This window comes from Streptomyces sp. NPDC059454 (assembly GCF_042749965.1).
In the GTDB taxonomy this organism is placed as follows: Bacteria; Actinomycetota; Actinomycetes; order Streptomycetales; family Streptomycetaceae; genus Streptomyces.
This window is the reverse complement of sequence record NZ_JBHYVC010000004.1, coordinates 1-229433: the sequence shown is the minus strand read 5'-3', so window position 1 is coordinate 229433 and position 229433 is coordinate 1. Positions and strand designations below refer to the sequence as shown.

The following is a 229433-nucleotide window of genomic DNA, read 5'->3' as shown; positions in this document are numbered from 1 at the left end:
GCCGCTCGCGGTCAGCCTGTCGGTCAACCGGCGGCGGTGGTGGTCCGGCGTGGAGCGGTTCTTCTGCATCTCCGCGGCGCAGCGCGACGTCCTGGTGCGGGCCGGCATGCCGGCCGAACGGCTGGGGGTGAAGCACAACTTCGTGCCCGACCCGGAGGTCCGCCGGGCGGGCGACGGCGAGCATCTGCTGTACCTCGGCCGGCTCGCGGAGGCCAAGGGCGTACGGCTGCTGATGGCCGCGTGGGACGAGCTCGCCGCCGGCGGCGGCGTGGGCGTGCCGCTCGTGATCGCCGGCGCGGGGCCGCTGGAGAGGGAGGTGACCGCCTGGGCGGCGGGCCGGGACGACGTGCGGTACGTCGGCCTGTACGACACCGCGGAATGCCGGCAGGCCGTCGCGCGGTCGGTCGCCGTGGTGGCCCCCTCGACATGGCTGGAGGCGTTCGGTCTGGTGGTCGTGGAGGCGATGGCGGCGGGGGTCCCGGTCGTCGCCGCCGGCCACGGCGCCTTCGTCGAACTCGTCGAGGACGAAAGGACCGGGCTGCTGCACCGGCCGGGCGATGCCGCCTCGCTCGCGTCCTGCATACGCCGGATCGCGGCCGGTCCGGCCCTGGGCCGGGAGATGGGTGAGGCGGCCCGGCGCCGTTACGAGCAGGGGTTCAGCCCGGCCGTCGGCCTTGAGCGCCTGGTGGAGGGGTACCGCACCGCGATCGCGGGCCGGTCCGGCGGCGGGGACGGCCCGCCGCCGGCAGGGGACGAACACACGGGCTCGCGGCGGGGACACCCGCGCGGGCGGGATGGGGGCAGTACATGACACGATGCCGACTCTGCGGCTCGGCGGCGCTGGAGAGCGTCGTCGATCTCGGGGCGACCCCGCCGTGCGAGAGCTTCCTCGCCGCGGACCAACTGGACCGGCCGGAGCCGGCGTACCCGCTGCACCTGCGGGTCTGCACCGACTGCTGGCTCGCGCAGATCCCTCCGCTGATCACGCCGGAGGAGACGTTCAAGGAGTACGCGTACTTCTCCTCCTACTCCACCTCCTGGGTGGAGCACGCGCGCACGTTCGTCGCCGGCGCCGCGGCGCGGGTGGGGCTCGGCCCCGACGCCTTCGTGGTCGAGGTCGCGAGCAACGACGGGTACCTGCTGAGACATGTGGTGGACCGGGGCATCCGCTGCCTGGGCATCGAGCCGTCGGTGAACGTCGGCGCCGCGGCGCGCGAGGCGGGTGTGCCCACGCTCACGGAATTCCTGAGCCCGGACACCGGCTCGGCCGTCCGCGCCGAACACGGCCCGGCGGACCTGGTCGTGGCCAACAACGTGTACGCGCACATCCCCGACGTGGTCGGGTTCACCCGGGGCCTGCGCGCCCTGGTCGCCGACGACGGCTGGGTCTCCATCGAGGTGCAGCACCTGCTGACCCTGATCGAGGAGAACCAGTACGACACGATCTACCACGAGCACTTCCAGTACTACACGGTCGCCTCCGCGACCCGGGCGCTGGCGAGCGGCGGACTCGCGCTCGTGGACGTCGAGCTGCTGCCCACGCACGGCGGCTCCGTCCGGCTGTGGGCCCGGCCGGCCGAGGTGGCCGGCGAGCCGGCCCGGCGGGTGGCCGACGTGCTGGCCCGAGAGAAGGCCGCCGGGCTGCAGGAGCTGTCCGGGTACGCCGAGTTCTCCGCCCGGGTGGCCAAGGTGCGCCGGGACCTGCTGCGGTTCCTCATCGAGGCGGCCGAGCGCGGCGAGACGGTGGTCGGCTACGGCGCCCCGGGCAAGGGCAACACCCTGCTCAACCACTGCGGCATCCGGCCCGACCTGCTCCCGTACACGGTCGACCGCAACCCCTACAAGCACGGCAGGTTCACCCCGGGCACCCGCATCCCGGTCCTGGCGCCCGAGCGGATCGCCGCCGACCGGCCGGACTACGTCCTCGTCCTGCCGTGGAACCTGCGGGCCGAGCTGGTCGAGCAACTGTCCTTCGTGCACGAGTGGGGCGGCCGGCTGGTCTTCCCCATACCGGAACTGAGCATTGTCGAGGTCGAGCGATGAAGGTCGTACTGTTCTGCGGCGGTTACGGGATGCGGATGCGGAGCGGAACCGCGGACGACGTGCCCAAGCCGATGGCGATGGTCGGGCCTCGGCCGCTGATCTGGCACGTGATGCGCTACTACGCGCACTTCGGGCACACGGAGTTCATCCTGTGCCTCGGCTACGGGGCGCACCACATCAAGGACTTCTTCCTCAACTACGAGGAGACGACGTCCAACGACTTCGTGCTGCGGGGCGGGCGGACCGAGCTGCTGTCCACCGACATCGCGGACTGGACGATCACGTTCGCGCAGACCGGCATCGAGTCACCGATCGGGGAGCGGCTGCGCCGGGTGCGGCACCACCTGGACGGCGACGAGATGTTCCTCGCCAACTACGCCGACGTGCTCACCGACGCCCCGCTGCCGGAGATGATCGAGAAGTTCGCCCGGCGCGACGCCGGCGCGTCGATGATGGTGGTGCCGCCGCAGTCCTCGTTCCACTGCGTGGATCTGGGCGAGGACGGCCTGGTGGGGGGCATCACCGCGGTGAGCGACCTGCCGCTGTGGGAGAACGGCGGCTACTTCGTGCTCCGCCAGGAGGTCTTCGACCACATCCCGGAGAACGGGGACCTGGTCGCCGACGGGTGCACCCAACTGGCCAAGCGGGGCAGGCTGGTGGCACACCGGCACCGCGGCTTCTGGAAGCCGACCGACACCGTGAAGGAGCGGGCCGCGCTCGACGGGGCATACGCCCGGGGCGACCGTCCGTGGGCCGTGTGGGAACGGGACGGCGCGAGGGCGCGTGCCGGGGCGGGGACCGCGTGATCCGGCTCGGGGCCGGGCGCCTGGACCGGATCGTCGCCATGGGCGCGCACTGCGACGACATCGCCATCGGCGCCGGCGGCACACTGCTCACGATGTGCCTCGCGCGGCCGGGCATCCGCGTCGACGCGCTGGTGCTCTCCGGCGGCGGCGGCGAGCGGGAACAGGAGGAGCGGGCCGCGCTCGCCGCCTTCTGCCCGGGCGCCGACCTGCGGCCGACCGTGCTCAAGCTCCCGGACGGCCGGATGCCGGCGCACTGGGAGGAGGCCAAGGCCGCGGTCGAGGAGCTGCGCGGGCGGACCGAGCCGGATCTCGTGCTGGCCCCGCGCACCGATGACGCGCACCAGGACCACCGCGGCCTGGCGCAGCTGGTGTCCACAGCGTTCCGCGACCATCTCGTGCTCGGCTACGAGATCGTCAAGTGGGACGGTGATCTCGGCCGTATGGCGGCGTACCAGCCGCTGTCGCCGGAGATCGCCGAACGGAAGGTGCGGCTGCTGCAGGAGCACTACCCCTCGCAGCGGCACCGGCCCTGGTACGACCGGGAGGCCTTCCTCGGCCTGGCCCGGATCCGCGGCATCGAATGCCACGCGCGTTACGCCGAGGCGTTCGCCGTCACCAAACTCACTCTCGACCTGGGGGATTGAACCTTGCGCGTACTGCTGACCGGACACCAGGGCTACCTGGGCACCGTGATGGCCCCGGTCCTCACGGCCGCCGGACACGAGGTCGTCGGCCTGGACGCCGGCCTGTTCGCCGACTGCGTCCTCGGCCCGGCGCCCGCGGACCCGCCGGGGCATCGGGTGGACCTGCGCGACGTCACGGCCGACCACGTGGCCGGGGTGGACGCCGTGATCCACCTGGCCGCCCTGTCCAACGACCCGCTGGGGTCGCTGGCGCCGGAACTCACCTACGACATCAACCACCACGCGTCCGTACGGCTGGCCCGGCTGGCCCGAGACGCCGGGGTCCAGCGCTTCCTGTACGCGTCGACCTGCTCGGTCTACGGCGCCGCCGGCGGCGACGACCTGGTGGGCGAGGACGCCCCGCTGCGCCCGGTGACGCCGTACGCGGAGTCCAAGGTGCGGGTGGAGGACGACCTGCACGCGCTCTGCGACGGCGACTTCAGCCCGGTGTACATGCGCAACGCCACCGCCTTCGGCCACTCCCCCCGGCTGCGCGCCGACATCGTGCTCAACAACCTGGTGGGCCACGCGCTGTTGTCCGGCGAGGTCCTGGTGCTCTCCGACGGCACCCCCTGGCGCCCGCTGGTGCACGCCGCCGACATCGCACGGGCCTTCACGGCCGCGCTGACCGCGCCGCGGGAGGCGGTGCACGACCGGGCGTTCAACATCGGCAGCGAGACCAACAACGTCACGGTCGCCGAGATCGCCGGGCAGGTCGCCGAGGCGGTGTCCGGCTCGAAGGTGGTGATCACCGGGGAGACCGGTGCCGATCCGCGGTCGTACCGGGTGGACTTCTCCCGGTTCCGCGCCGCGATACCCGGCTTCGACTGCGAGTGGACGGTGAAGCAGGGCGCGCTCGAACTCGCCGACGCCTACCGGAAACACGGGCTGACCCGGGAGGACTTCGAGCGACGCTTCACCCGCCTCGCCGTGCTGCGCGCGGCCTCCGACGCCGGCTCGGTCGACGGCACCCTGCGGTGGCGCCGGTGACCGAGGTCGGTGAGGAGATGTACACCCTGGTGGAGCGGTTGTACCCGCTGTGCCGGAGCATCACCGGCGACGGTGTGCGCGCCACCCTGGAGATCGTCGGCGAGTACGTCCCGCTGCGGGTGCACGAGGTGCCGACCGGGACGCGGGTGCTCGACTGGACGGTGCCGCAGGAGTGGAACATCCGGGACGCGTACGTCGCCGACGCCGCCGGCCGGCGGGTCGTCGACTTCGCCGCGTCCAGCCTGCACGTGCTCGGCTACAGCGTGCCGGTGTCGGCGACCATGCCGCTGGCCGAACTGCGCGGACATCTGCACACCCTGCCGGACCACCCGTCCTGGGTGCCGTACCGCACCAGCTACTACCGGCCGGAATGGGGATTCTGCCTGGCTCAGGAGACCCTGGACGCGCTGCCGGACGGCGAGTACGAGGTGCGCATCGACTCCACACTCGCGGACGGCCACCTCACCTACGCCGAGCACGTGGTCCCCGGGCAGGTCCCCGACGAGGTGATCGTCTCCTGTCACGTCTGCCACCCGTCGCTGGCCAACGACAACCTGGCCGGCATCGCGGTGGCGGTCTTCCTGGCCCGGGCACTGGCGGAACGGACGCCCTATTACACCTACCGGTTCATCTTCGCGCCCGGCACCATCGGGGCGATCACCTGGCTGGCCCGCAACAGGGAGCGGGTGGAACGGGTCAAGCACGGCCTTGTGCTGGCCTGCGCCGGCGACCCGGGCCAATTGACGTACAAGCAGAGCAGGCGCGGCGACGCGGAGATCGACCGGGTGCTGCGGCACGTGCTGGCCGCCTCCGAACGCCCGCACAGTGTCACCGAGTTCACCCCGTACGGCTACGACGAGCGGCAGTTCTGCTCGCCCGGGTTCGACCTCGGCGTGGGCTCGCTCAGCCGGACCCCGTACGCCGGCTACCCCGAGTACCACACCTCGGCGGACAACCTGGACTTCGTCTCTCCTCAGGCGATGGCGGACACGCTCGCCGTCTGCCGCGAGGCGTTCGGCGTCCTCGACCGCAACCGGCGGTACGTCAACCTCAGCCCCTACGGCGAACCACAGCTCGGGCGGCGGGGGTTGTACGACTCGCTCGGCGGCCGCAGCGACGCGAAGCAGGCCCAGATGGCCATGCTCTGGGTGCTCAGTCTCTCCGACGGCGAGCACGCTCTGCTGGACGTCGCCGAGCGGTCCGGGCTGCCGTTCGACACCGTCGCCGCCGCGGCCGACGCCCTGCACGGCGCCGGGCTGATCAAGGCGTGACGCCGATGCCCACCGAGAAGGAGACGAGGACTCCGACCCGGTCCGCCCGGCGGGCCGTCGCCGGGCGGCTGTCCTGGGGACTGGCCGACCAGGCGGCCTCCAGCCTGTCCAACTTCGTGGTGGGCATCTACGTGGCACGCTCGCTGGGGCTGACCGCGTTCGGTGTGTTCAGCCTGGCCTGGGTGACCTACGGCGTGGTGCTCAACGTCTCCCGCGGGCTGGCCACCGACCCGCTCGTGGTGCGCTTCAGCGGCGTGCCGGAGGTGTCCTGGCGCGGGGCGGTGGCCCGGTCGTCGGGTACCGCACTCGGCGTCGGTGTCGTCATCGGCGCGGCGTGTCTGGTCGCCGGGCTGAGCATCGGCGGTGACCTGGGGCCCGCGTTCGCCGGCCTCGGCGTCATGCTGCCGGGGCTGCTGCTGCAGGACGCCTGGCGGTACGCGTTCTTCGCCGCCGGCGCCGGCCGGAAGGCGTTCGTCAACGACGTCGTGTGGGGCGTCGCGCTCGTCCCGGCCATGGTGGTGGCGGCCCACGTGGGCACCGTGACCGCTTTCCTCCTCGCCTGGGGCGGGTCCGCCGCGGTGGCCGCGGGGTACGGCTGTCTCCAGTCCGGCATCCGGCCCCGTCCGGCCGGAGCGCGCGAGTGGCATCGCGACCACCGCGACCTCGGCCACCGGTACCTGGTCGAGAACGTCGGCGTCAGCGGCGCGAGCCAGTTGCGGGCGTACGGGCTGGGCGCGATCGTCGGGGTCGGCGCGGTGGGTGTGATCCGGGGCGCGGAGCTCCTGCTCGGCCCGTTCCTCGCCGTGCTGATGGGGCTGTCGCTGGTCACCGTCGCCGAGGCGGCGCGGGTGCTGCGGCAGGCCCCGCGGCGGCTCGGGACGTTCTGTCTCCTCCTCGGCGGCGGGCAGGCCGTCGGCGCGCTGCTGTGGGGCGCGGCACTGCTGCTGGTGCCGGACCGGCTCGGCGAGCTCGTTCTCGGTGACGTCTGGAGCTCCGCCTCGGAGCTCATCGTGCCGGTCACGCTCGGCGTCGCGGGCGCCGGCCTCGGCACCGGCGCGGCGGCCGGGCTCCGCGCGCTCGCCGCGGCCCGGCGCAGCCTGCGCTGCCAGCTGTTCGCCTCCGCCTGCTACGTCATCGGCGGCATCGGCGGAGCGGTCGTGGCCGGCACCATCGGCTCGGCCTGGGGCGTCGCCGCCGCGGCCGCCTGCGGCTCGGCCGTGTGGTGGCTCCAGCTGCGGTCCGCCCTGCGCGAGCACCACCACCCCATCCCCGAAGTGAGGACACCGTGACCACCCATCCCCGGCTGAGCATCGGCCTGCCCGTGTACAACGGCGAGGAGTACCTCGCCGAGGCGCTCGACGCCCTGCTCGGCCAGACCTACGAGGACTTCGAGCTGGTCGTCTCCGACAACGCCTCGACCGACGGGACCCGGGACATCTGCCGGAAGTACGCCGCGCGGGACTCCCGCATCCGGTACATCCGGCTGCCCCGGAACATCGGCGCCGCGCCGAACCACAACCACGTCTTCACCGAGTGCCGCGGCGAGCTGTTCAAGTGGGCCTCGCACGACGACCTGTACGCCCGTGACCTGCTGCGGGCTTGCGTCGAGGCGCTGGACGAACGGCCGGACGTGATCCTCGCACACAGCGGCCAGGCGGTCATCGACGGCGACGGCAAGGTGAAGGTCCCGTACGCGTACGGGCTCGCCACCGACTCGCCGCACGCGCCGGAGCGTTTCCGCAGCCTGCTGTTCGAGCCCGGCGGCGACGACTTCTACGGAGTGATGCGGGCCGACGTGCTCCGCCGGGTGAAGCCGCACGACAGCTACCACCACGCGGACCGCGTGTTCGTCGCCGAGATCACCCTGCACGGCCCCTTCCACCAGGTGCCGGAACTGCTGTACTTCCGCCGCGACCACCCCACCCGCGCCGAGCGGGCGAACCCCTCCAAGCGTTCCCGGTGCGTCAACCTGGACCCGCGCCGGGCGGGCCCGCTGCACCCGACGCCCCGGCTGCTCGCCGAGTACGTCTGGGGCTTCGTCGCGGCGATCCGGCGGGCGCCGCTCTCCCCCGCCGACCGGCGCGCCTGCTACCGCCACCTGGCCGCGTGGATGACCAGCCGGGCCCGGCCGGGCGCCGGCGAGCGGGTCGAGGACCGCGCCCCGGCCGACCCGGACCGGCTCAGCGTCTCCGTCGACGCCCTCGTCGCCGGCCGTGAGGGGAGGCGCGCGTGAAGTCCCTGCGTGTAGGGGTGTTCGGCCTGCTCGGCTCCGGCAACGTCGGCAACGACGGGTCGCTCGAGGCCGTGCTCGGCCACCTCCGCGCCGAGCACCCGGAGGCGGTCGTGGACGCGCTGTGCGGCGGGCCCGAGGTCGTCACGGCCCGGTACGGGATCCCCGCGACACGGCTGCACTGGTACCGCGGGGAGTACCGGACCGCGTCCCGTGCGGGCGCGATCGCGGCGAAGGGTCTGGGCAAACTCGTCGACGCCGTCCGCACCGCCGCCTGGGTGCGCCGGCACGACGTGGTGATCGTGCCGGGCATGGGCGTCCTGGAGACCACGCTGCCGCTGCGGCCGTGGGGCTTCCCGTACTCGCTGTTCCTGCTCTGCGCGACCGGCCGGCTGCTGCGCACCCGGGTCGCGCTCGTCAGCGTCGGCGCCGGGGTGATCGGCAACCGGCCGACCCGGGTTCTGACGCGCTGGTCGACGCGGCTGGCCGCGTACCGGTCGTACCGGGACGCCGTGTCCCGCGACGCGATGCGGGCGATGGGCGTGGACACCGCGCGCGACGAGGTCTACGCGGACCTCGTGTTCGCCCTGCCGACGCCGCCGGCGGGCGAGTCCGCGGGCCCGCCCGGTCTGGTCTGCGTCGGCGTCATGGACTTCCACGGGAGCAACGACGACCGCGCCCGGGCCGGGGAGATCCGCCGGCGCTACCTCGACGGGACGACCCGTTTCGTCCGCGCGCTGGTCGAGGACGGCAGGCCGGTCCGGCTGCTCACCGGCGACGAGCTCGACCGGCCGGTGGTCGACGCGATCCTCGACGCGGTGGACTCGCCGCTGGTCACCGCCGCCGAGACGGCTTCGCCGGCCGACCTGATGAAGGAGATGGCGGCCGCCGACACCGTGGTGGCGACCCGGTACCACAACCTGATCTGCGCGCTGAAGGCCGGCACGCCGACGCTCGCGCTCAGCTATTCGGCGAAGAGCGACACGCTCATGGCCGAGATGGGTCTTGGCGCGCACTGCCACCCGGCCCGCGAGGTCGACGCCGACCGGCTGCTCGAGCAGTTCCGCGAGCTGGAGCGGCGATCGGCTCAGCTGCGGCGGACCCTCTCCGAGCGGAACCTGGTCGTCGCCCGGCGCGTCGAGGACCAGTTCGCCGCCTTGACCGCGGCCCTGTTCCCGGTGGCCGATCACACCCACACCCTGCGGGAGACCCGATGAAGGCGACCGAAGTCCCGGAGATCGCGGGCGCGTACCTGTTCGAGCCGACGCCGTACACCGACGAGCGCGGCTTCTTCTGCCGCACCTTCGACGCCGGCGTGGTCCGCTCGGTCGGCCTCGACCCGGACGCCTTCGTCCAGGACAGCCTGTCCCGCTCGGTCCGGGGCGTGCTGCGCGGCCTGCACCTGCGCTCCGGCGCCGGCGAGGCCAAGCTGGTGCGGTGCTCGTACGGGAGGGTCTTCGACGTCGTCGTGGACCTGCGGCCGGACTCCCCGACCTACCTGGGCCGGGCCTTCTTCGAGCTGTCCGGCGAGACGCAGGCGACCCTGTACATCCCGGCGGGATGCGCGCACGGCTTCCAGGCGCTGACGGACACCGCCGACACCTCGTACCGGATCGACCGCCCGCACGATCCGGCCGAGGACGTGACGATCGCCTTCGACGACCCGGAGCTCGCCATTCCCTGGCCGCTGCCGGTCACCTCGATGTCCGGGCGGGACCGGGAGGCGCCGAGCCTGGCCGAGGTCCTGAAGCACAGGGAGAGTTGAGGCCGCCGTGGACACCGAAGAGTTCGAACTGCCCCGGTCGCGGACGGCCAACGAGCGGCTGCACGCCCTGATCCCCGGGGGCGCGCACACCTACGCCAAGGGCGACGACCAGTACCCCGAGAACCTGGCCCCGGTCATCAGCCACGGCCGCGGTGCCCATGTGTGGGACATCGACGGCAACCGCTACGTCGAGTACGGTTCCGGCCTGCGGTCGGTCAGTCTCGGCCACGCCCACCCGCGCGTGACCGAGGCGGTGCGACGGCAACTGGACCGCGGCGGCAACTTCGTCCGGCCGTCCGTCGTGGAGGTCGAAGCCGCGGAACGCTTCCTGGCCACGGTGCCGACCGCCGAGATGGTGAAGTTCGCGAAGAACGGCTCCGACGCCACCACCGCCGCGGTGCGCCTCGCCCGCGCCGCCACCGGGCGCCCGCGGGTGGCCCTCTGCGCCGACCATCCGTTCTTCTCCGTCGACGACTGGTTCATCGGCACCACGCCGATGTCCGCGGGCATTCCGGCGGCGACCACCGACCTCACCGTCGCCTTCCCCTACGGAGACCTGGCCGCCGCGGAGGAGCTGCTGAACCGCCACCGGGACGAGGTCGCCTGCCTGATCCTCGAACCCGCCACCCACACCGAGCCGCCGCCCGGGTACCTCACCGGCCTGCGCGAGCTGGCCGACCGGCACGGCTGCGTACTGATCTTCGATGAGATGATCACCGGCTTCCGCTGGTCCGAGGCGGGCGCCCAGGGCCTGTACGGCGTCGTCCCCGACCTCTCCACGTTCGGCAAGGCGCTGGGCAACGGATTCGCCGTCTCCGCGCTGGCCGGGCGCCGCGATCTGATGGAGCGGGGCGGGCTGCGTCACGCCGGTGACCGGGTGTTCCTGCTGTCCACGACGCACGGTGCGGAAACGCACTCCCTGGCAGCCGCGATGGCCGTGCAGACCGCCTACGTCGAGGAGGGCGTCACCGCGCGGCTGCACGCCCTCGGCGAAAGGCTGGCCGCCGGCGTCCGCGAGGCCGCGGCCGGCATGGGCGTCGGCGACCACCTCGTCGTCCGGGGACGGGCCAGCAACCTGGTCTTCGCCACCCTCGACGAGAACCGGCAGCCGTCGCAGGAGTACCGCACCCTGTTCCTGCGCCGGCTCCTCGCGGGCGGGGTGCTGGCCCCCTCGTTCGTGGTGAGCAGCGCGCTCAGCGACGCCGACATCGATCACACCGTCGACGTGGTGGCCCAGGCGTGCGCGGTGTACCGGAAGGCACTGGACGCCGCCGACCCCACCCCCTGGCTGGGCGGACGGCCGGTGAAGCCCGTGTTCCGCCGCTTGGCGTGACGTGACATGACGTCAGCGACGCTCCCGCCGACCGGCGTCGGCCGTCCGGTCGGCCGTCCGGTCGACCAGCCACGCGGTCGCCGGTATCACCGCCAGCGCGGTGCACCAGCCGCCGAGGGCGTCGGTCGGGTAGTGCGCGCCCAGGGCGACCTGCGCCCATCCCATGGCGACGCCGGCGACCAGCGCCGCGGCGAGCACGAGTGACGTGCCGGCCGCCGCGCCGAGGCCGAGCCGGCCGGTCGCGAGCAGCGCCACCACGAGGGCGAACGCGGTGAGGAAGGCGGTGTGCCCACTCGGATAGGACAGGTGCCCGTCGTGGATGGTGCGTCCCACCAGGGGTTTGAGCAGCTTCGTCGTCCCCACGGCCGTGCCGGAGCCGGCGACGACGAGCACCGCCGCGCGAGGACGCCGGAGCAGCAGGCAGCCCGTCACGGCGGCCGCGACCAGCGTCGCCGCTCCCACGGGCTCCCCCAGGAAGTCCGTGGCCAGAGCGGCGTACCGCACCTGCGGTCCCACCCCCTCCACCGCCGCCCGGATCCGCGCATCCGCCGTGCCGGGCTTGCTGTCGTCGGCATACAGGACCCCGAGCACGACGACCACCAGCGCGGCGAGGACCGCGATCGGCCCGAGCCACACGCGCAGCGACAGGGGCAGCACCGCGGGCGCCGACCGGCCGGTCGCACGGAGGCCCGGACACCGTCTCGGACTGTCCGACGGATGCGGTGCGCCTCCCCCTCCCGTCGGAGGCCGACGCCACGTCACCCGCCGCTGCCGTGATGCCGCGCCCCCGAGAACCGCCCGCTGCCGCCCGCCGGCACGGCCGTGATCGTCAGGAGCGATCCGACGCCACTGACGCCGGTCGACGTGGCCTTCGGTTCCTGCCGGCGCCGACTCCCCACCAACGAGCCACTCCCCCCGTCATGCCCGACCCGGCCCGCACGGGAGCCGTCAGCCTGTGCAGCCCTGAACTCGCCGGCCCGTCCATCGCCCTGGCCAAGGGCATCGGTATCAGTCTCTGCCCGCCACCCTAACCAGCGATGTGGTCACGGCACACTGCCGCCGGAAAGTCCGCGGGCCTTCCACCGACGTTGATTTCCGGTGGCGAAGGCGGCCGCGCTGCACCGGGCGCCCCTGTCGGTGCGGAAGACGGCGCCGCGGGCGCCACGGCCGTCTCGACCGCGCGGTGGCCGGCACGGTCGCGACGGACCCCGATCGGCCCGGTCGGTCAGTCGGTCAGCGCAGCAAGCTCCGCGCCGGCGCGCTCGGTGACCAGGGCGAGAACGCGGCCGGCGGCCGCCAGGTCCTCGGGGGGTATCCCGCCCCAGATGCGTGCGCTGAGGGGGGCGGTCTCCGCGCCGACGGCGTCGATCAGCGCGCGTCCCGCGTCCGTGGGGCGAAGGTGCGCACCGTCCACGGCCAGCAGTTGCTCGGCGAGCAGTTCGTCGAGAGTGGCGCGGATGCCGGCCGGACCGGCCTTGAGGGAATCCCGGATCTGGGCGACGAGATCGTCCGGCGTCTGCGGGGCGCCGGCGGTGACGGCGGCACGCAGGGCGATCTGCTGCTGGAACGTGATGCCGTGCCGGGCCAGGACGTATTCCAGGACGCCGCGGGCGGCGTAGTGGGCCAGGCCGAGGGCGCGGGAGTCGGCGGCAGGTGCGGTGGTGGTCATGGTGTTGTCCCCTGAGTGCTCTCGTCGTTCGGTACGGATGGTGCGAGAGGCGCGTCGAGCAGGGTCGTCAGCTCATCGGTGAACGCGCGTGTCCTCGAGGCGGCGAGGCCGCCGAGCGGTTCCAGCAACTGCTGAAGCAGTTCCTGGACCACCGCGATGGCCTGCCGTGTGACGGCCTGGCCCTGCTCGGTGAGGGCGAGCTGTACGGCGCGCGGATCGCGGGGATCGCGGGCGCGCTCGATCAGGCCGGCCGACTCCAGGGCGCGCGCCAGTTTCGAGACGTACAGCGCCTCCAGGCCGGTGTGGTCGGCGAGTCGGCGCTGGCTGGGCCGCTCACCGGCGCGCTGCATGCCGTGCAGCGACGCGACCAGTGAGTACTGCGCGTGCGTGAGGCCCAGCGGAGCCACCGCGCGGTCAACCGCGACACGCCACTTGTTGGCGAGCCGCCATACCAGAAAGCCGGGCGTGGCACCCGGTGGACCCTCGATCATGCAAATAGAGTACATAGCTATTATAGCTATGGCTACTGTCTCTCGAGGAGTGCGACGGCGCACCCCGGACAGGCCGGCGCCCCGGCACCGTGCGCACACGCCCCAGCGCGACCACGCGGCCCGCCGCCCCGAGGAGCGGCCGGGCACGGCACTTCGCATCGACCGCCCGGTATGTCGGCTCCTTCTCCCGCCGCAGCCCGGGAAGCGACGGCACTTGCGCGCCCGCACGGCTATTGACCTGCTCGGATTCGCTGTGCTTCGCTCGGCCCGAAAGACTGGGGCACACCGGGGGCACGGGTGAGGCGCAGGGACGGATCGAGGGGGCGTGAGGTGTCTCGGGGCTTGGGGCGACGCGGCGGGAACGCCGGCGGAGTGACCGCATCGTGTCTGCGCGCACCTCGACCGGGCCCGCCCCGGCAGTGGGTGGCACGAGGCCGGTGCTCCTTGCACGACGGCCTCGTTGCCGTGCCCCGGCCGGTACCCGGCGATCCCCGTACGCCCACCGAGCGGGCCCCTTGACGTCACCGCCGCCGCGACGCAGGCGTCGCCCGCGACGACGTCCGTCCCACCGCGGTGCGGGCGGCCGGCGGCGCGGAGAACAGCGGCGGCCGGACTGCCGCCGGAACCCGGACCGCGATCCTTCCGTCTTGCTCCGACGGGCCGCACTTCGCGAGGACGGGCCGCCCTTCGCGAGGGGGAAGGCGGCTCCGGCCGGAAGGTGACGGACGGAACCCGCCCTGACATGACCAACATCTAACAAAGCAGCTAAAAGTGAAACACATACCACCGCAGAACTTTCCGCGAACGAACCGGAGAACCGCGTTCTCCGTGGGAAGCCGACCGCGGACGGCCCTCTGGATCGCGGCGGGTGCCGTGACCCTCGGGTTCCTCGCCGCGCTGGAGTTCGCCGCGCGTCACTACGGTCTGCCGGGGCCGATCACCAACCAGGTGCGGGAGGTGGCGTACGCCCCCAAGTCGGGCGGCCTGCTGTACGCCGCCATGGCGTTGATGATGGTGGTGCTCACCTGGCGGGAACGGCTCGTCGCGGTGGGTGCGGCGATCGGCATCGACGTCGCCTTCCTGGTGGTCCGGTGGGCGCTCGACGCCGAGACGAACGGCGGCCACCCCTTCGGCAACGGCGCCCTGTGGGTGATTCTGGGCGGTGCGGTCGTCGCCGTCACCCGCCGCACCGGCCGGGAACGGGTCCTGCTCCTGAAAGGCGTCGGACTGGCTCTGCTGCTGGTGGCGGGCCGCAAGACCGGTGACACCTGGCTGCTCATCACCTCGAAGACCCGCCCGGCGGTGCTCGACCAGTACGTGGCCACCGCCGATCACGCGCTGGGCGACCCGTCGTGGCTGGTGGGCCGCATCGTGACGGCCACCGGTCCCGTCGGCTTCAACTTCCTCGACTTCGTCTACGGCAATCTCGCGGTGGCCGCGGTCGTCGCCGCGCTGTACCAACTGCGCCACGTGGCGGTCGAGCGCCGCTTCCCACGCCACCACCTGGTCCGCACGTTCCTGGTCATCGGCCTCGTCGGGCCCGCCTTCTACATGATCTTCCCGGTGGTCGGGCCGATCTTCGCCTACGGCACGGGCGCCGAGCACTGGGCGGCGGTCAGCCTGTGGGCACCGGACATGCCGCCCAGCGAGCCCTGGGCCGTGGGCGACCTGTGGCCGCAGACACTGCCGCCGGCCGGTACCCCGCACCCCATGCCGTTCGACGGGATCACCCCGCGCAACTGCATGCCCAGCCTGCACACGGCGTGGGCCACCGCGATCTTCGTCCACTCCCGCAAGGGCCCCCGCGTCCTGCGGTTCGCGGGAACGTTCTGGCTGATCGCCACGCTCGCCGCGACCCTGGGATTCGGCTACCACTACGGCGCGGACCTCCTCGCCGGCGTGGTGTTCACCCTCACGATCGAGGCGGCCCTGCGCTCGTACGACCGCGGCTGGGACCGCTCGGGGATCCGGCTGGCCGCCTACGGCGCGACGGTGTTCACCGCGCTCCTGCTGTCCTACCGGTTCCTGCCGCTGACGATGGCCGAGCATCCTTGGATGGCCGGACCGCTGCTGGTGCTGGCGACGGTCTCGGTGATCCACGGTTACGTATGGACCACCGCACGGTGGGAGCCGAGGACCGCACCGGCGCGGCAACCGGAGCCGCAACCCGAACTGATCTGAGCGGGTGCCGCGCAGCCGCGGGGGCAGAGGCCGGTGAAGCGGCGGTCGGTGACCACGACGTACGCCGGCGCGTGGGCGGCCCGCTCGACCGTCGCGTGGACCGCGTCGTCCGGGAACGACACCTGGTTGGCCGAGAACCGCTTCTCCGGGTTCCGTGCCACCACGTCCACCGACTTCACCGGTGCGGCATCCTCCGCTTCGTGTGACGAGCCCCGGCCTCGTCCACCTACTGCTTCATGTCGTTCTTCCGTGCCTTCTTCTGGTTCTTCCCGGCGGATCCGGGCCTGTCGGCCCGTTCGCCGGGTGTTCTCGTCCCGGTCCGCTCACCCGTGACGGAGGGGTCCGCGGGCAGAGCGCGCGCGGTGCCGCCCGCGCCGGAGCGGGGTGCCGGGGCCACGGTGCCGTGTGCGGCTGCGCCGGTGGCCGGGTCGCGGCTGCTCGGGCCGGCCGGGGCGGGGGCGGCGTCACGGAGCGGCTCGGCCGTGGGGCCGGGGACGGAGGACGACGGAGCCCCGGGTGTCGTGTCACTCCTCCGGGTGTCGGTGTGCGGAGGGTCGGCCGGCACGGAGGGGCTGCCGGCCGCCCGGGGCGCCTGCTCGCCGCTTCCCTGCTGCCAGGGGCCGTCGGAGACGGCGAGGACGGCGGTCAGGACGGCGGCGAGGGCGGTGGTTCCGCCGGCGGCCAAGGTGCGACGCCGTGCGGTTCCGGCTCTCGGCCCGGCCGGGCGGCCGGCGGGCGACGGGCTCCGGTGCGTGGGCTCGGCGTCCCGCACCGGTTCCCGACCCGGCACGACGCTCGCGGTGGGGTTCGCGGCCGGGACGGACACGGAGTCCGCCGTGCCGGCCAGGGCGGTCAGCATCCGGGCGCACGCACGGGCCGGTGGGCGCTCCCACTCGTTCAGGGCGGTCATGCTCCGCAGCAGCGCCGCGAAGTCCTCCGTCAGGGAGCCGGGCAGTACGGGCGGGCGGTGGAGGCGCGCGATCGCGGCTTCCAGGGGACCGCCGTCGTACTCGAGCCTGCCCGTGAGGCATTCGAGGAGTACGAGACCGAGTGCGTAGACGTCGGCGGGCAGGCCGACGGACCGGCCGAGTACTTGCTCGGGGGACAGATACGCGGCTGTGCCGATGAGTGTGCCGGTGGCGGTACGGGAGGTGGCGTCGAGCAGCCGGGAGATACCGAAGTCGGTCAGGTGGGGACGACCGGACTCGTCCAGGATGATGTTGGACGGCTTCACGTCACGGTGAACGATCCCCGCGTCATGCGCGTGGGCCAGGGCCTCGGCGAGGCCGGCGCCGAGCGCGGCCGTCTCTTCGGCGGTCAGGGCACCTTCGGTGATGCGGTCTTTGAGCGTGGGGCCCTCGACGAGCTGCATGACCAGGTAGGCACGGTCGTTGTGCCGTCCGGTGTCGTAGGCGGTGACCACCCCGGGGTGCTGCAGCCGGGCCAGGATGACCGCTTCGCTCCGGAAGCGTTCCTCCATGTCGAGATCGGCGCCGGGCCGGAAGACCTTCACCGCTACCGGTCGCCTCAGCCGCAGGTCGTGGCCGCGGTGGACGTCGGCGGCACCGCCCGAGCCGATGAGTGCGTCCAAGCGGTAGCGCCCGCCCAGCACTTCGGCGGAACACCGGGAGGCCAGTGCCATGGCCGACTCGCGGAGCCTCATTCCATCTCCCACTGCTTCGAGAAGAAGTCCGTACAGCGCTCATTGCCGACGGAACGCCGGACACACGTACCCCTGAGAAACCGGATTACCCCGGTGGGCCGGTGCGGGGCCGTCGGTGAGACGCGGGGGACTGCCGCCGGGCTCGGCTCGCGACCTCGCGCGGGGGTGCTGTGCCGTCGCGGATCAGGTGGTGCTCCGGCCCCGGCGGCGGCCTGCGCCAAAACTGTTGACAACGATGTCAGGCGCGTGATCTAGTCCGCTTCCATCCAGCCGAGTGCCGCTGATCGCCCCGCGCGAGGAGGCTCACCGCGATGACCTGCACACCACGGCCTGCCCACGCACGGCACCAAGTGACCGTACGAGCGCCGGGCCCTCGGGCCGGGTTGTTCTCCGTCGCGTGCGCCTCTCCCGTGCGCCCATGCGCCCATGACCGGTTGAATGTGCCCACCCCGTCCGCCGCTTGGAGATCACCTCTCATGTCGCGCAGCACATGAGAGGTGAGGAACAGGAGACCTCTTCCATGCACAGACCCCTCCGCCGATGGCGTACCCGCGCATCGACCCTCCTCGCCGCACTGCTCGTCGCCGGCGGTGCCCTGGGCCCGGCGCCGGCCATCGCCCAGGCCCCTGCGGCCGCTCCCCGACTCACCTCCCTGGTCAACCCGTTCATCGGCACACAGAACTTCGGCAACACCTTTCCCGGCGCGAGTGCCCCCTTCGGCATGGTCCAGGTCAGCCCGGACACCGGCGGCCAGGGAGGCTACGACTACCAGCAGGACAAGATCCACGGGTTCAGCCAGACCCACCTCTCCGGCGTCGGCTGCTCCGTCATGGGCGAGCTGCCGCTCATGCCGACGACCGGAGCGGTGAGCAGCGTCGACCCCGATGCCTACCGCTCGGCCTATTCGCACGACGACGAGGACGCCGAACCCGGCTACTACCGCGTCGGGTTGAAGACGTACGGCATCGAAGCCGAGCTCACCGCCACTCCCCGCACGGGATGGCAGCGCTACACCTTCCCCTCGACCGACCGTGCCAACGTCCTGTTCAACACGGGCAAGGCCAACCAGAAGGTGTACAGCTCGGAGGTGCATGTCGTCGGCGACCGGACGGTCGAGGGCCGTGTCGAGGCGGGCAACTTCTGCGCGGGCAAGGACCGGCACACCGTCTACTTCACCGCGACCTTCGACAGGCCGTTCGCCTCGCACGGCACCTGGCGGGGCACCACCCCCGCCCCCGGTGAGCGGGACGCGGCCGGCGAGGGCGGGAACGGCGCCTGGGTGACCTTCGACGCCGACGCCGACCGTGACGTCGTCGTCAAGGTGGGGCTCTCCTACACGGGCATCGAGGGCGCCCGGAAGAACCTGAAGGCGGAGACGGACGACTCGTACGACTTCGACGCCACCCGCGCGGCGCTGCAGGCGACCTGGGAGCGGCAGCTCGCCGCCGTCACGATCGACGGCGGGTCCGCCGAGCGGCAACGCGCGTTCTACACGGCCCTCTACCACGCGCAACTGCACCCGAACATCGCCGGAGACGTCGACGGCCGGTATGCGGGCTTCGACGGGAAGACCCATACCGCGTCCGGGTTCACGCCCTACCAGAACCTGTCGCTGTGGGACACCCATCGGCCGCAGAACCAACTGCTCCAGATGCTGCAGCCGAAGGTCGCCCGCGATGTCGCCCTGTCGGTCGTCGCGATCGGACGGGACGGCGGCTGGCTGCCGCGCTGGTCGCTCGCCAACAGCGAGACCAACATCATGACCGGTGACCCGGTGACCCCCTTCCTCGTCGAGGCGTGGTCCAAGGGCCTGCTCGCGGGCCACGAGAAGGAGGCGTACGCGCTCCTGCGGAAGAACGCCCTCAGCACGCCGCCGGACGACTCCCCCTACAACGGCCGTGCGGGAGTCGCCGAGTACCAGAAGCGCGGCTATATCCCCAGCGGGCTGGAACCGGGCAAGGACTGTCCGGACAAGGGCGGCGACAACGACTGCCGTCATCCCGCCTCGGCGACCCTGGAGTACGCGGCGGCGGACGCCTCACTGGCCCTGATGGCCAAGGGACTGGGGCACACCGCGGACGCCCGTATGTTCGCGGCACGCGGCCAGTGGTACCGGAACCTGTGGGATTCCTCCATCAAGCAGTTCCGGCCGCGCACGACCGACGGCACCTGGCTGACGCCGTACGACCCCGTCGAGGCAGGCCACCAGTTCCATGAGGGTGGCGCCTACCAGTATCAATGGCTGGTGCCCCAGGACCCGGCCGGGCTCGTGTCCCTGATGGGCGGCAAGCGGGAGACCGAGAAGCGGCTCGACGCCTTCTTCGCCTACGACGAGCTCCTCGCGGACCCCGCCGGAACCGCTCGCGAGGACTGGATATCGGCACCGTACGACTACTACGGGAAGCCGACCTACAACCCCAACAACGAGCCCGATCTGCACTCCCCGTACATGTACCTGTGGGCCGGCGCGCCCGCCAAGACCGCCACCGTGGTCCGTGCCGCGATGACGCTCTTCACGGACGGGCCCGACGGCATGACCGGCAATGACGACCTGGGCACCATGTCGGCCTGGTACGTCTTCTCCTCCCTGGGCCTGTACCCGACGACGAACGGCGGCGACTTCCTCGCCGTCTCCAGCCCGCAGTTCCCGTCGGCGGCCATTCGCATCGGCGCCTACGGCGACAAGCAAGGCGGCACCCTGACCGTCAAGGCACCGGGTACGAGTGACGCCCGACGCTACGTGAAGCGGGCGGAGTTCGGCGGGAAGAACCTGCGCGCCACCTGGCTGGACTGGGACGCGGTCGCCAAGGGGGGGAACCTGGCCTTCGAGATGGCCGACAAGCCATCGGCGTGGGGTACGGGCAGGGGCGCGGAGCCGCCGTCCGTGAACCGCGCGGCAGCCGATTCCCGCCGACACCTCGACGCGTCACTGCGCACCGGCTCCGATGTCCTGCCGACGGCTGACAGCGCGCAGAGCGTCCGTCTGAAGCTGGACGTGCTGGGCCAGTCCCCCGGCACGCTGCGGGTGGGCGTCGGCGCGAAGGCTCCCGGCGGCTGGACCGTGAAGACCTCCGAGCCCTTCTCACTCACGTCCCACCGGCTTCCGGTCCAGCGGACCGCGGCGGTGGACGTGAGCGTGCCGGCCGGAACCGCGCCGGGTTCGTACACCGTGCGGATCACGGCGACCGCGAAGGGTGTGAAGAGCGTGGAACGGACCGCGACCATCGAGGTGCGCGCCGCGGCCCGCTGCGCGGCGGGCGTCGATGAGGAGTGCGCCGTGGACCTCGGCGAGGAGGTGAACCACGACGGTACCGCGACCGTCGCGGCTTCCGGCGAGGGCGACTTCGACGGAGCGGGATGGAGCTACGACGGTGATCTGCTGCCCGCGGCGGGTCCGGTCGTCCGGGACGGCGTGACCTACGACGCTCCCGATCCGTCCGGGACGGCCCCGAACTTCGTCGAGGCCCGCGGTCAGGCCATGCTGCTCCCGGCCGGGTCGTACAGCGCGCTGCGCCTGGTCGCCGCGGCCCACCACGGCCCGGTGACGACCGTGCTCACCGTCCGCTACACCGACGGAACCACCGCCGAGGTGCCGGTCGCCGTGGGCGACTGGGCGGGAGCGGCACCGCAGGGCAGCTCCGTGACGCTGGAGATGCCGCACCGGATCAAGCGCGGGCAGGGCGTGGACGGCCCGCCGGTGCGGCTGTTCGGTGCCTCCGCGGACCTCGACGCGTCGAAGACGGTGCGTTCCGTCGGCCTGCCGAACGATCCGCGGGTGCAGGTCTACGCGATCACTCTCGGGTAGGACTCCGTACGCCCGTCGGCCCTCGCCTCTCGACCGGGGACGTCCGGAGCGAACCGGCTCCGTCCCCGGTCCGCCACACGTGCTTCACCCGTCCCTGCCCCGGCGGTCGGTGTGGTCGGCGCGCTTCAGCGCGGGCATGAGCCGCCGGGCGTTGTCGCGGTAGATGCCGCGACGCTGATGCTCGGTGAAGGCGTGGTCGGCCTCGACGGCCGGCACCGTGAAGTCGGTGATGATCTCGGTGGAGGCGGCCGGCCAGTCCGTGCCGAAGAGGATCCGGTCGGCACCGGCCGTCTCCACCAAGGTGCACGCCGGAGCGAGGGGGCCCGCCGTGTCGTAGTAGAAACGGCGGAGACCGTCCCGCACGCGGGCCGCGTCGAGGGGTGGGGTGCAGAAGTCGCCGAAGGCCTCGAGCCGGGTGGCGATCTGAGGAAGGAATCCGCCGGCGTGCGGCAGGACGACGGACAGGCGGGGGTACCGGTCGAGCGTTCCCGTACGGAGCAGGTTCACAGCGGCACGCGTGGTGTCCAGCAGGAAGTCACACATGAAGTTCGGGATGCCGGGAACGGTGGGCGCCCCCGGTGGTCTCCCCGGAAGATCGAGCGGGTGGGTGAAGAGAACACCGGAACGCTCGTCGACTTCGGCGAGGAAGCGGTCGTACGAGGGATCCCCCAGGTACACACCGTTGTGGCTCGCCTTCACGCTCACTCCGACGGCACCGAGTTCGTCGAAAGCGCGTCGGAGCGCCCACGTGGTGACTTCGGGGTGGTCCAGGGGGGCGGGGCAGAGGAAGGCGAAACGGCCCGGGTGTTCGTCCATCAAGTCGCCCAGCGCCTCGAAGACGACGGACAGCCCCTCCCTGGCCTGCGCCGCGGAGCGGTACCGGTCCTGCATGGTGGGGTTGAGAACGGCGGTCGCGATCCCCGCCCGGTCCATGAGGGCGAGCGTGGAGTCCACGTCCCAGCGCGACCACCACAGCAGCTCCTCCTGGCGCACCACCCCTTCGCGCTCCGCCCAGTCCACCCATTCCGGCGCGGTGAAGTGGTGGTGCACATCGATTTTCCCCCGCCAGGCGTCGTCACCTCCCCCGGTGCCGCTCGGACTGTCCCCTCCCCCGGTAAGAGCGCGGGACGTCCGAGTGGTGCCGGCTGTGGACGCCATGACCCCACCGGCTATGAGCAGACCGCGCCGACTCAAGGTCCGACTCGTGTTCGACATCCGTGCTTCCCTTCGTAGCAGCGTCCTCTGCCGCACCACGGTGACCCGGCCGCAGGAGCGCGGCCTCGTCGGGCAGCGCCGCCGGAGGGACGAATTCCGCCGTATGGAGCAGTCCGCTGCCGCCCGAGCGGCACGATTGCGCGGCAGCGGTCGCAGCACACCGGCGTGGGACGACTGCGGCGCTCGGCTCCTCCAGCCCGGCGACGAGATCGCGGCCATCCGGTGGCGGGACCTCCGCCAGTCCCTGCCAGGGCGGCTTCAGCCGCTGGACGCCCACCTCGCGGAGCCCACCCGCCACGGCACCGCCGGGAATTCCGGAACGAGCCGAGACGCCGTCCCGGCGGGAAAGGACGGACGGGACGTCGGGCCGAGGCCCCCGGCACGGTGCCGAGATGCTGTTGGCGAACCCGTCGGCCGCCCGCCAGGCACCCGTCCCGGCGCCATGATGGGAGCGTTTCTCCCAGCGAAACACCGCATGAGCGGCGTCACGTCGGGAGAAACGCTCCCCTCACCGGACGACGACGGGATTCGCCAACAGCATCCGGTGCCGAGGGCGGGGCCCCGGACCTGCACGCTTCGCCCCGCACTGGCGTGCGCCGTGGGGGCCGGCAGGTGCCGTCCTCGCTCCGGCCGGGATCACCGGCTTTGGGTGGCTCCGGTCACCACGCGCTGATGACCGGCGCGTCGGGTTCGTGCTGCCGCCAGGTCTCGTTGAGGCGCGAGAGGCGGTCCGCGGCGGCGATGCCGCGCAGGGACGCGACCTTGCCGTCGCTGACCTCGAACGCCACGGCGCCCACGACCCGGCCGTCGACCACGGCGAGGACGGCCGGGGAGCCGTTGACCCGCGCGATGTGCATCGCGGGTGAGCCGCCTGCCAGCCGCCGCTTCGCCTGCGTGGGCTTGAAGCCGGCCCGCACGTAGGAGGCGACCCGCTCACGCGTCTTGTACCGCAGCAGCCGCTTGCTCAGTCCGGCGCCGTCCGAGAACGCCGTCACGTCGTCGGTGAGCAGTGCCACCAGCCGTTCGGTGCGCCCCGACGTGGCGGCCGCGAGGAATTCCTCGACGACCCGGCGGGCGGACGCGGGGTCGGCCTCGCCGCCGCGGCGGCGCTCGGCGGCGACCCGGATCCGGGCCCGGTGGACATGCTGCTGGCTCGCGGACTCGGTGATGTCGAGGATCCCGGCGATCTCGGCATGGCTGTACGAGAAGGCCTCGCGCAGGACGTAGACGGCCCGCTCGACCGGTGAGAGGCGCTCCATGAGGGTCAGTACGGCCAAGGACACCGATTCACGCTGTTCGAAGGTGTCGGCCGGGCCGAGCATCGGGTCGCCCTCGAGGAGCGGCTCGGGCAGCCAGGCACCGGCCGCCCGCTCGTGGCGCGCCTGCGCCGAGCGGAGCCGGTCCAGGCAGAGACGGGTGGCGACCTTGGTCAGCCACGCTTCCGGCACCTCGATCCGTTCGCGGTCCGCGGCCTGCCAGCGCAGGAACGTGTCCTGCACGGCGTCCTCGGCGTCGGCGGCCGAGCCGAGCAGACGGTACGCGAGCGAGGCCAGCCGGCCCCGGCTGGCCTCGAACCGGTCGATGGCCTCGCTGTCCATGCGCATCAGCCTATGCGGCGGCCCTCACACCGGCCCGGTCGGGCGCGGCGGCCAGCCGGCGCCTGCGCTTCGGCATGCCGAAGGTCGGGTGGACGATGCCCCACGCGGCTCCTTCGAGCACGCCCGACTTGAGCCGCGCGGCGGTCCGGCCGCCCAGGTACCAGGACTTCGACCGGGCGTCCCCGTCCACCATCTGGAAGATCGCGTCCCGCCGCCCGAGGCTGATGTGGTTGCCGTGGTACTTCAGTGCGACGGTCGGGACCTCGCCGCCCGTCAGGCGCGCGATGATCGCGGCGGTCGCCTGCATGTTGGTGAGGCCGGCCGAGGCGCAGGACATCGGCAACGGCCGGCCGTTCTCGCCGATCGCGTGGGCGCAGTCACCGACGGCGTAGACGTCCGGGTGCGAGGCCGAGCGCATGGTGCGGTCGACGACGATCCGGCCGGTCCCGGTGACCTCCAGACCGCCGGCGGCCGCGAGGGGGTGCACGGCGAACCCGGCCGACCACACGGTCACGTCGGCCGGGAGGGACCTGCCGCCGGCGGCGATCACCCGTGCCGGCTCGACGGCTTCGACGCCGGTGTGCGCGTGGACGGTGATGCCGAGCCGGTCGAAGGCCCGGCGCAGGTGACGGCGGGCCTTCGGGGAGAGCCAGGCGCCCGGCTCGCCGCGGGCGGCGAGGGAGACCGAGAGGTCGGGCCGGGACTCGGCGAACTCGGTGGCGGTCTCGATGCCGGTCAGCCCTTCGCCGACGACCAGCACGGTGCCGCCGGCGCCCAGGCCGGCCAGGCGCTCGCGCAGACGCAGCGCCGAGGGCCGGCCGGTCACGTCGAAGGCGTACTCGGCCACGCCGGGGACGTCATGGTGGGCGACGGAGCTGCCGAGCGCGTAGAGAAGGGTGTCGTACGCGAGCTCGGCGTCGCCGTCCTCGCCGGTCACGGTGACGGTCCTGCGCTCGGGGTCGACGCCGGTGACGCGCGCCAGGCGCAGGCGCACCCCGGTACCCGCGAACACGTCGGCGAGCTTGCGGAACGTGAGATCCTGGCCGATCGCGAGCTGGTGCAGCCGCATCCGCTCGACGAAGTCGGGCACGGCGTTGACGACGGTGATCTCGGTGTCGGCGGGCGAGAGCCGGCGGGCCAGGTTCCCGGCGGCGAAGGCCCCGGCGTATCCGGCGCCGAGTACGACGATGCGGTGCTTCATGGCGTTGCTCCTGTCTCGTTCGCGTGCCCCTTGAACGAGACCGCGCGCCGATCGCTGACAGGAATCCGTTGTGACGTGGGTCACTGAACCGGCCCGGCATCGTCTCCACCGGCCCCGGCCGTCCGGCGCGCGCCCTCCGGCACGGCCTCCGCGAGATCCGGTGCCGCGACGACGTCAGCGGCTTCGAGGAGTCAGCACCCCTTGGAGCAGTGCGCCGTACCGTGACACCAGTTCCGTGCGGTCCATCCGGAGCAGTACCTCGTCCCCGACCACCCACAGTGCGTACAGCAGTCCCCCCGCCAGGGCGGCCGCCGTGCGCGCGCGGACGTCGGCGTCGGGGCCGGACAGGCGACGGCGCAGCGGGACGACGAAGAGGTGCTCGTGCGTAGCGCGCAGACGTTCGCGGATCTGCGGCCCGTTGCTGCCGTGCACCAGGGCCAGGAAGACGCCCCGCGCGGAACCGTCGAGTTCGACGAGGAGTTCGGCGAGCCGATCCCCCAGATGCTCCAGTGGCACGTCGAGCAGCGGCTCGTCATCGATCGTCAGATGCATCGTCTCCAGGAACAGGAGTTCTTTGCTCTTGAAATGACGGATCACCAGCGCGGGATCCGTGTCGGCCGCCGCCGCGATCTGACGGACGGTGGTCCTGGAGAAGCCCTGGTCCTGGAACAGCCGGGCAGCGGCTGAGTGGATGGCCTCGCGGGTCGTGGTACTGGAGCCGGTCTGCAGCATGCGGGACAGGATAGGGGGCCCGACGCTTCGCAACTGCGGGTTCGCGTTTTCACAGGAGCGCCGGGGATCTTTCGTGAGCATTTCAAGAAGTCCGGTCAACAATGTTGACTCCCCCTCGGGGGGTCTGCACATTACCTGTCGGTAGAACCGTTCGGTAATCGCGCCGTCCGGCCCCCTTCCACGTTCGGACCGCCCCGCTCCCACCAACGGCACGTCCCGCCCACCGCCCCACTCCCGAGACGAGGGATCACATGCCGAAGCACGCCCTCCGGAATGTCATGGCTACATCATTCGCGTTCGTCAGTGCGCTCGCCCTCAGCCTCACGGGCGGCACCGCACACGCCTCCGCGTCGCTGGACTACGTCGCCCTCGGCGACAGCTACAGCGCCGGCTCCGGCGTGCTGCCCGTGGATCCCACCAACCTGCTGTGCCTGCGCTCCACCGCGAACTACCCCCACGTGATCGCCGCCCGGACGGGCGCCCGCCTGAAGGACGTGACCTGCGGCGCCGCCCAGACGAAGGACTTCACCGCATCGCAGTACCCCGGGGTCGCGCCCCAGGTGAACGCACTCACCGCGGACACCGACCTGGTGACGCTGACGATCGGCGGCAACGACAACGGCACCTTCATCAACGCCCTGACGGCCTGCGGCGCCGCGGGTGTCCTCAGCGGCGGCAAGGGCAGTCCCTGCAAGGACACGTACGGCACCTCCTTCACCGACCAGATCGACGCGAACACCTATCCCGCGCTGAAGACCGCCCTGCAGGCCGTACGCGCCAAGGCCCCCGACGCCCGCGTGGCGGTCCTGGGTTACCCGTGGATCACGCCGGCCGAGGCCGACCCCTCCTGCTTCGTGAAGCTGCCGGTCGCCACCGGTGACGTGCCCTACCTGCGTGGCATACAGGCACACCTCAACGCGGTCGTCGAACGCGCCGGCGAAGAGGCCGGCGCCACCTATGTGGACTTCTCCCGCGTCTCCGAGGGCCACGACGCGTGCAAACCCGGCGGCACCCGCTGGATCGAACCGCTCCTCTTCGGCGGCAGCCTCGTACCCGTCCATCCCAACGCCCTCGGGGAGCGGCGCATGGCCGAGCACACCATGAACGTCCTCGGCCTGAACTGACGGCGGCGCGCCCCACCCCCGACGACCGGTCCGCCCGGGGGCGGCGCGGAACTCGATCGGGGCGGGCGGCGCCGGCAGCTCACCGCCGACGCGGCCGTCCGCTTCGACCGCCCGTCAGGGGGCGGTGGGCAGGCGGCGCTTGTGGTCGGTGAGACGGTAGTGGCGGACGATCGTTCCGAAGGCCTGCTCGTCCACCGGCTTGCCCTCCAGGAAGTCGTCGATGACGTCGTAGGCCACTCCGAGCGCGTCCTCGTCGGCCTTGCCCTCGTCGAGGCTCTCCAGATCGGCCGTGGGAATCTTCCACACCAGCTCGGCCGGCGCGCCCAGAGCCTCCGCGACGGCGCGCACCCGGCGCTTGGTCAGGCCGGCCAGCGGGACCAGGTCGGCGGCGCCGTCGCCGAACTTGGTGAAGAAGCCGGTGACCGCCTCGGCGGCCTGGTCCGTTCCGACGACCAGGCCGTCGTACGCGCCGGCCACCGCGTACTGGGCGATCATGCGCTGGCGCGCCTTGATGTTGCCGTGCACGAAGTCCTGGTGGCGGGCGTCACGGAAGCTCACCCCGGCGGCCAGCGCGGCCTCGAGCGCGGCATCGGCGGCGGGCTTGATGTCCACGGTCAGCACCTGGTCGGCCCGGATGAAGGAGAGCGCGCGCTGGGCGTCGTGCTCGTCGGCCTGGACCCCGTAGGGCAGGCGCATCGCGTAGAACCGCGCTTCGTGTCCGCCGGCCCGTGCCCGTTCGACGGCGAGCCGGCACAGCCGGCCGGCGGCGGTGGAGTCGACGCCACCGCTGATGCCGAGCACGAGGGCACGCCGGCCGGTGGACGTCAGCCGCTCGGCGAGGAAGGCCACCCGGCGCTCGATCTCCCGCTCGGCTTCGAACGTCTCGGCGACACCCAGTTCCCGGGCGATCTCCTGCTGCAGGGCGGTGGACGCCGACTCGCTCACGTCTGCTCCTCGTTCCGGCTCACGATGTGCTGTCGCCTCCCCTGCTACCCAGGAGCTCTCCGGGGAATCCGGACGGGAGGGACCACCCTTCGAACAGCCGGGGGAGCCCTGCGCCGGGACGACGACCGGGCACCGGGCTCCGCGTCGAGCGCACCCACCGGCCGTGGTGATCCTCGACGCGGAGTGCTGCCGCCGCGGTGTCCGTGCAGCAGGTGTTCAGCTTCGCGCCACCGGACGGTCAGCGCGGGTGAGCAGCATTCGGGCTGATCCCACACCACTGGCCGGCCCGGGGAGACCTGATGAGTGCAGAGCGACGGACACATCACCACCAGACCGTGCACAGACGCGCGTTGCTGCGCGCGGCGGTGGTCGTACCGGCGGCCGGTGCCGCAGCCGCCGGTACGACCGCCGGTCCGGCCGCGGCGGCGGAGGACTCCTCGGCGGCCGGCGGCCGGTTCGATGCCGAGAGCCCGCGTTTCGCGTTGGCGGTGCTGCCCGACACCCAGTACCTCTTCGACGCCGACAGTGCCGACCCCGCCCCGCTGCGGGCGACGTTCCGGTACCTCGCCGCCGAGCGGGCGGCGGCCAACATCGCGTTCATGACGCACCTCGGCGACGTCACCGAGCACGGTACCGAGGACGAGATCGGCCTCGCCGCCGACACCTTCCGCGTCCTGCACGGCCGGGTCCCCTACAGCGTCCTGGCGGGCAATCACGACATCAGGTCGTCCACCGACGACCAGCGCGGTGACTCCGCGTATCTCGCCGCGTTCGGACCCGACCGTTACCGGTCCATGCCGACCTTCGGCGGTGCCTCACCCGACGGCTACAACAGCTACCACGTCCTGCGGGCGGGCGGCCGGCGGTGGCTCGTCCTCGCCCTGGACTGGCGGGTCTCCGACAAGGGACTGGCCTGGGCGCAGGGGGTGCTCGACGCCCACCCCACCCTGCCCGCCGTGCTCACCACGCACGACATCGCCTGGTCCGACGACGACGGCAGGGCCCGACTGTCCGGTAACGGACAGCGCCTCTGGGAACGCCTGATCAAGGGCAACGACCAGATCTTCCTGGCGTTGGGCGGACACTACTGGCCGCCCGGCCGCACGGTTCTGACCAACGACGCCGGCAACGATGTCCACGTCCACATCACGAACTACCAGGACCGCTACTACGGCGGCGCCGGAATGATCCGCACCTACGGCTTCGACCTGGTGCGCGGAGTGATCGACGTCGAGACGTTCTCGCCCTGGTTCCTGGCCCGCGACCCCGGGAAGCGTTCCCCCCTGGCCGCCGAGACGATCGAACTCACCGGTTCCGCCGACCGGTTCAGCCTCACCGTCGACTTCGGGAGACGGTTCGCCGGCTTCGCCCCGGTCACGCCCGCCGGGCCCCGCCCCGCCCGCGCCGTGATGCCCCGCGGCACCCTCGCCTACTGGCGCTTCGACTCCTTTGGGACCGATGCGGCCGGAACACCCGGCGCCACCGTCGCCGACGGCGCCGTCGTCAAGGACCTGACCGGTAACGGCAACGACCTGACGGTGCGCCGGCTGCACTCCAGCGGCGCCGACGCGCTCACCTGGTCGGCGGACCACCACCAGGGACAGCCCGCGCACGCCAGCCTCCGTTTCGACGGCGGGAAGGACCCCGACCGCGGCGCCGTCCTCACCACCGCCGCCCGCGCGGCCCTGAACAGCGAGAAGTTCCTCCGCGGCTACACCATCGAGACCTTCGTCCGGCTGCCCGAGCCGTTCGAGGGCGACCACAGCTGGATGGGCGTCCTCAGCTGGGAGGGCCGCAACGCGGAGGCGGGCAAGACGACGGGCTGGTCGCCGCTGGAACCGACCTGCAGCCTCAATCTGTCGCCCGAGCGGTTCCTGCAGTTCGTCGTCTACCCGCACGAGCAGGACGCCGACCCCACCTCGTGGAGCCACGCCGTGCCGACCGGGCGCTGGATGCACATCGCCGTCGTCAACGACGGCCGCCGCACGGTGATGTACGTGGACGGTTCGAGGATCGCCCGCAACCCGTCCCAGGCGTCGACCGGCATCGCCACCCTCGGCAAGCCCTTCGTGCTGGGCGCCACCCAGTTCGACGGGACCTTCGGGCAGGGCTTCTACGGCTGGCTGGGCGACACCCGGATCGTCGGCCGGCCACTGCGGGTGGAGGAGTTCCTCACCCCCTTCGACTGAGCGTGCGGCAGTGCGGAGAGGCCGGCGGGGAGCGCGGACGTACGGAGCCGACGGAACGTTCCCCGTCGTCGCAGGCGGCCGTCGCCGACGGCGCCGGCGCACCGTCACCAGGTACGGGGCCATCAGGACCCCTCCGGCTCGGCCGGCGCCTCCCGGGCGTTGATCTCCTCCGCCGCAGACGGCCGACCGCGCCGGTGGACGCCTGTCGGGGGAGGCTTCCGGTCTGGGGAATGGGGCCGCGGAGGCGCCTGTGCCGGAGACAGGCGGGGCTGCGTCCTCGACGGCCGGAACGGGATATCCGAGCCGCTGTTCGGGCGTTGCTCGCCCGGGGCCGGCCGATGGCCTGCCTCACCGGTCCGAAGGACGTTCTGGCGCGGTCAAGGGTGTGGTGGGCAGGGCGATGCCGTACGGCGGGCCGCTGGGGCTCATCGCCGCGATTCCGGTCCGGTCCCGGCCGGCCCTCGGCGGCTGCCGTGCCAGTCCAGTATCAGGACCGTGGCGTCGTCCCTGAGGTGGTCGTGGCAGGCGTCGAGCACTGCGGCGGTCAGGCTTCGGACGGCTTCCCTCGGATGCAGCGGGCGGGTGTCGTGGGCGAGCGCGGCCAGGTCGACGGCCGCGGCGCCGCGCTCCTGCATCCCGTCGGTGAGCAGGATCAGGCGGTCGCCGGGCTCCAGTTGCAGTTCCTGGAGGCGGTAGGGAGTCGGTGCCGCCACACCGAACGGCAGGTTGACGGCGAGGTCGACCTCCTCGACGGTGCCGTCGCGCAGCCGCAGCGGCCGGGGATGGCCGGCGTTGACCAGTTCGCAGAGGCCTGTTCCGAGGTCGACGCACAACAGCTGTCCGGTGGCCAGGCCACGGCTGTGGCTCAGCAGGGCCCGGTGGGCGTGCTCGGCCTGTCTGAGGGCGTCACAGCCGCTGCGGCGCGCCCGTCTCAGTGCGCCGACCAGCAGGGTGGCCAGCAGGGCCGAGTTCGTGTCGTGGCCCATGGCGTCGGTGACGGACAGGTGCAGGGTGTCGCGGTCGAGGGTGTAGTCGTAGGTGTCGCCGCCGATGTCGTCGGCCGGGACCAGCCCGGCGGCGAGGGTGAACTGGGCCGCCTCGCAGCAGGGGGCCGAGGGAAGCAGCTGGTGCTGGATCTCCGCGGCCAGGCTGGTCTCGGTGGTGCGCCCGCCCAGGTGGTAGAGGTCGGTGAAGCGGCGGTCCGTGACGATGATGTAGGCCAGTGCGTGGGCCGCGTCGCGGACCTGCCGGAGCACGGTGTCGTCGGCGGACTGCAGGGTCGCCTCCAGCACGCCGATGCAGTCACCGCGGTTGGTGACCGGTGTGAGGACGCGCTGTCCGCCCTGACCGTCCGGTTCCACGTGCTGGCGCTGGCTCCGCAGTACGCGGTCGTAGACGCTGTCCCGCAGGTCGATCGGCTCGTCGGAGTCCGTGACGTCGTCGTCGGCCGCGGTGAGCCGTACCAGCCGCCGGCCGACGAGGTCGACGAACAGGAACGACACGCGCTCCGCACCGAACCGCTTCTGCAGATCGTGTGCCACCACGTCGACGGACTCACCGGGCGGCGCCGCCTCCGCGGCGGCCAGCAACTCGCCCAGTTCCACATCTCCACCCTTCACAGCGGCCTCCCATCAACGCCGCATCTTTTTCCCCGAGTTTCCGCAACATCACCCGAAGTGCTCGTCTTCCCTGGTCAGGGCAGTGGGCCGGGCCGCCGCAAGGGGAGTCCCGTTCCGTCGGACGGCGTCCGCGGGCGACCGGGCAGCCGGTGCGCCGGCCCACACCCCGGTTCCGAAGCGCGCGCCGGAAGCGTTCGTGACGTGTCTCGACGGCTCGTACATCGTTGACCGGTCGGAACCTGTGCACTCCACCGCTCTCGAGGAGCCCCCGTGGCCAGTCCGAGTCCGCTCTCCGTCGACCAGGACGAGGGCACGCCGCCCCTCCGGTGTCCGTTCGCCGAACGCGCGCACGCCCGGATCGCCGGTCTCGACGAGTCCTTGCCGCGGTGGGCCGGCGGACTCGGTTCCCACGCCGGCGCCCCGTCCCCGCACCGGAGGTCCGGCTGCCGCCGGGACCCACGGGACCGGCGGTGCGCAGGCTCGGCCGTCCGGGACCGGACGTGAGGCGGCAGGCGGCGGTGGTGCTGCGCGTCACGGCGGTCCGCAAGGACTTCGGGTCCCGGCAGGTCCTGCGCGGGGTCGGCTTCGAGGCGCGGGCAGGACAGCTGGTGGGCATCGTCGGGGAGAACGGCGCCGGGAAGACCACCCTGCTGCGCATCCTCAGCGGCGATCTGCGCCCCGACGACGGACGTGTCGACCTGCTGGGCACACGGGGCTACTGCCCGCAGCACCCGGTCCTGGACGAGGAGCTGACCGTGCGCCAGCACCTGCGTCTCTTCCAGGTCGCCTATCGTCTCCCGAGTCCCGGCCACGCGCTCCGGCTGATCGACGCGCTCTCCGCGGCCGGCTATCTGGACACGCCGGTGAAGGTCCTCAGCGGTGGCACCCTGCAGAAGCTGAACCTGGTCCTGGCCTTGATGCACGACCCGGACGTCGTGCTGCTCGACGAGCCGTACCAGGGCTTCGACTGGGAAACCTACCTGCGGTTCTGGGACCTCGCCCAGGAGTTGAAAGGCCGCGGCCGCACCGTGATCATCGTCTCCCACCTCGCCCATGACACCGAACGCCTGGACGTCCTGCACCATCTGCACGACGGCCTCCTCGGGCCCTCGCCCACGGCGGACACCGCATGAGCGCCTACCTGGTCGCCTGCCGCTACGCCCTGCTGGCCATGGCGAAGAACCGGCTGGCCGCCGTGCTCCTGATCGCCTTCATCCCGATGTGGATCACCGTGGCGAAGACCCTCACCACGCCGAAGACGTTTCCCTTCCGGCTACGCGCCACCGGAACCTGGCTGCGCGCCGGCGGAGACGAGATCACGATGATCAGCGGCTCCCTGAACGCCGTGTCCCTCCTCGTGGGATTCCTGATGTTCAGCGCCGCACGCCGCACCAGGGCCTTCGACCGTCGCCTCACCGCGGCCGGTTATCCCCGGACCGCCCTCATCGGCGCCGAGCTCACCACTCTCCTGGTCGCGTCAGTGCTGGTCAGCGCCTACGCCACCGCCTGGATGCTGCTGTTCTGGTCCCCCCTCCAGCCCTTTCTCCTCGGCATCGCGGTCCTGGCGGTCTGCCTGGTCTACGGGGCCATGGGCATGTGCCTGGCCCTCTTCCTGCGCGGTGAGGTCGAAGGACTGGTCACGATCATCATGACCAGCATCATCGACCTCGCGCCCCAGAATCCCGTCGCCAGCACCACCGCCGACAAAGCCCTGGTCGAACTGCTCCCGAGCTACGGCTCCCTCCAGACCAGTCTCGCCGCGGGCTTCACCCGGAACGCCACCGTGAGCCCTCTGCTCCACAGCACGGCCTGGCTGACCGTCATGACCGCCACCGCACTCGCCGCCTTCGCCCTCCACACCCGCACCCACCAGCCGTCCACGCCCCGCCATGACGGGTGAGAACTCCCGGCGAAGCCGTCGGCCCCGGCGGCGGGTGCCCGGGCCGGTGCCGTGGGGCCGGTCCCGTCCGGTGATCGCGGGCCGGATGCCGCGGAGATCTTCCGGGTGTCCACGATGCGGCCCGGCGGGCGGCTCCGCACGCCTCATCCGTGACGCGCGAGGTGCCGGTGTGGAACGGGTGGCCGGCCGACGAGATCTCGACGTCGGCGACCGGGTAGGTGGCGCCGTCCTCCCACTCGACCGTGTGCTGCGATCCGATGGTGGAGCGGGTCAGCAGCCGGAAGCCGGACGCGCGGTCGCGGAGGACGACCGGGCGGGAGACGGGGTGGATGCCGTGCCTCACGGGATGTCCTTCCCGGGGTGCCTCCGCCGCCGGGCGGCGGAGGCGGGTCTCATCGTTCTTCGCGGAAGAGGACGTGCTCGCCGACGACCGCGTCGTACTTCCGCAGGACCAGCCGGTCGGGGTCGTTCAGACGGTTCTTACGGGTCACGTAGGTGACTCCCGTGCCGGCTGTCGACCTCAGCCTGACGACCGGCCGCGCAGTGCCGCGTGCCATGAGGTGCTCCTTCCGCCACCGCCCGAGTCGATTGACTCAGACATGTCATACATGGTGTGCAACGGCGTCGGCGGGCGTCGTATTCCGGGCCCCGCTCTCCGCGGGACAGGACCGCCACTCGTTCCCGAGCAGCGCGCCACCGCCTGCTCCCGCCCGGCGCGTCACCGGGCGCGGGCCGAAGCCGCTCGATGCGTGACCGTGGAGGACGGTCGCCTACGCGGCGAAAGGCCCCGCAGGGCTTCAGCCGGACGATCGTCCCCGCGGGCAAGGGGTACGGCCCGGGGACACTGCTGCCCCCTCCACGACCACTCCCTTCCCCACCGCACCCGCCCGCGGATCGTTCCCTCCCCACGGGCCCCGGCAAGACGTTTCCGTTCCGTGACTCGCCCCTTGTAGGGGGTAGACGACGACCACGGCCAGACATCGATCACCGAAGGAGACCAGTCGTGGACAAGGGCAAACAGATCACGGGCGCGGCTCGCGAGGAACTCGCGCGGGAGATGAGGGAGCAGTACGAGAACGGCCGGTCCATACGGGCCATCGCCGAAGCCCACGGGCGCTCGTACGGGTTCGTCCACCGCGTCCTCACCGAGGCGGACGCCCCTCTGCGCAGCCGGGGCGGGAACCATTCGCACCGACGGCTCGAGGAGGCCGGGCGTCCGCAAAGGTGACGACGGGCCCTTCGGCGGGGGCTCACCACGGGTCGGGAAACCCGGGGACCGCAGCAGCCCGGTCGGCCGGGCCGGACCGGTCCCTTGGACGATGCGACCGGCCGGAAGCCCGGTGAGCGGCGCGGGACAGTCCCCAAGGGCTTGTCCCGCCCCGTCGCCCGCCATGTGCGCCGACACGCCCCCGGACACCGCGCCGCGCCGGCTGCTTCGACAGCGACGCCGGGGCCCGGGCCCGGCCATCGGACAGGTGGCTCCGAGTCGGTCCGGGCGGAGGCACCGGGCTGCCGCGACCGGAAGGCCGAAGGCGCCGCAGTACGGGGACATCGGGGGATTCACGGACAACTCGCCGCCGGGACGCGGGCGGGGAACCGGACGTCGCCGGACGAGCCGCGTACGCCGAGGATTTCCCCGCGAACCGGTCCCCCTCGGCATCACCACCGGACCGGCACGGCCCCTCCGGCGCATCGCCGTCGGCGCCCTCGGCGGCCACGCCGCCCCGCCCGGCCCCGCAGCGCCCCGAGGGGCGGGGCCGGCAACGGACGCCGGGTCCCTGTCAGGGTGCGGTGTCCTGGAGGTACTCGGTCAGGGCCTTGCCCGGCTGGAAAGCGGCGGAGCCTCCGTCGGGGCGGAAGCGACCGAAACTGCCGGCCACCACCGCTTCCTCGTGCTTGAGTGCCTCAGCGATCACGCCCGCCATGTCGACCGTGCCGAACAGGGCGTCGATCACCTGCTCCGCGTCTTCCTCGCGGATGTCGTGGCCCCTCTGCGCGGCCTTGTGCACACTGGCCCGGGCCAGCTGGGACTTGTCCATGTCACACCTCTGCCTTCCTGTCCGACCGCACCGGGACAGCGGGCCCGGACCTCGGGGTCGGGACGATCTCCATGACCGGGCGCAGGCGGACCGCCCGCCGCGGCGGGAGATCGGCCGGTCGGTCCACGTGCCGCAGAACGGACGCAGCATCCGTGGATCCCTGCCCGGGCCACCGCGCGCCGTGCCGGAGCACTACCGTCGGCACGTCGGCACGTCGGCACGTCGGCTCCGCCGGCACGTACACGCCGCCCCGCACTCGCCCTCCTCATCGGGTACGCCGTCACCCGACGGTAGAAACGGAATACAGACTTCTACTTCAGCCAGTCTGCACCACCCGCCTCTCGTCGGCTGGCAGAGCGGGTCCGATCGCGAAGAAGGCCGGTACCCACGGGCCGACGAGGACGCCTCCGCGGCAGGCCCGGCGCAACGGCTGCGACGGCCGGGCGTCGGCGTTCCGGCGCCGGGACGGCACCACGCACCCGCCGGCCCCGCGCCCGCGGTCCGCACCGCGGCACCCGGGGCCGGCCACCCGACAGCACGACGGTCCGCGCCCCGGCACGCCCGGGGACCTTCGCCTCCGAGACGCCCGCGACCGAGCGCGTGTCCTGTTCGCCCGATTACTCTGAATCCTGTGGACCCGTATCCGACTCCTTCGGACAGTGGTCACGGCGACCGGACGCAGCCGGTTGCCGGAGTACGTCCGGAGATCCTCGCCTCCTGGCAGCGCTCGCAGTCGCTCGGCATCGACCGCGAGGGGGCGGCCCTGCCGGTGGAGAGCGATCTGGATCCCGACTCCCGGCTGATCAGGGCTGCCGCGCCGGTGCTGGACCGTCTGTGCGAACGGTTCTCGGGCGTGCCGGTGACCGTGGCGCTGGTCGACTCGCAGGCGAACATCGTGGACCGGCGGGGCGGCCCGGCGGGACTGGAGCTGATGAACGCCGCCTCCCTGGTGCCGGGCGCCAATGTCGACGAACGGTTCATGGGAACCAGCAGCGTCAGCATGGTGCTGAGCACCAGGGCGCCGTTCATGGTCGTCGGCCACGAGCACTTCCTGCACAGTCTCAAGGAACTGACCTGCGTGGCCGCGCCGGTGCGCGATCCGGTGGGGGGCACCGTGCGGGGCGCGGTCAACCTCTCCGTGCCCCGGGCGCTGGCCGATCCCGCCATGGCGCTGGCCCTGCAGGACGCCACCGAACGCATCGGGGAACGACTGCTGGAGCTGAGCACGTCCCGCGAGGTCGAGCTGATGCGCTCCTTCCACCGGGCCAGGGAGCGCGGCGGGCACGCCGAGCTGGACCTCGCCTCGGGAGAGCTCACCCGGGGCGGCGGACCGCCGCCCCGGCTGGCCTCCCAGGAGCGGCTGGCCCTGCTGGAGCGTGCCGTCGAGCTGATCTCCTCGGCCGGCGAGGCATTCGCCGAGGTGCCGCTCGCGGGCAGCCGCGTGGCCGTGCTGCGCCGCAGGGAGCTGCACCACGGCGACGTGGAGGGGGCGGCGGTCGAGGTCAGTTTCGAGGACACCGGCGGCACGGGGGCACCGGTCCCGGCCACCGTGACCGCCCCCGACGGTCGTCATGTGCCGCTCCTGGACCGTCCCACCGTGGCGGCGGGTGCGGACGCGCCCGGTGCGACGGCGGAAGCGCACGCCGCCGGACCGGCCGACGCATGGCTGCTGCTGGTCGGCGAGCCGGGCGTCGGCCGGCTCGCCGCCGAGGCGCGCGGGCGGCTGTCCCTGCTGAACGAGGCGGGCGGACGGCTCGGCACCACCCTGGACATGTGGCGTACCGCCGAGGAACTGGCGGAGATCGCCGTGCCGCGCTTCGCCGACCTGGTCGTCGTCGACCTGGTGGAATGCGTCCTGGCGGGCGAAGAGCCACCGCCCGGGCGGCTGCGCCCCGACGTGGCACTGCGCCGGGTGGCCGCCCGGGCCGGCCAGGGCTCCCCCGACACTCCGGCCGGCGGCGTGGACGAACCGGTCGGCTACCCCGCCGGTACGCCCCAGGCCCGGTGTCTGGAGACCGGGCAGCCGGTGACGGACTCGGTGCTGACCGCCGCCCTGTCCGGGTCGCCGGCCGACCGGGCGCACCCCGTCGACCTGCTCGGTGAGGGCGTGCACTCCTACCTGGGCGCGCCGCTGTCCGCGCGGGGCTCCGTTCTGGGCCTGGCGGGCTTCTACCGCCGCGGCAGGACGAAGCCGTACGAGGAGGACGACCTGGCGCTGGCGGGCGAACTGGCGGCCCGTGCCGCGATCAGTGTGGACAACGCCCGCCACTACCGCCGGGAGCACCACGCCTCCCTGACCCTGCAGCGCAGCCTGCTTCCGCACGCCCTGCCCCGGCTGAGTGCTGCCGAACTCGCCTCCCGTTATCTGCCCGCGGACGCCAGGGCCGGTGTGGGCGGGGACTGGTTCGACGCGATCCCGCTGTCCGGGATGCGCGTGGCGCTGGTCGTCGGGGACGTGCCCGGGAACGGGCTGCAGGCGGCGGCGACCATGGGCCGGCTGCGTACGGCGGTACGGACGCTGGCCGGGCTGGACCTGCTGCCCGAGGAGGTGCTGGCCCACCTGGACGACCTGGTCAGCCGCACCCCCGACGAGTCGGCCGACGATCAGGACCCCGCGACGGGGGCGACCTGCCTGTACGCGGTGTACGACCCGGTGGCGTGCCGCTGCACGGCCGCACGGGCCGGTCATCCGCCGCCCGCGGTGCTGACGCCGGGCGGGCGGGCGCGGCTGATCGACCTGCCGGGCGGTCCGCCGCTCGGGCTCGGCGGGATCCAGCCGTACGAGTCCGCCACCGTCGACCTGCCCCCGGGCAGCCTGCTGGCGATGTACACCGACGGCCTGCTCAAGGAGAACCGCGGCTATGGGGACACCGACGTGCGCACCGGGCAGTTGCTGGCCTCGTTGGGTCGCGGCGGCCCGGCGCTGGAGGACATCTGCGACCGGATCGCGGGCGTCCTCCCGCCCGGTGGCCCGCACGACGACGTGGCCCTCCTGCTGGCCCGTGTGCACGCGCTGTCCGAGGACCGGGTGGCGACCTGGGAGTTCCCGTCCGACCCCTCGGTCGTGGCGCGGGCCAGGGCGCTGACCCGCGCCCAGCTCGCCGCCTGGGGCATGTCGGAGCTGGATTTCAACACCGGGCTGGTGGTCAGCGAGTTGATCACCAACGCCGTGCGGTACGGCGGGCGGGGGCCCGTGGGCCTGCGGTTGCTGCGCGACGACTCACTGATCTGCGAGGTCTCCGACCGCAGCAACACCTCTCCGCGCATCCGGCGGGCGGCCATGACCGAGGAAGGCGGGCGCGGCCTCTTCCTGGTGGCACAGTTCACCAGCAGCTGGGGCGCCCGCTACATGCCGCAGGGCAAAACGGTGTGGGCCGAGCAGGCACCGCAGCCGGAGCAGCCCTCGCCGGAGACGGACGAGCAGGCGCTGCTGGCCATGTTCGACGACTCCGGCTGACCGCACGGGCTGTTCCCGGCCCGCCCTCGCGGCGGCAGGCAGACGGCCGGGAGAGGGGTACGGAGCCTCGCACAGGACGTCCTCCCAAGGGGCGGGCCCGCCCGCCGACGGAGTCACCGATGTGCGTGCGGGCGTGCCCCGTCGGCGCCCAGGGGGGTCACACCCCGTCGCGGGCCCGGTTCAGCCGGAGTGCCGAGACGAGGAAGAAGACACCTCCGAGAAAGGCGTAGCCGGCGAGGTGTGCCAGCGTGGGACCGTCGCTGCCCGCCTGCGCGAAGAACGATGCGCCGGCGACCGCGGAGAGGGCGCCGCTGATGATCATCGGCCACTGGCCGCCCAGTTTCCTGCGGCCTGCGCCCACAACGAGTTGGACGAGTCCCGAGACGACGGCCCAGGCTCCCCAGACCCGCAGGACGGCCGGGATGCCCGACGTGACAGCGACAGCCAGACCGATGACCGTCAGCGAACCGATCGCGACGTTCACGTACAGGAATCGGGCCGGACCGCCGTTCGCCTTCACGGACCGGATGTCGACGACCGCGGCCGCCACATCGAACAGCGGGTAGACCAGCAGCAACGTCACACTGAGCACTCCCAGCGTTTCGGCGGTCGTGAACAGCAGGACGGCCCACGCAGCGGCGAACGTGAACCGCAGGAAGTACAGCTTGCGCAAGGCAAAAGGAATGCCGGTGGGGGTTGTGGCGACGAGAGTGTCCATGGAAGTGCCTTTCTGTGGCAGGGAATTGATGCGGAACGGCTCAGTCGTCGCGTGCTGTGACCGGCTTTCCCGGTCGGGTGCGGCGGAGAGCCGTGAAGGCACCACCCATCAGGAGGGAGAACGTTCTGTCTTGCCACCAGATCAAAGAGGGTCGGTGCGGTTGCTGTCAAGACCGAACGTTCTCCCTTTTGGTAGCCTGGCGGCATGAGTCGGAGCCCGAGAGGCGGCAGCACATCCGAAGCGCGAGCGCGGCTGCTCACCACAGCGACCCGGATCTTCTACGCCGAGGGGATCCACTCCGTCGGCATCGACCGGGTCATCGCGGAGGCGCAGGTGACCCGGGCCACGCTGTACCGGCATTTCTCGGGCAAGGAGGAACTCGTTCTCGCGTACCTCGAACAGGCCGACCGGGGGATCCGGGAGCAGGTCGCCGCCGCCCGGGCGAGCAGCCGGTCGGCGGCCGGCAGGGTCCGGGCCGTCGGCAGGTCCATCACCGAGGGCATCCGGTCCCCCGGGTTCCGCGGCTGCGCCTTCCTCAACGCGGTGGCCGAGTATCCCGATCCCGCCCACCCGATCCACCGAGCCGTCCTGGCCCACCGGCAATGGTTCCTGGACACCGTCACGGACCTGCTGGCACAGACCGGCGACGCGCCCGCCGAGGCAGCCGGCCGGCACCTCGTCATGCTCCGGGACGGCGCCATGGCAGCCGGCTGCCTCTTCGACCCCGAACTGGTCTCCGAGACCTTCCTGCAGGGCGTCGAGGGAATCCTGCGAGCTCGCGTCGAGCCGTAGGGGCGGTGCAGCCGGCGTTCCGCCGCTCTCCACCGCGCCGCTCCGACGCCGCTGCCCGAACACGGGTTCCGCCCGTCTCGCTTCGGCGGCTGAGGCATGAGGTCCGTGACAGGCACGGCACCGGCCCGGCGGCCGGGCGGGCCGGCATCAGCCAGGTGATCGTGAAGGGCGGCCGCCTGCGCGACGAAAGGCACCACGGGGCCTCAGCCGGACGATCGTCCCTGCAGGTGACGCGTGAGGCCCGGGGACGCTGTCCCCGCCTTCGGGTCGACGTTCGCCGCCGTCCGGCTGCGTGCCGAGGTCACCGAGGACGCCGGCTCCCGCGCAGCCGCGCTGTGGAGCACGGGCTCAACCGGACGGCGTGGCCGAGGACCACACACCGAACCACTGCTCGGCGCCGTAGGCCTCGAACCGCTCCGCCTCGATGAACCCCAGCTTCGCCGCGAGGCGCAGCGAGCGGACGTTGGCGGTCTGGGTGGCGAGCACCACCGGTTCGCCGGGAAGCGCGCCGGCGAACCAGTCGAGGGCCGCGGCGCACGCCTCGGCGGCGTACCCGCGTCCCCACGCCTGCGGCAGGAACAGGTAGCCGAGCTCGGCCCTCCCCTCGGCCTGACGAAGGTGTCCCGTCTCTCTGGTGAGCGTGATCCGGCCGATCATCGCTCCGTCGAGATCGACTGTGAAAAGGCCGGGGCGCCGGCCGGGCGCCCCGGGCATCGTGCGCTCGAGCTCGTCACGCGGTCGGGGGCCACCGAGGTAGGTGCCCACCTCTGGCGAGGCCAGCAGTTCGATGACCGCCGCGCGGTCCCGGGCCTCGGGCTCACGGAGCACGAGCCGCTCGGTCCTGATCGGGGCAGGTGGCCAGGCGACGGGGCCGAGCTCGGTCATGCCGGCCAGCCTACCCGGCAGGCTCGGCAGCGATCAGAGCTCGCGGACCTATCGACCCGCCGGCCGGGGTCCCGCCCTCACCGACGGACGCTGTCGGTGGGAGTGGGACCTGTGCGTGACGTCGGCTCCCAAGACCCGGTGGTGGTCCTGGGAGCCGACGTTGCCGTAGGGGGAGGGCGTCGATGTCGATGCGGCCGGAGGGGCCTGGTGAGCTCCCGGCGGCGGGAGACCGCCGGGTGTTCGTCTACTTGGCCAGGAAGGCGAGCAGGGCGTCGGTGACCTCCTGGGCGTGGGTCCACAGCAGGCCGTGCGGGGCGCCCTCGATGACGACGTACTCGGCCTGCGGCAGCGCCCGGTGGAAGGGCTCGCCGGTGGACTCGATGGGCAGGATGCGGTCGGCGGTGCCGTGCAGGATCAGCGCCGGCACGTCGACCTTCCCGATGTCGGTGCGGAAGTCGGTGGTCCAGGTGTCCACGCAGGCCAGGGAGGCGTGCCAGGAGGCGCCGGCGGCGACGTTCCAGCTGTTGCGCAGGGCCTCCTCGCTGATCCGGGTGCCGAGGTTCTCGTCCAGGTTGTAGAAGTCCTGGTAGAACGCGGTGAAGTAGGCGTAGCGGTCGGCGGTGACGGCCTGCTTGATGCCCTCGAAGACGCCGGCGTCGACGCCGCCGGGGTTGTCGTCGGTCTTGAGCAGGTAGGGCTCCAGGGAGGCGAGGAAGGCGGCCTTGGCGACCCGGGCGGAGCCGTAGGTGCCCAGGTAGCGGCCGACTTCACCGGTGCCCATGGAGAACCCGACGAGGACGGCGTCGTTGAGGTCGAGGGTCTCCAGGACGGTGTTCAGGTCGGCGGCGAAGGTGTCGTAGTCGTAGCCGGTGGTGGGCCGGCCGGAGCGGCCGAAGCCGCGCCGGTCGTAGGTGATGACGCGGTAGCCGGCCTTCAGCAGGGCGGCGGACTGCTTCTCCCAGGAGTGACCGTCGAGCGGGTAGCCGTGGATCAGCACGACCGGCTGCCCGGTGCCGTGGTCCTCGTAGTAGAGCTCGATGTCGGTGGTGTTCTCCTGGCCGACGGTGATGAACGGCATGGTGGTTGCTGCCTTCCGGTGTGGGACGTGGTGCGGGATGGACGGAGTCGGGTGCGGTCAGCGGACCGTGCGGGCTGCCTTCTCGACGATGCGGGTCACGGCGCCGGGGTGGGAGACGGACACCGCGTGCGAGGCGTCGATCTCGGTGGTGCGGGAGTGGGCGCGGTGCGACATGAAGCGCTGGGCGGCCACGGGGATGTTGAGGTCCTCGGTGGTGACCAGGGACCAGGAGGGGATGGTCTTCCAGGCGGCCCGGGTGGACTTCTCCTCGAGCGCGGCGGCGGCGATCGGGCGCTGGCCGGCCGCCATGAGCCGGGCCTGGCCGGCCGGTACGTCCGCGGCGAACTGCTTGCGGAACTTGTCCTGCTCGATGTAGACGTCGGCACCCCGACTGCCGTCCGGCAGCGTGTAGTTCACCGAGTCGATCACGTTGCCGAGGGTGCTGCCGGGGAACTTGTTCGTCAGCCCGAGCGAACTCTCGCCGGTGTCGGGCAGGAACGCGGCGATGTAGACGAGGGCCTTGACCTTGTCCTCCAGACCGGCGGCGGCCTGGCTGATGACGGTGCCGCCGTAGGAGTGGCCGACCAGGACCACGGGCCCGTCGACATGCTGGACGACGCTGCGCAGGTGGGCGGCGTCGCTCGCCGGACCGCGCAGCGGGTTGGCGGCGGCCACGACCGGGTAGCCCGCCCGCTGCAGGCGCTCGACGACGCCGTCCCAGCTGGAGGCGTCGGCGAACGCGCCGTGCTCCAGCACGATCGTCGGCCGGGTCTGGTGGTGGCGGGGCGCCGCGTCGGCCTCGCCGGGCAGGGTCACGGCCGTGACGGACAGGCCGACGGCCGCGACGCCGAGCAGGGTGAGCAGCCGGGCGGACGGGGTCGGTCGGGTGAGGCGCATCTTCGACGTCCTTCTGTGTGTGGTCTGTCGCCCTGATCGGGTCGGGCAGGTCGGCCGGGCCGGGTCTCGGCTCCACCGGCCGCGTTTTCGCTCGGGCCACCGTCGTCCGGGCACCGTGGGCGCGGGACGGGGCATGTCGGCGAGCAGCGCGAGAGGCCGGGCACGTACCCGGAAGTCGTGGCGGTGGCGGTCGGTGAGGAGCATGGTGGCAGACGACCGGCGGGGAGAACCTGACGGTGCCTCCGGTTGCCGAGGAGGGACACCGGCGAACAGCGCCAGGTCTTCGGGCACATCACCCGTGACCGGCCCGCGGACGAACGCCTCCGGCTCGCCCGCCTGCTCGGCGGGTACATGAGGGCGTCCTTCGCCTTGCGGCCGACCGTGCACCACCGCCCCGCACGGCGGTGCACGGTCGGCCGCCCGGGGGCGTCCGGCCCTGGTGACGGGTCAGCGGGTGACGTCGACCGTGGCCGCGCGGGGCACGAATTCCGTGTCGCCGTCCTTCGCCGTCGCCAGCACCGACACGTACCAGGTGCCTTCCGCGAGGTCGGCCGCGTCCTGCTGCGTCACCTTCAGCGTGTAGGTGCAGCGGGACGTCTCGTCCGAGGTGCTGTGGCACGTGGCCTTGTCCACGTACCGCATCTCCGGCTCGGTCGGGTCGAGCTCGGAACTCGCCGGCCACGCGATGACCCTGACTTCGCGGACACCCGAGTCGTCACTCACGTCCGCGGTGTACGAGAGCTTCCCCTCGCCCTGCCGGGACGGAGCGGTGTAACTGGCGGAGCCGTCCTCCACGGTCGGCTGCGTGGCGGTGGAGGCCATGGCGTAACCGCCGGCGGTGACGGCGCCGAGGGTGACGAGGCCGATGACGGACGGGACGAGAACGCGCTTGGACATGGTGGATCCCCCTGCTGGTGAGTGGAGTGTCGACGGGCGGGAGAGCACGGAAGAACCGGTGGTCGGTCGGCCGCTTTCCCGATGTGATCGAGCCTATGGCCGGGTGCGGGGCGCGATCCTCACGCCGCGGAACGATTGCCGCCTCGAACCGCGGGTGCAGTATCTGCACCCCAGGTTAGAGATCGAGGTCCGCCTCGAGCCCGAGGACAGCCGCTCACCTGCGGTCATAATCTTGATCTCTTATGAAGAACACCGACGACCGGTTCCTGCCCCTCGTGCTGCTCGGCGCCCAGGCCGCGGTGTGGCCGGGGCCGGACGTGATCCGCGGGAACGTCCCGACGGGGTCCGCCCTTTTCGTGGCGGTCCTCGTCGCCGGGCTGGTGACGGCCACGCTCTGTCTGCGCCGTTCGAAACCGGTGATCGCCCTCGTCCTGGTCGCCGCCGCCTGTGCGCTGGGGGCCGGCCCCCTGCCCACCGGCGCCATGGCGGTGCTGGGGACAGCGGGTGTGGCCCTGGCCCTGTTCACCGTGGCCGGCGAACGCGACACCTTCACGGCCCTGTTGTGCGTGCTGGCGCTCGTCTCCTGGCAGTCCCTGTACAACATCACCCTGCACGGGCTCAGTGACCGCAGCGGACTCGACCTCGTCCTGACGGCCGTGCTGTACGCCGCCGCGTCCGCCGCCGGAATGCTGGTACGGCGCAGCCGGCACACCCGGCGGGTCGCCGAACAGCGGTTGAGGCGGGCCGAGATCGAACGTCACCGGCTCCCGGCGGTCGAACGGCAGCGGATGGAACGGGAGCTGCACGACGTCAGCGCCCACCATCTGACGGCCGTGGTGGTCACGGCGGGGGCGGCACTCGGACTGCGCGACCGTCGCCCCGAACTGGCCGAGGAGGCCCTTCGGTTCGCCGTCGAGACGGGCGGTGAGGTCACCCGGGCGCTCGGTGCGGTGCGGGCGCCGGCTCCCTCACGGGACCAGCAGCCGTCACCGAGGGAGCGGCTGCTGGGTCTGGTCGCCGGGTTCTCCCAGCTCGGCCAGCACGTGGAGTGCGAGATCGACGCACTGCCGGACGGTGCCGTGGGGGACGCGGCGTACGGCATCGTGCGCGAGGCGCTGACCAACGTGGCGCGGCACGCGCCCGGTGCGCACACCACCGTGACGTGCCGGTACGGCGATGCCCGCACCGAGGTCGTCGTCACCAGCGCCGCGCCGCCGGCCGGTTCGCCGGCGCACGGCGCCGGCCTCGGCTCGGGGCGCGGCCAGGGCTTTCTGCGGTCGCGGGCCCGGGAGGCGGGCGGCACCCTGACCAGCGGCCCGACGGCGGAGGGCGGCTGGGAGGTCAGCGCGGTCCTGCCCGGCCGGGTCGCCGCCGCCTCGGTGAAGCGGCCGGTCCCGTGGCGGTACCGCCTGGCGCAGGTGACGGCCGCGGCCGGTCTCGTCGTACAGCCGCTGCTTCCCCTGCTGGTCATCCGGACGGATTCCGTGTCGAGCGGTCCGGGGGTGTCGGCGGGCGCGCTCTTCGCGCTGCTGGCCGCGGGGCAGGCGCTCGCGCTGCTGTGGCGGCGCCGGGCGCCCCGCGCCGTCCAGGGTGTCGTATGCGGTCTGGCTCTGCTCTGGCCGGTGGCGATGGCCGTGGGTGAGTACACCGGCCGGGTGTTCCTGCCGCCCCTGTTGAGCATGGCCGCCACCTGTGCGGTGGTCGCCTCCGCCGCGGCCCGCACGACCGCCACCGGTCCGTCCGTCCCCGGAGGCCGCCCGGGTCTGTCCGTGTGGGCCGGCCCGGTGGTGGCCGTGCTGGTGCACGCGGCGGCCACGACCGCCGCGCTGGTGCACCGGGGCACCTCCGTCCCCGGCTGGGTGCTCGTCTTGGGGTCAACGGCCCTGGCTGCGCTGGTGGTCGGCGCGGCATGGTGGGGCGGGACCCTGCGCGGGCACCGCCGCAGGGCCGCCCGCAGTACGCAGGCGGAACACCTCGCGGCCTGGACCGAGGAGGCGGTGCGGGACGCGTGGGCCGAGCGCCGCCGGATCGCCACCGGGCTGGAGACCACCGTGCTGGCGCGGACCGCCGACATGGTCGCGCAGGCCGAGGCGGGCCGGCTCGAGGAGGTCGCCGAACGTGCCCGCGAGGCCCTCGCCGCGATGCGCGCCCTGCTCGACGCGGTCCGGGACGGCGAGGCCGTGCCCGCACTGCGTCCGCAGCCCACCCTGCAGGCTCTCGACCTCCTGGCCCATCAGATCCGGGCCACCGGCCGCGACGTCGGGATACGCCTGACCGACCGCATACCGGGACGGCTGCCCACCACCGTGGACCTGGCTGCCTACCATGCCTGCGAAACGGTACTCGCGGCCGGCGGCGAGGAGCCGATGACGGTGGAACTCGACGCGGACGGCACCGCGCTGACGATCACGGCGATCGGTGTTCCGGGTACCGTACGTTCCGCCCTGTGCCAGCGGCTGTCGGCGCAGGTCGCGATGGTCGGCGGGACGGCCGCCGCCGGCCCGTCCGGTCCGGTCCGCGTCCTGCTGCCGCTGACCGCACCACAGGACGACGAGAAGGGACAACGATGAGCCTCAGGGTGCTGGTCGTCGACGACCAGGGCATCGTACGGGCGGGGTTCGCCGCCGTGATCGACGCCGAGGAGGACCTGACGGTCGTCGGCGAGGCCGCCGACGGCGCCGAGGCGGTACGGCTCGCCCAGGAACTGGCGCCCGACGTGGTCCTCATGGACGTCCGCATGCCCGAACTCGACGGCATCGCCGCCACCCGGATCATCACCGGCCACCCCGACGCCCCCCGCGTCCTGGTGCTGACCACCTTCGACCTCGACGCGTACGTGTTCGACGCGCTGCGCGCCGGCGCCTCCGGATTCCTCCTCAAGGACGTGCACCCCGGTGAACTGCTGAACGGGATCCGGGTGGTGGCCGCCGGCGAGAGCGTCCTCGCCCCCTCCGCCACCCGCCGGCTCATCGGCCACTACGCCTCCAGACCCGGCACCGGCATCCCGGACAGCAGCACCCCCCGCGAGCTGAACAGCCTGACCGGCCGTGAGCGCGGCGTCCTCGGCCTGATCGCCGCCGGACTCACCAACACCGAGATCGCCGAACACCTCAACATCACCGTCGGCACAGTGAAGTCCCACGTCAACGCGCTGCTCCGCAAACTCGGACTGCGCGACCGGGTCCAGGCGACGATCCTCGCCTACGACCTCGGCCTCGCCCACCCCAACCCGCCCCACTCCCCCGCCTGACAGCCCACCGGCCACCGGCCACCACGAACCAGGAGCCCATCCCCATGACCGGCCCAGCTCTCTCCGTCCTGCGCGGTGCGCGCCGCGCCCTCGGCACCGTCGCCGCCCGCGTCTACCTGACGGGCTGTGTGCTGCTGCTCGGATGGGCACTGGTGGCCGCCTCCGACGGATCCATGGCAATCGTCCTCCCCCTGTTCGCCACCCTCCCGGCCAGTCTCGTACTGCTGCTCCTCCTGCCCGAGGGCGACGCGGCGTTCCTGCTCTCCATGGTTCTCGGAGCACTGGTCAACGCCATGATCATCGGCTGGTGCGCCCGCGCGCTGCGCCGTGGGAGCACCCCGGACACGGCATCCTGACGGCGGGGACCGCTCGGGGCGGCCGGACGACCGGTCCGCTCGCCCCGGGTGCGGCCTGGGGGAGCCGCACGGATGGTCGCCGCAGGCACGGCTCGGTCCCCGCAGCGACGGCGTCGACGGTGCTGTCACGGCCACGCGGTCCGCGGGCGGGGAACACGGTGTTCCCCCACCGCCTCATGGCGCGCCGTAGGAGAACCTGTACCCGGCGAAGTCGGCGACGTGGACGTATCCGATGCGCCGGTAGAGGGCGTTGCTGGTGGGGTTGGCCGGATCCGTGAACAGGACGACGGCCGTGGCGCCCGCGGCCAGCGCGGCACGGCTCACCTCGGCCGTCACGGCGCCCGCGTAGCCGCGGCCCCGGAGACGGGCCGGGGTGTAGACGGGGTCCACCCGGACCATGCCGCCGACGACCGAGGTCGCGGCCGCCATGGAGACGGGAGTGCCGTCCGGGGTCTCCCAGAACGTGAAGTGCCTGTCGCCGAAGCGCGAGTCGTCCCAGGAGCCGGCGTCGATCAGGTCGATGGAACGCTGTTCTCCGACGTCGACGCAGAACTCACGGCACCAGCGCACGACTTGCTCACGGTCCTTGACGCCCGTGAGGCGACCCCGGCCTTCCGGGTGCGGCTGCGGTGGGGTGAGCGTGCCGAGGCGGTGGAGACGCGTCCGCCAGAAAGGTACCGGCGCGGCGCCCGTATGCCGCTGCCATGCCCCGGCGAAAGCGCCGGCGGTGTCGCGGTCCGCGATGACATCGGCGGGGGTGTGGCCGAGGCCGGCCAGCTGAGCGGCGAGGGTGTCGGCCTGCTCGGCGGAGACAGGGGTGAGGCCCAGGCGGCCGCGCGGAGTGCGACAGAGGATCGCGCGGACTTCGCCTCCTGACTCCAGCCGGCCGAAAACGGCGGCTTCGGCGTCGTGATCGGCCGTTCTGCGTATCCGCAGCTTCTCGATGTCCGTCAGCGGCATGGTGTGCAGGGCGGGCCGCGAGCGCAGGAAATCCCCGGCACGGGCGAGGAAGTCGTCGACGTCTTCGGTGAGTTGCCAGTCGTCCGGGAGCATGCCTCATGCTCCCGGATTTACCCGGCCCGGGAAAGCACTTCACTGAGAGACGCACCGTCGCCGCGACCGCCCCATGCCCGGCCTCCTCGGCAACGTGCCGGACGTCTTCCGCCCGTACGTCTGCTTCCGCCCGTACGTCTGCGCACCCGCGTTCCGCGATGAGGGCGGCGTTCTCACCGTCGCCTGTTGCCCGGGGCGCCGGGGCGGGGCGAACCCGTTCGGCGGGCCGGTGCCCCGGGCTGCCCCCCCCGGAGGGCGACGGAAACCCGGCACGAAGCCGGAGGCACTCAAACCGGCCGGAGCGGGCAAGCGGTAGTGGCACCGTTTCCTCACGCATGAAGGAGTACGCGTTCCATGGCCGAGACACAGGACGTCGTCGAGCTCATCCTCCGGGACCACCGGCGCATGGAGGATCTCTTTCGTGAGATGCGCAGCGTCGAGGCCGACCGAGCAGCCGCGCTGCAGGAGTTCGCCGACCTGCTGACCGCACACGCGCTGGCCGAGGAGACCGAGGTCTACCCCGCTCTCAAGCGGTACAAGAACATCGACGACGAAGAGGTCGAACACGGCGAGCACGAGCACGACGAGGGCAACAAGGCCCTCCTGGAACTCCTCGAGGTCCACGACACCGGCTCCGAGGAGTGGGACTCGAAGCTGGAGGCACTCGTGGAGGCCGTCACCCACCACGCCGACGAGGAGGAGCGGACCATCCTGAACGGGGCGCGGGAGAACGTGGCGATGCGGCGGCGGGAGGAACTGGGCGCGGCGTTCCTGGAGGAGCGCGGGCGCCTGCTGAAGGCCGGCTGCGGTTCCGTGGACAACGTGCGCCGGATCGTCGGGGACTGATCCGCGGCGACGAGGAGGGGGACTTCACGCCGGGGCCGCACCACCGTCGGCGGACGGACCGGGCTGCGCGAAGAGGGGGTCACGGCCCTCGGCGCACAGAACGGTACGAGCTCTGCCGGGCGCCGAGCGGGAACGACAGCGGGTTGGTCCGACGACCCCTCTCCCCCGGCGTCGGCTCACCCGGGTTCGGCGACCTGGTCGCCGGCTGTCACGCGCACGAAGGTCTCCGAAGCGTCTTGGGGGCCGAGGAACAGCCGGCAGGGGGTGCCCGAAGCCTGCGCCGGCCCGGCGTTCCCGTGGACCGTCACCAGGAACACCCGCCGGCCGGACGCGCGTTCGGCCGCTGCCGCGTGAGAGCCGGGGTGCGGGGGGTTTCCTCGCTGTCCTCCATGGAGGACACTCCGACGGCGAACGCGGCCGCGTCCTCGTCCGGCCGCCGCCGTGCGGGCTCCGGCTCCCGGGACATCACGGCCACCTCGGCGGAGAGCGCCGCCGCTCGCCGGACCCCGAGGTCCCACAAGGTGGTCCGGCTGCCGGAGCCGAACCGGTCCCACAGGTCTCGCTCCACCGTGGCCGGCCCGCCACCGCCGTACGAACCGGTGCTCCGGAAGCCGCCCGTGGACGGCAGACGGGTGTCCGTCCACAGCGCCCGCCGACGACCCGGGTCCACGTACTCGGTGGCGCCCCGCGGATCACTCGGAGGAACGAAGCACCGCGTGAGCGCTCGCCCGGGCGAGGCGCACCCCGTCGACGATGAGGTCGTCGGTCAGGGGGTCGTGGCAGCTCCATGGCAGTGCTGACGACGCCGAAGGGGACATGGCCGGCAGCGCGGCGGGACTGCCGCCCGTCCCCTTACCGGGCAGATCGGTCTGCCCGGTAAGGGGACGGGCGGGCGATGAGCGAGGTGGAACGTACGCCGGCCACCGAGGCCGCTGTGGCGAGGACGGGCCTGTACGGCCTCAGCTCGCGGGAAGCCGTCGGGCGGCGGTCTCGACGGTCTCGGTGCTGTCGTCGTCCGTCACGGGGGTGACGCTCCTCGGCCCGCGCAGGGCGATGTGGACGAACAGGGCGCCCATGACGGCGACGCCCGCCCACATGGCCTGCTGCCAGCCGTCGACGAAGGACTGCTGGGCGGCGTGGACCAGGTCCTGCGCGTGCGAGCCGCTGCGGGGTGCCGCCTCGACGGCGTTGGCGACGCCTTCCCGTGCGCTGTCCGCTGCGCTCCCGGGGATGCCGTCGAGCCTGCCGTCGACGGAACTGCGGTAGCCGGCGGACAGCAGGGCGCCCAGCAGGGCCACGCCGAGCGCGGTGCCGAACTCGCGGGTGACGTCGTTGAGCGCGGAGGCGACACCCTGCTTCTCGCCCGGCAGGGATCCGGTGATGGCCTCGGTGGAAGGGGTCATCGACAGGCCCATGCCGACGCCCATGGCGAGCATGCCGGGCAGAACCGTCAGGTAACCGCCGTCCACGGAGACGAGCAGGGCCATGAGCGCGAGACCGGTGGCCCCGAGTGCGACGCCCACCATCATGGTCGGCCGGGGGCCGATGCTCGCGGCCGTCCTGGGTGCCAGACCGGAGGCCGCCATCATCGTCACGGCCATGGGCATCAACGCCAGCGTGGCCAGCAGCCCGGACCAGCCGAGCACCGCCTGGAAGAAGGGGAACATGACCACGGCGATGCCCGCCTGGACACCGAAGACCACCAACAGGGTGAGCGAACCGCCGGCCAGGCCGCGCTCCCGGAACAGGCGCACGTCCAGCAGGGACGCGTCACGGCGGTGCAGCTCCCAGGCCACGAAGCCGGCGGCGGCGGCCAGGCCGAGGACCAGAGCGGTCAGCGTCGCGGGAGCGGTCCAGCCGTTCTCCGGACCCTCCTGCAGGACGAGGATGAGGCAGACCACGGCGACGGCGGAGACCAGCGCGCCGACGGTGTCGAAGGAATGGGCCGACCGCTCACGCGAGTCGGGGACCGACTTCAGCGCCATGGCCAGGGCCACGACGGCCAGGACCACGGGCAGCACGAACAGCCACCGCCAGTCCGCGACGTCGACCAGGAGGGCGGACAGGAACATCCCCAGGATGCCGCCGCCCCCGGCGACGCCGGTCCACACCCCGATCGCCCTGCCGCGCTGTTCCTCGGGGAAGGTGGAGGTGATGACGGCCAGGGTGATCGGCATGATCATCGCAGCGCCGACACCGCTGACCACGCGCGCGGTCAGCATCACCTCGGCGTTCGGGGCGAGGCCGGCCACGGCGCCGGCGACACCGAAGACGACGAGACCGGCGACGAGCACGGGCTTGCGGCCCAGCCGGTCGCCGATCGCGCCGAGCGGCAGCAGCAGCGCCGCCAGGGTCAGGGTGTAGATGTTGATGATCCACAGGACTGTGCTCTGTGAGGCGTCGAACTCGACGGCCATCCGGGTCTGGGCGACGTTCAGCCCGGACACCGACGCGATGACCGCCATCAGGGCCACCGAGACCGCGATCAGGATGGTGCGCAGCCGGCGTGCGTCCGGCGCGCCCCTGTCACGGCCGGGGGCCGCCGGTGCGGGCTGGTCGGTGCTCATGGGATCTCCTCGGCAGGGCAGGGGCGAGCCGGGCGCCGGGGGTGTCGTGGTGCAGCGCGCCCGGGTCTCCTCGTGGAGCTCGGTCTCGCCCGGGTGTGGCCCAGCCGCTGCGGGCCACTTGCGAACGACCGTAAGCGCGCTTTGCGGGACGGGCATACGATGTTGCCCATGACGCAAGATGATGGCGAGCTGGACAGCCTCGTACGCAAACGCATCCGCGCCCTGCGGGTCGCACAGGGCTGGTCCCTGGAGGAGCTGGCCGCCCGCGCCCATGTCAGCCAGTCCACGCTGAGCCGCATCGAGAACGGGCGGCGGCGCCTCGCGCTGGATCAGCTGGTCACGCTCGCCCGCGCCCTGGACACGTCGTTGGACCAGCTCGTGGAGACCGCCACCGACGACGTCGTCACCAGCCCGATGATCGACGGCGCCCACGGGCTGATGCGCTGGCCGGTGAAGGGCGATCCGGGCATGACCGTCGTACGTCAGCGCATGACCGAACCGCCGTCCGACAACCCCGCGCGCATGCGTGCCCACCCCGGCCGCGAATGGCTCGTCGTCCTGTCCGGAACCGCGATCCTCATGCTGGGACACCGCCGCCTGCGCGTCGAGACCAACCAGGCCGCCGAGTTCCCCACCATGCTTCCGCACGCCCTCGGCACCGAGGGCGGCCCCTGCGAGATCCTGGGCATCTTCGACCGCGACGCCCGCCGCGGCCACCAGCGTGACAGCGGCAAGGGCACCGGCACCGGCGGTCCCTCCGCCTGATCCGCGGCGGCGGCACGTACGGAGGCGTCGAGTCCGGCCTCGTCGGGGGTGAGGCGCGAGCGGGCGGATCGCAGGAGGTCCGCCACAGGCACGGGATCGCGCATCAGCCCGTACGACACGGCGGATCCGGTGGTGTGTCCGGCACGGGGAGAACGCGCTCGGCAGCGGCGTGCGCGCGGCGGTCCGCGGCTTCCCGGGCGTCGGCCGGTTCGGCCGACAACAGCAGCGGCTCGGCGTCGCTGTGGGCCGCTGTCGGGAACCCTGCGACGGCCCTCCGGCCCGGAGCCGGTGCGGCGGGCCCGGGTCGCCGCCGAGGACGGCACCGTACGCGTGGACGCCCCCGGCGGACAGCCGTTCCCGTGGCGGCCGCGAAGGTGCTTCCGGCGGATCACACGGGCGACACGCAGGCGAGTGCGGCCACCCGGGCCAGTACGTCTCCCCGGAAGAGTTCCCGCCCGCGGGCGATCCGGTGGTCCCGGTGCGCGCCGTCCGCCGACAGCCGCCGCAGTGCGCACAGCAGGGTGGCGGCGTCCGCGGCGATCTCCGAGACGCCGAGCGCCGCCATCCGGCGTACGCCCTCCGCGCCGTGACCGGGCAGCGGGCGGTAGCCCACCACGGGCAGCCCGCAGGCCAGGGCCTGTACGGCGGTCTGGCCGGCGGCGTTGTCGACCAGGACGCGGGCCGCACGCAGCAGGCCGGGCATGTCGGTGACCCAGTCCGGTACGAGCGTGCCCGGCAGAGCGGCCAGGCGGTCCCGCAGGCGTTCGTTGCGGCCGCACAGCACGATCGGGAGGAAACCGGCGGCGGCGAGCAGCCGGGCGGTCCCGTCCAGCTCCGAGGCCGCGCCCCAGGCACCGGCGGACAGCACGACGGGCGGGCGTCCGGGGGCGTACCGCTCGAAGCGCCGCCGCCATTCCGCCGCTCCGGCGGCCGGCGCGAAGAAGCCGGGTGCCACGACCGGTCCGGTCGTCTCGACGGGTGTCGTGATGCGCCGGCCCACGTCCCGCGCGGCGTCGTCGGTGAGGCAGAGGTACAGGTCGTTGCCGGGATGGAGCCACTGCCGGTGGACGGCGAAGTCGGTCATGAAGACGGCGCTCGGGGGCCGCAGCCGCCCGTGGGCCCTCAGATGGCCGGTCAGCTGAGCGGCCAGATGGAAGACGGGGACCACCACGTCGGCGCCCGCGCACTCCGCGAGATCCGTCAGCCGGCGGCCCGCCAGTCTGGCGAGGGGAATGCCGCTGGGGCGGTGCCGCGGACCGGGGCGCAGCAGCGCGCGGTAGAGGCCCGCGTACGCCCAGGGGAAGTGCCGTACCGACGACTGGTAGAAGAGGCGCAGCCCGGTCCCCAGACCGTACGGAAGCAGCCGCAGGAGGTCCACGACCTGCGCGCCGTGGCCCTGTTCCCGGGCCCGGCGAGCGAGTTCGCGGGCCACCGTGTCGTGGCCGGCCCCCATGCTCGCGCTGACGATCAGCAGGCGCGGCCTGCCGTCCGCCGGCCCGTTCCGGCGGGGCTTTGAGGACAGTGAGTGCACGGGGTGGTGTGTCTCCTTCCGCTGCGCCGGTGAAACACGCTGTCCCGCGTTTCGGCGGCCGGACCGGGGATACTCCGGGGTGCCCCTCCCCGCCGAACGCCGGGAGCGGCCGCGGAGGCGGTCTCCCGGACGTTCACCCTCACAGCCGAGGTGCAGGCCCATGTCTCACGCTTCCCCTGCCGGCCCGGCCGGCGTGCCGTCGCCCCGGACGTCCGTGGCGCCGGGGTCCCCGGCCGGCGACGCCGGGCGCCCGCGCGCCGCTCCGGTGACCGGCGCCTCCCCGGGCGTCGGCGCCGCCGTGGCACGACGGCTCGCCGCCGTGTTCGGCTGAACGGCGTCACGTCGTGCTGGTCGTCGTCCTGGCCCTGCTGGCGGCGCTGTCCAACGCCGCGGCCTCGGTACTGCAGCGGCGGGCCGCGGCGGACGAACCGGAGGGCGGCGCGGGCGTGCGCCAGGCCGTCCGCTGGCTCGGGCGTGTGCTGCGGCGGCCCTACTGGGTCGCGGGTGCCGGGATGCTGGCGCTGTCGACCGTTCTGCAGGCGGCGGCTCTGGGTGTGGGCGGTCTCGCGCTGGTCCAGCCGCTGATGGCCGCCGAGTTGCTGTTCACCCTCGTCGTCGGCAGTGTGGTCTTCCACCGTCGTCCGGACCGCGGGACCTGGCTGGCGTTCGCCGCCCTGGCCGCCGGGCTGGCGGCGTTCCTGACCTCGGTCGCTCCGGCCGCCGGCCGGTCCACGGCCTCCGCGGGGCGGTGGATCGTGGCCACGGGGATGGTGCTGGGCGCCGTGGTGGCGCTGGTGGTGACGGCCCGCGCGGTGCGGGGCGCGCCGCGCGCGGGGTTGCTGGGGCTGGCGTCCGCCGTGTCGTTCTCCCTGACGGCGGCCCTGCTCAAGGAAGTGACCGGCAGGATTCCGGACGGGGTGGGCGCCGTACTGGGGACGTGGCCCGTGTACGCCACCGCCGCCGCCGGAGCCGTCGCCTTCCTGTTGCTCCAGAGCGCGTTCCGGGCCGGGACACTGGCGGCGTCCCAGCCCGCCCTGACCCTCGGCGACGCGCTGACGAGCGTGGCGCTGGGGTGGGCGCTGTTCGGGGAGCAGATCACGCTCGGTGTGCGGGTGGTGCCCGCGGTGATCGGCGTGGCGCTCATGGGGGCGGGGGCGGCGGGGCTGGCCCGCGCCCCGTCGGTCTCCGGAGGCTGGGACGCGGCGTCGCGGAGCCCGGGCGACGACGTGTCCCGGCCGGTGCCGTAGCCGTCGTGGCCGCCTCGTGCGGAAAGGAGCCGGAAGCCGATGCCCGCATCTCCCGTTCACTCCCCCGCCCGGCGCGCGGCAGTCGCGCTGGCTCCCGTCGCCGCCGTCGCCGCGGCGCACATCGCCCCGGCCGCGACCTGGCTGCCCGTGGTACGCCGTCGTTTCCCGCGCCTCGCCGGTGTCGGGCACCCCGCCCATGTCGCCCTGACCTTCGACGACGGGCCCGACCCCGAGTCCACCCCGCGTTTCCTCGACGCGCTGGAGGAGCTCGGGGTCCGGGCGACCTTCTTCGTCCTGGGCGACGGCGTCGTACGGCATCCCTCCGTGGTGCGCGAGACCGTCCGCCGCGGGCACGAACTGGCCGTGCACGGCTGGAGCCACGACCGGCCCTGGCTGCCGGCCCCGGCGGACGAGGTGCGTGCTCTGCTGCGGGCGGCCGGCGCGGTGCGGGAGCTGACGGGCCGGCGTCCCCGCTGGTATCGCCCGCCCTACGGCATCCTCACCTCCGGGCGCTGGGCGGCCGCCCGTACGGCGGGCCTGCGGCCGGTGCTGTGGACCGCCTGGGGCAGGGACTGGACGGCCGGGGCCACCCCGGCGTCGGTGCGGTCGGCCCTCGCGGCCGGGCTGCGCGGTGGCGGCACCGTCCTTCTGCACGACTCGGACAGGATGTCGGCCCCGGGCTGCTGGCGGGCCGCGCTGGGCGCCCTGCCCGGCCTGGTGACCGGCTGCCGCGATGCGGGCCTGTCGGTCGGTCCGCTCTCCGCACACGGGGTGCCCCCGCGCTGAGCCCGTCGGCCGGCTGTGGACTCGCTCGTACGGGCAGCGGCCGGCCTCTCGGGCCGGGCAGGGCGCGGTGGGCCCGACCGCGTGGGTGACGCGGGACGCCGGCCCGCCCGCAACGCACGCGTCCTCCGCCGTCGACGAGCCCTTGGCCCGGCGGTCATGGCCCGTGCTGCTCCCGCACCTGGATGCCCTCGCGACGCATTGGGCGTAGTGTCCGCATATGGGTGGTGTTCGGCGCGGCTGGTGTGATGCGCCCTTGCCGGGGGCGGCGGCGCACGGCAGCCGTGACCGCGTGTCCGGCGCACCGGCGGCCCACGGGGTTCGGGTGGACGGCTGATGGAAACCGCGATGGCTGCCGTGGTGCGCGAGAGCGGCGCGTACGGCGGGCTGCTGTACGTGCTGCCGCCGGGCGAGGACGCCCTGTGGCTGGTGATGGTGGCGGGGGCCCCGCACGAGCTCGCGACTCCGTGGCGGCGGGTCGCGCTGACCGATCCGATGCCGGTGGCGGACGCCGTGCGCGAGCGGCGCCTGGTGTGGATCGGCGGGCAGGAGGAGATGGCGCGCCGGTACCCTCGGCCGGCCCTCGTGCTGCCGTACGACTTCGCGCTGTCGGCCGCCCCTGTCACCTCCGGCAACGGGATCCGGGGCGGGCTGGTGCTGCTGTGGCCCGGGACCCATCCACCGCGGCTGAGCCGCGCCGAGCGCGATGCCGTCGAGTCGGGTTGCCGCCGCCTGGGCAGCCTCCTGCAACAGGCGGCGGACCGCGGCGACCCGCTGCTGCCCGCCGGCCGGCCGCGGACCCTGCCCCTGCCGACCGGGCGCACTGTCCCGCCCGGTGAGGCGGCCGCGGTCACGGCCTTCATCGACCGTCTGCCCGGAGGGTCCTGCGCGCTGGACATGAACGGCCGCATCACCTTCATCACCCCCACCGCCGCCGACCTCCTCGGGCGCGATCCGGACGACCTGGTGGGTGCCCTGCCGTGGGAAACGCTGCCGTGGATGGACGTCCCCCAGGTCGAGGACCGTTACCGGGCCGCGCTGGTCAGCCGTCGGCCGCAGACGTTCACCGTCCTGCGCCCCCCGGACACGTGGCTGTCCTTCGAGCTGTACCCGGACCCCTCCGGCGTCAGCGTCCGCATCACCGGCGCCGACCCGTCCGAGGGCGCTTCCGCGTCGCCCTCCGTTCCGGCCGCGGGTCCCAGCCGCGCCACCCTGCTGTACCACCTGATGCACCTGGCCGCCACCCTGACCGAGGCCGTCGGCGTGCAGGACGTGGTCGACCAGACCTCCGACCAGCTCCTGCCCGCTCTCGGCGCACAGGGCCTGGTGCTGATGACCTCCGAGGACGGCCGTCTGAAGATCCTCGGCCACCGCGGCTACCGCGCCGAGGTCATGGACCGCTTCGACGCCTCCCCCCTGAGCCTGGACATCCCCGCCGTCAAGGTTCTGGCCACCGGTGTCCCGGCCTTCTTCACGAGTTTCGCCGAGCTTCGGCGCGACTACCCGGAGATGACGCACGAGGACGGGATGGCGGCATGGGCCTTCCTGCCGCTGATCGCCTCCGGCCGCCCCATCGGCTCCGTCCTCCTCGCCTACCGGAGTCCCCGCGTCTTCCCGCCCGGCGAACGCGCCGTACTCACCTCCCTGGCCGGCCTGGTCGGCCAGGCCCTGGACCGCGCCCGCCTCTACGACACCAAGCACAACCTCGCCCACCGCCTGCAGTCCGCCCTGCTGCCGCACACTCTTCCCCACATCCCCGGCCTGAAGGTCGCCGCACGCTACCTCCCGGCAGCCCGGGGCCTGGGCATCGGCGGCGACTTCTACGACCTCATCCGTCTCGACGAGCACATCGCCGGCGCCGCCATCGGGGACGTGCAGGGCCACAACGTGGACGCCGCGGCGCTCATGGGGCAGGTCCGCACCGCCGTCCACGCCCACTCCACCGTGGGCTCGGCCCCCGATCAGGTCCTGGCCGGCACCAACCGCCTGCTCACCGATCTCGAGCCGGGCCTGTTCACCAGCTGCCTCTACGTCCATCTCGACCTCGCCACCCACCGCGCGTGCGTGGCCACCGCCGGCCACCCGCCACCCTTGCTCCGTCATGCCGACGGACGCACCGAACTCGTCCCGGTCCCACCCGGCCTCCTCCTCGGCATCGAGCCGGACTCCCGCTACCCGGCCCTGGAGGTCCCCCTGCCGCCCGGCTGTGTGCTCGCCCTCTACACCGACGGGCTCGTCGAGGCTCCCGGGGTGGACCTCGACGACGCCACCGCGGCCCTCGCCGGGCTCCTCGAACGCGCGGACCCGACCGACCTCGACGCCATGGCCGACACCCTCATCCGCCACGCCCCCACTCCCGGCGACGACATCGCCCTCCTCCTCATCAGCCCCGGGGGATGACGCGGCACGAGAGGCGGCCGGGCTCCGACGCCGTCGGTCATCGGTGATCTCGTCCGTGACGGATACGGCACCCGGTCCGGCCAAAGACGGCGATGGCCGAGCGGCGGTCCTGAACTCACGCCACCCGCCTTCGCGGAGTACGCCGAGTCCGTGAGGGACGACGGGCGCGGCGTCCTCGGCGAGAGCTCGAGCGGATCGGTCGTCCTCAGGCCCCTTCTGGCGCGGCGGGCCGCTGTCGGGCCTCAAACAGCGGCGCTCGGGCGTGACATGGCGGCGGACCGGCCGTGAGGGCGGTGAGGAGGCGGTCCGCCGGGAGGGCCGGGACCGTGCGTCCGTGGAAGCCGGTGGTCGTCCGCGCGGCGAGCAGGGAGTTGAGCACCGCCTCTTCGACGCCGTCGAGGACCGCTTCGAACAGCGGCCCCGGTTCGGCATCGGCGACCGGCCCGCCGGACGCCGCGTCGAGGGCGGCCCGGACGTGCTCCGCGTGGACGGGCCGTGCGCGGATGCCGGACAGGAAGCCGTCGTTGCACTCCCCCACGACGGGATTGAGGCTGCGCGCCTCCTCGCCTCCGGGCCGTTCGAGCATCCAGCCGACGAGGGCGTCGGCGACGCGGAAGGCCGACCTCCCGGAGTGCCGTCCGCACCACGGCCTTCATGCCGGCGTCCCGCGCGTCCGAACCACCCGGACCGTCGTTCGCCGCCGCGGGGCGGAGAGTCAGGCGCAGGACCAGGCCGACATTCCCTGGAGCCGGGCCAGCCGTCCGGCCACGGCGATCTGTTCCTCACGGGTCGCCAGGTCCGCACGCGGGGCGTACTCGAGTCCGCCGGCCGCGGCCCAGCTCGACTGCGTGAACTGCAGGCCGCCGTAGTGACCGTTGCCGGTGTTCGCCTGCCAGTCGCCGCCGGACTCGCACGCGGCGATGGCGTCCCAGTCGGTCCCCCGGGGAGCCGACTGGGACGACGCCTTCGCTTCTGCGGTCATGCCCAGGAAGGTCGCGGCGATCAGGGCGACCGCGGCGGCCCCGATCCGGCTTCCCCGCGAACTCCGTCCGTTGCCCACAGGGGCATTTCGTCTATCGATCATATGGAACTGTTACACCGTGCCGCCGCGTGATGGCTCGTCGACGACCGTCTCCTTGCCCCGGACGGGGTACGCACTCGCCCGCCTCGGCGGTACTGGTCCGGCCGGGTGACATGCCGGTGGCGCCGTGGTGGCCGGTGTCGGCGAGGCCGCCCACGGCGCGCGCCGCCGTGGCCGCGCCCCTGGACGAGCGCCGCGCGCGGGCCGAGCGCACCGGCCGAGCCACGCACTACCTCGACGCGGGGGCCGCGGCGTTCCCGGGCGCGCTGCGGCGGAGCAGGCCCGTCAGGGACAGGGCACCCGGCCCGAAGAAGACCAGGAGGAGGAAGCACCAGCAGAACAAGGCCGGTGACAGGCCGCCGTTCTGGAGAGGAAACAGACCGTCCTTCTGGTGTTCGGTGAAGTAGGCGAAGGCCATGACTCCCGAGCTGAGGAACGCCGCGCTGCGGGTCGCGGCTCCGAGGAGGACGAGGGCACCGCAGACGAGCTCGATCACGCCCGCGTACCAGAACGGCCAGTCACCTGTCGGGGCGGCCTTCCTGTCCAGTACGCCGAAGACCGTGGCGACGCCCTCGCTGGTGAACAGCAGACCGAGGACGATGCGGAACAGGCCCAGAACGAGAGGTTGGTGGCCGGCCAGCCGGTCGCTCGGGCGGGCGGTGCTCATCGTCGCGTACTCCTTGCGTCGGTCGGTGCAGCGTAGAGGGCCGGCGCCGGGGGTCCCGCGGGTGAGAGGCCGTCTGCTCTTCTCTAACGTGCACGCCGGTCCGGCCGTTCAGCCGGACCCGCCGCCCATGTGCGGCCGACCGGTCCGCAGGGCGGCGATGTGCTGTCGTCGCCGCCCCGCGGGAGGAGTCGTCGCTCAGGACCGCGGTGGGGCCGGGCGGGGTCTCCCTTCACTGTCGGCAACGGTGGCGGACGGGCAAGGGACGGCGCCGGGAGACCGACAGGAGCTGGGTCGTTCGATCAGATGGCGGGCTGCGCGTACGGCACCGGCTCGACCGGTCCCACGAGTCCGTGGTCCTGGCGGGTCAGGGAGCCGAAGACCTCCGGGCGGGTCGTCCTGAGACGGTTCACGAGCGGTGTGGCCACCTCGGTCTCGACGGTGTTCTCACCGCGCCGCAGCAGCGGCCCCACGCCGATGACGGGCGACAGCCGGTCGGCGGGACGGCCACGGGCCGGCTCGGGCCGAGGGTGATGTCCACGGTGAGGCCGCGTCTCGCCGCCCGGCGCAGGGCCGCCTCGACGCCGTCGCGACAGGGGCCGCCGCCCCAGCCGTGACGGGCGGTGTCCAGCAGCGCCTCGTCCTCGATGCCGTGGTGGACGGCGGCGATCTCGACTCCGCCGAAGCCCGCGTCCGCGATCTGGTCGATCTCGCGCGCTGTCTCGTCCGGGTCCACGAGGCCGTCCGGCCACCACCACCGGAACTTCGGACGTACCGACCGGGCGGGGGCGGCGAGCCGGTCGGCGGTCGGCCCGGTACCGCCGGCAGCGGGAAGCGCGACGGCGCCGGGGGAGGCCACGCCGAGCGCGGCCGCGGCTCCTGCCCTCCCTTGCCGTACCGCCAGGAGGCATGTACCTCTGTGAAAAGCGGGAGCATCTCGGCCTTCAGTGTTCACGTTCCGCTCGTTTGAGTGCGTGAAGCGCATTCGCCTGCCGGATGCTCACGCTTTTCGGCGGGGTGAGGGGTCCTGAGCCCCCGGGAGGTCATGTCCCGCCGGGTGGTGCGGCCGGTCAGGTACGTGGAATGTGCGGGTCACCGTCGCGTCGGCGCGGATCGGTGGCCGTCGGCGGTGCTGACGGCAGGTCGGCCGCGCGATGCCGGAGCCGTTGCCCCAGGAGAGGGCCGCCGTGCGGTTCACCGGAGCACGTCGAGCAGGGCCGCCCGCACCACGAGGCGGTCCCCGGCCGCCACCCGAGTGGGCACGCCCTCATAGGGTTTCGGCCATGACATGGAGCGAGGCGGAGTACCTCGACTGCCTGCAGGCCGAGCGGCGTGCCTACGCGTGGGTGATGCGGCATTACGGCGGTCTGACGCCGGCGGAAGCCACGGAAGCGGCCCTGGAGTGGTACCCGTACGAACCGGAAGGCCGTGCCTGTCGCGGCCTGGTCTTCCATGACGAGGCCTGGCACTGGGCGATGCTGACGATCCACGGTGACCGGTACACGGTGGAACACCCCGAACTCGTCCACCCGCCGTCCGCCTACGCGGCTCTCGGGTGAGGACCTCACCGGACGCCTTGCCGGAACGGCAACATTTCGTGCCGGTTCGCAGAGGGCTGGGCAAGACTCGGACGCGTTCCCCGGCAGAAGGAGCCCCACATGAGTACCACCGACGCGGTCACATTCTGGGACGGTGTCCACGCGGCCCGACCGGCGTCCGCCGATCCGCGGCCGAACATACGTCTCACCGAGACCCTCGCGGATCTGCCGCCCGGCGACGTGCTGGACCTCGGATGCGGCGCCGGTGGCGACGCCCTGTGGCTGGCCCGCCAGGGGTGGCGCGTCACCGCCGTCGACGTCTCGTCCGTGGCGGTCGAGCGCCTCACCTCACTCGCCGTCTCGCACGGCCTGGACGACCGGATCACCGCCCGGCGGCACGACCTGCGTGAGTCGTTCCCGGACGGTGCGTTCGACGTCGTCTGCGCCCACTACCTGCACACTCCCCTCGACCTGGACCGGGCGGCCGTGCTGCGCAGGGCCGCGCACGCCCTGCGGCCGGGCGGGCGGCTGCTGGTCGTCGACCACGGATCGACCGCTCCGTGGTCGTGGAACCAGGATCCCGACGTCCGGTACCCGGCCCCGCGGGAGGTCGCCGCGGACATCGGCCTGGACCCGGCGGCATGGGCGGTCGAGCGGGCCGACTCGCCCCGCCGGGCCGCGACCGGACCGGACGGGCGGACCGCCGAGGTCACCGACCACGTTCTGATCGTCCGCCGCACGGCCTGAACCGGCTCCGTCCGACACGAGGAGGCATCATGCGCCGCAGAAGCCGGGGCGACACCCCGCCGCCCCGCACCGGCAGCAGCGAGACCGAGGTTCTGCGCGGTTTTCTCGACTACCTGCGCAACTCCGTCTCCGCGAAGGTCGAGGACGCCCCCGAACCGCAGGTCCGGACCGCCTCAGTGCCCTCGGGCACGAACCTGCTCGGGCTGCTCAACCACCTCACGTCCGTCGAGCGGGCCACGTTCCTCGGGGACCGGGTCACCGACTGGCAGGCCACCTTCCACGCCGCACCCGCGGACAGCGTGACCGATGTCGTCACCCGCTACCGGGAGGCGGTCGCCCGGGCGAACGACGTGCTCGACGCGTGCACCGACCTCGGTGCGCCGGTCCCCCGCCCCCGGTCGAACGGCCCCGCTCCGAGCGTCCGCTGGGCGCTCACCCACATGATCGAGGAGACCGGCCGCCACGCCGGCCACGCGGACATCCTCCGTGAACTGATCGACGGGGCGACCGGACGCTGACCTCTCGGGAGAACGGGCACCGTACCCTGGCGGCATGCGCATGCGTCCCACGCTGAGCTGGACCCCCGAAGAAGACCTGCCGCCGGGCTCCACGGATCCGGAGCCGGTCGCCGAGGCGCTGAGCACCGGAGGTGTGGTGGTGCTCAGCGGGGCGGGCATCTCCACCGAGTCGGGCATCCCCGACTACCGGGGCGAGGGCGGGAGCCTGAGCCGCCACACGCCGATGACCTACCAGGACTTCACCGGCAGCGACCGGGCCCGGCGCCGGTACTGGGCGCGCAGCCACCTCGGCTGGCGCACCTTCCGCCGCGCCCTGCCCAACGCCGGGCACCGGGCCGTGGCCGCGTTCGGGCGGCACGGCCTGCTCTCGGGTGTGATCACGCAGAACGTCGACGGCCTGCACCAGGCCGCGGGCAGCGAGGGCGTCGTGGAGCTCCACGGCGGCCTGGACCGGGTCGTCTGCCTCTCCTGCGGCGCCCTCAGCCCGCGCCGCGCACTCGCCCGGCGGCTGGAGGAGGCCAACGCGGGCTTCGCTCCGGTGGCCGCGGGAATCAACCCCGACGGTGACGCCGACCTCACCGACGAACAGGTCGGGGACTTCCACGTGGTGCCCTGCGCGGTCTGCGGCGGCATCCTCAAACCGGATGTGGTGTTCTTCGGCGAGAACGTGCCGCCGCAGCGGGTCGAGCACTGCCGCACGCTGGTCCGTGAGGCGGCCTCCCTGGTCGTCCTGGGCTCGTCGTTGACGGTGATGTCCGGGCTGCGGTTCGTCCGCCAGGCCGCCCGGGCCGGCACACCGGTACTGATCGTCAACCGGGACCCGACCCGGGGCGACCGGCACGCCGTCACCCGGGTCGCGCTCCCCCTGGGAACGGTCCTCACCACCGTGGCCGACCGGCTGGGCATCCCGGTGGACGGCCGGACGGCAGCCTGAGCGGCTGCCTCCGTCCACACTCACAGACCCCGGACCGCGCGCGCCCGCCGTGTCACTCCTCGTCGCGCAGCCGGGCCGCCAGGGAGGCCAGTGGTTCGGCCGCCTCGGTGTGGCCCAGTGCGGTGAGACGGGAGACCGCGGCGTCGAGGCGGGTGCGGGCCGGGGCGGGGCGTTCCAGGTAGATGCCCTCCACCGCGCCCGCGAGGCGGACGCACTCGGCCCACTCGCCGGCCTGCTCCTGGTCCTGTCCCGGCTCGCCGAGCAGGGCGAGGGACTTCTCCAGGGCGGTCAGGGCGTCCTCGTACTCACCGGCGTACGCGTTGACCCGCCCGTGTTCGTAGGCCAGGGCGACGTCCAGGGGGCGGCCGTGCACCTCGTACCCGGCGGCGCGGGCCTCGTCGGCGATCCGGCCGGCGTCGGCGAGGAAGGCGCGGGCGTCGGTCAGGCCCTCCGGGCCCTGCCGCTCCGCCTGGAGCCGGGCGAGTTCGCGCAGGCAGTTGCTGAGCTGCTCGTGGCGCGGATCCCTGGCGTGGGCGGCGAGGGCCTGGTCCGCGGCCTTGCGGGCCTGCCCGAACTCGCCGGACTCACCGAGGAGTACGGCCGTCTCGGCGGCGATCATCGCGTGGCTGCCCGGGTCGTCGTCCCAGCCGGCCGACTCGGCCGCGAGGGCGACGAACTCCGCCGTGGCGGCCTTGAGGTCCTCCCCCGCGTGCAGCGCGCGGGCGCGGGTCAGACGCAGCTGGGCTATGAGCCGGTCGTCCGGTTCCCCGGCGGTGACGTCCGGTTCGGCGAGCACGGAGTCGAGCAGGGCGATGCAGTCCTCGACGCGGCCGAGATCGAGGCTGAGCTGGGCCGCGTTGCTGTAGGTGCAGTACGCGTCGAACCGGCTGCCGTGACGGAGGTCCAGCTCCGCGGAGCGGGTCAGGTGCCGCAGCGCCTCGTCGGGGCGGCCCAGGTGCAGGCAGGCGCCGGCCAGATCACTGTGGAGGCGGGAGGTGTCGACCGTGCCGGCCGGCCAGTCGGCGGCCAGTCGCAGTCCCTCGGCCAGGTCCGTGTACGCGGCCTGCGCGTTCTGCAGGCCGAGCTGGAGCCGGCCGCGCAGGGCGAGGGCGCGGGGCAGGTGCCAGGCCGGCCCGTGCTCCCTGAGCCGGTCGAGGGCGCCGTCGGTCCCGGTGAGCGCGGCCGGCAGGTCGCCGGACATGGCGTGCGTGGTGGCCCGCAGCAGCAGGGCCCCGGCGATCTGCGCGCCGACGTCGTGCCGGGTGGCGAAGGCGTGCAGCAGGTCCACCTCGGCGAGGACCGGCGCGATGTGCTCCTGGCTTCCCGACGTCTGCAGGCGCATGCCGAGCGCGGTGGCCCGCAGCCGCAGCAGGCGGGCCTCCTGGCGCGGGGTGAGGCCGGGCGTCTCCTCGTGCAGGCGGACCATGGACGCGTGGGTGGCGGTCAGCACGGCGGTCTTCGCCTCTGTTCCGTCGGCGTCCTCCGCGGGAATCTCGGCGGTGGCGAGCAGGGCGCAGGCACGGGCGAGGGCCGCGTGGCCCGGCTGTCCGGCGTCGTCGTACAGGCCCGCGGCCTCCTCGTGGAGGGCGGCGGCGTCGGCGAACTCGTCCTTCTCGCGGGCCCGGTCCGCCTCGTCGGCCAGCAGGTCCGCGTGCAGGTGGATGAGCGATCCCACGGCCGGGTCGTCGGGGTGGGTGTAGTCGCGGGCGGCGACGAGCGTGCGCAGCCGTGCCCAGCAGACCCGCGCGTCCGGGTGCCCCTGTTCGTCCAGTTTTCGTGCCCGCAGGATGAGTTCGGGCAGCGACTCGGGGACGGCGGGGGCCGTCCGCGTGGTGGGCGCGGCGACCGGGGCCGCCGGGGCCGCGTCGTCGAGGGTGCGGGTGCGCAGGGTCAGTTCCAGTGCGTCCAGGAGAGGGGCGCGGTCGAGGCGGGCTCCGCGGCGGTCGGTGTGGGCGGTGGTGCCGTTGCGGGCGTCGAAGCGGGCGGCGAGGTCGTCGGCGCGCTCCCGGACCTCGGCGCGCAGGCCGGTCACCGTCCAGGTCCGGCCCGTGAATCCGGCGGCGGGCAGTTCGCCGTGGCCGAGGTGCTCGACGCGCCGGAGGAGGACCTCCACGCCGGTGAGGAAGTCGAACTGCTCCCGCGGCGAGTCCACCTCGTCGAACAGGTTCCGGTTCTCGGCGAGGAGTTCCAGACCGCGTGCCTCGTTGCCGGTCAGCGCGCAGAACTCCAGGTGCCGCCCGACCTCCCCGGACATCGAGGGGTTGCGGCGGCAGCCGCGGTAGCCGGCGAGGTGCAGTTCGCGTGCCTCCTCGGTGCGGCCGGACCGCAGCAGGGGCAGCAGCGCGTACGAGAAGGAGCGGGCCGGCTCCTCCTGGCAGGATTCCTTCCCGGCCAGGACGGGCTCCCAGGTCCGCAGCGCCCGCTCGTCGTCGCCCGCCGCCAGGTGGTACAGGGCGCGCTCGCAGATCTCGCAGGCCTCGCAGTCGCTGAGCCGGGTGCGGGTGCGGCCGGCCCACAGCTCGTAGGCGGGGGTGGTGTCCTCGCCGGTGTGGGCGGCGAGCTGGTACGCCTGTCCGTAGTAGGGCTGGAGGCCGAGCCCGGCCTTCTCGTACCGGTCGCGCATCTCCGTCAGCCACTGGCGCAGGGCGGCCAGCGGGATCTCGGGCAGCGCGCGCAGGGCGTTGGCCACCCACTTGAACCGCCAGAACAGCGTGTGGCGCAGGCGGTCGTCGAAGACGTCGGGCTGCTCGTCGAAGAGGGTGAGCAGGCGGGCGAAGACGACGGGCGACTTCCGGGGTTCGGAGCCGTAGGTGTACGCCTCCTGGAGTTCCAGGAGCGCGCGGACGAGCGGAACGGCCTCCTCGAACTGCTCGGCGGCGTCGACGAGTTCCTCGGCGGTGACGGTGCGGGGGCGGCCGTAGGGGCGCCGGCGGTTCTCCTGGAGCGCCTGGTACAGCTCGTCCGTGCTCTGGGGAAGGGGTGCGGTCGGCATCGTCAGCTGTCCTTGCGGAGGGCGTGGGCGAGAAGGTCGAGGAAGGAGCGGTTGATGAGGCTCGACTCGGCGGGTTTGAGCGGTCGCCGGGACAGCAGCGCGGCCTGCCCGTAGAGGGCTTCGGCGCTCGTGCGGGCCAGCTCGGGCTCGTCGATGGCGACGGCGGTGCGGACCAGCGGGTTGAGCTGGTTGAGGATCAGCTGGGCCCGCGGTGCCTCCTGGCGCAGGGCGCCGAGGATGTCGCCCCACAGGCCGCCCTCCTGCTCGCGGGCGAGCTGGGAGCGGGTGCGTTCGTGCCGGGCCTCGCGGCTGTCGACGAGGAGGGCGGGGGCGGAGGCGGGCTGGAAGGTGCGCAGCGCGACGTCGCAGTCGAAGACGGCGAGGGCGTCGCGGGCCCGGGCGAGATAGGCCGCGGCGGCCAGTTCCGTCTCCCGGTCGACGGGGTCGAGGTGGGCCGTGAGGGTCGCCGGGTCGAGGTCGGCGACGGTGACCTCGGCCCTGATCTCGGGCAGCCGGCGGACCAGTTCGCGGTCGTAGGTGTAGCCGCCGTTGACGACGCCGAGCCCGGCGGCCGAGGCGATCGCCGCGACCTGCCGGAACTCCTCCACGCTCGAGGTCACGAGCACGGTGCGGTGGGTGCGCGCGAACTCGTCGAGGGTGGTGTGCCCGTCGGTGGTCTCGAACGGCAGCCAGGGCAGCAGCATCCGCAGGATCTCGTCGTCGTGCACGGCGAGCGACTTCACGGCCAGGTGGTGGGCCTGGAGGAAGCGGGCGAGCAGGTCCGGGTCGCTGGCGGCGGCCCGGGCGATCCACGCACGCAGCCGCTCGGCGAGGGCATCGCGGACGGCGGCGAGGGTGTCGTCCTCGTACAGGGACTCGCGGGACGCGGTCGGGCGCAGGCTCTCGGCGTCGACGACGCAGCGGACGAAGAACGCCCACTCGGGCAGGATCTCCTCGGCCTGCTCGGACAGGAGCATGCCCTTGACGTGCACGCGGTGGCCGTGGCTGCGACCGGCCGGCACCGTCTCGGGCAGCACGCACGCGATGCCCTTCAGGCCCACGGCGGGCAGGTCCAGCTCGATGGTGTCCAGCGGCCGGAATCCGAAGACCTCCTCGCCGTACGCGGCCAGCGCACGGGAGCGGGCTCCCGGTGTGGGGTACGTGCGTGCCCAGGGCGCGGCTTCGGGGTTGACGGACGCGTCCGGGCCGTCCGTGCCGTCGCCGAAGGTGACCGGGTGGCGCAGCAGGGAGCCGAAGTGCCGTGCCAGCGCGTGCACGTGTGCCGGCCGGGTCCACTCGCCCGCGTCGGATCGGGGCGTCAGCGTGACGGTGGTGCCGGGCCGGGGGCGGGCGGAGGCGGGCAGGACGCGGACGGTGTAGCTGCCGTCGCCGCGTCCCCGCCACTCCACGGCGGGCGCGTCGGGGGTGCGGGCGGAGCGGCTCAGGACGTGGATCTCGTCCGCGACCAGGAAGCAGGAGAGCAGGCCGATGCCGAACTGGCCGATGAAGTCGCCGCGTTGTTCGGCGATCTTCTCGGCGCGCTTGCTGCTGCGGCCGATCGTGGCGAGGAAGGTGTGCACGTCGGCCTCGGTGAGGCCGACGCCGTCGTCCTCGACGCGCACCACCGTGCCGTCGGCGTACAGGCGGATGCCGAAGGTGCCGGCGGGGGCGGCCGGTTCGAGGGCGTGCCGGGCAGTCAGCGCGTCCACCGCGTTCTGCAGGAGTTCGCGCAGGTAGACGCGGGGGCTGGAGTAGAGGTGGTGGGAGAGGAGGTCGACGAGGCCGCGCAGGTCCACCTGGAAGGTGCGGTCGGCACCGGCCGGGTTCGCGGCTGTTTCGGGCAGAGTCATCGGGCAGTCCGGGGTGGGAGGGACGACGGGTGGCGGGCGGTCCGGGAGCGGTGTGCGCTCAGGCGCGGCGCTGGCGGCGGGCGAACTCCTTCTCGGGGTCCGCGAAGAAGGTCCAGGGCCACTTGGTGCAGGCACCGTCGAGCGTCCGGAAGACGCGCCGGACCGTGTGGCGCTCGCCGGCCAGCGACAGGGCCATGGCGAACATGTTGAAGTCGTGCTGCCAGCCCGGGCGCCACACGTAGGCGGGGTGGAGGATGCTGTGGTCGGCCGCCTCCCGCAACTCTGCCTGGATCTCAGGGGTTTCGAGGCAGTCCTCGTGGTCCGACTCGACCCAGTCCTCGATGTGCGCCATGGCGATCACGCAGCCCAGGCTGTGCCCCTGCGGGGCGCGGGCGAGCGCGTCGCGGGCGAACGCCAGGGCCTGGCCGGGCTCGCCGCCCCAACGGGGCTGCAGCTGGGCCAGGCGCTCGATGTGGATCTCCAGGTCCAGCGGGTCGCGGCGCAGGCCGGCGTCGAACCGGGTCTCGTTGACGGTGGCGCCCAGCGACATGCCGCGACCGGAGGTGAGGAGCTGACGCCACGGCGTGACCCACTCCGGCTTCAGCTCGGCGGCCTCCAGCAGCTGTTCCTCGGCGATGTGGAGCCGCTCGTGGAAGACCCGCCACTGCTCCTGCGTGACGTTCACGGCGCGGGCGGCGGTACGCGCCTCCCAGCCCCAGCTGATGTGGCGCGCACCGGATATCAGCAGGGCCGTCGCCCGGTGCTCCTTGTCCTCCTCGACGGCCCGGCCGATCCAGTCCTGCACACCGTCCAGGACGGCCAGTTCACCGAGGACCTTGTGGTCGCGACCGGGATCGAAGGGCGCCAGCGCCGCCTTGACCGCCTCCCACTCACCCGCGTCGGCCGCCTCCACCAGGGCGAGCACCCGCGTGTCCCCGAGCGCGCGCAGCGTGTACATCCCGTTCTTCCTGCGCGGGACGGGAAGCGCGTACGGATCCGCCGCCGGTCTCTCCGCATCCCTGCCGAACAACTTGCCGAACATCCCGCGTCCTCCCCTGGTCCCGCGTGATCATCCGGTGCAGCATAAGCGACCCCACGGACACCGCTTCCACAGGGTTTTCACCGGCACTTCACGATCAGGTCCACCGGAACCGCACAGGGACGACTTCGCCGGGGCGGGCGCGTACGCCGACGCCGCCCAGCAGGCCGAGTGCGGCCCCGCGCCACGTGTGCGCGGCGTCGCCGTCAGGCCGCGTCAGGTCAACGCCCGGCACCCCTGCCCGGTGGCGTACACCCGTGTCCGTCGACAGGTCGGCGGCCACGGTCGTGACCTCGGCCTCGGGGTGTGCGGCGGCGAACTCTTCGAGCCGTTCCTGTCGGCGGCCCACGGGCACCAGGGCGTGGCCGTCGGTGGCCAGGCGTTCGGCGAAGGCCCTGCCGATTCCGGAGGTGGCGCCGGTGCCGAGTGCGTGCCTGCCCATGGTCGTTCCTTTCCCGCTCGTGCCCCGGCCTGCGAAACGGCGGCGCGACCAGCCGGTTGTCCGGTCTTCCCGGGGCTGCCGGTACCAGGCAGGCACCCGGCGGGCACCGCGGCCCGGCCGCACGGACTCACCGCGGGCCGGGAGCGGGCGCGACCTCGCTCACCGGGGTCTCGGGGCCGTCGGCCGGGGCCTGCGGGGTGGGGTGGGCTTCGGCGGGCTCCGGTGACGTCGACGGAGCGGGCGTGACGGAAGGGCTGCTCACGGGAGGCGGGGCGAGAGGGACCGTCGGGGACACCGGACGGTCGGGGGCCGACGACTGCAGCGGCAGCACGACGAGGGCTGCGACGGCGCACGTCAGTCCGGCCCCGGCGACGGTGCGGACCAGTCGGCGCCGTGCCGCGCCGCGGCGGATCTCCTCGAATCGGCCGGGGGGCGGCCCGAGGTGGTCGGAGGCGGGCCGCAGGATGACGGCGAGGGGGTCGTCGGGTTCGAACTCCGGACCTTCGTCAGAGTGTGTGATCAAGGCTTCTCCTCAGGTGGGCGCGGAGCAGTTCCCGGGCCGCGTGCAGGTCGGCCTTGATGGTTCCTTCCTTGCGTCCGGTCACCGCGGAGACCTCCCGGATCGGCATGTCGGCGTAATAGTGCAGCAGGATCGGGACGCGCAGCCGTTCCGGCAGCGACTGCACGAGCAGACGTACGGACGGGTCGGACTGTTCGGTGTGCGGGCGGACGGCGGTTTCGGTGGTGACACGGCGCACGGCCTTGCGCTCGCGTTCGAGTGTGCGCCAGTGGTCCCGGACGAGGTTGGCCGCGGTGACGTAGAGGAAGCCCCGGGGTTCGGCCACCGACGTCCAGCGGGCCCACAGCCGGGTGAATGCCTCCGAGGCGATCTCGTGGGCCGTCTCGTCGTCGTCGACCAGGCGGCGGCACCAGCCGGCGAGGCGCGGGTAGAGGGCGGCGAAGAGCTCGGACGCTGCCTGCTCACGGGACCGTTTCAATGCTCTCCATGGTCGTGGCGGTACCGGTGTCGTGGGACCCGCCGCGTTGCCGGGCCGCGGGCGCACGGCCCACCGGCCCGGGAACGCGGCGGCGGATCAGGGGCCGGTGGAGGTCGGCACGGCGAACACGATCACGTTGTCGCGGTACTCGTCGCCGGTACGGGGTCCACCGCAGGTGATGAGACGCAGCTCCGGACGGTCGACGTCACCGTAGACCGCGTCCGTCGGGAAGTCCGCCTTGGCGACCGTCCGGACCGAGCCGACGGCGAACACCGCCGCCGCACCGTTCTCCAGGCGTGCCACGATCCTGTCCCCCCGGCGCAGGCGTGCGAGGTGACGGAAGACGCCGTCCCCGTGGGCGCCGACCGTGACGTGACCGAGGATCACCGACGGGCCGGTCTGGCCGGGCGCCGGCGAGTGCCGGTACCAGCCCGCCCGGTCATGGGCCGTGACCGGAGGCACCTGGACCGTGCGGTCCGGGGCCAGCCCCAGCCGGATGACCGGGGTGTCGACCCCGATGGCCGGTATCTCCAGTCCGACCGGGGCCGAACGCCCGAGGACGCGCGCCGGTTTCGCGGAGGGCCGCGCGGACGGTGCCGTACTCGCGGGGTGTTCGCCCGTGGACCGGCCGGTCCGGTGACCGCCGCCGCAGCCCCCGAGGAACGCGGCCGTCGCCGCGGTGGCGAAGGCACGCCTGGAGAGCGGCGTCATGCCGTCCTCGCCCGCCTGCGGCGTACGAGGACGACCGCCGCGCCGCCGGCGGCGAGCACCGCGGCGGCACTCCCGCCGATCAGCGCGCCGTCGGCTCCGGACCCCGCGGACGCGGGCGCGACGCCGGTGTCGGGCGCACCACTCGGTACGACGGTGACCCCGCCGGGGACCGCCGACCGGTCCGGTGCGTCGCTCTCGGCCGGTACGGGGCTCGGCTCCGTGGCGTCGGCCGGGGCCGGCGACTCGCGGGGGGTCACGGTGGTCGCGGGGACCGGGGACGGCCCGTCGGCGAACGCGGGCACCGCGCTCGCCAGCACGGCGGTGCAGGCAAGTGCCGCGGCACTGAGGACAGTTCGGCGCATGGATCGCTCTCTTTCGTCGCTCCGCCCGCACGATGACCCGGCGGGCTGGGTCATGGATCGTGCGGAGAGACGGGACAGCGGCGGCACAGGTTGTAAAGAGAAGGCAAAGTCCCGCGGCGGAAAGCCCGTTGCCGGGCTTTCGGCGGGCGCACGGATCGAGTCCGCCCGCCTCGTCGACGCATGTCGTCCAGGACGATCCCCGACGGCGGCGGTGACCGAGGGGACCGGCCGGCCCGCGCGCCTCCGGATCGCGGACGCGCCGGCTCCGCAGGAGCGCCGACGGACCGTTCCTACGGGCGGAAGCGCCCGTCAGGCATGCTCGATGGCCGTGGTGACGGGCGTGCCGGTCTCGATGGTGCGGCTGACCGTGCAGAGACGGTCGTGGGACGCTCCGACCGCGCGGGGAAGGATCGCGCGGGCGCGTTCGGCGCCCTCGCCGTCCGGGAAGGCGACGCGGAAGGTGACCACGAGGTCGGTCATACGGTTGCCCAGCTCGTCGCTGATCTTGTCGCCCGTCACCGTGACCGAGAACTCGTCGGGCTCGGCGTGGCGGCTGGTGGCGACGTCGACGTCCGCGGCCGTGCAGCCCCCGATCGCGGCGAGCAGCAGCTCGACCGGGGTGAAATCGGTGTTCGGGCCGCCGTCGGAGGCGGTACCGAACCGGATCGTGCCGCCACGGGTGTTGGTGGCCACGAAGTGGCCCGTGCCGGTTCGCCCGACGACAACGGAACGCAGGGAGTCTTCGCTCATGCGTCGACAGTAGAGCCACGGATCGACGTACGCGCGGATCCGGTGGCACCGCGCTCCGCCGCGCCACGGCCACGCCGGCCCGGCGTCCGGCCGGAGGGACGCGGTGGCCACCCCCCGGGACGGGCCCTCCCCTGCCCGAGTCCTGCCGTCACTTCCCGCTCCTGCGCCGTCAGCCGCTCGTCCGTTCATGACCGATCCGCGCGGCCCATGCCTCGATCCGGCCGAAGTCACGGAAGTCACCGCCCTTCCCGTTGCGGAGGAGCATCCCGGCGCCCCAGCCCCTCGCGCCCTCCCGCAGACAGCCGCCGAAGGTGATGTGGTCCTGGGCGTCCAGCCGGGCCGTCGCCTTCTCCACCCAGGGCACGGGCGGAATGTCCCGCTGCGACGCGGAGGCGTCGAGCGGTCCGCTGCTGAAGAGCCACAGCGGACGTCCGGCCAGGTCCTTGCCGTGGCGGCGGACGAAGCGGCGGGCGTCCCTGTGCCGGCGACCGGCGTACAGTCCGCCGCCGACCACGACCGCGTCGTACGGCGCGACGCCCGGAACGGACCCGGCAGCACATGCCTCGGCCGTGAGCCCTTCCTCGCGCAGGACTTCGGCGACGGCCCCGGCGGCTCATCGCCGTCGATCCATTCGTTGTCCCACAGGCGACCAGCACGTTCTTCGGCATGGTGGCCCGCCTCCTTCCCCTTCCACAGCCCGCGCAGCCGGCGGACGGCCACGCGGCGCGGGCGGTCCTCGTGGCGGCGCCACCCGGCTGTCCGGGGGCGCCGCCGTGCCTCAGTAGTGGGGCACGACGGCCACGGGGCAGCCGGCCCGCTGGATCACGGTGTGGGTCACCGGGCCGGTGCGCGGGACCCTCGGACGATCGGTGAGCCGGTGTCCGACGACCAGCAGGTCCGCACCGGACGCCGCCTTCACCAGGGCACTCGCGGGCTTGCCGGCCACCACCGTCTCCAGTACCTCGACGTCGGGGTACTTGTCACGCCACACCCGGAGCACGGCGGAGAGGAAGCGCAGCCATTCCTCGGCCCGCTCCGGATCGCTCACCGGGCCGACCTCACCGGGACCCGGAATGAGCGGGTCGGGCGCACGCCAGGCGTGCAGGGCCCTCACCCGCGCGTGGCGCAGGCGGGCCGCCTCGAAGGCGAACTCGATCACCTCGTCGCACGGCTCCGTGACGTCCACGCCGAGGAGCACGTCCCGCCGGCCGGCGCCGGCGGCCTCCTCCCCCGCCGTACCGGCCCGTACGAGGACGACGGGACCGGCGGCCTTCGCCACGACTTCGAGTGCGACCGAACCCATGAGCAGTCCGGTGACACGGCTGTGCCCGCGCGATCCCAGCACCAGCGGTTCGGCACCGCCCACCGCCCTCACCAGGGCGGCGGTCGCCGGTCCCTCGACCTGCTCGTCGTACACCCGTACCCCGGGGCAGACGGCGAGGACGCGTTCCTCCGCCGCCCGCAGGACACGCCGCGCCAGACGCCGTCCGGCGGCCTGGGCGGCCTCCGCCTCGCCCCGGCGCGGGTGCCGGTTCCGCGCATGCAGCAGCCGCAGGGACCGGCCGCGGCGCACGGCTTCGTGAGCCGCCCACTCGGCGGCCGCCAGGCCCTCCGCGGAACCGTCGACACCGGCGACAACAGGCGCAAGCATGACATCCACCTTTGGATCACACCCTCTCCGTCCCTGCCAGCGTCACCCGGGAACCGGCACTCGGGGCAGGGGCCACCGGGTCCTCCCGTGGGCCATCAGGTCCACGTCCCCACCCGGGCCGGAGGCCGAAGCGTCCCTGGTGGCACCGCGCGCCGGCGATCACGAGGCCGGCGGCGGATCCAGGGGCGGCCACGGTCCTCCGCCGCCGAAGACGCTGCGGCCGGCGGCCGGACGATCCGTCCGCGCACCGGTCCTGCCGCCCCTCGGTGGCACCCCGCCGCCGAAGGACCCGTCACCGTGCCCTCGCACCGGCGGACGTGACGGCACGGTCGCCGCCGGGCGGGGGAGGGTTGACAGCACGCCGCGGTGCGGGGCGGGCCGGTTCCTTCCGGTGGTCACCGTGCGCCGCCTTCCCGCCCGTAGGACAGGAGGCCGGTCAAAGGTGTGACATGGTGTGTCCTGTGCCCCTCACCGCCCGGGAAGGTGGTGCCCGGGTGACCGCGGTCCCGCGATGAGGAGCGCGACCAGCCGGCGTGCGTCGTAGCGGGGGTCGTTCTCCGCGCCGATGCCCAGGTTCCCGACGCCGCGCACGAGTGCGTGGGCGTCGATGTCGGAGCGGATCTCACCGGCCGCCGCGGCGGCCTCGAGCAGTGGGGTGCGGACCGGCACGAGACGGTCGAGGAAGTAGGCGTGCAGGGCGTCGAAACCGGCCTCGTCGGAGTGCAGCACGGCGGCGAGGCCGTACTCCCCGCCGACGTGCTCCCCGCCGACGTGCTGGACGCGATCGACCCCGTCGTCGCCCCGGGCACCGGCCTGGCCGCACACGAGAAGCACGACACCCCGCCCGCGCTGCTCGACGCGTCCCTGCGGCGCCGCTGACGGATCTCCCGCCACGCACCCGGGGACCGGGCGCCGGTGTTCGCCGTCGGACACGGCACAACCCTTTGCCCGGTCCGCGGGTCACACCAAGCAGGAGCAACAGCTCCAAGAGTCGCAAGGGGGAAATATGAGACTCATCCGTTCCGTCCTGACCGTCTCCGCGCTGGCCGCCCTGTCGGTGGGGGCCACGACCGCCCTGGCGTCACCGGCCTCGGCCGCGCCCAACACCACACCGCAGAAGGTCTGCGGAAGCGGCTACAAGACCGTGAACTCGGCAGCCGTCGGCTCCCTGGGCACCGTCTACCTGACGTACAACCCGGCCAACGGCCGCAACTGCGTCACGACCATCCGCACCAACCCCGGCACCGCCCTGGACATGTCCGCGTGGATCTACGTCCCCGACACCGAGAAGGGTGACCAGGACGGCGGGTGGTACACGTCGTACGCGGGACCGACCTACGTCTACGGCAAGGGCCACTGCGTGGACTGGGGCGGCAGCATCAACAACGTGCACGTACAGGTGTACGGCTCCAACTGCGGCGCTCTGAAGGAGCACCGGGTCACCTTCACCCGCTGACCCGCGCCTCCCGGAGGACCGCTTCACCCTGCCGGGGCCGCACGGCCCCGGCAGGGCTCCGGCGCGTCACCCGGCGTCTCACCGGTGCAGTTCCAGGGACAGGTGCGAGGACAGGGCGCCGAGGAAGTCGGGCGCGTCGAAGATCGCGCCGGCGGAGGCGACACCGGTCGTCCTGGTCCGTCCCGTGAGGACGCGGTCCACCGCTTCCACCACGAGCGGCGCGGTGACGGCGTAGATGTCCCGGCCCCGGGCCACGGCGCGCCGTTCGCCGCCGCCGGAGCGCACGACGACGTCGACGAGGAAGGTCTGCTCGGACCGCCCGAGCTCGTCGGTCGCGGCCGGCGCCGGGGTGTCCGGATCCGACAGGTCCCTGGCCGCCTCGACCGTCATGTAGGTGCGGACCTCCGGGACGGACAGGTGGCTGGGCACGGTGACGGCGTCCGCCATCGTGAACTCCCCGATGACGGTCCGGGGGCCCATGGGGTGCGGGAAGGGCCACTCCAGCGTCGGCAGGTCGTCGTGGTGGTACTCCAGCCGCCCGTTGGCGTACCGGACGCGTCGGCCGTCCCGCCGCCGGCTGGACACCGCGCCCGCCGCGCGCGTTCCGGCGGTGGGGTGCCAGCCGCTGAGCCCGTAGGCGATGTGCACCTCGTCGGCCGCCGTCCAGTCGCCCATGGCCGCGGTGGTCAGCAGATCGCCGAGGCCGCCGTAGAAGGCCATCGCGGGGACGATCACCGCTCCCGCCGCGCGGGCGCGGTCGCCGAAGTGCGTGAACGTGTCGGCGTTGGCCTCGATCTCGGCCGCCACGTCCACGTACGGGATCCCGGCGCGCAGCGCCGCCTCGATCACCGGTGCCGCCGTCGTGGCGAAGGGCCCGGCACAGTTGACCACGGCCGCCGCGCCGGCCAGTGCGCGGTCGAGCGAGACCGGGTCGTCGACCGACGCCGGACGCACGTCCGTGCCGGGGTGGGATGCCGCCAGCGCCTCCAGTTTGCCGGCGTCGCGGCCGGAGAGGACCGGGACGAACCCGCGGCCTTGCAACTGCGCCACCACGAACCGTCCGGTGTGCCCGTACGCGCCGAACACCACCACCGTGCGCTGCGACTCCATGAGTTCTTCCCCGTCCTCGAATGGTCCGTCATGATCCATCGTGGCCATCCTGTCGGGGACGGTGCGGCCCGCACAACTGTCCGGAACGCCATGGCCCGTACAATTCCGGACGTGACCACTGTCGCGCTGGCCGTCACCGACGGGATGCTGCACTTCGAACTGTCCGTCGCCCACGAGGTCTTCGGCACCGCCCCGGCGGGGGTGCCGGGCCCCTGGTACGACCTCGTCGTCTGCGGGCCGGGCGCCGTGCGGGCCGGGCGGTTCCGACTGGACCCCGACCACGGCCTCGACCGGCTCCCGTACGCCGACACCGTGATCGTCCCCGGCTGGGCCGACGTCGACGAGGAGCCGCCCGCCGACCTGCTCGACGCGGTGCGCGCCGCGCACGAGGCCGGTGCCCGCGTGGCTTCCCTGTGCACGGGCGCGTTCGTGCTGGCCGCGGCGGGCCTGCTCGACGGGCGGCGCGCGACGACGCACTGGGCGCACACCCGGGTCCTGGCCGAGCGCCATCCCCGGGTGACGGTGGACCCGGACGTCCTGTACGTGGACAACGGCAGCGTGCTGACCAGCGCCGGGAAAGCCGCCGCGCTGGACCTGTGCCTGCACCTCGTGCGCCTCGATCACGGCTCGTCGGTCGCCAACACCCTCGCGCGCCGCCTGGTCGTGCCGCCGCACCGCCACGGCGGCCAGGCCCAGTTCGTCGCGACGCCCGTGCCGCCCCCGGGCAATCACCCCCTCGCCGAACTGCTCCCGTGGGTGCTCGAGCGGCTGGACCAGCCCCTGACCGTCGAGGACCTGGCCCGCCGGGCGCGCATGAGCTCGCGCAACCTGGGCCGCCACTTCCGGTCGGTCACCGGCACCACGCCGCTGCAGTGGCTGCTGACCCAACGGATCCGCCACGCGCAGGAGTTGCTGGAGACCACCGACGACGGCATCGACAGCATCGCGGCGGCCACCGGCATGGGCACCGCCACGACGCTGCGCCGGCACTTCAACCGCACCGTCGGCGTGCCTCCCGACACCTACCGCCGCACCTTCCGCTCACGGACCCACCGGCACGCCACGACGCCGGTGCGCGGTCTTCCCGTGCGGTGACGGGCCCTCCCTGTCTCAGGCGGAATCCCCGGTGAGCCGGCGGACGAACAGCTCCGTGGCGGGCGTGCCGGTTTCCGGCCGGATCACATGGGCCGCGGTCGGTACGGGAGCGGGTCCCACCCGGTATCAGGATCCGAACGACCAGCCGCCGTCCGGTCCGCGGGCCCAGACCTCCACCACACGCGCGTCCGGGACCACCTCTCACTCACCGCGCGGAGTGACGGCCGCCTCCTGTGAGGTGATGCGCAGGGGCTGCCCGTCTCCGGTGACCGGGTTGAGGGACACGGGCATCCGGTGCGTCGTACCGGAGGTCTTCGTCCCCCGTCCGCCCGCGGAGAGCACCCAGACCCGCACACCGCCGTCCGCGCCCTGCTCCTTGCGGACGTCCACGGTGAAGTCCGGCCGACCGGGCCCGCATCGAAGCGCACGTCGGTCCCGTGCCCGTAGGCGACGGCCTCGGCGAGTTCCCTGCGCACCGCGCGCACGGTCTCGGTGAGCCCCGCCCAGGCATCGTCGACCGTCATCCCGGCCCCCGCCCCTCCCGCTCCGCTGCGCCGTGCCCAGCCTACCGATCAGCTGCGGGCACGCCACACGTCCGGGCCGCCGCCGCGCCACTCGACCATCGCGGACCGGCGCAGCCAGTCGTCATCGACGGTCTCCAGCCCCGCGAGGCGCAGGAACTCCACCACGTCCAGCAGCCCGTACGCCATCCCGAGGAACCGCGCGCCGCCGCGGACGCGACGGCCGCCGTCCTCGCCGGGCGGGTAGATCACGATGGGCCGGTCGTTCACCATGGCACCAGCGTGCGGTGCGCGGCGTCCGCCCGCATGCCGGGCGCCCGGCCGGACACCCGGGTGCCGGCCGGGCGAAGCCGCTGCGTACCTCCGCGGTCAGCCGACGGCGGGGCCGGCCTTCTCGGTGCCGGACAGCCGGGCGAGGTACCGGTGGCAGCGGGCCGCGCGTTCCGAGTCCTGTTCCATGACCTCCCTGAAGAAGTCGGCGATCTCCTTCTGGTCCGCGTTCTCCGCGTCGCGGACGTACTGGCCGTAGTCGTGGCCCGCCTTCAGCGAGTGGTACTGCACGGAGATCAGGTCGTACACGACATCGCTGAAGCCCGTCTCGCCGGTTGCCATGAGTCCTCCTGCGCACGTGGGAACAGGTCGCAGGGCCGGGTATCACCTCGCCGTCCGGTGAAACCGGTACCGCGCGCTACGGCTGTCCGGCCGGCACCGTACGTCCCCGTGCGACGAGCAGGCCTGCGATCGCGCCGATCGTGTACCAGAAGAGGTCCGGCGCGTCGAAGGTGGACCCGAGGACCAGACGGGCCGCGGTGCTGTGCCGGGAGAGTTCCGCCGGCACCCCGGTGAGCTGCAGGAACTCGACCCCCCAGCTGACCGCGAGCGCGACTGCGGCGGCCCTCGGTGGTGTCACCCGCGGCGCCACCAGGACCACCAGGGTGAAGATCAGGAGGGTGTAGAGGGCGTCCCCTCCGTACTCGGCCACGTCCCCCGCCGCCACGGCCCGCAGGCCCAGTCCGGCGCCGACGGTCATCAGCGCGGCCACGGCCGCCGCGACACGGGTCCGCGCCGGATCACCGCCGGGACGGGTTCCGAGGAAGAGTGCCATGGTCGTCATGATCCCGCAGCCGCGGTCCGGGCACGGCCCGACCGTGCCCGTCGAAAACCGGAAGAACCGGGGGCGCCGTCCTTGTTAGGGTGTTCGGTATGGCACGAGGCATCTGGTCGCAGAAGGTTCGATCCGCCCGCTGACGGCGGCGCCTTCTCCCTGAATCAGCGCACGCCGTTCCGGTTCCCGCCGGGCGGCTGTTCCCCGCTGCCCGGCTCCACTGCGAGCTGCGGAGCCTCCGTTGAACCCCACCCCGACCCCCGAAGCCATGTCCCTGCCCGCCGAGGCAGGCGCCGGCGCCCATGTCCGCGCCGACGGCGTCACCGTCACCCGCGGGTCCCGGCGCGTCCTGAACGACGTCTCGGTGACCGTCTCCGCCCGGTCGCGGATCGCCGTCGTCGGCGAGAACGGCCGTGGCAAGACGACCCTGCTGCACGTCCTCGCCGGACTGATCGCACCCGACGCGGGCACCGTGCACCGGACGGGCACGCTCGCTCTGGCCCGCCAGGAGCTGCCCGCACGCGACGGTGAGACCGTCGGCACCCTCACGTCCGCGGCACTGGCCCCGTCCCTGGCGGCCCTCGCCGCGCTGGACGAGGCGGCCCTCGCCATGGCCGGAGGCGAGCCCGCCGCCGACGACCGCTACACCGCCGCGCTCGACGCCGCCACCCGCCTCGACGCCTGGGACGCCGAACGCCGCGTCGACGTCGCCCTGGAGTCCCTCGGCGCCTGCACCGACCGGGAGCGGCCGCTGTCGGCCCTGTCGGTCGGGCAGCGCCACCGCGTCCGGCTGGCCTGTCTGCTCGGTGCGCGGCACGACGTCCTGCTGCTCGACGAGCCGACCAACCACCTCGACGCCGACGGCCTGGACTTCCTGACCCGCAGGCTCCGTGAACACGACGGCGGTCTCGCCGTCGTCAGCCACGACCGGGCACTGCTGCGCGACGTCGCGGACCGGTTCCTCGACCTCGACCCGGCCCGCGACGGGAAACCGCGCCTGTACGCCGGCGGTTACGACGCGTGGGAGGAGGCCCGGCGTCGTGAGCGTGAACGCTGGGAGCAGGACTACGAGCGGCAGCAGGGCGAGCACCGGCGGCTGCAGGACGCGGTGTCGCGGGCCCGCGACCGGCTCTCCACCGGCTGGCGGCCGGAGAAGGGGACCGGCAAGCACCGGCGCCAGTCCCGCGCGCCGGGCGTCGTACAGGCCCTGAACCGGCAGCAGGAGGCACTGGACGCGCACCGGATCGACCTGCCGGAGCCGCCGTCCGCCCTGCGGTGGCCCCGGCTGGGTGTCCGGCCGGGCGCGCCGCAGCTGCGGGCGCACGGTGTCGCCGTCGACGGACGGCTGGCCCCTCCGGTCGACCTCGCCCTCGACGGCGGCGAACGGCTGCTCGTCACCGGGCCCAACGGCGCCGGGAAGTCCACGCTGCTCGCGGTGCTGGCCGGCGCCCTCCGGCCCACCGGGGGGCACGTGTGGACGGCGAGCGGGGCGCGGGTGGTCCGGGTCACCCAGGAGACCGCCGAACAGGACCCCCGGCTCACCGCCCGCGAGGTGTACGACCGGCACGTCGGACGGCTGGTGGCCCGCGGGGTGCTCCGGGACGGCGACGCCGTCGCGCTGGGGTCCCTCGGGCTGCTGGACCCCGCCGCGACGGGAACGCCGGTCGGGCGGATGTCGCAGGGGCAGCAGCGGCGTCTCGACCTGGCGCTGGCGCTGTCCGGGCGGCCCACGCTGATCCTGCTCGACGAGCCGACCAACCACCTGTCGGCGCCGCTGGTCGACGAGCTGACCGGGGCGCTCCGCGGCACCGGCGCCGGCGTCGTCGTCGCGACCCACGACCGTCAGCTCCTGCGGGACCTCGCGGACTGGCCGCTCCTGCGGGTGGGCGGGTCGCCGGCCCCGGACGCCCGGCCCGGCGTGCCGCGTCCGGCCGCACGGGAGGAACCGGCGCCGGGGACGCGCCGCACGCCGTCCTGACGCACCGCCTCCGCCGCCCGGGGCCGGTCACCGACCGGACGCGAGACGTGCCGCGGGACCGGCCGTTCCAGGCACCCGGTGGCCGTAAGATCTAGTGATCTCGTGGGGGTGGTCATGGGCAGGCAGCGTCCCGGTACACCGACGCTGGAGGAGGTGGCCGCGCTCGCCGGTGTGGGGCGGGGCACCGTCTCCCGCGTCATCAACGACGCGGCGGGCGTGAAGGATTCGACGCGCCGTGCCGTGCAGCGCGCCATCGCCGAGCTGGGGTACGTCCCCAACCTGGCGGCCCGTTCGCTGGCGGGCCGGCGGGCCGACGCCGTCGCGCTGGTCATGACGGAGCCGGACTGGCGGCAGTTCGGCGAGCCGTTCTTCTCGGAGATCGTCCGGTCCGTCGGCGACGCGCTGACCGACACCAAGGTGCAGCTGCTGCTCACCCTGGTGCGCACGGACGCCGAACGGCAGCGCCTCGTGGAGTACGCGCGCGGCGGCCGGGTCGACGGCGTGATGCTGATGTCCGTGCACGCCGAGGACGCGTTGCCCGACATGCTGGCCGAAGTGGGTCTGCCCACCGTCCTGCTGGGGCGGCGCTCGGGCGAGGAGAGCGTGACCTACGTCGACGCGGACAACGCCGGCGGCGCCCGCAGCGCGGTGGCGCACCTGCTGGGCCTCGGACGCCGCTCGATCGCGACCGTCACCGGGCCGCTCGACATGTACGTGGCACAGTGCCGGTTGCGCGGTTACCGCGAGGCACTGGAACGGGCGGGCGCCCGGAACAGGCCGGCCTGGACGGTCGAGGGGGACTTCTCGGCGGACAGCGGGCGCCGGGCGATGGCCGAACTCATCGAGCGGGCTCCGGAGATCGACGGTGTGTTCGCCGCGTCGGACACCATGGCCGCGGGCGCGCTCGACGCCCTGCGCGCGGCGGGACGCCGGGTGCCGGAGGACGTCGCGGTCATCGGGTTCGACGACTTCCCGCTCGCCCGGCACACCGATCCCAAGCTGACGACGGTGCGCCAACCGCTGGAGGAGATCGGCCGGACGATGGTGCGGCTGCTCCTGGAGGAGATGGAGGAGCCGGAGGTGGCCTGGCGACACGTCATCCTCCGTACGGAACTGGTGCTGCGCGACTCCGCCTGACCCGCCCGTCCCCTGCCTCCGCGACCGTCCCCCGAGTCACCGCCCCATCGAATGTTTCGGGAGCGCTCCCGAGACGGACGGCCCTTGTGGATCACCTCACTGACCTGCGGCTTCGAAATGAATTCGACGATTTCCCGCGCACAGTCTTGTCAGGGACATGTGTAGCTCCTACAGTCCCGTCCCGAAACACAAATGGGAGCGCTCCCATCAATGGGGAGGCGGGAGCGCTCCCGCCCGGTCGTCCCCCACACCCTCTCGGAGAGGTCCCCGCATGCGACGGTTACCGCACCACACCCGGGCCCTGCACGGCCTGTTCGCGACACTCCTCACCGCTCTCGCCGTGGTCGCGGCGCTGATGACCGGAACGGCGACGGCCCGGGCCGACACCACGATCTGCGAACAGTACGGATCGGCCGTCGTCCAGGGTCGCTACGTCGTCCAGAACAACCGCTGGGGCACCAGCGCCACCCAGTGCGTCACCGCCACGGACACCGGATTCCGCCTCACCCGGGCCGACGGCTCGGTGCCGACCGACGGGGCCCCGAAGTCGTACCCGTCGGTCTTCAACGGCTGCCACTACACCAACTGCTCGCCGGGAACCGCCCTCCCCGCGCGGATCAGCGGCATCACCGGCGCGCCCAGCAGCATCTCGTACGGCTATGTCAACGACGCCGTGTACAACGCCTCGTACGACATCTGGCTGGACCCGACGCCCCGGACCGACGGTGTGAACCGCACCGAGATCATGATCTGGCTCAACAAGGTGGGCCCGATCCAGCCGATCGGCTCCCAGGTCGGCACGGCCACCGTGGCCGGGCGCACCTGGCAGGTGTGGTCGGGCGGCAACGGCTCCAACGACGTGCTGTCGTTCGTCGCGCCGTCGGCGATCAGCAACTTCAGCTTCGACGTCATGGACTTCGTCCGGGAGACCGTCGCGCGCGGCATGGCGCAGAACGACTGGTACCTGACGAGCGTCCAGGCGGGATTCGAGCCCTGGCAGAACGGTGCGGGCCTCTCGGTCAACTCCTTCTCCTCCACGGTGAACACCGGCGGCAGCGGCCCTGGGGAGCCGGGTGATCCGGCCGCGTGCGCGGTGTCGTACGCCACGAACGTCTGGCCGGGCGGCTTCACCGCGAACGTCACCGTGAAGAACGCCGGTTCGTCCGCCGTCGACGGCTGGAAGCTCGGCTTCACCCTGCCCTCCGGGCAGCGCGTCACCCACGCCTGGAACGCGTCCGTGGCTCCCTCCTCGGGCGCGGTCACGGCGAGCGGGCTCGACGGCAACGCGCGGATCGCGCCCGGCGGCAGCCAGAGCTTCGGCTTCCAGGGAACCTACAGCGGCACCTTCGCCCAGCCGAACGGCTTCAGCCTGAACGGCACCGCCTGCACGATCGCTTGACGCGACCGGCGGGCCGCGTACCCGCCGTGTCCCCCGACCCGGGGCCCGCTCTTCCTCCCTGCGCCGGCAGGGCGGGCCCCGGGGCCCCTGACCCCCCGCCCTTCCGGTTGACGCCCCTCCCCCGGACGGGCGGGGCTTCCACCTCCCGCCACTGTCCGCCCCATCCACTACCGGCACAGGAGATCCCATGGCCTTACGACGGAGATTCGTCTCCTTGGCAGCAGTACTGGCCACCCTCCTCGGAGGGCTCGGCCTGAGCTTCCTCTGGCAGAACGACGCGCAGGCACACGGCGTGGCGATGATGCCCGGATCACGCACCTACCTCTGCCAGCTGGACGCCGTCACCGGCACCGGCGGGCTGGACCCGACCAACCCGGCGTGCCGTAACGCGCTGAACCAGAGCGGCTCGTCGGCGCTGTACAACTGGTTCGCCGTCCTCGACTCCAAGGCGGCGGGGCGGGGCGCCGGCTACGTCCCGGACGGCACGCTCTGCAGCGCCGGTGACCGCTCCCCGTACGACTTCTCCGCCTACAACGCGGCCCGCGCGGACTGGCCCCGGACGCATCTGACGTCCGGAGCGACGGTCAAGGTGAAGTACAGCAACTGGGCCGCCCATCCCGGCGACTTCCGGGTCTACATCACCAAGCCCGGCTGGTCGCCCACCTCACAGCTGGGCTGGAACGACCTCGAACTCATCCAGACCGTCACCAACCCGCCCCAGCAGGGCTCACCGGGCACCAACGGCGGCCACTACCACTGGGACCTGAAGCTTCCCTCCGGACGCTCCGGCGACGCGCTGATCTTCATGCAGTGGGTGCGTTCGGACAGCCAGGAGAACTTCTTCTCCTGCTCCGACGTCGTCTTCGACGGCGGCAACGGCGAGGTGACCGGCATCCGGAACTCGGGCGGCACGCCGACCCCGGACCCGACCCCGACGGACCCCCCGACGCACACCGGTTCCTGCATGGCCGTCTACAACGTGGTGAACTCCTGGGACGGCGGCTTCCAGGGCTCGGTCGAGGTGATGAACCACGGGACGTCGCCGCTGAGCGGCTGGGCCGTGCAGTGGAAGCCCGGTTCCGGGACCACGATCGGCAGTGCGTGGAACGGCTCCCTGACCAAGGGTTCCGACGGCACGGTGACGGTGCGGAACGTCGATCACAACCGTGTGATCAACCCGGACGGGAGTGTGACGTTCGGCTTCACGGCCACGTCGTCGGGCAACGACTTCCCGGTGGGCACGATCGGCTGCGTGGCACCCTAGCCGTCCTGGACCGGGCGGCACCGGCGGAAATTCCCTACCGGTGGCGCCCGGAAAGGGCTGAGACTCCTCTCATGGCTGACATGGAGTTGTTCCGGAACGCGGTCACCGCGTGGGCGGCCGGTGGTCCCGGTGACCCCGCGCGCGAGCTGGCGGCGCGGCTCGACGTCCGGGCAGCGGTCCTGCTCGAAGGGCTGAGCGACGCCGCGGCGGTCGACGCGCTGGCCGCGGGCCGCGGCCGGAACCTGGCGGCCGAGGGAATCTGCGTCCTGCCGATGGGAGGCGCGATGAACATCGGGCGCTTCGCCCGCCTTCTCGGGCCGCCCGGCCTGGGCCTGCGCCTCACGGGGCTGTGCGACGAGGGCGAACGCGACTACTACGCCCGCGGGTTGGAGCGGGCCGGTGTCGCACGGCAGGAGTTCTTCGTCTGTGCCGCGGACCTGGAGGACGAACTCATCCGTGCGCTGGGAGTGACGCGGGTGGAGGAACTCATCCGGGCGGAGGGCGACCTGCGCCCCCTGCGGACCTTCCTGAGCCAGCCCGCGCAGCGGGAGCGCACCGCACAGCAGCGGTTGCGGCGCTTCCTCGGCACGAAGAAGGGCCGCAAGATCCACTACGGTCGCGTTCTCGTCGAGGCCCTCCACCCCGAGCGCGCACCCGCCCCGCTCGACGACCTGCTCACCGGTCTCTGACCGGCGGGCGGCGGGCGGCGGGCGGGGGGCGGCGGGCGGGGGAAGGACCGGTCACCGAAGAGGACACGGCCGGCCGCGGCCCGGCCGAGCGGTGTGCGCAGCAGGGCGAACGCCGCTGTGGCCGCGGCCGGTGTCCGGATGTGCGCCAGGCCCCCGCGCGGGGTGAGGCGGCCTCGGAAGTGTGCGCGCAGGGCGGCTCCGCCGTAAGGGGTCAACGGGTCCGGCCGCCCCGACCGCAGCGCGTCGTCGAGGACGGAGGCGGCCGGCTCCGACAGCCGCAGGCACGGGTCCAGGCCCCCGGCGGTGAGGGGTGAGACCGCGCCCGCCGCGTCGCCCACGAGGAGCCCCTCGGCACAGGCGATGCGGTGCAGTACTCCGCCGACGGGTATCGGGCCCCGCGTCGCTCCACCGGCTCCTCCGGTCGGTTCGGGCCGGCCGGCCCGGGGGCCGAGGCGCTGAAGCGTTCCAGGGTCCGGCGCAGGCCCTTGGGGGAAGCGGTCGGCATGGCCCGCGACCCCGACATGGGCGTGCCGCCCGTCGTTGACCACCCAGGCCAGGTATCCGGGGCGAACGAGGGGTCGAGGGGTCGAGGACGCAGTGGAAGGCCGGGGGTTCGCCGTTCGCGGGCACCTCGAAGACTTCTTCGGCACCGACCGGCAGTCGGCGGCTGCGGTCGAGGCCGAGGTCGCGGGCGACGCTCGAACGGGCTCCGTCGGCGCCGACGACGAAGCGCGCCCGGACCGCGGTCGGCCCGTCGCGGCCCACCAGACGGAAGGTGCCGCCCCGCCGGCCGGCGTAGCGCGTGCCCAGCGCCAGCCGCACGCCGGCGTCGACCGAGACGGCGGCCGCCGTCTCGTACAGCGGCGCCATGTCACCCACCCGGAACTCGTCGCGGTCGCTGACCAGGCTGACGGGGCGGCGCATGCCGGGGGGATGGAGGACCACACGGCGGATCGGCGGCCCGAGGTGTTCGCCGAACGGCTGTCCGTCGCGGGCACTCCGGCCGGGTGCGCGGAGAAGATCCGTACCCAGATCGCGCCCAGCGGCGTGAACCATGTCATCTGCGCCCTCACCGATCGGCGGCTGGTGCCGGCCTTCACCGGCCGGGACCAGGACGGCGTGGCGGACGCCGACGGCCAACTGCGCCTCGTTCACGATCAGATCATGCCCGTGCCGGCCTGGGGCGAGGAGAGGGCCGGACGTCGGCCGGATGCCCACGGGAGCACGCACAAGCCTGCGCCCCGCCCGGGACGGGCCATGTGCGGTACCGGTACGACGCGGTCGGCGCCGTCTCGGACAGCTTCGAGGGACCGTACTCCGAGCGGTGGACCGCGGGTGCCGGCGCCGGTCACGACAACTTCTTCGAGGATCACAGAGGATCACAAGGGCGGCCTGTGGGCGACGTCCTTCCGGAACCCGGCCCAGGGCTGCCGGAAGGACCCGGAGCGCGTCGCCGACGCCGCCGTGCCCGGCGTCGTACGGCTGGAGTGGACCGGCCCGCGGTCTCCGCCGGCATGGGTCGTGCGCCGCATGCCGCCACGCGCCACTGACACCCCGGCGGCGGCCGTGGTGATCGAGTGGTGAGGGCCGGGACGCGCGCGTACGGTCGAACGGTGGACTCCCGAAAGGGCGACCCGGCATGACCAGAAGCAGTCCGCGATCGGCCTCCGCACCGCAGAACGCCGCCCAGCACACCGGCGGCGGTGGAAACGCGATGGCGCTGCTGGTCATCGCGTCGTGTCAGCTGATGGTGGTGCTGGACATCACCATCGTGAACATCGCGCTGCCACAGATCCAGCGCTCCCTGGACTTCTCCACCACCAGCCTGTCGTGGGTGGTCAACGCCTACACCCTCACCTTCGGCGGTCTGCTGCTCCTCGGCGGCCGGGCCGGCGACATCCTCGGCAGACGGCGCGTCTTCATCGCCGGCGTACTGCTCTTCGTGCTGGCCTCGCTGCTCGGCGGGCTCGCCCAGAACTCCGGTCAACTCCTCGCCGCCCGCGCCCTCCAGGGCGTGGGAGGCGCCATCGCCTCCCCGACGTCCCTCGCCCTGATCAGTACGACCTTCCGCGAAGGGCCCGAACGCAACCGGGCCTTCGGGGTCTTCGCCGCGGTGTCGGCGGGCGGCGGCGCGATCGGGCTGCTCGCGGGAGGCGTGCTCGTCGAGTGGCTGAACTGGCGGTGGGTGCTCTTCGTCAACGTCCCGATCGGGCTGCTCATCGCCCTCGCCGCACCACGCTGGATCAAGGAGTCCGAACGCCACCCGGGCCGCTTCGACGTCACCGGCGCGCTGGCCTCCACCGCCGGCATGGTGCTGCTGGTCTACGGGTTCATCAGGGCCGCGCAGGACGGCTGGCGGGACACGCTCACACTGCTCTCGTTCGCCGCGGCCGTCCTCGTCCTCGCCGGGTTCGTCCTGGTCGAGAGAAGGTCGAGGCAGCCGATCACCCCGCTGCACATGTTCGCCGACCGGAACCGCTCGGGCACGTACGGCATCATGCTGTGCCTGGCCGCGGCGATGTTCGGCATGTTCTTCTTCCTGACGCTCTTCGTGCAGAACGTGCTGGACTTCAGTCCCCTGCGGGCCGGACTCGCCTTCCTGCCGGTCAGCGCGGTCATCGCGATCGGTGCCGGGCTGGCCTCGCGGTTCCTGCCCGTGTACGGGCCCAAGCCCTTCATGGTCGGAGGTGGTGTGCTCGCGGCGGCGGGCCTGGGCTGGCTGACGCTGACCGACGTCCACTCCACCTACGCGGGCAGCGTCCTCGGGCCGATGCTGGTCTTCAGTCTCGGCATGGGCATGGAGTTCGTGTCGCTGACGCTGATGGCGCTGTCGGACGTGCCCGTGCGGGAGAGCGGCGCGGCCTCCGGCCTCCTCAACGCCACCCAGCAGGTCGGCGGCTCGCTCGGTCTGTCCATCCTGGTCACGGTGTTCGGCACGGCGAGCGGCAACGAGGCGGAGAAACAGGTTCCGCTCTTCCTGCAACAGGCGACCCCTGCCGAGCGGCTGCGCTTCCGGCGCACCGGGGAGCTGCCACCGCCCTGGGCCGACGAGGTCCTCACCTCCGGTGTCTCGGCGGCCTTCATCATGGCGGCGGTCTTCGCCGTGCTCGCCGCGCTGATCGCCGTCGTGGCCATCCAGGTCCGCCCCTCCGACCTGCAACGCCTCCAGGGCGGGTGAGCGAGCCCGCCGGTGACCGGTTCAGCGGCCGTGTCGGCGGACCTTCAGGTCCGCGACCACGGGTCGGTGGTCCGACGCCTCCGCCGCCACCGTGCGGGCGCCGCTGACCCTGATGTCGGGAGAGACGGTCACCAGGTCGATGCGCTTGACGGGGTCGACCGCCGGGTACGTCCCACCGCCGTCGGGGGCGGCGTCCCGCAACCGCTCCCACAGCGGCGCCAGTTCGGGGGCCGTCGCCTCGGCGTTGAAGTCGCCGACCAGGATCTTCGGTCCGCGATCGGCGGCCAGTACGCCGAGCATGTCCGCCACCTGGGCCTCGCGGACCGACGGGTCGGCCCGGTAGTCCAGGTGCGTGGTGTAGACGTGCACGCGGGCGCCCCGTACCTCGACCACCACTTCGGCGAAGCCGGGCGCCGGGGCCGGCACCGGATCGGGTGTCTGGGTGGAGAGCCGGGTGATCTCGTGGTTCTCGGCGGCGAGCACCGGGTGGCGGCTCAGCACGGCGACGCCGAACTGCCGCCGCTCGCCGTCCCCGGCGGCCGGGTCCAGGTCGTAGATCGGTGCGAAGAACACCCGCATGCCCAGCTTCCCGGCCAGTACGCGCGCCTCGTCGGTGAAGTCGCTCCGGGCGCCCCAGTGGACGTCGACCTCCTGAAGGCCGATCACGTCGGCGTGCAGGTCGCGCAGGGCCGCCGCGGTGCGGTCGAGGTCGAAGACCTGGTCCTCGCCGGCCCCGGCGTGGATGTTGTACGTCGCCACCCGCAGCGGCACCGCGCGGGCGTGCGGTCCTGGGCCGCCGGTACCGGCGGCCGTGGCCGGTGCGGCCGTGGCCAGCAGGACGGCGGCGAGTACGGCGGCGACGCGGACAGGGCGTCGGGATCTGGGTTTCATGCCTTCTCCAGGCTGGGCAGGGGACCGGCACGGTGCGTTCCGTCGGGGCTCTCGTCGGTCATCGCAGCACCGTACCGCCGTCGTTGTGGTCCACAGTGGGCTTGCACACGAACCGGGCGGGCCGGCGGCACGACCGTGCCGGCCCGCCCGCCCACGTCTGCGTGAGGACGCCCCGTCATGACCCGACCGGCACGGTCGATCCCCGCACGCGCGGTACTTCGGCGCCGAACTGCGGGGGACCGCCCTCCTGCCCGGCCCCGACGCGCACATCGCCGAGACCGGCCTCTCCGACCGGCTCACGCAGCGGAAGTGAGTTCTCCGGAGGACGGTCCCCCGGGTCGGGGGCCGCCCTCCGGACTCCTGCCGAGCGCTCGGAACCGCCGGCGCGCGTACCGAGGCGGTCGCCGACGCCCTGCGCCGACTGCGCCGTACGGCATCGGGCGCCGTCGAGGACGGGAGTCCGCCGCTGTGCCGGCCCTGACGGGGCGGCGTTCCCCGGCCCGTACCGGAGGATCGGCGCAGGCACCACGACTCGGCCCGCTCCTCGTGCGAGGGGCGGGCCGAGTCGTGGTGCGTGGAGGGTCTTTCGCGGCCCTCGGGTCAGGCCTTCTCGGCGGCGCGCTCCGCGGGAACGGGCCGGTCCTCCGCCGGAGCGGCGGGTTCCGCGTCGAGTTCCGCGAGCATCGTCCCGGTGAAGCCGAAGCAGTAGGTGGCGAGGAAGCCCGCCGCGTAACCGACGACCAGACCGCCGGCGTAGACGGCGACCGTCCGCCCCGGTCCGTGGTTGCCGTCGAGGAGTGGGAAGAGCGCCCACCCGGAGGGGCCGATCGCGGTCGAACCGACGTTTGTGCCCAGCTGGTTGAAGAGGCCGACGAACGCGCCGCCGAAGGCTCCGCCCGTGCAGGCCGTGACGAACGGACGCCCCAGCGGCAGGGACACGCCGTAGATGAGGGGCTCGCCGACGCCGAGGAAGCCGGGCCAGAGCGCTGACCTGATGGTCGCCCGGATCGAGGTGTTGTGCCGCAGCCGGCAGTAGACCGCGATCGCCGCGCCGACCTGTCCGGCTCCCGCCATCGCGAGGATCGGCAGCAGGACGGTGAAGCCGGCCCCCTCGATGAGGGTGGTGTGAATGGGGATCAGGGCCTGGTGCAGACCCAGCATGACCAGCGGCAGGAAGAGGCCCCCGAGGAGGAACCCGGCGCCCGCGCCACCGTGGGACAGCAGCCGGTCGGCGGCGTCACCGATCCAGGCGGACACCTCGCCGGCGAGGAACATCAGTCCGAACAGGGTCGCCAGACCGGCCACGAGCACGGTGACGGTGGGCGTCACCAGGACGTCGACTGCCTCGGGCACCCGGCGCCGGCACCACTTCTCCACGTACACGCCGAGCCAGGCGGCACCCAGAGCACCGAGTACACCGCCCTGTCCCGGTGAGAGGTGACGGCCGAACGCCTCGACGTTCGCCACTCCGGCGTAGACGATGACCGACGCGACGGCACCGCCCAGGATCGGCGTACCGCCGAACTCCTTGGCCGTGTTGTGGCCGACGAAGACGGCGATCAGTGCCATGAACCCGGACGCCACGGCGGCCAGGGCCGGGGTGACTCCCGGCAGCCAGTGCAGGTTGACCAGCAGACCGTTCAGGCCGGCGATGACGCCGCAGCCGATGAGCGCCGGAATCAGCGGCACGAAGATGTTGGCGACGCGACGCAGGAACAGCTTGAACGGCGTGGCGTTCCGCGCCTTCCGTTCCGCCCTGAGCGCCACTCCCTGTGCGGCGAGCGCCTCGGCCGTCACGGGATCGTCCCCGTGGTCCGGGGCGGGGGACGAGGCCCCCGCCCTCTCCGCCTCGACCAGGGCCTCGAACTCCGGGGTGACACGCGCCACCGCCCCCGGCCCCAGCACGATCTGGTAGGTGTCGTCCTCGACGACGCCCATGACCGCGGGAAGTGCCTTGAGCTGCTCGTCCCGTACGAGGGACCGGTCGTGCAGCCCCAGCCTGAGACGGGTCATGCAGTGGGCCACCGACGTCACGTTCCCCGCGCCTCCGACCAGGGGGAGGATGGCGGCAGCGGTGGCGTGATACTTGCTCTCTTCGCTCATGGTGCGGTCATGCCTTGCTGTGAGATGGGGTCGGCGCGTCCTCGAAATTTTCTTTCCTTCGTCCCACTTGGGACTGAAAGATATTTTCAGCACTCCGGGGCGTCAAGCGCCCGAAAGCGACAGGCCGCACCCAGATCGGCCGCACACCGCTTGCCACCGTGTCAGCCGGGTCCCACGAACGCCGGCAACATGACGTACGCCGTGCCGGACCGCTGTCACGAGAGGCCGCACCAGCCCGGTCATGAGGGCGCGGCCGCACTACGGAGGATGGATCCCGCCGTGGACGCCCGCATCGACTTCTTCGGCAACGCGCCCGTCGGCAAGGTACTCAAGGACATCGACTCGGCGAACAAGGTGGTGCGCGACTCCGCCCTGCCCTTCGGCGACCTCGTGCTCCCCAAGGGCGACAGCCCGCTGCTGCTCGCCTGGAGACGTGGACGTACGGGCCCGCGACGTGGCCGCGGCCCTCGGCCGTGACACCGACAGCGGGACCATCAACGCGGTCCGCAGCACCCTCGACCGCCTTGTCGGCACGTCCCGCATCCGGCGCAGCGGCCGGGGCCTCTACCGCGCCAAGCGCCCCTGACACCTCATCCCACGGTTCCGGGCGCCCTTCACCGGGATCGTGTCGCAGGGTTCCCGGAATGTTGTGGTCAGCGAAGCGAAATTTTCCCCACAACGTGTGACGGCACGTATCACAGTGTTTTGAGTGTCCCCTGTCACGCACCGCGTCCGGGACAGGTGAATCCTTCACTCAGGCCGATGGCTTTTCCCACCCCGCCGAGACACGCCGGGCGTGTCTCGGCCCTGACGCTGTACGACATCTCTCCGGTGACGGACACCGCCTTCCGGCCGGCCGCTCCGCTCGGCCGGCTCGACGACGGCACGGCTGCACGACGGCCGTGCCGCGCATGATCATGCCGGCCCATGTCCACGCACACGAGGGTCACGAGGCGGAGTCCGGACCCTTCCGCCGGTCGCTGCGGATGTACGCCGCGGTGACCGGGTTTCTGGTGTCGGGCCGGCGGCCGGCGGTGCACTACGATGCCCCCGGTGCCGCCCCGGCCGCCGGTGACTTCTCCGACTTCCCGACGGAAAAGGCAAGTTGAGCCGATCCGGAGCCGCGGGCGCCCTCCGATTCCCCCACCATCAAGAAAGATGCGGATGCGGATCAAAGACGTGAGCCTGGCGCTCGCCGGCTCCACCCTGATCGTCACTCTGGGGGCCTCCCCGGCCCTCGCGGACAGTTCCTCACTTCCCACCCCCGACCTCACCGCCGTGCGGACCGTGCACGACACGGCTCTCTCGCAGGGTGCTCCCGGAGCGCTCACCCGAATCGACGAGGGCTTCACGACCTACCACGTCGCCACCGGGGAGGCCGACACCGGCGCCCACACGGCGATGGACACCGGCCGCCGGTTTCGCGTGGGCAGCGTCAGCAAGACCTTCACCGCGGTGGTGCTGCTGCAACTCGCCGCCGAGGGGCGCGTCGACCTCGACGCCCCGGCCAACCGCTACCTGCCCCGGCCACTGCCCGACGACCGCATCACCGTGCGGCATCTGCTCAGCCACCGCAGCGGTCTGTACGACTACACCAACGACATGTTCTACCACACCGTCCCGGGTTTCGAGGCGGTCCGGAACAAGGTCTTCAGCTATCAGGAGCTCATCGACCTGTCCACCGCGCGCCCCCTGAACAACACGCCGGGCGCCGCCTACAGCTACTCCAACACCAACTTCGTCGTACTGGGGCAGCTCGTCGAGCACATCACCGGCACCCCGGTCGCCACCCAGTACCAGCAGCGCATCTTCGCTCCCCTGCGGCTGCGGAACACCTCGTACGTCCATCCGCGGACGACCATCTCCGGCTCCTACGCCCGCGGTTACCTCCGGCAGGACGACACCACGCTGCCGCTGGTCGACTCCACCGAACAGACCGTCTCCTGGGCCCAGTCCGCGGGCGCGGTCATCTCCAACGGGAAGGACCTCAACCGCTTCTTCTCCGCGCTGCTGTCCGGCAGGCTCCTGCCCGCCGAGCAGCTGGAGGAGATGACCACCATGGTCCCGGTCACCGCGGACGGAAAGCAGTCGTACGGACTGGGCCTCAGGGCACGGAAGCTCTCCTGCGGCACCACCGTCTACGGCCACACCGGCACCGTCCAGGGCTACTACACCTACGCCTTCACCACCAGCGACGGCGACCGCAGCATGACCTCCCTGGCGAACACCTCCAACAATGGGACCGTGAACGCCACACTCGGCGCCACGCTGGACGCCTCCTTCTGCGGCTCCGGTACGGCCGCCGTCAAGTCCACCGCTCCGGCCCGCGGTTACACCGAGGACATCGCTCCCCAGGTCACCCGCGACTGACCCACCGGGCCACCCCACGCCTGTGCCCCGGCCGGACACGTGTCCGGCCGGGGCACAGGCCGGTCTCAGCCCGCCGGCTGTTCCCTACGCGTGCCGACCCGGGCACGCACCGCCTCGATCGCCTCCCACTGCTCCGTCGACAGGGCCGCCAGGGCGGCCGGGAAGACACCGTCCTGCTCCTTGAGGATGTGCTCGCGCAGCAGGTCGAGCACCCGGATCAGCCGGTCCGGCCAGGTGGCGTCCCGCGGGGTGCCGGCCGCGGCCTCCTCCAGCACGGCCTCGATGCGGCGGTGTTCCGCCTCGAGCGCGGCCATCTGCTCGGGGAAGTCGTCGGTGAGAGCGGGGAACAGCCCGTGTTCCTCGACCTGGGTGTGGGGCTCCAGTACGGCGCCGATCCGCCGGGCCAGCCGGGCCATCCGGTCGGTGTCACCGGCGCGGTGGGCGTCCCGGACGCGGCTGACCAGATCCACCACCGCGTCGTGCTCGCGGGTGAGGTCGTCGATCGTCGTCAGGGACTGGCAGCCGCAGTACTCGCACATGGTGTGGCTCCTCCGAGGGGTGTGACGGTCAGTTCGGCCGGCCGGCGGGGACGCGGCGGGTGGCGCCGCGGCGCACGCCGGTCACGGTGTACACCAGGGCCGCGGCGGCCACCAGGGCCAGCAGGACCAGGCCCGCGGCGTAGGAGCCGTACGCGCCGTACAGGGCGCCCATGACCAACGGCGGCAGGAAGCCGCCCAGGCCGCCGGCCGCACCGACGACGCCGGTGACCGAGCCGACCTTGTTCGGCGGGGTCAGCAGGGCCACGAGGGCGAAGACCGCGCCGCTTCCGGCGCCGAGCGCCGCGGCCATGACGAGGAACGCGATGGTGCCGACGGGCGCCAGGGCAGGGGTGAACGACTGGGCCAGTGCGCCGGCGACCACCAGGGCCAGCGAACCGACGAGCACCCGCACCGGTCCGACGCGGTCCGACAGCCAGCCGCCGACCGGCCGCATGGCCACGGCCAGCAGCACGAACCCCGCCATCCGGTTGGCCGCGTCCGCCTGGGTGAGGCCGTAACCGGTCTTCAGGTAGGTGGGCAGGTAGACCGAGAAGGCGACGTAGCCGCCGAAGGCCACCGCGTACAGGGCGGACGCCTGCCAGGTGACGCCCAGTTTGAAGGTCGCGGTCAGACGGCGTGCCAGCGGCTCGGTCGGCACGGTGCGTCCGGGGGCGTCGCGCAGCAGCAGGGCGGCGGCCACCGCGTACACGGCCAGCGCCGCGGCGGTGATCAGGAACGGGTTGGCCATTCCGTGTGCGTCGACCAGCTTGACCGTGGTGAGGGCGCTGATCGCGGTACCGCCCATGCCGGCGCCGAAGACGCCGATGGCCAGGCCCCGGCGTTCGGGCGGGAACCACGCGCTGACGAACGGTACGCCGACGGCGAAGGCGGTGCCGCCGATGCCGAGGAAGAGGCCACCGGCCAGCAGCGCGGCGAGGGAGGAGTGCCCGGCCAGGCCGAGGTAGAGCACGGGCACGATGGTGGCCGCCGAGACCAGCGGGAACATCACCCGTCCGCCGAACCGGTCGGTGAGCGCGCCGACCGGGATGCGGCCCAGCGAGCCCACCACGACGGGGACCGCCACCAGCAGCGACTGCTGGAACGACGACAGGCCCAAGGAGTCCTGCAGCCGGGGGGCCAGCGGGCTGAGCAGTGCCCAGGCCCAGAAGTTGAGGGCGAATCCGGCCGTGGCCAGGGCCAGCATCAGCCAGGCCCGGCCGGTCACGGCCGCACCGGGTGCCGGTGCGCGATTCGACTTGCTCGACGGCTGGAGCATGCCGTCCGTCCTCCCTGTTCGTGATGCGGCCCGGATCAGTCGGCGCCGCGGGTGCCGGGGCTGTGTGCCGGCGTCCCACGACCACTATCGGCCGCGGGCCCCGGTGCCGCGTTGGGCCGTCAGTCCCCGTCACCGGGGCCCGGCGGTCCCGGAACCGGGGTCCGAACGGCGTGCCGCACCGGCCGGTCGGCCGGACGTGCCGCGGCCCGTGGGGGACGCGTTCCCTTCGCCTCGGGGCCGTAGCCGAAGCGGATCAGCACCTGCGGGCGGCACCACCGGGTGCCGGGGACCCGCATCGCCTCCCGCAGGTCCGGCCATTCCATGGCCTGGTGGAGCAGTGAGGTCCGCACCCCGTGCGTGGTGGCCACCAGCAGCGCGCGTTCCAGTGCCTGGCCGGCCGCGAGCCAGTCCCGCGGCCGGTCGCCGACGGTCCACAGCAGGGCGACCTGGGCGTGCCGCTCGAACCGCATCCGCGGCAGCCCCGGCACGGGCGCCCGGCCGGTGAAGTCGCGCATCGGCATGCGTCCGGCGGCGTCCAGCGGGCGGGCGGCGGTGAGCGGTATGCCGTACGGGCCCGCCCCGGGCGGGGCGACCCAGGCACGGCTTTCGGCGGTACGGGCCTCGTCGGTGGTGTTGCGCAGCTCGGCCGCCGACGTGACCCGCAGCAGGCGGCGCGTCTGGAGGATGTCCGGGACGTACAGGTGGGCGCCCTCGGCCCGCGCGGCGGCGGCCATACCGGCGACGACCGGTTCGGGCACCGGGCGGCCGGTGAACGGCATCCGGCTGGAGTGGCGCCGCTCCACGGCCGGGTACAGGGCGCGGTGGGCCGGCAGGGGGTCCGTGGCGACGGTCAGCTGCACGGTGGCCAGCAGTTCCGGATCGTACGGATCCGGCAGCAGGTGCGGGACGGGCTTCCAGCCCAGGTGGGCGGCCGCGACCCGCAGGTTGAGGACGGCCGAGCCGGTGGACAGGTGCAGGGCGCGTCCGTGCGGGTCGGCCAGCGCCAGGGCCCGGCTGCGGTCGGCGTGCACCGTGACCGCCCGGGTGCCCAGGTCGAAGCCGAAGCGCCAGGGCTGGGTGTTGTGGATCGACGGCGCCGCCACCGCCGCGGCCAGCAGCGTCTCCAGCGCGGTGGCGTCGATCTCCTTGGTCTGCACAGTGGCTCCTCGCTGTCGGGGGAACCTCCGGTGTGGAGGAGTACGGCCCGTGGTCTCCACCCTCCGCCCCGCCGGGGGCGGGGCGAGGGGCCGCCCGGTCCATCGCCCCGCGCCGAGGGGCCCTGGGTCTTCGGCGCGCGGCGTCAGGTGGCCGGCAGGGCGGTGGCCAGGAGGACGACGCCCAGGGAGCCGACGAGGGAGACGACGGCGAGGGCGCGGGCCGGGCCCGTACGGTGTCGCGCGTGCGCGATGCCGTGACCGGCCGCGGCCGCCATCACCAGGACGAACAGGGCGAGCTTGGCGGCCAGGGTGCGGCCGTAGCCGGGTTCGGCGAGGGAGGCCCAGGTGACGCCCCTGTGCCAGGCCATGGCGATGCCCGTGCCGAGCTGCACCGGCAGGAACAGCGCGCCGGTGAGCATCCCGAACCGGCGTCCCGCCTCGGCGGTGAAGCGGTCCTTGGCGTCCGGGGCGAGCAGCCGCCTGGCGAGCGGCAGGATCACCAGGGACAGGGCGAGCTGTCCGCCGACCCACAGTGCGGCACCCGCCACGTGCGCGAAGCGCACCAGGGACCACGGTCCTACGGTGTCCACTACCGGCTCACCTCCACGGTGCCGTGCGCCCCGGCCTCGGCGTGCCGCATGTCGTGGTCGACGAAGGAGTAGTGTCCGGCCCCGGGGAACGTGGTCTCCACGAAGCCGCCCTGGGCCGGGGCCAGGTCCAGCACCTGCGCGCCACCGGGCCGGTCCGGTGTCAGCAGGTGGGCGCCCTCCTTGTACACCGTGTCGAAGACGGTTCCGACGATGTGGAAGGCCACCGGATCGCTCGGCCCGGCGTCGACCACCCAGAACCGGGCCCGCTCACCGGCCTTCACGGTCAGGGGCCGCTTCGCGTACTGGGCGGCCACGCCGTTGAAGACCCAGGCGTCCGGGGTGCCCTCGCGCATCTTGGTGACCTGGGCGGTGCTGCCGGGGGTGCCGAGGTAGAGCTCGGAGGAGACCAGGAGGTACTCGTGGTCCACCTCCTTCAGGCCGGGCGGGTCGATGACGACGGCGCCGTACATGCCGTTGCCGATGTGCTGGAGCATGGGGGCGGTGCTGCAGTGGTACAGCCAGGCCCCCGCCTTCTCCGCGCGGAAGCGGTGGACGAGGCGTTCGCCGGGCTCGAGGGTGCGCATGGGCCGGTCGGGGGCGAGGGATCCGGCGTGGAAGTCGATGCCGTGGCCCATGCCGTGGTCGTCGTTGACCAGGGTGATCTCGAAGACGTCGCCGACCGTGCCGCGCAGGGCGGGGCCGGGGGCGGTGCCGCCGAAGGTCCACATCCGCTGCTTCACCCCGGGGGCGACCTCGACTTCGGTGTGGGCGGCACGCAGCTCCAGCCTGTGGATCCGTGCGCCGGGTGCGGGTGCCAGTTCGGCCGTGCGCGGCTGCCAGCCCCGGGAGAAGCCGGCGCCGAGGTCGGGGCCGGTGCCGTCGGACGTGCCGGAGGAGTGCCCGCCGTGTCCGTCGGCGGCGGCTTCCTCCGTGGCACCTCCGGCCGTCTCGCGGACGACGATGTCCAGGGTCATGCCGGCCGCGCGGTGGCCGGGCAGGGTGCACCAGGCCTCGCGGTCCTCGGTGACCGGCCCGAGGTCGAGGGTACGGCTCCGGCCCCGGCCGAGCAGCGGGGTGGCGGGGCCGTTCTCCACCTTGAGGTCGTGGCGCCGGTCGTCGGTGTTGGTGACCTCCAGGCGCAGGGCGGTTCCCGCGGTGACGTCGATGCGGGCGGGACGGACACGCATGCCGGACAGGGTGACCTCGACGGTGCGCGTGACGGCGGTGCCGCTTCCGGCGCCCGCGGCGACGGCCGGTCCGCCCGGGTCTCCCCCGCTGTTGGCGAGGAGCACGGCCAGCACGGTCAGCACCGCTCCGGCCGCGGTGCCCAGCAGAGCGGGCCGCCGGGCAGGGCTGTCAGGGCTGCCGTTCACGTCGCTCCCCGGCCGCGGGCAGTGCTCCGAGCAGGGACGCCGGCTCCCGCCGGCGGGGGAAGGACCCCGGCTGGTAGCCGCACCAGGGCTCCTCGGCGTAGGGGTCGCCGGTGACGCCGTACGCGCGGGACCGTGAGCCTCCGCAGACCCGGCGGAACTCGCACCTCCCGCACCGGCCGCCCAGCCGGTCGGGGTCCCGCAGGCCGGTGAACAGCTCCGAGGTGCGGTAGATCTCGGTCAGGGGCCGGGTGCGCACACTGCCGGCGTCCAGGGGGAGGAATCCGCTGGGGTGCACGGTGCCGGTGTGCGACACGAAGACGAAGCCGCGGGCGGCGTTGACGTCCAGCGGGGGGCGGCGGGCCCGCCTGCCTCCGCTGTCCAGGCCGAGTGCGGCGGAGCGCTCCCGCAGCTCCCGGTAGAGCGGGCCGAGCCCCAGTACCGCCACGTGGTCGTCGCCGGACCCGGCGAGGATCTCGCGCTGGATCGCCACCCGGCGGAAGTGGTGGGCCTCGGTGGTCTTGGCGGGCACGGTGAGGCCCATGTCGTACACGAAGTTCAGTACGTCCTCGGTCTCGGCGGGGGTGAGTTCACCGAGTTGCCGGCCGCGTCCGGTGGGCACCAGGAAGAAGGCGCTCCACAGCATCGCCCCGTGGTCGCGGACGAGCCGGACGACGTCCGGCAGGTCGTGCAGGTTGTGCCGGGCGACCGTGGTGTTGATCTGCACCTTCATGCCCATGGCGCGGGCGGCGTCCCACGCGTCGAGCGTCCACCGGTACACGCCGGGCACCCCGCGGAAGCCGTCGTGCAGTTCGGCCGTGGAGCCGTCCAGGCTGAGCGAGAGTCCGACGGCGCCGGCCTCGTGCACCTCCCGCAGCCGCTCGGGGGTGAGCGTCGGGGTGCCGGACGGCGACACGGCGACGCGGACGCCGGCCTCCTTGCCGTGGGCGATCAGCTCGTTCAGATCGGGGCGCTGGAACGGGTCGCCGCCGGTGATCACGAACAGCGGGGCGGGCTGCCCGAACGCGGCGACCTGGGCCAGCAGGTCCTTGGCCGCGGCCGTGTCCAGCTCACGCGGATCGCGGTTCGGTACGGCCTCGGCCCGGCAGTGCAGACAGGCCAGGGGGCAGGCGCGGGTGGATTCCCAGATGACGATGAACGGCCGGTCGGCGACGTCCTGGTGCTGCTGCCGGATCGCTCGTGCGCCGCTCATCGGGTCCCCCGCGTCCGGGTCGTGGCCAGTGTTCGTCCGGCCGCCCGGGACTCGTGGCAGACGGGTCGGGCGGCCGGACCGTGACCGGTCCGTGCCGCGCGCAGCCCCCGTGACGGGGGACGGCGGGGGACACAGCCGCACGGGTGCTGGTTGCGGTGGTGCACGGGATACCTCCGGATCGGTCGGTGCAAGCCTCGTACACGGGGGCGGGCCGGCGCCCCGGCCGATCAGTCCCGGCCGGGTGGGCCGATGGTCCCTCTCCTCGGCCGGCGCGCGGGCCGCCGGCGTGCTGCGGCCCGGTGACCCCGTCTGCGAACCGACCATCGGCAACACCGGCATCGGCCTGGCCGTGGTGGCCGCCGCCAAGGGCTGCCCGGTCACCTTCACCATGCCCGGGAGCATGAGCCTCGAGCGGCGTGCCCTGCTGCGCGTACGGCGCCGAGCCGATCCTCACCCCGGCCGCCGAGGGCATGCGCAGAGCCGTCGCCCGCGCCGCCGAACCGGCCGAACGGCACGGCTGGTTCATGCCGCGGCAGTTCACCGGCCCGGCCAACCCCGACGTCCACCGCCGGACCACCGCCCGGGAGATCCGGCAGGACACCGCCGGACAGGTCGACGTCCCGGTGGCCGGGGTCGGCACCGTGACAGGCGTCGGCCGGCTGCTCAAGGAGAAGAAGCCGGAGGTCGGGGTGGTGGCCGTGGAGCCGGCCGAGTCTGCGGTGCTCTCCGGCGACTCCCCCGGCCCGCACCGTCCGCGGGGCCCCGGCGCCGGCTTCGTCCCCGACGTCCTGGACACCTCCGTCCACGACGAGGTCTGCCGCGTCGTCCTGCCCCGGGCCCAGGAGGCGGCCCGCAGGCCGGTCCGGTACGAGGGCGTCCTCGCCGGTGTCCCGGGCGGCGCCGCCCTCGACGCGGCCACCGCCCTCGCCCGGTACCCGCGGCACCGGGGCGCGCTGATCGTGGTCGTGCTGCCCGGCACCGGTGAGCGGTGTCCGAGCACGGACCCGTTCGCCCGACGGTGCCGCCGGGGACCTGGGTCCCCGCCGGACGGCCGGGGACCGGGCCGGTAGGACGGGCGACGGGGGCCGTTCGGCCCAAGGCCGCCGCCCCGGCGCGAACCTAAGTTCCTGACCATGGAGAACGATCAGAGCGCACGCCGGGGACAGCAGCCCGTCCCGGGGACCTGGCCGCTGGCCGCGCGCAGACTGCTGAACCGCCGTGAGGTCTCGTCCGACGGGCGCGCGGTGTTCGGTGAGGGCGACGCGAAGTGGGAGGGCTTCTACCGGGACCGCTGGTCCCACGACAAGGTGGTGCGCTCCACCCACGGCGTCAACTGCACCGGTTCCTGTTCCTGGATGGTGTACGTCAAGGACGGCCTCATCACCTGGGAGCACCAGGCCACCGACTACCCGTCGATCGGCACCGACTGCCCCGAGTACGAGCCGCGCGGCTGCCCGCGCGGTGCGTCGTTCTCCTGGTACACCTACTCGCCCAGCCGGGTCCGCTATCCGTATGTGCGCGGTGCGCTGCTGAAGCTGTGGCGCGAGGCCCGCAGGCGGCTCGGTGACCCGGTGGCGGCGTGGGCCGAGATCACGTCCGACCCCGCGAAGGCGCGGGCGTACAAGCGGGCGCGTGGCAAGGGCGGGCTGGTGCGCGCCGACTGGGACGAGGTGAGCGAGCTGGTCGCCGCCGCCCAGGTGCACACCGTCAAGAGGTACGGCCCCGACCGGGTCGCCGGCTTCTCGCCCATCCCGGCGATGTCGATGGCGTCGTTCGCGGCCGGTGCGCGGTTCCACTCGCTGATCGGCGGCACCCTGCTGTCGTTCTACGACTGGTACGCCGACCTGCCGGTCGCCTCCCCCCAGGTCTTCGGCGACCAGACCGACGTGCCGGAGGCCGCGGACTGGTGGAACGCCGGCTATCTGATCATGTGGGGTTCCAACATCCCCGTCACCCGCACGCCCGACGCGCACTTCCTGACCGAGACCCGCTACAACGGCACCAAGGTCGTCGCGGTCAGCCCGGACTACGCGGACAACGTCAAGCACGCCGACGAGTGGATGTCCCCGCACCCGGGCACCGACGGCGCGCTGGCGATGGCCATGGGCCACGTCGTCCTGAAGGAGTTCCTCGTCGACCGCGAGGTGCCCTACTTCCAGGACTACCTGCGGAAGTTCACCGACGCGCCGTTCCTGGTCACCCTGCGCGAGCACGCGGACGGCGGTCTCGTCCCGGACGGGTTCCTGACCGCCGCCGACCTCGGCCACGAGGAGGAGAACGCCGCCTCCAAGACCGTCCTGATCGACGCGGCCACGGGCGGGCCGGTCGTCCCGAACGGCTCGCTCGGCTTCCGCTGGGCGAAGGAGGAGCAGGGCCGCTGGAACCTCGACCTCGGCGAGGTGACTCCCGAACTGAGCCTGCTGGAGCGGGCCGAGGAGACGGCCGAGATCGCGCTGCCCCGCTTCGACGAGGGCGCCACCGAGGGTGGCACGGCCATGGTCCGCGGTGTTCCGGTCCGCAGGGTCGGCGGGCGCCGGGTCACCACCGTCTTCGACCTGATGCTGGCCCAGTACGGGGTGGAGCGGCCCGGCCTGCCGGGCAGCTGGCCGTCCTCGTACGACGACGCCGGCGAGCCGTACACCCCGGCCTGGCAGGAGACGATCACGTCCGTGCCGGCGGCGCAGGCGGCCCGGATCGCCCGGGAGTTCGCCCGCAACGCGGAGCGTACGAACGGCCGGTCGATGATCGCGCTGGGCGCGGGCACCAACCACTGGTTCCACTCCGACACCATCTACCGGGCGTTCCTGGCGCTGATCACCATGACCGGCTGCCAGGGCGTCAACGGCGGCGGCTGGGCGCACTACGTCGGCCAGGAGAAGGTGCGTCCGGTCACGGGCCTGCAGCACCTGGCCTTCGCCTTCGACTGGCAGCGGCCCACCCGGCACATGGCCGGCACCTCCTACTGGTACCTCAACTCCGACCAGTGGCGGTACGAGGCGTTCAGCGCGGACGAGCTGGCCTCCCCGCTGGGGAAGGGGAAGCTCACCGGCAAGACGTTCGCCGACTGCCTGGCGCAGGCCGTGCGGCTGGGCTGGACGCCCGGTCACCCCGGCTTCGACCGCAACCCCCTCGACCTGGCGGACGAGGCGGCCGCACAGGGGCGCCCGGTCGCCGAGCACATCGTGGACGAGCTGAAGTCGGGGCGGCTGCGGTTCGCCGCCGAGGACCCCGACGACCCGGCCAACTTCCCGCGCGTGCTGACGGTGTGGCGGGCGAACCTGCTGGGTTCCTCCGGCAAGGGCAACGAGTACTTCCTGCGGCACCTGCTGGGTACCGACGCGGCGGTCCGCTCCGGGGAGACCCCGCCGGAATCCCGGCCGAAGGAGGTGGTGTGGCGGGAAGAGGCGCCCGAGGGCAAGCTCGACCTGCTGGTCACCATGGACTTCCGGATGACCTCCACCGGTCTGCTCTCCGACGTCGTCCTGCCGGCCGCGACCTGGTACGAGAAGGACGACCTGTCCAGCACGGACATGCACCCCTTCGTGCACGCCTTCACCCCGGCCATCGCCCCGCCCTGGCAGGCCCGCACCGACTACGACACCTTCCTCACCATCGCCGACAGGTTCAGCGAGCTGGCCGCCGGGCACCTGGGCAAGCGCACCGACGTCCTGGCGGTACCGCTGCTGCACGACACCCCCGACGAACTCGCCCAGCCCGGCGGGGTCGTGCGGGACTGGAAGACCGGCGAGTGCGAGCCGATTCCCGGACGCACCATGCCCAAGCTGGTGGTCGTCGAGCGGGACTACGCGGCCACCGCGCAGAAGATGCGGGCCGTCGGCCCGCTCCTCGACACCCTGGGCACCACGACCAAGGGCGTCACCGTCCACCCCGACCGGGAGATCGAGGACCTGCGCAGGCGCTGCGGGACCGTCCGCGAGGGCGTGGCCGCCGGCCGGCCGTCGCTGGCCACCGCCTCCGACATGTGCGAGGCGATCCTCGCCCTGTCCGGCACCACCAACGGCCGCCTCGCCACCGAGGGCTTCCGCGAGCTGGAGCGGCAGACCGGCAGCAAGGGCCTGGTGGAACTCGCCTCCGAACGCGAGGCCGAGCGGATCACCTTCGCCGACACCCGCACCCAGCCGCGTTCGGTGATGACCTCCTACGAGTGGTCGGGTTCGGAGACCGGCGGGCGGCGCTACTCGCCGTTCGTCATCAACACCGAGCACAAGAAGCCCTGGCACACCCTCACCGGCCGCCAGCACTTCTTCGTCCAGCACGACTGGATGACCGAACTCGGCGAGCAACTGCCCGTCTACCGGCCCCCGCTGAACACCCCACGGCACTACGGCGACGAGCAGCTGCACGAGGACGGGCGGGCCGAGGTCACGGTCCGCTACCTGACCCCGCACTCGAAGTGGTCCATCCACTCCAACTACCAGGACAACAAGCACATGCTCGACCTGTCCCGCGGCGGCCCGGTCATCTGGATGTCGCTCCAGGACGCCGAGAAGATCGGCGTCAAGGACAACGAGTGGATCGAGGCGTACAACCGCAACGGTGTCGTCGCCTGCCGGGCCGTGGTCACCCACCGGATGCCCGAGGGGACCGTGTACATGTACCACGCCCAGGACCGCAACGTGAACGTGCCGAAGACCGAGGTCGGCGGCAAGCGCGGCGGCATGCACAACTCACTGACCCGCCTGCTGCTCAAGCCGACCCACCTCGCCGGCGGCTACGCCCAGTTCACCTACGCCTTCAACTACTACGGCCCGACCGGCAACCAGCGCGACGAGGTCACCGTCATCCGCCGCCGCAGCCAGCAAGTGGAGTACTGAGATGCGCGTCATGGCCCAGATCGCGATGGTGATGAACCTCGACAAGTGCATCGGGTGCCACACCTGCTCGGTCACCTGCAAGCAGACGTGGACCAACCGCACCGGTGTCGAGTACGCCTGGTTCAACAACGTCGAGACCAAGCCCGGTGTCGGCTACCCCCGCCGCTACGAGGACCAGGAGCAGTGGAAGGGCGGCTGGATGCTCGACAGGCGCGGCCGGCTGGTGCTGCGCTCCGGGGGCCGGGTCAAGCGGCTGCTGTCGCTGTTCTCCAACCCCGACCTGCCGTCCCTGGAGGACTACTACGAGCCGGTCACCTACGACTACGACAACCTCATCAGCGCCCCCGCCGGGCCCGACATGCCGGTCGCCCGGCCCCGCTCGGTCCTCACCGGCAAGCCCACCGAGATCGCCTGGGGCGCCAACTGGGAGGACGGCCTCGGCGGCGCCCCCGAGAACGCCGGCGCCGACCCCAACCTGTCGGGCGAGTGGGCGCAGAAGGTCAAGTTCGAGTTCGAGCAGACCTTCCTCTTCCACCTCCCCCGGCTGTGCGAGCACTGCCTCAACCCGGCCTGCGTGTCGGCCTGCCCGTCCGGCGCGATGTACAAGCGGGTGGAGGACGGCATCGTCCTGGTCGACCAGGACAAGTGCCGCGGCTGGCGGATGTGCGTGACGGCGTGCCCGTACAAGAAGGTGTACGTCAACCACGCCACCGGCAAGGCCGAGAAGTGCACCTTCTGCTTCCCGCGCGTCGAGGCCGGCCAGCCCACCGTCTGCTCCGAGACCTGCGTCGGCCGGCTGCGCTACCTCGGCCTGCTGCTCTACGACGCCGACCGGGTCGGCGAGGCGGCGGCCACGCCCGACGAGAAGGACCTGCTGGACGCCCAGCGCGACGTGTTCCTCGACCCCTTCGACCCCGAAGTCATAGCCGCCGCACGGGAGTCGGGCATCCCCGAGGACTGGCTGGACGCGGCCCGCCGCTCCCCGGTGTACGCCCTGGTGTCGAAGTACAAGGTGGCGCTGCCGCTGCACCCGGAGTACCGCACGCTGCCGATGGTCTGGTACGTGCCGCCGCTCTCCCCGGTGCTCGACGCCGTCGACGCGGCCGGCGGCGACCAGGACGACCCGGACCACGTGTTCGCCGCCGTCACCCGGCTGCGCATCCCGCTGGAGTACCTGGCGGAGCTGTTCACCGCCGGGGACACCGACGTGGTCGGCGGGGTCCTGATGAAGCTCACCGCGCTCCGCTCGTACATGCGCGGGATCACGCTCGGCGAGGAGGGCGACGAGGCCGTCATCAAGGCGGCCGGGCTCACCGCGCGGGAGGCCGAGGACCTGCACCGGCTGCTCGCGGTCGCCAAGTACGAGGACCGCTACGTCGTCCCCGCCGCGCACAAGGAGGACGCCGCCGCCCTGACCGCCATGGAGAACCGCTGCCCCGTCGAGTCCTCCGGCGACCCCCAGCCCTCCGACGGCCGCCGCGTGATGCTCGGCATCCCCACCCTGCGCCGCCGTACGTCCGACACCCCCGCCGGAGGCCACCTGTGACCCCGCCGCCCTCCCCCGGTGCCCGACGCCCGGGGGGACCCCCCTCCGTGCCCGGGATCGTCCGTACCAAGGTCCGGGCCGCCCTGCGCCGCCCGGACCGGACGCCCCGCACCGCACCGCTCACCCCCGAGGAGACGGAGCAACGGGCGCTGCTGCTGCGGCTGATGTCGCTGCTGCTCCAGTATCCGGACGCCGGCCTCACCGCCGCCCGGCCGGTGCTCACCGCCACCGTCGGGGCGCTGCCGCCCTCACCGGCGGCCGGGCACCTGGCCGAGTTCACCGACTGGTTCGCCGGACAGGAGCCGGACGCGCTGGAGCGGCACTACGTCGAGGCGTTCGACCTGCGCCGCCGCAGCAGCCTGTACCTCACCTACTACCTGCACGGCGACACCCGCCGCCGCGGTATGGCCCTGCTCACCCTCGCCCAGCGGTACCGCGCGGCCGGCTGGGACACCGACGGCGGTGAACTCCCCGACCACCTCCCGGTCGTCCTCGAGTTCGCCGCGCTGACCGGGTCCGGCAAGGGCGAGGCCCCGCTGCGCCAGCACCGGCGCGGCATCGAACTGGTCCACCGTGCCCTGGCCGACGCGGACTCGCCGTACCGGCACGTCCTGGCCGCGCTGATCACGCTGCTGCCGCCGCCCACCGAGGCCGATCTGCGGGCGGTGGCCGAGCTGGCCGCGCAGGGGCCGCCGAACGAGGACGTCGGCCTCGACCCGTACGGGGCCGGCGAGTTCGCGCCGCCGGGCGCGTTCGTCCCGCCCGAGCAGGCCCCGCCCACCTTCGTACCGCCCCTGACGACCCCGGAAGGCCACCGATGAGCACCGCCGACGTCCCGCTCGCCGCCTCCGCCGACGGCTTCGACCTCCTGCTGTGGGTCGCCGTCCCCTACGTCTGCCTCGCGGTGTTCGCCGTCGGGCACGTCTGGCGCTACCGCCAGGACCAGTTCGGCTGGACCTCGCGCACCAGCCAGCTCCTGGAGCACCGGTGGCTGCGCTGGGGCAGCCCGCTGTTCCACCTCGGCACGTTCATGGTGATCGCCGGGCACGTCGCCGGCCTGGCGGTGCCGGCCTCGTGGACCGAGGCCGCCGGCGTCGACGAGCACATGTACCACACCGTCGCCGTGTGGGGAGGCTCGGTCGCCGGGGTCGCCATGGTCACCGGCCTCGGCATGCTGTGCGCCCGCCGGCTGCTGAGCCGCCGGATCCGGCTCGGCACCGACCGCAGCGACAAGGTGCTCCTCCCGCTGCTGTCGGCCACCGTGCTGCTCGGCATCACCGCCACCGCCGCCCACAACGTCTTCGGCGCCGGTTACGACTACCGCTCCACCGTCTCGGTGTGGTTCCGCGGGCTGTTCGCCCTCTCCCCCGAGCCCGGGGCGATCGCCGGTGCCCCGCTGCTGTTCCAGCTCCACGCCCTCACCGCCTGCCTGCTCTTCGCCGCCTGGCCGTTCACCCGTCTCGTCCATGTGTGGAGCGCGCCGGTCGGCTATCTCGTACGCCCGTACGTGGTCTACCGGCGGCGCACGGCGGCCGGGGCACCGCGGCGTCCGGGCGCCGGCACCGCGCCGGGCGGGCGGCGGGCCGTATGAGCGGGGCGGCCGGCACGACGACGGCACCGGAAAGGCGCATCGGCTGGCTCATGACGCTGACCGGGGCCGTCGGCTGGCTCGCCTCCCTGCGCCTCGCGATCGACGACTGGCGGCTGCTCAAGGACCCCGGCTACGTGCCGTCGTGCGACATCAGCCCGGTGGTGGGCTGCGGAAGCGCCATGGCGAGCCCGCAGGGGAACCTGCTGGGCTTCCCCAACATGCTGATCGGCCTGGGCGCCTTCGCCGCGGTGGCCGTCCTCGGTGTGACCGTGCTGACGGGAGCGCGGCTGCACCGGGCGCTGTGGCTGACGCTGAACGGCGGGGCGCTGGCAGCGGTGGGGTTCGTCCACTGGCTGATCTGGCAGTCGCTGTACGAACTCAACCGCCTCTGCCCGTACTGCGCCGTCGTCTGGGTCGTGACCATCGCCCTGTTCTGGTACGTGACCCTGCGCAACTGGGCGCACGGTGTCCTTCCCGTGCCCCGGCGCGGTCGCGCCGCCCTGGACCTGGTCCTGGAGAGCCACTGGCTGCTGCTGGCCGGCTGGTACGGCATGGTCGGGCTGCTCGTCCTGACCCGTTTCCGGACGTACTGGAGCGGCTTGTTGTAGCCGGGTCCGCCGGTGTCGGCGGCGACACCGTGCGCACGCGTCATCATGCTGCTCATGAGTGACCCCGAACACACCAGCCCGGCCGGCGGCGGCAGGCCGGCGCGCGGCCGGAGGCCTACGGCCGGCGTGACCCGGCGGAACCGGCCCCGTCCGGCTGCCTGCCGGGCGGGGCGCCTACGCCCCGTTTCCGTGGTGTCCATGCGGCCGCCAGGTGCCGTTGGTGCTGCACGGATTCCACTGCCGCCGGATCCCATATCACCGGTTTGTCGTGGCATGCGGGGGACATGTCGCAACGGTGGCACCGGTTTCCCGGGGCCGTACGGCGGTGTGGTGTGTGGGTCTCGTGAGGGTCACCAAGTGACCCACTGAACAAGCGGGTTGCCGCTACCGACCTGATAAGATCATCGAACTTTCAGTAGGCTGGCGGCGCGTCATGAACGCGTACGGGGGACAGTCTCTAAGGCCCCATCGCTGAGGAGTTGAGGCTTGGTCCGCCGTGGGCCCGCGCCGTTCGACGGCCCGGATCCGTCCCACACATGCGCGAATCTGCCGAACTCCCGGCGCGATGCGACTTGAAGAGAGTCTCATGACGTCATTGACCGGGGATCCACTGCTGTGGATCCTGCTTGTGGTGCTCGTCGCTGCGGTGTTCGCAGTGCAGCGGGCCCGGAGAACCAATCTGGCGCTCCGAAGAACAAAGAAGGATTTGGAGACCCAACTGGGCCAGTCCCAGGGCCGGATCAACCAGCTCCAGGGGCACATCACCACCCTGGACACCCAGCACGGCAATGACCTCGCGGACGTCCGGGCGGACGCTGAGTCGTCGACCAAGGCGGTGCTGAAGTCGGCGATGGGCACGCTCCAGTCGCTCGCCGAGGAGCAGCAGCTACTGCTGGACGGGCTGTTGCAGAAGTACGGCAACGACACCGAGGTGCTGGCGGACCTGATGTCGGTGGACCACACCGGCAGCCAGTTCAGCCGCCGGGCCAAGGGCATCTCGGTGCTGTGCGGCGGATGGCTGGGCCGGCGCGAAGGGCTGGCGACCGTCTACGACGTGGCCCGCAGCGCGCAGGGCCGCATCAAGGACTTCAACCGGGTGAGCATCCACGCGCAGGCCAGCGTCGCCGTCACCAGCAAGGCCGTCGAGCCGGTGGCGATGGTGCTCGCCGAGCTGCTGGACAACGCGACCACGTACAGCGCTCCGGGCACACCCGTCGAGGTCAACATCCAGGCCGTGCCGACGGGCGTGTGCTTCATCGTCGACGACGCCGGTCTGGGCATGGACCAGGAGACCAAGGACCGGGCGGCGACGCTGCTGTCCGCCGACGGTCCCGTCGACATCACCGGTCTCGGGGACCCGCCCCGGTTCGGGTTCGCGGTGTGCGGCATGCTCGCCGCCCGGTACGGCTTCGCCGTCTCCGTCGGTTCGGTGTCCCCCTACGGCGGAGTACGCGCAGTGATCCGAGTGCCGGAGAGCCTTCTGGCGGCCGAGGCCGTCACCCCCGCCGAACCCGTCCAGGAGCCCGTGGGCCAGGATCGGGAGAGCGCCCCGCAGCGGCTGGCGCCCGTCCCGGTCGGCCCTTCCCACGTGGTGGGCACGACGACCGGCGGGCTGCCCAAGCGCCGCCGGCGCCAGGGGCCCATCTCGGTGGTGCCGGCCCCGGAGGACACGGCCGGCACCGATCAGCAGACGTCCGAGTCGGCCGGTGAGGTGACCGCGTCGCGCCTGGGGGCGTTCGCGCGCGGCACCCAGCTCGGTCGGACCAACACCACGGAAGGACCTGACCACCAGTGAACACCGACCTGTCGTGGGTGCTGAACGACGTGCTCGAGGTGCGTGGCGCCCGCCACGCGGTCCTCGTCTCGGGTGACGGCCTGCTGCTGCAGCGTTCGGACGAGATCTCACGCGACGACGCCGAGACGAACGCCGCCGCGATGAGCTCCATGCAGTCCCTGAGCCGGGCGGTCGCCGGTTTCGTCGGGGCGGGGCACGGCATCTGGAAGCAGACGCTGCTGGAGTACGACGGCGGCTGGATCTTCCTCATCGCGGCCGGGCAGGGCGCCTACCTGGCCGTCTCGGCGGCACTGGACGTCGACATGGAGGCCATGTCGTTCCGCATGCAGAAGACGGTGGCGGCGCTGAGCAAGGCGATGAGCGTGGCCCCGCGCTCGGACAACGGTGTCGGCGTATGACGACGCCCGGCGAGGAAGCACCCGTCACCAGTGACTTCGTCCGCTCCTACGTCATCACGGGCGGCCGGAGCCTGCCGTCCTCGGACGAACTGGCGCTGCACACCTTGGTCACCCTGGCTCCCGAGCGGACGCTTCCGCTGGGGGCCGGCCCCGAGGTCAGGGCGATCTGGGAGCTGTGCGCGGGCGGCTACCTGTCGGTCGCCGAGGTGGCGGGCCACCTCGGCCTGCCCGTCGGGGTGGCCCGGCTGCTGCTCACCGATTTAGCGGAGCAGGGACACCTGCTGCGCCGGGCCGAGCCGCCCCGGGCCCAGAACGTTGACAGAGCGACCCTCGAGAAGGTTCTGAATGGACTCCAATCCCTCATCGGCTGAGACGGCACAGAGGTCCATCTACGTCTCCAGCGCGGTGACCAACGCCGCCAAGATCCTTGTCGTCGGGCATTTCGCCGTGGGCAAGACGACCTTCATCGGCTCGCTGTCGGAGATCACTCCGCTGCGCACCGAGGAGAAGATGACCCAGGCGTCCGTCCACGTCGACGACCTGCGGGGCGTGGCGGACAAGACCACCACCACGGTCGCCCTGGACTTCGGCCGTCTCACCCTGAGCGACGACCTGGTGCTGTACCTGTTCGGCACCCCGGGACAGCAGCGCTTCATGCAGCTGTGGGAGGACATGGCCCGCGGCGCGCTCGGGGCCCTGCTCCTGGTCGACCCGGGACGCCTTGAGGAGACCTTCCCGGTCATCGACCTCATCGAGCGGTACGGCCTGGAGTACGCCATCGCCGTCAACTGCTTCGACCCCGCCGCCACCTACGGCGAGGCCGAGGTGCGCGAGGCGCTCGACCTGCTCCCGGACACCCCTGTCGTCTACTGCGACGCCCGTGACCAGCAGTCGTCCGCCAAGGCGCTGATCGCACTGGTGAGACACCTGCTCGAGCGCGCCGCCTGACCGCCGCGCGCCCGCCCGGACCGGGAACAGCGGTTCCCGGATCACTAAGGAAGACTTCATGGATCCTCAAACCCCGTCTGCGGCAACGGTCAGCAGATGCCCCATGCACGACGCCGCGTTCGCCGCCGACCCCCAGCAGGTGTACGACCGGCTGCGCGCCCACGCCCCGGCCGGTCCCGTCGAACTCGCCCCCGGCGCCGACGCCACGCTGGTCGTCGGGCACGAGATGGCCCTGCGCGTGCTGCAGAACACCGAACTGTTCGCCCGTGACTCCCGCCGCTGGAAAGCGCTCAACGAGGGCCGCATCGGCATGGACAACCCGGTGCTCCCGATGATGGCGTACCGGCCCAACTGCCTTTTCACCGACGGTGCGGTGCACCTGCGGCTGCGCAAGGCCGTGGTGGACAGTCTGGCCCGGCTCAGCACCACGCGCATCCGGCGCGACGTCGAGCCGATCGCCGACTACCTCATCGACCAGTTCAGCGAGCGCGGCCGGGCCGATCTGCTGAACGACTACGCCAAGCTGCTGCCGCTGCTGCTGTTCAACCGGCTGTTCGGCTGCCCGGCGGACATCGGTGACACCATCACCACCTCCCTGTCGGCGATATTCGACGCCAAGGACGCGCTGCGCGCCAACGAGGATCTCACCCGCGCCCTCATGGAGCTGATCGCGCTCAAGCGGCGCCGGCCCGGTGACGACGTCACCTCCTGGCTGATCCAGCACCCGGCCGGGCTCACCGACGAGGAGCTCAAGGACCAGCTGGCACTGTTGATGGGCGCCGGCATCGAACCGGAGCGCAACCTCATCGGCAGCGCCCTGGTGCTGCTGCTGTCCGGGGCGGGCGGCCGGCAGAGCGGCATGCTGATCGAGGAGGCGCTCGATCACGTGCTGTGGAACCAGACGCCCATCGCCAACTACGCCACCCACTACCCGGTGCAGGACGTCGACCTGGGCGGCCATGTGGCGGAGGCCAACACCCCGGTGGTGATCTCCTTCGCGGGCGCCAACAGCGACCCCGCGCTGGCCGAGGCCCGCCGCGCCCACAGCAAGGGCGCCCATCTGGCGTGGGGAGCCGGCCCGCACGCCTGTCCCGCCAAGGACCCGGCGCAGGTCATCGCGACCACCGCGATCGAACGGCTGCTCAACGCGCTGCCCGACCTCGCCCTGGCCGTACCGGAGAAGGACCTGCAGTGGCGGCCGGGACCGTTCCACCGGGCCCTGGTCGCGCTGCCGGTGACGTTCAGCCCCACGCCGGCCACCCGGATGGCGGCCGCGCTCCAGGACCGGGCCGCGGCGCCGGGCACGCAGCAGCCGCTCGCGTCGTCCGCGTCCGCTCCGGCACGGCAGGAACCGGCGCGGAAGAAGGGATTCTGGAGCAGCTTCCTGGACATCTTCCGCGTCTGACGCACCGCATGTGACAGGAGCAACACACAGAGGCGCATGACACGGGTGGGTGGAAGGGTAGGTTCCGGCGGTAGTGATCACAGTGCCCAGCAAAAGGAGCTCTGCGTGACCGCCGTTGGCGACATACGCGGTACCACCACCCACCGCCGAGCCGTCATCTCCCTTCTTCGCCACCTGCGTTCGGTTGAGGGACAGGCCAACCCCCTCCCCGTCTGGGAGAAGTTGCGTGCCCTGGGAGACGTCGTGCCTTCTCCCTGGGGCGGCTACTTCGTCACCGGCTTCGAGGCATGCAGCCAGGTCCTGCGCAGCAGGGACTGGCTCGTGCCGGACTTCGCCTGGCAGGAGCGGCAACCCGACCCGAGTCGCTGGCGGGAATTGGCCACCCAGGAGTTGACCGGGACCCTGTCCCGTATCAACCCCCCGACGCACACCTGCCAGCGACGCGCCCTGGGCAACCCGTTCGACCGCGCCACCCTGGAGGGCCTGCGTCCCCGGATCGCCGCTCTCGCCTCCGGCCTCCTGGACGACCTGGAGGACCGTCTGCGCGGCGGCGGGGAGGCGGACTTCGTCCACACCGTCGCCGAACTGCTCCCGGTCCGCACGGTCTGCGAGTGGCTCGGCATCCCCGAAGAGCACTCCGCGCACATCCTGGACTTCGCCCACCGGCAGGCCTACGCCCAGGAACTGTTCCCCACCAGGGGAGAACTCGCGGAGGCGGGCCGTGCCACGCTGGAGATGCGGGCCTTCTTCACCGAACTGATCCGCGACCGGCGGGCCCGCCCTGGCAACGATGTCCTCACCGGCTGGATCCACTACTGGGACGCGCAGTACCCGGACGACCGGGCCGCCGCGGACCGGGTGATCTACCACCTCACGATGTTCATCACCATCGCCTCCCTGGAGACCAGCGCGGTCCTGCTGACCAACGCGGTGCGGTTCGCCACCGAGGCCCCCGCCCGGGCGGAGTGGCTGCGCGCGCACCCGGAGCACATCGAGGACCTGGTGGAGGAATCCCTGCGCTACGACCCCCCGGTGTGGCTCAACTCCCATGTCGCCGCCACCGACATCGTCCTCGCCGGCACCTTCATGCCCAAGGACACCACCGTCCACATCCTGTACGGTTCGGCGGCCCATGATCCCCGGCGCAACCCGGATCCGGATGTCTTCGACATCCTGCGTGGCGGCGGCCACATCACTTTCGGCAGCGGCGCCCACTACTGCCTCGGCGCGGCCCTCGCGCGTACCGAGGCCCGGGAGTTGATCGCCCAGGTGCTGGAACGCTTCCCGACCCTGCGGCCCACCGCACCCCCCGCCTACGACGTCTCCCGGCTCGTCTTCCGCCGCATCACCTCACTGAGAGTAACGACATGAGCACCCCGCCCCTCGCCGATCTCCCCGCCGACCGAATACTCAAGACCCTGCGCACCTACCGGCAGGGCCCTCTCCTCACCGTCGAACTGAACGTCCCCGAAGAGGGCAACGCCGTCACCGACGTCATGCTGGAGGATCTCCTCACCGTCCTCGACGACCAGGACCCGGCGGTACGGGTCCTGGTGCTGGCCGCCGCAGGAGACGAGTTCTGTCTCGGTGGTGACCGGCGCGAGTTCCCCCGGCACCTCGCCGACGACCCCGCCGGCGGCGGCATCCGCGTCAACGGGACGAAGGCCCTGCGGGTGTGCGAGGCCCTCACCGCCAATCCCGCCGTCACCATCGCCCGCGTCCAGGGCAGGGCCGTCGGCGCCGGTGTCGGCCTCGCACTCGCCTGCGACCTGCGCGTGGGCGCGGACACCGCCACCTTCCGGCTGCCGGAACTCGCCCTCGGTGTGCCCCCCGCCTGGGGCGGGCTGCTCCCCCGTCTGATCAGCGAGGTGGGGGCCGCCCGGGTGCGGGAGCTGATCCTCACCGCACGTGTCTTCGACGCCCAGGAGGCCCTCGGACTGTCGGTCCTCCATAGGGCCGTGCCGCGGGAGGCGCTCGACGACGCCGTCATGGCCTGGGCCAAACCCGTCCTGCGGCGGTCGGCCTCCGCCCTGCGGGTCACCAAGGCCATGTTCAACTCGCTCACCGCCACCACCCGACTCGCCGACACCTCGGTGTTCGATCCCGAACTCCTGGTGGCGGTCCTCACCCAGCAGCACCGGCCCGGCTGACCGCGGGCGTGCCGCCCGGCGGGCGGACGCGCCGGTCAGGTGGACGTCCGTCCGTCGAGCGTCTCGCGCAGGATGTCGGCGTGTCCCGCGTGCTGCGCGGTCTCGGCGATAAGGTGCGTCAGCACCCCGCGCACACTGCGCACGGCTCCCGGCTCGTGCCAGGGAGCCTCGGGAAGCGGGTGGGTCGCCGACAGGTCGGGCACGGAGGCGACGATCTCCTCGGTGCGGGCGGCGACCTTCTCGTAGCGCGCGAGGATGCCGTCCAGGGTGTCGCCGGGCAGCATCCGGAATTCGTTCCGATGGTCGATCGCCCACTGCGGGACCTCACGGGCGGTGCCGGCCGCGAGGTCGGCCCAGGTGACGCCGTCGGGAAGGTCGTGGCGCATCGCGGACGGGCCTTCGGTCACGAAGGCCGTCCACGCCTCCTCGATCGACGCGACGTGCTTGATCAGCCCGCCCAGGCACAGGGCGCCGGCCGTCGGGCGCGCACCGGCCTGTTCGTCGCTCAGTCCGCGCGCCGTGGCGGTCAGGGACGCCCGCGCGGTCGCGAGCGCGGCGAGCAGACCGGCCCGTTCGGCGTCGAGGGCGGGCGGCCGGGACGTGGCGGTGGTGGTCACAGTGATCAGGTCCTTCTGGTCGTCGTCGTGGTCGGACACAGGAGAACCGTCCCAGGGGAAGCGGTCAGGGAGTGTCCTCTTCCCGGGGCAGGATCGACCCCATGCCGAAGACCTCAGCCCGACTGCTGTCCCTGCTCTCCCTGCTCCAGGCCCGCCGTGACTGGCCGGGGGCGCTGCTGGCCGAGCGGCTGGGGGTGAGCCCGCGGACCGTACGCCGTGACGTCGACCGGCTGCGCGAACTCGGCTATCCCGTCGCGGCCTTCAAGGGGCCAGACGGGGGATACCGGCTGGACGCCGGCACCCGGCTGCCGCCGCTGCTGTTCGACGACGGGCAGGCCGTCGCCCTCGCCGTCGCGCTGCGGACCGCCGCCACCACGGGCGCCGCGATCCGGGAGGACGCGGTTCGCGCCCTGGCCACCGTCAGGCAGGTCATGCCCGCGCGGCTGCGCCACCGCGTCGACACTCTCCGGGTGACCGCCGTGGAGCCGTCCGCGGTCCGGCCGCACCCGTCCGTCGACGGCGCGCTGCTCATGGCACTGAGCGCCGCCGTCCACGCCGGCGAAGTGCTGCGCTTCGACTACGCCGCCGCCTCCCCGCCGGAGGGCGCCGTTCGTCCGCCGCGGCGGGTGGAGCCGCACCGTCTCGTCAGCCGGGACGGGCGCTGGTACCTCGTCGCCTTCGACCTCGACCGCGCCGACTGGCGCACCTTCCGCGCCGACCGGATCACCCCGCGCAGCCCGACGGGGCCCCGCTTCGCACCGCGCGAGGTCCCCGGAGGGGACGTGGCCGCGTTCGTCACCGGCAGGTTCCGGGGAGCGGACGGCCCCGGCGGGTGGCCCTGCCGCGGCGAGGTGATCCTGGACCTGCCCGCCGCCACCGTGGCCCGCCACGCCCATGACGCCGTCGTCGAGGAGCTGGGCCCCGACCGCTGCCGGCTCGTCCTGGGCTCCTGGTCGTGGACCGCCCTCGCCGCCGGCGTCGGACGGTTCGACGCCGCCGTCGAGGTCGTCGGCCCGCGGGAACTCAAGGACGCCTTCGCGGTCCTGGCACGCCGTTACGCCCGTGCGGCGGCCGGCGCGCCCGGCGTGTGAGCCGCGGTCCGCTACGCCGTCGGCACCCGGGAGGCGACAGTCGGTCGACGCCGGGGCGGTGGGCCGGGAGAGCATCCGTGGCATGCGGGAGCCCGCTGGGATCCTCGCCTTCGACCGGATCTTCGGCCGCGTCTCCCGACGCCGGCGCCGGACGGCCTCCGGATCCTGCCCGACCGCCCGCTTGTCCCCGGGCGCTGGAAGGACGGCCCCCCACCGTCGTCGCGCCGGTGATCGTGGCCGGGTTCACGGACACCTTCTCGTCACAGCCGGGCTCCGCCGGTGGCGGCCCGGTGCCGCGGCCTGTCGCCGGGACGTAGGATCGATTGCCGATATCGGTTTCGTCACTGTCCCGGGCCGGGGCGGAAGGTGAGGAGAGGGTGCGGGAGTTCCAGCGGGGCGCGGTGCGGCTGCACATCCTCCATCACGCCGCCGAGGAGGAGATCCACGGCGCGTGGATGACCGAGGAGCTGGCCCGCCACGGATACCGGATCAGCCCGGGCACGCTGTATCCGACGCTGCACCGGCTGGAGGCCGACGGGCTGCTGATCTCCGAACAGCGTGTGGTCGACGGCCGGGCCCGGAGGGTCTACCGGGCGACGGAGGCGGGGAAGCAGGCGCTGGCTGAGGACCGCCGCGCACTGAGTGAGCTGGCCCGAGAGGTTCTCGGCAACGGCTCTCCGGACTGATCCGCGGCCGCATGCTCAGCTGAAGAACACGCCGGGCGAGGTCGTGCGACACGCCCGGGAGGACATCGGCAAGGCCGGCGAGCCCACGACTCGGGCGCCGTCCGGGACGGCGGCGAAGGTCTGCGCGGAGCCGAGGACCGCCTTCGGACACGACGACCGGAAGCAGTCCGCCCGGCAGTGACCCCGTACGGGCCGCTCCGCAGCCGTTCCCGACGTCCACGTGGTCCCGGCAACGCTCCGCTGCCAGGACCACCGGACGCGCGGGCACAACCTCCGATCATGATCGTTACGTTGGCGGGTCCGCCCCTGGCTGCCATGCTCGCGCAGGAACGAGGGCCGGGCAGCGGCAGTATCGCGGCCGAGGAACAGGCGCCGGCAAGGGTGAAGTCGGCGGGCGCCGTCCGACCGCGTCATCAGGCGGCTGGAGCGGCGGTCAGCTCCGCGCTGCGATCGAACGGCGGACGCCGTACCAGGCGACGCCCGCCGCCAGGACCGCCGCCCCGGAGATCACCGATGAGACGGGAAGCGCGAAGGCCAGGACGAGGCACCCGGCCAGGCCGACGACCGGGACGACCCGGGCGGGGCGGCCCTCGTCGGGGGTGAGGGTGAAGGCGGAGGCGTTGGCGACCGCGTAGTACGCGAGGACTCCGAAGGAGGAGAACCCGATCGCCGCCCGCACGTCCGCCGTGGCCGCGACGACGGCGACGATCAGGCCGACGGCCAGCTCCGCGCGGTGCGGCACCTTGAACCTCGGGTGGACGGCGGCCAGCGCGTGGGGCAGGTGCCGGTCGCGGGCCATCGCCAGGGTCGTCCTCGAGACTCCCAGGATCAACGCCAGCAGCGAGCCGAGCGCGGCCACCGCCGCACCCACCCGCACGACCGGCTCCAGCCGGCCGGCGCCCGCGGCGCGCACCGCGTCCGACAGCGGCGCCGTCGCGGCGGCCAGCCGCTCCGGGCCCAGGACCAGCAGCACGGACACCGCCACCATCACGTACACGACCAGGGCGATGCCCAGCGCCAGCGGAATGGCCCGCGGGATCGTGCGCCGAGGATCGCGGACCTCCTCACCGAGCGTGGCGATCCGCGCGTAGCCGGCGAACGCGAAGAACAGCAGACCGGCCGCCTGAAGCGTCCCGCCGAAGGTGGTGTCGTCACCGATGTCCAGGCGCGCCGCCGCGGTCGTGCCCGAGGTGAGCGCGGCGGCCACGACCGCGGCGAGCACCGCCAGGACCACGGCGACGATCGCCCGCGTCAGCAGCGCGGACTTCTGCACGCCCGTGTAGTTGACGACGGTCAGTGCCACCACGGCCGCCACCGCCACGGCGTGGGCCTGGCCGGGCCACACGTACGAGCCGACCGTCAGCGCCATCGCCGCGCACGAGGCGGTCTTGCCGACCACGAAGCCCCACCCGGCCAGGTAGCCCCAGAACTCGCCGAGTCGCTCACGGCCGTAGACGTAGGTGCCCCCCGAGGCCGGGTAACGCGCGGCGAGGCGGGCGGAGGAGGTGGCGTTGCAGTACGCGACGACGGCGGCCAGGGCCAGCCCGATCAGCAGACCGGAGCCGGCCGCACGGGCGGCCGGAGCGAGCGCGGCGAAGATCCCCGCACCGATCATCGACCCCAGGCCGATCACCACGGCGTCGGACACCCCCAGTCGCCGGTGCAGTTCGTCCGGCATCCCGGCGGTCGTCGGCTTGCTCATGGCCCCACTCCTTCGGCGGCACGGCCGCGCCTCTGACGGACTCCGATATCGGAAGACGATACGTGAGGGAGGCAGGCCGGTCCGTCCTCACCCCTGAACCAGGGACGAGTGATCTCGACGACACCCGCACGAAGGGCCCGGTGGGCCCGGCCCCGCCGGCCCCGGAGCGGTCGCCCGTCCGCGGGAGGAGCCGGGCGCCGAGCATGCCGGGCACCGTCGCACCGGTCACCCGGGCAGATGATCCAAAACGTCCGGTGTGACCTTGGATATACCCTTTGGCACCCGGTTGTGCGTAGCTTGGCCGACCGCTCCCGTACACCGTGCCGCGATATCGGGTGTACGTTACATCGATCGTTCAGGAGTCCCATGCGCCCCCGGATAGCCTCTCTCCCGCCCGCCGCCCTGACGGGCGGTGCGCTGACCCTCGGCATCGGCGGCCTGTATCTCGCCGGGCTGCTGCTCACCGGCGGTGAGATCGAGGCGGGGACGACGGTGCGCGGCGTGGACATCGGGGGTCTGAGCCGTGCGGACGCCACCCGGAAGCTGGAGCAGCACCTGGCGGCGGCCGGCCCGCAGGAGCTGGCCGTACAGGTCGGCGACCGCAAGGGCACGGTCGATCCGCGGCGGGCGGGACTCACCTTCGGCGTCCGGGAAACCCTCGATCGGGCGACGTCCACGGGCGCCGGTCCGGTCAGCGTGATCGGCGGGCTGTTCCGCTCGGGCGGTGACATCGAGCCGGTCGTGCGAGTCGACGAGGACAAGGCCCGTGCCGCCCTCGGGAAGCTGGCGAAGACGCTCGACGCGAAGGTCCGCGACGGCGCCGTCTCCTTCGCCGACGGCCGTGTCGAGCAGATCGCCCCGCGCACCGGGTACGCGCTGGACGTGGACGCCGCGATCGGTGCCCTGCGCACCCCCTTCCTGCGCGGCACGGCGGACCCGGTCACGGTGCTGCCCGCACGCGAGACCGAGCCGAAGGTCACGGTGGCCGAGGTGCGGCGGGCGGTGCGCGAGTTCGCGCGGCCGGCGATGTCGGCGCCGGTCACGCTCACCGCGGGCGGCAAGCGGTTCACGCTCCCCCCGGCCGTGCTGGACGATCACCTGACGATGCGGCCGGACGAGGCCGGCAGGCTCACACCGGAGCTCGACAGCAAGGGCCTGCGGGCCGCGCCCGCGGTGGCCGACGTCCTGAACGGTCTGCCCACCACCCCCAAGAACGCCCGGCTGGGGCTCGAGGGCGACAAGGTCGTGGTGGCCGCCGACGCCAGGCCCGGCGTGGAGGTCACCGACAAGGCCCTGGGCAAGGCCGTCCTGCCCCTGCTCACCGAGTCGGGCGCCGCCCGCACCGGCGAGGTGGACGCGCGGCGGATCCAGCCGGAGGTCACCCGCGAGAACGCGGCCCGGCTGGGGCTCACCGAGAAGATGTCCTCCTTCACCGTCGACTTCGAGCCGGCCGCCTACCGCACGACGAACGTCGGCCGGGCCGTGGAACTCATCAACGGCTCCGTCGTCATGCCGGGCGAGACCTGGAGCTTCAACCGGACCGTCGGCGAGCGCACCGAGGCCAACGGCTTCGTCGACGGCGTCATGATCTACGACGACCAGTACCGGAAGGCTCCCGGCGGCGGTGTCTCCGCCGTGGCCACCACGGTCTTCAACGCGATGTTCTTCGCCGGCGTCAAGCCCGTCGAGTACGGCGCCCACTCCTTCTACATCGAGCGCTATCCCGAGGGCCGCGAGGCGACGGTCGCCTGGGGCAGCCTCGACCTGAGGTTCACCAACGACTCCGGCAAGGCGATCTCCATCCAGGCCGAGTCCACCGACACCTCGCTGACCGTCACCTTCCTCGGCACGAAGAAGTACGACGAGATCACGTCGGTCAAGGGGCCGCGCACCGACGTGCGGCAGCCGGAGACGAAGGTGAGCACCGATGAGCAGTGCGTGCCGCAGACCCCGCTCGAGGGATTCGACGTCACCGTCGAGCGGGTCTTCCACGACGACGGCCGGGAAGTGAAGCGGGAACCGTTCCGCACGCGCTACACCCCGCGCGACGAGATCACCTGCGAAGAGGCGCCGAGCACGCGTCGGCCCTGAAGGACGCGGCCCCGTCAGCTCGTTCGGCGTGACATCGACCCGATGCTCGCGGCCCGTACCAGCCGCACACGGCCGGGCCCGACAGTGCCGGGAGGCGCCTCGGTCGCGAGCGGTGAGGAATCCGGGACCTGGATCCCCGAGGGTTTCGAACACATTGGAGCACCGGAGCATGTCGGCTGCGCTCAGCTCCGAGCACGTACCGTCACAAGTGGCGCCGCAGTCCTTTTCTCCCGGGCCGCGGAGAACTTTCCACGCCTGCGGCATGTGCGGGCGGACCAGGGCTGTCGCAGCACCGGCTTCCACGCCCGGGCCCGGGAGGCCACGGGCGTCACCGTGCAGATCGTGCAGCGTCGCGACGGCGGCTTCCGCTCGACGTGGGTCAAGGCAGGGACACGACCACCTGCGGTACCGCTCCTCGCGGCACTCCCGCGACGTCGGACGGCGGAGAGGACGCTCGCCCGGCCGGGACGGTGCCGCCGGCTGTCGAAGGACTACGAACACCCACGGGTCGACTCGGAGAACGTCGTCCACCTCGCCATGGCCATGCTTCTCCTTCGCCGCCTCGCGAGATCAGCCCGCTGACGCGCCTTCCGGACGCCCTCCGAAGCTGCCCGCAGATGCCCATGCCCTGAGAACCGCGGACAGCTTCAGAGGTGCTCAGGAAGCAGGAACCGAAGGCCCGCGCCAGGGGATGGCCACCGTCACCGGACGGGCGCGGCAGCGCTCCTGAGGCCCTTCGGCTCAGGACCTACGTTTCCGCAGGTCAGCGCATCCTTCCTCGCGGCTTCAAAGGAGCGTTCGGCAGCTCCGGCGCGGGCAGTGGAGCACCGTCGTACCCCTGTACCTCACCGAAACGTGACCCCTTCGTCCAGTCCTCGCGGGCCTGCGCGATCTCCTCGTGCGACCGGCCGATGAAGTTCCACCACATAGCGAACTCCATCAGCGTTTCCGCACGTCAGCAGCGTTTCGGATGCCTGGCGGTCAGCAAACTGTCAGCATCAGTCGCGGGAGTCGGTCGGCCATGGGGCGGGATTCGCTGGTTCGTGGGATGGGGTCGTTCTTCAAGGAGTGCGGGCATCCGCGGTCGCGGTGGTCGAAGTGCCCGCACCCCTACAAGATCCGGTACCGGTCGGCGGCCGGGAAGCAGATGGAGGAGTCGGGGTTCGCGACCCAGGACGATGCCATCGGGCGCTTGACGGATGTCTACAAGGCCAAGAAGACCGCGCCGCGGGGGCGGGCGAAGGCGGAGCGGCTCGCGCGGTACGGGGCAATGCGGTTTTCCGAGTACGCCACCGAGTGGAAGGCCGGTCAGCGTGACCTGGGCCCGGCCTCGGTGCGGCATCTGGAGTCCCTGCTGGAGCATCACATGCTGCCGCTGCTGGGCAGCCGGCGGATGAGCACCTTCGACCACCGGGTCGTCGAGGGCTTCATCCGGGCGATGGAACGCGCCGGCGTCGGGCTGGCCACCCAGGCCAACGCCTTCGACAAGCTCAAGGCGATCCTGCTGGACGCCCACCGCCTCGGCCTCTTCGACGACCACCCCCTCACCGGCCTGAAACCGCCCCAGTACGACCCCAAGCGCGCCGTCATCCCCTCACCGCAGCAACTGCGGCAGATACGCGAGGCCGGCGACGACCGTTTCCGGCTGATCACCGACCTGATGAGCGGCTGCGGCATGCGCAACGGCGAGGCCGCCGCCGTCAACCTGCGCAACATCGTCGCCGACGACGTCTACCGCATCACCGCACAGGTCAACCAGACCACCGGCCACTACGCCCGCCTCAAACACCGCAAAACCGGCGAATACCGCGACGTCCCCCTGCCCGCCCACGTCAAACAAACCATCGAGCGGTACACCGACACACACGGCACCACCGACGGCTACCTGCTACGCCACCCCCTCGACGCCTCAAAGCCGTTCCCGCACTACTACCTCAACAACCAATGGCAGCGGATCAAGAAAGCCCGCGAGACAGACATGCCCGAAGGAATGGTGCTCCACAGCTTCCGGCACTTCTTCGCCTCCAACTGCCTCACCCACAACATCCCCATCACCGACGTCGCCGAATGGATGGGCCACAAGAACATCGACGTCACCTTCAAGATCTACCGACACCTCATGCCCGGCACCATCAGCACCGCCGCCACCACCCTCAACCACGACTTGACTTCGCCCGACGCTGCGGGCGTCGCGAACCAGTAGCGTCGACGCTTGATCGCGGGTGACGATGCCGACAAGTCGGTCCTCCTCGTCGAGTGCCGACAGCCGTTCCACGCGCCGCTCGGTCATCGTCCGGGCCGCTCGGAAGCACAGGCCCGGTCGGCGGCCATCCGGGCGGATCGACGGCTCACCGCGAAGAACCTCATGCGCAGGTTCTCCGGTGACATCTCCTCGTAGAGTCCCTCGAGTTGATCGTGGTCACCGGGCCGCACGGGGCGAATGCACACCGTCGTGCCGTCCGTGAGCAGTGCGTGAACGGGCGGTCGGCTGATCACGTCGTCCATCACGAGTCACCTCCGAGCCTCGCGACGCTTCGAGCGTCCAGCACTTCTCCATCGGGTGCCAGGGCTGTCCGGGACCGTCTGAGGGCCGATCGGCCCCAAGCCCCGCTTTGCCCGGATCACGGGGCCTTCTCGACCAATACTGAGGTTCCCCCGCCACGCGGGAGGGATCGACCATGGTCTGGCTGTTCATCGTATTGAGGGTCATGACGGCCTTCACGTCGGGAAAGGCGCGCCGGATCCGCCACAGCGTGCGGACCGGGCACCAGGCCGGTCGGACCTCACGAAGGGCCGGCCAGCCCTCGCGCGGCCGCCGCGCACCGGCTATGCCGGAATGAGGCGAGGGGGGCACTTCCTCCTCGGCCTCGGGCCCGATCAACCCGGGCCAGGTAGGTGACCAGGGAGTACAGAATGTCCGAGAAGCAACCATGCCGACGAACGGGAACCGGTCTGCTCCCCTTCGTGACAGCTTCCGCAACGCTGGCGTTCTACACGCTGCAGTGCCGGCCGAGGCTGCTCACCTGGGGTGCGACGCAGGACGAAACCGCTCGCGCGTACCCCGGCGACGAACTGGTGCCCGACCCCGACGGCAGCTCGACGATGGCCACCGACCTTCCGGCACCACCCGAGCAGGTCTGGCCCTGGCTGGCGCAGATGGGGTACGACCGCGGAGGCTGGTACAGCTGGGACTGGCTGGACCGCTATGGGCACCCCAGCGCGGACCGTGTCGCGCCCGAGTGGCGGAAGCTGGAGGAAGGTCAACGCCTCAAGGCATCGCGGGACGGAAGGTTCTGGTTCACCGTGGCGCTGCTGGAGCCGAACCGGACTCTGGTACTTCGCTCGGACCTGAACCTCTCCGGAGGGCGGTCCTTCGACCCGCGGACCAAGCCCCTGCCACAGGCACGGCTGGACGGAATCTGGGCCTTCCACCTGCGACCGGCCCCCTTCGGTGAGACACGTCTGGTGGTCCGCACGCGCGGTCAAGGCCACCCCCGATGGCTCACCCGGCCTTTCGACCTGGTGTTGGGTGAACCCGCGCACTTCATCATGCAGACCCGCCAGTTCCACAATCTGCGCGCCCGGGTCGGCGCGGAAGGCATGACCCCGTAGTGCCACGGCCTCGTCCCGGTCCACCAGCACGGCCGGTCGGCCGTTAGTTGATCCACGGCGTCACCGAACCGCGAGAGGACCGAGGACAACTGCCGCACCGCCACAGGTCCCTGTTACTCGAAGGCGTCCGCCCGCAAGTTCTCCAGATGCCGCAGCAGCGTGCCGTCGACGCTGACGCGCCGCTCCGGACACACAGCCGCGGACACCGGCTCGGGCAGCAGGACCCGCAGATAACCGACGTGGCTCATGCCGACGAGCACCCCGTCACGAGGGCACCGGGATCGCCCTCCAGGCCGGAGGAAAGCACGATCGTGTCCACGCACGACTGGACCAGGGCAATGGAGTCGCACGCCTTTCCCCTTGCGCACTCGACGGGCCGGAGCGCTGTTCAGCACTCGATCCACCCGGCGCCGGCCCGCTCCGGAGCAAGGACGAGCGCGACCTCTCCGAAGGATCCGCCTACGCTCCACTGCACGGCCGCGCAGCGACAAGTAGGTGCTCGCGGCACTTCGTACGCTGATCACCGATGCACTCGCCGGCACGGCCGAGGACATGCCGAAGGAGGGCTGTCCACTTCCCGAGGACCTGGGGGCCACGGTCGCTATCGGCTACGACGACCAAGGAGTGCTGCACTCTCTGTACGGGTCACAGGTCCGAGACAGTCGGCGTCGCACGGACCACCACGATCACCACCAGGGAGGCCGCGTCACCCCTCCGTCCCAAGGTCTGCGACACCGGCGTCACGCTCCGACGGCCGCCCGCGCGTGGTCGACGTGACCGCGGCCCCCGGCTGGAAACCCGCCGAAGTGCTGCGGCTGGCGGCCACGGTGGACCAGTACTCGCCGCACGTCCCTGGCCCACTCCATCGTCGACGCGGCCCGTGAGCGCGGACTGGAGCCGTCGATGGCGACAGGGGTGTCGGAGGAGGCCGGCCGGGGCGTGACGGCGTGGTCGAGGGCCGCAGGACGACCGTGGGCCGTCCGGAGCCCGCAGCGGTGGTCCCGGACTGGGCGCGGGCCGCGGAGAACCGGACGCTGCTGGACGGCGCCGCCGTCGCCTGGCTCACCGTCGGCGGTGTTCCCACGGGAGCCGTCAGGTTTCGGCACGGGGATCACCCCCCGGTGGTTCAGTAGTGGGGTACGACGGCCACGGGGCAGACCGCCTGCTGGATCACGGCGTGGGTCACCGGGCCGGTACGCGCAATCCTCGGGCGGTCGGTGAGCCGGTGTCCGACGACCAGCAATTCCGCGCCGGACGCCGCCTTCAGCAAGGCCCCGGAGGGCTTGCCCTCCACCACCGTCTCGAGAACATCGACGTCGGAGTACTTGTCGCCCCACGGCTGGAGCACGGCGGCGAGGAACCGCAGCCACTCCTCGGCCCGCCCCCGATCGCTCACCAGACCGATCTCGCCGGGACCCAGGGTGAGCAGGTCGGGGGCACGCCAGGCGTGCAGAACCCTCAGCCGCGCGTGGCGCACGCGGGCCGCCTCGAAGGCGAACTCGATCACCTCGTCGCACGGTTCCGTGACGTCGACACCGACAACCACGTCCCGTCGGCCGCCACCGGCCACTTCCTGCGTCTCACCAGCCGTGCCGTCGGCCCGCACGAGGACGACGGCCCCGGTGGCCCTCGCCACGACCTCGAGAGCGACCGACCCCACGAGCAGTCCGGTGATACCGCCCAGCCCGCGCGAGCCCAGCACCAGCAGCTCGGCGCCAGCCGACGCCTTCACCAGGGCGGCGGACGCCGGCCCCTCGACCTGCTCGTCGTACACCCGCACGTCGGGGCACGCCGTGCGAACGCGTTCCTCCGCCTGTCGCAGGACACACCGGGCCCGGTGCCGCTCAGCCGCGTAGGAGATCTCCGCCCCACCCTGGCGCGGGTGCCAGTTCCGCACATGCAGCAGCCGCAGTGGCCGTCCGCGGCGGACGGCCTCACAAGCCGCCCACTCGGCGGCGGCGAGACTCTCGGGTGAACCGTCGACCCCGACGGCAACAGGTGAAAGCATGACGCGCACCTCCAGAAGACCTCCCCATTCATCAGTGTCACGCGGGGGCGGTGTCCGGGACAGGGCCACCGGGTCCATCCGGAGGGCCATCAGGCCCATGTCTCCGACCGGCTGACGGGACAGCCATTCGGATCGTGCGGTACGACTACCACCGGGCCCTGTGCGCGGTTCGGCAGGGCGTGGCTCGTCCGGCCGGGTTGGAGGCTGAAGCAGCCCCGGTGTTGTCGGGCGCCGACGATCACGAGATCGCCGGCGGCCGACCGGAGCGTGAGCACCTTGCTACCGGGCCTTCGACCATCACGCGACGGACCCGGACACCCGAGTCACCCGAGTGGGCGGCGATCTCGGGTCGACCGCTGCCGCGAGGACTGTCCGATGGCGGTCGAGCAGTTCGCCGAGGATCGCGGCCGATGGCCTGCGGCATCGGCTCGCCGATGAAGTCACCGTCACGGTCGGCGAACAGGCCGTAGTCCCACAGGGCGGAGACGTCCTCAGCGCGTCGGTTCCGGGGGTGCCGGACAGCTCCTCGACGCGGTGCGGCAGCAGCGGACTGCGCATGGTGGGGTGAAGGACTCCCCCTGCACCTCCACCCCCGTTGCCGTTGACGACGGTGGAGCGGCCGGCTGTCCGCGCATACTAGCCAGCCCGGCCGGCGGAAAGGTGGGCATCCACTGCGACGACACCGTCGACACCCTGGCACAGGCCCACGACCACCGGGATGAGACGCGGTTCCGGGACGTGTCCCCGAAGGGTGACGACCCCGTCTTGGGCCTCGATGGCGACGGTGCCCTCATCCAGGCCGAGGATGCGCCCCAGGACCTCCTGCTCGACCTCGCCGTGGATCTCGGCGTCCGAGCGGATGAAGGCGTCGAGCAGGTCGCTGCGGGTGACGATGCCGGTGAGGAGCCCGTCGTCGCCGACCACCGGCAGCTGCTTGACGTGCCTCCTGCGGAGTTCCCGCGCGGCCCGGGGGATCGTCCAGTCGGCGCGGGCGGTGAAGACGGGGCTGCTCATGAGTTCGCCTGCGGTCCGTGCCCGGGCCTTGCTCCAGGCGCGCTCGTCGGTCCCGTCCTGCCCCTGCGGATCAGGCGTGCCGGTCTCGTGCCGCAGCACGTCGGACGCGGACACGACGCCGACAGGAGCGCCGTCGTCGTCGACGACCGGTGCCGCGACGATGTCGTTCGCGTCCAGCAGGGTGGCGGCCTCCTGGAGTGGTGTGGTGGGGCGGAGGGTGACGACCTCCTCGGTCATCACGTCTCCGACCGTGCGGCGGTGCAGCATGACGTCGGTCTCCTCCGCATCACGACGGGGCGTCCGCGGTCGGACCGCCCGGGCGGACCACGTGCGGTGCGTCGACTCGTGCACACCGTCTTCCCTACCCATGACAACACCGCGCTGCTCAGGCGACCAGTGACGTTCGGCCTGGCAGGGGGGCCGACGGTCCCGCGGCCAGGAGTGCGACATTGTGCGCGAGACGCTGCCGACGTCGGGCAGTCGCGAACGCCGTACCGGATGCGGCTCATCGCGTGGTGCGTGCGCCCGTGATCTCGCGTCCGGTGACCAGCTCGGACTCGATGCGTACGAAGACCCCGTCACGTACGGGCATCCAGGAATGCGGGCCGGTCCGCGAGAGCCGTTCGTGCTCCGCGGCGTCGGTCACCACGGAGGCCCGGCCGGTGACGATCACGCTCCAGCCGGATCGGGTCGCCGCGGTGAACTCGTCCGCCTCGAAGGCGACCACGACACCGTCGACGGCGCGTACGAGATCCGAGCCGGCCGAGGTGCAGAGCAGAACGGAGGCATCCTCGCCCAGGGAGAAACTGACCGGGAGGACTGCGGGCAGCGCCTGCCGGGTGTACACGACCCGGCCGACCGGCACCTTGGCCAGCAGGCGGAGGCACTCCTGCCGGTCGAGAATGCGAAAGGCGTCGTTCTCGAGCATCAGGCCATCATCGGTGTGGCCGCCCTGTGGCGAGTAGGGCCGGTCGGCCCCACTTCCGTCCACCGCCCGGCAGCAGACGCCCGCAGCCGCCGTTCTGCTGGCCAGTCACGACGAGGGCTGTCGGGCGGAGGTGGCTTTCATCAGCGCCTGCGCGGACGCACGCCCTACCACGCGGGCATCGACAGCCACCCGCGGGGACGACTCCCGTGTCGCTGCGGTGTCCGCACGTCCGTGCAGCCGGCCATCGGTTGGTCGATCCGAGCAGCAGGCCGGCAGTCCGATCCAGGCCCAAGAAAGTAGTTGAGGCCTCCGCCGTCCCAGCGGCGCACGCGGCGGCTCACGACGGCACGTTGATTCCGTAAAGGGTGCGCCCGCCGACCAGCTCCCGGCCGGTGACCAGTTCCGGCTCGATGCGCACGAAGACCTCCACGGGCCAGGGCACCCAGGACCGGGGCCCGGTGCGGACCAAGTGCTCGTGCTCGTCGGGGTCGGTCACCACCGAGGCAGAGCCGGTGACGACGACGCTCCAGCCGGAACGCGCCGCAACGTCGACCTCGTCGGCCTCGAAGGCGACCACGGCGCCATCGACGGCGCGGACAAGCTCCGAGGAGGCCGACGTACGCAGCAGCACGGCACCGCTCTCCTCCAGGAGGAAGTTGACCGGCAGGACGGCGGGCAGAGCGTCGCGCGTGTGCACGATGCGGCCCACGGTCGCCTCGGTCAGCCGGCGCAGGCTCTCCTGCCGGTTCAGTTCGCGGAATCCGTCATTGCGGTACATCAGCCGGTCGTCTTCCCGTGTGTCGTCCGGTGCTGCCTTCCATCTTTCACGCGTGTGGCGGCCGGCAATGAGGGCCGACCGTCCCCGGTCGGCCGCGGAACGGCCCTCGTCCCGGTGGGACTTGGTGCCGTCTTCGGATCGCACCGACCTCGCGCCGTGGTCCGTCCGGCACGGTCTTCATCGCGCCGGTTCCTGCGGCTGACGACCGACTGGTCCACCGGCCATGTCGCCGAGCGCGCCCCGACGCCCACGCCCTCGGCTCGTACGCGGTCGTGACCGTGCCCCCAACACCCGGTCTCCCGGTGTCGGAGGCACGGCGAACCGTACCGCGGCACCTGTTCACCGGTGCGACATGGCGCCGAGTTCCCTCGCCACGCCCGCCGCCCAGTTCTCGATCGCGGCGAAGTCGCGGAAGTCACCGCCCTTGCCGTTGCGAAGGATCATGCGGGCGATGCGGCCTTGCGCCCCTTCGGTGAGGCAGCCGCCGAAGGTGACATGCGCACGGGTGTCGAGCTTGGCCATGGCCCTCTTGACGCCCGGAACGGGCGAAATGTCCCGCTGCGAGGCCGTCGAGTCGAGCGGTCCGGAGCTGAAGAACCACACCGGCCGGTGCGCCAGTGCGCCGCGGTGCCGCCGTACGAAGCGCCTGGCGTCCTTGTGCCAGCGCCCGGCGTACAGGGCACCGCCGACCACCACAGCCTCATAGCGGTCCAGATCCGTCACCGACCGGGCGGACAGCGCCTCGGCCGTGATTCCCGTCGTCCGCAGCACCTCCGCTATGGTCTCGGCGATCTTCTGCGTCGATCCGTTGGCCGACCCGTAAGCGACCAGCACCGTCTGCTCCATGGTGGTCCGCCTCCTCTCACAGGCGCCGCAGCCAGTCGTCCGCGACGCCGCCCGGCGCGCGCGTGTCGTCCCGGAACTCGGAGTCGTCGAAGCGGTGGGTGAGCCTGTCCACGACGTCGACGACTCCGTCGGTCCTGCGGGTCATGGCCACCGCGATCTCGCTTTCGCTCTTCCGCTCCAGCTGCCTTTCCAGCGTGACGACTCCCTCCGTGACGGTGACGTCGACGCTGCCGTTGACCAGCCACAGTCCGCGTTGCAGCACCTCGCGGATCACTTCCTCGCGGATCTCCGCGTCGGGTCGCAGGAAGGTCTGCAGCAGGTCGTGCCGGGTGACGATGCCGACCAGGCGGTCGTCCTCGTCGAGTACCGGGAGCCGGTTCACCCGGTGCTCGACCATGGTGCGGGCGGCCTCCACGACGGTGTCCTCGGCGTGCACGCTGACGGCGGGCGCGGTCATCAGGCGGCCGGCCGTGCGCGCCCGGGCCTTGGCCGCCCGTCGGCGGGCGCGCGGTGTCAGCCGTGCGAGGCGGAACCGCGGGGGCGGCTCGTAGGCGAGTGGGGTCGCGGCCTGGTGGAGCATCAGGTCCGTCTCGGAGACGACGCCGATGACGTGCTGGTCGTCGTCCACCACGGGCAGTCCGCTGACGCGGTGTTCCGCGAGCAGCCTGGCGACGGCCTTGAAGGGGGTGCCGTACTCGGCGCGGATCACCTGGGTGGTCATCACGGAGCCGACTTTCTGGTTCCTCATGTCTGTTCCTCCTCAGCGCAGTCGGCGCAGATAGGGGTCCTGTGGCCGACGGGGCAGCAGGCGTATCCGCGCGTCGAGGACGGTGACCTCGCCGGGTGTGGCGAGGATCGGGTTGAAGTCGGCTTCGGCGAGCTGCGGCAGGTCCATGGCCATCCGGGACAGCTTGTGGAGTACCTGTTCCAGCCCTTCCAGGTCGACGGGGCCGCCGCCTTGCGTGCCGAAGAGCAGGGGGGCGCAGCGCGGGGCGGTGATCAGGTCGTGCACGTCCTGACCGGTGAGCGGGGCGAGGCGGGCGGCGTGGTCGGCGAGCACCTCCGTCGCCGTGCCTCCCAGGCCGAAAACGACGAGCGGGCCGAAGACGCCGTCCTGGACGACGCCGGCGAACAGTTCGGTGCCGCGGGGTGCGAGTGGCTGGACGACGACTCCGGTCATGAGTCCTTCGAAGCGGGCCCGCAGGTCCTGGAAGGCCCTGCGTACCTGGGCCTCGTCGCGCAGGTCGAGGTGGACGGCGTGCTGGAGGCTCTTGTGCACGAGTCCGGGCCAGTGTGCCTTGAGGACCACTCGACCGTCGGTGCCGCGCAGGCGCTCGGCGGCGCGTACGGCGTCGTCCTCGGCCTCGGCCCAGGCCCAGGGCTGCTGAGGGATGCCGTAGCAGGACAGGAGCTCGGCGCAGGCACGCGGGTCCAGCCAGCCTCCGTCCGGTCGCTGGGCGAGGAAGTCGTCCGCCAGGGCCTGCGCACGGGAGGTGTCGATGTCGTCCGGGTCCGGCACGGTGCCGACGGGCCGGGCGAGCCAGGCGGCCCGTCGGGCGGCGTGGGCCAGCGCCCGTGCCGCCGCCTGCGGTTCGGCGTACGAGGGGATCGCCTCGCCGTCGGCGACGGGCAGCAGGGTGACCGGCAGGTCCTGTTCCAGGCGTACGACCATGACGGGCTTGGCCCGGCGGCCGGGCCCCCGGGTGACGGCCCGGACCAGGTCGTCGCCCGTCGCGGCGGCGACCGCGGTGGGGACGAGGGCCACCAGGACCGCGTCGACGGCCGGGTGACCCGCGAGCCGCTCGAGGCAGGTGTGCAACGCGTCCTCGGTCACGGCGGCGGTGGCGTCCACGGGGTTGCCGGCGCTCGCTCCGGCGGGCAGCGCGGCGAGCAGGTCGTCGGCCAGTTCGGGGCTGGGCGGGTTGAGGGTCAGGCCCGCTTCGGCGCAGGCATCGGCGGCCAGGACTCCCGCGCCACCGGCGTTGGTGATCACGGCGACGCGGGTGCCGGCCGGCAGGGGCTGCGCATGCAGCAGGGCCGCCGCTTCCAGCAGCTCGCCGACGGAGCGGGTCGCGGTGACGCCGGCCTGGGTGAACAGGGCCTGGCGGGTCATCGTGCCGGTCGCCGCGGCGGCGGTGTGGGAGGCGGCGGCGCGGCGGCCGGCGTCGGTGCGTCCGGCGTCGACGGTCAGTACCGGCATGCGCCGGGTGACCCGCCGGGCGGTGCGGGAGAAGGCCCGCGGGTTGCCGAAGGACTCCAGGTGCAGCAGAGCGAGGTCGGTGCGGCCGTCGCTCTCCCACCACTGGAGCAGGTCGTTGCCGCTGACGTCGTACTTGTCGCCGAGCGAGGCGAACGTGGAGACGCCGATGCCCAGCCGGGACAGTCCCTCCAGCAGGGCGATGCCGATGCCGCCGGACTGCACGGCGACCCCCTCGGTCCCGGCGCGCGGGTGCGCGGCGGCGAAGGTGGCGTCGAAACGGTACCCGGGGTCGGTGTTGGCCACGCCGAGGCAGTTGGGGCCGACCAGGCGCATCCCGTGGGTCCGGCAGGCGGCGAGCAGGGCCTCGGACTGCTCCGTGTCGAATCCGGCGGAGACCACGACGAGGGCGCGTACGCCCGCCTTGCCGCACTCCTCGGCGACGGCCGGCACGGTCCCGGCCGGGCTCGCCACGACGACCAGGTCAGGGATGACGGGAAGGGCGCCGACGCGGGGGTAGGACGGTACGCCGAGGATGGCGGTGGTGGCGGGATTGACCGCGAACAGGCGGCCGGTGAAGCCGTCCTCGTGAAGGTGGTGCAGCAGGGCGCATCCCACCGAGCCGGGACGGCGGCCGGCCCCGACGACGGCGATGGAGCGCGGCTTCAGCAGCGGCTCCAGGCTGGCCACGTCGGCGGTCCGTCCCCGGGCCTCCGAGGCCGTGAGGTAGGTCTCGTCGACGTGCAGGTCGATGGCGCAGTGCACCTCGGGGCCGTCGAACCGCCGGGTCGCGGCGAGGCCGAGGTCGGCGAAGAGCCGCAGTACCTAGTGGTTGTCGCTGAGGGCGTCGGCGGTGAAGGCGGTGATGCCGTCGGCACGGGCGGCCGAGACGAGGTGTTCGACGAGCAGGGTCCCCACGCCCCGGTGGTGCAGGCCGTCGGCGACCGCGACGGCGAGTTCGGCGGTCTGCGGCGCGTCGTCGTCGGAGTGGTACTCGACGAGGCCGATGACCTGTCCGGCGCGTTCGGCGAGCAGGGCCCGGTGCCCGCGCCGGGTCGGCGCGCACACGGTGTCCGCGGCCAGGCCGGCGGAGCGGGAGCCGGCTGAGAAGAAGCGCAGGCGGCGGTTGTCCGGTGACATCTCCGCGTAGAGCTCCTCCAGTTGGTCGTGGTCCCCGGGCTCGACGGCGCGGATACGGACGGTGGTGCCGTCCGTGAGCAGCGCGTGGACTGCGGGGCGGTGTGGCGTGTCGTCCTTCATGGCGGTTCTCCTTCGAGCCGCTCGGGTCCTTTGGCCTGTCGAGCGTCTGTCACGACGTCGGTCGCGCCCAGGGACCGACCGAGGGTGCCCGCAGGGCCGGTCGGCCCCCGGTCTCCCGCCGGTCGTCCCGCACGACGGTGGCTCCGGACCCTCACGCCGTGTCGGGTACGACCGCGATCGGGCAGGCGGAGTGGTGCAGGAGCGTGTGGGCGACCCGGCCGAGGCGGTGCCCGAACTGTCCGGGGCGCCGTCGGCCGACGATCAGCAGGTCCGCCTCGTGCGAGGCGGCGAGGAGCGCTCGGCGGGCGGGTCCCTCGACCGTGTGCCGGTGCAGTTCCACGTCCGGCGGGGCGTCGGCGAGCGCGGCCTCCAGCTCCTTGACCGCCCGTTCCTCGTGCAGCCGCTCGGGCGTGCCGGTGAGCAGCGGGTGGTCGGCCGGGTCGTGCGCGGGGCACCGCCACGCCCGCACCGCCTCCAGGGCGGCGCCGCGTCGCCGGGCCTCCTCGTAGGCGAAGCGCACCGCCGCCGTCGGCGCGTCGGCCACGCCGACGACGATGCGGCCGTGCCGGCCATCGGCGGCCCGGTTGTCGTGGCTGCCCCGGATCACGACGACCGGGCAGTGCGCCTCGGTGGCCACGGTCAGGCTGACGGAGCCCAGCAGGAGGTCGGCGAGTTCGCCGCGCCCGCGTGTGCCCATGATCACGGCCGCAGCGTTGCGCGCCTCGTGCAGGAGGACGTACTCCGGTTCTTCGGCCACCGCTTCGGTGGTGACGGGGAGGTCCGGGTGGTGACGACGGGCGCGGCGGGTGGCGACGACGAGGATGTCGTCGGGGGTGACGTGACCGGACGGCTTGCCGAGCTCTCGGGCGAGCGCGGTGCCCTCATAGCGATCCCAGCGGTAGGCGTGGACGATCCGCAGGGGAACTCCGTGCCGGGCGGCCTCGTCGGCCGCCCAGTCGACGGCCCGCAGGCTCGACTCGGATCCGTCGACGCCGACGACCATGGGCAGGGACATCGTTCTCAGCCTCCCGCGTTGAGATCGAACACGATGCGGGCCTTGACGTGACCGTGCAGGACCTCGTCGATGCAGTCGTTGACGGCGGTGAGCGGGCGGGTCTCCCGGATGACCTGCGTGCGGCCCTCGGCGTGGAGCTGGAAGACCTCGGCGAGGTCCTGCCGGGTGCCGACGATGGAGCCGATCACCGAGGTGCCGTTCAGGACGGTGTCGAAGATCGGGACCTGGAGGGTGCCGTGTGCCGGCAGGGCCACCATCACGAGCTTCCCGCCGCGCCGCAGCCCGGAGTTGACGGCTGCGAAGGCGGCCGGGTTCACGGCGAGGGCGAGGGCCGCGTGGGCGCCGCCGTGCCTCTTCAGCTCGGCGCCGACGTCCTGGGTGCGGGCGTCGATGAGGATGTCCGCACCCAGTTCCCTGGCGAGTTCGAGCTTGTCGTCGGTGACGTCGATCGCGGCAACGGTAGCTCCCGCGATCTTCGCGTACTGCACCGCCAGGTGGCCCAGTCCGCCCACGCCCGAGATCGCGACGAGCTGGGCGGGCCGGACGTCCGCGACCTTCAGCGCCTTGTAGGTGGTGACGCCCGCGCAGGTCAGCGGGGCGGCGTCGAGGGCGCTGACGCCCTCGGGCACCGGCTGGGCGAAGTCGGCCCGGGCGAGCATCTTCTCGGCGTAGCCGCCGTCGCAGCCGTAGCCGGTGTTGACTTGGCTCTCGCAGAGGGTCTCCCAGCCGGACAGGCAGTGCTCGCACCGCCCGCACGCGCTGCCGAGCCACGGCACGGCGACCCGTTGGCCGACGGCGAGGTGGGTCACGCCGTCGCCGAGCTTCTCGACGAGGCCGACGCCCTCGTGGCCGGGTACGAACGGCGGGGTGGGCCTGACCGGCCAGTCGCCGTGCGCCGCGTGGATGTCGGTGTGGCACAGCCCGGACGCCTCGACGCGCACGCGGACCTGCCCGGGGCCGGGCTCGGGGTCGGGACGCTCCTCGATGACCAGGGGCTCGCCGAACTCCCGGACGACCGCTGCCTTCATGATGCCTTCTCCTTCGATGCCTCTTCGGCCGGCCATGTCAGTCGTGCGCGACGACGGCGACGGGGGAGGTGGCGTGGTGCATGACCGCGTGGGCGACGGCGCCGATGTGCACACCGAACGGGCTGCGGCGGATGCGGCGGCCGACGACGACCAGGGAGGCGTCGCGGGCCGCGTCGACGAGGTGGCCGGCGGGGCTGCCGAGCCGGGACGCCTCGGTCACCTCGACGTCCGGGTACTTCTCCCGCCACGGCCGGAGCGCTTCGGTGAGGGCGTCGGCCTGCTCGCGGATGATGTCTTCGCGGGGGTCGACGCCGGCGGCCAGGCTGTAGACGTAGTAGGGCGGCAGGTTCCAACCCTGGACGACGGTCAGCGTGGCCTCTCGGCGCCGTGCCTCCTCGAACGCGAAGGTGATCACCGTCTCGTCCGGACTGTCGGTGTCCAGGCCCAGGACCACGGGACGGAAGCCGGTGGCGGCGGACGGGATGCCGGCGGGGTCCTTGACGTGTTCGTCGGCGGCCTGTTCGCCCGCTCGGACCAGGATCACGGGCACCTCGGTGCGGGCGACCACCGACTGGCCGACGGACCCGATCAGGAAGCCCGCGAGGCCGCTGAGGGCGCGCGAGCCCAGCACCAGCAGTTCCGCGTCGCGAGTGGCGTCGAGCAGGGCCTCCGCCGGGGTTCCGGCCCGCTGCTCGGTGGTCACCTCGACCCCGGGGTGCCGCAGCCTCAGCCCCTCGGCGGCCTCCCGGGGGATCCGCTCGGTCCAGTGCTGGTGCGTCTCGGCGCCGAGGAGCGGGGCCTGGGCCATGGGCTCCGGGACCGGCTGCCACACGTGAAGCAGTCGTACCGGCATCTGGCGCAGCGCGGCTTCGCGGGCCGCCCACTCTGCGGCTGCCCGGCTCTCGGGCGAGCCGTCGAGTCCTACGGTGATCGTGCGGGCCATGCCGGCCACCTCCTGTGTCATTGGTTCTGTTCTCAGCGTCTCTTCGGGCGGTTCCGGGGGGCAGGGGCCTGTGGTCCCGGGGTGGGGCCGACGGTCCCTGCCGACGTGCTGGTGGGGCGGGTCCTTGGGTGGTTCCGCCCCGCCAGTCGTGTTCAGCGCAGCCACGCGTGGTCGCGGACGATCGGGAGCCTGGCCCACAGCCGGCCCAGACCCAGCGCGTCACCGGCCGACACCACGGCCAGCGCGATCAGCACCACCGCGTACACCATGTGGTAGTCGGCGAACGGGTTCGTCGACATGCTCGCCGACCCGTCCGACAGGTGCTTCGCCGGCGGCCACTCCGCCACCCACATCAACGCCATCATCACCGTCCCCGCGAAGGCCGCCAGACGCAGCGCCACCCCCGCGGTCAGGGCCAGACCGATCCCCAGCAGACCCAGCATGAACAGCCAGTCCGCCCACGCCGCCCCGGCCCACGCATGGAACGTCGACTCCATCGGACCGACCGCGACGTGCCCCAGGAAACCCTCGGTGGGCGAACCCCCGTCGATCCAGCCCTTGCCGGACGCGGTGGCGTAACCGAACCCGAACGTCTTGTCCAGGAACGCCCACAGGAAGACGAACCCCATCAGCACCCGCGCCGAGGCGAAGACGTAGGCCCGTGCGGTGAGCGTGCCGGCCTCCGCCGACACAGCCGTCTCCGGCGCGGAAACGGCGCGGGTGCGGCGGAACGACGGCAGACGGAAACCCGAACTACGGTGCGTGGGCTGGTGCACGGCCATCACAGTGACTCCTTCAGGGAAGATCCGGCTGGTTCCTGACACCACTCACTCTCCCGGACCCCACCACCGCGCACCCGACGCCGAAGGTCCACACCCAAGGGACTCAACAGCCCTGATCCACAGGGACCTTCGGCCAGGACCAGACGAACAAGGCCGAACGGCGCTGGGTGGTGCCCGCACGGCCCTCACGCGCGCGCCGACGACGGCCAAGGCTGGAAAGGGTTCACCCACCAGCCCAGCCGGCCTCGGACATGGGCGGGAAGGAGTCCCGATGACCTCGACAACCCTCGACGCTCCGGCCTTGGAGCGGCTGGTCGCAGCGGCCGTGGCCGCGCCGTCCCTGCACAACACCCAGCCCTGGCACTTCCGGCTCGATACCGACACCCGCACGGTACGGATCGACGCCGCCGCGGACCGGGCGCTGCGCCACACCGACCCGGTGGGCCGCGCCGTGCACCTGTCCGTGGGCTGCGCGGTCCTCAATTTGCGCGTCGCCGCCGCCCACTTCGGCTGGGAGCCGGTGACCCGGCTGCTTCCGTGCCCGGACCGTCCCGCTCTGCTCGCCACGGTCCGGCTCACCGAATCGGTACGCGGCGCACCGTCGACCGGCTTGTACGAGGCGGTGTGGCGCCGGCACAGCAGCCGTTTCCCCTTCTCCGGGCAACCGCTGCCGTCGGACCTGCTCGCCGAGCTGACCGAGGCGGCCCACCTGGAGGGTGCGACCCTGCGATTCCCGGGGCGCGACGACACCGACCGGGTGCTGAGTGCCACGCGGGAGGCGGAGTGGCGCAACCGGGCGGACGCCGACCGCGCAGCGGAGAGCCGTCGGCTGGTCAGTGGCCCGCACTCCCCGTGGCTGGGACTTCCGGCAGCGGTTCTCGGCCCGCAAGACGCCCTGGAGCGCATACCGATGCGGGACTTCGGGGCTCACCGGCACCCGGACCTGCTGCGCGCCCGCGCCTTCGAGACGCGTCCGGTCCTCGCGCTGCTGTCCACGGCACACGACCGGCGGACGGACTGGCTGCGGGCCGGCCAGGCGCTGGAACGCGTGCTCCTGCTGGCCACCCGGCACGGAGTGCGGGCGTCACTCCTGCACCAGGCCATGGAGTGGCCCGACCTGCGCCGGGCCCTCGACGGTCTCCCGGTCGACGGCCCTCGGGTGCACACGCAGATGGTGATCCGGCTCGGGTACGGCCCCGAAGGACCGGCCTCGCCGCGCCGCCCGATGGAGGAAGTGATGGAGGGCGACGAGTGATCGCGTCCCGCCCGGTCGCGTCGACGACGCGACCGGGCGGTGTCGTCGCCGCGCCGGCCGACGCGGGCACTCGGCAGGCCGACTGCCGCGCGTATCACCCCACGTCGACGCGCCCGTCCTCCCTGACCTGCGGTATTTCCGCACTCTCCGATTCGCGCCGGACGTGCACCCGCACCTCGGGAGCGTCGGCCAGTGTGTTGCTCACCGTGCAGTGCGAGACCACCGCGCGCAGCGCGGCCAGCCGCTCGGCGGGCAGGGACGGGGCGTGGACGGTCATCGACAGGGAGGCGACCCGTGCGGGGCGGTCGTCGGCCATGCGGAAGTCCGCCCGGACGGTCAGACCGTCCCTGCTGAGGCCATGCCTGTCCAGGTACCGGCCCGCGTAGTGCGCGGTGCAGGAGGCCACAGAAGCGATGAAGAGTTCCACGGGCGTGGGTGCCGTGTCCCTGCCGCCGTCGGTCCGTGGCTGGTCGACGGTCAGGACGTGTCCCCGTACCCGCACTTCGAAGGCGTCGCCGGCGACAGGCGTCACGTCGACGCGTCCGGCCTGCACGTCAGGGCCCGGCTCCACGGCGGCGGCCTGGAAGAGCAGCAGACCGGCCAGGCGCCGCGCCTCCTCGGCGGTCAGCGACAGCCACGGGGCCCGGCTGTCGTGCGGGGCACGGGCAGTGTCCAGGACGACGCGTCCCATGGAAGCCGGGAGATCCTGGGACGCGAGTCGTGTGACGTTGATGGTGCGTCCGCAGCGGCTGGTCATCTTCATGACGTCTCCCGGCCGGGTGCCTTGCCCTCGAGCCCCAAGCGTGCTCGACGCAGCTGCTCCGCCCACCCGAGCAGGGCCGGCGGGCCGGGCCGGCCCCGGTCGTCCGCCTCGGCACCTCCATTCGACCGCGGTCGCGGTCCACCGTCATGGGCCGAGGGGCCCGCGCGCCGTGAGCCGATGGTCCCGGCACGACCGTCCCCACTCGGCAGGGCCCTCAAGGTGCCGCTCGCCCGCCGGCACCGTGCGTCACCGAGCAGACCCGCCGCTCTCCGACGTGTCCGGGGACTGCTCCAGCGGAGCGTGCCACACCAGCCGAGTCCCCTTCCCACCGGGGCTTTCCAGCTCCATGCCGCCGCCGAGCTTCTGCGCTCGCTCGGCCATGTTGGTCAGACCGCTGCGGCGGCCTCCGTCCGGGATGCCGACGCCGTTGTCCGTGACCGTCAGGCGGACCTGCTTGCCGTCCGTCTCCAGTACGACGTCGGTGCGGTCGGCGCGGGCGTGCCGGGCGACGTTGGTCAGGGACTCGGTGAGGACGGCCAGGACGTGGTCGGCGGTCGCCGCGGGCACGTGCGTGTCGAGCAGGCCCTCCATGCGGACGCTGGGGGCGAAGCCCAGGAGCGGTGCGGCCTCGCCGATCGCGCGCACCGCGCGGGAGCGCAGGCCGGGCGCCGCGTCGTCGTCGCGGGAGCGCAGACCGAAGATGGTCGACCTGATGATCTTGATGGTTTCGTCGAGGTCGTCCACCGCCCGCAGGATCCGCTTGGAGGCCACCGGGTCCTGGACGCGGCGGCCGGCGCTCTGCAGGGTCATGCCGGTGGCGAAGAGCCGTTGGATGGCCAGGTCGTGCAGGTCGCGCGCGATCCGGTCGCGGTCCTCCAGCAGGGCGATCTGCCCGGCGTCCTCGCGTCGTTCCGCCAGCTCCATCGCGACGGCGGCCTGCGCGGCGAAGACCTGGAGCGGCTCGGTCTCCTTCCCGGTGAACTCCCGGCCGCCCGACTGCCGGACCAGCAGCACCACACCGCGGGTCTCGTCGCCGGTGCCGATCGGCACGGCGACGGCCGGTCCGAGCCCGTCGAAGCGCGGCGGACCGGCCGAGACCCTGGAGTCGCACGAGACGTCCGGGCTGCTGACCGGCGCTCGCTGGACGAACGCCTGCCCGATGAGCGTGCCTTCCGTAGGCAGGACGATCCCGCGCCATGCGTCGGCCTGCTGGCCGACAGCGAGTTCGACGGCGAGGGTGTCGGTACCGCTCACCGGCATGGCCACCACGCTCAGGGCGGAGGCGGTGATCTCCCTGGCCCGTTCGGCGATCAGCGGCAGCACCCCGCCCTGGTCCCCGCCGGACATCAGGGTGTGGGTGACCTCCGCGTTCACCTGAAGCCAGCGCTCGCGCAGACGGGACTCCTCGTACAGGCGGGCGTTGTCGATGGCCACGCCGGCCGCCACGGCCAGGGTGGCCAGCACCGACTCGTCGTCCTCGTCGAACTGCTGCCCGCCGCGCTTCTCCGTCAGGTACAGGTTGCCGAAGACGTGGTCCCGTACCCGGATGGGAACGCCGAGGAAGGTGTTCATCGGCGGGTGGTGGGCCGGGAAGCCGTAGGAGGCGGGGTGGTCGGAGAGTTTGGCCAGGCGCAGTGGCTCGGGGTGGCGGATCAGCTCGCCCAGGATGCCGTGGCCCTCCGGGTAGGGGCCGATCCGCGCGATCTGTTCCTCGTCGACGCCCACCGTGTGGAAGGCGGACAGCCGCTCGCCGTCGGGGCCGATGACGCCCAGCGCCGCGTACTCCGCGTCGACCAGGGCCGCCGCGGCCTCCACGATGCTGCGCAGTGCCTGCTCCAGATCCAGTTCGCGGCCGACCGACAGCACGGCCTCCAGAAGGCTGTGGACCCGGTCCCGGGTGCCGCGCGCCGCGTCCAGACGGGCCTGCAGCTCCTCCAGCAGCTCGTCCAGCCGCAGCTGCGGCAGCCGTACCCGTGCCTCACGGGCTTCCTGGGCGTTTGCCACCGCTGATCCTCCAACGCCTCACCGCATGTCGGCAGCCTTACCGTGAACCTGCCACGGTAGCGGCTCGAATAGGGAGACGATAAGGGATCAGCGCCGCCGCGTGGCCGACTGGCCGGAACCGTCAGCTCCGGGGCAGTCGGGCCGCGACGTACGAGGTGAGGTCGAGCAGGCGGTTCGTATAGCCCCATTCGTTGTCGTACCAGCCGAAGACCTTGACCAGGTCACCGTGGGTCTGGGTGAGGGGGGCGTCCAGGACGCAGGAGGCGGGGTCGCCGACCACGTCGCGAGAGACGATCGGTGCGTCGGACACCCTCAGGACGTCCTTCAGCGGTCCCTCGGCGGCCTCGCGGTAAGCGGCGTTGATCTCCTCGGCGCTCACCGTCCTCTCGAGGACCACGGTCAGGTCGGTCAGCGAGCCGTCCTCGACCGGGACGCGCACGGCGCTGCCGTCCAGCGTGCCCGCCAGCTCGGGCAGGACCAGGCCGACGGCGCGGGCGGCGCCGGTGGTGGTGGGGATGATGTTGACCGCCGCAGAGCGGCCCCGGCGCAGGTCCTTGTGGGGGCCGTCCAGGACCACCTGGTCGTTGGTGTAGCCGTGGATCGTGGTCATCAGTCCTCTGACGACGCCGAAGCGGTCGTCGAGGACCTTGACCATCGGAGCCACGCAGTTGGTGGTGCACGAGGCGTTGGAGATCACGTGGTGGTGCTCCGGGTCGTACGTTCCTTCGTTGACTCCCATGACGATCGTGGCGTCGACGTTCTTGCCGGGCACGGACAGAAGCACTTTGCGCGCGCCGGCCGCCAGGTGCAGGCCGGCCTGCTCTCGGGTGCGGAAGCGGCCCGTGGACTCGATCACCACGTCCACGCCGAGGTCTCCCCAGGCCAGCGCGGCCGGGTCGCGCTCGGCGGTCACGGTGATGCGGTGCCCGTCCACGGTCAGCGAGGTGTCGTCGTGCTCGACGGGGCGGTTCAGCCGTCCGTACGTCGAGTCGTACGTCAGCAGGTGCGCGAGCGCTGCCGGGGAGGTGACGTCGTTGACCGCCACCACCTCCAGCGGCGCCGCCGCGGCGCCGGTGCGTTCCAGTACGCAGCGCAGGTAGTTCCGGCCGATCCGGCCGAAACCGTTGATACCCACTCGCACGGTCATGTCTTCCGTCCTCCCCTTGGTGCGGCGATGCCCGGCGGTGTTCCGGGACCGCTCTCAGCCTGCCGCCCGGGTGTTCGTGCGGGTATGGGCCGGGTGAGGGCGGACCGTGGGGACCTTCGGCCCCCGACGGGGGGGCCGGGTGCGGGGCCGACCGGCGGGCCCGTCCCGCTACTGGCCTTCGGTGCGCATCCGGTCCCGCGCCTGGGTGGCGATGACGGCGGCCTGGACACGGCGTTCCACGCCGAGCTTGGCGAGCAGCCGGGAGATGTGGTTCTTGACCGTCTTCTCAGCCAGGTAGAGCCGCTGGCCGATCTGCCGGTTGGTGAGCCCTTCGCCGATCAGTTCGAGGATCTCGCGTTCCCGGTCGGTGAGACCCGGCAGCATCTCCGGCTCCTCGGCCGGCTGCTGCCCGCCGCCCCGCAGCCGCGCCATCAGCTTGGTCGTGGCGCTGGCGTCCAGCAGCGACTGGCCGCGGGCCACCGTGCGCACGGCCGAGACCAGGTCGGAGCCCTGGATCTGCTTGAGGACGTATCCGGCCGCCCCCGCCATGATCGAGTCCAGCAGCGCCTCCTCGTCGTCGAAGGAGGTCAGCATCAGGCAGGCCAGGTCCGGCATCTGCGACCGCAGCTCGCGGCAGACGGTCACGCCGTCGCCGTCGGGCAGGCGCACGTCGAGGACGGCCACGTCGGGACGGAGGGCGGGAACCCGGACCAGCGCCTGTTCCACCGTCGCGGCTTCTCCGACCACGGTGATGTCCGGTTCGTCGTCCAGCAGGTCGTGCACCCCGCGTCGTACCACTTCGTGGTCGTCCAGGAGGAAGACCCTGATCGGGCTTCCCGTGCTGTCGCCCTGCTCGCTGTGCGCCATCGAATGCTCCTCGCAATGCCTCGGTCTGTGTCGGAATCCTTTCTTCCCAGGATGGCCGAGGTCCAGGGCCGGTCGGCCCCGATTTCGCCTGCGTCAGTGGGCCATGAGGCCGCGCTCGCGGAACTGGCCCTGTACCCGGTCCACCAGCGTCTTGTCCGGAACCGGGGCGTCACGCAGGGGAAAGGGGATGCCCAGGGCGTCGTACTTCGCGGCGCCGAGCTTGTGGAACGGCAGGATGTCGACCCGCTCCACGCAGGCGAGGCCGGAGAGGAATCCGGCGAGTCCGTCGACGGCGTCCTCGTCGTCGGTCCAGCCGGGCACCAGGACGTACCTGATCCACACGCGCTTGCCCAGCCGGTCGAGACGGGTGGCGAAGTTCAGGGTGGGGGCGAGGGCGCCGCCGGTCAGCTTCCGGTAGGTCGTGACGTCGAAGGACTTGATGTCCAGCAGCACCAGGTCGGTGTCGGCCAGGAGCGTGTCCGTGGCGCGGGCACCGAGGAAGCCGGAGGTGTCGAGGGCGGTGTGCAGGCCGGCCTCCTTGCAGCGACGCAGGACCGCCGCGGTGAAGGCCGGCTGGAGCAGGGGTTCGCCGCCGGTGAGGGTCACTCCCCCGCCGGCCGTGACGAGGAAGTCCCGGTACTTGTCGATCTCCGCCATCACCTCGTCGACGGCGGCCTCCCGGCCGTCGCGCATGTGCCATGTGTCGGGGTTGGCGCAGTAGAGGCAGCGCAGGGGGCAGCCGCTGGTGAAGAGGACGAACCGGGTCCCGGGACCGTCCACGCCGGTGGACAGGTCCCAGGAGTGGATCCGTCCGGTGACCGATCCCGGTGCCACGGTCGGAAGCATCGTGCTCACAGCGATCCGTGGAAGGTGCGGCTGATCACGTCGAGCTGCTGCTCACGAGTCAGGCGGACGAAGTTCACGGCGTAGCCGGAGACCCTGATCGTCAGCTCGGGGTACTTCTCCGGGTGTTCCATCGCGTCCTCCAGCACGGCGCGGTCCAGCACGTTGACGTTCATGTGGAAGCCGCCCGCGGACATGTAGGCGTCGAGGATGCCGACCAGGTGACCGGCCCGCTCCTCGGGGACGTGGCCCAGCCCTTCCGGGGTGATCGTGGTGGTCAGGGAGATGCCGTCGCGTGCCGCCTCGTAGGGCAGTTTGGCCACCGAGAGGGCGGAGGCGGCCACGCCGTGCTTGTCGCGGCCGTTCATCGGGTTGGCGCCGGGGGCGAAGGGTTGGCCGGCGCGGCGGCCGTCGGGGGTGTTGCCGGTGTGGGTGCCGTACACGACGTTGGAGGTGATGGTCAGCACCGACTGCGTGTGCTCGGCATCGCGGTAGGTGGGGTGCTCGCGCACCTTCGCCATGAACGACTCCACCAGGCCGACGGCGATCGCGTCGGCGCGGTCGTCGTTGTTGCCGTACGCCGGGAAGTCGCCCTCGGTGTGGAAGTCCACGGCCAGTCCGGTCGCGTCACGGATGACCTTCACGCGGGCGTGCTTGACGGCGGAGAGGCTGTCCACGGCGACGGACAGTCCGGCGATGCCGCACGCCATGAACCGGTGCACGGGGTGGTCGTGCAGGGCCATCTCGATGCGCTCGTAGGCGTACTTGTCGTGCATGTAGTGGATGACGTTGAGTGCGTCGACGTAGGTCTGGGCCAGCCAGTCCAGGACCCGGTCGTAGGCGGCCGACAGTTCGTCGTAGTCCAGGTACTCGCGGGACAGCGGGGGCATCTCCGGGGTGATCTGGTCGCCGGTCATCTCGTCCCGGCCGCCGTTGACGGCGTACAGCAGCGCCTTGGCGAGGTTGACGCGGGCGCCGAAGAACTGCATCTGCTTGCCGACCGCCATGGCGGAGACGCAGCAGGCGATCGCGGTGTCGTCGCCGGTGCGCGGGCGCATCAGGTCGTCGGACTCGTACTGGACGGCGCTGGTGTCGATGGACACCTGGGCGCAGAACTCCTTGAAGCCGGCCGGCAGGCGGGGCGACCACAGGACGGTCAGGTTCGGTTCCGGGGCGGGGCCGAGGTTGTAGAGGGTCTGCAGGAAGCGGAAGGAGGTGCGGGTGACCAGCGTGCGTCCGTCTGCGCCGATGCCGCCGATGGACTCCGTCACCCAGGTCGGGTCGCCGGAGAACAGGGCGTCGTACTCGGGGGTGCGCAGGAACCGCACGATGCGCAGCTTGATGACGAAGTCGTCGATCAGCTCCTGGGCCCGCCTCTCGTCGAGGAGTCCCTCGTCGAGGTCGCGCTGGAGGTAGACGTCCAGGAAGGTGGAGGTACGGCCGAGCGACATGGCCGCGCCGTTCTGCTCCTTCACCGCGGCCAGGAAGCCCAGGTAGAGCCACTGGACGGCCTCGTGCGCGGTGGCCGCGGGCCGGGTGACGTCGCAGCCGTAGGACGCGGCCATCTCGGCCAGTTCGCCCAGCGCCCGGATCTGCTCGGCGAGTTCCTCGCGGTCGCGGACGACGTCGGCGGTGGACGGCCGGGTGTCCAGCAGGGCCCTCTCGGCGCGCTTGGCCTCGGTGAGCCGGTCGGTGCCGTACAGGGCGACGCGGCGGTAGTCCCCGATGATCCGGCCGCGGCCGTAGGCGTCGGGCAGGCCGGTGATGATGCCGACCTTGCGGGCGGCGCGCATGGCGGGGGTGTAGGCGTCGAAGACGCCCGCGTTGTGGGTCTTGCGGTAGGTGTCGAACACCTTTGTGACGAACGGGTCGGGCTCGTAGCCGTACGCCTTCAGCCCGTTCTCCACCATGCGCAGGCCGCCGTTGGGCATGATCGCCCGCTTCAGCGGGGCGTCGGTCTGCAGGCCGACGATCAGCTCGCGGTCGCGGTCGATGTAGCCGGGGGCGTGCGAGGTGATGGTGGAGGGGGTGGCGGCGTCCACGTCGAGCACGCCCCTGCGCCGCTCCTCCGGGAACAGCGCGCCGACCTTCTCCCAGACCGCGCGGGTGCGGTCCGTGGGGCCGGCCAGGAAGGAGGCGTCGCCCTCGTAGGGCGTGTAGTTGGCCTGGATGAAGTCGCGCACGTCGATGCGCTCACGCCACCCGCTCCCGGCGAACTGCCGCCAGGCGTCGGCGGTCCGGGGGCCGGCTGTCACCGTCGCGGTCATCACGGGTCCTCTCGTCGTACGGTCTTGTCACTGTCGATGCTCGTCGTACGGGTCCGCGGCGAGCAGTGCCGGACAGGGCACCGGGTGGTCCCGTGCGGCCCCGGCCGGCCGGGACCTTCGGCCCCGACCGGCCGCCGTGGTGTCAGCCGTGCGGAACCACGGCGACGGGACATCCGACGTGGTGCAGGACGGCGTGCGTGACCGGCCCCGTGAAGACACCGACCTGGTGATCGATGCCGCGGCGGCCCACCACCAGGAGGCCCGCGTCCTGAGCGGCCCGCACCAGAACCACAGCGGCGCGCCCCTCGGTGACCGTCTCGGTCACCGGGACGGTCGGGTACTTCTCCCGCCAAGGACGCAGCACCGCCGCCACGGTGCGCTCCTGGTCCGCCAGCGCCTGAGCCTGCGGCCAAGGAACGGGAGCCGGGCCCTCCGGGGCCGCGGACCCCAGGGGCACGGACGGAACGGGGGCGGGCCGGAAGGCGGTCCGAAAAGCGTGGACCACTGACAGGCCGGTGCCACGCCGGCGGGCGGCGTCGAAGGCGAACTCGATCAGTTCGTCGCAAGGACGATCCGTCTGCAGCCCCAGGACCACGTGACGGTAGGGCGTCTCCGGTATCTCCTCCGGGGCGACGCCGTCGGTGGCCGGCAGGTGCTCGTCGGCGGCGGACCGTCCCGCGCGGACCAGGACGACCGGGTGGGGGGACCGGCCGACGACTCGCTGGGAGACGGAGCCCGTGAGGAAGCCGCCCAGAGCTCCGAGGCCACGGGAACCGAGGACCAGCAGGTCGGCGTCGGCCGCGGCCTTCAGCAGGCCGGCCACCGTGGCGTCGCACACGAGTCGGCCGGTGATCCGTAGCCCTGGGTGGGCGGCACGGACACTGCGTACGGCCTCACCCAGGAGATGCTCGGCCCAGTCGCGCTCGGTGCTGTCCATGGGGATGTACGGCGCGGGGCGGGGGTGGCGGTGCCAGACGTGGATCACGCCGAGATCCGTTCCTCGCCGCTGAGCCTCCCGGGCCGCCCAGTGCGCGGCGGCGAGTCCTTCGGTCGATCCGTCGATCCCCACCACGATGTCGTGCGGCATGACGTGTCCCCTCCCGGGTCGATGACTTCCGATGCCTTCGAGCGTCCTCTCGGCCGATCTGGTGGTCCACGGACCGCACAGCCCCGGCAGGGCGCCGATGGTCCCTCCGGAACGGCAAGGGCTCATCGAGGGCCGACCGGTCCCTCACGCGGGACGGCCGGCACCTCGCGCCGAGCACGCCCCCGTCCGACGCTGGAACCATCACGCCCCAACGCTTGAGGAGCGCAGCGTCATGGTCCGTTACGTGTACGACTTCACCGAGGGCGGCCGTGACATGGCCGGCCTCCTCGGCGGCAAGGGATCGAACCTGGCGGAGATGACCCGGCTCGGGCTCCCCGTACCGCCGGGATTCACCCTCACCACCGAGGCGTGCCGCGCCTTCCTGACCACGGGCAGCGAGCCCGCGGGCCTGTGGGAGGAGGTCTCCGCGCACCTGTCGGCCCTCGAAGCCTCCGCCGGCCGTTCGCTGGGCCAGCCGGACGACCCGCTGCTGCTGTCCGTCCGCTCCGGCGCGAAGTTCTCCATGCCCGGCATGATGGAGACGATCCTCGACATCGGTCTGAACGACGGCTCCGTCCTCGGGCTGGCCAAGGTCTCCGGCAGTGAACGCTTCGCCTGGGACTCCTACCGCCGCCTCGTCCAGATGTTCGGCAGCACGGTCATGGGCGTCGACTCCTCCTCCTTCGAACGGTCCCTCGCCCTGATGAAGGATCTGCGCGGTGTGCGGGACGACGTGCACCTGACGGCGTCCGACCTGGCCGAGCTGGTCGAGACGTACAAGAACCTGATCCACCTGGAGACCGGGGATCGCTTCCCTCAGTCCCCCGCCGAGCAGCTGCGCCGGGCGGTCCTGGCCGTGTTCGAGTCCTGGAACGGTGAACGCGCCCGCCTGTACCGGCGGCGCGAGCACATCGCCGACGACCTGGGCACCGCCGTCAACGTGCAGCGCATGGTCTTCGGCAACCTCGGGGCCGACTCCGGCAGCGGCGTCGCCTTCACCCGTGACCCGGCCACCGGGCGCCGGGGCCTGTACGGCGACTACCTGCCCGACGCGCAGGGCGAGGACGTCGTCGCCGGCATCCGCAACACGGTGCCGCTGGCCGAGCTGAGGCGCCTGGACGCCGCGTCCTACGACCGGCTGCGCGCACACATGCGCACTCTGGAACGGCATTACCGGGATCTGTGCGACATCGAGTTCACGATCGAGCGCGGCACCCTGTGGATGCTCCAGACCCGGGTCGGCAAGCGCACCGCCGAGGCCGCCTTCGTTCTCGCCGCCGAGCTGGCCGACGAAGGGCTCATCACCCCGGACGAGGCGCTGGCCCGGGTGAGCGGCGAGGGCCTGGCCCGGCTGATGTTCCCGCGGTTCGACGCCTCCGCCACCGGTACCGCGCTCGCCCACGGCGTCCCGGCCTCTCCCGGCGCGGCGGTCGGGACCGTGGTCTTCGACTCCGCCCAGGCGGTGCGCCGCGCCGCGGCCGGCGAGAAGGTGGTCCTGGTCCGCCAGGAGACCACCCCGGACGACCTGCCCGGCATGATCGCCGCTCAGGCGGTCCTCACCAGCCGGGGTGGCAAGACCAGCCACGCGGCCGTCGTCGCCCGCGGCATGGGCAAGGTCTGCGTGTGCGGCGCCGAGGAACTCACCGTGGACACCGATGCCCGCCGCTTCACCACCGCGGACGGCACCGTCGTCGAGGAGGGCACCGTCGTCTCGGTGGACGGCTCCGCCGGAGCGGTGTACGCGGGAGCCGTACCGCTGGTGGACTCGGCGGTCATCCGGTACCTGGAGGACGGCCCGGGCGACGAAGGCGCGCAGGGCACGGTCGGCGCGGTGGCCCGGGCGCTGTCCCGCGCCGATACCGTCCGGCGGCTGGAGGTGCGGGCCAACGCCGACACCCCCGAGGACGCCGCCCGTGCCCGCCGGTTCGGAGCACAGGGCATCGGCCTGTGCCGCACCGAGCACATGTTCCTCGGGGAACGCCGCAAGCTGGTGGAGCAGATGATCCTGGCCGACACGGACGCCGAGCGCGACCGGGCCCTGACGGACCTCCTGCCCCTTCAACGGCGGGACTTCGCCGGCATCCTGGAGGCCATGGACGGTCTGCCGGTCACCATCCGGCTGCTCGACCCGCCACTGCACGAGTTTCTGCCCGACCGCACCGAACTGGCGGTGCGGATCGCCACCGCTCAGGCCCGTGGCGAGGAGCCGGACGCGCACGACGTCGAACTGCTCGGCGCGGTGAACCGCATGCACGAGGAGAACCCGATGCTCGGGCTGCGCGGCGTACGCCTGGGCCTGGTCGTGCCCGGCCTGGTCACCATGCAGGTCCGGGCGATCGGTGAGGCCGTGACCGAGCGCCTGTTGGCCGGTGGCGCACCCCAGGCGGAGATCATGGTCCCGCTCGTCGGTGACGTCCGTGAACTACGCCTCGTGCGCACGGAGGTCCAACGGGTACTGGCCGAGACCTCACGGACGGCCGGAGTCGTCCTCGACTGCCCGGTCGGCACCATGATCGAGTTGCCCAGGGCCGCCCTGACGGCGGGCCGGATCGCCGAGGAAGCCGAGTTCTTCTCCTTCGGCACCAATGACCTGACCCAGACGACCTGGGGCTTCTCCCGCGACGACGTCGAGGCGGAGTTCTTCTCCGCCTACCTGGACAAGGGCGTCTTCTCCACCTCCCCCTTCGAGACGCTCGACCGCGAGGGAGTCGGCCGGCTGGTGGGCATCGCTGTCGCCGAGGGCCGCGCCACTCGCCCGGACCTCAAGATCGGGGTGTGCGGCGAGCACGGCGGCGACCCCGACTCGGTGCACTTCTTCCACACCGCCGGACTGGACTACGTCTCCTGCTCGCCGTTCCGGGTGCCGGTGGCGCGACTGGAGGCGGGGCGGGCGGCGCTGGAGGAGACCGAGGGGAGCGACAGCAGGTGAACCGCGGGGCGGGGCCACTCGGCCCTCATACCAGGGACCGGCCGCTCCTCCCTCCGGGGCCGGTCGCCCCTGGGACGGGAGCGACCGGCGCAGCAGGCTTGAGGCGACGCAGAACGATCACAGGGAGTGGAACACATGACCGCCAAGGACATCGGTGCCCGTGAGACCACCACCGCCGCCGTGCTGGTCCGCGCCGACGGCGAGGTGGACGAGGAATCTCTCGCCTACCTCCGCGAGAAGGTCGCCGCCGCTCTGGACCGGCCCAGCCTGCCGCCCGTGAACGGTGAGGTGCGCGTACGGCGGGCATCGGCCCACCACGTCGAACTGCCCTGGTCCGGTCGCACCGACATCCGGGTCGGCAGCGACCTCGTCGTCGTCCACGCACGCGAGGCAAGCGTCCGCGAACTCGCCGACCGGCTCCACGACCGGCTGCGCTCCGCCACCGAACGCGTCGCCCACCGAGGCGACGCCGCCCGCCGGACGGCCGCGCCGCCCCCGTGGCGCGGCGGCCCGCAGAAGTAGGCGCCACACGGCGCCCGCCCGACCCGGCGGGGAGCCGGAGCCGACCCGGGCTCCGGCCCTCCCCCGCCCGCGTTCGTGAAAGGAGATCCGCCGTGACCGCTCACATCGTCGGCGAGGTAATGACCAGGGACGTCGTCCACGCCCGCCGGACGACACCGTTCAAAGAGGTCGTCCGGTTGCTCGACCACCACCGGATCAGCGGACTGCCGGTGGTCGACGCCGACGACAAGGTCCTCGGCGTCCTGTCCGGCAGCGACCTCGTACGCAACCAGGCGCACCGGGACGGCCCCGCTCCGCCGCCCTCCGTGACGGCGGGCGACGTGATGTCGAGCCCTGCCATCACCGTGCACCCCGAGCAGACCGTGCCGGACGCCGCTCGGCTCATGGAACGCCGCGGCGTCGAGCGACTGCCCGTGGTCGACGAGGCCGACCGTCTCATCGGCATCGCCACCCGCCGCGACCTGCTACGGGTCTTCCTGCGCGCGGACGACGACATCCGCCGCCAGGTGACCGAGGAGATCGTCGTGACCTCGCTGAACCTGCCGTCCGAAGCGGTCCGCGTCGCTGTCCGCGACGGCGTGGTCACCCTCGACGGCCGGGTGGAAGCGCGTAGCCAGGTGCCGGAGCTCGTGCACGCCGTCTGGCGGCTCGACGGCGTGGTCGGCGTGGTGAACGGCCTGGGCTTCCGCATCGACGACCGCGAGACACCCACCCCGTCCCACCGGACCGGGAGCCCGTGACCTCGGCGGCCGGCGCCGACGTGCGGCGGCTCGGCCGTGCCGGGGCCGACGGTCCCTGCCGAGCCGGGCCGGACGGACGCGAGAGGGGCCCTTCGGCGCCTGCCACGGCATCGGGATCCGTCGGAGAGTGGAGCCAGGGAGGGGCGCCGGTCCCCCGCGGTGTCCCTCCCGTCCCGAGCCGCCGCATGAGCACGGCGGTCCCTGACAACGGAGGCACACCACCATGACCCGACAGAACGTGCGGACCAAGGACCGCGGGGCCGACGCCCCGTCCGACACCGCGGTCGCCGTGGACCGTCTGGTCACGGCCGGCCTCAAGGCACTCGCCGATTACGAGGGTCTCACCCAGGAGCAGGTCGACCACATCGTGAAGAAGGCGTCGGTCGCCGCCCTGGACCAGCACACCGCGCTGGCTCGACTGGCCGTGGAGGAGACCGGGCGGGGGGTCTTCGAGGACAAGGCGGCCAAGAACATGTTCGCCTGCGAGCACGTCACGCACAGCATGGGCCACACGAAGACCGTCGGGGTCATCGGCCGGGACGACATCGAGGACATGGTGGAGATCGCCGAACCGGTGGGCGTGGTGGCCGCGGTCACCCCCGTCACCAACCCGACCTCGACCACGGTCTTCAAGGCACTGATGGCGCTGAAGACCCGCAACCCGGTCGTGTTCGCCTTCCACCCGTCCGCCCAGCGGTGCAGCTCCGAAGCGGCCCGCGTCGTGCGGGACGCGGCCATTGCCGCCGGAGCGCCGGAGCACTGCGTGCAGTGGATCGAGGCCCCGTCCGTCGAGGCCACCCGCACGCTCATGCATCACCCGGGCGTCTCCCTGATCCTCGCCACCGGCGGCAACGCCATGGTCAAGGCCGCCTACTCGGCCGGCAAACCCGCCCTCGGCGTCGGCGCCGGCAACGTCCCCGCGTACGTGCACAAGAGCGCGAAGCTGCGCCGGGCCGTCAACGACCTGGTGCTGTCCAAGGCGTTCGACAACGGCATGATCTGCGCCTCCGAACAGGCCGTCATCCTGGACACCGACATCTACGACGCGGCGCTCGCCGAGTTCCGCACCCTCCACGCCCACCTGGCCACCTCGGAGGAGAAGGCGAAGCTGGAGACCTTCCTGTTCCCCGCCACCGGCGGATCGGGCGCCGGCTGCGAGCCCAAGGTCAACGCGTCCGCCGTCGGCCAGAGCCCGGCGTGGATCGCCGAACGGGCCGGATTCTCCGTGCCGGAGAACACCTCGGTCATCCTCGTCGAGGCCGAACGCGTCGGCCCGGACGAGCCGCTGACCCGCGAGAAGCTCTGCCCGGTCCTCGCCGTGCTGCGCGCCGAGGACGAACGCCACGGCTTCGACCTGGCCGCCGACATGGTCGCCTTCCACGGCCAGGGCCACAGCGCCGTCATCCACACCGAGGACCCCGCCACGGCTGAGGCGTACGGCAAGCGGATGAAGACCGTGCGGATCATCGTCAACTCCCCTTCCTCACAGGGCGCGATCGGCGGCATCTACAACGGTCTGCTGCCCTCGCTCACCCTGGGCTGCGGCTCCTGGGGCAGCACCTCCGTGTCGAACAACGTCTCCGCCGCCCAACTGCTCAACATCAAGCGGGTCTCCGCCCGCCGCAACAACCTGCAGTGGTTCAAGGTGCCGCCGAAGATCTACTTCGAGCCGCAGGCCATCCGCTACCTGACCTCCATGCCGGACGTCCACCGCGTCACGATCGTCACCGACGCCACCATGACCCGCCTCGGCTTCGTCGACCGGATCAGCCGCGTCCTGCAACGGCGCCGGGAACCGGTCACCCTCCAGATCATCGACAACGTCCAGCCCGAGCCCAGCATCGACTCCGTACAGCACGGTGCCGCCCTCATGCGGGACTTCCGTCCCGACACGATCATCGCGCTCGGCGGTGGCTCGCCCATGGACGCGGCCAAGGTGATGTGGCTGCTGTACGAGCAGCCCGACATCGACTTCGCCGACATGCGGCAGAAGTTCTCCGACATCCGCAAGCGCGCCTTCCGCTTCCCCACCCTGGGCAGGCTGGCCCGCCTGGTGTGCGTGCCCACCACCTCCGGAACCGGCGCCGAGGTCACCCCCTTCGCCGTCATCTCCGACCCCGCCACCGGCAAGAAGTACCCGCTGGCCGACTACGCGCTCACCCCCAGCGTGGCCATCGTCGACCCCCTCCTCACCACCGCCCTGCCCCCGGCGCTCGCTGCCGACAGCGGCTTCGACGCCCTCACCCACGCCATCGAGGCGTACGTGTCCGTCTACGCCAACGACTTCACCGACGGCCTGGCGCTGCACGCCATCCGCCTGATCTTCGGCAACATCGAGGCATCGGTGAACAACCGCGACGGCTCGGCGGAGGCCCGGGAGAAGATGCACAACGCCGGCACCATCGCCGGCATGGCCTTCGGCAACGCCTTCCTCGGCATCGTCCACGCCATGTCCCACACCCTCGGCGCCACCTTCCACATCGCGCACGGCCGCACCAACGCGGTCCTGCTCCCCCACGTCATCCGTTACAACGGCACCGTCCCCACGAAGCTCACCGGCTGGCCCAAGTACGAGAACTACCGCGCCCCCGAACGCTTCCAGGACATCGCCCGCACCCTCGGGCTGCCCGCGGCCACTCCGGCTGAGGGCGTGGAGTCCCTCGCCGCGGCCGTCGAGCGCCTGCGCGACGCCGTCGGCATAGAGCCGACGTTCCAGGCCCTCGGCGTCGACGAGCGCGCCTTCCTCGACGCCTTGCCCCAGCAGGCCCTCAACGCCTACGAGGACCAGTGCGCGCCGGCCAACCCGCGCATGCCGATGCTCGACGACATGCAGGAGCTCATGCGCACCGCCTACCACGGCTGAACACGACCGTGCCGGAGGCCGCCGCGCGGGAGCCTGACAGCTTCCGCGCGGCGGCTTCGCCATGCCCGGCGGGGCTGACGTACCGAGGGGTCGCACGGGCCCCTGCGCATGGGCCATCGAACCCTACTGCCCGGCGAGCACCTGGTCTTGGCTGTCCCTATGACGCACGAGCACGCCCGCACCGGCCCGATCCGCTCCGAGTACACCGTCGGCGACACAACCGTCCTGGAACTGCGCGGAGACCTCGACATCGCCGTGACACCGGTCGTCACGGCCCGGCTGGACGCCCTCACCGCATGCCCACACACCGATCTGGTCGTGGACCTCCGCCCTGTGCCCTTCCTGGACTGCGCCGCGCTGGGAGTGCTGTGCAGGGCACGTGCGCGGATCCGTGGGCGGCATGGCAGGCTGCGTCTCGTCTCCGACAGCGACCGCTTACGCGACATCGTGCGCCGCACCGGGCTGACGGACGCCTTCGAGATCTACAGGTCGCTGACGGACGCCCTGAGTTTCCAGCCCCGCGAGTACCGACGCGTCGTGCCAGTCTTCGCCGACCGCCCAAGTGAGGGCTTCAGCTGGTCTCGCTGACGGGCGGGCAGTTCTCCGCGGGCACCACCCACTCGCCCAGGGAGCGGACGCAGCAGGGCCCGGCCGGCGGATCCGACGTCCGCGGTCCGGGCCCGTCGGGTTCCTGTCAGCCGTCCCACGACCAGTCGGCGACCTCGGGCAGGTCGACACCGTGCTCGCGGATGTACGCGTGGTGGCGCAGCCGGGCGTCCTCCATCTCCTGCCGCACGGCCGCCGCGCGCACCGCGAGACCGGGGACTCGGTCGATGACGTCCATGACCAGTCGGTACCGGTCCAGGTCGTTGCGGACCACCATGTCGAACGGTGTGGTGGTGGTGCCCATTTCCTTGTAGCCGCGCACGTGCAGGTGCTGGTGGCCGGTGCGGCGGTAGGCCAGTCGGTGAATCAGCCAGGGGTAGCCGTGGTAGGCGAAGACGACCGGCTTGTCGGGGGTGAACAGGCCGTCGTACTCGAAGTCGGTCATGCCGTGGGGATGTTCCTCGGCGGGCAGCAGCCGGGCGATGTCGACGACGTTCACGACCCGGACGGCCAGTTCCGGGAGGTGCGTGCGCAGCAGTTGTGCGGCGGCCAGCACCTCCTGGGTGGGGACGTCACCGGCTGCCGCGAGTACCACGTCCGGTTCCCGCTCGCCGCTGTCGGTGCCGGCCCAGTCCCAGATACCGGCGCCGCGCGCGCAGTGCGCCTTGGCCTGTTCCATGGTCAGCCAGTCGAAGCAGGGCTGCTTTCCGGCGACGATCACGTTGACGTAGTCGCGGCTGCGCAGCGCGTGGTCGGCGACGGAGAGCAGGGTGTTGGCGTCCGGCGGCAGGTAGACCCGCACGGCTTCGGGACTCTTGTTGAGGATGTGGTCGACGAAGCCGGGGTCCTGGTGGGAGAAGCCGTTGTGGTCCTGGCGCCACACGTGGGAGGTGAGCAGGTAGTTGAGGGAGGCGACGGGCGCGCGCCAGGGCAGGCGGCGGGTCACGCGCAGCCACTTGATGTGCTGGTTGACCATGGAGTCGACGATGTGGACGAACGCTTCGTAGCAGGAGAACAGCCCGTGCCGGCCGGTGAGAAGGTATCCCTCCAGCCAGCCCTGGCAGGTGTGTTCGGAGAGAATCTCCATCACCCGGCCGTGGCGGTCCAGGTGCTCGTCCACATCAAGGGTGCGGGCCTGCCATGCCTTGCCGCTGGCGCCGTAGACGGCCTGGAGGCGGTTGGAGGCGGTCTCGTCGGGACCGACGACGCGGAAGTCACGTCGGTCGGCGGTCCCGCGCATGACGTCCTCCAGCAGGTCGCCGAGGACGCGAGTGGGTTCGTGCAAGGTCGCGCCCGGCTTGTCCACCGGGACGGCGAACCTCTCCAGAGGCGGCAGCGGGAGTTCGCGCACCAGCAGACCGCCGTTGGCGTGCGGGGTCGATCCCAGCCTGCGTGCGCCGTCGGGGACGCACGTCAGGACGTCCGGGCGAGGTGCTCCGCCCTCGTCGAACAGCTCTTGCGGCTGGTAGGAGAGCAGCCATTCCTCGAGCTGCCGCAGGTGGTCGGGGTTGTCCCGGACGGCTGACAGGGGGACCTGGTGAGCTCGCCAGGTCCCTTCCACGGGAAGGCCGTCGACCTCGGCGGGGCCGGTCCAGCCCTTGGGGGTGCGCAGCACGATCATCGGCCAGCGGGGCCGCTCGGTCGCCCCGTCCTCGCGGGCGGCGCGCTGGATGCCGGCGATACGGTCCGCAGCGCTGTCCATGGCCCGGGCCATCGCGCGGTGGACGGCGGCCGGCTCGTCTCCCGTGACGTGGATGGGCTCGTGGCCGTATCCCTTGAGGAGTTCGTCGAGCTCGGACTCCGGCAGCCGGGCCAGCACCGTCGGGTTGGCGATCTTGTAGCCGTTGAGGTGCAGGATCGGCAGGACGGCGCCGTCCTGCACCGGGTCCAGGAACTTGTTGGAGTGCCAGGAGGCGGCCAGAGGCCCCGTCTCCGCCTCACCGTCACCGATGACACAGGTGACCAGCAGGCCGGGGTTGTCGAAGGCGGCGCCGTAGGCGTGCGAGAGGGCGTAGCCCAGCTCGCCGCCCTCGTGGATGGAGCCGGGCGTCTCCGGGGCCACGTGACTGGGCACGCCTCCGGGGAAGGAGAACTGCCGGAACAGCCGGGCCATCCCGGCGGCGTCGCGGGTGATGTCCGGATAGGTCTCCGTGTACGACCCTTCCAGCCAGGAATTGGCCACCACGGCAGGGCCCCCGTGGCCGGGCCCCCAGATGCAGAGCGCTTCCAGCCCCCGGGAGCGGATGAGCCGGTTGAGGTGCGTGTAGACGAGGTTGAGGCCGGGTGAGGTGCCCCAGTGGCCGAGCAGCCGCGGTTTGACGTGCTCAGCGCGCAGCGGTTCGGTGAGCAGAGGATTGGCCATCAGGTAGATCTGGCCGACGGACAGATAGTTCGCGGCACGCCAATGGGCGTCCAGCCTCCTTAATTCCTCGTCCGAGAGCGGACTGGACACCTGCTGCGAATGGGCGCACATCCTGGGTTCCCTTGCGGATCGATGGTCGGCTCGACGGAGAGCCCTGCGAGGTCTTTCGTCTCACCCTGCCCCGTTCACCGGGTACCCGACAGGGCCGACCGGACCCTTCTGTACACACCGCTTGCGGCCGCCCAGTGTTCGATCGAGTAGAGGCGAAGAACCCCGCGAACGTCCTCTGATCGAGCCGCAGTCCCCGGATAGCGGGGAGGGGCACAGTCTGTCGGGAGGCCCGTCTCGCGATCGCCGCATGGCATCGTCGCCGCCGGGTACCGGTGGCGTTGTGCCGGCCGGATGGTACGGCGTGGTCCTGGGGAGGTCACGCGCCGTACCATCCGCCGCGAGGTGGACGGGCCCTCGTCCACCAGGCCACTGCGACGGGCTAGACGGAAACGTGCGGGATACGCACCCGGCATCCTTCGACCCAACTCCGAGGCGTGCCTGCGCTGCCATGACCGGCCAATACGACCAATTGAGCCGTTGTTCCCCATAGCCGCTTCCTCCATCCCTGTGCGGACAGACAGCACACCGCAACGTCCGGGAAACGCCTTCTGAGTCCGGGAAGCTCCGCGGCAACCGACGCTCCGCGCGCTTGAGCACTCCAAGGGAGCCGACGTCGCAGGACCAGCAAGGACACGCCTCGGGCCGAGGCTTCGGCGAAGGCGCACTCCATGGCCTCTACAGCCTCTCCGGCCGACGCCGACGCGTCGACGGCCACCAGCACGGGAGCGGTCGAGTCGGCCGTGGCGTCGACCACCAGCACCGGGCAGGCACTGTGGCGCATCAGCCTGCGCACGACCTTGTCGCGGCGTGGATCGCCGGCCTCCTGCCGGTGGCGGCCGAGTACGACGAGCGACGCGTCCCGTGCAGCGGCCTCCAGCACTGCCGCGGGATCACCCAAGAGGACCTCGTGAGTGATTTCGACCTTCGGTGCGACCACATGAGCTCTCTGCGATGCCGCCGGTGGCAGACCGTCCCTCTCGCGCGGTTCGGGCCTGTCCGGGTCCCAGGGCGGCACGCCGGCCGGTATTCCGCCGGTAGGCCATGCGATGGCCTGAGTGAACCGCAGGGCCACTCCTCGCCGATCCGCCTCACGCGCCGCGCAGTCCACGACCGCGGGAACCTCACGCGAGCTGTCCAATGCCATCACGACCGGGCCGTCCATGACGATCCCTCCCCTCCCTCGCTTGACGGGACCGGCCGACGGCGCAGCCCCGCTTACTCAACGAAAGGCTGCTGCGGCGCCCCACTCCGGCGTAGGGGCCGAACGGGCCGTCCCCCCGCCGTACGGCCCCGAGGTGCAGTGCCCCCGGTCCGAAGCCGCGCCACCCGCCGGGACCGGTGTCAGCCGAGTACGTCGGCGAGAGCGCGCCGGGGCAGAGCCCGTACGTGTGGTGCGTGTCCGAGGCGCAGGATCACCTGCGGGAACTGCCCGGCGGTGAGAGCCTGCCGGACACGGGTGCGCAGGTGAGGCACTTCGAGAGGTTGTGTGTGGAAGGCCGCCATGACTCCGTGCCCGGCCGCGTGCAGGAGCAGCCGCTGAAGTGCCTGCCCGGACCGCAGCCAGGTGAGCGGATCGTCCTTGCCCGTGGCGAGGAGCACCACCAATCCGGTCCGGGTGGGCCATCGTCGAGGAGGCGTGGGGAACATGTCCGTCAGCCCCGCATAGTCCCGCCCGGCGAGGGCGGTGGAGTCGGGGTGGAGGACGCTGACGTCGGCCGGCACACCGTCGTCTCGTGGCCGGGCGAGCCGCCGGGTCCAGGCGGCCTGTTCGGTGGCGAGCCGTGCGTCGGTGCGATGGGCTTCCTCGCCCACACGGACCAGTTCGGCCAGCAGTCGCCGTTGCGCAACGTCGTCGATGACGTGCAGGTCCGCGCCCTCCCGATGCGTGTGATCGCGCATGTCGTCAACGAGATCTGGGGGCAACGGTTCCGGCAGGAAGGGACCGTGTGCGGTGTGCCGTCGGCCCAGAGCGGTGTACAGACGCTGTTCCTCGTCAGTGGGCCGGGTGTAGGCGCCCCACCCAACAGTGGCGAGGTGCGCCGGGTCCTGCGGATCGGGGAACGTGTGGACGACGGGCCGGAAGCCCAGGTGCAACATGGCCAGCCGCATGTTGAACAAGGCGGCGCCGCAACCGAGCACGAGTTCCCGTCCATGGGGGTCGGCGAGTGGCAGCCCGCGCCCGGTGTCCGCGTGCAGCTCGATCTCCATGTCGCCGTCCGCGACGAAACGCCAGGGCTGGGTGTTCAGGAGCGACGGCGCGGTCATCGCCGCACGGACGAGGAAGGTGGACGCGTGGGAGGTGCGCCCGCTGCGGAAGGACATGAGAGTGCCTGCCTTTCATGAGGGGCGGGACGACGGGACAAGACGATCGGCTGTGAGGACCAACAGCGACCGGACACGGGACGTGGTGGGAAGACGCTTCTCTGCCCACCTCCAGCGTCCCGCCGCGCGGCAGTACCGGGCAGAGGCGATCGGCCCGTGGTACGGGCCCACCGGCCCATGTGCCCCGTATGTCGGGTGACGCCAGTTGCCCTGCCTGCGGCCGGGAACGGTCAGCCGGAGCGGACCCCACTGCGCGCCGGGTCCGGAGTAGGTGCGGCTGTGGAAGGCCGGGGCTTGTCGAGCATGCCCGGCGCCCGGTCGGACGCCCTCATGCGCGAGGGCACGCCACGGGTCGGTGCCAGGCGGGCGAGGACGGGACCGCACACGGCCAGAAGGATCACGTAGCAGGTCACCAGGGCCGCAAGGCGGTCCTGTGCGGTAGCGGCCAGTCCGATGACGACGACCGAGAACTCACCGCGGGCGACGAGCGCGGTCCCGGCTCTCAGTCTGCCCCGGCGGCCCGCTCCTTCACGGCCTGCGGCATACCACCCCGTGGCCACCTTGGTGATCGCGGTGATGAGGGCCAGGACCGCTGCGGCCGGCAGCGCGGGCAGCAGATGCCCTGGGTCGGCCGACATGCCGAGAGCGAGGAAGAACACCGCGGCGAACAGGTCGCGCAGCGGGCCCAGTACGGTCCTGGCCCGCTCGGCGGCGGCGCCGGTCAGCGTGAGCCCGACCAGGAAGGCCCCGACCGCGGCGGAGACGTGGACCATCTCGGCCAGCGCGGCGATGACCAGGGTGAAGCCGAGCAACCTGAGCAGTACCTGCTCGGCATCGGCCGGAGACAGAACTCGGCCGACATGATGTCCCCAGCGGCTCGATGCGCCTACCGCCGCCCCCACCACCGCAGTGGCCGCGAGTACGGCGGACAACGCTTCCCACCAGCTGCCTCCGGCGGTGACGACCGCCAGGAGAGGGAGGTAGGCGGCCATCGCGAAGTCCTCCAGCACCAGCACCGACAACACCGCGGGCGTCTCACGGTTGCCGAGCCGGCGCAGATCGCCGAGAAGCCGGGCGATGATGCCGGAGGACGATACGTAGGTCGCACCGGCCAGGGCCAGGACACCTGCGGCATCGAGACCGAACAGCCATCCGGCCACGGCGCCGGGGATGGCGTTGAGAACGAGGTCCACGACCGCGGAGGACCGGTGTCGGCGCAGACTGGCCGTGAACTCTCGGGCGGTGAAATCCAGGCCGAGGGTCAGCAGCAACAGGATCAGTCCGATCGCGGCGCCGGTGTCGACGAACTCGCGGGCCGCCGGGACCGGCGCGATGCCTCCGTCGCCCAAGGCGAGCCCCGCCAGCAGGTACAGCGGTACGGGCGTCAGGGCGAAGCGTCTGGCGCCCGCGACGATCAGACTCAACGCGGTCAGGATGATGCCCAGTTCCAGCAGCAGGGCGACAGGGGTGTGCACGGCTCAGCCTTGGATGATGCGTTGCACGCCGGTGATGCCCTCACGCGTGCCGATGACGACCAGCACGTCTCCGACGTGCAGGCGCTGGGCAGGTCCGGGTGAGGCGATGACGTCCTCACCTCGGACCACGGCCACGATCGACGCGCCGGTACGGGTTCGGGCCCGGGTTTCGCCCAGTGGCCGTCCGGCGCACGGGCTGCCGGGGCCGACCTCCACTCGTCCGGCATCCAAGCCGGGGACCTCGCGCGTCAAGTCGGCGAAACGCTCGGCGATGCGCGGGGCGCCGAGGATCTCGGCGAGAGCGTCCGCTTCGCCCCCGGTGAGCCGCAGCACCGGATGGGCCTCGTCGGGGTCGTCCCGCGGGTAGACCACCAACTCGAACTCCCCCGAGCGCTGGGCGACGACACCGATCCGGTGGCCCTCGTGGTTCACGAACTCGTAGCGCAGTCCCACTCCGGGCAGCAGCACCTCGTTGACGTCCATACGCGTTACCTTCCTCGCTGTGACTCATCTGTTCTGTCCGCTCATCGGCGACCACCCGCGTCGACCCGCCGTAGCCGTCCAGAGGCTCCGTGGCACGTGCTGAGGGAGACCGGGCGCGCTCACCCGGCCTCCCTTCCAGACGGACCAGAATCCTGCTCTGGTGCGTGCCCAGGGCCCTCGACGCTCTGCTCGCCATCCCGCGCCGGCCCGACGGGGGACGGCCCGCGCGGCACACCGGTAGGCCCGCGGACGTGCTGGTGGGGCGGGTCCTTGGGTGGGCCCGCCCCGCCAGTCGTGTTCAGCGCAGCCACGCGTGGTCGCGGACGATCGGGAGCCTGGCCCACAGCCGGCCCAGACCCAGCGCGTCACCGGCCGACACCACGGCCAGCGCGATCAGCACCACCGCGTAGACCAGGTGGTAGTCGGCGAACGGGTTCGTCGACATGCTCGCCGACCCGTCCGACAGGTGCTTCGCCGGCGGCCACTCCGCCACCCACATCAACGCCATCATCACCGTCCCCGCGAAGGCCGCCAGACGCAGCGCCACCCCCGCGGTCAGGGCCAGACCGATCCCCAGCAGACCCAGCATGAACAGCCAGTCCGCCCACGCCGCCCCGGCCCACGCATGGAACGTCGACTCCATCGGACCGACCGCGACGTGCCCCAGGAAACCCTCGGTGGGCGAACCCCCGTCGATCCAGCCCTTGCCGGACGCGGTGGCGTAACCGAACCCGAACGTCTTGTCCAGGAACGCCCACAGGAAGACGAACCCCATCAGCACCCGCGCCGAAGCGAAGACACAGGCCCGTACGGTGAGCGCGCCGGCCTCCACCGACCCGGGCGCGGAAACCGCGCCGTTACGGCGGAACGACGGCAGATGGAAACCCGAACTACGATGCGTGGACTGGTGCACGGCCATCACAGTGACTCCTTCAGGGAAGATCCGGCTGGCTCCTGACACCACTCACTCTCCCGCCCCCCACCACCGCGCACCCGACGCCGAAGGTCCACACCCCAGGGACTCAACAGCCCTGATCCACAGGGACCTTCGGCCACCACCGGCGATGAAGCAGCCCGCCTGTACGCGGCGGTGTCTCACGCATCGCGTACAGGCGGGCTGAGGATCGGACAGGGGGCGGTCTCCCTCGTTGCGTTCGCTGTCCTGGGCAGTCCTTCTCGGTCAGTCGTGCGAGATCACCGCCACCGGAGCGACGGCATGATGCAGCAGCGCCTGGGTCACCGGCCCGATATGAGCGCCGACCGCCGCCCGACGGTTCTGCCTGCCCACCACCACGAGGGCGGCGTCGTAGGAGGCGTCGACCAGGTGGCGCCCGGCACCACCGATCGTGGCCTGCGCGTGAACCTCCACGGCGGGGTACCTGTCCTGCCACGGTCGCAGGACGTCGGACAGTTCGCTCCGTACCTGCTTGACCATGCCGTCGTTCAGGTCGGGCATGAGCGCGCCGCCGTAGTAGTAGGGCGGCAGCGTCCAGCCGTGAATGATCCGTAGGCGTGCGGCGCGCCGTGAAGCCGCGTCGAACGCGAAGTCGATCACCGCGTCATTGGGCTTGTGCAGGTCCAGGCCCAGGACGACGGCACGGTGGCCGGAGACGGCGGAGACCTCGCGTGCCGAGGTCTCCGGCATCGCCTCCTCTTCGCCGTGCTCGGCAGCACGGACGAGGACGACGGGCCGCTCGCACGAGGCCAGGACGGCATGGGAGACGGAACCGAGCAGGTATCCCGCCGCCTTGCCCAGTCCGCGGGAGCCCAGTACCAGCAGCTCGGCCTCCTCGGCGGCCTTCAGCAGAGCCGGGACGGGCAGACCGGGGATCTCGTCCGTGTCGATCCGCAGCCCGGGGCGGGTCTCGCCGACGCGGGAGCGCGCCTGGGCCAGCAGGTGCTGTGCCGATGCCCACTGGAGGTCGCTCGGCGGCACCGGCACGCCGATTCCGGTCGCAGGTGCGAAGGCAGGGGCTTGCCACTCCCACGCGGTCACGAGCCTCAGAGGCAGGTCCCTGAGCTGTGCCTCGTGCGCGGCCCAGTCTGCGGCAGCCAGGCTCGCCGGCGAGCCGTCCAGTCCGACGGTGATGGTGCGGGTCATGGAAATCCTCCTTCAGGCTGCTTCGAGTCTTGGTCCCGTCAGGCGGTGACAGCAGGGGCCACTGGTCCTTGGCCAGGACCCGACCGTCCCGGAATCCGACTCTCCGGTGCGCCGCCTGCTGCTTGTCATCCGATGGGGAGTTCGGGTCGTACGAGCGTCCCCGATGTTCCGTGGGCGATGGCGTACGCGGCGTCGAGGGCTCCGATCGCGGCCAGGCCACCGGTCCGTTCCACGAACCGGGCAGCGGCCTCGGCCTTGGGCTTCATCGACCCCTCGGGGAAGGCGCTGTCCCGAAGTTGCGCGGGGGTCACGTCGAGCACGGGCTGCTGGCGAGGCGTGCCGAAGTCGGCGTACACGTTCGGGACGTCAGTGAGGATGAGCAGGAGATCGGCCTTGAGTTCCTCGGCCAGGAGAGCGGCGGTGAAGTCCTTGTCGACGACGGCTTCGACTCCGGTCAGCGCCCCGGTGTCGTGATCGGCCGTGACGGGGACGCCTCCGCCGCCGGCGCAGACGACCAGCGTTCCGCTGCTCAGCAGGGCGTGGACGGTGTCCGTCTCCACGATGGCCTCGGGCGCTGGGGACGGGACGACGCGGCGCCATCCCGTGGTGTCCTTGGCAATGTGCCAGCCGCGCTTGCGGGCGAGGACGTGCGCCACCTCCCGCGAGTAGACCTGGCCGACGAACTTGGTGGGCCGCACGAAGGCCGGGTCGCCCGCACGGACCACGGTGTGGGTGACGAGCGCGGCGACCTGCCGTCCGGGGAGGGCACCTCGCAGGGCCCGCGCGAGCAACGACCCGATCATGCCCTGCGTCTGAGCACCCAGGACGTCCAGCGGGTAGGGAGTGGACAGGGCGGGATCAGCGGCGCTTTCGACGGCCAGCAGGCCGATCTGGGGGCCGTTGCCGTGCGTGATGACGAGTTCGTTGTCACGGGCGAGTGCGGCGAGGGCGGTGACGGCCCTGTCGATGTTGGCCTGCTGCACCGCGGCGTCGGGGCGTTCGCCCCGGTGCAGTAGGGCGTTGCCGCCGAGGGCGACGACGATGCGCATGGTTCAGTCCTCCAGGGTGGCGACGAGTACGGCCTTGATGGTGTGCAGCCGGTTCTCGGCCTGGTCGAAGACAAGGGAGGCGGGCGAGGAGAAGACGTCGTCGGTGACTTCGAGGCCGTCCAGTCCGTAGGTGTCGAAGAGTTGCCTGCCCAGACGGGTGCTGCGGTCGTGAAGTGACGGCAGGCAGTGCATGAACCTGGCGTCCGGGTTGCCGGTGGCCGCCATCGTCTTGGCGTCGACGCGGTAGGGCAGCAGCAGTTCGACGCGCTCCCGCCAGGTCTCCGCCGGCTCCCCCATGGAAACCCATACGTCGGTGTGGAGGAAGTCGGCGCGGTGGACGGCTTCCTCCACGTCCTCGGTCAGGGTGATGCGGGCCCCGCTGCGGGCGGCGAGGGAGCGGCAGGCTGCGACGAGGCCGGGTTCGGGCCACAGTGCTCCGGGGGCGGCGATCCGTACGTCCATACCGAGCAGGGCTCCCATGGACAGCAGGGAGTTGCCCATGTTGTTGCGGGCGTCCCCGAGGTAGCAGTAGCTGATCTCCGCCAGTGGTTTCGGGCTGTGCTCGCGCATGGTGAAGACGTCGCACAGGCTCTGGGTCGGATGTGCGGTGTCGGTCAGTCCGTTGTACACGGGCACGCCCGCGTGGGCGGCGAGGTCGGTGACGGTCGACTGGGCGGAACCCCGGTATTCGATGCCGTCGAACATGCGGCCGAGGACGCGGGCGGTGTCGGCGACGGACTCCTTGGTGCCGACATGGGTGTCGCCGGGACCCAGGTAGGTGGTGGCGGCGCCCTGGTCGGCGGCGGCGACCTCGAAGACGCAGCGGGTGCGGGTGGAGGTCTTCTCGAAGACCAGGGCCAGGTGCTTTCCGGTCAGGCGGGGCCGTTCGGTGCCGGCGCGCCTGGCTTTCTTCAGTTCTTCGGTGAGGTCGAGGAGGTGGTGAATCTGTTCGGCGGTGAAGTCGAGTTCGCTCAGGTAGGAGCGGCCTCGCAGGTCGACGGTCATGACGGTTCCTCGCAGTGGTGCGGTCAGGTGACGGGGTCGCGTTCGATCGGGCAGCTCATGCAGCGCGGTCCGCCCCGGCCGCGGCCGAGTTCGGCACCGGCGATGGTGACGATCTCGATGCCCTGCTTGCGCAGGTAGGTGTTGGTGGTGACGTTGCGCTCGTAGCCGACGACCACCCCGGGGGACAGCGCCAGGAAGTTGCTGCCGTCGTCCCACTGTTCACGCTCGGCGTTGCGGAGGTCCTGCGGCGCGGACAGCATGCGCACCTTGTCGAGTTCGAGCGCTTCGGCCAGCGCGGTGGCCAGGTCGGAGTTCGGAGTGACGGCGAAGCCGGCCTCGTGCCGTCCACTGGGCATCAGGGTCCACGAGCGCAGGGAGTCGGCGAGACCCGGGTAGAGGACGAAGGTGTCCCGGTCCACCATGGTCAGCACCGTGTCGAGGTGCATGTAGGCCCGCTCGGAGGGTAGTTGGACCGCGATCAGCCGACTGGCGGTGTGCTCGGCGAAGAGGCGGGCGGCAAGGTTCTCCACGGCCTGCGCGGTGGTCCGCTCCCCCATGCCGACCATCACGGCGCCGTTGCCGACGACATGGACGTCTCCGCCCTCCAGGGTGCCCACCGGTCCGTCGAGGAGCGGTGCCGGAGCGGCCCCGGCGAACATCGGGTGGAACCGGTAGACGGCCTCGGCGTGCAGGCTCTCGCGCCGCCGGGCGGGCTTGGCCATGGGGTTGACCGACAGCCGGTCGTAGATCCAGCAGGAGTTGTCCCTCGGGAAAAGGTGGTTGGGCAGGGGTGCCAGGGCGAATTCCTCGGTGCCCAACGCGTTCCACATCAGACTGTGCGGAGCGGTGAGCGGGAGGTCGTTCTTGAGCAGTCCGCCGATGAGGTACCCGGCGAGGGTCTCACCGTCCAGATCGGAGCAGAAGGCGCGGACCGGGTCGGTCAGGGCAGGACCTACGGTGGCCGGGGTGACGATCCGGTCCAGCAGCCAGTCCCGCGCCCCGGGGACGTCGAGGGTGTGCGCCAGCAGATCGGCGAAGTAGTGCACGCGTGCCCCGTGGTCGCGCAGGACCTGGGCGAAGGCGTCGTGCTCCTCGCGGGCCCGCTTGGCCCACAGGATGTCGTCGAAGAGGAGCGCGTCGACGTTGCGCGGGGTCAGGCGGGACAGCTCCAGGCCCGGACGGTGCAGGATCACCTGGCGGAGGCGGCCGGTCTCGGAGTCGACGTGGAAGGTGTTCACGGGATGTCCTTCGGTGGGATGGGCCGCGGTCGGTCAGTCGTGGTGGCGCAGGGGAGCCCTGCCGCGGCTGCGGGGGATGACGGCCCGCCGTCCGGACGGGCCCTGCGGCGTCTCGGGGGCACGCGCGTCAGGCGCCGCGGACCCGGCCGGCCCGGGCCGCGCGGACACGTCGCCGTCGCGCTTGAGCCAGACGTAGACCGGGAGGCCGAGGAGCAGGACGAAGAGCCCGTAGTAGACGGTCTGGTAGCCGCTGCCCTGGATCGACCAGTAGGAGAAGCCCATGGCGAGCACCGCGACGGTGGCGTCCCGGGCCAGTGCCCGCCGGTCCAGGCGTGCGCGGCCGTGCACCAGAAGCCAGTACAGCTGGGCGGCGGCGGAGAACAGGTAGGGGATCACCGCGGTCAGCACGCTCAGCAGCACGATCCTGGTGAAGACATCGTCGAAGCGGGTGTAGCTGAAGACGGTGATCAGTGAGGCCAGCACGGTCGAGGCCACGATGCCGAACACCGGGACGTCCTTGTCGCCGCGCAGCCTCGCGAAGGCTGCGGGGAAGAGTCCGTCGCGGGCTGCCGCGTAGGGCATCTCCGCGCACAGCATGGTCCAGCCGTTCAGGGCACCGATGCCGGAGACGATGGCGGCCACGGCGACGGCGTCACCGGCCCAGGTGCCACCCATGATGTTGTTCGCGGCGTCGGTGAACGGCGCGGAGGACGTCAGGAGTTCACCGTGGGAGACGGTGCCGAACACGGCGAGGGTGCCGAGGAGGTAGATGACGGCGCAGGCGAGCGTGCCGTACACGGTGGCGCGCGGCACGTTGCGGGCGGGCTCGCGGACCCGGCTCGCGACCACGGAGGCGGCCTCCAGGCCGAGGTAGCTGAACAGGGCGATGGCTCCGGCGGCGGAGATCGCGCCTAGCGCGGAGCCGCCACTGGCGTTGAAGGCGCCGAAGTTGTCCGGATCGACGAACAGCAGCCCGAGGGTCGCCATGAAGAGCAGCGGCACGAACTTCAGGACGGTGGTGACCACCTGGAAGGCGCCGGTGTTGCGGACTCCGGTGAGGTTGACGGCGGCGGGTATCCACAGCCCTGTGAGCGCGATGAGTACGGAGATCCAGGTCCGGTGGCCGGTGTTGACGAACACCTCGACGTAGCCGACCCAGGCCACCGCGATCGCCGCGTTTCCTGCCCAGGCGGTGATCCAGTACGACCAGGCGTTGAGAAATCCGGCGAACTCCCCGAACGTCTCCCGGGCGTAGACATACGGTCCGCCACTGGCCGGTGTCCGCTTGGACAGCGCCCCGAACGTGCCGGCCAGCGCCAGCGCGCCCAGGGTGACGACGACGAACGCGACGAGCGAGATGGGTCCGTAGGGTGCCAGGGCCGACGGGAGCGCGAAGATGCCTGTGCCGATGATGCTGCCGATCACCAGGGCGGAGGTGGCGGGCAGACCGAGCGCCGCCGAGGGCCCTGCTCTGCCGCTGCTCCGTTTGGTCGAGGACATGGCTGTGCTCCTTGGGCTGGGCGCGGGAGCGCCGCGGAACGCCGGTAACGGGATCGTTCGTCACTGATCTTTCTGGTTGGGGCCGATCAGGGTGAACGGCCGCACGTCCCGTGTTGGGCCCGTTGGTCCCGGCCGCATGTGTCCGTTCGGCCCGGCGTCGTCGGGCGGAACCGTCGTCCGCGTGGCGGCAGCGGCCGTACGGGACACCGCCGGTGGTCGCACATCTTCCGGGCCTGTGGGATGAGCCGGACGGCCCCCGGACGTGGCCTCCCCGGCCCATGCCGGCGGACGGTGTCCCGGGGGAGGCTGGCCGTGGAAACAGAAGGCCCGGACGAGGAGGCACGGTGAGCGGTGTGGTGGTCGTCGGCGTGGACGGATCGGCGTCGAGTCTGACGGCGGTGGAGACGGCGACACGGGAGGCCCGACTGCGCGGGGCGGCGCTGCGCGTGGTGCACGCGTGGATGTGGCCCGCGATGCACGTGCCGCTGGGACCGTCGCCGATGGGCCCGCCGGAGGGCGGTCTGCGCGGCATGGTCGACCGTCTGGTGGCCGAGGCGGTGGAACGGGCGCGTGCGACGGCGCCGGACGTCGACGTCAGTCACGTCGTGGTGACCGGTGAACCGCTGACCGTGCTGGAGGCCCAGTCCCGTGCCGCCGAGCTGGTCGTGGTCGGCTCCCGCGGGATGGGCGGGTTCGTCGGCCTGCTGGTGGGCTCGACGGCGGTCCACCTGGCGGCGCACGGCCGGTGCCCGGTGCTGGTGGTGCGCGAGCAGCCGCAGGACGCCGGTCCGGTGGTGGTGGCCGTCGACGGCTCCACCGCGGGCGACAGGGCGGTGGAGTTCGCCTTCGCCGAGGCCGCGCTGCGCAAGGCGCCCCTTGTGGCGCTGCACGCCTACACGAACTGGAACGCCCCGCTGCCCTCACCGCAGGACCCGTCGGCGCCGGACGCGAACCCTCCGGGTGCGCTGGCCCGGGCCGAGGAGCGGCTGCTGGCCGAAACGCTCGCCGGTCATCGGAAGCGCTGTCCCGACGTGGTGGTGGAGCACAGGACGGTGCACGGCGGCCCGCGCGAGACGCTGATCGAGGCGAGCCGCTCCGCTCAGCTGATGGTGGTCGGCGCCCGGGGCCGGGGCGGCTTCGCGGGTCTGCTGCTGGGGTCGGTCAGCCAGAGCCTCCTGCACCACGCGCACTGTCCGGTGACGGTGGTGCGGGGAGCGGACGGTTCTCACTGAGCACGCCTCGCCCACCGCCCGGCCGCGTCTTTCGGGGCGGTGCCGGGCGGGCGGGCGCGAGACGCGTGAGGAGGGGGCCGAACACGGCCAGGAGCATCACGTAGGTGGTGACGACGGCTCTGAGCCGGTCCTGCGTCGGGGCGGCGAGCCCGAGGATGACGACCGAGAACTCTCCGCGCGCGATGAGCGCCGTCCCGGCCCGCAGCCGGCCGCGTCGGCCCGCCCCCTCGCGGCGGGCGGCATACCATCCGGTGGCCACCTTGGTCGCGGCCGTGACCACGGCCAGAGCCAGTGCGGCAGGCAGCTCCGGCAGGAGGTCCCCGGGGGCCACGGACATACCGAGTGCCAGGAAGAACACCGCCGCGAACAGATCGCGCAACGGGCCGAGGACGGTCCGGGCCCGGTCGGCGGCGGCGCCCGTCAGCGCGAGGCCGACCAGGAAGGCCCCGACGGCGGCCGAGACATGGACGACCTCCGCCAGCGCGGCGACGATCAGCGTGACCCCGAGCAGCCTGAGCAGCACCTGCTCGGCGTCCGCGTGGGACACGACGCGGCCGACGTGGTGGCCCCAGCGGCCGGATGCGACGATCGCCGCGACCACGACGGCCGTGGCGGCCAGGACCGCCGTGAGCGCCTGCGCCCAGGTACCACCGGCGGTGACGACGACCAGCAGCGGCAGGTAGGCGGCCATGGCGAAGTCCTCCAGCACCAGTACCGACAACACCGCCGGAGTCTCTCGGTTTCCGAGTCTGCGCAGGTCACCGAGGAGGCGGGCGACGATGCCCGAGGAGGAGACGTAGGTGGCGCCCGCCAGCGCCAGGACGCCCGCCGCGTCCAGTCCGAGCAGCAGGCCCGCCCCGGCACCGGGCGCGGCGTTGAGGACGAGGTCGACGACGGCGGAGGACCGGTGCCGACCGAGGCTGGCGGTGAACTCCCGCACCGTGAAGTCCAGACCGAGCGTCAGCAGCAGGAGGATCACACCGATCGCCGCGCCGGTGTCCACGAACTCGCGGGCGGCCGGCACCGGGGCGAGTCCGCCATCGCCCAGGGCGAGACCCGCCACCAGGTACAGCGGTACGGGTGACAGGGCGAAGCGCCGGGCGACCGCGCCGAGCAGGCTGAGCGCGGTCAGGATAATCCCCAGCTCCAGCAGCAGGGCGACGGGAATGTACACCGCTCAGCCCTGGATGATGCGCTGGACGCCGGCGATGCCCTCGCGGGTCCCGATGACGACGAGCACGTCTCCTGCTTCCAAGGGCTGGACGGGGCCGGGTGAGGCAATGACGTCCTCGCCCCGGACGACCGCCACGATCGACGCGCCGGTGCGCGTCCGGGCCCGCGTGTCCCCGAGCATCCGTCCGGCGAACGGACTGTCGGACCGGACCTCGACCTGCCCCGCGCTCAGTCCGGGCACCTCGCGCGTCAGGTCGGCGAAACGCTCCGCGATGCGCGGGGCACCGAGGATCTCGGCGAGGGCGTCGGCCTCCTCGCTCGTCAGTCTGAGCACCGGGTGGGCCTCGTCGGGATCGTCGCCCGGGTAGACGACCAGCTCGAACTCCCCCGAGCGCTGGGCGACGACGCCCACCCGGTCGCCCTCGTGGTTGACGAACTCGTAGCGCAGCCCCACGCCGGGCAGCAGCACCTCGCTGACGTCCATGCCTCTCACCCTGTCGGCCGTGTCGGGTCCGGATCCGTGCGGGCGGGACCGCGCCCCGTGGCCCCGCCGTACTCGGTTTCTTCGGCACGCGCGACAGGTCACCCGAGTACGGGCGCCCCGGCGTGGTCCGTCCGGGGGAACACGATCTCCTGGCCTGTCGGCGGGCCGGGTCAGGGCCGAGTGGCCCGGGTCCTGGCCCTGTCGGACCCTGGCCGGGGTGATCGCCCTGCTGGAGGGTGGAACCGAGGGGCCGCGTCCGCGGCCTCCCGAAGAGGGAGAGCCCAGTGAGTGATCCGGTGATCGTGGGGGTGGACGGTTCGGCGTCGAGCCTCACCGCGGTCGATGTCGCGGCCCGCGAGGCCCGCCTGCGCAGCACATCGCTGCGCATCGTCCACGCCATCGGCCGCCCGTCCGCGCACCTGCCGTCCGGCGCGGCGCCGTGGAGGCCGGCCGACCACGGCCTGGAGCCGTTGGTGCACGGACAACTGGCCCGGGCGGAGGAACGGGCGCGCACGGCCGCGCCGGGCGTCGAGATCACTCGCTCGGTGGTGACCGGTGACGCGATCGAGGTCCTGGAGATCGAGTCGCGGTCGGCGGCGCTGACGGTGGTCGGCAGTCGCGGCCTGACGGGCTTCTCCGGGCTGCTGCTCGGCTCGACGGCGGTGCACCTGGCCGCGCACGGCCACGGCCCGCTGATGGTGGTGCGCGGCCGCCCGGACCCGGCCGGACCGGTGCTGCTCGCCGTGGACGGCTCCCCGGCCGGGGAGCCGGCGGTGGAGTTCGCGTTCGCCGAGGCCGCGCTGCGCGGCGTCCCGCTCGTGGCACTGCACGCGTGGAACACCTGGAGCGAACGCGCCTACGAGGGGCCCGGCGATCCGCTGACCGCGGTGGTGGCGGACGCCGACCGGCTGCGGGAGGCCGAACAACGGCTCCTCGACCGGACCGTGGCCGCCTGGCAGAAGACCTACCCGCAAGTCACCGTCGAGCGGCGCCTGGTGCGGTCCCGGATCCGCAACGCGCTGATCGACGCCAGCCGGGAGGCCCAGCTGGTGGTGGTCGGAGCCCGGGGCAGCGGCGGCTTCACCGGCCTGCTCCTGGGATCGGTCAGCCAGGCGCTGCTGCACCACGCCCACTGCCCCGTCACCGTCGTCCGCGGCAAGGAGTGACCGTGTCCCAGCGGACCGCAGTGCCCGCCCCGCCCTCACTCCACTGCGAGGACGCCTACGGGCGGGAGGCCGCCGAGGTGGCGGACCTGCTCGGCGTCGCCCCGGCCACGGGCCTGACCACGGCCGAAGCCGAACGGCGGGCCGCCGACCACGGAGCCAACGAGCTGGCCGAACCGGCCCGCAGGCCTCAGTGGCTACGCCTGCTGGACCAGTTCCGCAGCTGGCTGATCGGCATCCTGCTCGCCGCCGCCGTCGTCGCCGGCGTCATCGGTGAGATCAAGGACGCGGTCGTCATCACCATCGTCCTGTTCGTCAACGCCACCATCGGCTATGCGCAGGAACGCCGCGCCGAGCGCAGCCTGGAAGCGCTGCGCCGCATGCTCGTCCCCATCGCCCGGGTACGCCGCGACGGCCGGGTACTGAACGTTCCGGCCGGCACCCTCGTACCGGGTGACATCGTCCTGCTGGAAGCCGGCGACCGCGTATCGGCCGACGGGCGGCTGACGGTCGCGGAGTCCGTCGAGTCCGCCGAGGCCGCGCTGACCGGCGAGTCGCACCCGGTCGCGAAGACGACCGCGCCCACCGTCGGGGAAGGCGACGGTGAAGTGCCCGTCGCCGAGCGCACCGCCATGCTCTTCATGAACACGGTGCTGACCCGGGGCCGTGCCGAGATGATCGTCACCGCCACCGGCATGCACACCGCGGTCGGCGCGATCGCCGAGGAACTGCGCACCGGTGGCGACGCGCCCAGTCCGCTGCAGATCCAGATGGACAGTCTCGGCCGGCGGCTCGCGCTCGTCAGCGGGGCCGCCGTGAGCGCCTACGCGCTCGTGGCGCTCGTTCGTGGGGAACCGCTCGCCGACCTCGCGCTGCGGGCCGTCGCGCTGGCCGTCGCGGCCATCCCCGAAGGGCTGCCCGCCGTCCTCGCGCTCACCCTCGCCCTGGGCGTCCACCGCATGGCCCGCCGCGGCGCCATCGTCAAGCGTCTGGCGTCCGTGGAGGCACTCGGCTCGGCGACCGTGGTGTGCAGCGACAAGACCGGCACGCTGACGATGAACGAGATGACCACCCGGGCCCTGTGGGTCGCCGGACGCCGGTACGACGTGACCGGTGAGGGCTACGACACCGCCGGGACCGTCCGCGCGGCCGATGGGCAGCCCGCCCCTGACCTTCGGGACACCGTGCTGCCCTTCGCCCTGTGCAGCGACGCCCGGCTCGGTGCCGAGGGCGTGATCGGCGACCCCACCGAGGCCGCCCTGCTCGTCCTCGCCGCCAAGGCGGGCCTCGACACCGAGCTGCACACCCGGACTCCGCGCGTCGGTGAGATCCCCTTCGACCCCGCCGCGAAGTACATGGCCACCTTCCACCCGGGCCCCCACGGATCCGTCCACGTGCACGCCAAGGGCGCGGTCGACGTCCTGCTGGACCGGTGCACCCACCTGATGACCGACCGGGGTCCCGCTCCCCTCACCGCGGAGCGCCGCCGCGAGGTCCTCGACGTCGCGCGGCGCATGGGCGGTGAGGGCCTGCGCGTCCTCGGTGCCGCCACCGCCGTGAGCGAACGGCTCGATGCCGATCAGGTGGCCGGGCTGACGCTCACCGCTGTCGCGGGCATCACCGACCCACCGCGTCCCCAGGCGCGCGACGCCGTCGCCCTCGCCCAGGCCGCCGGCGTCACCGTGAAGATGATCACTGGGGACCATGCGGACACCGCCACCGCCATCGCCCGCGAGCTGGGCATCACCGGCGACGTCGTCACCGGTGCCGAGCTGGCCCGGATGAGCGAGCAGGACCTCGCGGACCGCGTCGAGGGCATCGGGGTCTTCGCCCGCGTCGCCCCCGAGCACAAGGTCACCATCGTCCGCGCCCTCTCCCGGCGCGGGCACATCGTGGCCATGACCGGCGACGGCGTCAACGACGCGGCCGCCCTGCGCGCCGCCCACATCGGCGTCGCCATGGGCGTCACCGGCACCGACGTGGCCAAGGAAGCCGCCGACATGGTGCTCACGGACGACGACTTCTCCACCATCGTCCGCGCGGTCCGGGAGGGCCGTTCCATCTACGACAACATCGTCACCTTCGTCCGCTTCCAGCTGTCCACCAACATCGGCGCCATCCTCACCCTGCTCGCCACCGTGCTGGCCGGACTGCCCGCCCCCATGTCGGCGATCCAGCTGCTGTGGGTCAACATCATCATGGACGGACCGCCCGCCATGGCGCTCGGCATCGACCCGCCACGGGGCAACGTGATGCGGCGTCCGCCCCGCCCGCCCGGCGAACGCATCCTCAACGGCCGACGCCTGATCGCCGTCACCCGCTCCGGCGCGGTCATGGCCGCCGGCACCGTGGCCGTCTTCGCCGCCGCCCGCGCCCTCACCGACGACACCGCGACGGCGACCACGATGGCGTTCACCACGTTCGTACTGTTCCAGCTCTTCAACGCCCTGGCCGTTCGCAGCGAGGACGGCCCCGTCCTGGGGCGCCACCAGCTGCACAACCGCACCCTCTGGTTCTGCCTGGCGGCAGTGCTCGTCCTCCAGATCACCGCCGTCCAGGCCCCGTTCGCCCAAGACGTCTTCGACACCGTCGCCCTCAGCGCCGCCCAATGGACCGTCTGCCTGCTCACCGCCTCCGGCGTGCTCCTGGCAGAACACGCCTGGCGCGCCGTGCACTCACGGCACGGCACCGCACGTGACGCGGGCGGGGTGAGCCGCCTCGAGAACTGAACGGACGGCCGGCGCGGTCACCACCTGCCCGGAGGAGGAGCCGAAGCACGAACCCGCGCAACGGCCACCCCGGCGACCTGTCCGACGACCGCTGGGAGTTGATCGAACCCGTGCTGTCCACCCAGCGGTCCCGGCGCCGCCGGGACGCCCTGGGCATCGGCCGCCCGCCCGTGCACGGCCTGCGGCTCATCACGAACACCGTCCTCCACCCGGACCGCACCGCGATCCCCTGGCGCGGTCTGCCCCACTCGTACGGTCTGCCTCGGCAGAAACCGGGGGCCAGCGGCGCGTGCCCGCACGGCCGCGGCCCGCTCGCGCCGCCTGTCAGCAAGCCCACCGATCACCGTCCATCGCGTCAGGGGGCATAGTGTTCGACGAAGACGGTTCTCCCGGCCCGTTCCTGAAGGTTCTGCTATACGCGGTTCCCGCGCTCGCCATCGGCGAGACGCCGTGGGAGTGGCTCACCACAAATGTGTGGGGCGCGATGGCCGAGCACCCGTGGTGGACCGCGCTCATCACTGCCGGTGCCTTTCTCGTGCTCATCTTGACGGGCACGCTCCTGGCACTCCTTTGCGATGCCCGGAGTCGTGCGGGCTCGGGCGACGCACTCGTCACACCGTCCGATGAGGAAGTCGAACGGCTTCCGGACCAACGAAGAGGACGACCCCGGTGCCGGGCACCGGGGTCTCGGCAAGGAGCCGTACCAGCTCCTCACATGTGCCTCATCTCGTCGGCGACCCGCGCCGCCCACGTCTCGATCGCGGCGAAGTCACGGAAGTCGCCCCCCTTTCCGTTACGCAGGATCATCCGGGCGACCCAGCCCTTGGCGCCCTCCTCCAGGCATCCGCCGAGGGTGACGTGGTCCCGGGCGTCGAGTGCGACCATGGCCCTCTTCACGCCGGGAACGGGCGGGATGTCGCGCTCCGAGGCCGACGCGTCCAGCGGACCGCTGCTGAACAGCCACAGGGGACGTTCGGCCAAGGCACGGCGATGCCGTCGCAGGAACCGGCGGGCGTCCTTCTGCCAGCGTCCGGCGTACAGTCCGGCGCCGGCCACGACGGCCTCGTACGGCGCCACGCTGTCAACGGACCGGGCCGGCACGACGTCCACCGTGAGCCCGTCCTTGCGCAGGACCTCGGCGATGCTCTCGGCGATCTGCGCGGTGGATCCGTTCGTGCTTCCGTAGGTGACCAACACGGTGCCGGTCATGGCGGTGCACCTCCTCTCACATCCGGCGCAGCCAGTCGTCGGCCACGCCGTGCGGCGCCTGCGGCTCGTTGCCGCGCAGACGCGTGTCGTCCAGTCGGTGAGTGAGGTGGTCGACGACTCCGACCACACCGTCGATCCGGCCGGCCATCGCCAGGGCGATCTCCTTCTCGCTCCTGCGTTCCGTGTGCCCGGTGAGCGTGACGAACCGAGCCGACCTTGTGGTGCATCATGTCCGCTCCTTCCGTCAGTGATCAGTCACTGGCTCTCAGCGGAGCCGACGCAGATAGGGGTCCTGAGGTCTGCACGGCACCAGGCGGATCCGCGCGTCGAGCACGGTGACGCCGTCCGGTGTCGCAAGAACCGGGTTGAAGTCGGCCTCGGCGAGCTGCGGCAGGTCCGCCGCCATGCGGGACAGCCGCAGCAGCAGCTGTTCCAGGCCGCCGAGATCGACGGCGCCGCCGCCGCGTGCGCCGAACAGCAGCGGAGCGCAGCGCGGGGAGGTCATCAGGTCGTGTACGTCGTGGTCGGTGAGGGGGGCGAGGCGAGCGGCGTGGTCGGCGAGGACCTCGGTGGCCGTACCGCCGAGCCCGAACAGCACGAGCGGTCCGAAGACCTGGTCCTGGACGACACCGGCGAACAGCTCGGTGCCGCGGGCGACGAGGGGTTGCAGGACGACACCGGTCATGGGCCCGGCGAACCGGGTCCTGAGGTCGCGGAACGCGGACCGGATCTGCTGGCCGCCGCGCAGGTCGAGGCGGACGGCGCGCTGTTCGCTCTTGTGCACGAGTCCGGGCCAGTGCGCCTTCATGACCACCCGGCCGTCCACGCCGCGCAGCCGGTCGGCGGCCATCACGGCCTCGTCCTCGGTCCCGGCCCAGGCCCACGGAATCTGCGGGACGCCGTAGCAGGTCAGCAGTCCGGCGCAGGTGCGGGGGTCGAGCCAGGCGCCGTCGGGGTGGGCGGCGAGGTGGTCCGCGACGAGGGTGCGGGCCCGCTCCGTCTCCACGCCGTCGAGGTGGGGAATCGTCCCGGCGGGCCGGGCCAGCCACGCCGCGCGGTGTGCGGCATGGGCCAACGCCCGTGCGGCGGACTGCGCTTCGGCGTACGAGGGGATGCTGCCGCCTTCGGCGGCGGGCAGCAGCTCGACGGACAGCCCCTGTTCGAGGCGTACCACGGCCACCGGCTTCGGCCTCCGGCCGGCAGCGCCGGTGACGGCCCGCACGAGGTCGTCGCCGGTCGCCGCGGCGACCGCCGTGGGGACCAGCGCCACGAGAACGGCGTCGATGCCGTCGTACCGCATGATCCGTTCCACACACTCCGTGAGCTGCTGTTCCGTGACAGCGGCGGTGGCGTCGACGGGGTTGCCGACGCCGGCGCCCTCGGGGAGGACGGCGAGCAGGTCGTCGATCAGTCCCGGAGCGGGCGCGGGGAGGGCGAGTCCGGCCTCGGCGCAGGCGTCGGCCGCGAGGACTCCTGCTCCGCCCGCGTTGGTGACGATCGCGACACGGGATCCCGCGGGAAGGGGTTGTGCGTGCAACAGGGCAGCCGTTTCGAGAAGTTCACCGACCGAGCGGGTGGCGGTGATGCCGGCCTGGGTGAACAGCGCGCCGCGCGTCATGGTGCGGGTGGCAGCGGCCGCTGTGTGCGAGGCGGCGGCCTTCCGGCCCGCCTCGGTGCGGCCGGCGTCCACGGTCAGCACCGGCATCCGACGGGTCACCCGCCGGGCGGTGCGGGAGAAGGCGCGCGGGTTGCCGAAGGACTCCAGATGCAGCAGCGCGAGATCCGTGCGGCCGTCGCTCTCCCACCACTGGAGCATGTCGTTGCCGCTGACGTCGTACTTGTCGCCCAGGGAGGCGAAGGAGGAGACACCGATAGCGAGCCGGGACAGCCCTTCCAGCAGCGCGATGCCGACACCGCCGGACTGCACGGCGACCCCCGCGGTGCCGGGGTGCGGATGGCCTGCGGCGAACGTGGCGTCGAGGCTCAGATCCGGGTCGGTGTTGGAGATGCCGAGGCAGTTGGGGCCGACGAGTCGCATGCCGTAGGTGCGGCAGGCGGTCAGGAGCGCCTGGGCGTGGCCGCTGTCGAGGCCCGCGGAGACCACCACCAGGGCCCGTACGCCTGCCCTTCCGCACTCCTCGGCGACCACGGGAACCGCGTGGGCGGGCGTGGCGATCACGGCGAGGTCGGGCGTCCTGGGCAGGGAGGGGACCGAGGGGTACGACGGCACGCCCAGGATGGCGGTGGCGCCGGGGTTCACCGCGAACAGACGGCCGGTGTAGCCACCCGAGTGCAGCTGGTGCAGGATCGCCCGGCCGACCGAGCCGGGTGTGCGTCCGGCACCGACGACCGCCACGGTCCTCGGCCGCAGCAAGGGCCGCAGACTGGCGACGTCGGCGGTCCGGCCGCGTTCCTCGACCGCCGTGAGGTACGCGTCGCTCTGGTCGAGGATGACGGTGCAGCGCACCTCCGGCCCTTCGAAGTGGCGCTCGGTGCGCAGACCGAGGTCGGCGAAGAGTTTCAGAACCTCATGGTTCTCGCTGAGCGCGTCGGCGGTGAAGGCCGTGATCCCGTCGGCGCGGGCGGCGGAGACGAGGTGCTCGATGATCAGCGTACCCACACCGCGGTGGTGCAGTCCGTCGGCGACGGCTATGGCGACCTCGGCCGTGTCCTTCTCGTCGCCGGACTCGTACTCGCCGACGCCGACCACCCGGCCCTGCGTCTCGGCGAGCAGCGCGCGGCAGCCGGGGCCGACCGGTCCGCAGACCCTGTCCGCGGAGAGTCGGGCCGAGCCACGGCAAGGGGAGAAGAACCTCAGCCGCAGGTTCTCCGGGGACATCTCCTCGTACAGCCCCTGGATCTGCTCGTGATCGCCGGGCCGGACCGGACGGATGCAGACGGTGGTGCCGTCCGCGAGCAGGGCGTGGACGGGGGGCCGGTCGGTCACGTCGTGCTGCGTCATCACGGAACTCCTCACGCAACCTGTCTGTCATATCGAGCATCCGGCCGATCGGGCGGGAGTTCCATGGGCTGTCCGGGGTGAGGACGGGGCCGGTCGGCCCAAGTCCGTGCCGGTCGGCCCAAGGTGCCGGGGGTATGTGCTTCGGCGCGTGCGCGGGCTTGACCCTGCGTGCGCGAGAGCCGGACATGGCGGAGCGCCGCGCCTGGAGGCGGTGCGGCGCTCGGTGCCGGCCGGCATGCGGTCAGGCGTCGTGGTGCGGTACCACGGCGACCGGGCGGGCTCGGCACCATCAGCACCGCCGCCACCGTCCTCACCACCGCCTCACCGCACAACCGTCGGCAACCTGGAGGCGACCTCATCGAGAAGTTGTCGGGCCGGTACGAGGTACCTCCTGACGGGCGACTCTGCCCCGCGAGCGGGGTTGTCGGTTCGGGGCGTGGTAAGTCCCCCTACGGGGCCCTCCATTTTATCGGGAGCAAGGGTGCGGCGCGTTCTCGTCATCGACGGCCATCCGGATGCCGGCAGCTACTGTGCCGCCCTGGCGCACGCCTACGTGGAGGGCGCCAGGGCGGGCGGGCACGAGGTTCGACTGCTCTGTGTCAGGGACATGCGCTTCGATCCGGTCCTCCACGGAGGTTTCACCCACCCGCAGACGCTGGAACCCGATCTCGTCGATGCGCGGGACGCCGTCCGCTGGTGCGAGCACTTCGTGATCGTGACCCCCTGCTGGTGGTGGCACGTCCCGGCGCTGCTGAAGGGATTCATTGATCGGGTCTTCCTGCCGGGCGTCGGAGTGGAGTACCTGAAGCGGCCGCCATACATCCGCAAGCTCCTGAAGGGGCGCTCGGCACGAGTGATCTATACGCAGAACTCCCCGCAAGCCGTGGCACTCCTGGCGCGCGAGGATCTGTTCTGGCGGAACATGCGCCGGGCCTTTCTGCGCCACTGCGGATTCCGCCCGGTCCGGCGCACCCTTCTGGCCAATATGCAGTCGGCGAACCGGAAACGGCGTGAGCGGTGGCTGAGGAAGGTCCGCGAGCCGGGGCTCGCAGGCCGCTAGGGAACGCCGTCGATACAGCGTCTCCCTCCGGACGGAACCCCGGTGACACTCCCTGGGGGAAGGGGGGCGATGTGGTGGTCGATGCTGGTCACAGCGGCCTGCCTCCTCTCGCTCACGAGGGATCAGCCGGTCCAGGCCACGGGCACGAAACACCTTCGGGCTCCGGCGACGTGGTCCGGGCTGCGACCTCGGTCCTGACGCTCCAGCTCCTGTCGTCGGGGCCTTCGATGCCGCTGCCCGCCCGTGCCGGCCGCTCAGGCTGCGGTCCGGTACACCCTCCCCCACGATGAATGCATGGCGTTCATCCGATCCGCTCGCACCTTCGACGCCTTCCGGGCGCTGGCGGACCGGCGTGGGCGGCCGGGAGACAGGCTGATCGAGTCCCTGGCCGAGGCCAGGGACGGAACATCGGACAGCCCCGAGAGCTGGGCGCCGGCTGTCGCCTCCCGTACCGGCCTGCCCGCTGCCGCCGCGCTGGGACCCGCCAGTTACTACGCGGACCTCTCCGCCCCGCACGGTGACCGTCATGTGCGGGTGTGCACCGCGACGGCGTGCTTCGCCGCAGGGGGCGGAGGGCACCTCGCGGAGGTGGAGCGCGTACTGGGCGTCGCCGCGCACACCGCCTCGCCCCGCGGTGACGTGTCGGTGCAGACCGTCCGCTGCCTGGGCTACTGCTATGCGGGGCCCGCCGCGCTCGACGGCGACACACCGTGTACCGGGGCGACCCTCCCGGCTCAGCTCGCGGGACGGGAGCCGCCGCGGGCGCCGGAGATCCCGGCGGTCGACGACACCGGTGACCCGGTCCTGCTGGGCGGCGTGCTCTCCGGTGAGCCGACGTGGCAGGTGTGGCCGGGGACGGTGTCGTCCGGCACTCCGGAAGAGGTCCGGCGTGAGGTGGCGGCGTCCGGGCTCCGGGGACGCGGCGGTGCCGGATTCCGCGTGGCGGCGAAATGGGAGGCGGCGGGCCGCGCCCCCGGGACCGTGGTGGTCGCCAACGGAGACGAGGGCGATCCGGGTTCGTACGCCGACAGGCTGCTGATGGAGGCCGACCCGGGGCGCGTCCTGGAGGGTCTGGCCCTGGCCTGCTTCGCGTGCGGGGCCCGCCAGGGCGTGGTGCTGGTGCGCTCCGAATACCCGGCCGCACTGGCGCGGATGCGGGAAGCGGTGCGCCGGGCGTACGAGGGCGGGCACCTCGGACCGTCGGTGCACGGGACGGCCACCTCCCTGGACATCCACGTCGTCCAGGGCGCCGGCTCCTACGTCGCCGGTGAGGAGACCGCGCTCATCGCAGGGCTGGAGGGCGGCCGCGGATGCGCCCGGCCCCGCCCGCCGTACCCGACCGAGCACGGCCTGTGGGACGCGCCGACCGTGGTCAACAACGTCGAGACCCTGGCGGCCGTCCCCTGGATCGTCCGGCACGGCGGTCCGCAGTACGCCCGGCGCGGTACGTCCGACGAGACGGGAACCAAGCTGGTCTGCCTCTCGGAGCGGTTCGCCCGGCCGGGCTGCTACGAGGTCGAGCTCGGCACGCCGGTGCGGCGGATCGTCACCGAGTTGGGAGGCGGTCTGAAGGACGGAGCCGTGCTGACGGCGCTCCAGGTCGGCGGACCGCTGGGCGGCTTCCTCGCCGCCGACGCGCTGGACGTGCCGCTGTCGGAGGCGGGACTGTCGGCCCGGGGCGCCGCCCTCGGGCACGCCGGGCTCGTCGCCTTCGACGAACGCGTGGCACCGGAGGACGTGCTGCGTCACGTATGGGAGTTCGCCGCGGCCGAGAGCTGCGGCGCATGTTCGCCCTGCCGCGTCGGCTCGCGGCTCGGTCTGGAGTGGGCCCTGGCCGGTGCCCCGCCGGACCAGGAGTGGGAGCGGCTGTCGCGGCTCCTCACCGAGGCGAGCCTGTGTGCCTTCGGGCGGCGGATTCCGCCCGCCGTGCACAGCCTCGCCCGCGCCTACGGGAACCGGTCGGCGGGATGGGGGCCATGAACGGATTCATGATCGAGATCGACGGCACCGGCGTTGCGGTACCCGACGGGTCGTCCCTGCTCACGGCGGTGCGGGCGGCCGGTGTCGAGCTGCCCTCACTCTGCTCCGACGACCGGCTCAGTCCCGCCGGGTCGTGCCGTACGTGTCTCGTGAGGGCCGGGGGGCGCATCGTGGCGGCCTGTGTCACTCCGGCCTCCCCCGGCATGCGCGTGGACACCGGGAGCGACGACGTCGTGCGGCTGCGCCGGGACGCGGTGGAGGTCATCGTCTCCGCACTGCCGCCCCGGGCCCTCGCCGACGGCGGTCCCGGCGAACTGGCGCACGTCTGCCGGTCGCTGGGCATCGGCCCCGAGGCGGCACAGGGCGCCGGAGGCCGGGGCGTGGACGACTCCCATCCGTATGTCCACCTGGATCGGGACCTGTGCATCGCGTGCGGCCGATGCGTGCGGATGTGCTCCGAGGTGCAGGGCACCTTCGCGCTCACCCTGGTCGGCCGGGGCGGTGACACGGTCGTGGCCCCGGGTACCGGCGGGCCCTGGATCGAGTCGGACTGCGTGGCCTGCGGCGGCTGCGTGGACACCTGCCCCACGGGGGCGATCAGCCAGCCCGGACCGGCGCGTGGGCTCACCTCGGCGTTCCACCCGGCGGAGGGCCGGACGCGCACCACGTGCGGCTACTGCGGTGTGGGCTGCGCCCTCGACGTGGTCACGCGGGACGGTGAGGTCACGGCGGTGCTGCCCGCCCGGGACGGCCCGGTCAATCGAGGCCACGCGTGCGTGAAGGGCCGCTTCTCCCACGGATTCCGCACCTCCCCGGAACGGCTCACCCGGCCCCTGCTGCGACGCGACGGCGTGCTGGAGCCGGCCGGCTGGGACGAGGCGCTGGCCCACGTCGCCCGGGGACTGCGGGCCGCCGTCGACGCGGGCGGCCCGGACGCCGTGGCGGCGATCTCCTCGGCCCGCGCCACCAACGAGGAGAACTACCTCGTACAGAAGTTCATGCGGGTCGTCATCGGCACCAACAACGTCGACAACTGCTCCCGCCTCTGCCACTCCCCCTCCGCCGCCGGCCTCACCGCTTCCTTCGGGCTCTCCGGCGGCACCGACACCTTCGACGACGTGGAGCGGGCCGACTGCCTGCTGGTGGTCGGGGCCAATCCCGTCGAGGCCCACCCGGTGGTCGGAGCCCGGCTGCTGAGGCAGGTTCTCCGCGGAGCCCGGCTGGTCGTCGCCGATCCACGGGCCGTGGGCCTCGCCCTGCACGCCGACGTGCACCTGCGTCCGCGTCCCGGCACCAACGTGGCGCTCTTCCACGGGCTCGCCCACGTCCTGCTCACCGAAGGGCTGACCGACGAGGAGTTCCTGCGCGAACGCGCCACCGGGCTGCCCGAACTCACCGAACTGCTGGCCGACTACCCGCCCGACCGGGTCGCGGACCTCACCGGTGTACCCGCCGCGGACCTGGTCGCCGCCGCCCGCCTCTATGGCGGGGCCGGGCGGCCGGCCATCGTCTACGGCCTGGGCGTGACCGAGCACCTCCACGGCACCGACGGGGTGCGGTCCCTGGCCAACCTGGCGATCCTGCGCGGCGCCGTGGGCACCGACCGCGGCTACGGGGTCAACCCGCTGCGCGGCCAGAACAACGTGCAGGGCGCCTCCGACATGGGCGCCCTGCCGGACCTCCTGCCCGGATACGGCAAGGTCACCGACGCCGCCGTCCGCTCGCGGGCCGCGGACGTCTGGGGCGTGCCCGTCCCGGCGCGGCCCGGGCTTCGGATCCCGGGCATGTTCGCCGCCGCGCGAGCCGGGGAGCTGCGGGCGCTGTGGATCGTCGGCGAGGACGTCTGCGCGACCGACCCCGACGCCGACCAGGTGGCCCGGGCCCTGGACGCCTGTCCGTTCGTCGTCTGCAACGAGCTGTTCCTGTCCGAGACCGCCCGGCACGCCGATGTCGTCCTGCCCGCCGCGTCCTGGCTGGAGAAGGACGGCACCTTCGTCAACTTCGACCGCCGGTTCCAGCGCGTGCGCCCCGCCGTGCCCCCGCCGGGGCAGGACCGAACCGACTTCGACATCCTGCGGGCCGTCGCCGAGGCCATGGGAGCCGGTCTGGGCTGCCCGACTCCCGCCGACGCCCTAGCCGAATGCGGTCGGCTCGCGCCCGTCTTCGCCGGACTCTCCCACGACCGCCTGGACCGGGAGGGCTCCGTGCCATGGCCCTGCCGCTCCCCCCACGGCCCCGGAGAGGCCAAGCTGTACACGGAGCGCTTCGCCACACCGGACGGGCGGGCCCACCTGGCCGCCGCCCCCTATCTCCCGCCCGGCGAACAACCCGACGACGACTATCCGCTGGTCCTGGTCACCGGGCGGCGCTGGGCGCACTACAACTCCGGAAGCATGACGCGGCGCGGCGGCAACCTGGCGCTCGATCCTGTCGACTTCCTGGATCTCCACTCCGACGACGCCGGCCGGTACGGCCTGCGGGACGGCCAGGACGTCACGGTGGAAAGCCGACACGGACGGGCCCGGCTCGTCGTCCGCGTCGGTGAGCAGACGGCCCCCGGGCAGGTCTTCTGCTCCTTCCACTTCCCCACGAGCGGGGTGAACCGACTCACTTCCGACATCGCGGACACCGTCACGTCCTGCCCCGAGTACAAGGTCACGGCAGTCCGCGTGGCCGCGCCGTGAGAAGGACACCCGCACTGCAAATATCCCTTTATGCGCAAGTTCTCGTCGGCCTGGAGAAGCAGAGTGCCCCGAGGCCCCAGGTGCGGCCGCACCGCGTACAGGAGGGTGAGGGGCCGTGCGTCCCCGGCCCCGGGCCGATTCCGTGTGTCGCCGGTGTTCGATTCGAGGAGAGGGTGAGCCGGTGAGCCGTTCCACGCAGCCGGCGCACATGCTGGCCCTGGCCACGGCCGGGTTCATGGCCGGCTTCTGGGCGTGGGCCCTGCTGGGGCCGCTCGGCCCGACGCTCCGCGAAGACCTGGGTCTCAGTTCGTTCGAGCAGTCACTCGTGGTGGCCGTGCCGGTGTTCGTCGGCTCGCTCGGCCGGATCCCGGTCGGGGCACTGACCGACCGCGTCGGTGCCCGCCGGATGTTTCCCCTCGTCACCGCCCTGACCGTCCTGCCCGTGCTGTACCTGGGTCATCTGGCCGACTCCCTGGCCGAGTTCCTCGTCGGCGGCTTCTTCCTCGGGCTGGGCGGCACCACGTTCGCCGTCGGTGTTCCGTTCGTCAACGCCTGGTACCCGCCCGAACGACGCGGCCTGGCCCTCGGCATCTTCGGCATCGGCACGGGCGGCACCGCCGTCTCGGCCTTCACCACCGTGCAGTTGGCCGACGCCGTCGACCGGAGCTTTCCCTTCACCCTCGTCGCCGTGACCCTGGCCGGCTACGCCGTCACCGCGCACTTCCTCCTGCGCGACCAGCCGGAACGCGCCATCCCGGGCGGCTCCCTGCTCACGCGCACCACCGCCACCCTACGGATGCCCACCGCCTGGCAGCTGGCCTTCCTCTATGCCGTGGCCTTCGGAGGGTTCGTCGCCTTCAGCGTCTACCTGCCCACCTACCTCACCACCGCCTACGGTCTCGGGCGTTCCGACGCCTCCCTGCGCACCGCCGGCTTCGTCGTCCTCGCGGTCACCGCGCGTCCGGCGGGAGGCTGGCTCTCCGACCGGCTGCACCCGGTCCCCGTGCTCATCGGGGCGTACGCCACCGTCGCCGCACTCGCCCTCCTCGCCTCCCTGGAACTCCCCCTGGTCCCGATCGGCACCCTGGCCTTCCTCGGCATGGCCGCGGCCCTGGGAGCCGGATCAGGCGCCGTGTTCGCCCTCGTCGCCCGCCTCGTACCCGCCGACCGGGTGGGTTCGGTCACCGGTGTCGTCGGCGCCGCCGGCGGACTGGGCGGCTTCTTCCCGCCCCTGGTCATGGGCGCGGTCTACAGCATCGCCGACGACTACACCTGGGGATACCTGCTCCTGGCCCTCACCGCTGCCGCCACCTGTGCCTTCACCGCGACCGTGGTCCGGCATCATGCCGTGCGCCCGGGCGGACACGAGCGAGGTGCCTGACGGTCTCCGGCGGAACCCCGGGGGCCGTCGGAGAACCGACTGCGAGTGGCCGTGACCCCGGCCCGGGGCGGCAGGGCAGGGAGGCGAACCCGGCAGGCGTCCGCCCCGCCGTGTGAGGCGTTCCGAAGGCCGAGGACATGGCTGCCCAGCGCGGAAAGAGCGGGCTCAGCCGGGCTGTTCCGTCCGGGCGGACCGGGAGCTCCGGTCACCCGGAGCGCCGCCTGCCACCGAGGCTGCGCGCGGCTGCCGCTCCGGCCACAGCCGTGCCTGCACACGCATGACCACATGGCCGAGACCGGACAGCGCGCAGGCGATCGCCAGGTCCCCGAGCGACAGCGGCTCCGTGCCCAGCAGGTCCCGGAGAGGGGGCACATACACGCCGGCCGCCTGGAGGCTCAGAGCCGCGCCGACGGCGACCAGCAGGAACGGGTTGGCCAGACTTCCCGGACGAACGCGGGAGCCGAGGGCGACGCCCAGCTGGGTCGCGCCGAGGACCAGGAAGATCATGGACTGCCAGGGGCGACCCGTCTCCCGGGCCCACACCCCGGCCGTCAGGGTCACGGCGGCGACGAAGGCCCCCATGAACAGGACGCGCGGCCACAGGCCGGCACCCAGCACGCTCTCCTCGGGGGGCCGGGGCGGACGGCGCATCGCTTCCGGGGCGACGGGCTCCGCACCGAGCGCGACACCGGGCAGGCCGTGCGTGAGCAGGTTGATCCACAGGATCTGTGCGGGCAGCAGGGGCAGCGGCATTCCCAGGAAGGGGCCGAGGAGCATCACCAGGATCTCCGCCATGCCGCCGGCGAGCCCGTAGAGCAGGAACCGGCGCACGTTGGCGTAGACCCGGCGCCCCTCCTCGACGGCCGACACGATGGTGGCCGGGTTGTCGTCGGCCAGCACCAGGTCGGCCGCCTGGCGGGCCACCTCGGTGCCGCGCCGCCCCATGGCGACACCGATGTCGGCGCGGCGCAGGGCCGGGCCGTCGTTGACCCCGTCCCCCGTCATCGCCACCACCTGCCCGGCCCCGCGCCACGCCTCGACGATGTCCAGCTTCTGTTCGGGAGTGGTCCGTGCGTAGACGCGTACGCCGGTCAGCTCACCCGCCGTGCCTTCCCGGATCCGTTGCCCGGTGGTGATCTCCTCCTCCCGGGAAGCGATGCCGAGGCGCTCCGCCACGGCCCGGGCGGTCAGCGGATGGTCGCCGGTGATGAGCACGGGGACGATGCCGGCGCGTTCACAGGCGGCGATCGTCGACCCGGACGCGCTGCGGGGCGGGTCCAGAATCCCTACGAGGCCGAGCAGCGACAGACCCGACTCCCATGTCCCGGACGGTTGCGACGCTTCCTCGTGGTCGGCCGACGCGACGGCGAGCACCCGGTACCCGTCGCGTGCCAGTGCCTCCGCCCGATCCGCCGCCCGGGCGAGCAGGTCCGGGCCGTCGATCAGGACCTGCGGTCGGAGCAGGGACTCCGGAGCTCCCTTGCACGCGACCCGCACTGCTCCGTCCGGCAGGCGGTGGACGGTCGTCATGCGCTTGCGGCCGCTGTCGAACGGGATCTCCTCCATGCGTGGCAGCGCGCGGTCCAGCCCCGCCCGGTCCAGCCCGAGCCGCGCCCCCGCCACGAGCAGGGCGGCCTCGGTGGGGTCGCCCAGCGCGCGCCACTCCGCGGAGTCGTCCGGCGGAGGCTCCAGCGCCGCGTCGTTGCACAGCATGGCGACGCGCAGCAGTGCCGCCAGGTCGGGTGCGTCGTCGGCCGTGACCGCCCGCCCGTCGCGGACGACCCGGCCCCGGGGCTCGTAGCCGGTTCCCAGGGCCGTGGCCTCTGCTCGCGGCGTCCACAGCCGTTCGGCGGCCATGCGGCCCTCGGTCAGGGTGCCGGTCTTGTCGGTGGCGATCACCGTGACGGAGCCCAGCGTCTCCACCGCGGGCAGCCTGCGGACGATGGCGTGCCGGTCCGCCATCCGTCGTGCCCCCAGGGCGAGCGCGAGCGTCACGACGGCGGGCAGGGACTCCGGTACGGCGGCGACCGCGAGGCTGATCGCCGCCACGATCATCAGCTCCACGGGCTGCCCGCGCACCAGCCCGAGAGCCAGCACCAGGGCGCACAGTGCCACGATGACGGCTGCCAGAACCCGGCCGAAATCCGCCAGCCGGCGCTGCAGCGGGGTCGGACCGGGCGCGGCACCCATCAGGGTCGCGATCCGGCCGAGCGCGCTGTGGGCTCCCGTGGCGGTGACCGCGACGCGTCCGCGGCCGTGCACCACGACCGTGCCCGCCGACACCCTGCCGTGCAAGGGGTCACCGCCGGGCGCCTTCTCCACCGGAACGGACTCGCCCGTCAGCGAGGACTCGTCCGTCAGCAGCAAGGCAGCGGACAGTACGTCCCCGTCGGCGGGCACGATGTCGCCCTCAGCCACCAGGACGATGTCCTCGGGTACCACCTCGGCGGCCGGGAGGGAACGTTCCTCGCCGTCCCGTACGACTCTGGCGGCGGGGGCGCTCATGGCGGACAGGGCCATCACCGCCTGTTCGGCCCGTACCTCCTGCACGACGCCGACCGTGGTGTTCACCGTGATGACGAGCAGGATCACGGAGGCATCGGAGAGATCACCGGTGGCGATCGTCAGGGCGGCGGCCACCAACAGCACCAGGATCAGCGGATCACGCAGCTGTTGCAGCACCCGCCGCCACACGGGGGCGCTCGGCTCCTCCGGGATCGCGTTGGGTCCGTGACGCGTCAGCCGGCGCGCGGCCTCGGCCGACGACAGACCGGTCGCGGAAGAAGCGGGGGGTGTCGTCCGGGGTGCGCCGGTGCCCGCGCCGAACCTCCGGGCGCCCCACTGCTCGCTCACGCGCCCGACGGAGTTCTGGACGCGCGCGCGCCACGGACCGCTCGATGGTCGCCGCCGCGCACCGCGAGGACACCGGGGCGTGTAGGGGCGAGGGCATCGGGACCGGCCCGCTCACTGTGCGCCATTCACCGAACTCCCGTCATGCGGAGGGACCGCGTTTCCGGACGCCAACGCTCGCTGTCGGGGTGCCGGCCACGACCGGCCGTTCGCCGGCGTGGGTGATCCGGGCGCTGCGGCACCGGACGTGAGCCCGACCGTCAGGGCTGTGCGTGGCCACGCTTATGGCCGGCGGCGTACGCGGCGAGCACTTCCGGCGTCCCTCAGGTCCGCGCGTAGGTGAGGCAGTCGACCTGCTCCTGCTCGTTGCCGACGGTGATGGACGGGGCGTGGCACTCCAGCGCGGTGTTGTGCCGGCAGTCAGCCATCTTGCACGCGCCGACCCGGCCGGTGACGGACGGCTCTCCGCCCTCGAGGTCCGCACTCATGAACGTGTCGCAGACGGGACTGCTGAGGTCTCCCACGGTGATCGCCACGGCGTGGCAGGTGTGGTCATGGTTGTAGGCGCAGCTCTCGGCCGTGCATTCACTGATGACCGGCAGTTGCGCGACGGGGGTGGCTGCCATGACGGGGCCTGCTTTCTCGAGGTGTCGTACAGATCGTTCGCCGTGGACCAAGAGGTGTCAGGAGCCGTGTTCCAGTACCACCCCGTGGAACGGCCCCTTCCTGTCCTCCACTGTGCGCGGTGACCGGTACCGGCGCACTTCGACAGGTGGCTCGCCCGTCCGCGCGGATCACTCCCCCGGGAGCACGAGCGTGCAGGTCTCCCCCGGCGCGATGGTCACGGCCCGGTCGGCCAGCACCACGCGGACGGGTGACTCCTCCGAGTCGGGCACCCTGATCTCCAGCTGTCCGCTCCGGCGCCGTATGCCGATGCCCCAGTGGCCGCGGTAGCGCAGGGAGAACCCGTACTCCGACAGGGCGGGAAGGGGCACCGGGTCCAGGAAGAGGGCGTCCTCACGCGTCTCCAGTCCCGTCAGGCCGCGTTGCACCAGGTCCAGGGTCCCGGCCATGGCGCCGAGGTGGATGCCTTCGCCGGTCGTGCCGCCCTGGATGTCGGCGATGTCCGCCTCCAGGGCCTCGCGGACGTAACTCCACGCCTCGGCCCGTCTGGCCCGGGCGAGGACGAGGCCGTGGACGAGTCCGCTGAGGGTGGAGCCGTGGCTGGTGCGCCGCAGGTAGTAGTCGACGGTCCTGTGCCAGACCTCGTCGTCCACGTCGTACCCGAGACGGTCGAACAGGCTGCGCAGTTCGGCGGCCGAGAAGAGGTGTCCGAGCATCAGGACATCGGCCTGTTTCGACGCCTGGTAGCGGTTCACGGAGTCGCCCTCGGCCTCGAGGATGCGGTCCAGCCGCCGGATGCTGGGGTAGTGGGTGCGGTAGGCGTCCCAGTCCAGCTCGGCGAGGTCGCCGTAGCCGTCGAACTGGCTGATGACGCCCCGGTGGAAGGGCACCCGCAGCCGCCGGGAGACCTCCTCCCACTTCGGGAGTTCGCCGCTCTCCAGCCCGATGCGTTCGAAGAGCTCCTGCCGGCGCCAGGCCGGGAGGCGCCGCACCAGGTCCAGGGCCCGGCCGAGGACCCAGGCGGCGGTGACGTTGGTGTACGCGTTGTCGTCCAGGCCCGGCCGGTCGGCGTCGGGGTAACGGTCGTGGTATTCGTCGGGGCCGACCACACCACGGATGCGGTACCGGCCGGTGCCGGGGGCCGGCTCCGCGCTGTCCGCCCAGAAGCGGGCGATCTGCAGCAGCATCTCCGCGCCCTTGGTGTGCAGGTACTCGGTGTCGCCGGTCGCTTCGCAGTACTGCCACACGTTGTAGGCGATCGCCGAGCCGACGTGGTGCTGGAGCCGGGAGTCGTCCGGCAGCCACCGGCCCGAACGGGGGTTGAGGTGCAGCCGCTGGGTCTCCTCGCGGCCGTCGCTGCCGGACTGCCACGGGTACATCGCCCCGGCCCGGCCCGCCGCGCGAGCCGCGCGGCACGCCTGCGGCAGACGCCGGTGGCGGTAGTCGAGCAGGGCCCGCGAGACCTCCGGGAAATGCAGGTTGAGGTACGGCAGCACGAACAGTTCGTCCCAGAAGACGTGGCCCCGGTACGCCTCGCCGTGCAGCCCGCGGGCCGGCACCCCCACGTCCAGGTCCGCAGTGTGCGGGGACAGCGTCTGCAGCACGTGGAACAGGTGCAGGCGCAGGACGCGGCCCGCCTCCCCGGGCACCTGGATGTCCGCGCCCCGCCACAGGCGCGCCCAGGCGGCGGCGTGGGAGTCCAGGAGCGCCGGGAAGTCAGGGGCCGTGGCCACCCGGTCGAGCGCCGCGCCGAGCGGGTCGCTGATCGCCCGGTCCCGGGAGGTGTGCAGGGCCACCGTCCTGTCCACGACGGCGGGCCGGCCGGGAGCGACGGGTATCACCAGCCGGTGCACGGCACGGTGGTGGGACGGACGGAGCTCCGACGCCGTGGGCGGCTGCCCGGCGACCGTACGGGCCGCCATGCCGATGCCGATGTCGGAGGTGCTGGTGCGGCAGCTCAGCCACGTCACGTCGGCCGTGGACGCGCCGGTCCGCACGTGGACCAGGTGGTGCCGCTCGAGTGACCGGTAGCGGTGCACGTTGCCGTTGGTGACGTCACCGTCGAGGGCGGACTCCACCTCGATCTGCCCGGACCACTCCTCAGCCGTGACGACGGTCCGCAGCGCGGCCAGGTGAGGGTCCGCCATGTGCACCAGCCGGACCTGTTCCACACCCAGCACGCCCGCCTCGTCGTCCCGGAACCGGAACGTACGCGTCAGGGTGGCCCGGCGCAGGTCCAGACTGTGCCGGTGGTCGAGCGGCCGGTGCGTGTCGGGAGAGAACCACGGTCCCGCCGACCCGTCGGCGAAGCGCGGACGGAACCGTAGGAACAGCCAGTTCGGGAGGTTCACCAGGTCCTCGTTCACCACCCGCCGCCCCGCCACGGCCGACTCCAGGCGGTTGTAGACCCCGGCCGCGTAGGTGGCCGGATAGTGCACCAGGCCCGCCCTGCTCTCGGGCACGGCGCCCCGTGTGGCGAAGCAGCCGTTGCCGAGTGTGCACAGCGACTCGCGCAGCCGCTCGCCGGCCGGGTCGTACCCCTCGTACTCCCAGGTCCACTCGGACATCCGCCGCGTCCTCTCCTTCTCCCCTCATCACATGCGCAGGAGCACGGGAGGCACGTCCGGGTCAGGTCCGTTGGGGGACGACGGCCACCGGGCACTCGGCGTGATGCAGCAGGGCGTGGGCCACCCTGCCGAGCTGCAGACCGACGTGGCCGTGGCGCCTGCGTGCCCCCACGACCACCAGGTCGGCGTCGGAGGAAGCGTCCAGGAGGGCCTTGTGGGCGGGACCTTCGACCGCCTGACGACGTACTTCGACCTGCGGGTGATTGCGTCCGGCGTCGCGCTGCACGTCGGTGAGGAGGGCGGAGGCGCGCTCCTCCTCGGCACCGGCGGCATCGTCCGCGATCAGGGGGTGGTCCACGTGTTCGTGGGCGGGGCGGCGCCAGGCCCGTACGGCGTGCAGGGCGCAGCCACGCGCCTGCGCCTCGCTGAAGGCGAACCGCACGGCGGCCGAGCCCTCCGCGGAGTCACCGAGGCCGACCACCACCCGGCCGAAGGAGCCCTGCCGGTTCCGCTCCCCGCCGCGCACCACGACCACCGGGCACACTGCACGACCGGCCACCGTGAGGCTCACCGACCCCAGCAGCATCCCCGCGATCCTCCCCCGGCCGCGGGATCCCGTGACCAGGGCGGAGGACTCATGAGCCGTGTGCAGGAGCGCGGACACGGCGTCGTCGGGCAGCACGTCGCTCGACACCTTCATCTCCGGGTCGCGCAGCCGGGCGCGTTCCGCGCAGGACGCGGCGATGTGCTCGGCCATGACCTCTCCGGCCGGACGGCCGGTCCCGAAGGACGGGAGACCTCCCTCGTACCGCTCCCACAAAGAGGCGTGGACGAGCCGCAGGGACAGCCCGAGGCGCGCAGCCTCGTCCACCGCCCAGTCCACGGCCTCCAGGCTGGAATCCGATCCGTCGACACCCACGACCAGCGGGAACTCCACGGTCACCACCGCCTTCCTGCCCTGCCGCTGCCTTGAAGTCCCTGTCCATACCGTCGCACCGCACGGGTTCCGTCGCGACACAAGGACCGGCTCGCGGACGGGGGCCTCGGCCCGGGTTGCACTGCGCCGATTTGTGACGATCGTGGAGTCATACGGCCGGAGGAAGGGCGAGGTCCCCTCCCTCGCATCGTCGGCACGGCCGCCGCGCGGCGGCCATCGAGACCATCGGTGCCGGGGAACTGCCGGGCCGGGCCTGGCTGCTCCCTCCCCGTCACCACGAGGCGAGACGAGGAGGATCGCGGTGCCTGAGACCCCGCACATCGTCAGCGATGTGATGACCCAGACGGTCGTGGCCGTCGGACGCGACGCGCCCTTCAAGGAGATCGTGCAGACCATGGAGCAGTGGAAGGTCAGCGCGATGCCGGTCCTGGAGGGAGAAGGGCGTGTCGTCGGCGTCGTCTCCGAGGCCGACCTGCTGCCCAAGGAGGAGTTCCGCGACAGCGACCCGAGCCTCTTCGAGCAGCGCCGGCGCCTGTCCGACGTCGCCAAGGCCGGGGCGGTGACGGCGGAGGAGCTCATGAGCACCCCCGCGATCACGGTCCACCCCGACGCCACCCTGGCACAGGCGGCCAGGATCATGGCCGTCCGGCACGTCAAGCGGCTGCCCGTGGTCGACGACATCGGCATGCTCCAGGGCATGGTGAGCCGCGCCGACCTGCTGAAGGTCTTCCTGCGGTCGGACGAGGAGATCGAGGAGGAGGTCCGCCGCACCGTGGTGTCCTACCTCTTCCCCGCCTTCAGCCACGCCATCCACGTGAACGTCCACGAGGGGGTCGTCACCCTCCGCGGACACATCCACGACACCTCGCTCATCTCGGTCGCCGTGCGTCTCGTGCGCGCCGTGGAGGGCGTCGTGGACGTCGAGCCGCAGCTCACCGGCGAGTCGGCGGGCCGGGACGGGACCGGAACAACCCGGTGACCGTGCGCGAGGCCGACCGCCGGCCCGCCGAGTCCCCTCAGGGTCGGATGTCGAGTACGTCCGACACCGGGCGGCGCGGTGTGCCGGGTCCTTTCGGGCCGTACCCCAGGCGCAGGAGCATCTGGGTGAAGCCCGTCCCCGACACCGGGTCGCGCAGCGGCCAGCGCAGGTCGGTCCATTCGAGGGGCTGAGCGGCGAAGGAACTGGACAGGCCCTCGAGGGTGGCCAGCAGCAGGACGCGTTCTACGGCCTGGCCCGCGCGGAGCCAGTCCTCCGGGTGGTCGTGGCTCGTGCTGAGGAGGGCCAGCTGAGGGGTGCGCTCGAAGTCGGCGACGTCACGGCCCGCCACCCTCCGGGAGGCCGCGAAGTCGCGCATGGGGGCTTTGCCCCCGCGCTTGCGCGGGCCGAAGGCGTAGTGCGGGACTCCGTCGTCGGCGCTGCCCGCCGACGGGGCGTCGGTGCGCGTCCACCGCGCCAGGTCCTGGTCGCTGCCGAGGTCGGTGATGTTGCGCGCCTCGGCGTCCTGGACCAGCTCCAGCACCTCCTGCAGGTGCCACGGGGTGGGGAAGGTCAGCGTTGCTCCCTCGGCGCGGGCGGCCGCGCCGAGGGCCTCCCGCACGGGGCCGGGGATCTCCCTCTCCTCGAACGGGTAACGGCTGCTGTGACGCCGGTGGATCGCCGGATACAGCGCGCCGAGGTCGTTCTCGTCGGTCGTGGGACCGGTCAGCCGCACGGTCGCGACCAGCGCCGGGTCGGTGGGGTCGGGCAGCAGGAGGGTTTCCGGGCACCAGCCCTCGTGGACCACGGCGACCCTCAGGTTCAGCAGGGCGGCACCGCAGCCGATGTGCAGGCCACGGGTGTCGGGGTCGGAGTGCGGCATGGTGCGCTCAAGGTCGGCGCGGATCTCGAACGTACGGCTGCGCCGGAAGTAGCTGAAGAGCCAGGGCTGTGCGTTGTGCATGGACGGGGCCGCGGCGGCGGCTCGGACCAGGGCCGTCACCTGCTCGTCGGCCGGTGCTCGTCGGCTCACCGGAACTTCCCCTCTCGGTCGGCGCACTTCGGGCACCTACTGATCGGCCGGAGTGATGCGCCGGCCCGTGAGACGCGTGGGCCGGATCGACACCCACATCTCGCGTGCGCCGCCCGGCCATGGCTCGGTGTGTGCATGCCGGACGAGCCCGCGCACGGCATCGGGCTCCGTGACGACGCTCGCGGGGCCGACCGCGAGTACGCTCCAGCCCCGGCTCATCGCCTCGTCCACGTGGTCGACCTCGAAGGCGACCTCCGTTCCGACAGCCGCCGCGGGCAAGGAGTCGGGCGCGGTCCGGAAGACGATCTCGCCCTCCACGATCTCGTAGTTGACCGGGACGACCGCGGGGCGGCCGTCGGACGTCGACACGGCGACGCGTCCCACACCGTGCGTGGACAGCAGGCGGCGGCATTCCTCCGGGCCGAGGTCCCGCAACTGTGGATGCAGCAGTGCGTGGCCCTGACCGGGCGGCAGGTCGACGCCCGCCCCGCGCAGGGCCGTGACGGTGGTGTCCAGCACGGCGGCCAGGCTGAGGAGGGTCGCCATCGTCGGGTCGGCCGGCTGCTCCTCCAGGTACGCCAGGTAGGCCGGCGAGATGCGGGCCCGGCGGGCCGTCTCCTCCCGGCTGAGCCCGTGCCTGCGGCGTTCGACGGCCACGCGTCGGCCGATGTCGCCGGGGTTGGGCGTCCCGGGCGGCGGAGCGGCCTCGGACAAGGCCTGCGCCTCACCCATGTCGGGCCGGGAAGACCCGCGGGGGGGGCCCGGGCTGCCCGTGTTCCATGTGCCGGATGTGTGCGTCGGGTCCCGGGAACACGAGCGTCACGTCGTCCGTGTCCGACCAGCGCACGTCGTAGGGGGGTGTGCCGTCCTCGTGGTGGAGTCCGACGATCTCGCCGTCGCGCCTGGTGGCGCCGGTCGCCGGGCTTTCGACGACGAGCTGGTCGCCGAGGTGAGCTCGCATGATCGCCGCCCTCTCCTCAGAATGGTCCTGTATCCAACGTGCCACGCGCGGCACACCGCCGCACGGCACGACCGGCCCGCATCCGCGGGAACGGGCCGGGCCGGGCCGACCGGATGCCGGACGGCCACCATCCGGACGGGAGAGTCGACATGCAGCACCGAACGGTCGCGGAACTCATGACCCGGGATGTCGTCACGGCACGGCGTGACCTGCCGTTCAAGGAGATCGTCAGGCTGCTGGCGGAGAACGACGTCACCGCCGTGCCCGTGGTGGACGACCTGGGCCGCCCCATGGGCGTGGTGTCCGAGGCGGACCTGCTGCGCAAGAGCTCTGACCAGGCCGACCCGTCGGGCAGGGTCCCCGTTCCGCACCTGGAGGCATGGGAGCGGGCCAAGGCCGAGGGTTCCCGCGCCGAGGAACTGATGTCGGCTCCCGCCGTGTGCGCGCGTCCGGAGTGGAGTGTGGTGGAGGCCGCCCGCCTGATGGAGGCCCAGCACGTCAAGCGGCTGCCCGTCGTGGACGAGACGGACCGGCTTCTGGGCATCGTCAGCCGTGGCGACCTGCTGCGGGTCTTCCTGCGCCGTGACGACGCCATCCGCGACGAGATCACCGGGGACGTGCTGCGACGCACGATGGGGCTGGCTCCCTCGGAGGTGACGGCCGAGGTGCGCGACGGGCGGGTCGATCTCAGGGGCTCGGTCGAGTTCAGGAATCTGATCCCCGTCATCGAGCGGCTGTGCCGGAGCGTCGACGGCGTGGTCTCGGTCGCCGAGCACCTCGCGTACCGGACCGACGACGCCCGGCGGTCCCCCACCGCTCCATGAGGGGACGGTCGGCGCCGGCGGCCGGAAAACACCCGGGGCCGTGGCCCCCGCCGGGGAGGGGAACGGCACGCGTCCGCCGGACCCGGTACGCGGTCCGGCGGACGGCGCCGCCCCGGCTCAGCCGGTGATCTCGATGCGGTGTCCCTTCCCCGTCTCGGTCTTCGGGACGCGCACCGTGAGGACTCCGCTCGTCAGGTCCGCGCTGACGTGCTCGGTGTCGGAGTTCGGCGGCAGGGTCGTGCGGTAGTCGAACTGTCCCATGCGGCGGGTGTGCCTTCGGACCACCCCGGTGTGTTCCTTCTCCTTGATCTCACCGTGGATGTCGAGTTCGCCCTCGGCGACCTCGACGGTGATCTGGTCCTTGTCCACGCCGGGAAGCTCCAGTTCCACCAGGTAGGCGTCCTCGGTGTCCACGATGTCGGCCAGCGGTGCCCACGGCTCGCCCGTGCCGGATTCGGGATAGCCGCCGATGGGGAAGACGGCGTGCATGAGCTGGTCCATCCGGGTACGGAGATCGTCCAGCTCGTGCAGGGTCGCCGAGAGCCCACCCCTGCCGTGTCGTACGGGATGTGTCATGGCTGATTCTCCTGCCTTGTCGTGTCGGCCGTCGGTCACGTGGGCCATCCGGTGACCTGTCGGGGGCCGGGCCGCGGCACCCCCATGCCCTCGATGTCGCGCTCGGCGGTATTCAGCAGCCGCTGGGCGATGTTCTGCAGGGCCCGCCCGGCCGCCAGTTCGTCGCCGATCTCCGGCACGTTCGCGTCCGCCGGATGACAGTGCGCGGTCCCCTGACCGGTGAGCTCCGTGGTGCCGGTGTCCAGCACCACGTGCGCCTTCGTGGTTCCGTCGTCGTCCTCGAAGAGATCGAGTCGAACCCTCCACTCCGTCGTGTGCGGCATCGCTTTCCTCCTCACCTCGGTACGGACCCGTGCGGTCCCGACACGGTTCGTTCCGGGACCCGAGGCCGGGCGGAGGCCTCCGTCGTCCGTTCCTCGATGCGGCGCCGGACGCGGGCGGCGAGTGCGCCCAGCCGCTCGGAGGCCGTCGCCCGGGGAGCGACCGGCGCCCGGATCCGGCGGGCGGCCGGCGGCAGGCCCTCCAGGTCCGCCGTGAACCTCTCCCGGCACTCGTCGAGCGTGGGCCTGGCGCCGGTGCGCCGCCCGCCCCGCATCACCGTCTCCAGCAACGGCATGCCACCGTCAGGGGGCTGCTCGTCGGCCAGAGCGATCACATCGACGCAGCCGGGGCGGCGGAACACCTGCTTGGGGCCGGGTGCCGTCACTTTCGCCGACGACAGCTTCATCACCGGCCGGCCGTCGTACTCCACCAGCTTGTAGGCCGAGTCCAGGTACGGCGCGTCGGCCGAGACGCCGACGCGGGTGCCGACGGCGTACGTGTCGACCGGCGCCCCGGAGCGGACCAGTTCGTCCACCGCGTACTCGTCGAGACCGCCGCTCGCGATGATCCGTACGTCGGGCAGGCCCGCGTCGTCGAGGAGGGAGCGTGCCCGTACCGCCAGGGCTCCGAGGTCGCCGCTGTCCAGGCGTACCGCCGAGCCGGGCCCGCGGGCCGCGTGGTCGAGCTCCCGCAGCACGCGCGCCGCGACGCGTACGCCCTCCTCGGTGTCGTAGGTGTCCACCAGCAGGGTCACCGGTCCCGGGTGGGACCGCGCGAAGGCGCGGAAGGCGTCCTCCTCCGTGGCGAACGCCTCGACGAAGGAGTGGGCCATCGTGCCGACGGCGGTCAGGCCCAGGGCGGTGGAGGCGGCCACGTTGCTGGTTCCGGCGAAGCCGGTCATCGCGCCGAGGCGGGCGGCCTGGAACCCTGCCTGCGGGCCGTGGGTACGGCGCAGGGAGAAGTCCACGACCGGACGGCCTGCCGCCGCGAGGACGCACCGTGCGGCCTTCGAGGCGACGGCGGTCTGGTGGCTGAGCTGGTTGAGTACGTACGTTTCGGCCAGCTGTGCCTGCGGCAGAGGCGCGGTCACCTCCAGCAGGGGCTCTCCCGCCAGGACGATCCGTCCCTCCGGAACCGCCCGTACGTCGCCGGTGAACTCCAGGCCGAGCAGGGGGCGCAGGTCACGCGGCGGGCGGTGCAGCGCGGACGCGAAGGCGTCGACGTCCTCCGGGCCGACGTGAAGGCCGGACAGGTGGTCCAGGGCCGACTCCAGCCCCGCCGCGACCAGGAAGCCGCGCTCGGCGGGCAGGTCGCGGACGAAGAGGCTGAACGTCGCGGGGCCGGTCATGCCCTCCCGGAGGTAGGACATGGCCATCGTCACCTCGTACAGGTCGGTGGTCGTCGCGTCGGACATCGGCGTCGCCTCCTCGGTCCTGTCCGGCTCGTCCCCACGTCACCGGCGGAACCGACCGGCCCACAGGGGCTCCACCCGGTCCCACTCGGCGTCCCACTGCGCGTACCTCCTCCGGTCCAGCGCGCGGCGCACGCCCACCCGCGCCGCGAAGACCCCGGCGGTCACGCCGACCGCCGCCGCGCCGCCCGCGAACCAGCCGGTGGTCACGGCCTGGTTCTTGGTCATCGGCGGGCTGGTGACGGCTCCCTCGCCGGTCACCCACACCCGCACGGTGGTGCCCTCGGGCATGTCCGGCGTCACGAGGGTGGTTCCCGTCCGCGCCGTTCCGTCGTCGTCGGTCCAGCGGACCCGCGCCTGCTGTTTCGCGTTCTCGCCGACCTCCTCGGTGATCGACGTCACCAGGGCGTCGACCTGGTGCCGCTCGGCCGACTGCGTCTGCACGGTGCGCATCGACGACTCGTACGCCGTCAGCCCCGCACCGAGCGCGGCCACCGGCAGGCCGAGGACGAGGACGAGCATCAGGAAGCCGCGGAACCAGGACTCGAACCTGTCGGACGGACGTCGCAGAGGGTTCAACCTCTTCGGGGTGCACTCCCGACGCGGTGGCGGCGGACCGGACGCGTGCGGCGGATTCCATGCACTCATGACTCGGCCTCCAGCAGGTCGCCGGTCCGCTTCCCCCACCGTCCTGGTCCCATCATGGGACGGCGCGGGCTCCGGTCACAGGGCCGAAGGTCCCCGTGGGGGACGGCTTCCGGGTACACAGGGACCGGCCGACGACGTGGTCCGTCTCCGCCCGTCCGGTCATATCCGGGGAACGACCGCGACCGGACACGGCGCGTGGTGCAGTACCGCATGGTTGACCAATCCGAGTTGCAGACCCAGGTGTCCTTGTCGTCTGCGGGCGCCGACGACCAGCAGGTCCGCCTCCGCTGCCGCCCCCAGCAGGGCGTGGCGCGCCGGCCCTTCGATCACCCGCCGGTTCACCGGGGCGTCGCGGTACCGCTCCGACGCGCCGCGCAGGGCGTCGTCGAGCACCCGCGTCGGCGGGCGCCGGCGGGTCTCCGGGGTGTACGAGGGCAGGGCTCGTGGTGAGTCGGAAGCATCGGGCGGTGCGCTCCAGGCGTGCACCGCCACCAGTCGGCAGTGCCGCACATGGGCCTCACGGAAGGCGAACTGTACGGCCGTGCCGCTGCCCTCTCCCTCCTCGACACCGACGACGACACTTCCGAAGCGGGCATCCCGGTGCTCCGCCGTGCCGCGCACCACGACGACCGGGCAGTCCGCTCGCGCCGCCACGGCGAGGCTGACCGATCCCAGGAGCATTCCGGCGAGGTCTCCGAACCCTCTGGACCCCAGTACCAGTGCGAAGGCGTTGCGCCCTCTGCCGAGCAGGGCGGCGGTCGCGTCCTCGTGCAGCACCTCGTTCGACAGCCGCACCGTGGGAACACCCTTCCTGACGCGTTCGGAGGCGGCGTCGATCACGTCGGACGCCCCGTGGTCCCGCGCCGCCGCGTGCAGGAGGTGGAGCGGGACGCCGTGCCGGACGGCTTCGTCGGCGGCCCAGTCCACCGCCTCCAGGCTCGCCTCGGACCCGTCGACGCCGACCACCAGGGGAATCGTCACCGTCGCTGTCTCCTCCCGGCCGGATGCCGCGCCTGCCTCCCGCCTCCGGTCCGCATGCGCCGCGGAGGGGATTGGGGTACTCCTCGAACGAGGGAACCCGCCCCGTCCGGCGTGCCGACGGCCTCCCGGCCATCCGCGTCGTCGGGCTCGGGCACCGCCATCCATCCCTCTTCCAGCTTCTTACGAGACGGAGGGCACCGCCATGCGGCCAGTCGTCACCGTGGGCCTCGACGGCTCACTCGAGAGTTCTGCCGCCGAGGGTGCGGGCACGCCGACCGCCTGCCGCCGGGAACGCCGGTACGTCCCAGCGTCGCGTCCGGGCCCCGTGGCCCGGGCAGCCGTCCGTCACGCACGCCGCCCCGTCGCCGTCGTCTCCCATGACTGAGCCGGACCCCACCGGGAGGATGGCGCCTGCGGCCGACACGTCCCCGCTCCAAACCGGTGGCCGGCACGACGGCGAGCCGCTGCCGCGCGCGCAGGTGTGCGAGACGCACACCGCGATCGTGTTCTTCGCCGGCGACCGCGCCTACAAGCTGAAGAAGCCGGTGGATCTGGGATTCCTGGACTACACGACGGTGGCGGCCCGCCGGACGGCGTGCGAGCGTGAAGTCGCCCTCAACCGCCGCTTCGCCCCCGACGTCTATCTGGGTCTGGGTGAGCTGCGGAGCCCCGACGCACAGGCGCCGGAGCCGCTCGTGGTGATGCGCCGGATGCCCGCGAACCGCCGCCTTTCCCACCTGGTGCGGCAAGGGGTCAGCGTCGACGAGGCGCTGCGGGCCGTCGCCAGGCAGCTCGCGGCGTGGCACGCGGAGGCGCCCCGGAGCCGTGAAGTGGACGAGCAAGGCACGCGGGACGCCCTGTCGTCGCGCTGGGAGGCGAGCTTTCGGCAGGTCCGCGCGTTGGCCGAGGACGGCGTCGTGCCGGACGAGGTGGCGGAGGTGGAGCGGTCGGTGCGCCGTTATCTCGCCGGCCGCGAGCGTCTGTTCGACTCCCGCATCGAGCAGGGGCGGGTGGTCGACGGCCATGGCGATCTGCTCGCCGAGGACGTCTTCTGCCTCGACGACGGCCCCCGCGTCCTGGACTGCCTGGAGTTCGACGACCACCTGCGTCACGTCGACGGACTCGACGACGCCGCCTTCCTCGCCATGGACCTGGAACAGCTCGGCGACCCTCAGGCCGCGGCGTACTTCCTCGCCCGGTACGGAGAGTACTCGGGCGATCCGGCACCCCCTTCCCTGTGGCACCACTACGTCGCCTACCGCGCGTTCGTCCGCGCCAAGGTCTCCCTGATCCAGGCACGTCAGGGCGCCCCGGGCGCCGAGGCGGCGTTCCGGCGGCTGGTCTCGACGGCGCTGCGCCACCTGCGTACCTCCGCCGTCGGCCTGACCCTCGTCGGAGGACTGCCGGGAAGCGGGAAGTCCACCCTCTCCGGGGCGCTGGCGGACCGGCTCGGGGTCACGCTGCTCAGCAGTGACCGTCTCCGCAAGGAGCTGGCGGGAATCACCGCGGAGCAGTCCGCGGCGGCCGACTACGGCGAGGGAATCTACACACCGGAGTGGACGGCCAGGACCTACTCCGCCCTGCTCGACCGCGCGTCCGCCCTGCTGACCTCGGGGGAATCCGTCGTCCTGGACGCCACCTGGTCCGATGCGGCACAGCGGGAGGCGGCCGTGCGCATGGCGGAACGCACCAGCGCCGACCTGGTGGCCCTGCACTGCCATGTGCCGGGGGACGTGGCAGCGGCCCGTCTGAGCACGCGTGCCCCCGGAGCGTCCGACGCCGCCGCCTCCGTCGCCGCCGTGATGAGGGCCCGGGAACAGCCGTGGCTGGAGGCCGTCGCGGTCGACACCAGCGGCTCCCTGGAGTCCGCGGTCGCCCAGGCGCTGGCTGCCGTACGCCCGTGGGGCACGGGCCAGGCACCGGTCTTCCGCCGCCCCTACATGGAGCCGGACTAGGCCAGCGGGTGTGCCCGCCGGTGCTCCTCGGGCCCGGTCGTCGGCGGCCGGACCGCGCCACCAGGCCTCGCGGGGCGCGGCGCGTTGCCCCATGGTGGGGTGTACGGGGAACTCTGGCCCGTCCGGCGTAGCGGAGCCCGACGGCGTATGCCCGTCATGGCTCTTCGAAGGAGGCCACCATGGGTGAACAGGGACCACTCGCCCCCGGCGAGGCGTGGCGGGTCGTGGCCGCGTGCTTCCTCACCACCTTCGCTCTGCTCTCGCGGCACCGGATCCACCTGCCGGAAGAGCACGTGGGCAGGCGGCTGGACTTCGCCGACGGCACCGGCGCCCGGGTCTACCGGGAGACCCGCCTCGGCAGCGGCCTGGCGAAGGACCCGTGCACGCTGGTGGTCACCGTCCGGCTGCGCCTGGTGCACGGACCCGCGCACGCGCTGTTCCGCCGCGAGAGCCTGCTGAACACCCCCCTGTTCGTCGGATTCCCCGGTTTCACCTCGAAGCTGTGGCTGGCCCATGACGAGCGCGACCGCTACCGCGGCGTGTACGAGTGGGACGGCCCGCAGCGCGCCGAACACTACGCGCGCTCCCTGTGTCGGGTCCTCGCGCTGGTCAGCGTGCCCGGTTCGATCCGGTACGCGATCGTGCCGGGGCTGCGCCGCGACGCCGTGATCGCGGACCCCCCGTCGGCCGGAGGCCCGGAACCGGAGGCCGCCGCGTGGTGGCGCACGGCGGCCGGGACGTGATCACGGCGGTGGACGTCCTGATCGTCGGGGCCGGCACGACCGGCCTCGCCCTGGCCCTGCGAGTCCATGCCCACGGAGCACGGGTCCGGGTCGTCGAGTCGTTCCGGCCCTCCCGCGCGCTCATCCTCCACCCACGGACCCTGGAGGTCCTGCGACCGCTCGGCATCACGGACGCCCTGCTGGAACGAGCGGACACCGCCCCGAGGGTCCACCTGCATCTCGGCTCCCGCGTCGTCGAAACCGGGCTCGCGGACCTCGCGCTGCCCGACACGGCGTTCCCCCACCTGACACTCATGCGGCAGATGGACGTCGAGACAGTGCTGGCGCGGGCGCTCGCCGACCGCGGGGTGACGGTCGAGCGGGGCACCGAACTGCTCGCCGCCCGCGACGACGGGGACGGCGCGCGTGCCGTGCTGCGCTCGCGGCACGGCGTCGAGGAGACCCGCTGCCCCTTCGTCGTCGGCTGCGACGGCCCGGCCAGTGCCGTGCGGGCCTGCGCCGGCATCGGCTGGCACGGCAGGCCCTACGCCGAGGAGGTGGTCCTCGCCGACCTGGACCTCGGCGGCATGCCCCCTGGCGCCGACGCCCAGGTGTTCGCGGGCCGCCAAGGCCTGCTGTTCCTCTTCCCGCTCGGGGAGCAGGCCGCCTGGCGACTGCTGGCCACTCGGGCGTCCGCCGGCGGGGCCGGGCGGGACTTCGGCCAGCCCGGCCCCGCCGTCCCGGAAGCCGAGCTTCAACGCCTCCGGGACGACTCCGGGATGACAGCGCGGATCGAGCGCCTCGCCTGGTCAGCGCGGGTTCCGCTGCAGTGCGGCCTCGCCCGGCGGTTTCGCCGGGGGCGGCTCTTCCTCGCGGGGGACGCGGCCCACACCTACTCACCGGCCACCGGCCAGGGCATGAACGCCGGCATCCAGGACGCGGTGAACCTCGGCTGGAAGCTGGGCTTCGCGGCGAGCGGGTCCGCAGACGGGGTCGACGCCGAGGTACTGCTCGATTCCTACGACAGGGAGCGCAGAGCGGCCGCCCGTCGGCGGCTGCTCCTGACGCACACCGCGTTCTGGGCGGAGGCGTCGACGGGCCGGCTCCCCTCGTGGCTGCGCGCGGTGGCCGCTCCGCGTGCGGCTCCCGCCGTTCCCGTGCTCCTCGGCCGGCGACGACTGGTCGCCGAGGCCGTCCGTGTCATCTCCCAACTGCACGTGAATTACCGGCACAGTCCCTGTCGGTGGAGGGGACACCGCCCCTGCGGGGGCTCCTCGCCCGGGAGACCGCCTGCCCGACGCGGCCGTCAGCGTCGGAGGACCCGCCCAGCGGCTGCACGGACTGCTGGCCCGCCCGGGTGTGCACCTGCTGCTGCAACGCGACGCCGCTCCACCGCCGGACACGGCCGACCCTCGGGTGACCGTCCTGCGGCTGTCGAACAGCCCCGGCCGTGGTCTGGTGGCCGTCCGCCCGGACGGGCACGTCGGCTTCCGCTGCGGGGCCGCCGACCCAGCCGGGCTGACCGGCTGGCTCTCCCTGATCGGCGCGGCGCCGTTCCCGCCCGTCCGGCCATGAGCACCGGGCGACGGAGCCCCTCCTCCCGGCCACAGGAGTCCGACTGTCCTGCGGAGCAGACGGCCTGAGGGCCCCGGTTGCCCGGGCGTCCGCCCGGGGCGACGGTGGAGGGAGCCGGCCGAGCCGCCAGGGAGTGGGTGACCATGCGAGCCCTCGTCTACCACGGTCCCGGACGGATCTCCTGGGACACCGTCACGGATCCGGCGATCGAGGATCCCGCCGACGCCGTCGTGCGCGTCGGGACCGCGACCGTCTGCGGCACCGACCTGCACATCCTGCGCGGGGACCTGCCCGAGGTGAAGGCGGGGACGGTCCTCGGCCACGAGGCGGTCGGCGAGGTGGTCGAGGTCGGCCGGGACGTCCACCATCTGCGCCCCGGGAACCAGGTGATCGTCTCGTCCGTCTCGGCCTGCGGCCGCTGCCGGCCGTGCCACGACCGCATGTTCGGGCAGTGCTGCGGGGGCGGTGGATGGATCCTGGGGAATCTGCTCGACGGGACCCAGGCGGAGTTCGTGCGGGTGCCCTTCGCCGACCACTCCACCCACCGCCTGCCCCCCGCCCTGCCGCTCGACGACGCGGTCCTGCTCGCCGAAGTCCTCCCCACCGCCTACGAAGTCGGCGTGCGGAACGGAGAGGTGGGCCCAGGGGACACCGTCGTCGTGGTGGGCGCCGGTCCGGTCGGCCTCGCCACGGTGGCGATCGCGCGGCTCTACTCACCCCGCCGGGTCATCGCGGTGGACCTGTCGGCCGCCCGGCTGGAGGCCGCCGTCCGCATGGGCGCCGACGCCGCCGAAGTGCCCGGGAGGATGATCGCCGAGCTGTACGACGGGCCCGGCGCCGACGTGGTCGTCGAGGCATCGGGCGAACCGGAGGGCTTCGTCCTGTGCACACGCGCCGTCCGCACGGGAGGGCACATCGCCGTCATCGGCACGCCGGGCAAACCCGCCACGCTGCACCTCGAGTCCCTGTGGCGCAAGAACGTGACGATCAGCACCGGCCAGGTCGATACATCCTCCACACCCTGGCTGCTGGGACTGCTGAGGTTCGGGCGCCTGCGCGTGTCCCCGCTGGTCACCCACACCTTCGGCCTCGACCGGGTGCTGGACGCTTACGAGCTGTTCTCCCACGGCACGACGTCCGGCGCGCTCAAGGTCGCACTGCGCCGTGAGTGAAGGGCCCGGCACACAGGAGTCCGGAGATGCGGCCGGAGCCGGGCTCGGTGACTCTGGAGATCAGGGGACAGTGCCGGGAGGAGCGCCCATGCGCTGGGAAGCCCTCCTGGAGTTGCGCACCTACCGCTGCCGCGCCCACTCGATTGGCTGCTCCCTGCGGTCCTGGTGCTCAAGGCGGCGGCCCTGGCGGCCCGGGAGGTACCCGAGTTCAACGGCTTCTGGACCGACGACCACTTCGCGGCCGGCGAGGATGTCCACCTCGGCATGGCCGTGGCCTCCTATCCGGCGAAGGACTCGTCACCCCCGCGCTGCACCACGCCGACGCCTTGGCACTTCCCTGGCTGATGAGCGCCCCGAAGGACCTGGTCACTCCGGCCCGGACAGGCGGGCTGCGCGGTCCCGAGGTGTCCCGGGCCACGATCACGGTCACCGACCTGGGGGATCAGGACGTGGAGACGGTCCTCGGCGTCATCCACCCGTCGCAGGTGGCCCTGGTCCTCGCGCCCGACGACGTGTTCCGCAGGGTGCTCGGGACGGACTCGCTGGTCTTCCTGAGCTGTGTAGAGGTCCTCAGCGAGCGGTCCGTCGTCCACATCGAGGACGAAGACGCACCCCGGCTCACCACGCTGTCCGGCAGTGCCGACTTCCTGGTCGCCGCACGCGGTGAGGGAAGGGATCCCGGGGATCCGGTCAGACCAGCGAGGCCAGAGCGGCGTCCAGCCGGGCCTTGGCTTCGTCGGCGACGGGCTCCAGAGCTGGCAGTCCCGTGAGGGTGATCATGGTGTTCGGGTCCAGGGCCTGGACGGCGGTCCGGTCGCCTTCCCGCCGGACGACGACGTTGCACGGTAGCAGCAGGCCGATGCTGCGGTCGGTCTCCAGAGCCTGGTGGGCCAGCGCCGGGTTGCAGGCGCCGAGGATCACGTAGTCCTCCACGTCGGCACCGAGTTTCTTCTTCAGCGTGGCCTTGACGTCGATCTCGGTGAGGATGCCAAAGCCCTGGTCCGCCAGTGCCTGGCGGACGGCGGTGACGGTCGCGTCGAAGTCGGTGTCGAGGCGGACGGTGCGGTCGTAGGACACGAGGTCTCCAAGGTCGTACGGACGAGCCGGTTTCCGGTATACCCCGCCGGGTGCCCACGAGGACGACGCGACGCCCGACAGGTGTCCCTCAGTACCGCTCCCGCCGCGCTGACCGGATGACATTCCTCGCCGTCCCGCCGACGCCGCCGGCTCAGTCCGCTTCATTCTCGTCGACGGCACCAACAACGTCGTCGACGTCCTGCACCGCCGCTGGCAGTTCGGGAACGAGTGACATCTCCAGTCGTCCCGTCAGCGTCCCCGCACCGTTCTCCACAGTGACACGGACGGCGTGCGGGTCCGGCAGTGTCGATCGGTATCACCGCCCTATCCGCGCGGGAGTGTGTCGGCGCGCCCCACGCCGGCCGTCGGGGCTCGTCACCGCGATCCGGTCGACGGCCGTGGTGGTCCCTCGTCCCCGTGCAGCGGAGCGTGACCGGGGTGAACCTGGACGTGAGAGGTGACGGCGTCGATGTGAGGGAGGCACGGTGAGTGGTCTCGTGGTCGTGGGCGTGGACGGTTCGGCGTCGAGTCTCGCCGCGGTGGAGGCCGCCGCGCGGGAGGCTCGGTTGCGCGGGGCGGGGCTGCGGCTGGTGCACGCGTTCGTCTGGCCCGCGATGCACGCGCCCCTGGGGCCGTCGCCGCTGGGACCACCGGAGGGCGGGCTGCAGAACATGGTGGATCGTCTGGTGGCCGAGGCGGTCGAACGGGCGCGGGCGGTGGCGCCGGAGGCCGAGGTCGGTCATGTCGTGGTGACCGGTGAGCCGTTGACCGTTCTGGAGGCACAGTCGCGGGCCGCGGAGCTGGTGGTGGTCGGATGCCGGGGCATGGGCGGGTTCGTCGGGCTGCTGGTGGGGTCGACGGCGGTGCATCTGGCGGCGCACGGCCGGTGCCCGGTGCTGGTCGTGCGCGAGCAGCCCCTCCCCGACGGTCCGATCGTGCTGGGCGTCGACGGCTCTGCCGCGGGACAGAAGGCCGTGGACTTCGCCTTCTCCGAGGCCGCCCTGCGGAACGCGCCGTTGGTGGCGCTGCACACCTGGACCGCGTGGAACGCGCCGATGCCCGCCCCGCAGGATCCGTCCATGCCGTACGCGAACCCGCCGGGAGCGCTGGCCGGGGAGGAGGAGAGGCTGCTGTCCGAGGCGCTCACCGGACGTCAGGAGCGCCACCCGGGCGTCGTGGTGGAGCACAGGGTGGTGCACGGCGGGACGCGGGAGGCGTTGATCGAGGCCAGCCGCTCCGCCCAGCTGGTGGTGGTCGGTGCGCGGGGGCGTGGTGGTTTCGCCGGGCTGCTCCTGGGCTCGGTCAGCCAGGCCCTGCTGCATCACGCACACTGCCCGGTCGTGGTGGTGCGGAGAACGGGGGAGCGTCACTGAGGCGCCCGTCGCACGCTCCGGCCCCGGTCCCGCCACAGGGGCGGGCGGCCCGGTGTGCCGGCAGGGGGCGGGTCACTGGAACGCCGCGTGGATCTCGTGTTCGGTCGCGGAGTGCGAGACGAGCAGGAGCTCGTCCCCGGCCCGCAGGGGGACGGCCGGGTCCGGCACGGTGGGCTGTCCGTCACGGACGATCGTGGCGACGACCGTCCCTTCGGGCAGCCGGATGTCGCCCAGAGCCCGGCCCACCGCTCTGGACCGCGGCGTGATGACCGTTTCGATGACGTCGATGCCGGCTTTGCTGAGCCGCAGCAGGGCGACCGTGTCGGTGGCCCCGGTGGCCTCCTCAATGAGGGAGATCAGCGGGGTGGCGGCGGGTACGGCGACGTCGACGCCCCAACGCGCGTCGAACAGCCAGGCGTTGTCGGCGTCGTTGACGCGGGCGGCCACGCGGGGCACCGAGAACCGCCGTTTGGCGAGCAGGCCGATGACGAGGTTGTCCTCGTCGTCACCGGTGGTGGCGACGACCAGGTCGGCGGTCAGCGCACCGGCGTGTTCCAGGAGGGCCGGTTCGCACGCGTCCCCGGTGACGAGCAGCACGCCCGGGAGGCGGCCCCGGAGTTCGGCCACGTGGTCGTCGTCGCTGTCGATCAGCGTGACCTTGTTGCGGGCCGCGGAGAGCACCTGGGCGATCTGGGTACCGAGGCGTCCCGCGCCGGCGATGAGCACATTCACGTCCCCAGCTCCTTGTCGAGGAAGGCGCGCAGCCTGCCGAGTGCGGTGGCGGCGACGGCGAAGGTGACCAGGTCGCCGGCGCACGCGGGCGTGCTGTGCGCGGGGATGAGGGAGCGGCCCGCACGGGTGACCTCGACGACGCGGATCTCGCCGTCGACCTCGAACTCCGTCAACCGCCGACCGACGAAGTAGTCGGGCAGGTCGGAGCGGACGAGCAGGGTCTCTCCGTTGCCGAAGCTGAGTTCGGGACTCAGGTGACGGTGCAGCAGCATCCGGTGGATCTGGTGCACGGTCCAGTGGATGCCGGCGATGGTGGGGATGCCGAGTTCCCGGTAGATGTCGGCGCGCCGGGGATCGTGGACGCGGGCGAGGACGATGGGCACCCGGTAGGTCTCCTTCGCGGTCCGCGCGCTGACGACGTTGCTGTTGTCGCTCGAGGTGGCAGCGACGAAGGCGTCCGCGTGCTCGATCCCAGCGGTCCGGAGGACCGCGCGGCTGTAGCCGTTGCCCTCGTGGAAGCGGATGCGCGGGCTGTCGGGCAGCCGCCGGGCCGCTTTGGGACGCCGGTCGACGACCTGCACGTCGTGCCCTTCGGCGGCGAGCAGACCGGCGAGGGCGGAGCCCACTCGTCCGCAGCCGACGACGATCACCTTCACCGTGGGCCTCCTCTCCGGCGGTCGGCGCGGCGGCGCAGCCACGCCTTGCGGGCTTCGTCCGCGAGCAGGGGCAGGGTGCCGAGCCCGGCCAGGACCGCCCAGTCGGTAGCGTCGAGCGGAGCGGTGTTGAAGACGGCCTGCAGGGGCGGCAGATAGCTGATCGCGGCCATGAGGGCGATGCCGAAGCCGCCCGCCGCCAGCAGGGCCGGGTTGGACAGCAGGCCTGCCGTCAGGACGCTCTGGCGATCGGTGCGTACCGCGAGGGAGACGAAGAACTGGCTGAGCACGATCCCGCCCTGCGCCAGCGTGACGGCCTCCCGGTAGACGGGGTGGTCCTCGGTGAAGTCGTCGAACGGGATGCCGGAGGAGTGGATGTGCCAGAAGAACACGGCGCACACGCCGAGCGCCTGGATGCCTCCCAGGAACAGGATGCGTCCCACGACCGCCGCCGAGAACAGCCGTTCGTGCCGGGAGCGGGGCGGGCGGTCCATCACGTCCGGTTCGGGTCGTTCCGCGCCCAGTGCCAGGGCGGGCATCACGTCGGAGCCCAGGTCGATCGCCAGGATCTGCACCGCGCTGACGGGCACCAGGGGAAATCCGGCGAACGTCGCCGCCAGGATCGGGCCGAGCTCGCCGATGTTGCTGCTGAAGACGTAGATCAGGAACTTGCGGATGTTCTGGTACACGGACCTGCCGAGCCGTACCGCCGTCGCGATGGAGGCGAACGAGTCGTCCAGCAGCACCATCGAGGCCGCCTCACGGGCGACGTCGGTGCCCGACGCCCCCATCGCCACGCCGATGTCCGCGTGCTTGAGCGCCGGGGCGTCGTTCGCCCCGTCACCGGTGACCGCCACCACCCCGCCGCGCCGCTGGAAGGCGGTGACCACGCGCATCTTGTGCTCCGGGCTGACCCGGCACAGCAGCAGCTCGGACGGTTCGGCGAGAAGCGAGTCGAGCGCCTCGTCGTCCATCGCGTCGAGCCGGGCGCCCGTCACCACGACCGGATCCGGCCGTCGTACGATCCCCACCCGGCGGGCCACGGCCTCCCCGGTCAGCGGGTGGTCGCCGGTGACCATGACGACCCGGATGCCGGCCCGGCGGCAAGCGGCGACCGCGTCGGTGACCTCCGGGCGCGGCGGGTCCAGCATGCCGACCAGTCCCAGCAGCGTCAGCGCCGACTCGGCCTCCTCCCGCACCGGGCGGGGGCCGTCCAGTGCCCGCTGCGCGACGGCCAGCACCCGCAGCCCCTGCGACGCCAGCTCGTCACCGGCCGCGACGGCCGCCGCCCGGTCCGTCCCGGTCAGTGGTCCACGCCGCCCGTCCCACTCCACGTCGGTGCACCGCGCCAGCAGCTCTCCGGGCGCTCCCTTGACGCACGCCTGGTAGCCCGCGCCCGTCCTGTGCACCGTGGTCATCAGCTTGCGGTCCGAGTCGAAGGGGAATTCCGTCACCCGCGGCGCGGCCGCCTCCTCCGCTCCCGGATCCAGGCCGACCTTGGCCGCGACGACGAGCAACGCTCCCTCCGTGGTGTCACCGAGCACCCGCCAGTGCTCCCGGGGGCCCGTGGGCGGAACCAGCCGGGCGTTGCAGCACAGGCCCGCCACCCGCAGCAGCTCGCGCACCTCAGCGGCGTCGGCGACCTCGCCGCTCGGCTCGTACCCCACGCCGCTCACCGAGTGCGACGCACCCCCCGCCCACACCTGGGTGACGGTCATCTCCGCCTGGGTGAGCGTCCCGGTCTTGTCCGTGCACACGACGGTGGTCGACCCGAGTGCCTCCACCGCCAGCAGCTGTTTGATCAGGGCGTGGCGACGTGCCATCCGCCGCACCCCGATCGACAGTGACACCGAGAGGGTGGCGGGCAGTCCTTCCGGCACCAGCGCCACCATCACCCCCAGTGCGAACACGAACAGGGTCACCACGGAGTCCCCGGTGGGCAGCCGCACGGCGAACATCAGGGCGCCGATCGCCAGGGCGGCCCCCGCCACCCGACGGGCCATGGAGGCGACCTGGAGCTGCAGCGGGGTCTTCTGCCGCGGGGCGGCCGCGGCCATTCGGCAGATCCGCCCGAACTCGGTCGCCGCGCCGGTGGCGAAGACCACGGCCCGCCCGCCTCCGGCGACGACGTCGGTTCCCATGAACACGCAGTTGCGGGCCTCCAGCAGCGGCCCCGCCGCCACCGGGTCGGCGGTGCGGCCCACGGCGTTGCTCTCCCCGGTCAGCGGCGCGTTGTTCACCGCCAGCTCGTGCGCTTCGACCACCCGGCAGTCCGCCGGCACGGCGTCACCGGCCTCCAGCAGCACCACGTCGCCCGGCACCACGTCCCGGGCCGGCAGCTCCAGCCGTTCGCCGTCGCGCAGCACCCGGCAGGCGTGGGGCACCATCGCCTCCAGCGCCTGGGCCGTCCGCTCCGCCGAGTACTCCTGGGCGAAACCGATCGCGGCGTTCAGCACCACGACGCCCAGGATCGCCACCGCCAACTGCACGGTGCCCGCGTCCCGCGGCTCCTCCAGCGCGTACGCCAGGAAGGTGATCCCCGAAGCGACGATCAGCACTACCGCGAAGAGGTCCGTGAACTGCGCCCCCAGCTGCCGCCACACGGTGCGGCGCCCCGCCCGGGGCAGTTCGTTGGCCCCGTGCTTCTCCAGCCTGTCCCGGGCCCGTTCCCCCGGCAGCCCGCGCCATGACGTGTCCAGCGCGGCGAAGACGTCGTCGACGGGGAGTCCCGGTACCGGAGGACGCGGGCCGGAACCGGACGTCCCGTCCTTCCTCCCGCCGGGTGCCGGCGATTTCGTGCCGGTGTCCATCAACCACCCCCGTACGGTGTCGGCGTCCTCGTCACCGGCGCGGTCGGCCGGGGCACCCGGAGGATCTCGGACGAGGGCGCCGTGACGGGCTCCGGGTGACTCGACGGTCGTCCTGCCTGTCCGCCGCCCGCAGTCGGAGGGCGCTCCCTCGTCCGGTGACCGGCCCGACGGGCACGGACAGGGCTGCTCGGGCACGGGCCCGGGGCGGTCGTCCGCCACCTCACGCCGGGACCGTGATGACGGGGCAGTGGGCGTGGTGCAGTACTCCCTGGCTCACCGAGCCCAGCACCATGCCCGTGAAACCTCCGTGCCCCCGGGTCCCCACGACCAGGCCCAGAGCGTGTCGCGAGGCCTCCGTCAGCACCTGCACCGGATGGCCGCGGACGACTTCGTGGTGCAGCTCCACGTCCGGGTGTGCCGCGGCACGGCCCGCGACCGTCTCCGACAGCACGCGGCGGCACTCCCGCACCGCGGCGTCCTCGTCCAGGACACCGAGGAGCGGCGGATGCCACACGTACAGCGCCCGCAGGAGCGCTCCGCGCAGGGCCGCCTCCTCGAACGCCACGTCCACCGCCGCGGCCGCATGCTCACTTCCGTCGACGCCGACCACGACGTACGCGGGCTGCTGAGTGATGTGCTCCGGCTCCGGCACGACCACGACCGGGCAGGGAGCGTGGGCGGTGAGCGGAAGCGCCACGGAGGCGGTGGAGAACATCCCACGCCGTTTGCTCAGGTGCCAGGAACCCACCACGACCAGGGAGGCGCTCCGTGCCTCCTCGTGCAGGACCCACGCCGGCTCCCCTTCCGCCAGCAGCGTCGACGTCTCCACCGTCGGACGCCGGGACTCCACGAAGGAGGCCGCTTCCTTGAGCACCTGATCACCCAGGCCGTGCAGCGCCCGGTTCCATTCCTCCCAGGACGGCCGTACCTCCCCCGACCGGTATCCGCCGGTCGGGGTGCCCTGGGCGTGGACGAGCCGCAGCGGCAGACCACGCCGGTCCGCCTCGTCGGCGGCCCAGGACAGTGCCAGCCGCTTCGAGGGGTCGGGGTCGACGCCCACCACGATCGGCCGCCGTCCGTCCGCACCAGTCATGGCACCTCCAGAAGATTTCCGCACCGTTCGTTCCCTGTCCCTCCAGCCTCGCCTCCGCCGCAGGGTGACGCCACGCCACGGCTTGTCGGGCACACGGCCGGACACGCACTCACCCGTGGTCCGAGGGCAGACCGGCGGCCGGCCGGCGGCTTCGTGCACCGTTCGGCCCTGGGCCGTGCGGGCCGCCCGACGAACACTGGAAGCAGAGCACGCAGTACGACGACCACCCGTGCTCCGCCCCGTGATCGTCACCGGATCCGAAGGGACCGGCCCCATGAGCACGAAACCCTTGCCCCCGGCGGTACCTCCCGCCATGTCGCCGCCGGCCCATCCCGCGCGGCTGACCGCGGTCCTCGACGCACCGCTGTCCCGCTGGCTGTGGCTGGTGAAGTGGCTGCTGGCGTTCCCCCACTACGTCGTCCTGTGCTTCCTGTGGGTGGCGTTCGTGGGAACGAGCGTGGTGGCGTTCTTCGCCATCCTCCTCACCGGCCGCTACCCCCGGCCGCTGTTCGACTTCGGCACGGGCGTGCTGCGGTGGAGCTGGCGCGTGGGCTACTACGCCTACGGCACGCTCGGTACCGACCGCTACCCGCCGTTCACGCTCGCCGACGTCCCCGACTACCCCGCGCACTGGGACCTGGCCTATCCCCAGAAGCTGTCCCGCGGCCTCGTCCTGGTGAAGTGGTGGCTGCTGGCGATCCCGCACTACCTGATCCTGGGCTTCCTCCTCGGGGACGTCCAAGCCACCTGGGTCGCGGGTGGTCTCATCGGACTGCTCACCCTGTGCGCCGGGGTGGCCCTGGCCGCGACCGGCTACTACCCGCGCGGTCTGTTCGACCTGGTGGTCGGGCTGAACCGCTGGGTGCTGCGGGTGGCCGCCTACGCGACCCTGCTCACCGACGTGTACCCGCCCTTCCGGCTCGACCAGGGCGGCGGGGAACCGGAGGCGGCGCCATGACGGCGGTCCTCGTGCCGGCCTTCCTGTTCCCGCACGGCTCCGTCGACCTGCCGGTGCGGCCGCTGCCGGACGCCGGTGGCACCGCCGCCGTCCTGACGGACCGACCGCCGTCGCCGTGCCGAACCGCCCCGCGCATCCGTTCGGGAGGGCGCCCTGGCCGAACCCGTGACCGACAGGCGATCGCCGTGGTCACCGACGTACCTGCCCGGGAATCGAGCTGGTTCCGGCCGCGCATGTCCACGCCGGTCCCCACATCCGCGACCGGGCGGGCGGAACGCACCGTCGACGAGGTGACGTCATGAACGTACTCGTCGGATACGCGACCGCCCACGGTTCCACCCGGGCGATCGCCGAGAGAACGGCCACCGCCCTGCGGCACGCGGGGCTGGCGGCGGAGGCCAGGCCCGTGACCGAGGTCGAGGACGCCGACGGCTACCGGGCGTTCGTCCTCGGCAGCGCCGTGCACGGGCAGAGCTGGCTGCGACCGGCCAAGGACTTCGCGCGGAACCACCTGGACGTGCTCGTCGCCCGCCCGGTGTGGATCTTCAGCGTCGGGATGCCGGCGGCGCTGCGCGGACCATGGCGACGCATGGCTCCCAAGGAACTGCCGGTGATCGAGAAGGATCTGCCGCCGGGCCTGGTGTACCGGAGCCACCGCCTGTTCTCCGGCGTCGTCGAACGGGACCAACTGCCTCGCACCGGACGTCTGCTGTTCCGCCTGGTGGGCGGACGGTTCGGCGACTTCCGCGACTGGGAGGCCGTCGACGCCTGGGCCGCGGGCATCGCCGGGGAGCTGCGAGCAGGTGGATGACGGCGTCGACGCCGACCGGCCGTCTCCGCACCCGCCTGACCGCCTCCGCTGGCGCGGCGGCGCGGGTCCCGGCAGCGTGGAGGTGCGCGGAGTGACGACTGCTGAGTGAGGTGGCCATGCAATCCTCCGAGGTACCACGGGTGGTCGTGGGCGTGGACGGATCCCCTTCGTCGTACGCCGCCCTGCGATGGGCGGACCGCTACGCGCGGGGCGTCGGCGGTGCCGTGGAGGCGGTCTGTGTCTGGGACACGCCGTCCTCCAGGGGCTGGAGCGGACCCGCGATCGATCCCGAGTTCGACCTGGGGCAGGCCAGGGAGCGTTTCACCCAGGAGCTCCACGCGGTCTTCCCCGACGGTCCTCCCGCCGGGCTGACGGAGCACCTCGTCGAGGGCGACCCGTCGGAGGTGCTGATCCGTGCTTCGGAGGGGGCCGCGCTCCTCGTCGTGGGCCGCCGGGGGCGGGGCGGCTTCGCCCGGGCGGTGCTGGGGTCGGTCAGCCAGCGCTGCGCCCAGCACGCGGCCTGCCCCGTCGTCGTGGTCCGCCAGGAGGACGATCCCGCCCGCTGACCCGCCTCACCTGAAGGCCGCGTGGCTCTCCCGCCCGCCCGCGGCGTGCGAGGCGAGCAGGAGTTCGTCGCCGGGACGCGGGCGCGTGCCGGGGCCGGGCGTGGTGGAGTCGCTGTCGCGGACGGCGGTGGCGGCGGGACCGTGTTGCCGAGCGGGCGGCCCGACGCCTCGGAGCCGGCCGTGACGGGGTCCCGACGATGTCGGCACCAGCGCGGCTCGGCCGCGGCAGGGCAACGGTGTCCGAGGCCCCGGGGCTGCGGTCGGGGCCGCAGCGCCTTCGCGAGGGGTCGGCCGGCGGGCGGTCAGCCGGGGCTCGCCTGCGGCTCCGGGGTCACCGCGTCGGCGGGGGCACCGCGGACGTCCAGCTCGATCTCCGGGGCCCGGGCCAGCGTATTGGTCACCGTGCAGTGCGAGACCACCGCACGCAGGGCGGACAGCCGCTGCGGCGGCAGGGTCGGGGCCAGGGCGGTCAGGGAGAGGGCGGCGACGCGGGCGGGCCGGTCGTCGGCCATGCGGAACTCCGCGCGGACGGACAGGCCGTCCCGACTGACCCCATGACGGTCCAGGAAGCGTCCCGCGTAGTGCGCCGCGCAGGAGGCGACCGCCGCCACGAAGAGCTCCACGGGCGTGGGCGCGGTGTCCTTGCCCCCGTCGGACAGCGGCTGGTCCACCGTCAGGACGTGGCCGCGCACCCGTATCTCGAAGGAGTCACCCGCGATCGGCACCACCTCGGCCGCTCCGGGCCGTCCGGCGGGAGCCGGATCGACGGCGGCGGCTTGGAAGAGCAGCAGCCCGGCGAGGCGCCGGGCCTCCTCGGCGGTGAGGGAGGCCCACAGTTCGCCCTCGTCATGGGGCGCGAAGGACGTGTCCATCACGACGCGTCCCATGTGGGCGGGCAGTCCCTACGGGGCGAAGCGGGTGATGTCGATGGTGCGGCCACAGCGCGTTCGGATTTTCATTTCGGCCTCCTGTCGGCTGGTTTCCCCCGCGACGGCCGGACACTTCTAGTTCACCGCCGCAGCACCGGAGATGCCCGGGGCCGAACGGCCCCTGCCGCGTCCCCGAGGTCCCGGTGACCGCGAGGGCGTCCGCCGTGGGTGGTCAGGCCTCCTCGGCGGGGGTGATGCGGCGTCCGGTCAGCCGGTCGACCGCGATCACCACCCACAGCGTGCGCCGGTCCCCGGCCCAGGGTTCGGTGTGGGCGCGTTCGTCGAGCCGGCGTGCCTCGCCGGGTTCCGTGACGGTCCGGGCCCGGCCCACCGCCAGGACGCTCCAGCCCCGGCTCATGGCCTCGTCGACGTGGTCGACCTCGAAGGCCACCTCGCTGCCGGCCGCCGTCGCGGGGGCGGCGTCGGGCGCGGTACGGAAGGCGATCTCCCCGTCGGCCACCTCGTAGTTGACGGGGAACACGGCAGGACCGTGTGGCGTGGTCAGCGAGATCCGCCCCACGCCGTGTGTCGACAGCAGGGCCCGGCACTCCCGCTCCCCGAGATCCTTCAGGCGGGGGTGGAGCAGCGCCCTCCCCTGTCCCGGTGGCCGTTCCCGGCCGCCTCCCTGCAGTTCGAGGAGGGTGGTTCCCAGTGCGTCGGCCAGGCGGACGAGGGTCCCGAAGCCCGGGTCGGACGGGTGTGTCTCGAGGTAGTCGAGGTAGGCCGGTGACATACGGGCCCGGCGGGCGGTCTCCTCCAGGCCGAGGCCCTTCCGCCGGCGTGCGGCCGCCAGCCTCCGCCCGATGTCACCGGGGCCGCCGACGACGGCTTCGGTGTCCGCGGTCCCGGTGGCAGCCGCGTCGCCCGGCACCGGTGCGTCCGGTGCCTCCCGTTCCGCACCGAGGTGGTGGAGGTGGGCGTCCGGCCCGGGGAAGACCAGCGTGACGTCGCCCGTGTCCGACCAGCGCACGTCGTACGGCGGTGTCCCGTCGTCGTGATGGAGGCCGACGATCTCCCCGTCCCGCCGGACGACGCCGGTGGCCGGGCTCTCGACGATCAGCCGGTCGCCAAGGTGGGCGTGCATGACAGCGCCCCCTTTCCTCTGTGTCGATCCCACTCCAGGATCACGCCGGAGCGACGCCCGCACCAGGTGGCCGAGGCTCCCCGGCCAGGACGAGAAGGCCCTTCGTCCCACGTGAGGGCTCGAGTCCGCGTGACCGGCACCGGGGGCCGTCGTCACCGAGTCGCTGCCCCTGCCCGTCGGAATCAGCACGGCGGGCCGGGCATCACGTGCGGGAGGACTCCGGCTCGGACGACGCGGGGCTTTCCTCGCGGTGGAGGAAAGCCCCGAGGAGGTCGCCCACGGGGTGGTCGGCCTCGGCGGGGTGGCGCAGGGCCACGGTCGGGTCGATGGTGTAGCGGTTGCGGCGGCCCACCCTGGTACGGGTGAGGTATCCGGCGGCCTCGAGGTCGGCGACGATGAGCTGGACGGCACGTTCGGTGATGCCGATGCCCGTGGCGATGTCACGCAGCCGCGTCTCGGGATCGCGGGCGATCTGCAGCAGGACGCGGGCGTGGTTGGTCAGAAAGGTCCACTGATCACCACGGGAGGAAGACACGCTCATGAAACCCCATCATACGAAGCAGGATTCGCGTATCAAACATACGCGAAGAATGATTGACGAAAAAAAATTCGCGTAATTCTTGACGGGTTCGTCATGGGCGAGTGACGCTTGAGTCATCCCCCCAAACCGCCCGCACTTCCCGAAGGGGGCCGCTGTGTTCCATCAGCCCCTGGCTCGTCCCGTGATCCCTGCCGAACGGGTCCCACCGGTTCCTCCGCCACGTCCGGTGACCGCTCTCCTGGCGGACTCCGTCCAGGACATCGCCGTCATCGACACCGCGCTGCGACTGGCCGTCCCGCGTCGGGCGCCTCTGCTGCTCGTCGCCGTCCTGCCCGCGCACGCCCGCTCATCCGTCACCGCCGAGGCGGACACGCATGCGGCCCGTGTGGTGATGGGCCGGGTGCTGCCCCGGGTGCGGCAGGCCGGCCTGGACCACATTCCCGTCGTCCACCGCGTCGCGCCGCGCGGCACCCGACTGCGGGCGGCGGGAGCGGTACTGGACGTCGCCGCCCGCCACCTGTCCTCGGTACTGGTGGCCGCCGCCCGGGGACCGGCCGGACTGGACGCCCACGTCCTGACCGAGGCCTCCGCCCTGCGATGCGGCCCGTTCGTGCACACCGTCGCACCGACGGCCTGGACTCCGTTCCCGACTCTGCGGCGCCGCCCCGGCTCGATGGGCCGGCCTACAGCATCGGGCCCGGCATCGTGATGCGCTGCCCGCCGATGTGCGGGGCACCGCCTTCCGGCCCTCGTCGGCGCCACCGCACCGCCCACAGCCGACCACCCGCGAGACCGGGGAGGTGATCGCCCAGGTGAACCAGCGGCCCGGACCCGGCTCCCCTCCGTACGTGCCAGGGTCCGGGGACCGCCCCTTCCTTCCCCTCTCCCGTTCGAGGAATCCGATCAACCATGAATGAGCTTTCGTTCACCGTCCCGCTGTGGGTCTGGGCCGCGGTCACCCTCGTGATCGCCGTCATGCTCGCCGTCGACCTGATCGCCCACCGTGACAACCACGTGATCGGCTTCAAGGAGGCCGCGGTCTGGAGCGGGATCTGGATCACCATCGGCCTCGCCTTCGGCCTGGTGCTGCTCGTGTGGCAGGGCGGAGAAGTCTCCTCCACCTACTACGCCGGCTACCTGATCGAAAAAGCCCTGTCCATCGACAACGTCTTCGTCTTCGCGCTGGTCTTCTCCTTCTTCGCCGTCCCCGAGACCTACCAGCACAAGGTCCTCTTCTGGGGCGTCCTCGGCGCCCTCGCCGCCCGGCTGGTGTTCATCTTCGTCGGCGCCGAACTGCTGCAGTTGTTCTTCTGGACCGCCTACCTGTTCGGCGCGTTCCTGATCTGGACCGGCTACAGGATGGCGGTCTCCAAGGACGAGGAAGTCCACCCCGACCGCAATCCCGTGGTCCGCCTGGTCCAGAAGGTCGTCCCCACCGATGCCCGCTTCCACGGCGACAGGTTCTTCACCAGGATCAACGGCCGGCGGGTGGCAACGCTGCTGTTCGTGGCCCTGGTCGCGGTAGAGGCCACCGACCTGATCTTCGCCGTCGACTCCGTCGCCGCGATCCTGGCCATCACCACGAACACCTTCATCGTGTGGACCGCCAACGCCTTCGCCGTCCTCGGCCTACGCAGCCTGTACTTCTGCCTGGCCGGACTGCTGCGCCGCTTCGCCTACCTCCACTACGGACTCGCGGTGCTGCTGGCCTTCGCGGGCGTCAAGCTCATCCTGTCCGAGACTCCCGTCGGCAAGCTGCCCATCCCCCTCACCCTCGGCGTCATCACCGTGACGATCACCGTGTCCATCGTCTGGTCCCTCATCGCCACTCGCGGCCAGAACACCGGCATCGCACCGGACACCGCGAAGACCGGCGATCCGAGCAGCGTCTCCGCCCCACCGCAGCAACCCGCCGCCCGCCACCGTGGCGACGAGGACGTGTCATGACCGCCCTCAAGTCCTCTCACAGCCGTCCCGCTCGCTACCGCCCCGCACCTCTGTCGGCGGCCCAGAAGCGCGCTTCCATATCCGTGAAGAACTGCCGGATGAACCTGAGGTCATCGCGCGCTTCGAGGAGCTCCTTGCCCCCGAAACGGAATACCTCGTACCCCTTGAGCCGAAGAGCACGGTCCTCCGCGACCATCTCCGAATAGAGGTCCGGCGCCGCCACCCAGCACCCCGAGCCCTTCGGGACCTCCCGCGCGTAGTGATGCTTGCCGTCGACTTCGATCACGATGCGCACACCTCCGGGCAGCAGAAGCAGGAAGTCCATCCGCTCCCTCGCAAGCCGCCGCGGTTTGCTGAGGATCTCGCGGTGCCGCCGGGTGAGTGGATCGAAGTGCACGTAGACCTGGGGCAGCAGGGCAGGTTGCGACATGCCATCGGGATCGGCGTAGCGGCTGGCGAAGGCGAAGAACACGAGCCTCTCCGCCTCAGAGGCGAGCGACGCGTGCAGCCTCCGGTAGAGCGATCGGGCGACGTCACGCTCGGCCGCGCCGTTCATGCCCGTCTCCGCCCTCCACCAATCAACGAGATCACCCCAGGTGAGGCCGGCATCCGTCAGCGGACGGTCGTAGACCAGGCAGCTGTCTGCGTGCTCGACGATCTCGACAGCACCGTCGATGAGGTGGCTCATTACGATCTCCGGCTTGTGACCGGTGGATGCGAAGACGATGTTCTTGAGCCCTCCGTCGACACCCCTGATCCCGCTCGCCTCAGCTCCTGCCGCATCCAACTCGTCGAGCGAGGCCCAGATCGGTGAGAACAACTCGTTCAGATACCCGCGGCGTGCCGCCCAGCTTCCTCCCATGTCATTACGGCTCCAGTAGCCCTGAAAGCTGCGGAAGTCCCTGAAGGGAGGGCTGAAGGGTATCCCGAGCCTTCTGAGCACAGCCTTCAAGCTGCGGAGGGCCTCAGCTATCTCGTCCTCTTGCAGTCGGACAGCCTTGCTCGTGCCGTACTCCTCCAGCTCGGCATGCACGAGACGGGTGAGGCCCTGAGCCACGTCGAGGTCGGTCGTGCCGTCGGGTGGCGGCCCGTTCCGAAGCCCCACAACCAGCTCGGTATCGAAGTGATCTTTCCAGGACGACCAGGGGTCTCCATTTATGGACCATGCCGGGTCCTGCTCCGTCTTGAAGAAGTCGCTCGGCTGCACGGGGGCAGGCTACCGACAGCCGCTGACACTCAGAGCTGCGTCATCACGCAGGGATTCGGACCGGACGCAAGAGATCGTCCCAAGGCCGCCCGGCGTCGCCCTCATCTTCTGACCGCCTCCGTCGGGCAGGACCGGCATCCCGCGGGGCGGCGGATACTCGGCCGGGCCACAGCCGAAGCCCCGGGGAGTCCCACGTCGAATTGCCGCACCACTGACGGAAGCCACCACACCGACGTCGAAGCCAAGACGACCTACGAGGGCGGCGGCATCGTCTCGCCCACTGCCAGGGCGTCATCGCCAAGACGGCCGACAGCCTGGACGCGGTCAGCGCCATGGACACCGAGTTCGACACCGGCTTGATCACCCTGACGACCGCCACAGAGCACGACCAGCTGTGGCGCGCCTCGATCCCCTCTCGCGCACCTCTCGCCTCGCATACAGCGGGGCCGCTTCCGTAACATGAGGGACGTGACAGCCAGTACGCAGCTCCGCCGTGCGCGATCGTCCTTCGGACGGTGGCGTGCGCTGCTGCTGCTCGGGCTGCTCGCCGGTCTGCTCGGCATGCACGCCCTCGGGCCTGCCGATACGGTCGCGACAGGCGCCCATTCGCCACATCACTCCACCGCCGTCACGACACACGCGGGTATGGGGACGGCCGACGAGTTCATCTGTCACGGCGCCGACAGCAGCGGCGGGCACACACAGCACGCCGCTGCCACCTGCGTGTCCGGGGCGGTCGGCGCGGGGCCGGTTCTGCCCCCGCTGATGCCCGACCCCGTCGGTCCGACCCCGTCCACCGATCACCTGCCTGGCTCCTTCACCGCCACACCCGGGGGCGGGCGTGCCCCGCCCACCCTGGCCGAACTGCAACTTCTGCGGATCTAGGACAAGGCCGAGCCGTGCCCGCCCCACCGTCAGGGCGGATACGGCGTTCAGCCGTGTCCCGCGCCGATCGGCGCGCCCTCGTACCTCGCAGGAGTACACCCATGACCAGTACCCGTTCCCTCGTCCGCCGTGCCGCCCTGGGCGTCACGGCCGTGACCGCCGCCCTCGTCCTTGCCGCCTGCGGCAACGGCGACGCCCCCTCCGACACCGGCTCCGGCACGCAGACGTCCGCCCCGGCGAGCGCCGAGGACACCGCCGGCGCTCACAACGACCAGGACGTCGACTTCGCGCAGGGCATGATCCCGCACCACCGGCAGGCCCTCCAGATGGCACAGATGGCACAGAGCCGGACGTCCTCCGCCGAGGTCAAGGATCTCGCCTCCCGGATCGAGAAGGCCCAGGACCCGGAGATCGAGACCATGTCCGGGTGGCTGCAGGCATGGGGTGAGGACGTACCCTCCGACATGCCCGGTATGGACCACGGCGGGCATGGTGACGACGACTCCTCCGACATGCCCGGGATGATGGGCACCGAAGACATGGACCAGCTCATGGAGGCCTCCGGCCATGACTTCGACACCATGTTCCTGACCATGATGATCGAGCACCACGAGGGCGCCGTGGACATGGCCGCCACCGAGAAGGACAAGGGTCGGTACGGGCCGGCCAAGACCCTGGCCGACGACATCATCACCGCGCAAACCGCCGAGATCGAGGAGATGAACGAACTCCTCGACAAGAGCTGACGCTCCGCAGCGGGCGACGGGGCGGGTTCCCTGTTCCGTCGCCCGCTTCCCGCTCCTCGGCGCGTCTTGTGAAGAACCTCAACATGAGGGTTCTTTCCCGCGCAACCGTCGTCGTCACCGCGGTCATTCTCGCGGTCGCACCGGCCACGTGCTCCTCCGCGGCTGGTGCGGCGTCCGGTATGACAGCGTGGCGAGCTTCGGCGAAGTGATGCTGCGCGGGAATGTGACGTCTTTCGACGCGGACCGGCCAAGGCGAGACGCGCCGTACGTCTGTACAGACGTACGGCGCACATGGCCCCTGCATGCCGCCCCAGAAGGACGGGAGAGCTGCTGGAAAAGCAGCCGGGCAGCCCTCAAGCAGCGGTTTAGCGACCGGTTTCCGGCGTGCCCTGAACGACTGGGTAGGGTCGCGGTACCCGAGTTGGAGAGGCAGTTGCATGGCCAACGATATTGTGATCGCACAGACGACCAGCGACAGCGAGGGCCAGGCGACGGCTCTTGCCCGGGCGCGGTCGAGGGCAAGCTGGCAGCAGGCGTTCACATCGATGCGCCGATCACCGCCTTCTACTGGTGGAAGGGGAAGGTCGAGACGGCGCAGGAGTGGCGGATCTCGTACATGACCACGACGAATCGCCTCCCGGCGCTGGAAGCGTGGCTGCACGAACAGCACCCGTACGAAGTCCCCCAATGGATCACACTGCCCGTGACCGGTGGGTCGGACGCGTACCTGTCCTGGGTTGTCGAGGAGACGACTCAAGACTGACGAGCGATGCGCCGTACGACGGCGCTCTCGTCTTGAGCTTGCCCGCATGCCGCCCGATGGGGCTCAGGATGCGAACTGCCGTAGATGAAAGGCGAGTTCTCGTTCGTTGTCGGGGAGCGACGCTGCGATAGCCGCTGCGCGCTCCTTGCCCATCGTGTTGGGCTTGGCCTGTGCCGCCGCAGCGAATTGGCGTGACACGTAGACACCTTGATCGACGTCACCCCCATGGCAGTAGGGCCGCGGCAAGATCACCGAGAACCACGACACCCCCGTCAGGCAGTCCGTCCCCGAGGCGGTCGACCGCGGTGTCAGCTGTAGACGTGAGTTCGGGACGCCCCAACCGGCCGTATACGGAGAGGGCCAACGAGTCCATACGGTACGGGGTCACAAACCGGACCCACGCCTGCTCGCTGGTGTGATCCGCGAAGTCGTAGGCGAAGCGCGCTCGCTCCAGAGCCCGGAGCGCCCTCGTCTCGTCGTCGACCGCCGCGGCTTCCTCCGCGTGCCTGCCGAGGATCCAGGCGGCAGCAGTGGCGTTGCCGTGGCCTCGCACGTCGCTGGCCGCTTGGGAAAGGAGATCCAACTTCGCCTTCGGCGTCGAGGCGCCGTAGCTGGCATAGGTCAGGGCCAGGGCTCGGAGTGGCGGGTGCCCGGCAGCCGCCGCGCACTGCGCCGTGACCTTGTAGTAGGCGTCGGCCTTCTCGTGCTCGCCCAGGTCCCAGGCCACCCAACCCGCCAGAGCGGCGGTTTCTCCGGCGGCGATGGTGAGAGCCCGCTCGTGCTCGCCGGCACGAGGCAGAGCCGCGGTGATCGCGTCAAGATGCGACTCGACCGTGCTTTGTAGGCGTCGGGCACTGAGATCGAGTTCCTGGACGTGCAGCTCAGCGGCCCGGTCGGTGAGCGTGCTGGCAGAGAGCGAATCGATCTTGGCACCCTTCCCGAGGGCGAAGGCGAGGCGCCCCCAGGGCTCGGCAGCCGCGCTCACGCCGATAGTGGCGCCGCCCAGCAGCGTGCGACGCTTCACGGTGTCCTGCTCCTCCCCTGCATCGGCATACCCCTTTCTCTTCCGAGCGCGGGCGGAGTTGGCCGGCCTCTTCGAGGACGACATTCTGAGCTGACCCCGGATTCGTGGAGTCCCTGAAGCCAGGCTTATGATCCTGGCCCGAAGGAGAACCACGAGCAGTGCCAGCACCACGCAAATACCCCGACGAGCTCCGCGAGCGGGCCGTCCGCGAGGTCCGCACCACGGGCCGGCCGATCGCGCACGTCGCTAAAGACCTGGGCATCCACAAGGAAGCCCTGCGCGGCTGGGTCCGCCAGGCCGAGGCGGACACCGGCGAACGCGACGACCGGCTGACCACCGCCGAGCACGAGGAACTGAAGCAACTCCGAAAAGAAGTAGCGGAGTTGAGGCGGGCGAACGAGATCCTCAAAGCCGCGAGCGCGTTTTTTGCGGCCGAACTCGACCGTCCCCGGACGAGGCCGACCAGGTGATCGAGCACATCAAGGACAAGGGTCTCGGGGTCGGGTTCGCCTGCCGGGTGCTGGGGCTGTCGGAGTCGGCGTACTACGCGCGCAAGAAGCGGCCGAAGTCGGCCCGCCGACTGCGTGACGAGCAGCTGATGCCGCTGATCGAACAGATCCATGCTGAGTCCGGCGGTACCTATGGTGTCCGCCGGATCACCCGCGCGCTCAGGCGCAAGGGCGTTCTCGTGGCACGCTGCACTGTCGAGCGGCTGATGCGTGAGCTGGGCCTGGAGGGCGTGATCCGCGGGCAGCGTCGCCGCACCACGGTGCCGGAGCCGTCGGCACCCAGGCCGCCGGACCTGGTCGACCGCGACTTCACGGCCTCGCGGCCGGATCAGCTGTGGGTGGCGGACATGACGTATGTGCGCACCTGGTCCGGCTGGGCGTACGTGGCGT

198 protein-coding genes and 14 pseudogenes (1 of these 212 running past the window's edge) are annotated in these 229433 nt (G+C 72.5%); 99 read left to right on the top strand and 113 right to left on the bottom strand.

Annotated elements, in window-relative coordinates; translation table 11 throughout:
* The 11 genes in view from ACFXAE_RS04645 to ACFXAE_RS04595 are tightly spaced (at most 7 nt apart) and all read left to right on the top strand, a layout consistent with a single transcriptional unit that may run on beyond the window.
* On the top strand, positions 1 to 811 hold the 3' portion of the coding sequence (locus ACFXAE_RS04645) for a glycosyltransferase (RefSeq protein ID WP_384707880.1). 464 nt of this gene lie to the left of the window's left edge; the window shows 811 of its 1275 coding nt (coding positions 465–1275); its start codon lies off the left edge, out of view; it ends in the stop codon at positions 809 to 811.
* Positions 808 to 2043, top strand: coding sequence for a methyltransferase domain-containing protein (locus ACFXAE_RS04640; protein ID WP_384707877.1), 1236 nt, complete (start codon positions 808 to 810; stop codon positions 2041 to 2043). Before ACFXAE_RS04645 ends, ACFXAE_RS04640 begins: the two co-directional genes overlap by 4 nt.
* A complete protein-coding gene (locus ACFXAE_RS04635; protein WP_384707874.1) occupies positions 2040 to 2849 on the top strand; it encodes a glucose-1-phosphate cytidylyltransferase in 810 nt (269 codons plus the stop codon). Before ACFXAE_RS04640 ends, ACFXAE_RS04635 begins: the two co-directional genes overlap by 4 nt.
* Positions 2846 to 3493 (top strand): PIG-L deacetylase family protein, encoded by a 648-nt coding sequence (locus ACFXAE_RS04630; protein WP_384707871.1) that lies wholly within the window; start codon positions 2846 to 2848, stop codon positions 3491 to 3493. Before ACFXAE_RS04635 ends, ACFXAE_RS04630 begins: the two co-directional genes overlap by 4 nt.
* A 3-nt stretch (positions 3494 to 3496) precedes the next feature.
* Positions 3497 to 4522: an NAD-dependent epimerase/dehydratase family protein gene (locus tag ACFXAE_RS04625; RefSeq protein ID WP_384707868.1), complete on the top strand. Its 1026-nt coding sequence runs from the start codon at positions 3497 to 3499 to the stop codon at positions 4520 to 4522.
* A complete protein-coding gene (locus tag ACFXAE_RS04620) occupies positions 4510 to 5793 on the top strand; it encodes a DUF4910 domain-containing protein (protein ID WP_384707865.1) in 1284 nt (427 codons plus the stop codon). Before ACFXAE_RS04625 ends, ACFXAE_RS04620 begins: the two co-directional genes overlap by 13 nt.
* A gap of 5 nt (positions 5794 to 5798) precedes the next feature.
* A complete protein-coding gene (locus tag ACFXAE_RS04615) occupies positions 5799 to 7082 on the top strand; it encodes a hypothetical protein (RefSeq protein WP_384707862.1) in 1284 nt (427 codons plus the stop codon).
* Positions 7079 to 8026 (top strand): glycosyltransferase family 2 protein, encoded by a 948-nt coding sequence (locus ACFXAE_RS04610; protein WP_384707860.1) that lies wholly within the window; start codon positions 7079 to 7081, stop codon positions 8024 to 8026. The genes ACFXAE_RS04615 and ACFXAE_RS04610 overlap by 4 nt, the downstream gene beginning before the upstream one ends.
* Entirely contained in the window at positions 8023 to 9240 is a 1218-nt protein-coding gene (locus tag ACFXAE_RS04605; protein WP_384707857.1) for a polysaccharide pyruvyl transferase family protein, read from the top strand. Before ACFXAE_RS04610 ends, ACFXAE_RS04605 begins: the two co-directional genes overlap by 4 nt.
* Positions 9237 to 9788 (top strand): dTDP-4-dehydrorhamnose 3,5-epimerase family protein, encoded by a 552-nt coding sequence (locus tag ACFXAE_RS04600; RefSeq protein WP_384707854.1) that lies wholly within the window; start codon positions 9237 to 9239, stop codon positions 9786 to 9788. Before ACFXAE_RS04605 ends, ACFXAE_RS04600 begins: the two co-directional genes overlap by 4 nt.
* Positions 9789 to 9795: 7 nt before the next feature.
* On the top strand, positions 9796 to 11121 hold the full coding sequence (locus ACFXAE_RS04595) for a glutamate-1-semialdehyde 2,1-aminomutase (RefSeq protein ID WP_384707851.1): 1326 nt from the start codon (positions 9796 to 9798) through the stop codon (positions 11119 to 11121).
* Between the two features lie 12 nt (positions 11122 to 11133).
* On the opposite strand, the gene ACFXAE_RS04590 is transcribed toward ACFXAE_RS04595, so the two are convergent.
* From ACFXAE_RS04590 to ACFXAE_RS04580, 3 genes are all read right to left on the bottom strand, one after another.
* On the bottom strand, positions 11134 to 11778 hold the full coding sequence (locus ACFXAE_RS04590) for a phosphatase PAP2 family protein (RefSeq protein WP_384707848.1): 645 nt from the start codon (positions 11776 to 11778) through the stop codon (positions 11134 to 11136).
* A 568-nt stretch (positions 11779 to 12346) separates the two neighbouring features.
* Positions 12347 to 12790, bottom strand: a complete 444-nt coding sequence (locus tag ACFXAE_RS04585) for a MarR family transcriptional regulator (RefSeq protein WP_384707845.1) — start codon at positions 12788 to 12790, stop codon at positions 12347 to 12349.
* Positions 12787 to 13281 (bottom strand): MarR family winged helix-turn-helix transcriptional regulator, encoded by a 495-nt coding sequence (locus tag ACFXAE_RS04580; RefSeq protein WP_384707842.1) that lies wholly within the window; start codon positions 13279 to 13281, stop codon positions 12787 to 12789. The genes ACFXAE_RS04585 and ACFXAE_RS04580 overlap by 4 nt, the downstream gene beginning before the upstream one ends.
* 828 nt (positions 13282 to 14109) lie before the next feature.
* On the opposite strand from ACFXAE_RS04580, the gene ACFXAE_RS04575 reads away from it, so the two are divergent.
* Positions 14110 to 15462 carry a phosphatase PAP2 family protein gene (locus ACFXAE_RS04575; protein WP_384707839.1) on the top strand — a complete coding sequence of 451 codons (1353 nt, stop codon included), beginning with the start codon at positions 14110 to 14112 and terminating at the stop codon, positions 15460 to 15462.
* A gap of 226 nt (positions 15463 to 15688) precedes the next feature.
* Here the strand turns inward: ACFXAE_RS04575 and ACFXAE_RS04570 are convergent, their stop codons facing one another.
* Positions 15689 to 17125 carry a protein kinase gene (locus ACFXAE_RS04570; RefSeq protein ID WP_384707836.1) on the bottom strand — a complete coding sequence of 479 codons (1437 nt, stop codon included), beginning with the start codon at positions 17123 to 17125 and terminating at the stop codon, positions 15689 to 15691.
* A 520-nt stretch (positions 17126 to 17645) separates the two neighbouring features.
* On the opposite strand from ACFXAE_RS04570, the gene ACFXAE_RS04565 reads away from it, so the two are divergent.
* Complete coding sequence (locus tag ACFXAE_RS04565; protein WP_384707834.1) at positions 17646 to 20930, top strand: GH92 family glycosyl hydrolase; 3285 nt, start codon at positions 17646 to 17648, stop codon at positions 20928 to 20930.
* An 84-nt stretch (positions 20931 to 21014) separates the two neighbouring features.
* Here ACFXAE_RS04565 and ACFXAE_RS04560 read toward each other — a convergent pair whose 3' ends face one another.
* From ACFXAE_RS04560 to ACFXAE_RS04545, 4 genes are all read right to left on the bottom strand, one after another.
* Positions 21015 to 22088 (bottom strand): amidohydrolase family protein, encoded by a 1074-nt coding sequence (locus ACFXAE_RS04560; protein ID WP_384707831.1) that lies wholly within the window; start codon positions 22086 to 22088, stop codon positions 21015 to 21017.
* A 716-nt stretch (positions 22089 to 22804) separates the two neighbouring features.
* Positions 22805 to 23743, bottom strand: coding sequence for a sigma-70 family RNA polymerase sigma factor (locus ACFXAE_RS04555; protein WP_384707828.1), 939 nt, complete (start codon positions 23741 to 23743; stop codon positions 22805 to 22807).
* Between the two features lie 10 nt (positions 23744 to 23753).
* Complete coding sequence (locus tag ACFXAE_RS04550) at positions 23754 to 24944, bottom strand: NAD(P)/FAD-dependent oxidoreductase (protein ID WP_384707825.1); 1191 nt, start codon at positions 24942 to 24944, stop codon at positions 23754 to 23756.
* 174 nt (positions 24945 to 25118) lie between these two features.
* Entirely contained in the window at positions 25119 to 25676 is a 558-nt protein-coding gene (locus tag ACFXAE_RS04545) for a TetR family transcriptional regulator (protein WP_384707822.1), read from the bottom strand.
* Between the two features lie 251 nt (positions 25677 to 25927).
* Between ACFXAE_RS04545 and ACFXAE_RS04540 the strand changes: the two genes are divergently transcribed.
* Positions 25928 to 26800: an SGNH/GDSL hydrolase family protein gene (locus ACFXAE_RS04540; protein ID WP_384707819.1), complete on the top strand. Its 873-nt coding sequence runs from the start codon at positions 25928 to 25930 to the stop codon at positions 26798 to 26800.
* Positions 26801 to 26914: 114 nt separating this feature from the next.
* Here the strand turns inward: ACFXAE_RS04540 and nadE are convergent, their stop codons facing one another.
* Positions 26915 to 27745, bottom strand: coding sequence for an ammonia-dependent NAD(+) synthetase (gene nadE / locus ACFXAE_RS04535; protein WP_384707816.1), 831 nt, complete (start codon positions 27743 to 27745; stop codon positions 26915 to 26917).
* 299 nt (positions 27746 to 28044) lie between these two features.
* On the opposite strand from nadE, the gene ACFXAE_RS04530 reads away from it, so the two are divergent.
* Positions 28045 to 29934, top strand: coding sequence for a LamG-like jellyroll fold domain-containing protein (locus ACFXAE_RS04530; RefSeq protein ID WP_384707813.1), 1890 nt, complete (start codon positions 28045 to 28047; stop codon positions 29932 to 29934).
* A gap of 425 nt (positions 29935 to 30359) precedes the next feature.
* Here the strand turns inward: ACFXAE_RS04530 and ACFXAE_RS04525 are convergent, their stop codons facing one another.
* Complete coding sequence (locus ACFXAE_RS04525) at positions 30360 to 31553, bottom strand: PP2C family protein-serine/threonine phosphatase (RefSeq protein ID WP_384707810.1); 1194 nt, start codon at positions 31551 to 31553, stop codon at positions 30360 to 30362.
* 518 nt (positions 31554 to 32071) lie between these two features.
* On the opposite strand from ACFXAE_RS04525, the gene ACFXAE_RS04520 reads away from it, so the two are divergent.
* The gene (locus ACFXAE_RS04520) at positions 32072 to 32686 is read left to right on the top strand and encodes an ABC transporter ATP-binding protein (RefSeq protein ID WP_384707937.1); all 615 of its coding nucleotides are present in this window, start codon (positions 32072 to 32074) and stop codon (positions 32684 to 32686) included.
* A complete protein-coding gene (locus ACFXAE_RS04515; protein ID WP_384707807.1) occupies positions 32683 to 33453 on the top strand; it encodes a hypothetical protein in 771 nt (256 codons plus the stop codon). The genes ACFXAE_RS04520 and ACFXAE_RS04515 overlap by 4 nt, the downstream gene beginning before the upstream one ends.
* Before the next feature lie 139 nt (positions 33454 to 33592).
* Here ACFXAE_RS04515 and ACFXAE_RS04510 read toward each other — a convergent pair.
* Both ACFXAE_RS04510 and rpmG read right to left on the bottom strand, forming a co-directional pair.
* Positions 33593 to 33796 (bottom strand): annotated as a pseudogene (locus ACFXAE_RS04510) (type B 50S ribosomal protein L31); the annotation flags it as partial.
* Between the two features lie 49 nt (positions 33797 to 33845).
* Positions 33846 to 34010, bottom strand: coding sequence for a 50S ribosomal protein L33 (gene rpmG / locus ACFXAE_RS04505; protein WP_384707804.1), 165 nt, complete (start codon positions 34008 to 34010; stop codon positions 33846 to 33848).
* A 446-nt stretch (positions 34011 to 34456) separates the two neighbouring features.
* On the opposite strand from rpmG, the gene ACFXAE_RS04500 reads away from it, so the two are divergent.
* Complete coding sequence (locus ACFXAE_RS04500; RefSeq protein ID WP_384707802.1) at positions 34457 to 34681, top strand: helix-turn-helix domain-containing protein; 225 nt, start codon at positions 34457 to 34459, stop codon at positions 34679 to 34681.
* A gap of 553 nt (positions 34682 to 35234) precedes the next feature.
* Here ACFXAE_RS04500 and ACFXAE_RS04495 read toward each other — a convergent pair.
* Entirely contained in the window at positions 35235 to 35492 is a 258-nt protein-coding gene (locus ACFXAE_RS04495) for a hypothetical protein (protein ID WP_384707800.1), read from the bottom strand.
* Between the two features lie 631 nt (positions 35493 to 36123).
* On the opposite strand from ACFXAE_RS04495, the gene ACFXAE_RS04490 reads away from it, so the two are divergent.
* Positions 36124 to 38949, top strand: coding sequence for a SpoIIE family protein phosphatase (locus ACFXAE_RS04490; RefSeq protein ID WP_384707797.1), 2826 nt, complete (start codon positions 36124 to 36126; stop codon positions 38947 to 38949).
* A 157-nt stretch (positions 38950 to 39106) separates the two neighbouring features.
* On the opposite strand, the gene ACFXAE_RS04485 is transcribed toward ACFXAE_RS04490, so the two are convergent.
* Positions 39107 to 39667 (bottom strand): hypothetical protein, encoded by a 561-nt coding sequence (locus ACFXAE_RS04485; RefSeq protein ID WP_384707934.1) that lies wholly within the window; start codon positions 39665 to 39667, stop codon positions 39107 to 39109.
* Positions 39668 to 39871: 204 nt separating this feature from the next.
* On the opposite strand from ACFXAE_RS04485, the gene ACFXAE_RS04480 reads away from it, so the two are divergent.
* On the top strand, positions 39872 to 40459 hold the full coding sequence (locus ACFXAE_RS04480; RefSeq protein WP_384707794.1) for a TetR/AcrR family transcriptional regulator: 588 nt from the start codon (positions 39872 to 39874) through the stop codon (positions 40457 to 40459).
* A gap of 348 nt (positions 40460 to 40807) precedes the next feature.
* Here the strand turns inward: ACFXAE_RS04480 and ACFXAE_RS04475 are convergent, their stop codons facing one another.
* The 4 genes from ACFXAE_RS04475 to ACFXAE_RS04460 all read right to left on the bottom strand — a co-directional run bounded on the left by ACFXAE_RS04475 (position 40808) and on the right by ACFXAE_RS04460 (position 44216).
* Positions 40808 to 41344, bottom strand: a complete 537-nt coding sequence (locus tag ACFXAE_RS04475) for a GNAT family N-acetyltransferase (protein WP_384707791.1) — start codon at positions 41342 to 41344, stop codon at positions 40808 to 40810.
* Positions 41345 to 41588: 244 nt separating this feature from the next.
* Complete coding sequence (locus ACFXAE_RS04470) at positions 41589 to 42422, bottom strand: alpha/beta fold hydrolase (RefSeq protein ID WP_384707789.1); 834 nt, start codon at positions 42420 to 42422, stop codon at positions 41589 to 41591.
* A 57-nt stretch (positions 42423 to 42479) separates the two neighbouring features.
* Positions 42480 to 43319 carry an alpha/beta fold hydrolase gene (locus ACFXAE_RS04465; protein ID WP_384707786.1) on the bottom strand — a complete coding sequence of 280 codons (840 nt, stop codon included), beginning with the start codon at positions 43317 to 43319 and terminating at the stop codon, positions 42480 to 42482.
* Positions 43320 to 43766: 447 nt separating this feature from the next.
* The gene (locus ACFXAE_RS04460) at positions 43767 to 44216 is read right to left on the bottom strand and encodes a DUF5707 domain-containing protein (RefSeq protein ID WP_384707783.1); all 450 of its coding nucleotides are present in this window, start codon (positions 44214 to 44216) and stop codon (positions 43767 to 43769) included.
* 242 nt (positions 44217 to 44458) lie between these two features.
* Between ACFXAE_RS04460 and ACFXAE_RS04455 the strand changes: the two genes are divergently transcribed.
* Genes ACFXAE_RS04455 through ACFXAE_RS04445 form a run of 3 tightly spaced genes read left to right on the top strand, consistent with a single transcriptional unit; the run spans position 44459 to position 47822 of the window.
* Positions 44459 to 46786: a sensor histidine kinase gene (locus ACFXAE_RS04455; protein ID WP_384707780.1), complete on the top strand. Its 2328-nt coding sequence runs from the start codon at positions 44459 to 44461 to the stop codon at positions 46784 to 46786.
* Positions 46783 to 47466 (top strand): response regulator, encoded by a 684-nt coding sequence (locus tag ACFXAE_RS04450; RefSeq protein WP_384707777.1) that lies wholly within the window; start codon positions 46783 to 46785, stop codon positions 47464 to 47466. Before ACFXAE_RS04455 ends, ACFXAE_RS04450 begins: the two co-directional genes overlap by 4 nt.
* 44 nt (positions 47467 to 47510) lie before the next feature.
* Complete coding sequence (locus tag ACFXAE_RS04445; protein ID WP_384707774.1) at positions 47511 to 47822, top strand: SCO4225 family membrane protein; 312 nt, start codon at positions 47511 to 47513, stop codon at positions 47820 to 47822.
* A 174-nt stretch (positions 47823 to 47996) separates the two neighbouring features.
* On the opposite strand, the gene ACFXAE_RS04440 is transcribed toward ACFXAE_RS04445, so the two are convergent.
* The gene (locus ACFXAE_RS04440) at positions 47997 to 48875 is read right to left on the bottom strand and encodes a GNAT family N-acetyltransferase (RefSeq protein ID WP_384707771.1); all 879 of its coding nucleotides are present in this window, start codon (positions 48873 to 48875) and stop codon (positions 47997 to 47999) included.
* Between the two features lie 354 nt (positions 48876 to 49229).
* On the opposite strand from ACFXAE_RS04440, the gene ACFXAE_RS04435 reads away from it, so the two are divergent.
* On the top strand, positions 49230 to 49721 hold the full coding sequence (locus ACFXAE_RS04435) for a hemerythrin domain-containing protein (protein WP_384707768.1): 492 nt from the start codon (positions 49230 to 49232) through the stop codon (positions 49719 to 49721).
* Between the two features lie 304 nt (positions 49722 to 50025).
* On the opposite strand, the gene ACFXAE_RS04430 is transcribed toward ACFXAE_RS04435, so the two are convergent.
* Positions 50026 to 50391 (bottom strand): hypothetical protein, encoded by a 366-nt coding sequence (locus ACFXAE_RS04430; protein ID WP_384707765.1) that lies wholly within the window; start codon positions 50389 to 50391, stop codon positions 50026 to 50028.
* Positions 50392 to 50680: 289 nt separating this feature from the next.
* A complete protein-coding gene (locus tag ACFXAE_RS04425; protein WP_384707762.1) occupies positions 50681 to 52288 on the bottom strand; it encodes an MFS transporter in 1608 nt (535 codons plus the stop codon).
* 159 nt (positions 52289 to 52447) lie between these two features.
* Here ACFXAE_RS04425 and ACFXAE_RS04420 point away from each other — a divergent pair, with 159 nt between their 5' ends.
* Entirely contained in the window at positions 52448 to 53053 is a 606-nt protein-coding gene (locus ACFXAE_RS04420) for a helix-turn-helix domain-containing protein (RefSeq protein ID WP_384707759.1), read from the top strand.
* A gap of 388 nt (positions 53054 to 53441) precedes the next feature.
* Here ACFXAE_RS04420 and ACFXAE_RS04415 read toward each other — a convergent pair whose 3' ends face one another.
* Positions 53442 to 54506, bottom strand: a complete 1065-nt coding sequence (locus ACFXAE_RS04415; RefSeq protein ID WP_384707931.1) for a galactosyldiacylglycerol synthase — start codon at positions 54504 to 54506, stop codon at positions 53442 to 53444.
* A gap of 238 nt (positions 54507 to 54744) precedes the next feature.
* Between ACFXAE_RS04415 and ACFXAE_RS04410 the strand changes: the two genes are divergently transcribed.
* From ACFXAE_RS04410 to ACFXAE_RS04395, 4 genes are all read left to right on the top strand, one after another.
* Positions 54745 to 54915 carry a hypothetical protein gene (locus ACFXAE_RS04410; RefSeq protein WP_384707756.1) on the top strand — a complete coding sequence of 57 codons (171 nt, stop codon included), beginning with the start codon at positions 54745 to 54747 and terminating at the stop codon, positions 54913 to 54915.
* A gap of 13 nt (positions 54916 to 54928) precedes the next feature.
* Positions 54929 to 55831 (top strand): DMT family transporter, encoded by a 903-nt coding sequence (locus ACFXAE_RS04405; protein ID WP_384707753.1) that lies wholly within the window; start codon positions 54929 to 54931, stop codon positions 55829 to 55831.
* Between the two features lie 39 nt (positions 55832 to 55870).
* Positions 55871 to 56617 (top strand): polysaccharide deacetylase family protein, encoded by a 747-nt coding sequence (locus tag ACFXAE_RS04400; protein ID WP_384707750.1) that lies wholly within the window; start codon positions 55871 to 55873, stop codon positions 56615 to 56617.
* Between the two features lie 333 nt (positions 56618 to 56950).
* The gene (locus ACFXAE_RS04395) at positions 56951 to 59014 is read left to right on the top strand and encodes a SpoIIE family protein phosphatase (RefSeq protein WP_384707747.1); all 2064 of its coding nucleotides are present in this window, start codon (positions 56951 to 56953) and stop codon (positions 59012 to 59014) included.
* Between the two features lie 205 nt (positions 59015 to 59219).
* Here ACFXAE_RS04395 and ACFXAE_RS04390 read toward each other — a convergent pair whose 3' ends face one another.
* From ACFXAE_RS04390 to ACFXAE_RS04370, 5 genes and pseudogenes are all read right to left on the bottom strand, one after another.
* Positions 59220 to 59429 carry a hypothetical protein gene (locus ACFXAE_RS04390; protein WP_384707928.1) on the bottom strand — a complete coding sequence of 70 codons (210 nt, stop codon included), beginning with the start codon at positions 59427 to 59429 and terminating at the stop codon, positions 59220 to 59222.
* 27 nt (positions 59430 to 59456) lie between these two features.
* Positions 59457 to 59627, bottom strand: a pseudogene (locus ACFXAE_RS04385) (P1 family peptidase); the annotation flags it as partial.
* 102 nt (positions 59628 to 59729) lie between these two features.
* Positions 59730 to 60098: a transglycosylase family protein gene (locus ACFXAE_RS04380; RefSeq protein ID WP_384707744.1), complete on the bottom strand. Its 369-nt coding sequence runs from the start codon at positions 60096 to 60098 to the stop codon at positions 59730 to 59732.
* Positions 60099 to 60324: 226 nt separating this feature from the next.
* Positions 60325 to 60762: a DoxX family protein gene (locus ACFXAE_RS04375; protein ID WP_384707741.1), complete on the bottom strand. Its 438-nt coding sequence runs from the start codon at positions 60760 to 60762 to the stop codon at positions 60325 to 60327.
* 406 nt (positions 60763 to 61168) lie between these two features.
* Complete coding sequence (locus tag ACFXAE_RS04370) at positions 61169 to 61618, bottom strand: hypothetical protein (protein ID WP_384707738.1); 450 nt, start codon at positions 61616 to 61618, stop codon at positions 61169 to 61171.
* Positions 61619 to 62042: 424 nt separating this feature from the next.
* On the opposite strand from ACFXAE_RS04370, the gene ACFXAE_RS04365 reads away from it, so the two are divergent.
* The 4 genes from ACFXAE_RS04365 to ACFXAE_RS04350 all read left to right on the top strand — a co-directional run bounded on the left by ACFXAE_RS04365 (position 62043) and on the right by ACFXAE_RS04350 (position 64496).
* Positions 62043 to 62318, top strand: a complete 276-nt coding sequence (locus ACFXAE_RS04365; protein WP_384707735.1) for a hypothetical protein — start codon at positions 62043 to 62045, stop codon at positions 62316 to 62318.
* A gap of 99 nt (positions 62319 to 62417) precedes the next feature.
* Positions 62418 to 63044 carry an SAM-dependent methyltransferase gene (locus ACFXAE_RS04360; protein WP_384707732.1) on the top strand — a complete coding sequence of 209 codons (627 nt, stop codon included), beginning with the start codon at positions 62418 to 62420 and terminating at the stop codon, positions 63042 to 63044.
* A 29-nt stretch (positions 63045 to 63073) separates the two neighbouring features.
* Positions 63074 to 63562 (top strand): DinB family protein, encoded by a 489-nt coding sequence (locus ACFXAE_RS04355; protein ID WP_384707730.1) that lies wholly within the window; start codon positions 63074 to 63076, stop codon positions 63560 to 63562.
* A 34-nt stretch (positions 63563 to 63596) separates the two neighbouring features.
* The gene (locus ACFXAE_RS04350; RefSeq protein ID WP_384707727.1) at positions 63597 to 64496 is read left to right on the top strand and encodes an NAD-dependent protein deacetylase; all 900 of its coding nucleotides are present in this window, start codon (positions 63597 to 63599) and stop codon (positions 64494 to 64496) included.
* A 52-nt stretch (positions 64497 to 64548) separates the two neighbouring features.
* Here ACFXAE_RS04350 and ACFXAE_RS04345 read toward each other — a convergent pair whose 3' ends face one another.
* The 12 genes and pseudogenes from ACFXAE_RS04345 to ACFXAE_RS04290 all read right to left on the bottom strand — a co-directional run.
* Positions 64549 to 67488, bottom strand: coding sequence for a hypothetical protein (locus ACFXAE_RS04345; protein ID WP_384707724.1), 2940 nt, complete (start codon positions 67486 to 67488; stop codon positions 64549 to 64551).
* 2 nt (positions 67489 to 67490) lie between these two features.
* Complete coding sequence (locus tag ACFXAE_RS04340) at positions 67491 to 69338, bottom strand: HSP90 family protein (protein WP_384707721.1); 1848 nt, start codon at positions 69336 to 69338, stop codon at positions 67491 to 67493.
* 58 nt (positions 69339 to 69396) lie between these two features.
* Positions 69397 to 70380, bottom strand: a complete 984-nt coding sequence (locus ACFXAE_RS04335) for a hypothetical protein (RefSeq protein ID WP_384707719.1) — start codon at positions 70378 to 70380, stop codon at positions 69397 to 69399.
* Between the two features lie 94 nt (positions 70381 to 70474).
* The gene (locus ACFXAE_RS04330; protein WP_384707716.1) at positions 70475 to 70819 is read right to left on the bottom strand and encodes an SDR family NAD(P)-dependent oxidoreductase; all 345 of its coding nucleotides are present in this window, start codon (positions 70817 to 70819) and stop codon (positions 70475 to 70477) included.
* A 127-nt stretch (positions 70820 to 70946) separates the two neighbouring features.
* Positions 70947 to 71342, bottom strand: coding sequence for a hypothetical protein (locus ACFXAE_RS04325; protein WP_384707713.1), 396 nt, complete (start codon positions 71340 to 71342; stop codon positions 70947 to 70949).
* A complete protein-coding gene (locus ACFXAE_RS04320; protein ID WP_384707710.1) occupies positions 71326 to 71817 on the bottom strand; it encodes an RNA polymerase sigma factor in 492 nt (163 codons plus the stop codon). The genes ACFXAE_RS04325 and ACFXAE_RS04320 overlap by 17 nt, the downstream gene beginning before the upstream one ends.
* Before the next feature lie 96 nt (positions 71818 to 71913).
* Positions 71914 to 72528, bottom strand: coding sequence for a class F sortase (locus tag ACFXAE_RS04315; RefSeq protein WP_384707707.1), 615 nt, complete (start codon positions 72526 to 72528; stop codon positions 71914 to 71916).
* On the bottom strand, positions 72525 to 72890 hold the full coding sequence (locus tag ACFXAE_RS04310; protein WP_384707704.1) for a sortase-dependent protein: 366 nt from the start codon (positions 72888 to 72890) through the stop codon (positions 72525 to 72527). Before ACFXAE_RS04310 ends, ACFXAE_RS04315 begins: the two co-directional genes overlap by 4 nt.
* Before the next feature lie 309 nt (positions 72891 to 73199).
* Complete coding sequence (locus ACFXAE_RS04305; protein ID WP_384707701.1) at positions 73200 to 73640, bottom strand: OsmC family protein; 441 nt, start codon at positions 73638 to 73640, stop codon at positions 73200 to 73202.
* Between the two features lie 169 nt (positions 73641 to 73809).
* Positions 73810 to 74308, bottom strand: a pseudogene (locus ACFXAE_RS04300) (flavodoxin domain-containing protein).
* 110 nt (positions 74309 to 74418) lie between these two features.
* Positions 74419 to 75291 carry a universal stress protein gene (locus ACFXAE_RS04295; RefSeq protein ID WP_384707698.1) on the bottom strand — a complete coding sequence of 291 codons (873 nt, stop codon included), beginning with the start codon at positions 75289 to 75291 and terminating at the stop codon, positions 74419 to 74421.
* Positions 75292 to 75759: 468 nt separating this feature from the next.
* Positions 75760 to 76038: pseudogene (locus tag ACFXAE_RS04290) on the bottom strand (TetR family transcriptional regulator); the annotation flags it as partial.
* Positions 76039 to 76041: 3 nt separating this feature from the next.
* Here ACFXAE_RS04290 and ACFXAE_RS04285 point away from each other — a divergent pair.
* Together ACFXAE_RS04285 and ACFXAE_RS04280 are read left to right on the top strand one after the other, a co-directional pair.
* A pseudogene (locus ACFXAE_RS04285) lies at positions 76042 to 76170 on the top strand (aldo/keto reductase); the annotation flags it as partial.
* 127 nt (positions 76171 to 76297) lie between these two features.
* On the top strand, positions 76298 to 76747 hold the full coding sequence (locus ACFXAE_RS04280) for a spore-associated protein (protein ID WP_384707695.1): 450 nt from the start codon (positions 76298 to 76300) through the stop codon (positions 76745 to 76747).
* Between the two features lie 78 nt (positions 76748 to 76825).
* Here the strand turns inward: ACFXAE_RS04280 and ACFXAE_RS04275 are convergent, their stop codons facing one another.
* The gene (locus tag ACFXAE_RS04275; RefSeq protein ID WP_384707925.1) at positions 76826 to 77857 is read right to left on the bottom strand and encodes a saccharopine dehydrogenase family protein; all 1032 of its coding nucleotides are present in this window, start codon (positions 77855 to 77857) and stop codon (positions 76826 to 76828) included.
* Between the two features lie 111 nt (positions 77858 to 77968).
* On the opposite strand from ACFXAE_RS04275, the gene ACFXAE_RS04270 reads away from it, so the two are divergent.
* Positions 77969 to 78952, top strand: coding sequence for a helix-turn-helix domain-containing protein (locus ACFXAE_RS04270; protein WP_384707692.1), 984 nt, complete (start codon positions 77969 to 77971; stop codon positions 78950 to 78952).
* 201 nt (positions 78953 to 79153) lie between these two features.
* On the opposite strand, the gene ACFXAE_RS04265 is transcribed toward ACFXAE_RS04270, so the two are convergent.
* From ACFXAE_RS04265 to ACFXAE_RS04250, 4 genes are all read right to left on the bottom strand, one after another.
* Positions 79154 to 79342 (bottom strand): trypco2 family protein, encoded by a 189-nt coding sequence (locus ACFXAE_RS04265; RefSeq protein WP_384707688.1) that lies wholly within the window; start codon positions 79340 to 79342, stop codon positions 79154 to 79156.
* A gap of 182 nt (positions 79343 to 79524) precedes the next feature.
* Positions 79525 to 79746, bottom strand: a complete 222-nt coding sequence (locus tag ACFXAE_RS04260) for a hypothetical protein (RefSeq protein WP_384707686.1) — start codon at positions 79744 to 79746, stop codon at positions 79525 to 79527.
* Between the two features lie 96 nt (positions 79747 to 79842).
* Positions 79843 to 80085, bottom strand: coding sequence for an acyl carrier protein (locus tag ACFXAE_RS04255; RefSeq protein WP_073935465.1), 243 nt, complete (start codon positions 80083 to 80085; stop codon positions 79843 to 79845).
* Positions 80086 to 80161: 76 nt separating this feature from the next.
* Positions 80162 to 80578 carry a DUF2809 domain-containing protein gene (locus ACFXAE_RS04250; RefSeq protein ID WP_384707682.1) on the bottom strand — a complete coding sequence of 139 codons (417 nt, stop codon included), beginning with the start codon at positions 80576 to 80578 and terminating at the stop codon, positions 80162 to 80164.
* 241 nt (positions 80579 to 80819) lie between these two features.
* On the opposite strand from ACFXAE_RS04250, the gene ACFXAE_RS04245 reads away from it, so the two are divergent.
* From ACFXAE_RS04245 to ACFXAE_RS04225, 5 genes are all read left to right on the top strand, one after another.
* Positions 80820 to 82556, top strand: coding sequence for an ABC-F family ATP-binding cassette domain-containing protein (locus tag ACFXAE_RS04245; protein ID WP_384707679.1), 1737 nt, complete (start codon positions 80820 to 80822; stop codon positions 82554 to 82556).
* 114 nt (positions 82557 to 82670) lie between these two features.
* Positions 82671 to 83693: a LacI family DNA-binding transcriptional regulator gene (locus ACFXAE_RS04240; RefSeq protein ID WP_384707676.1), complete on the top strand. Its 1023-nt coding sequence runs from the start codon at positions 82671 to 82673 to the stop codon at positions 83691 to 83693.
* A gap of 271 nt (positions 83694 to 83964) precedes the next feature.
* Positions 83965 to 85092: a cellulose binding domain-containing protein gene (locus ACFXAE_RS04235; protein WP_384707673.1), complete on the top strand. Its 1128-nt coding sequence runs from the start codon at positions 83965 to 83967 to the stop codon at positions 85090 to 85092.
* Positions 85093 to 85279: 187 nt separating this feature from the next.
* Positions 85280 to 86356 (top strand): lytic polysaccharide monooxygenase, encoded by a 1077-nt coding sequence (locus ACFXAE_RS04230; RefSeq protein ID WP_384707670.1) that lies wholly within the window; start codon positions 85280 to 85282, stop codon positions 86354 to 86356.
* 71 nt (positions 86357 to 86427) lie between these two features.
* Entirely contained in the window at positions 86428 to 87045 is a 618-nt protein-coding gene (locus ACFXAE_RS04225; protein ID WP_384707667.1) for a TOPRIM nucleotidyl transferase/hydrolase domain-containing protein, read from the top strand.
* A gap of 32 nt (positions 87046 to 87077) precedes the next feature.
* Here the strand turns inward: ACFXAE_RS04225 and ACFXAE_RS04220 are convergent.
* Positions 87078 to 88017 (bottom strand): annotated as a pseudogene (locus ACFXAE_RS04220) (FAD-dependent monooxygenase); the annotation flags it as partial.
* Here ACFXAE_RS04220 and ACFXAE_RS04215 point away from each other — a divergent pair.
* Both ACFXAE_RS04215 and ACFXAE_RS04210 read left to right on the top strand, forming a co-directional pair.
* Entirely contained in the window at positions 87979 to 88629 is a 651-nt protein-coding gene (locus ACFXAE_RS04215) for a hypothetical protein (protein WP_384707948.1), read from the top strand. The pseudogene ACFXAE_RS04220 and the gene ACFXAE_RS04215 sit on opposite strands and share 39 nt — an antisense overlap.
* A 55-nt stretch (positions 88630 to 88684) precedes the next feature.
* Positions 88685 to 90223 carry an MFS transporter gene (locus ACFXAE_RS04210; protein WP_384707664.1) on the top strand — a complete coding sequence of 513 codons (1539 nt, stop codon included), beginning with the start codon at positions 88685 to 88687 and terminating at the stop codon, positions 90221 to 90223.
* A 21-nt stretch (positions 90224 to 90244) separates the two neighbouring features.
* Here ACFXAE_RS04210 and ACFXAE_RS04205 read toward each other — a convergent pair whose 3' ends face one another.
* On the bottom strand, positions 90245 to 91114 hold the full coding sequence (locus ACFXAE_RS04205; RefSeq protein WP_384707661.1) for an endonuclease/exonuclease/phosphatase family protein: 870 nt from the start codon (positions 91112 to 91114) through the stop codon (positions 90245 to 90247).
* Between the two features lie 600 nt (positions 91115 to 91714).
* Entirely contained in the window at positions 91715 to 93217 is a 1503-nt protein-coding gene (locus ACFXAE_RS04200; RefSeq protein WP_384707658.1) for a PTS transporter subunit EIIC, read from the bottom strand.
* A gap of 279 nt (positions 93218 to 93496) precedes the next feature.
* Between ACFXAE_RS04200 and ACFXAE_RS04195 the strand changes: the two genes are divergently transcribed.
* The 3 genes from ACFXAE_RS04195 (at position 93497) to ACFXAE_RS04185 (ending at position 95587) form a co-directional block, all read left to right on the top strand.
* Entirely contained in the window at positions 93497 to 93694 is a 198-nt protein-coding gene (locus ACFXAE_RS04195; RefSeq protein ID WP_384707945.1) for a hypothetical protein, read from the top strand.
* Positions 93672 to 93803 (top strand): hypothetical protein, encoded by a 132-nt coding sequence (locus ACFXAE_RS04190; RefSeq protein WP_384707943.1) that lies wholly within the window; start codon positions 93672 to 93674, stop codon positions 93801 to 93803. Before ACFXAE_RS04195 ends, ACFXAE_RS04190 begins: the two co-directional genes overlap by 23 nt.
* Positions 93804 to 94381: 578 nt before the next feature.
* Complete coding sequence (locus ACFXAE_RS04185) at positions 94382 to 95587, top strand: serine hydrolase domain-containing protein (protein ID WP_384707655.1); 1206 nt, start codon at positions 94382 to 94384, stop codon at positions 95585 to 95587.
* A 65-nt stretch (positions 95588 to 95652) separates the two neighbouring features.
* On the opposite strand, the gene ACFXAE_RS04180 is transcribed toward ACFXAE_RS04185, so the two are convergent.
* The 6 genes from ACFXAE_RS04180 to ACFXAE_RS04155 all read right to left on the bottom strand — a co-directional run bounded on the left by ACFXAE_RS04180 (position 95653) and on the right by ACFXAE_RS04155 (position 101732).
* Positions 95653 to 96126: a hemerythrin domain-containing protein gene (locus ACFXAE_RS04180; RefSeq protein WP_384707653.1), complete on the bottom strand. Its 474-nt coding sequence runs from the start codon at positions 96124 to 96126 to the stop codon at positions 95653 to 95655.
* A 28-nt stretch (positions 96127 to 96154) separates the two neighbouring features.
* The gene (locus ACFXAE_RS04175) at positions 96155 to 97402 is read right to left on the bottom strand and encodes an MFS transporter (protein ID WP_384707650.1); all 1248 of its coding nucleotides are present in this window, start codon (positions 97400 to 97402) and stop codon (positions 96155 to 96157) included.
* Positions 97403 to 97521: 119 nt separating this feature from the next.
* The gene (locus tag ACFXAE_RS04170) at positions 97522 to 98559 is read right to left on the bottom strand and encodes an Acg family FMN-binding oxidoreductase (RefSeq protein ID WP_384707647.1); all 1038 of its coding nucleotides are present in this window, start codon (positions 98557 to 98559) and stop codon (positions 97522 to 97524) included.
* A 143-nt stretch (positions 98560 to 98702) separates the two neighbouring features.
* A complete protein-coding gene (locus ACFXAE_RS04165; RefSeq protein WP_384707645.1) occupies positions 98703 to 99149 on the bottom strand; it encodes a hypothetical protein in 447 nt (148 codons plus the stop codon).
* Entirely contained in the window at positions 99149 to 100522 is a 1374-nt protein-coding gene (locus tag ACFXAE_RS04160) for a multicopper oxidase domain-containing protein (protein WP_384707642.1), read from the bottom strand. Before ACFXAE_RS04160 ends, ACFXAE_RS04165 begins: the two co-directional genes overlap by 1 nt.
* A complete protein-coding gene (locus ACFXAE_RS04155) occupies positions 100506 to 101732 on the bottom strand; it encodes a TIGR04053 family radical SAM/SPASM domain-containing protein (protein ID WP_384707639.1) in 1227 nt (408 codons plus the stop codon). The genes ACFXAE_RS04160 and ACFXAE_RS04155 overlap by 17 nt, the downstream gene beginning before the upstream one ends.
* A gap of 416 nt (positions 101733 to 102148) precedes the next feature.
* On the opposite strand from ACFXAE_RS04155, the gene ACFXAE_RS04150 reads away from it, so the two are divergent.
* From ACFXAE_RS04150 to ACFXAE_RS04090, 13 genes are all read left to right on the top strand, one after another.
* The gene (locus ACFXAE_RS04150) at positions 102149 to 102802 is read left to right on the top strand and encodes a pyridoxal-phosphate dependent enzyme (protein WP_384707637.1); all 654 of its coding nucleotides are present in this window, start codon (positions 102149 to 102151) and stop codon (positions 102800 to 102802) included.
* Positions 102803 to 102865: 63 nt separating this feature from the next.
* Positions 102866 to 106567 carry a nitrate reductase subunit alpha gene (locus tag ACFXAE_RS04145; protein ID WP_384707634.1) on the top strand — a complete coding sequence of 1234 codons (3702 nt, stop codon included), beginning with the start codon at positions 102866 to 102868 and terminating at the stop codon, positions 106565 to 106567.
* Position 106568: 1 nt separating this feature from the next.
* Entirely contained in the window at positions 106569 to 108113 is a 1545-nt protein-coding gene (gene narH / locus ACFXAE_RS04140) for a nitrate reductase subunit beta (protein WP_384707631.1), read from the top strand.
* A gap of 47 nt (positions 108114 to 108160) precedes the next feature.
* Entirely contained in the window at positions 108161 to 108934 is a 774-nt protein-coding gene (gene narJ, locus ACFXAE_RS04135; protein WP_384707628.1) for a nitrate reductase molybdenum cofactor assembly chaperone, read from the top strand.
* Positions 108931 to 109704, top strand: a complete 774-nt coding sequence (gene narI, locus ACFXAE_RS04130; RefSeq protein WP_384707625.1) for a respiratory nitrate reductase subunit gamma — start codon at positions 108931 to 108933, stop codon at positions 109702 to 109704. The genes narJ and narI overlap by 4 nt, the downstream gene beginning before the upstream one ends.
* A 50-nt stretch (positions 109705 to 109754) precedes the next feature.
* Entirely contained in the window at positions 109755 to 110312 is a 558-nt protein-coding gene (locus ACFXAE_RS04125) for a vitamin K epoxide reductase family protein (protein ID WP_384707622.1), read from the top strand.
* A 586-nt stretch (positions 110313 to 110898) separates the two neighbouring features.
* A complete protein-coding gene (locus ACFXAE_RS04120; protein WP_384707619.1) occupies positions 110899 to 112107 on the top strand; it encodes an ATP-binding protein in 1209 nt (402 codons plus the stop codon).
* Positions 112104 to 112505 carry a roadblock/LC7 domain-containing protein gene (locus ACFXAE_RS04115; protein WP_030861626.1) on the top strand — a complete coding sequence of 134 codons (402 nt, stop codon included), beginning with the start codon at positions 112104 to 112106 and terminating at the stop codon, positions 112503 to 112505. Before ACFXAE_RS04120 ends, ACFXAE_RS04115 begins: the two co-directional genes overlap by 4 nt.
* Positions 112502 to 112876, top strand: a complete 375-nt coding sequence (locus ACFXAE_RS04110; protein WP_030827099.1) for a DUF742 domain-containing protein — start codon at positions 112502 to 112504, stop codon at positions 112874 to 112876. The genes ACFXAE_RS04115 and ACFXAE_RS04110 overlap by 4 nt, the downstream gene beginning before the upstream one ends.
* A complete protein-coding gene (locus ACFXAE_RS04105) occupies positions 112851 to 113453 on the top strand; it encodes an ATP/GTP-binding protein (protein WP_384707616.1) in 603 nt (200 codons plus the stop codon). The genes ACFXAE_RS04110 and ACFXAE_RS04105 overlap by 26 nt, the downstream gene beginning before the upstream one ends.
* A 103-nt stretch (positions 113454 to 113556) precedes the next feature.
* Entirely contained in the window at positions 113557 to 114858 is a 1302-nt protein-coding gene (locus tag ACFXAE_RS04100; RefSeq protein WP_384707613.1) for a cytochrome P450, read from the top strand.
* 105 nt (positions 114859 to 114963) lie between these two features.
* Positions 114964 to 116229 (top strand): cytochrome P450, encoded by a 1266-nt coding sequence (locus ACFXAE_RS04095; RefSeq protein ID WP_384707610.1) that lies wholly within the window; start codon positions 114964 to 114966, stop codon positions 116227 to 116229.
* A complete protein-coding gene (locus ACFXAE_RS04090) occupies positions 116226 to 117008 on the top strand; it encodes an enoyl-CoA hydratase/isomerase family protein (protein WP_384707607.1) in 783 nt (260 codons plus the stop codon). The genes ACFXAE_RS04095 and ACFXAE_RS04090 overlap by 4 nt, the downstream gene beginning before the upstream one ends.
* Positions 117009 to 117043: 35 nt before the next feature.
* Here the strand turns inward: ACFXAE_RS04090 and ACFXAE_RS04085 are convergent, their stop codons facing one another.
* A complete protein-coding gene (locus ACFXAE_RS04085) occupies positions 117044 to 117625 on the bottom strand; it encodes a DinB family protein (RefSeq protein ID WP_384707922.1) in 582 nt (193 codons plus the stop codon).
* A 101-nt stretch (positions 117626 to 117726) separates the two neighbouring features.
* On the opposite strand from ACFXAE_RS04085, the gene ACFXAE_RS04080 reads away from it, so the two are divergent.
* From ACFXAE_RS04080 to ACFXAE_RS04070, 3 genes are all read left to right on the top strand, one after another.
* A complete protein-coding gene (locus tag ACFXAE_RS04080) occupies positions 117727 to 118716 on the top strand; it encodes a helix-turn-helix transcriptional regulator (RefSeq protein WP_384707604.1) in 990 nt (329 codons plus the stop codon).
* A 377-nt stretch (positions 118717 to 119093) separates the two neighbouring features.
* Complete coding sequence (locus ACFXAE_RS04075; protein WP_384707602.1) at positions 119094 to 119402, top strand: PadR family transcriptional regulator; 309 nt, start codon at positions 119094 to 119096, stop codon at positions 119400 to 119402.
* 43 nt (positions 119403 to 119445) lie between these two features.
* On the top strand, positions 119446 to 119583 hold the full coding sequence (locus ACFXAE_RS04070; protein ID WP_384707599.1) for a hypothetical protein: 138 nt from the start codon (positions 119446 to 119448) through the stop codon (positions 119581 to 119583).
* A gap of 252 nt (positions 119584 to 119835) precedes the next feature.
* Here ACFXAE_RS04070 and ACFXAE_RS04065 read toward each other — a convergent pair whose 3' ends face one another.
* A complete protein-coding gene (locus tag ACFXAE_RS04065; protein ID WP_384707596.1) occupies positions 119836 to 121104 on the bottom strand; it encodes an APC family permease in 1269 nt (422 codons plus the stop codon).
* A gap of 366 nt (positions 121105 to 121470) precedes the next feature.
* On the opposite strand from ACFXAE_RS04065, the gene ACFXAE_RS04060 reads away from it, so the two are divergent.
* Positions 121471 to 123195: a VanW family protein gene (locus ACFXAE_RS04060; protein WP_384707593.1), complete on the top strand. Its 1725-nt coding sequence runs from the start codon at positions 121471 to 121473 to the stop codon at positions 123193 to 123195.
* A gap of 763 nt (positions 123196 to 123958) precedes the next feature.
* Here the strand turns inward: ACFXAE_RS04060 and ACFXAE_RS04055 are convergent.
* Positions 123959 to 124132, bottom strand: a pseudogene (locus ACFXAE_RS04055) (pirin family protein); the annotation flags it as partial.
* 111 nt (positions 124133 to 124243) lie between these two features.
* On the opposite strand from ACFXAE_RS04055, the gene ACFXAE_RS04050 reads away from it, so the two are divergent.
* Positions 124244 to 125398 (top strand): tyrosine-type recombinase/integrase, encoded by a 1155-nt coding sequence (locus tag ACFXAE_RS04050; RefSeq protein WP_384707590.1) that lies wholly within the window; start codon positions 124244 to 124246, stop codon positions 125396 to 125398.
* An 89-nt stretch (positions 125399 to 125487) separates the two neighbouring features.
* On the opposite strand, the pseudogene ACFXAE_RS04045 reads toward ACFXAE_RS04050, so the two are convergent.
* Positions 125488 to 125700 (bottom strand): annotated as a pseudogene (locus ACFXAE_RS04045) (hypothetical protein); the annotation flags it as partial.
* A 459-nt stretch (positions 125701 to 126159) separates the two neighbouring features.
* Here ACFXAE_RS04045 and ACFXAE_RS04040 point away from each other — a divergent pair.
* The gene (locus tag ACFXAE_RS04040; RefSeq protein WP_384707587.1) at positions 126160 to 126807 is read left to right on the top strand and encodes a hypothetical protein; all 648 of its coding nucleotides are present in this window, start codon (positions 126160 to 126162) and stop codon (positions 126805 to 126807) included.
* A gap of 113 nt (positions 126808 to 126920) precedes the next feature.
* Here the strand turns inward: ACFXAE_RS04040 and ACFXAE_RS04035 are convergent, their stop codons facing one another.
* The 12 genes and pseudogenes from ACFXAE_RS04035 to ACFXAE_RS03980 all read right to left on the bottom strand — a co-directional run bounded on the left by ACFXAE_RS04035 (position 126921) and on the right by ACFXAE_RS03980 (position 139606).
* Positions 126921 to 127055 (bottom strand): hypothetical protein, encoded by a 135-nt coding sequence (locus ACFXAE_RS04035; protein WP_384707585.1) that lies wholly within the window; start codon positions 127053 to 127055, stop codon positions 126921 to 126923.
* 878 nt (positions 127056 to 127933) lie between these two features.
* Positions 127934 to 128815, bottom strand: coding sequence for a universal stress protein (locus tag ACFXAE_RS04030; protein ID WP_384707582.1), 882 nt, complete (start codon positions 128813 to 128815; stop codon positions 127934 to 127936).
* A 636-nt stretch (positions 128816 to 129451) separates the two neighbouring features.
* A complete protein-coding gene (locus tag ACFXAE_RS04025; protein ID WP_384707579.1) occupies positions 129452 to 130096 on the bottom strand; it encodes a CBS domain-containing protein in 645 nt (214 codons plus the stop codon).
* A gap of 238 nt (positions 130097 to 130334) precedes the next feature.
* Positions 130335 to 130757 carry a pyridoxamine 5'-phosphate oxidase family protein gene (locus tag ACFXAE_RS04020; protein WP_384707577.1) on the bottom strand — a complete coding sequence of 141 codons (423 nt, stop codon included), beginning with the start codon at positions 130755 to 130757 and terminating at the stop codon, positions 130335 to 130337.
* A gap of 337 nt (positions 130758 to 131094) precedes the next feature.
* Positions 131095 to 131535, bottom strand: a complete 441-nt coding sequence (locus tag ACFXAE_RS04015) for a pyridoxamine 5'-phosphate oxidase family protein (RefSeq protein ID WP_381312443.1) — start codon at positions 131533 to 131535, stop codon at positions 131095 to 131097.
* A 339-nt stretch (positions 131536 to 131874) separates the two neighbouring features.
* On the bottom strand, positions 131875 to 132381 hold the full coding sequence (locus ACFXAE_RS04010; RefSeq protein ID WP_384707574.1) for a flavodoxin domain-containing protein: 507 nt from the start codon (positions 132379 to 132381) through the stop codon (positions 131875 to 131877).
* A gap of 16 nt (positions 132382 to 132397) precedes the next feature.
* Positions 132398 to 133129: a CBS domain-containing protein gene (locus ACFXAE_RS04005; protein ID WP_384707571.1), complete on the bottom strand. Its 732-nt coding sequence runs from the start codon at positions 133127 to 133129 to the stop codon at positions 132398 to 132400.
* Positions 133130 to 133141: 12 nt separating this feature from the next.
* A pseudogene (locus tag ACFXAE_RS04000) lies at positions 133142 to 135838 on the bottom strand (GNAT family N-acetyltransferase).
* A 151-nt stretch (positions 135839 to 135989) separates the two neighbouring features.
* Complete coding sequence (locus ACFXAE_RS03995; protein ID WP_384707568.1) at positions 135990 to 136853, bottom strand: universal stress protein; 864 nt, start codon at positions 136851 to 136853, stop codon at positions 135990 to 135992.
* Positions 136854 to 136858: 5 nt separating this feature from the next.
* The gene (gene adhP / locus ACFXAE_RS03990; protein ID WP_384707566.1) at positions 136859 to 137881 is read right to left on the bottom strand and encodes an alcohol dehydrogenase AdhP; all 1023 of its coding nucleotides are present in this window, start codon (positions 137879 to 137881) and stop codon (positions 136859 to 136861) included.
* Between the two features lie 37 nt (positions 137882 to 137918).
* Positions 137919 to 138824 carry a universal stress protein gene (locus tag ACFXAE_RS03985; RefSeq protein ID WP_384707563.1) on the bottom strand — a complete coding sequence of 302 codons (906 nt, stop codon included), beginning with the start codon at positions 138822 to 138824 and terminating at the stop codon, positions 137919 to 137921.
* 152 nt (positions 138825 to 138976) lie between these two features.
* Positions 138977 to 139606: a hypothetical protein gene (locus ACFXAE_RS03980; RefSeq protein WP_384707560.1), complete on the bottom strand. Its 630-nt coding sequence runs from the start codon at positions 139604 to 139606 to the stop codon at positions 138977 to 138979.
* A gap of 271 nt (positions 139607 to 139877) precedes the next feature.
* On the opposite strand from ACFXAE_RS03980, the gene ACFXAE_RS03975 reads away from it, so the two are divergent.
* Entirely contained in the window at positions 139878 to 140861 is a 984-nt protein-coding gene (locus ACFXAE_RS03975; RefSeq protein ID WP_384707557.1) for an Acg family FMN-binding oxidoreductase, read from the top strand.
* A gap of 94 nt (positions 140862 to 140955) precedes the next feature.
* On the opposite strand, the gene ACFXAE_RS03970 is transcribed toward ACFXAE_RS03975, so the two are convergent.
* The 7 genes from ACFXAE_RS03970 to ACFXAE_RS03940 all read right to left on the bottom strand — a co-directional run bounded on the left by ACFXAE_RS03970 (position 140956) and on the right by ACFXAE_RS03940 (position 149839).
* Positions 140956 to 141624 carry an OsmC family protein gene (locus ACFXAE_RS03970; protein WP_384707555.1) on the bottom strand — a complete coding sequence of 223 codons (669 nt, stop codon included), beginning with the start codon at positions 141622 to 141624 and terminating at the stop codon, positions 140956 to 140958.
* Positions 141625 to 141870: 246 nt separating this feature from the next.
* Positions 141871 to 143628, bottom strand: a complete 1758-nt coding sequence (locus ACFXAE_RS03965) for a GAF domain-containing protein (protein ID WP_384707552.1) — start codon at positions 143626 to 143628, stop codon at positions 141871 to 141873.
* A 121-nt stretch (positions 143629 to 143749) separates the two neighbouring features.
* Positions 143750 to 144775: a type I glyceraldehyde-3-phosphate dehydrogenase gene (gap, locus tag ACFXAE_RS03960; protein ID WP_384707549.1), complete on the bottom strand. Its 1026-nt coding sequence runs from the start codon at positions 144773 to 144775 to the stop codon at positions 143750 to 143752.
* 168 nt (positions 144776 to 144943) lie between these two features.
* Positions 144944 to 145642, bottom strand: a complete 699-nt coding sequence (locus ACFXAE_RS03955) for a response regulator transcription factor (RefSeq protein ID WP_142191359.1) — start codon at positions 145640 to 145642, stop codon at positions 144944 to 144946.
* A 93-nt stretch (positions 145643 to 145735) separates the two neighbouring features.
* Positions 145736 to 146488, bottom strand: coding sequence for a pyruvate formate-lyase-activating protein (gene pflA, locus ACFXAE_RS03950; RefSeq protein ID WP_384707919.1), 753 nt, complete (start codon positions 146486 to 146488; stop codon positions 145736 to 145738).
* A 5-nt stretch (positions 146489 to 146493) separates the two neighbouring features.
* Positions 146494 to 148752, bottom strand: coding sequence for a formate C-acetyltransferase (pflB, locus tag ACFXAE_RS03945; RefSeq protein WP_384707545.1), 2259 nt, complete (start codon positions 148750 to 148752; stop codon positions 146494 to 146496).
* A gap of 142 nt (positions 148753 to 148894) precedes the next feature.
* Positions 148895 to 149839: a universal stress protein gene (locus ACFXAE_RS03940; RefSeq protein ID WP_384707542.1), complete on the bottom strand. Its 945-nt coding sequence runs from the start codon at positions 149837 to 149839 to the stop codon at positions 148895 to 148897.
* Positions 149840 to 150071: 232 nt separating this feature from the next.
* Between ACFXAE_RS03940 and ppdK the strand changes: the two genes are divergently transcribed.
* The 5 genes from ppdK (at position 150072) to ACFXAE_RS03915 (ending at position 157481) form a co-directional block, all read left to right on the top strand.
* Complete coding sequence (ppdK, locus tag ACFXAE_RS03935) at positions 150072 to 152768, top strand: pyruvate, phosphate dikinase (RefSeq protein ID WP_384707540.1); 2697 nt, start codon at positions 150072 to 150074, stop codon at positions 152766 to 152768.
* Between the two features lie 135 nt (positions 152769 to 152903).
* Positions 152904 to 153290 (top strand): hypothetical protein, encoded by a 387-nt coding sequence (locus ACFXAE_RS03930; protein ID WP_384707537.1) that lies wholly within the window; start codon positions 152904 to 152906, stop codon positions 153288 to 153290.
* Positions 153291 to 153382: 92 nt separating this feature from the next.
* A complete protein-coding gene (locus ACFXAE_RS03925; RefSeq protein ID WP_361751245.1) occupies positions 153383 to 154030 on the top strand; it encodes a CBS domain-containing protein in 648 nt (215 codons plus the stop codon).
* Between the two features lie 223 nt (positions 154031 to 154253).
* Positions 154254 to 156893, top strand: a complete 2640-nt coding sequence (adhE, locus tag ACFXAE_RS03920; protein ID WP_384707534.1) for a bifunctional acetaldehyde-CoA/alcohol dehydrogenase — start codon at positions 154254 to 154256, stop codon at positions 156891 to 156893.
* A gap of 159 nt (positions 156894 to 157052) precedes the next feature.
* Complete coding sequence (locus ACFXAE_RS03915) at positions 157053 to 157481, top strand: STAS domain-containing protein (protein ID WP_384707531.1); 429 nt, start codon at positions 157053 to 157055, stop codon at positions 157479 to 157481.
* A 106-nt stretch (positions 157482 to 157587) separates the two neighbouring features.
* On the opposite strand, the gene ACFXAE_RS03910 is transcribed toward ACFXAE_RS03915, so the two are convergent.
* From ACFXAE_RS03910 to ACFXAE_RS03860, 11 genes are all read right to left on the bottom strand, one after another.
* Positions 157588 to 159972: a phosphoketolase gene (locus ACFXAE_RS03910; protein ID WP_384707529.1), complete on the bottom strand. Its 2385-nt coding sequence runs from the start codon at positions 159970 to 159972 to the stop codon at positions 157588 to 157590.
* Positions 159973 to 160351: 379 nt separating this feature from the next.
* On the bottom strand, positions 160352 to 161116 hold the full coding sequence (locus ACFXAE_RS03905; protein WP_384707916.1) for a universal stress protein: 765 nt from the start codon (positions 161114 to 161116) through the stop codon (positions 160352 to 160354).
* Positions 161117 to 161313: 197 nt separating this feature from the next.
* Positions 161314 to 162294: an Acg family FMN-binding oxidoreductase gene (locus ACFXAE_RS03900; protein WP_384707526.1), complete on the bottom strand. Its 981-nt coding sequence runs from the start codon at positions 162292 to 162294 to the stop codon at positions 161314 to 161316.
* 230 nt (positions 162295 to 162524) lie between these two features.
* Complete coding sequence (locus ACFXAE_RS03895; protein ID WP_384707523.1) at positions 162525 to 163769, bottom strand: cation:proton antiporter; 1245 nt, start codon at positions 163767 to 163769, stop codon at positions 162525 to 162527.
* Between the two features lie 3 nt (positions 163770 to 163772).
* Positions 163773 to 164252 carry a cation:proton antiporter regulatory subunit gene (locus tag ACFXAE_RS03890; protein ID WP_142191370.1) on the bottom strand — a complete coding sequence of 160 codons (480 nt, stop codon included), beginning with the start codon at positions 164250 to 164252 and terminating at the stop codon, positions 163773 to 163775.
* A gap of 298 nt (positions 164253 to 164550) precedes the next feature.
* On the bottom strand, positions 164551 to 165171 hold the full coding sequence (locus ACFXAE_RS03885) for a hypothetical protein (protein ID WP_384707520.1): 621 nt from the start codon (positions 165169 to 165171) through the stop codon (positions 164551 to 164553).
* Positions 165172 to 165432: 261 nt separating this feature from the next.
* Positions 165433 to 166353 (bottom strand): universal stress protein, encoded by a 921-nt coding sequence (locus ACFXAE_RS03880; RefSeq protein WP_384707517.1) that lies wholly within the window; start codon positions 166351 to 166353, stop codon positions 165433 to 165435.
* Positions 166354 to 166478: 125 nt separating this feature from the next.
* Entirely contained in the window at positions 166479 to 167402 is a 924-nt protein-coding gene (locus ACFXAE_RS03875; protein ID WP_384707515.1) for a carbamate kinase, read from the bottom strand.
* Positions 167403 to 167405: 3 nt separating this feature from the next.
* Positions 167406 to 168407, bottom strand: coding sequence for an ornithine carbamoyltransferase (gene argF / locus ACFXAE_RS03870; RefSeq protein ID WP_384707512.1), 1002 nt, complete (start codon positions 168405 to 168407; stop codon positions 167406 to 167408).
* Positions 168408 to 168430: 23 nt separating this feature from the next.
* On the bottom strand, positions 168431 to 169645 hold the full coding sequence (locus ACFXAE_RS03865; protein ID WP_381313553.1) for an arginine deiminase: 1215 nt from the start codon (positions 169643 to 169645) through the stop codon (positions 168431 to 168433).
* Between the two features lie 33 nt (positions 169646 to 169678).
* The gene (locus ACFXAE_RS03860; RefSeq protein ID WP_384707508.1) at positions 169679 to 171145 is read right to left on the bottom strand and encodes an APC family permease; all 1467 of its coding nucleotides are present in this window, start codon (positions 171143 to 171145) and stop codon (positions 169679 to 169681) included.
* A gap of 344 nt (positions 171146 to 171489) precedes the next feature.
* Here ACFXAE_RS03860 and ACFXAE_RS03855 point away from each other — a divergent pair, with 344 nt between their 5' ends.
* Positions 171490 to 172377, top strand: coding sequence for a universal stress protein (locus ACFXAE_RS03855; RefSeq protein ID WP_384707505.1), 888 nt, complete (start codon positions 171490 to 171492; stop codon positions 172375 to 172377).
* Here ACFXAE_RS03855 and ACFXAE_RS03850 read toward each other — a convergent pair.
* A complete protein-coding gene (locus tag ACFXAE_RS03850; protein ID WP_384707502.1) occupies positions 172307 to 173551 on the bottom strand; it encodes a cation:proton antiporter in 1245 nt (414 codons plus the stop codon). The genes ACFXAE_RS03855 and ACFXAE_RS03850 overlap by 71 nt on opposite strands.
* A gap of 3 nt (positions 173552 to 173554) precedes the next feature.
* Positions 173555 to 174034 (bottom strand): cation:proton antiporter regulatory subunit, encoded by a 480-nt coding sequence (locus ACFXAE_RS03845; RefSeq protein ID WP_085575897.1) that lies wholly within the window; start codon positions 174032 to 174034, stop codon positions 173555 to 173557.
* A 284-nt stretch (positions 174035 to 174318) separates the two neighbouring features.
* Here ACFXAE_RS03845 and ACFXAE_RS03840 point away from each other — a divergent pair, with 284 nt between their 5' ends.
* The 3 genes from ACFXAE_RS03840 to ACFXAE_RS03830 are packed head-to-tail and all read left to right on the top strand — an operon-like array spanning position 174319 to position 178294.
* Complete coding sequence (locus tag ACFXAE_RS03840) at positions 174319 to 175200, top strand: universal stress protein (RefSeq protein WP_384707499.1); 882 nt, start codon at positions 174319 to 174321, stop codon at positions 175198 to 175200.
* A gap of 2 nt (positions 175201 to 175202) precedes the next feature.
* Positions 175203 to 177926, top strand: a complete 2724-nt coding sequence (locus ACFXAE_RS03835) for a cation-translocating P-type ATPase (protein WP_384707496.1) — start codon at positions 175203 to 175205, stop codon at positions 177924 to 177926.
* A complete protein-coding gene (locus ACFXAE_RS03830; RefSeq protein ID WP_384707913.1) occupies positions 177923 to 178294 on the top strand; it encodes a transposase in 372 nt (123 codons plus the stop codon). The genes ACFXAE_RS03835 and ACFXAE_RS03830 overlap by 4 nt, the downstream gene beginning before the upstream one ends.
* A gap of 343 nt (positions 178295 to 178637) precedes the next feature.
* Here the strand turns inward: ACFXAE_RS03830 and ACFXAE_RS03825 are convergent, their stop codons facing one another.
* The 3 genes and pseudogenes from ACFXAE_RS03825 to ACFXAE_RS03815 all read right to left on the bottom strand — a co-directional run bounded on the left by ACFXAE_RS03825 (position 178638) and on the right by ACFXAE_RS03815 (position 182097).
* Complete coding sequence (locus ACFXAE_RS03825) at positions 178638 to 179135, bottom strand: flavodoxin domain-containing protein (RefSeq protein WP_142191377.1); 498 nt, start codon at positions 179133 to 179135, stop codon at positions 178638 to 178640.
* 16 nt (positions 179136 to 179151) lie between these two features.
* Positions 179152 to 179337: pseudogene (locus ACFXAE_RS03820) on the bottom strand (BON domain-containing protein); the annotation flags it as partial.
* A gap of 63 nt (positions 179338 to 179400) precedes the next feature.
* Complete coding sequence (locus tag ACFXAE_RS03815; protein WP_384707493.1) at positions 179401 to 182097, bottom strand: GNAT family N-acetyltransferase; 2697 nt, start codon at positions 182095 to 182097, stop codon at positions 179401 to 179403.
* A gap of 481 nt (positions 182098 to 182578) precedes the next feature.
* Here ACFXAE_RS03815 and ACFXAE_RS03810 point away from each other — a divergent pair, with 481 nt between their 5' ends.
* The 4 genes from ACFXAE_RS03810 (at position 182579) to ACFXAE_RS03795 (ending at position 189202) form a co-directional block, all read left to right on the top strand.
* The gene (locus ACFXAE_RS03810) at positions 182579 to 183157 is read left to right on the top strand and encodes an NAD(P)H-dependent oxidoreductase (RefSeq protein ID WP_384707490.1); all 579 of its coding nucleotides are present in this window, start codon (positions 182579 to 182581) and stop codon (positions 183155 to 183157) included.
* A 294-nt stretch (positions 183158 to 183451) separates the two neighbouring features.
* A complete protein-coding gene (locus tag ACFXAE_RS03805; protein WP_384707487.1) occupies positions 183452 to 185137 on the top strand; it encodes an NAD(P)H-dependent oxidoreductase subunit E in 1686 nt (561 codons plus the stop codon).
* The gene (gene fdhF, locus ACFXAE_RS03800; RefSeq protein WP_384707484.1) at positions 185134 to 187821 is read left to right on the top strand and encodes a formate dehydrogenase subunit alpha; all 2688 of its coding nucleotides are present in this window, start codon (positions 185134 to 185136) and stop codon (positions 187819 to 187821) included. The genes ACFXAE_RS03805 and fdhF overlap by 4 nt, the downstream gene beginning before the upstream one ends.
* 208 nt (positions 187822 to 188029) lie before the next feature.
* Positions 188030 to 189202, top strand: coding sequence for a nitrate/nitrite transporter (locus ACFXAE_RS03795; protein WP_384707910.1), 1173 nt, complete (start codon positions 188030 to 188032; stop codon positions 189200 to 189202).
* Between the two features lie 165 nt (positions 189203 to 189367).
* On the opposite strand, the gene ACFXAE_RS03790 is transcribed toward ACFXAE_RS03795, so the two are convergent.
* The 4 genes from ACFXAE_RS03790 to ACFXAE_RS03775 form a co-directional block, all read right to left on the bottom strand.
* On the bottom strand, positions 189368 to 192055 hold the full coding sequence (locus ACFXAE_RS03790) for a cation-translocating P-type ATPase (RefSeq protein ID WP_384707481.1): 2688 nt from the start codon (positions 192053 to 192055) through the stop codon (positions 189368 to 189370).
* A gap of 320 nt (positions 192056 to 192375) precedes the next feature.
* A complete protein-coding gene (locus ACFXAE_RS03785) occupies positions 192376 to 192678 on the bottom strand; it encodes a DUF1540 domain-containing protein (protein ID WP_384707479.1) in 303 nt (100 codons plus the stop codon).
* 168 nt (positions 192679 to 192846) lie between these two features.
* Positions 192847 to 195243 carry a glycoside hydrolase family 65 protein gene (locus ACFXAE_RS03780; protein ID WP_384707476.1) on the bottom strand — a complete coding sequence of 799 codons (2397 nt, stop codon included), beginning with the start codon at positions 195241 to 195243 and terminating at the stop codon, positions 192847 to 192849.
* A 61-nt stretch (positions 195244 to 195304) separates the two neighbouring features.
* Positions 195305 to 196180, bottom strand: coding sequence for a universal stress protein (locus ACFXAE_RS03775; RefSeq protein ID WP_384707907.1), 876 nt, complete (start codon positions 196178 to 196180; stop codon positions 195305 to 195307).
* A 301-nt stretch (positions 196181 to 196481) separates the two neighbouring features.
* Between ACFXAE_RS03775 and ACFXAE_RS03770 the strand changes: the two genes are divergently transcribed.
* Positions 196482 to 197159 carry a CBS domain-containing protein gene (locus ACFXAE_RS03770; RefSeq protein ID WP_384707473.1) on the top strand — a complete coding sequence of 226 codons (678 nt, stop codon included), beginning with the start codon at positions 196482 to 196484 and terminating at the stop codon, positions 197157 to 197159.
* Between the two features lie 37 nt (positions 197160 to 197196).
* Here ACFXAE_RS03770 and ACFXAE_RS03765 read toward each other — a convergent pair whose 3' ends face one another.
* Positions 197197 to 198189 carry an Acg family FMN-binding oxidoreductase gene (locus tag ACFXAE_RS03765; RefSeq protein ID WP_384707470.1) on the bottom strand — a complete coding sequence of 331 codons (993 nt, stop codon included), beginning with the start codon at positions 198187 to 198189 and terminating at the stop codon, positions 197197 to 197199.
* A gap of 36 nt (positions 198190 to 198225) precedes the next feature.
* A pseudogene (locus ACFXAE_RS03760) lies at positions 198226 to 199150 on the bottom strand (DUF1918 domain-containing protein).
* 149 nt (positions 199151 to 199299) lie between these two features.
* Between ACFXAE_RS03760 and ACFXAE_RS03755 the strand changes: the two are divergent.
* A complete protein-coding gene (locus ACFXAE_RS03755) occupies positions 199300 to 199974 on the top strand; it encodes a CBS domain-containing protein (RefSeq protein WP_384707467.1) in 675 nt (224 codons plus the stop codon).
* Between the two features lie 117 nt (positions 199975 to 200091).
* Here the strand turns inward: ACFXAE_RS03755 and ACFXAE_RS03750 are convergent, their stop codons facing one another.
* The 5 genes from ACFXAE_RS03750 to ACFXAE_RS03730 form a co-directional block, all read right to left on the bottom strand.
* On the bottom strand, positions 200092 to 200550 hold the full coding sequence (locus ACFXAE_RS03750) for an Hsp20/alpha crystallin family protein (RefSeq protein WP_161174512.1): 459 nt from the start codon (positions 200548 to 200550) through the stop codon (positions 200092 to 200094).
* 35 nt (positions 200551 to 200585) lie between these two features.
* Positions 200586 to 200873 (bottom strand): DUF1876 domain-containing protein, encoded by a 288-nt coding sequence (locus ACFXAE_RS03745; protein ID WP_085575889.1) that lies wholly within the window; start codon positions 200871 to 200873, stop codon positions 200586 to 200588.
* Between the two features lie 11 nt (positions 200874 to 200884).
* Positions 200885 to 202285: a nicotinate phosphoribosyltransferase gene (locus ACFXAE_RS03740; protein ID WP_384707463.1), complete on the bottom strand. Its 1401-nt coding sequence runs from the start codon at positions 202283 to 202285 to the stop codon at positions 200885 to 200887.
* Positions 202286 to 202324: 39 nt separating this feature from the next.
* Entirely contained in the window at positions 202325 to 202861 is a 537-nt protein-coding gene (locus ACFXAE_RS03735; RefSeq protein WP_384707460.1) for a hypothetical protein, read from the bottom strand.
* Positions 202862 to 203089: 228 nt separating this feature from the next.
* Positions 203090 to 203911, bottom strand: coding sequence for a universal stress protein (locus tag ACFXAE_RS03730; protein ID WP_384707457.1), 822 nt, complete (start codon positions 203909 to 203911; stop codon positions 203090 to 203092).
* 479 nt (positions 203912 to 204390) lie between these two features.
* Between ACFXAE_RS03730 and ACFXAE_RS03725 the strand changes: the two genes are divergently transcribed.
* The 7 genes and pseudogenes from ACFXAE_RS03725 (at position 204391) to ACFXAE_RS03695 (ending at position 210105) form a co-directional block, all read left to right on the top strand.
* Positions 204391 to 205866: an AAA family ATPase gene (locus tag ACFXAE_RS03725; protein WP_384707904.1), complete on the top strand. Its 1476-nt coding sequence runs from the start codon at positions 204391 to 204393 to the stop codon at positions 205864 to 205866.
* 179 nt (positions 205867 to 206045) lie between these two features.
* A complete protein-coding gene (locus ACFXAE_RS03720) occupies positions 206046 to 206609 on the top strand; it encodes a hypothetical protein (RefSeq protein WP_384707454.1) in 564 nt (187 codons plus the stop codon).
* A pseudogene (locus tag ACFXAE_RS03715) lies at positions 206582 to 207580 on the top strand (FAD-dependent monooxygenase); the annotation flags it as partial. The gene ACFXAE_RS03720 and the pseudogene ACFXAE_RS03715, both read left to right, overlap by 28 nt.
* 229 nt (positions 207581 to 207809) lie before the next feature.
* Positions 207810 to 208163 carry a hypothetical protein gene (locus ACFXAE_RS03710; protein WP_384707901.1) on the top strand — a complete coding sequence of 118 codons (354 nt, stop codon included), beginning with the start codon at positions 207810 to 207812 and terminating at the stop codon, positions 208161 to 208163.
* Between the two features lie 143 nt (positions 208164 to 208306).
* The gene (locus tag ACFXAE_RS03705) at positions 208307 to 209335 is read left to right on the top strand and encodes an alcohol dehydrogenase catalytic domain-containing protein (protein ID WP_384707898.1); all 1029 of its coding nucleotides are present in this window, start codon (positions 208307 to 208309) and stop codon (positions 209333 to 209335) included.
* Positions 209336 to 209500: 165 nt separating this feature from the next.
* Positions 209501 to 209680, top strand: coding sequence for a 2-oxo acid dehydrogenase subunit E2 (locus ACFXAE_RS03700; protein WP_233452323.1), 180 nt, complete (start codon positions 209501 to 209503; stop codon positions 209678 to 209680).
* Positions 209680 to 210105: a 2-oxo acid dehydrogenase subunit E2 gene (locus ACFXAE_RS03695; protein WP_384707451.1), complete on the top strand. Its 426-nt coding sequence runs from the start codon at positions 209680 to 209682 to the stop codon at positions 210103 to 210105. The genes ACFXAE_RS03700 and ACFXAE_RS03695 overlap by 1 nt, the downstream gene beginning before the upstream one ends.
* On the opposite strand, the gene ACFXAE_RS03690 is transcribed toward ACFXAE_RS03695, so the two are convergent.
* The gene (locus ACFXAE_RS03690; protein WP_384707448.1) at positions 210026 to 210412 is read right to left on the bottom strand and encodes a DUF302 domain-containing protein; all 387 of its coding nucleotides are present in this window, start codon (positions 210410 to 210412) and stop codon (positions 210026 to 210028) included. The two genes, ACFXAE_RS03695 and ACFXAE_RS03690, sit on opposite strands and share 80 nt — an antisense overlap.
* Positions 210413 to 210897: 485 nt before the next feature.
* Between ACFXAE_RS03690 and ACFXAE_RS03685 the strand changes: the two genes are divergently transcribed.
* Entirely contained in the window at positions 210898 to 211785 is an 888-nt protein-coding gene (locus ACFXAE_RS03685; RefSeq protein ID WP_384707445.1) for a universal stress protein, read from the top strand.
* A 72-nt stretch (positions 211786 to 211857) separates the two neighbouring features.
* On the opposite strand, the gene ACFXAE_RS03680 is transcribed toward ACFXAE_RS03685, so the two are convergent.
* The 4 genes from ACFXAE_RS03680 to ACFXAE_RS03665 form a co-directional block, all read right to left on the bottom strand.
* Positions 211858 to 212517 (bottom strand): potassium channel family protein, encoded by a 660-nt coding sequence (locus ACFXAE_RS03680; RefSeq protein ID WP_384707442.1) that lies wholly within the window; start codon positions 212515 to 212517, stop codon positions 211858 to 211860.
* Entirely contained in the window at positions 212514 to 213173 is a 660-nt protein-coding gene (locus ACFXAE_RS03675) for a potassium channel family protein (RefSeq protein WP_384707439.1), read from the bottom strand. The genes ACFXAE_RS03680 and ACFXAE_RS03675 overlap by 4 nt, the downstream gene beginning before the upstream one ends.
* On the bottom strand, positions 213170 to 215980 hold the full coding sequence (locus tag ACFXAE_RS03670; protein WP_384707436.1) for a cation-translocating P-type ATPase: 2811 nt from the start codon (positions 215978 to 215980) through the stop codon (positions 213170 to 213172). Before ACFXAE_RS03670 ends, ACFXAE_RS03675 begins: the two co-directional genes overlap by 4 nt.
* 220 nt (positions 215981 to 216200) lie before the next feature.
* Positions 216201 to 217073 (bottom strand): universal stress protein, encoded by an 873-nt coding sequence (locus ACFXAE_RS03665; protein ID WP_384707433.1) that lies wholly within the window; start codon positions 217071 to 217073, stop codon positions 216201 to 216203.
* A gap of 274 nt (positions 217074 to 217347) precedes the next feature.
* On the opposite strand from ACFXAE_RS03665, the gene ACFXAE_RS03660 reads away from it, so the two are divergent.
* The 3 genes from ACFXAE_RS03660 to ACFXAE_RS03650 all read left to right on the top strand — a co-directional run bounded on the left by ACFXAE_RS03660 (position 217348) and on the right by ACFXAE_RS03650 (position 219408).
* A complete protein-coding gene (locus ACFXAE_RS03660) occupies positions 217348 to 218031 on the top strand; it encodes a DUF4389 domain-containing protein (protein ID WP_384707430.1) in 684 nt (227 codons plus the stop codon).
* Positions 218032 to 218329: 298 nt separating this feature from the next.
* On the top strand, positions 218330 to 218842 hold the full coding sequence (locus ACFXAE_RS03655) for a flavodoxin domain-containing protein (RefSeq protein ID WP_384707427.1): 513 nt from the start codon (positions 218330 to 218332) through the stop codon (positions 218840 to 218842).
* A gap of 116 nt (positions 218843 to 218958) precedes the next feature.
* The gene (locus tag ACFXAE_RS03650; RefSeq protein WP_039986619.1) at positions 218959 to 219408 is read left to right on the top strand and encodes a universal stress protein; all 450 of its coding nucleotides are present in this window, start codon (positions 218959 to 218961) and stop codon (positions 219406 to 219408) included.
* A gap of 302 nt (positions 219409 to 219710) precedes the next feature.
* Here ACFXAE_RS03650 and ACFXAE_RS03645 read toward each other — a convergent pair whose 3' ends face one another.
* The 3 genes from ACFXAE_RS03645 to ACFXAE_RS03635 form a co-directional block, all read right to left on the bottom strand.
* Positions 219711 to 220295: an OsmC family protein gene (locus ACFXAE_RS03645; protein WP_384707423.1), complete on the bottom strand. Its 585-nt coding sequence runs from the start codon at positions 220293 to 220295 to the stop codon at positions 219711 to 219713.
* A 214-nt stretch (positions 220296 to 220509) separates the two neighbouring features.
* On the bottom strand, positions 220510 to 221421 hold the full coding sequence (locus tag ACFXAE_RS03640) for a pyridoxamine 5'-phosphate oxidase family protein (protein ID WP_384707420.1): 912 nt from the start codon (positions 221419 to 221421) through the stop codon (positions 220510 to 220512).
* A gap of 202 nt (positions 221422 to 221623) precedes the next feature.
* On the bottom strand, positions 221624 to 221962 hold the full coding sequence (locus ACFXAE_RS03635) for a helix-turn-helix domain-containing protein (protein ID WP_361744698.1): 339 nt from the start codon (positions 221960 to 221962) through the stop codon (positions 221624 to 221626).
* Between the two features lie 226 nt (positions 221963 to 222188).
* Here ACFXAE_RS03635 and ACFXAE_RS03630 point away from each other — a divergent pair, with 226 nt between their 5' ends.
* A complete protein-coding gene (locus tag ACFXAE_RS03630; protein WP_384707416.1) occupies positions 222189 to 222671 on the top strand; it encodes a universal stress protein in 483 nt (160 codons plus the stop codon).
* A 200-nt stretch (positions 222672 to 222871) separates the two neighbouring features.
* Positions 222872 to 223909: a TerC family protein gene (locus ACFXAE_RS03625; RefSeq protein ID WP_384707413.1), complete on the top strand. Its 1038-nt coding sequence runs from the start codon at positions 222872 to 222874 to the stop codon at positions 223907 to 223909.
* A gap of 34 nt (positions 223910 to 223943) precedes the next feature.
* On the opposite strand, the gene ACFXAE_RS03620 is transcribed toward ACFXAE_RS03625, so the two are convergent.
* Positions 223944 to 225116 (bottom strand): hypothetical protein, encoded by a 1173-nt coding sequence (locus tag ACFXAE_RS03620; RefSeq protein WP_384707410.1) that lies wholly within the window; start codon positions 225114 to 225116, stop codon positions 223944 to 223946.
* A gap of 468 nt (positions 225117 to 225584) precedes the next feature.
* Here ACFXAE_RS03620 and ACFXAE_RS03615 point away from each other — a divergent pair, with 468 nt between their 5' ends.
* The 3 genes and pseudogenes from ACFXAE_RS03615 (at position 225585) to cutA (ending at position 227510) form a co-directional block, all read left to right on the top strand.
* Positions 225585 to 226001 (top strand): DUF6153 family protein, encoded by a 417-nt coding sequence (locus ACFXAE_RS03615; RefSeq protein WP_384707407.1) that lies wholly within the window; start codon positions 225585 to 225587, stop codon positions 225999 to 226001.
* A 101-nt stretch (positions 226002 to 226102) separates the two neighbouring features.
* On the top strand, positions 226103 to 226747 hold the full coding sequence (locus ACFXAE_RS03610) for a DUF305 domain-containing protein (protein WP_384707404.1): 645 nt from the start codon (positions 226103 to 226105) through the stop codon (positions 226745 to 226747).
* Between the two features lie 437 nt (positions 226748 to 227184).
* Positions 227185 to 227510, top strand: a pseudogene (cutA, locus tag ACFXAE_RS03605) (divalent-cation tolerance protein CutA).
* A gap of 63 nt (positions 227511 to 227573) precedes the next feature.
* On the opposite strand, the pseudogene ACFXAE_RS03600 reads toward cutA, so the two are convergent.
* A pseudogene (locus tag ACFXAE_RS03600) lies at positions 227574 to 228663 on the bottom strand (transcriptional regulator); the annotation flags it as partial.
* A 29-nt stretch (positions 228664 to 228692) separates the two neighbouring features.
* Here ACFXAE_RS03600 and ACFXAE_RS03595 point away from each other — a divergent pair.
* Both ACFXAE_RS03595 and ACFXAE_RS03590 read left to right on the top strand, forming a co-directional pair.
* Positions 228693 to 229004, top strand: a complete 312-nt coding sequence (locus ACFXAE_RS03595) for a transposase (RefSeq protein ID WP_384707401.1) — start codon at positions 228693 to 228695, stop codon at positions 229002 to 229004.
* The coding region (locus ACFXAE_RS03590) for an IS3 family transposase (RefSeq protein ID WP_384707398.1) at positions 229001 to 229433 on the top strand (433 nt) is incomplete at its 3' end. The genes ACFXAE_RS03595 and ACFXAE_RS03590, both read left to right, overlap by 4 nt.

Bases quoted from the DNA above. Each gene is read 5' to 3' on its own strand.
- ACFXAE_RS04640 (WP_384707877.1), top strand. From the start codon at position 808: ATGACACGATGCCGACTCTGCGGCTCGGCGGCGCTGGAGAGCGTCGTC.
- ACFXAE_RS04635 (WP_384707874.1), top strand. From the start codon at position 2,040: ATGAAGGTCGTACTGTTCTGCGGCGGTTACGGGATGCGGATGCGGAGC.
- ACFXAE_RS04615 (WP_384707862.1), top strand. From the start codon at position 5,799: ATGCCCACCGAGAAGGAGACGAGGACTCCGACCCGGTCCGCCCGGCGG.
- ACFXAE_RS04600 (WP_384707854.1), top strand. From the start codon at position 9,237: ATGAAGGCGACCGAAGTCCCGGAGATCGCGGGCGCGTACCTGTTCGAG.
- ACFXAE_RS04585 (WP_384707845.1), bottom strand. From the start codon at position 12,790: ATGACCACCACCGCACCTGCCGCCGACTCCCGCGCCCTCGGCCTGGCC.
- ACFXAE_RS04580 (WP_384707842.1), bottom strand. From the start codon at position 13,281: ATGATCGAGGGTCCACCGGGTGCCACGCCCGGCTTTCTGGTATGGCGG.
- ACFXAE_RS04570 (WP_384707836.1), bottom strand. From the start codon at position 17,125: ATGAGGCTCCGCGAGTCGGCCATGGCACTGGCCTCCCGGTGTTCCGCC.
- ACFXAE_RS04565 (WP_384707834.1), top strand. From the start codon at position 17,646: ATGCACAGACCCCTCCGCCGATGGCGTACCCGCGCATCGACCCTCCTC.
- ACFXAE_RS04560 (WP_384707831.1), bottom strand. From the start codon at position 22,088: ATGGCGTCCACAGCCGGCACCACTCGGACGTCCCGCGCTCTTACCGGG.
- ACFXAE_RS04555 (WP_384707828.1), bottom strand. From the start codon at position 23,743: ATGGACAGCGAGGCCATCGACCGGTTCGAGGCCAGCCGGGGCCGGCTG.
- ACFXAE_RS04550 (WP_384707825.1), bottom strand. From the start codon at position 24,944: ATGAAGCACCGCATCGTCGTACTCGGCGCCGGATACGCCGGGGCCTTC.
- ACFXAE_RS04545 (WP_384707822.1), bottom strand. From the start codon at position 25,676: ATGCTGCAGACCGGCTCCAGTACCACGACCCGCGAGGCCATCCACTCA.
- ACFXAE_RS04540 (WP_384707819.1), top strand. From the start codon at position 25,928: ATGCCGAAGCACGCCCTCCGGAATGTCATGGCTACATCATTCGCGTTC.
- ACFXAE_RS04530 (WP_384707813.1), top strand. From the start codon at position 28,045: ATGAGTGCAGAGCGACGGACACATCACCACCAGACCGTGCACAGACGC.
- ACFXAE_RS04515 (WP_384707807.1), top strand. From the start codon at position 32,683: ATGAGCGCCTACCTGGTCGCCTGCCGCTACGCCCTGCTGGCCATGGCG.
- rpmG (WP_384707804.1), bottom strand. From the start codon at position 34,010: ATGGCACGCGGCACTGCGCGGCCGGTCGTCAGGCTGAGGTCGACAGCC.
- ACFXAE_RS04495 (WP_384707800.1), bottom strand. From the start codon at position 35,492: ATGGACAAGTCCCAGCTGGCCCGGGCCAGTGTGCACAAGGCCGCGCAG.
- ACFXAE_RS04485 (WP_384707934.1), bottom strand. From the start codon at position 39,667: ATGGACACTCTCGTCGCCACAACCCCCACCGGCATTCCTTTTGCCTTG.
- ACFXAE_RS04480 (WP_384707794.1), top strand. From the start codon at position 39,872: ATGAGTCGGAGCCCGAGAGGCGGCAGCACATCCGAAGCGCGAGCGCGG.
- ACFXAE_RS04475 (WP_384707791.1), bottom strand. From the start codon at position 41,344: ATGACCGAGCTCGGCCCCGTCGCCTGGCCACCTGCCCCGATCAGGACC.
- ACFXAE_RS04470 (WP_384707789.1), bottom strand. From the start codon at position 42,422: ATGCCGTTCATCACCGTCGGCCAGGAGAACACCACCGACATCGAGCTC.
- ACFXAE_RS04465 (WP_384707786.1), bottom strand. From the start codon at position 43,319: ATGCGCCTCACCCGACCGACCCCGTCCGCCCGGCTGCTCACCCTGCTC.
- ACFXAE_RS04460 (WP_384707783.1), bottom strand. From the start codon at position 44,216: ATGTCCAAGCGCGTTCTCGTCCCGTCCGTCATCGGCCTCGTCACCCTC.
- ACFXAE_RS04455 (WP_384707780.1), top strand. From the start codon at position 44,459: ATGAAGAACACCGACGACCGGTTCCTGCCCCTCGTGCTGCTCGGCGCC.
- ACFXAE_RS04450 (WP_384707777.1), top strand. From the start codon at position 46,783: ATGAGCCTCAGGGTGCTGGTCGTCGACGACCAGGGCATCGTACGGGCG.
- ACFXAE_RS04445 (WP_384707774.1), top strand. From the start codon at position 47,511: ATGACCGGCCCAGCTCTCTCCGTCCTGCGCGGTGCGCGCCGCGCCCTC.
- ACFXAE_RS04440 (WP_384707771.1), bottom strand. From the start codon at position 48,875: ATGCTCCCGGACGACTGGCAACTCACCGAAGACGTCGACGACTTCCTC.
- ACFXAE_RS04435 (WP_384707768.1), top strand. From the start codon at position 49,230: ATGGCCGAGACACAGGACGTCGTCGAGCTCATCCTCCGGGACCACCGG.
- ACFXAE_RS04425 (WP_384707762.1), bottom strand. From the start codon at position 52,288: ATGAGCACCGACCAGCCCGCACCGGCGGCCCCCGGCCGTGACAGGGGC.
- ACFXAE_RS04420 (WP_384707759.1), top strand. From the start codon at position 52,448: ATGTTGCCCATGACGCAAGATGATGGCGAGCTGGACAGCCTCGTACGC.
- ACFXAE_RS04415 (WP_384707931.1), bottom strand. From the start codon at position 54,506: ATGGGGGCCGGCCACGACACGGTGGCCCGCGAACTCGCTCGCCGGGCC.
- ACFXAE_RS04410 (WP_384707756.1), top strand. From the start codon at position 54,745: ATGTCTCACGCTTCCCCTGCCGGCCCGGCCGGCGTGCCGTCGCCCCGG.
- ACFXAE_RS04400 (WP_384707750.1), top strand. From the start codon at position 55,871: ATGCCCGCATCTCCCGTTCACTCCCCCGCCCGGCGCGCGGCAGTCGCG.
- ACFXAE_RS04395 (WP_384707747.1), top strand. From the start codon at position 56,951: ATGGAAACCGCGATGGCTGCCGTGGTGCGCGAGAGCGGCGCGTACGGC.
- ACFXAE_RS04380 (WP_384707744.1), bottom strand. From the start codon at position 60,098: ATGATCGATAGACGAAATGCCCCTGTGGGCAACGGACGGAGTTCGCGG.
- ACFXAE_RS04375 (WP_384707741.1), bottom strand. From the start codon at position 60,762: ATGAGCACCGCCCGCCCGAGCGACCGGCTGGCCGGCCACCAACCTCTC.
- ACFXAE_RS04365 (WP_384707735.1), top strand. From the start codon at position 62,043: ATGACATGGAGCGAGGCGGAGTACCTCGACTGCCTGCAGGCCGAGCGG.
- ACFXAE_RS04360 (WP_384707732.1), top strand. From the start codon at position 62,418: ATGAGTACCACCGACGCGGTCACATTCTGGGACGGTGTCCACGCGGCC.
- ACFXAE_RS04355 (WP_384707730.1), top strand. From the start codon at position 63,074: ATGCGCCGCAGAAGCCGGGGCGACACCCCGCCGCCCCGCACCGGCAGC.
- ACFXAE_RS04350 (WP_384707727.1), top strand. From the start codon at position 63,597: ATGCGCATGCGTCCCACGCTGAGCTGGACCCCCGAAGAAGACCTGCCG.
- ACFXAE_RS04345 (WP_384707724.1), bottom strand. From the start codon at position 67,488: ATGCCGACCGCACCCCTTCCCCAGAGCACGGACGAGCTGTACCAGGCG.
- ACFXAE_RS04340 (WP_384707721.1), bottom strand. From the start codon at position 69,338: ATGACTCTGCCCGAAACAGCCGCGAACCCGGCCGGTGCCGACCGCACC.
- ACFXAE_RS04335 (WP_384707719.1), bottom strand. From the start codon at position 70,380: ATGTTCGGCAAGTTGTTCGGCAGGGATGCGGAGAGACCGGCGGCGGAT.
- ACFXAE_RS04330 (WP_384707716.1), bottom strand. From the start codon at position 70,819: ATGGGCAGGCACGCACTCGGCACCGGCGCCACCTCCGGAATCGGCAGG.
- ACFXAE_RS04315 (WP_384707707.1), bottom strand. From the start codon at position 72,528: ATGACGCCGCTCTCCAGGCGTGCCTTCGCCACCGCGGCGACGGCCGCG.
- ACFXAE_RS04310 (WP_384707704.1), bottom strand. From the start codon at position 72,890: ATGCGCCGAACTGTCCTCAGTGCCGCGGCACTTGCCTGCACCGCCGTG.
- ACFXAE_RS04305 (WP_384707701.1), bottom strand. From the start codon at position 73,640: ATGAGCGAAGACTCCCTGCGTTCCGTTGTCGTCGGGCGAACCGGCACG.
- ACFXAE_RS04295 (WP_384707698.1), bottom strand. From the start codon at position 75,291: ATGCTTGCGCCTGTTGTCGCCGGTGTCGACGGTTCCGCGGAGGGCCTG.
- ACFXAE_RS04280 (WP_384707695.1), top strand. From the start codon at position 76,298: ATGAGACTCATCCGTTCCGTCCTGACCGTCTCCGCGCTGGCCGCCCTG.
- ACFXAE_RS04275 (WP_384707925.1), bottom strand. From the start codon at position 77,857: ATGGAGTCGCAGCGCACGGTGGTGGTGTTCGGCGCGTACGGGCACACC.
- ACFXAE_RS04260 (WP_384707686.1), bottom strand. From the start codon at position 79,746: ATGGTGAACGACCGGCCCATCGTGATCTACCCGCCCGGCGAGGACGGC.
- ACFXAE_RS04255 (WP_073935465.1), bottom strand. From the start codon at position 80,085: ATGGCAACCGGCGAGACGGGCTTCAGCGATGTCGTGTACGACCTGATC.
- ACFXAE_RS04250 (WP_384707682.1), bottom strand. From the start codon at position 80,578: ATGGCACTCTTCCTCGGAACCCGTCCCGGCGGTGATCCGGCGCGGACC.
- ACFXAE_RS04240 (WP_384707676.1), top strand. From the start codon at position 82,671: ATGGGCAGGCAGCGTCCCGGTACACCGACGCTGGAGGAGGTGGCCGCG.
- ACFXAE_RS04235 (WP_384707673.1), top strand. From the start codon at position 83,965: ATGCGACGGTTACCGCACCACACCCGGGCCCTGCACGGCCTGTTCGCG.
- ACFXAE_RS04230 (WP_384707670.1), top strand. From the start codon at position 85,280: ATGGCCTTACGACGGAGATTCGTCTCCTTGGCAGCAGTACTGGCCACC.
- ACFXAE_RS04225 (WP_384707667.1), top strand. From the start codon at position 86,428: ATGGCTGACATGGAGTTGTTCCGGAACGCGGTCACCGCGTGGGCGGCC.
- ACFXAE_RS04215 (WP_384707948.1), top strand. From the start codon at position 87,979: ATGGAGGACCACACGGCGGATCGGCGGCCCGAGGTGTTCGCCGAACGG.
- ACFXAE_RS04210 (WP_384707664.1), top strand. From the start codon at position 88,685: ATGACCAGAAGCAGTCCGCGATCGGCCTCCGCACCGCAGAACGCCGCC.
- ACFXAE_RS04205 (WP_384707661.1), bottom strand. From the start codon at position 91,114: ATGAAACCCAGATCCCGACGCCCTGTCCGCGTCGCCGCCGTACTCGCC.
- ACFXAE_RS04200 (WP_384707658.1), bottom strand. From the start codon at position 93,217: ATGAGCGAAGAGAGCAAGTATCACGCCACCGCTGCCGCCATCCTCCCC.
- ACFXAE_RS04185 (WP_384707655.1), top strand. From the start codon at position 94,382: ATGCGGATCAAAGACGTGAGCCTGGCGCTCGCCGGCTCCACCCTGATC.
- ACFXAE_RS04180 (WP_384707653.1), bottom strand. From the start codon at position 96,126: ATGTGCGAGTACTGCGGCTGCCAGTCCCTGACGACGATCGACGACCTC.
- ACFXAE_RS04175 (WP_384707650.1), bottom strand. From the start codon at position 97,402: ATGCTCCAGCCGTCGAGCAAGTCGAATCGCGCACCGGCACCCGGTGCG.
- ACFXAE_RS04155 (WP_384707639.1), bottom strand. From the start codon at position 101,732: ATGAGCGGCGCACGAGCGATCCGGCAGCAGCACCAGGACGTCGCCGAC.
- ACFXAE_RS04145 (WP_384707634.1), top strand. From the start codon at position 102,866: ATGGAGAACGATCAGAGCGCACGCCGGGGACAGCAGCCCGTCCCGGGG.
- narH (WP_384707631.1), top strand. From the start codon at position 106,569: ATGCGCGTCATGGCCCAGATCGCGATGGTGATGAACCTCGACAAGTGC.
- narI (WP_384707625.1), top strand. From the start codon at position 108,931: ATGAGCACCGCCGACGTCCCGCTCGCCGCCTCCGCCGACGGCTTCGAC.
- ACFXAE_RS04125 (WP_384707622.1), top strand. From the start codon at position 109,755: ATGACGCTGACCGGGGCCGTCGGCTGGCTCGCCTCCCTGCGCCTCGCG.
- ACFXAE_RS04120 (WP_384707619.1), top strand. From the start codon at position 110,899: ATGACGTCATTGACCGGGGATCCACTGCTGTGGATCCTGCTTGTGGTG.
- ACFXAE_RS04110 (WP_030827099.1), top strand. From the start codon at position 112,502: ATGACGACGCCCGGCGAGGAAGCACCCGTCACCAGTGACTTCGTCCGC.
- ACFXAE_RS04105 (WP_384707616.1), top strand. From the start codon at position 112,851: ATGGACTCCAATCCCTCATCGGCTGAGACGGCACAGAGGTCCATCTAC.
- ACFXAE_RS04100 (WP_384707613.1), top strand. From the start codon at position 113,557: ATGCACGACGCCGCGTTCGCCGCCGACCCCCAGCAGGTGTACGACCGG.
- ACFXAE_RS04090 (WP_384707607.1), top strand. From the start codon at position 116,226: ATGAGCACCCCGCCCCTCGCCGATCTCCCCGCCGACCGAATACTCAAG.
- ACFXAE_RS04080 (WP_384707604.1), top strand. From the start codon at position 117,727: ATGCCGAAGACCTCAGCCCGACTGCTGTCCCTGCTCTCCCTGCTCCAG.
- ACFXAE_RS04065 (WP_384707596.1), bottom strand. From the start codon at position 121,104: ATGAGCAAGCCGACGACCGCCGGGATGCCGGACGAACTGCACCGGCGA.
- ACFXAE_RS04060 (WP_384707593.1), top strand. From the start codon at position 121,471: ATGCGCCCCCGGATAGCCTCTCTCCCGCCCGCCGCCCTGACGGGCGGT.
- ACFXAE_RS04050 (WP_384707590.1), top strand. From the start codon at position 124,244: ATGGGGTCGTTCTTCAAGGAGTGCGGGCATCCGCGGTCGCGGTGGTCG.
- ACFXAE_RS04035 (WP_384707585.1), bottom strand. From the start codon at position 127,055: ATGAGCCACGTCGGTTATCTGCGGGTCCTGCTGCCCGAGCCGGTGTCC.
- ACFXAE_RS04030 (WP_384707582.1), bottom strand. From the start codon at position 128,815: ATGCTTTCACCTGTTGCCGTCGGGGTCGACGGTTCACCCGAGAGTCTC.
- ACFXAE_RS04025 (WP_384707579.1), bottom strand. From the start codon at position 130,096: ATGCTGCACCGCCGCACGGTCGGAGACGTGATGACCGAGGAGGTCGTC.
- ACFXAE_RS04020 (WP_384707577.1), bottom strand. From the start codon at position 130,757: ATGCTCGAGAACGACGCCTTTCGCATTCTCGACCGGCAGGAGTGCCTC.
- ACFXAE_RS04015 (WP_381312443.1), bottom strand. From the start codon at position 131,535: ATGTACCGCAATGACGGATTCCGCGAACTGAACCGGCAGGAGAGCCTG.
- ACFXAE_RS04010 (WP_384707574.1), bottom strand. From the start codon at position 132,381: ATGGAGCAGACGGTGCTGGTCGCTTACGGGTCGGCCAACGGATCGACG.
- ACFXAE_RS04005 (WP_384707571.1), bottom strand. From the start codon at position 133,129: ATGAGGAACCAGAAAGTCGGCTCCGTGATGACCACCCAGGTGATCCGC.
- ACFXAE_RS03995 (WP_384707568.1), bottom strand. From the start codon at position 136,853: ATGTCCCTGCCCATGGTCGTCGGCGTCGACGGATCCGAGTCGAGCCTG.
- adhP (WP_384707566.1), bottom strand. From the start codon at position 137,881: ATGAAGGCAGCGGTCGTCCGGGAGTTCGGCGAGCCCCTGGTCATCGAG.
- ACFXAE_RS03985 (WP_384707563.1), bottom strand. From the start codon at position 138,824: ATGGCCCGCACGATCACCGTAGGACTCGACGGCTCGCCCGAGAGCCGG.
- ACFXAE_RS03980 (WP_384707560.1), bottom strand. From the start codon at position 139,606: ATGGCCGTGCACCAGCCCACGCACCGTAGTTCGGGTTTCCGTCTGCCG.
- ACFXAE_RS03975 (WP_384707557.1), top strand. From the start codon at position 139,878: ATGACCTCGACAACCCTCGACGCTCCGGCCTTGGAGCGGCTGGTCGCA.
- ACFXAE_RS03970 (WP_384707555.1), bottom strand. From the start codon at position 141,624: ATGAAGATGACCAGCCGCTGCGGACGCACCATCAACGTCACACGACTC.
- gap (WP_384707549.1), bottom strand. From the start codon at position 144,775: ATGACCGTGCGAGTGGGTATCAACGGTTTCGGCCGGATCGGCCGGAAC.
- ACFXAE_RS03955 (WP_142191359.1), bottom strand. From the start codon at position 145,642: ATGGCGCACAGCGAGCAGGGCGACAGCACGGGAAGCCCGATCAGGGTC.
- pflA (WP_384707919.1), bottom strand. From the start codon at position 146,488: ATGCTTCCGACCGTGGCACCGGGATCGGTCACCGGACGGATCCACTCC.
- pflB (WP_384707545.1), bottom strand. From the start codon at position 148,752: ATGACCGCGACGGTGACAGCCGGCCCCCGGACCGCCGACGCCTGGCGG.
- ACFXAE_RS03940 (WP_384707542.1), bottom strand. From the start codon at position 149,839: ATGCCGCACGACATCGTGGTGGGGATCGACGGATCGACCGAAGGACTC.
- ppdK (WP_384707540.1), top strand. From the start codon at position 150,072: ATGGTCCGTTACGTGTACGACTTCACCGAGGGCGGCCGTGACATGGCC.
- ACFXAE_RS03930 (WP_384707537.1), top strand. From the start codon at position 152,904: ATGACCGCCAAGGACATCGGTGCCCGTGAGACCACCACCGCCGCCGTG.
- adhE (WP_384707534.1), top strand. From the start codon at position 154,254: ATGACCCGACAGAACGTGCGGACCAAGGACCGCGGGGCCGACGCCCCG.
- ACFXAE_RS03915 (WP_384707531.1), top strand. From the start codon at position 157,053: ATGACGCACGAGCACGCCCGCACCGGCCCGATCCGCTCCGAGTACACC.
- ACFXAE_RS03910 (WP_384707529.1), bottom strand. From the start codon at position 159,972: ATGTGCGCCCATTCGCAGCAGGTGTCCAGTCCGCTCTCGGACGAGGAA.
- ACFXAE_RS03905 (WP_384707916.1), bottom strand. From the start codon at position 161,116: ATGGCATTGGACAGCTCGCGTGAGGTTCCCGCGGTCGTGGACTGCGCG.
- ACFXAE_RS03900 (WP_384707526.1), bottom strand. From the start codon at position 162,294: ATGTCCTTCCGCAGCGGGCGCACCTCCCACGCGTCCACCTTCCTCGTC.
- ACFXAE_RS03890 (WP_142191370.1), bottom strand. From the start codon at position 164,252: ATGGACGTCAACGAGGTGCTGCTGCCCGGAGTGGGACTGCGCTACGAG.
- ACFXAE_RS03885 (WP_384707520.1), bottom strand. From the start codon at position 165,171: ATGGCCGTGCACCAGTCCACGCATCGTAGTTCGGGTTTCCATCTGCCG.
- ACFXAE_RS03880 (WP_384707517.1), bottom strand. From the start codon at position 166,353: ATGACCCGCACCATCACCGTCGGACTGGACGGCTCGCCGGCGAGCCTG.
- ACFXAE_RS03875 (WP_384707515.1), bottom strand. From the start codon at position 167,402: ATGCGCATCGTCGTCGCCCTCGGCGGCAACGCCCTACTGCACCGGGGC.
- argF (WP_384707512.1), bottom strand. From the start codon at position 168,407: ATGACCGTCGACCTGCGAGGCCGCTCCTACCTGAGCGAACTCGACTTC.
- ACFXAE_RS03860 (WP_384707508.1), bottom strand. From the start codon at position 171,145: ATGTCCTCGACCAAACGGAGCAGCGGCAGAGCAGGGCCCTCGGCGGCG.
- ACFXAE_RS03845 (WP_085575897.1), bottom strand. From the start codon at position 174,034: ATGGACGTCAGCGAGGTGCTGCTGCCCGGCGTGGGGCTGCGCTACGAG.
- ACFXAE_RS03825 (WP_142191377.1), bottom strand. From the start codon at position 179,135: ATGACCGGCACCGTGTTGGTCACCTACGGAAGCACGAACGGATCCACC.
- ACFXAE_RS03815 (WP_384707493.1), bottom strand. From the start codon at position 182,097: ATGACGCAGCACGACGTGACCGACCGGCCCCCCGTCCACGCCCTGCTC.
- ACFXAE_RS03805 (WP_384707487.1), top strand. From the start codon at position 183,452: ATGGCGTTCATCCGATCCGCTCGCACCTTCGACGCCTTCCGGGCGCTG.
- fdhF (WP_384707484.1), top strand. From the start codon at position 185,134: ATGAACGGATTCATGATCGAGATCGACGGCACCGGCGTTGCGGTACCC.
- ACFXAE_RS03795 (WP_384707910.1), top strand. From the start codon at position 188,030: ATGCTGGCCCTGGCCACGGCCGGGTTCATGGCCGGCTTCTGGGCGTGG.
- ACFXAE_RS03785 (WP_384707479.1), bottom strand. From the start codon at position 192,678: ATGGCAGCCACCCCCGTCGCGCAACTGCCGGTCATCAGTGAATGCACG.
- ACFXAE_RS03780 (WP_384707476.1), bottom strand. From the start codon at position 195,243: ATGTCCGAGTGGACCTGGGAGTACGAGGGGTACGACCCGGCCGGCGAG.
- ACFXAE_RS03755 (WP_384707467.1), top strand. From the start codon at position 199,300: ATGCAGCACCGAACGGTCGCGGAACTCATGACCCGGGATGTCGTCACG.
- ACFXAE_RS03750 (WP_161174512.1), bottom strand. From the start codon at position 200,550: ATGACACATCCCGTACGACACGGCAGGGGTGGGCTCTCGGCGACCCTG.
- ACFXAE_RS03745 (WP_085575889.1), bottom strand. From the start codon at position 200,873: ATGCCGCACACGACGGAGTGGAGGGTTCGACTCGATCTCTTCGAGGAC.
- ACFXAE_RS03740 (WP_384707463.1), bottom strand. From the start codon at position 202,285: ATGTCCGACGCGACGACCACCGACCTGTACGAGGTGACGATGGCCATG.
- ACFXAE_RS03720 (WP_384707454.1), top strand. From the start codon at position 206,046: ATGGGTGAACAGGGACCACTCGCCCCCGGCGAGGCGTGGCGGGTCGTG.
- ACFXAE_RS03705 (WP_384707898.1), top strand. From the start codon at position 208,307: ATGCGAGCCCTCGTCTACCACGGTCCCGGACGGATCTCCTGGGACACC.
- ACFXAE_RS03695 (WP_384707451.1), top strand. From the start codon at position 209,680: ATGAGCGCCCCGAAGGACCTGGTCACTCCGGCCCGGACAGGCGGGCTG.
- ACFXAE_RS03670 (WP_384707436.1), bottom strand. From the start codon at position 215,980: ATGGACACCGGCACGAAATCGCCGGCACCCGGCGGGAGGAAGGACGGG.
- ACFXAE_RS03665 (WP_384707433.1), bottom strand. From the start codon at position 217,073: ATGACTGGTGCGGACGGACGGCGGCCGATCGTGGTGGGCGTCGACCCC.
- ACFXAE_RS03660 (WP_384707430.1), top strand. From the start codon at position 217,348: ATGAGCACGAAACCCTTGCCCCCGGCGGTACCTCCCGCCATGTCGCCG.
- ACFXAE_RS03655 (WP_384707427.1), top strand. From the start codon at position 218,330: ATGAACGTACTCGTCGGATACGCGACCGCCCACGGTTCCACCCGGGCG.
- ACFXAE_RS03650 (WP_039986619.1), top strand. From the start codon at position 218,959: ATGCAATCCTCCGAGGTACCACGGGTGGTCGTGGGCGTGGACGGATCC.
- ACFXAE_RS03645 (WP_384707423.1), bottom strand. From the start codon at position 220,295: ATGGGACGCGTCGTGATGGACACGTCCTTCGCGCCCCATGACGAGGGC.
- ACFXAE_RS03640 (WP_384707420.1), bottom strand. From the start codon at position 221,421: ATGCACGCCCACCTTGGCGACCGGCTGATCGTCGAGAGCCCGGCCACC.
- ACFXAE_RS03635 (WP_361744698.1), bottom strand. From the start codon at position 221,962: ATGAGCGTGTCTTCCTCCCGTGGTGATCAGTGGACCTTTCTGACCAAC.
- ACFXAE_RS03625 (WP_384707413.1), top strand. From the start codon at position 222,872: ATGAATGAGCTTTCGTTCACCGTCCCGCTGTGGGTCTGGGCCGCGGTC.
- ACFXAE_RS03610 (WP_384707404.1), top strand. From the start codon at position 226,103: ATGACCAGTACCCGTTCCCTCGTCCGCCGTGCCGCCCTGGGCGTCACG.